Source organism: uncultured Fibrobacter sp. (assembly GCF_947305105.1).
In the GTDB taxonomy this organism is placed as follows: Bacteria; Fibrobacterota; Fibrobacteria; order Fibrobacterales; family Fibrobacteraceae; genus Fibrobacter.
On sequence record NZ_CAMZCS010000002.1, the window covers coordinates 1 to 187,876 of the forward strand.

A 187,876-nucleotide genomic window follows, 5' to 3' on the forward strand; every position below is an offset into this window, starting at 1 on the left:
CCAACCACTAATCACCTGAAGCGCCCACACCTCATTCCTAGAGGTTTTCAATGATTACAATTTCAAAAGACAACTACGAAAAAATCCTCGCGCATGCTGTGAATAACCTCCCCGAAGAGGCCTGCGGGCTGATTGCGGGGCGCATCGAAGGTAGCGACAAGCATATCGAGAAGGTCTACCTGCTCACGAATATCGACCATTCGAACGAGCATTTTTCGCTGGACCCCAAGGAACAGCTTGCCGCCATCAAGGACATGCGTGCAAACGGCCTCTCGCCGCTGGGCAACTGGCATTCCCATCCGGAATCCCCTTCTCGCCCGTCGGAAGAAGACAAGCGCCTTGCCTACGATAGCAGGGCGAGCTATTTGATCCTTTCTTTACAGGACCGCGAACATCCGGTACTGAATTCTTTCCACATTGAAGGTGATATTGCCACGAACGAAGGTCTCGTAATCGGCTAAAGATCTCCGTACAATGGTGCCTCTGGGGTTATCGTGAAATTCCTACCCTGGGGGCACTTTTTTATGCTGATTCGAGACTGCTTTGTTTTGCATCGGGGCGGGTGCCGTGTTTGTCTCGAAAATTTTTATTTTTGTGTGGCTAATTTTAAGATTGTCTGAAGGCGAAAAGAAAGATGTTCAAAGTAGGTTTTGATAACGCGGCGTACCTCAAGACGCAGTCCGAAAAAATTGCCGAGCGCATTGCGAAGTTCGGCGGAAAGCTTTACCTGGAATTTGGCGGAAAACTGTTCGATGACCATCACGCATCCCGCGTGTTGCCTGGCTTCGCTCCTGACAGTAAGATCCGCATGCTTGAGAAAATCAAGGACAAGGCTGAAGTCATTATTGCAATCAATGCGGGCGACATCGAGAAGAACAAGGTCCGCGGCGACCTCGGCATTACCTATGACCAGGACGTGCTCCGCCTGATCGATGCGTTCCGCGGTTACGGCCTGTACGTGAGCAGCGTGGTGCTGACCCGCTGGCAGGAACAGCCGAGTGCGATTGCCTACCAGAAGAAGCTGGAAGGACTTGGCCTCAAGGTTTACCGCCACTACCCGATTGCGGGTTACCCGAGCAACATTCCTTTGGTTGTAAGCGACGACGGTTACGGCAAGAACGAATTTGTCGAAACGACGCGCGAACTCGTCGTGGTGACGGCTCCGGGCCCGGGCAGTGGAAAGATGGCCGTGTGCCTTTCGCAGATTTATCACGAGAACAAGCGCGGCGTGAAGGCCGGTTACGCCAAGTTCGAGACGTTCCCCATCTGGAATATTCCGCTCAAGCATCCGGTGAACCTCGCTTACGAGGCCGCTACCGCCGACTTGAACGATGTGAACATGATCGACCCGTTCCACTTGGAAGCTTACGGACAAACTACCATCAACTATAACCGCGATGTGGAAATTTTCCCGGTGCTGAATGCGCTGTTTACGCGTATTCTTGGTGAATCTCCGTACAAGAGCCCCACGGACATGGGCGTGAACATGGCCGGCAACTGCATTGTCGATGACGACGCCGTTTGCGAGGCCGCGCGCCAGGAAATCATCCGCCGCTATTACAACACGCTTTGCGACGTGCGCAAGGGCAACGCGGAAAAAGACCAGATTTACAAGCAGGAACTCATCATGGAGCAGGCGCAGATCAGTACTGCGAATCGCCCGGTGATTGCTGCCGCAGTCCAAAAAGCCGAAGAGACCGAAGGTCCTGCTGTCGCTATTCAGTTGAATGACGGCACTATCATCACGGGCAAGACTTCGTCGCTGCTTGGAGCGTCTTCTGCAATGTTGCTGGATTCGCTCAAGCACCTTGCGGGTATTCCGGATGAGGTGCGTTTGCTTTCTCCGATGGTTATTGAGCCTATCCAGAACTTAAAAACCAAACAGCTTGGGCATAACAACCCTCGTTTGCATATGGATGAGGTCTTGGTGGCACTTTCTGTTTGCGCACTGACAGACTACAATGCAAAACTTGCAATGGAAAAGCTTTCGGAACTGCGCCATTGCGAGGTACATTCAAGTGTTATTTTGTCTCAAGTTGATGTGGGCGTATTCCGTCGTCTTGGTGTGAACCTTACCACCGAGCCGACATACCAGACAAGTAAATTATATCACGGATAAACGCCGCTCTCCTTGCCATGAACTAGGGCTCGCGACCGAGTACGGCGCGGGCTAGCTGGTCGGCGCAAGAAGTTGGCTTTCCGCCGCAGGTGTTGCCTAGGAGCTTTGCTGCAATATCTTCGGCGGTCATGCCTTCACAAAGCTTTGCGATAGCCTTCAGGTTTCCGTTGCATCCGCCCGTAAAGCGGATGTTTTTGATTTTGTCTCCGTCACGCGTGAACTGGATTGTGGTTGCGCAAACGCCTTTGGTTTTGAACGTTTCTTCCATGTGTGCCTCGGGGTGTTTTGGAAATAATAAAAAAACTCAGGGCTAAAATTTCTGCCGCTTGATGTTGTAGAAATAGATTCCCATGATGACCGCAATCGTGATGATCCAACTGATGGGGTAGACGACCATCAGCGAGGCGAACGATTTGTACCTGGGGAACACGAAAATCACCCATAGAATGCGGATGCCGCAGACGCCCGCCATGCAGGTGAGCGCCGGAGGCAGGGATTTGCCCATTCCGGAAAGCGCTCCCGAAAACACGTCCAAGAAGACGTTGATTGCGAGGAGCCCTACTACCACGTACATGCGGATAGATGCGATTTCGATGATTTCGGTATTGGACGTGAATACACTCAACATGGGCCTTGCAAAAATGCAGCAGAGCGCGCTCAATACGATGGTGGAGGAGCTGCCGAGCAGGAGCGTCCAGCGGACCGTGCGGCGACAACGTTCCATGTTCTTTGCTCCGAAGTTTTGCCCCACGAAGGTCACGCAAGCCTGCGAAAAAGAACTCAGCCAGTAATACACAATGAATTCGTAATTCAAGGCGATGGACGAGGCCGCCACCGTCGCGGAACCGAGGCTGTTGATGGCCGACTGTAAACACACATTGCTGAACGAGAATACGACGCCGCGGAGCCCCGTCGGGAGCCCAACGTGCAGTATTCGGCTCAAGAAGAAGGGTGTCACGCGTAACTTCCAGAATTCCAGCTTGAAGGGACCCACCTCGTGCAATAGCATGTAGAACAAGGTAATCCCGCTGATGGTATTGGCTATGACCGTTGCAATCGCCACGCCAGCAACACCCATGTCAAAGCCCGCCACCAGAACCAGGTTCAGCGCCACATTGACGGCACCCGCTACCATGAGCACGTAAAGCGGCCGCTTTGTATCGCCTTTGCTGCGCAGGATGGCGGAGACAAAGTTGTAAATCATTACAAAGGGCATCCCCGCAAAGTAGATTTGCAGGTAAAGTACCGCCATGTCCAATACGTCCGAAGGCGTTGAAATCAGTTCGAGAATCGGCCTTGCAAAAAAAATTCCCACGAACGAGAGGAAAATTCCGCTAAAGAAAGCCATTATCACCGACGTGTGGACGCTGCGGGTCACGGAGCGGTAGCTGCGCGCGCCGATGGAGTTTGCCACCACCACGTTCGCGCCCACGGAAATCCCGACGAACAGGTTGATGAGCATGTTGATGACGAACGTGTTCGCACCCACGGCTGCCAGAGCCTTGTCGCCTGCGAACTGCCCCACCACAGCGACATCCGCCAAGTTGAACATCTGCTGGAAAATGCTGCTCAAGGCAATAGGAATGGCAAACCTCAGGATCTTTCTCCCGAGGGGCCCGTTCAGCATATCGATGTTCGTCTTTGACACGCCCATGCATTACCTAGAAAACGGGCGTAAATTTAGTTTTTTACGCGTTGCAGGCTGTGTCTGTTTTCTACTCTACATTCACTTTGGCAATTTCTCCATCGATTCGGAGAAGGTAGGTTCCAGGTGCTGGAATCACTATGGAGAAATTCTCTAATGTATAGCCGAGAGTAATTACGCGACCTTGAAGGTCCATCACGATGTACTTTTTGCCGGCCTTGGAACCTTCGACTTGGACTGTTCGACCTACAGTTTGAATCACGAATCGAGGAGCCGCAGTCATAGCAATTGTAGTTGACGTCTTAGAAGACGAAGATTTTGCGCCACTAGAGCTAGATTTTTTAACAGAACTGGAGCTGGAGCCTTTAGACGAAGAGGAGACTTTTTTGCTTGAGGAGGATGCTGCTTTACTAGAAGAAGCCTCTACTTCGCCTGAAGATGATGCGACTTCACTAGAAGAAGACTCTACTTTGCCTGAAGAGGATGCGACTTCACTAGAAGAAGACTCTACTTCGCCTGAAGAGGATGCAATCTCACTAGAAGAAGACTCTACTTCGCTTGAAGAGGATGCCATGGAACTGCTGGATGGAGCCGGAATGTTCTTCGCAATTTCTGCGGCGTGTTTATTCAAGTATGCTGTATCGAATACAGGATGGAAATCCCCCGCTTTTTGGGTCCAACCATCGCCCGTGACCCATCCCTTGCTGTAGTCATGAAGCTTTTTAGCCAAGGTGAAGTCCGTAAATTCCTTTTCGGATACGGGCGTAGAACCATCCAATGCATTGATGGAATCCAAGTGGAATGCGTTATCGACCTGAATTACAACTCCTTCACGTTTGTAACTATAGAAAGGACTCGTTGAAGCCGTTCCCTTGCCCATGTTGAAGGAGTTGACCAAATTCACTTCTCCATAAACATCACCAATAATGCCGCCGGGCTTTCTTGAGGTTTTCAGTTCGCCAACATTATACGCGTTGTATATGTTAAGTGGACTCCTATTGGTCCCTACTAGGCCCCCGATATAGAGTCCTTCCACAGAGCCCTCGTTGTACACATACGCCAAATCAATTTGACAATCATTGTTTGCCTCGCCAATCAGTCCACCAGCATGTTCCCGTGCGTAAATGGCTCCCTCATGACTTGCATGTACAATGATTATTCTTGCAGAAAAAAGACTACCGACAAGTCCGCCAGCACTTTCTGAAGTACTAGACAAACGCCCCTTGTGGATTACATTCACTAGTTCCAAGGTTCTCCATTCGTCCGATTCTCCGAAGAAATAACCGACAAGTCCACCAACCTTCGTTCCATCGGATTTGTTAGCCTGGTAAATCGTCGCTTCAACAATGCTTTCGCTGGTAACATTTTCCACGAAAAGGTCCGTTTTCCACTTGGAAATACCGACCAAGCTTCCAACCCAGCTGGCGGCCTTGAAATAAGAATCCTTGATGTTCAAGTTCTTGATAGAGACAGTAGAAAATTCGTAGTTATCGCCTATGGATGCAAAAAGCCCTGCGCTGATCTCGTATTTGTCGTCATAGTAAAGTCCCGATATGGTATGCCCCTGACCATCAAAAGTCCCGCGGAAACTCTTGATTGGAGTCCATTCTTGGAAGAATGCGGTATCAGCCACATTCAGTTGGTCATCAATCGTCACGTTTTTGTTCTCTACGATGTCGGCAATCAACTTTACGCAAACAGCGCCGGGGGCAGTCCTGTTGTAGTCTTCTGCGAACTGGTGAAGTTCATCGGCAGCACCGATTGCGTAGCAGCCGCCAGAGACCTGCGGAATATGCCACCATTTTGCATAAAAGACTTTTTCCCCGGAGGCTGTGTCGGGAATAGCTTCATACCGCTGGCCGGAATATTCGGCGTTGTCGTACCAACCCTTAAACGAATAATCCGCGCGAACAGGAACCGGAAGGGACAACGCTATCCCATTGACATAGGAATCTGGATAGTCGACAGTATCGCCGTCAAAGGTGTATAGGACCAGCGGAGACGTTTTCACAGTGGCAGCACCACTGATGATCCCCGTAAGCTTAGGATATTCGTCCACACCGACTTCTTGGCCCCATACGGCTCCATCTATATTTTCATTCTTGTACATGTGCAAGGCGCTTGCGAGAGAGCCGTCCTTGATTTGATCTGCCGTTACCTCAAAATAAAGGGCCTTGTTTGAATCCGGATCTATAAACCCTTGAGTATTTTCGTAGCGGTAGGCGTTTCTATAAACAACCGGAACATTATAGGGGGCATTGACTACGCCAACCCAGTCCCATTCTCCCGTAGATTTATTCTTGGAAAGCGCATAGGAATTTTCGATGCTGATGTGTGCAACGATGGAATCAGACCCTATGAAATGAAGTGAGGGGGTAGACCCGACCAGGCCTCTACCGCCCACATCGATGCTGTACGAATTGAGAATGTTCAACCTTCCCGTTGTATAGGCGACAAGGCTACCCACCCCCATGTCTGTCGTACGCGTGGCATAAGACTCGCTTACATCAAGAACACCGTCAAGGTGCGCTCCAATCAACCCGGAAAAATGATAGTAGCCATCGGCAACGGCATCGCTGTGGCAATTCTTTACAATCACCCTCTTGCTGAGCGTATCAACTTTTCCAATCAGGCCACCTGCATTTTCATTACTGCGTATATAAGAATCAGTAATACCGACGTTTATGATCTTTGTGGGGAAAAGCGAATCCCTGCTAAACACCGAGCCAAAAAGGCCCGCGTTTGCAACTGCCGAGTCGTTGAAATAAAGTCCCGAAATCGTGTGGCCCTGCCCATCGAATTCGCCATCGAATTCTTTTATGGGAGTCCACTGGATAAAATCGTTTTCACCATCCCTGAGATGTTCTGCAGAGGCCATGACATTCTTGTTCATGGTAATGTCGTTGGTAAGTTTTGCACAGAAGGGAACGATGTTATAAAGGGATGTATTTACGATGCTCGCAAAGCCGTAGAGTTCCTCTGTGGAACCGATCTGGTAACAACCGTCGACCATTTTAGGCGTCTTGGGTGTAAAGGACGATGCCACTATGATACTGTCCTTGAAAGTCGGATATTTGTCGACCCATACGTTCTGCCCCCAAATGGAGCCGTCGGTACGCTCGCTCTTGTAGTCGTGCAGCAACTTGGCAACAGTTCCATCGCGGAATTCCTGTTCACTCACCCAAGTTCCGTCAGGACCTTTTTTCGCTCCGTAGTAAAAAACGTTAAAAGCGGAATCCACGTCGCCTTCATCAGTCAAAGTTGCAGACGGGGGCTCCCTATTATACCAGTAATCGATAATAGGCATGTTGTATGAGTTTTCAATAGTAATCGTTCCATTGGCTCGACCGAATAAAGCAAAGTTGTAATCTTGGCAACAATTCATATAATTCTCGAAACGTCCCAAGTTATAGGAATTCGTAACGAGTAAATCGCCGGATACGTTACCGACAAAACCGCCTACAGAAACCCTAGCAGAGCCATGGGCTTCGTTGTACGAATGCGATATGGACGCATCACGCAGGCACCCCGCAAATCCTCCCGCACTAGATCCCCACACGACACTGCCGCTGGTATGGCAATTATCGATATCCACCCCCGATCCATTACCCACAAGGGCTCCTATACAGCCACCGCCTTCGAAATATACGTTCTTGATTTCCAAGTTCTTGATGGTTGCCCTGTAGCGTTCTTTATAGGTGATGTACTTTTCTTTTACGGATCCGAAAAATCCCATATTACTCAATGTATCGTAACGATACAATCCCGAAATGCTCTTGCCGTTGCCATCGAATGTCCCGCAAAAATCCGAGATAGGAAACCAGGGCTTATACCCCTTTTCGGGGTCTTCATTCAAGGCGATGTCTGCCGTAAGCTTACCACAGGCGCAAGATTCTTGAATAGCTCCAGGGGCTCCATTCACTATGGCGGCAAAACCATAAAGATCATCTTCTGTACGTATTTCATAACAGTCCCCTTTCTTTTTGGGGAGCGGAGTCCACATGGCATACAAATCTAGGTTACCCGTCGTCTTGTACTCAATGCCTTCAATCGGATTCCCGGTAAGATTAGCATTGTTGAACCAGCCTAGGAAAGCGTAACCATCACGGACGGGAATCGGAAAAGTAATCCTGGACCCCTTTATATAGCCGACGGCATAAATTTCATTATCCATGGTCACGTTATGCCAAGAAAGACTGTAGACCGAGTCTGTACCTGTATACCCAGTTACCGTTCCGCTGAATATGGGATGCGGATCGGTCCCTACGTTTTGTCCCCAGGCGCTACCGCCAAGGGAATTGTGAAGGCGTTGTGCGATTGAACCGTCGGCGAATTTAGAAGAATAGACCATTGTGGTGTTGGTACTGGAATAGACGTTATGCTCATAAGGCTCGTAGCTGTTGACTACCTTATTGATTGTTCCCGCATAAGCTCCGCCAATAAGCCCTACCTCCTTGATGATGGATTTCGGAGGGTGCGTATATGAATTCCGGACATAGAGTGGACCTTTATTCGCATTGCCGACCAGGCCTGTCGACCCATAGTAACCGCGTACAAATGCGACACTATAGACATTGGATATCACGACCGTTCCTGTATCGATGTTACCGATGACTCCCGAAGCGCTTCTGCGGCTGAAAAAGTATGAATCCTCGATGCCTAGATTTTTGACAGTCACTGTATCTTCGTCCTTGGGCGGCTTGACGGACAGAATCAGGGCAGCATCTTCGTCGCCGTTCATGTAAAGGCCAGAAATGGTGTGGTACTGGCCGTCCAAGGTACCGCTGAATTTTTTCATCGGAGTCCAGGTTATAAAAGCCGAACCGTCGCCGTTGAGCGTATCGTTCGCAATCACGTTTTTGTTGACCACGATATTTGCAGTGAGTTTGCCACACGCCGCCATATTCTGCGCCATTCCGTTGCTTCCATTCACGATGGAGGCAAAACCGTAAAGTTCTGCGGCTGTTCCAATTTGGTAACATCCGTTCGAAAGTTTGGGTGCTACAGGGGTAATGGATGTTGCGGCATAAACAGATGCAGCAAGAAAAAAAGCGTGTATACAACCTAATCTCATATTAAGTAATATATATTTTTCTCACTGCTTTTGTAGCCCCTCCAAGGTTGCAAATTCACCTTCAAAATGCTGTCCTTAGTCTAAAATCGTCAATTTGACCGCCGCAGCCTTGTAAAAAAAGAGCGGAAAGGACTTGACAAATTTTTAAAATGGCTCTGTCAAGCCTTTCCGTATTGCTGCGTTAAAAATCTTTATTGGCTGTAAATTGGCTGCGGTTTCTTGGCGGGCTCTGTCAAGCTTGGCTGTATGTTTGCGAACCTGCTGTGGTTATGCTGCGGCGGTCAAAATGACCGGAATAGCCTAAAAACATCATTTTCGGGGTGAATTTGCAGGTTTCATTCTTCTAATCTATTTTTTTTTCTGAAAAAGTATGACGGCTTTTTTTAGTGGACATTACTGGATGTTGGAATAGCCTTTGGTTCTTCCCAAAAGGTCGTACAGCTTGCTGCTTTTTTGTGGCATCTGTTGTGCTTTGACTTTATGGATGCGATTCGATGCTTGTTCGGGCACTGCCAGCTTTTGCATCGGATCTCCGATAATCGATTCTCCATAGAACCAATCGAAAAGGTCTTCCTTGTGACTGTACTGGTTCTTTTTTACCCTTTTGTTTACCCATTCTCGGAACGATTCGCCAATGAATTTGTGCTCAAAGGCGTCGTACATGAAACCATCCATTTGGTCGCTTCCACTGGTTTTGGATGAACCGATACTTACAAAACCGCCGTTAATCGTGTTAAAGATATGCTCGCTTCCAACAGAGGCGCTATTGGCGTTGCCGTAGAAATCATAGCAGGTAAGTGGACCACAGCAGGCAAAGTGGAAGAATCTCGGTGACACGCACATGTTTCTTTCCACTCGTGTTATATCCAGCCCGTTTCCAAGGCCAGTCTGGCCTCCATGCCCACCGTAAACGGCCCAATCATACTTGTCTGATTTAATGTTGTCTAAATATTCCTGCCCGTCAGCGATAGACTTATCAAGGGAGTCTGGAGAATAAAGAAGGCTCAAACCATCAACGAATTTCTGGTCGAGAGGATTGTCTAGGCCTCCTTCCTCAGTTAGGAACATGGCACTACGCGTACGTTTCTTGAACAAACCGAGATAGTAGTTGTGGATTTTCTCGAAATAGTTCAATAAAAGTGTTTTTGGGTTACCGTAGAAACCTGCCGTGTTGGGGTCAATTCGAGAAACCCATATTTCAAAGGAATCAGAAACTGCGCCACTTTTGGAATAGTGCCCGTCAAAAACTCCATTGGATTTTCCAGAAATCCAAAGGTGCTTAATGTCTTCTTCGGGGAGCGAATCTTTCATGAAAATATTTCCGTAATAGGTTTGGTTGAGACCGCGTGTGCTCTTGTCATTTTGACGCCAAACGGAATCAGGGATTGGTTCGTAGGAGGCATCATCCCCGCATTTCCATTTTAGTGTAAGATAAGCGGCGCCATATTCCTCTGCATAGTTTAGTTTGAATTTGTAGAGACTGTCTTTCTTGAATTTAAAAGCGCTGTAATATGGAATGTCCCAGTTGTTGAACCATGCGTCAATGAGCAGGGAATCGTTAATCCAAAGTCGCCTGTCGTTGTCCGTGGTAAGTTGCAGGGAACAAAGTGCGGTGACTGGAGATTTGAGGTATCCGGAATATGCAATTGAAAAACTATCCGCTGGTACTTTCCCTGGTATCGGAGAACCATCGCGTACATCGAAGTTTAATGTTGTCGTGGTGGTATCAAACAACTTTCCGCCATAGGCTTCGGGGCCTCCGGCGGCCGTGTCTTTCCAAATACCGTCAAGATCCATGAAGTAAAAGTCTGTTACCCAACGTTGGTATCGGAATCCTTCTTCTGTTTTCTGGTAGAATTCAAATTGAGCTCGCGGAATGTCTCCAACAAAAATGGCTCCCGTGATGGAATTCTTCTTGCTTACGAGCATTTCTTTTAGGTCGGTGACTTTCCCGCCGTTCTTCTGGGATTTGAAAGATTCGACAGAGGCATTTATTTGATAAGTATTCCAAATGTCATCTGTATAGGTGATTATGGCGTTCCTGATTTCTTTGTCTAATATCATTTCGTCGTCAACGACGATGAGGATATCAGATGCTTTACTCCATGCGCAAACAGAAAATAGGAGAAATACCCCAAAAAAGTATTTAAGTGTATTTTTCATGAAAGCCTTCCTGGACTTCATTAAAGACAAAATCCTTTTTTTGGGAAATATATATTTTTTCTGCTCGAAAGGGCTTCGACAATCTTGGCTTGACAGATTATTCTAAATAGTGTACATTTGTGCATATATAACTCAAAAAAGGAGAACTTATGGAAATGAAATTTTGTCAGAGCTGTGGCATGCCGCTAACGCCGGAAATCTTGGGCACAAACGCCGACGGCAGCAAGAACGAAGAATACTGCATCTACTGCTATAAAGACGGTGCCTTCACCGGCGACTTCAACATGGAACAGATGGTCGAATTCTGCTCGCAGTTCGTCGATGAATTCAACAAGAATACAGGCAAGAGCCTTACCCGCGAAGAGTACAAAGTGGAGCTGCGCAAGTATTTCCCGACACTCAAGCGCTGGCGCCTCCCCGCGGACCAACTTCCGCACGCCAATTCTCCTATCAAGCAAAAACTGATTGAAGAAGTCAATGCTCTGAACATCAAGGATATGCCGACCATCGAAAACCTATTTGTACTGCAGGGCTCGTTCATCAATCAGGAATACAAGATCAACGGCAACAGCGTCAAGCTTTTAGACGACAACGCAAGCTACTGGGGCAACCAGGTCGAAAAGCAGGGTGCCGAAGGGCGCTGTTTTGGTATCGCCTGCGACGAACGCTACATTCTCGTGAGCGAATACGGCAAGAACGGCGCCGATGCCGAAATCGTCGTATTCAAGAAACGGTAAAGGATAAATAAATGAGAATTGGAAATGCAACCATTCAGGATATCCCTGAATGGTCGCTAAAATAATCGCTTACTTTTTGTAATACACAATCTCTAACTGAGCTACGTTAGTTCCCTCTATAAATTCGCTTTCTTTGAGAGCAACGGCATAAAAATCATTTGCGGTTTCTTGGTTGAATCTCGGCCCAATGACCACCCAGAATGCCTCCTTTTCGAAATCTGTGGCGTCTGCAAGCTTGGTCGGTGAGTACTTGAAGTCGGTTGTGTGTGCCGGGGCAGGAGGTAAGTTAGTGGCGGTCCAGTCGTCATCATATTCATGGTTTTGACCATTGCTATACTTGGCAACCTTGTAGCCGTTGACTCCATGAAGTGTTAACTGTCCTGTTAATTCGTCCTTGCTGACTTGAATTTGGGCTTGTTCTACAGGAACCTCGGCATCATTCTTGAATGAGTATCCACGGGTTGTTGAGGTCTGCATTTGACCGGTAAATTTCCTAAGTTCAACTTGCGCAATTGTGCTTCCCGGTTCTGCCTGGCAGTATGCGGGGTCACGAACGAATTCTACGGAATCAATGGTGATGAACTTATCTTCTATTGCGATGTCGTTGCTCGCTTTGAGTATAATGAACAATTTGAATGTTCCGCATTGGGTTTTCGCTGAATCAATTATTTTTGTACCCTGTTCCTCAAAACTAATTGCTACCGTAGGCCCTGTTAGGGGAGCGTATTGAAGTTGTAGTGAGGCGTTTTCGTTTTGGCCGTGTTCGTTCACATGGGCGAGGAGAAAATCAACTTTTGTAAAGAACGGATCTGAATCACTACCGGAGATTGCGGTTGTGTCATGTGCGTCTAAAGTAGCGCTTCCTGAGATAATGAATGTCGTTTTGTCGGCATTTGGGGTGATGCTGATTGACTGGATACGAATGGGGGAAACCTCTGTTGCTTTCAATTCCAGAGAAGAAGATGATTGTGTGGAACTGCTAGATTTGGAACTCGAAGAACTTGATTCAGTATTGTCAGAACTAGAGGATCCTGATTCTGAGTTGTTGGAACTAGAAGAACCCGATTCGGAATTGGATGAGCTTGATTTTGAATCTTTAGAACTAGAAGACGTCGGCTCAGAACTGGAAGAATTTTTTTTGTTGACGGACGAAGAACTTGCTGATTTAATCGTGCTGGAACTGCAGGATTTATCCTCGTTGGGCTTAGAACTGGATGAACTCTGGATATCACTGGATGATTGCTCAATTGATTCGGAATCATCTGGATTGGATATGTCTATTACACCCCTAGAACCATTGCCGTCAGAGCAAGCCCACAGTAGAAGCAATCCAAACCAAAGAATACTAATTTTTTTCATAATAAAATCCTCATTCTTGATAAGATAATATAAAACTTATTTTCTCTTATGGTGCATTTTTTTACGTTAAATGCAAAAAAAACGTTTTTGTTTTGCCCTTGCGCATAAAAATAAAGTATAAAATCTATTTATTTTGAGTTTTTCTCAATAAATAGAATTGAACGATACAGGCGTATATTTGGCTCGGTTGCTATTGGATAAGATTTCCTCCTTAAATATGTATTCTTGACGGCCTTGGCGGAAAATGTTATCTTGGCTCTTCAAATGAAAATCGAATTTGCGACCATACAGGATGTTCCTGAAATTCTTGAATTGCAGTACAAGGCGTTTCGCCCTGTTGCCGAAAGTTTGAACTGGCCCGATGCTCCGAATTTGACAGAAACCGTGGAACATGCGCTCGGGGAATTTCCGAAGTACACGACGCTCAAGATGCTTTCCGGTGACGGAAAGATTATCGGCTCCGTTCGCGGTCGCGTTGAAGACGGCTCGCTTTACATTGGCCGCCTGATGGTCCTGCCGGAATTCCAGAAAAACGGCTACGGACGCATCCTTTTGCGTGAAATTCAATCCCTCTTACCGCATAGCCGCGCATGGCTCGACACCAGCGGCGATGTGCCTGAAACAGTCTCCTTCTATGAACGCGAAGGCTTCCGTACATTCGAAAGCAAACGCTTCGAAAACGGCGTCTCATGGATATTTATGGAAAAGAAGTAAGAACGAAATTATGGGATTCTTCTTGTGAAGCTTGCTTTTTTGAGGGGAAAGAGGTGCTTTGAATTGATTCTGTATTCATGATTGTGTAAAAATGGTTTGACTTTAATTGAAAATTATATATATTTTACCCTGACTTTGTGCAAATATTGCGAAATTTTCTTAAAAGAGGCAAAAATGGGGTTTTATCGTTCGATCGTCCAAGATTTAGAAGAATGGAAGGCGGCTTCGGTCCGTAAACCGGTCATTTTGCGTGGGGCAAGGCAAGTCGGCAAGACGACGGTTGTCAGGGAATTTGGCAAGCGCTTCGACACCTTTATCGAACTTAATCTCGAAAAGAAGGCTGACCGTGATCTTTTCGAGAACGATTTGTCCGTGAAGGATTTGTTTCGTTATATCTGCCTTGAAAAGAAGATTGTGCCACACGGGAATGTCCTGCTGTTTATCGATGAAATCCAGAATTCGCCGAAGGCGGTTGCGCAGCTCCGTTATTTTTACGAGGAAATGCCGGAACTGTATGTGGTCGGTGCAGGCTCGCTATTGGAAGTGATGATGGAACGCCACAAGATCAGTTTCCCAGTGGGGCGCGTTGAATACCGCTACATGTTCCCGATGACGTTCGTGGAGTTTATGGCGGCGTTGGGCGAAGATGCCGTCTTGGAAATGTACCGCGAAAAGGAAATCCCCGAAATTGCGGAAAACAAACTTGCATCCCTGTTTCGCCTGTATTCGTTTGTGGGTGGTATGCCCGAAGTCGTTGCACGTTATGTCGAGACGGAAGACATGTCACAATTGAATTCCGTGTATGAATCCTTGATAACGTCTTACAAGGATGATGTTTCGAAATATGCGAAGAACGCCACGGAGGCGAATGTTATTCGGCATGTGATTGAAACTGCGCCTTTTGAAACAGGGAAGCGAATCAAGTTTGAGCGTTTTGGCAACAGCAATTACAAGTCCAAGGAAATTGGCGAGGCTCTCAAAATTCTGGAGCGCGCGATGTTCCTTTATTTGCGCTATCCGGTGAACGGGCATGAGTTGCCGCTCGTACCAAATTTCAAGCAACATCCGCGTTTGCAGTTTCTGGATACGGGACTTTTGAATTATGCGCTCGGGCTTTCAAGCGTGTATTATAAAGATGTCCAGTTGAGCGATGCGTACAACGGAATGATTGCTGAACATGTCGTGGGCCAGGAACTGCTTGCTTCGCAGAGTGACGTGTTGCACAAGCCGACTCTTTGGATACGCGAAAAGAAGCAGGCGAATGCCGAAGTCGATTTCTTGATTGTGAAAGATGGAAATGTTGTCCCTATTGAAGTCAAGAGCGGTGCGACAGGTTCGCTGCGGTCGCTACATTCGTATATTGACGAGGGTGGCTTTGAGGTTGCTCTTCGCTTGTACAGTGGAAAAAAATCTGTTGAAAACGCCGTGACTCCTCAGGGTAGAAAACCTTACAAACTAGTGAATTTGCCGCTCTATTATGCGGGAAGATTGGCTGAAATTCAGTACTAGTTTTTTATGGCTATGCAAGGGGTTGAACTTCGAAAACGGAGTCTCGTGGGCGTTTATGGAGAAGAATTGCTTGAGTCGGTTCTAGTGATGAATGAAAAATTATAATGGAGGAAAAATGATTTTTCGTATGTGCTTACTTTTATTGTTCGTTTTCGCATTGATGGGGTGCGAAAATGAATTTGTTGAAGAAAAAGACAACGTGAGTGAATACCTCTTTCCGAAACAAAATTTGGATACTGCGGCCTATTTGTTTTATAAGGAAAATTCTGATCGATATTGGGCATTGAGTTGTTTTTTGAGTGATTACTTTCGTTATAAAAAACATGGAGACTTCTTTTCGTTGGATGATGATTTGACTGTGACCCGTGGAGGTTACATCTATTCTAAAAAAAAGAAAAATCCAAAGGTTTGGTCTTCTGTTTGCGGAGTTTATAGGGACCTTTTAGAGGAACAAATTAAAACGTTGGATACCCTAGAAAATGTCGTGAGAAAAGACTATAAAGAAAATCCGGTAGGAAGGGGGGAAAGGGACTATAGCCTTTTTAATTGGGTCGGGATGGATTATCATGGTGGAGAACGACTTGGATATGTAAAGACTACTATTTATGAATGGCGTGAATCCGAAGAACAATTGAGCCGATATTTGGGAAAATTTTTTGAGCGAGGATGTAAGAAACGCGTAAACGAAATTCGTTTGAGAGAAGAAATGGAAAAACCTTCTAGAGTATTTCAATAAAAAAAACGAATGCTTAAAATTTTCGTTTTCCTGTTTTTCTACATTTTTCTCCGTACAAAGATAAGGACTCGTTTATGAATATTCTCGTTGTTGGTAGCGGTGGTCGTGAACATGCGATTGCCCTCGCTGTGAAGAAGTCGCCGATGTGCGACACTCTCGTGTGCGCTCCGGGCAACCCGGGCATGGCAAACCTCGGCAAGTGCGTGCCGGTGGATGTGGCTGACCCGAAGGCCATTGCCGACCTCGCCGTAGCAGAGCATATCGACCTCGCGGTCATCGGTCCCGAAATTCCGCTGGTCGCTGGCGTAGTGGATGAATTCCGCCGTCGCGGGCTGCGCGCTTTCGGCCCGACTGCGGCTGCCGCCGCGCTCGAAGGCTCCAAGGCCTTCAGCAAGGATATCATGAAGAAGTACAATGTGCCGACGGCAGCCTTCGAGACCTTCACCGATCTCGCCTCCGCCAAGAAGTTCCTCGCCGAACACCCGGCTCCGATCGTGGTGAAAGCGTCGGGCCTCGCTGCGGGCAAGGGCGCCATCGTCTGCATGACCGACAAGGAAGCGAACGACGCTGTCGAAGAAATGCTCGGCGACAAGGCGGTCTTCGGCGAATCCGGCAAGACGGTCGTAATCGAAGAATTCATGGACGGCGAAGAAGCCTCCATCTTCGTGGTTTGCGACGGCAAGGACTACGTGATTCTCTCCTCTGCCCAGGACCACAAGCGCGTCTTTGACGGCGACAAGGGCCCGAACACGGGTGGCATGGGCGCCTACAGCCCGGCTCCGGTGGTGACGGATGCTCTCCTCGACGAGGTGAAAAAGACGATTATCGAACCGACCCTCAAGGGCATGGCTGCCGAAGGCAAGCCTTACACGGGCGTGCTCTACGTGGGCATCATGGTGACTGCGAAGGGCCCGAAGGTCGTGGAATACAACTGCCGCCTCGGTGACCCCGAATGCCAGATTGTGCTCCCGCTCTATGACGGCGACGTGCTCGCGTTGTTCGATGCTGCCGAAAAGGGCGAACTCGCGAAACTCGGTGCCCCGAAGGCTCCGAAGGGCAGCTCCGCTATCGTCGTGCTTGCAAGCGCGGGCTATCCGGGTTCCTACGAAAAGGGCAAGGTTGTCACAGGCATCGAAGAAGCCGAAAAGAACGGCGCCCAGGTGCTCCATGCCGGTACCAAGATGGTCGACGGCAAGCTGGTCACGAACGGTGGCCGCGTGTTCGGCGTGGTGGGCCATGGTGCAACGCTCCAGGAAGCCTTGAACATCGCTTACGCCGCCTGCGAAAAAGTTCAGTTCGAAGGCAAGTTCTACCGCAAGGACATCGGCAAGAAGGGCCTTGCAAGACTCGCAAAATAAAAGAGAAATTGGTATAGAGATTGCTTCGCTTCGCTCGCAATGACATGTTTTTTGAACGTCATTGCGAGGAGTGTAACAGAGCCTGCCACGAGTAAAGCGTGGTGGAAGCAATCCAGGCCTGAAGGAATTAGTTTAAAAGGATACGCAAATGGATTTGAAAGAAAATGCAAAGGTCGGTATCGTTGCGGGTAGCAAGTCCGACCAGGAAACTGTAGACAAGATCACCGCGGTGCTCGACCAGTTCGGCATCGCTTGGGAATTCAACATCCTCTCTGCACACCGCACCCCGAACGCCACCGCGAAGTATGCTCGCGAAGCCGCCGGGCGAGGCCTCCAGGTCCTCATCGGTGTTGCTGGCCTCGCTGCAGCCCTCCCGGGCGTGCTCGCAGGGCACACGATTCTTCCGGTGATTGGTCTGCCCTGCGCCGGCGGCCCGCTCAACGGCGTCGATGCTCTGCACTCCATCGTGCAGATGCCCCCGGGAATCCCGGTGGCCACGGTCGGCATCGGTAACGGCAAGAATGCCGGTTACCTCGCCGTCCACATCGTCGCCCTCTCTGATGCCGCTGTTCGCGAAAAGCTCGTCGCTTACCGCAAGGGCCTCGGAGATATAGAGGTCTGAGGCCGCGCTTCGCGCTCTCAGGTCGCTTTGCTTTGAGGTCGGTCGCGTTCCGCTCCCTCTGAGCATGCGCCTGCGGCGCGATTGTATAACCTCTCACCAACATTCCCTAACCACTAATCACTGTTTACTAACCACTATCGTGCATTCTCTCTCTCGTATATTTGTCTATTTAGCTGCGTTCCTCGTGACTGCGTCTTTCGCCGGTGAGCCCAACTTGCCTGTGGTTCAAGCGCCTTGGATGAAGGGCGAAAAGTTGATTTACGATTTGTGCTGGGGGCCGATTACTGCGGGTTCTGCGTCGCTAGAGGTGAAACCTATCAAGGACGGCAAGACGGAGTTCCTCACGTTCGCGACGGGCAACAAGACCATCAATAAGATTTATCCGGTCAACGATACCATCTATACACGTGTGCGCAACAAGGGCCTGATGACGGAGGTTTTCCGCAAGACGCTCCATGAGGGCAGCTACCACAACAAGTCCGTTATTCGCTTTGACCGCAAGGGCGAGAAGGCCTGGCTCTCGGACACGGTATTCCTGGACCCTCCCGAAAAAAGACAGGTCAAGCGCTCTGCCGATACCGCGGTCGCTATCCAGGGCATGGAACACAGCATTATTTCTGCCTTCTACTGGGTGCGGACGATGCCGTTGACGGTGGGGGATACCTCCCGTTTTGCCGCCGTGAGCGGGAAAAAACGTTATGAACTGAAGGTGCTTGTCCATGGGAAAGAAGAATTAGAAACGGCTATCGGCAAGGTCAAGACGGTCAAAGTGGAGCCCGTGCTCGACGGCGACGGAATTTTCAACTCCAAGGGCCGGATTTTCATCTGGTTGACGGACGATGACAAGCGTATTCCCGTGCTGATGCAGTGCGAAATAGCTCTTGGGAGCATCAAGGCCAAGTTGGTCTCAAAATAGAGCTTACATAAAGCAACTTTTACACGTTGATTTGGAAAAAATCGGCTATAATAAATTATATTCCAAAAGTAATTCTTTGTTTTGAGGCTTTTAATGTCTAAAAAACTCATTTTGTTCCTGTGTTTATTTATGTTCGTCGTCATGGCTTCTGCCGCCCCTAAAAAAGCGGCGAAGAAGGCTCCTCCCAAAAAGGCCGTAAAAAAGACAGAGGCTGTTGTTGAAGAGCCTCAAAAAGAAGAAAAAGACGATGAAGAGTTCATCTCGGCTCCCGAGGAATCTCCTAAGGCGGCCGCCAAGGATGACGACGATGATGAAGACGAAGAAGAGGATACTAGTCAATATACTGCAGCTCAGTTGGAAGAACGTCTGTCTCGTCAGAAATTCGAAGAAGAACAGCGCCTGGACGAATACGCAAATTCGCTGCGCCGTCGTGACTGGTTGAAGGACCGTCTCATTCTCCAAGTGGGTATGGGGTCCCGCTATCCTTACATGGGCGAGACGGGTATGGGCATGGGCTTTGGTGCCGGTGTCGAGTATATTACCCGTTGGCATGCTGCTCTGTATGGTTCGTTCGGATTCCTCCCGAAGGGTGAAGACAACGTGTTCGACGGTATTGACCTCGAAGGTGGCTTTGGTTACAAGGTCGGCTTGAACTATTATCTCTTCCCGAAAAACCCGCTGCATCTCGGTATTTCCGCTTCTTACGGTACGGTTTATTTCGACCACGATATCCGCCCGGACAAGAACAAGATGCGCCCGCTTATCACGGTTAACGGTTTCCAGTTCGATGCGCTTATCACGTACTTGACCAACGAATGGTATTATCTCCAATTCTCCTTCGGTATGTATTATGCCCCGAAGCTGAAATCCAAGGACCTCAGCAACCCCAGCTTCGACGTGACCTCCAAGACGGACGAAACGCCGGTGTCGATTGTTGTGAATCCTGATGGCATGAACAAGACCGGTATTGTGTTCGGCATCGCCATCGGTTATGCATTCCCGGAATTCTTCCCGGATGATACGGAAAAGCGCCGTCGTGAACGCGAGAAGGAACGCGAAAAAGCTGGCCGCAACGACGACTAGTCTGGTTTAAATATTTTCTAAAGAAAAAGCCTGCCACGTATGTGACAGGCTCTTTTAATACCCATGTCCGGAATCGAACCGGAATACCTTCCTTCGGAGGGAAGGACACTATCCATTGTGATACACGGGCTCGGCCAATGCGGTTCCGCTTTAGGCGGAACCCATCCGATTTCGGTTTGCGAAATATAGTAAAAAATAGGAGGCGCGGGGCACGAGGTATGAGCGGTGAGCAGTGAGCGATGAGCCTTTGAGAGACTAGAGAATAGAGACTGGAGGCTAGTGAAAAGAATCACGCACTTCGTGCGTTAATAACAGACGGCGAAGCCGTGATATTTCTCCCTAGCCCCTAGATCCTAGATTCTAGATCCTAGATTCTAACCCCTATTCTACTATCTTCACAATTAGCTCATGCGGTTCCGCATCCACGACCAGTGCGTCGTAGAATTCGCCCACGTCGGCGTCGCCTTCGAGCACTTTCACGATGTCGTCGTTCTCCATCGAGTTGCCTTCGGTGCGACCGTAGAAGTGGTATTCGCTTTCTTCTGCCACTTGGTCGATGATGATGCGGACGGTCTTCCCGATCATTGACTCGGCATGTTCGGCATCGAGTTCTTCTTGCAAGTCTGTCACCGCGTCGAGCCTTGCGCGTGCTTCGCTTTCGTCGACGGCGGGGAGGTCCATCTCCATCACGGGTGTGCCTTCTTCGGGGCTGAACACGAAACCGCCCAGGTGGTCAAACTGCACGTCTTGCAGCAGTTCCATCAACTCTTCAAAATCTTCGTGTGTCTCGCCGGGGAACCCGACTAGCACCGTTGTACGCAAGGTAACTCCCGGAATGCGTTCGCGGATCTTGTGCAGAATGTCCACGAGTTCCTTCTTGCGGTAATTGCGCTTCATGTTCTTGAGCATGTTGTCGCTTGCATGCTGGATTGGCATGTCCACATACTTCACGAGGCGCGGTTCGGTTGCCATCAGGTCCAGCAGTTCGTCGTCTACGAACATCGGATACCAGTAAAGCGTGCGTATCCAGGGAATGTTCGTGTTGTCTAGAATCGCCTTCAAAAGCTGAGCGAGTGTGCCGCCCTTCTTGCCCTTTTCACGGCCAAAGTAGGTCGTGTCTTGTGCGATGAGGGTGATTTCTTTGACGCCTTGCTTTTCAAGTTCTTTTGCCTCTTCGACAATGTCTTCGATGCTTCGGGAAACTTGCTTGCCGCGAATCAAGGGGATTGCGCAGTAGGCGCAGCGGCGGTTACATCCTTCGGCAATCTTCAGATAGGCGTGGTGGTTAAAACCGCCGAGGTTCATGCGCGGGAGATTTTCGGCGTCACAGGTCTGCGGTGCGACAATGCCCATCTTCTTCAGGAGTTCGCCCGGCTTGTACGTGCCCACCCAGTAGTCCACCTCGGGTAGTTCCTTGATGAGCTCGTCACCATAGCGCCCTGAGAGGCAGCCCGAGACAATCAGCTTTTGTTTTGCCTTTTTACCCTTGATTTGGGCAAGAATCGCATTGATGGATTCTTCTTTTGCCGCCTCGATGAAACCGCAGGTGTTCACCAGGATGTAGTCTGCCTTGGCGGCAGTGTCGCAGGTCGCAAACCCCGCGTGCAGCATTTCGCCGACGAGGTTCTCCGCATCGACCTGGTTTTTGGCGCATCCTAAGTGGACAACGAAAACTTTGGGCTTCTTTGTGGGCATGCCGCAAATTTAGAAAAACATTAATTCCTAAAAAAGGTTATTTTTTTGTGTAGTTCCTAATTCAAGAAACGGAGAAATATATGCATTTGAAAAAATGGGGTTTTGCAATATTAATGACGGCGGCCTTTGGCTTGACGGCCTGTAGTGGAGATAGCAGTTCTCCTACATCGCCCGGAGCTTCCAGTGCGGAAGTCAATAAAGAAGATAATTCTTCGAATCAAGGCAACGCGGCCGTTTCTGATGGCGACAATCACCCGTCGCAGGGAATAGCGATTTCTGATGATGATGATGACTCCAATGGAAATCAACATGCAGGTCCTTCGCAACAAGGCGCTTCTGTCGAAAATGAAAACCGCACATCTTCGTCAGATGATCAATCCGGAAATGCAAGTAGTACCATGGATTTCTCTTCGGGCGATTATGTGTGCAAAGTAACGAGGACTAGCAACTCTGTAAAAGTGGAACAGCGTATCGAAGGCGTTGCTTCTTACGTTTCGACTGTCTCGGGCAGTACCGGGCGCCTCGGCATAGAATCGGAATTGTGGTACGCAAGTTCTGAAAATGCGCAGTACGAATGCGAAGAAAGTAAGGAAGAGGCGAAAGGCTGGAATGGATCCATGACTGTCACATGTACCTCGAATAACATAAAAATAAGTGAATATGACGAAGGTTCTTTGAATGACCATGAAGAGGATTTTAAAGAATTGTGCGAAGAAGGGAAAGAAAGATACGATAGCGGTTTTTTTAATCAGTACATGTAAAAAAAGAAATTTTATGGAATAAAAAAAAGAGTCCCGTGATGGGGCTCTTTTTTAATAGTGGATAGTAAAACTTATTCCCAATCGTCTCCGTCGGCAGGGGCCTCTTCGACAATTTCTTCCACGACCTCTTCGACTTCAACTTCTTCAGCTTGCTGCTGCGGCTGGGCTTGCGGTTGCGGCTTTGGCTGAGCTTGCGGCTGGGGCTGCGGTTGTGGCTGAGCCTGCGGCTGCGGCTTTGGTTGAGCCTGCGGCTGGGGCTGCGGTTGGGCCTGCGGCTGCGGTTGCGGCTGAGCCTGCGGCTGCGGCTGCGGTTGGGCCTGCGGCTGGGGCTGCGGTTGAGCCTGCGGCTGAGGCTGCGGTTGAGCCTGCGGCTGGGGCTGCGGTTGAGCTTGCGGCTGGGGCTGGGGCTGCGGTTGCGGCTGAGCCTGCGGCTGCGGTTCCGGTTCCGGCTCCGGTTCAGGAGCGGGCTCCTCGTAAGATTGCGTATCTTCGTAGGACTGCGAATTGTTGTAGTAGCTTTCGCCAGCGGGGTTGCCGACATGGTCGTTGCTGCGGTTGTCTACCCACCAATCGAAGTTCAAGGCGCCAATGACTTCCTTGCCGTAGGTCTGGGCGTCAGCGATGGAGGAGAAGAAGCCGACGCGGACGCGGTAATATGTACCTTCCAGTTCGCCCGGGTTTTCAACTTCGGCCAGATAAGCGCTGATGTTACTTTCGGCAAGCTTGTTGGCGATAGCCTGGGCAGACTTCTTGGTTGGCTTGATGCCGACCTGGATAACGTACTGTCCGTCTTGCTGGGGCTGGACGCTTCCGCTCACGAACGGAGCTGCTTTTGCCGGGGCGGGAGCTGCGACTTCCGCAGGGGCTTCGGCTGTCTTGTCGCCGGAAAGCGATTTCAAGGGGACCAGTTCCGGTTCTTCTTCTGCAGGAGCGTCGGCCTTTTTAGGAGCCTGCGCAGAAGGAGTTGCCTTGGATTTGTTCATCTGGGGGACGACATCTTCTTCGCCGGTATTACAAGCGACGAGGAACGCACAGGCAAGTGCGCCCATGCTGAGTTTATAAGCCGAAAGAGATTTCATTCAAAACTCCGGTAATGTTTGTTAGGTAACTAACGATTAAGATTTAGTTACATATCATGCGTTAATATACATAAGTCTTTGATTCTACGCAAGTTATATGGACGAAAAATCGCATTTTTTTGTGATTTTTTGTGAAAAAGGGGGCTTTTGTTCGAAAAGGACCTGCAAAACGACCCCCTCTAGCCCCTTGACGAAGTGGACATTTATAAATATATTTGGGCTCTCAAACTGAATTTTAACCAAAGGAAAATCGTGATCGGCGTAATTGTTAAGTCCAACGAACCTTTTGAACGCGCTCTCAAGCGTTTCACCAAGTCCTGCGAAAAGAACGGCATCATCTCCGATGTCAAGAAGCGCCAGCGCTTCGAAAAGCCTTCCGAAGAAAAGAAGCGCATCGAAACGGCTGCCCGCCGCAAGCGCTTGAAAGAAATCGCTGACCAGAACCGCAAGCGTCTCTACTAATAGTGGTCCGGCTAGTCCGGATGGCTTGGTTGTAGTCCAAGGTTCTCGAAGGGTTTTTGATAAGAGTAATGAGTCGTCGGTCCATGACCGGTGGCTCGTTGCGTGTTTTTAGAGGTCAAACCTAGACGCCAGGACGGGGCGTAAACCGTCCGGAGTAAAACATGAGCAGTGCATTGCTGACAAGAATTCTCGACGATATCAAGGCCGCCATGAAGGCGCACGATTCCGAAACGCTCGGAACGCTCCGTACACTCCATTCCGACATCAAGAACGAAGCCATGAAGTCTGGTGCCACTCCCGCACAGATTACCGAGAGCATCACCGACGAGATGTGTGTCGACGTGCTTGCCCGCAGCGTGAAGCAGAAGCAGGAAGCCATCGAGATCCTCAAGAAGGGCGGCTTCATGGACAAGATTCCTGCCGAAGAAGCTTGCATCGCGCTCTACCGCAAGTACATGCCGGCAGAAATGACCGAAGACGAAGTCAAGGCCCTCATCGCCGAAATCAAGGCGGCGACCGGAGCCTCTAGCCCCAAAGACATGGGCAAGATCATGAAGGAACTCTCCCCGAAGGTCAAGGGCCGTTTCGACGCCAAGCGCGCATCTGTCTTGGTGCAAGAAGCGCTTAAGTAAAAGACAATAAGGTAGGCCACCATGCCCACCTCGCAATCCAAAATCCAGGAACTGGAACTGCTCTACAAGATCAGTTCCATCTTGAACCAGACGCTTGATTTCGAGAGCGTTGCGCACCCGATTTTGGAAGTGGTTGAATCTACGATGGGCGTGGAGCACGCAACCCTTACTCTTTACAACCGCCACACGGGCGAAATCTCGATTGAAATTGCGGAAGGCTTGAGCAGCCGCCAGGCGCGCAAAGGCCGCTACAAGGTGGGCGAGGGCATCACGGGCCGTGTCGTGGAGACCGGCAAGCCCATTATCATTCCCTCGGTCGCAAAAGACCCGGACTTTTTGGACCGTACGGGGCGTGGCAAGACGGAAGACAAGGCGTTCCTCTGCGTGCCTGTGATTATGGAGCATCAGGTGATTGGCGCCTTCAGTGCCGATGTGCAGAATCCCGTGGAAGATGAACTTCCCGAGAAACTTCGTTTGTTGGAAATCATTGCGCAGATGCTCGCGGCTGCCGTGAAACTCCGCCGTGAGGCACGTGAAGAAAACGAAATCCTCAAGGCCGAAAACGAACGTTTGACGCTCGAACTCAAGGATCGCTTCCAGCCCGACAATATCATCGGGCGTTCGAGCGAGATGCAGCGCGTGTATGCGCAGATTGACCAGGTTTCCCGCAGCCCCCTGCCCGCACTCATCGTGGGCGAGGTCGGTACGGGCAAGGGGCTCGTGGCTGAGGCAATTCATTACCGTTCCGACCGCAACATGGGCCCGTTCGTCCGCGTCCATTGCGCCTCGATGCCGGAATCGGTCTTGGACCGCGAACTTTTCGGCAGCGTACGTGGAGCCCTCGTGGGTGTATTTGCCGAGACGCCTGGCCGCGTAGAACAGGCTGAAGGCGGAACGCTGTTCCTTGACGAAGTGGGTGAACTTTCGCCTAACCTTCAGGTGAAACTTTTACGCCTGTTGCAGAACGGCGATGTGGAACGCATTGGTGCTCGCATCGCGAAGAAGGTGAATGTGCGCGTGATTGCGGCCACCACAAAGAATTTACAGCAGATGGTCGAAGAAGGAACCTTCCGCGAAGACCTCTATTATCAACTGCATATCTTCCCGATTTATGTACCGCCGCTGCGCAACCGCAAGACGGACATCGTGCTGTTGGCGGATCATTTTGTGGAACACTACTGCCGCATCGTGGGCAAGAACGTGCGCCGCCTCGCGCGTACCACCATCAACATGCTCATGAGCTATCCGTGGCCCGGAAACGTGCGTGAACTTGAAAACGGAATTGAACGTGCCGTGCTTGTGGCTGACGAAGACGTGATTTATCCGCACCATTTCCCGACCACGCTCCAGACCGCAGAAACAAGCGGTACTCCCGTCTCTGGAAATTTAAAGCGCATGGTGGAGGCCTACGAAAAGGACATCATTTGCGATGCCCTCAAGAGCAGCAAGGGAAAGATTGCCGCCGCCGCCCGCAGCCTCTCTACAACACCGCGTATCCTTACGTATAAAATAAACCAGCTTGGAATAGACCTCGCTGGTTTCGGGAAGTGAGCGCTTCTTATTTCTTTAAGCACTCCTCGATTTGCTTGTTGATGTACGCTTCGTTTGAATCAAGTTTTGCTTGGTAGCGTGGGTTTACAATCGTGTCCCCGTCGCAGATTTGCTTTCTTGCGATTAAAAACCCATCGTTGCAGGATTCGAAGTTAATTTCATCGCATGACCAGAATTTGACGGGTTGTATGGAGCTTAGGCATTCGTTATCCTCTGAAAGGGCCTTACTGATACTGTCAATCTTGTTGAATGCCACTTCGGAAAAAAGGTTTTGTATTTCGAAGCCTGTCGTAAAATCTGTCTTTTGGCAAAGAGGGGATGGTGTAACAGAGGTGGTGCTAGAATCGTTGATTGTCTCTGGAGTAGAATCCTGGCTTTCCGCAGGAAACTTTTGGGAGAATTCTTCATTGGAGTAAATTAAAAAGTCTTTCTCTCTGTATTCGTCTTCGCTATAGGTTTCGTTGTTGTTGCATCTATATTGATATTGGAGGGTTATTTTTGAGGAATCGCACTTCATACTTCCTAGACGATAATCGATGTATGTACTTATGTCTTCAAGTTTGTCTTCTAATTGAGAGAGTTCCTCAATTGAAAGCGTCTGGTTGTTTTCGAGTTGGTTTCTCAATCCATTAGGAGTAATTTTTTTTAGGCTTTTCCAAATAGAGTCCATTATAACAGTATCTTTAAAACAGAATATTTCAGGATTTATGTCTATAAAATGATTGTTGGTTCTGCATATGCTCACGCCAACTTTTTTGGTGATACATTTTTCCTCTTCTATGGATTTCCGCTTGCAGGAGACGCTTGTGTCCGCAGCGAGTCGGTAAAGGGCTTGAGGCTTTAGACAGTTCTCGATTTGCTTGTCGAACACTTCGATTTGCGCACTGTAAATGCTGTCTAGCTTTTCGTAGTAGCGTGCTCTTTTCTTTTCCATCTGGAGGTATTCGTCAGACAGACGTGTTTCGCCATCGCTGCAAACGACGTCCTTGGGAATGGAGATTTCCTGTGTCGTGTCTTGCTGCTGGACTAATGCGGGGATGGTATCGAACATCTTCTTGAGGCATTCTGACGTGCCGGAACTCTTCATGATACTGTCAATTTTGTCGTGGGTTGCGTTTCGTGCTTTCTGGAATGCAACTTCTTCGACATCGTCCGTTGAATAGTCACTTGTGTAGGTCGCAAGGGATGTTCCGTATTGGCACACGCCGCCTGTGGGCTGGCTGCTTTTATCGCTCCCGCATCCGGCCCAGAAAATACAAACAAGTGATAAAACAAAGTATTTCCAAACTCGATTAGACATAGTAAACCTCCTCAAAACCTTTTTTGAATATATATAAGCGAATTTGGGGGCGCAACCAGATGTCCGTTTCTCGTGATATAAAGCAAAGATTTTGTTACATAGGACACGTTCTGTCGGATTTTCAAATTTCCCAATTTTATGGTTTATTCCCCCCTGTCTACTTCCTACTGCCTACTTCCTACCGCCTACTAATTCTATATTTTCGTATGTTATGATAATCTATTCCTTCTACATGGGCTTTGTGTGATTAGCGGTTTAAACTTGTATTTTCCCTAACCACTAACCACCAACCACTAACCACTTAATTAAAAACATGCAATTCCGTCCTGTAAAAGAACAGCTTGAAATTTTGATGCGCGGCGTTATCGATGTTGTGCCGCAGGAAGAACTCGAAAAGAAACTCCAGAAGTCCTACGATACCGGAGTCCCGCTCCGTATCAAGATGGGTGTGGACCCGACGGCTCCGGACGTGCACTTCGGCCACACGGTCGTGATGCGCAAGCTCCGCCAGTTCCAGGATTTGGGCCATACTGTGGTGCTTATCGTGGGTGACTACACTGCCCAGATTGGTGACCCGAGCGGCCGTAACAAGGCACGCCCGCGCCTCACGCACGAACAGGTGCTCGAGAACGCGAAGGAATACCAGGAACAGTTCTTCAAGGTGGTCCGCCGCGACCAGGTGGAAATCCACTACAACGGTGAATGGTTCTCCAAGCTCCCGTTCAGCAAGGTGACCGAACTCATGGGCCAGTTCACTGTGGCCCAGATGCTCGAACGCGAGGACTTCCACAACCGCTACACGGCCAACACGCCGATTAGCCTGCACGAGTTCATGTACCCGATGATGCAGGGCTACGATTCTGTGGCCATCAACAGTGATGTGGAACTCGGTGGCACCGACCAGAAGTTCAATGTGCTCCGTGGCCGTGACCTCCAGATTTTCGAAGGCATGGAGCCGCAGATCGGCCTCTTCATGCCTATCCTTCTCGGTACCGACGGCAAGGTCAAGATGAGTAAGTCCATCGGCAACTACGTGGGCTTGAACGAACCTGCCGACGTGATGTACCACAAGATTTATAGCCTCGCCGACAGCATTGTCGAGAACTGGTTTGAACTTCTCACCAACATCCCGCTTGAAGAAATCAAGCAGATGATGGCCGACATCGCCGCGGGCAAGATGAACCCCAACGATGCCAAACACCGCCTCGCGATTGACATTGTGACGCAGTACTACGGTGCGGAAGCCGCCGAGGCCGCCGCGCAGAAGGAACGCGAGATTCATAGCGGTAACGCCATCCCGAGCGATGCTGCCGAGTGCAGCGTGGCGGCCGGCACCTACGGTGCCCTGGACCTGCTCGTGGAAGTCAAGGCGTTTGCCTCCAAGGGCGAAGCCCGCCGCATGGTCCAGAACGGCGGCGTGAAGATTGCGGGTGAAAAACTCGCTGACCCGCAGGCGACATTTGAAATCAAGGGCTCTGACCAGCTGGTAATCCAGGTGGGCAAGCGCAAGTTCTTCAAGGTGAACTTCTAGGAGGTCCTATGCCTCAGGAAACGTTGATACTCGGCCTTAACCCCGCTTGGCAGCGACTGTTCTTTCTGGACAAGTTTACGCTGGGCGAAGTCCACCGCATTGCGAAGGTGGAAGAGTATGCCTCGGGCAAGGGCATCAACTGCGGCCGTGTGCTGCGGCATTTGGGCGGGACTCCCGTGCTGATGCATTTCCTTGGGGCGGATAACGGCTCCCGTATCTTCGATGAACTGTCTGCGGACGGAATTAAGCAGGCTCCCGTGTGGATTCACGAACCGACGAGAATCTGTACGACCATCGTGAGCGATGGGGAATCGACAGAGTTAATCGAGCCTTCGCCGAAGCTTGCCGCTGCGGAGAATGAGGACTTTATCCAGACGCTCAATAATTTTTGGCCCACCACCCAGTGCGTGGCCCTTTGCGGGTCGTTCCCGCGCTCTTTCGATGTCAGCCTCATCAATTCCTTGGACTTTACTGGGAAGCGTGTGTTTATCGATGCGATAAACAATATTGATGCCTGGCTCGAAAAGGGTGTTGAACTCCTCAAGATAAACAAGCTGGAGTACAGTGAATTGCTGGATCGCATGGGGATTCCCCAGGTCAAGTCGAGCCCGCAGTTTTGGAAGATGACTGCGATGGCGGTTCTCGAAAGGTTGCCCATCAGGAACCTTGTGATTACCGACGAAGAAGCGCCTGTTCGTGCCTTCCGTTTTGTAGAAAAGAAATTCCAGAGCTTGCAAATTCAACCGCCCGAGATTCAGGTGAAGAATAATGTCGGTGCCGGGGATTCCTTCTTTGCGGGTTGGCTCTATGCTGATGCCCAGGGAATGAGTTTTGAACAGTGCCTTGTCAAGGCGACGGCAGTGTCTGTTGCCCGTTGCGAGGTGGACCGTCCTTGGAAACTGGACCTTGCCCGCGTTGCCGAATTGGAGAGCAGTCTTGCTCCTACGTTAGAAAAGACGGGGGACTGATGCCTTCGGTGCTGGTGGTGATTCCTTCGGAAAAGGAATATTCGTTCCTTTATCCTGAATGTGAAGCCCCAAAGGTGGGAGCCCCGCAAGTTATTGATGAAAAACGCTACGATGTCGCCGTCTGCGGCGTTGGATTGCTGAATTTTTCTGTTAATTTATCTGCACTATTGGCCCGTAGTCGTTACGAGAGCGTTTATTTGCTTGGCGTCTGTGGGGCCTATCCCCAACGCGGACTCGGGGTAGGGGATGTTGTTCGCGTGCAAAGCGAAATCGTTGGCGATATGGGGGTGCAGGAGCAGGATGGCTCGTTTACTCCGTGGTCTAGCCTTAGCAAAAGTGCTCCTGTTAGGTACGGTGAAAATGGCGGGATACTCCCGGAATCCTTGCGTGACTTGCCATCTGTCTCGGGCCTGACGGTGAATTGCTGTACCGGCACATCTAAACTTGCCTTCGACCGGAGTGCCCGGTTCAATGTCGATATCGAAAGCATGGAAGGAGCGGCCCTTTTTGCCGTATGTGGCCGCTTTGGCGTTCCGGCCTTTGAATTCCGTGCAGTGAGCAATATCGCGACCGACCGCGACCCGTCCGCCTGGCGCATCCCCGAGGCCTTGGCAGCCCTCAAAAGGGAGGTACTGGATAAGCTATGAGGCTCGAGGCTCGAGCAATGAGCGATGAGTATTCGAGAGACTAGAGAATAGAGACTAGCGGCAAGTGAAAAGAATCACGCACTTCGTGCGTTAGTAACAGACGGCGAAGCCGTGATATTTCTCCCTAGCCCCTAGATTCTAACCTCTAGATTCTCTAACGGAGATTGCTTCAGGGCTTCGCCCTTCGCAATGACAACTTTTACCTCTCTCGTCTCTCGTCTATATCCCCAACCACTAACCACTTCCTACTGTCTACTTCCTACTGTCTACTTCCTACTTCCTACCACCTCAAACCTCAAAGGACCGCAGGCCCGACCTCATTCCTCTATGCACCTTTCCCTCGGCATCTCCACCTGTCCCAACGACACTTATATATATGAAGCCCTTATCGCCGGGCTAGAAAACTCCCCGTTCGAGTGGGAGGTCCACTATGCGGATGTCCAGACTTTGAACGAAATGGTCAGACAAGGGGTGCTGGACGTGGCTAAGGTGAGCGCGCAAGTTTTTCCCAAAATTGAGTGTGATTACCGTCACATGCAGTGCGGGGGAGCTATCGGGTACGGCTGTGGCCCGCTTCTGCTTTCGTCTGCTGCGGAATCGTTCGATACGGGGGCCCCGACGACGCTTCCCGGTGCAGACACGACGGCGGCTCTCCTGTTCAAGTTCTGGTACGAACGCGAAATAGGGGGGGATCCTTCGGTGCGCTACGCGTTGTTCAATGAGGTGTACCAGTCCTTGCGGGAGGGAAAGTCTGCCCAGGGGGTTGTCATTCACGAACACCGGTTTACCTGGAAACGAGACGGATTGCACCTCTTGGCCGATCTTGGCGCTTACTGGGAAGACAAGACGAATTCGCCTATTCCGCTGGGAATTTCGGTTATTCGGCGCAGTTTTTCGGCGGAAGTTGTTCGCGAGGTGGAGTCGGAAATCCGCAGAAGCATCGCTGTCGCGAGGGCGAGAAAGGATTTAGTGACCCCTTTTATCGAGCGGCTGGCACAAATTGAAGACCGAAAAGTTATCGAAGACCACATCAAAATGTTCGTGAATGACTTTTCTGAGGATGTCGGAGAAAAGGGGGCTATTGCATTAGATCGTCTTTGGCAAGTGGCCATCGGTAAAAAAGGGTGATTTTTACCCCCTTTTTTTGCGCTTTTTGTGTAATAATATATAAACGTAAAATTCATTTTACAAAATAGCGAATTTTTGCAAAAAACTTTAATTATTTTCACATACAGCATCTTTTTTCCGGGAGTTTGCTTATGAGTTTAGTCAATGATCTCGATCAGAAAATCGAAAACTTCAAACGCGAGTTCGAGAAGTTCGAACGCGGCAACAAGTCTGCTGGCACGCGTGCCCGCAAGGTCCTACAGGACATCAAGAAGACCTGTCAGGACATCCGTGTTCTGATTCAGGGAACAAAAAAGGAGGAAGCGAAGGCTGAATCTTCTGAAAATTGACTTATACCCCCTAGAAATGGCAAATGACACTTTTTTTTTACGCTAAAAAAAGGTGTTTTCATTAAAAAGTGTTTGACTATTGCCGTTTGTAAAGGTATATTCCATTCGGGTTTTGTTTACCCTGATGGGCAAAACAAGAGAATATGAAATTTTTTATGTGTACTATGATTGGAGAAACGTAGCAGTATGACCCTAAAGAAACTGGTCCTAATTACGGCCGGGGCTTTGCTTCTTTCCGGAACCGCCATGGCAAGGAATATCAACGTGCCTGGTGATTACTCAAAGATTGCAGATGCCCTTGGAAATGCGGATGCCGGGGATACCATCCTTGTCAAACGTGGAACTTACAACGAAAACATCACCTTGATCATGGGTGTTGTGCTCAAGGGCGAGGATCCGCTCACTACCATCATCGATGGTGGCCGCCGCGGTCCGACCGTCATGGGTACTTCGGGTGCTGAAATGTCTCACTTCACGGTGAAGAACGGTATCGAAGGTATCCTTTGCGAGAACGCAGCTCCCTACATCCACCACTGCTATGTGCTGGATAACAAGGCAACGGGTATTGGCGCGTTCATTTCGCTCCCTTGGCTCCGTAACAACGTGGTGTACGGCAACCGCTGGTCCGGCATCCTCGCATGGGGTGCTAAGTCGCTGGATGCGTTCATTGAACACAACGTTGTCCTGCGCAACGGCTACTCTGGCCTTGCACTGAAGGGACCGACGAACGTGGTCGCCCGCAACAACATCTTCATGGAGAACCACTACTACGGTGTGTTCGCCGACCCGGCCGCCGGCCAGACGAAGGTGGAGTACAACAACATTTACAAGAACTACTATCCGTTCAACCAGTTCATCAAGGTGAACCGCACGAACGTTTCGCTCGACCCGAAGTTCATCAACCACTCGCTGTCGAAGCCGAACTTCTACTGCCAGTCCACCTCGCCGATGCTCAAGCGCGGCAAGGGCAAGGCCGACATCGGCCTTACCGCTGCTGAAGTGGCCAAGGACGAAGAACAAGTCGAAGAGACTCGTAATCCGGATACGGATGCCGACGGCCTCTGCGATCCGTGGGTTTCCGAAGAAGGCGTCTCTGACAAGTACGCTTCCGTTTGCACCGGCCTGGATAACTGCCCGGAAGAAGCCGAAGACTTCGATGGTTACCAGGACGACGATGGCTGCCCGGATCCTGACAACGACCGCGACGGTCTTTGCGATCCGTGGGTCGAAGCCAAGGGTATGCTCTCCAACTTCGCTCACGTCTGTAAGGGTGTTGACCTCTGCCCGGAACAGGCTGAAACCCAGAACGGCTACAAGGACGAAGATGGTTGCCCGGACGAAGTTCCGCAGCCGCCTAAGAAAGTGTTCGTCCTCGAAGGTGTGAACTTTGAATCTGGCAAGGCTACCATCACTCAGGACTCTTACGTGTCCCTGATGAAGGTTGTCGATATCATGGAAACCTTTGCTGAAACGACATTCGAAATTGTCGGCCACACGGATAACGTGGGTATCAAGGAAAAGAACATGCAGCTCTCCGCTGACCGCGCCGCTGCCGTGAAGAACTTCCTTGTTGAAAAAGGTATCGATGAGAGCCGTATGACTACGAGTGGCAAGGGTGATTCCCAGCCGGTCGCTTCCAACAAAACCCCTGAAGGGCGTGCGCAGAATCGTCGTATCGAATTCATCCGCACGGACATTAAGTAAAGGAGTAGGTGATGATGCATACTAGTTTCATCAAAAAAGCAACAGTCTTTGGACTCGCTTTGGCCAGCACTTCTTTGTTCGCCGAGGCAACCTACTCTCCGCACAAGTACCAGCAGAATGACTGGTTCGCTGAATTCGGTGGTAACACTGCCATGTACGTGAACCCGGCTGGTATTTCTGAGACGGATCAGTTTGAATTGAGCTTTGGCTTCTTCAGTTCCATTAGTGGCGAAGCTAGCCAGGAATACGTCAGCTTTACCTATCCCGTTGATTACAAGCACACGTGGGGATTCTCCTTCTTCGAAAACGGTGCTTCTATCGATGGTGGTCAGTCCTATACCGAAAACGCATTCATGTTGGGTTATGCATACAACTTAATCCACTGCATCGCTTTGGGTATCGACATCTCGGTTTTGCAGATTAACCAGTTCGATGAGAACAAGCACATCTCTCTTGGCTCTGACATCGGTATCAACTGGAATCCGATGGCCAACTCCAGGTTTGGTTACCTGTTGATTGGTGTTGCCTTGCAGAACATTGTTCAGCCGGGTATCAGCACCGAGGAAGGCTCTAGTTCCTATTCGTTCGTTGCTCCGGGATTCTTCGGCAGCGATCGTGACGATGCGTACAACATTCCTTCCAACTTGAACTTCTCCTTGTTCTATCGCGGTCTCAACCGCGCTCTGGAAGCCAAGGTTGAACTTTCCTTGATCGACGTGTTCCACTCCGACAGCGAAGGTGGCGACGGTATGAACCTCGAAGAAAGCTTCACGGTGACATACTTCCTCTCTCCGCACCTCGGTGTTCGTCTCCGCTTCACCAAGGAAGGTTACCCGGTTGCGGGCGCTACGGTTAACGTCAAGGATGTCAGCATCTTCCGTTACCTCGCTCTTGACCTTGAAATGTCTCACGATGACCTCTATGCCAAGAAGAACCGTGGCTTCATCTGGGCTGTCAAGCTCACTAGCCGCTTCGGTGACACTCGCGAAGAGAAGATTGGTGAAGAACGTTATCGTCGCCTGAAGATCGAACCTGAAAACGACTACCGTGCTGCTATGCGCCTGTACTTGAACCGTCAGTTCCTCGAAGCCGCTTATGCCTTCGGTAAGGTCCAGACCAAGTACCCCGCATTCCACTTGGTTGACCAGGCTGCGTTCTACAAGGCAAAGTCCTTCGAAAACCTCCGTATGCACAAGGCTGCTAAGGCCGTGTACGAAGACGCTATCAAGCGCTATCCGCAGAGTGACCAGCGCGCCAAGTACCACTTCCAGTTGATGAACATCGACTATAAGGAAGGCAAGTACACGGAAGCTATGACCAAGTATCAGAATATCGCCCAGAAGTTCGGCGAAAGCGACGTGAAGGCTGACGCTGACTACGTTGCCGGCCAGATCAAGTTCGAACAGGGCCTCTATCAGGAAGCTGTCGACCTGCTCGCCGCCATCCTTCCGGGTAACGCCAACTACTTCTACGCCCGTTACACCATGGGTATCGCCTACAGCCGTATGGGCAAGTGGGACGAAGCCGAAAACTGCTTCCGCGATATTACGGAACAGCCGGTTTCCAACCAGTCCGAACGCGACCTGCAGGATGCCGCTAAGGTGAAGCTCGGTCACATCTACTTCTCTGGTGAGAAGCCGGACATTGCTCAGGCCGCTCAGATGTACGGTCAGGTGCAGCCTGGTTCCCCGGTGTATGACGAAGCTATGCTCGGTATTGCATGGTCCTTCCTCAAGGTTAACAAGCCGAACGAAGCCATGAAGCCGGCCCAGTGGATTATCAGCAACCTTCCGGAATCCTTCCTGGTTTCCGAAGCCTACCTGGTGATTGGTTACTGCCATTTCATGAAGAAGGATTACAACAATGCTGCTAAGGCCCTTGAACAGGCTGAAAAGCGTACCGAACAGCCGGTTGTGACTGTCGCTGCCCGCGATAGCGCCCGCCAGGCTTACGATGCGATGCAGGATGAATTTGACTCCGTGCAGGTCAAGGCTTTGGATCTTGCCCGTCAGCTCCCCACTCCGCGTGTGGAGAAGAAGCGCGAAGCTCTGCGTCCGTCCTTCGACAAGGCAAACAAGACAATTGAAGATTACGCTGCATTTACCCAGAAGTCCATTCAGAGTGACCGCTTCGAATCCAACCGTAAGCGTATCTTGGACGACGCGGGCTTCACCTTGGCTACTGTGAAGACCAAGATGAGCCAGGGCAGCGCTTCCTCTGAAGCTGCTCAGGAACTCGAATCGTTGGAAGACGATCTTGACGTGGGCGGTGATGATATGGGTGGTTCGTCGGATGCTGGTAGCAGCAGCGAAGCTCCTGCACCTGCTGGTGGCGACGAAAGCGCTGGCGGTTCTTCTGATGAACTCGGCGATGACCTCGGAGACGACTTCTAGTCTTCGGGGTTTTCCCCTTTTTAAAGAAATAATAGGTGGATAGATAACAATGAAAAAACTCTTGCTTGTGAGCGCATTGATTTGTGCTCTAGTCGGAAATGCGTTTGCTGCATCCGACCCCTGTAAAGACAAAGTCGCCGAAGCCAAGAAGTTGGCGGCAAAGTGCAAATCCTACAAGAAGGGCAGCTCTGAATTCAAGAAGTGCGCAAGCTCTTACAAGGTCCTCAAGAACCAGGCCGACCAGGCTTGCCGTTCCGGTGGCCTCGACGAAAAGGGCATGCGTCAGGCTATTGCCCAGTGGGAAAAGCAGGTGAACAACTGTAAGGGTAAGCAGAACAAGCGTTGCGCTTCTGCACTCCAGCAGTTAGGTCACTACCAGTTCCAGTTGGAAGAGAAACTCTTCCTCGATGCTCAGGGCCAGTACGAAGAAGATGTGGCCTGGTGCGCTGACCGTGATAACAAGCCGGCCAAGTGCGCGAACATCGACCAGCTCCCGAAGGCAGAGCACTCCAAGTCTCTCGGCTACTTCCTCGAATACATCGACAAGTACCCGAAGGAAGACAAGACGCCGGTCGTGATGTACCAGGCGGCTGCCGTGCTCGAAGCTAGCGGCGAAGACGACAAGGCTTACCGCCTCCGTGAACGTCTCGTCAAGGGCTTCCCGGAAAACGGTCTCGTGCCGAAGGCCTGGCTCCGTATGGCTGAATACCACTTCATGAACCGCAAGTTCCGCGACGCTATCAACGCCTATAAGAAGGTGACTGGCTTCGAGAACCTCACGGGTAAGGAAGCTGCCTTGGCCATGTACCACTTGGCTGAATCTTACTATAACATTGCCGAATACGAAACGGCTGCTATCAAGTACTACGATTACATCATCGGTGCCGACAAGGGCAAATATCCGAACGACTTGCGCGCAGAAGCTATGGACTTCATGGCTGCCTCCTTCTCTGACTTGGAAGGTGGTGGTGTCCAGGAAGCTGAAGCTTTCTTGAAGGACAAGAAGGTTGCTTTCAAGGACTCTGTGTACTACCGTATCGGTATGAAGAACAAGGACCATGACCGTAACGAAGAAGCTGTCCAGTCCTTCAAGCGCTTGATGCAGATCAACCCGGACTACATCGACGCTCCGCTCGCCGATATCGCCATGGTTGAAATCTTCATCGTGCAGCAGAAGTTCGACGAAGCCCAGCAGCATCGTTATGTTGTTGTGAAGCGTTATGACCGCAACTCTTCTTGGTACAAGAAGAACCAGAAGTATCCTGAATCTGTGAAGAATGCTGAACGTGCAATCCGTTCCGCTATGCTTGACATCCCGCAGTTCCACCATGCGCGTGCTGCCAAGCTCACTAAGGAAGGTGACCTGGAAGCCGGTAAGAAGCAGTATGCCGAAGCCATCAAGGCTTACGAAGCATTCCTGAAGCGTTACGCCAAGGAACCGACCTGGGACGAATACAAGGTGCACATCAACTTGGCCCTCGTCTACCAGGAAATGGGTCAGTTTGCTAACGCCGCCAAGATGTTCAACTGGATTGTCGATACCGATACTACCCGCTACGGCCGTCGCCCGATGGGCTCCGAAGCTCTCCTGAAGAAGGAAGAAGCTGGTTACAACGCCGTGCTCATGATGGATCAGTCTCGTGAAAACGCCAAGAAGAACAAGTATGGCGACGATGCTGTCAAGGCTTACAAGTCCGAAGAAACCAAGGCTTACTTTGCTCAGGTTGACAAGTACATGAAGAAGTTTGGCAACAACAAGGAAGCTGCCGAACTTGCTTACAACGCTGCTATCGTCCACTATGACGCCAAGCAGTACAAGACTGCTGTGACGGTGCTCCGTGAACTTCGCCAGAAGTATCCGAACCACCAGTACATCTTGCTCATTAGCCGTATGCTTGCTCAGTCCTTGCTGGAATCCAACCAGCTCGACGAATCCTTGAAGGAATTCGAATGGCTCTACAAGCAGTATCACGATGTCAAGGCCACCAGGAACGACTCCATGGCCAAGGAAATCGAAAAGGCTATCGCAGCTGTGCTCTTCCAGATGGCTGAACAGTCCGTGAAGAACGGCCAGTACGAAAAGGGTGCTCAGGCTTACTTGGCCCTCGTGAAGCGCTACCCGCTGGTCTCCTTCTCCGACAAGGCCGTGTTCGAAGCCGGTGCTGCTTACGAAAATGCCAAGCAGTACACCAAGGCTGCCGAGACCTTCATGATCTTGCCCAAGCAGTACTCTAGCTCTCCGTTGACCATCAAGGGCGTGCTCCGTGCCGCATCCGCTTACAAGAAGGACAACAAGCCGCGTGAAGCTGCTACGACGTTCCTCTTCATCACGAACCAGTTCCCGCAGGATTCCATGGCCTTCCAGGCAATCGGTTTTGCCGCCCAGACCTACGACTCCATCCCGGATAAGAAGCAGGCCGCTATCACCTTCGAACTCGCTTACAAGCGTTATCCGAAGAACGAAAAGACTCCGGCATTCCTCTATAGCGCATGCTTGAGCTATGACGAAGCCAAGATGACCGACGAAGCTATCCGCTGCTCCAAGGACCTCGTTCGCGACTACCCGAAGAGCACCTATGCTCTTGACGCTGCGTTCAGCATTCCGCTGGCCTACGCCAACGCCAAGAAGTGGGACGAAGCTGCTAAGGAATACCACAACTTCATCAGGATGTACACCGAAGACAAGGAAAAGCTGATTGCTGCCTACATCGGTGCCGCCCGTGCCTACATGGAACTCAAGGAAGAAGACAAGGCTGTCGAAGACTACCGCAAGACGCTGGAAGCCTACGACAAGTACGGTTTGCAGATCAAGAACGCCGACCCGGGCATTCCGGCCGAAGCGGCATTCTACCTCGGCGAACATGAATTCCGCAAGATGGAACCGTATGTGCTGAAGGGTAAGGAAAAGGACAAGGCCAAGACCATCAAGACCTTGGTTGAAATCCTCCAGAAGGCCATGGGCCACTACTCCAAGTCTGCAGCCTACGCTTCTGAAAAGTGGACCTTCCGTGCCACCAACAAGATGGGTATGCTCTTCGTGACGATGGCCGCCAAGATCCGCGAACAGGAACTGAACGGCAAGAAGGAAGAAGAACGTTTTGCTGAACGTATCACTGTTGTGCAGCAGCTCCCGAGCTACTACGAACAGGCTCGTCCGATCTTCCAGAAGAACATCGACCTTGCTCGTGACCAGGGCTTCTACAACCAAGACGTGATCGAGGCTGAAGAAGGTTATATCGAAATGTACTACCAGGGCTGCGCCGTGTTCGTCGAAGTCGCTGATGCATTCGCTAACTCTCCGCTGCCTGACTCTGCCGCTATCGTGAAGGAATACGTGGAATACGAAGGTGCTGTCAAGGAAGACGCTATCGAAATGGCTCACGAAGACCTTGAAGCCTACCGCGAAGCCCTGAACGAAAAGTCTGAAGGTGCCAAGCAGCTTGCTATCCCGCAGTGCGCTACGGGTATCAAGGCCTCTGCTCACTATGGTATCGATAACCAGTGGACCGCTAAGTTGTTCGAAACCTTGAAGTCTCTCGACGAGACCAACGAGGCTAACAACACCAAGATCGAGAAGTTCGACCCGTCTACGCTGTTCAGCGACCCGTCTTACTTCAAGACCAAGGCTCGTCTGGAACAGATTGCCAAGTCCGAAGTCATGACTCCGGAAGAGCAGCTCAACACCTACCGCGACATCATCAAGGATGCCAAGGCTGAGAACGAAAAGCTGAAGGCCGAACTCGCTAGCTTGAAGAAGCAGCTTGCTCCGGCTCCGGCTCCCGCAACCTCTCCGGCTGGATACTAGCGGTAAAAACAATTTTACGGGGAACCTTGTTCATAGGGTTCCCCCTTTATTTGAGGCGAAAATGGCGTTTTTTTATGGGTAAACAAAGTTTTACCCCTAGAACGCCCCTTTATTCCTCAAAAAAAATTAATTATGAACGCAGGATTTCAAAATTAACAAACAACACACTCAATAAAGGAGTACTAAACAATGTCTAAAATGCTTGAATCTTTCAGCCCTGATGCAGATGGTTTCCAGTTCATGTGGATCATCTTGATCGTTTTCATGATCGGTCTTGGTTTCTCTATTGAACGTATCGTTTACATTATGCTCAAGAGCTCTAGCGGCCGTGCCCGCTTCCTCGCTGATTTCGGCAAGCTCATCTCTTCTCAGCAGTTTGACCAGGCTCTGAGCCTCGCCAACGCTACCAACCTCCCGATTGCCCGCGTTATGGCCGCCATCGTTGGTGCCAAGAACCAGGGCCGCGACGGCATGCAGGCCGCTTGCGACGCCGTGTTCCTGACCGAAGCTCCGCGTCTCACTCGTTACGTCTCCATCATCTCCGTTATGGCTTCTATCTCCACGTTGCTCGGACTTATGGGTACGATTTACGGTCTGATCTTCACATTCGACGCTGTTGCTAACAAGCCGGCTGCTGAACGTCCGAAGGCTCTTGCTGACGGTATCGCTATCGCTATGGGTACTACGCTCCTCGGACTTCTCTCCGCCGTGCCTCTCCTGGTGATCGTCGGTATCCTCAACATGAACTCTGAACGTTTGATTCAGGAAATGGAAGAAAAGGGCCTCAAGATTATCAACTCCCTGTCGTAATAGTCGATTAGAGTAGAACTATTTAACTGGAGTTTATAAACTATGGCAAAAGAAATCAAGAAGCCGAAAAAGCCAGAAGAACCGGACCTGTTGCCGGCGATGGGCTTGTTCACGATTCTGATTCCTATGCTGCTGTCCATGACGGCGTTCCAGAAGCTCGCCATCGTCGAAGTCAACCTGCCTGAGCGCAGCAACATGATTATGGACGATACGCCTCCCGAACCCGACCAGCAGGCATTGAATCTGTCGTTGGCTGTTACCACCGATTACTTGGTAATCGGCGCACGTGGCGGTTTCCAGCCGAACGTGTACTTCAAGGAAATGTGGACTTTCCGTTGTAAGTCCGATGCTAAGCTCATTACCTACGCTCCGGAAGACGTGAAGTCCGTCGTTGAAGGCGGTCACGGCCCGAAGTGCCAGGACGGTTCTGAAATGGATGTCGAAAAGTATATCTACGACATCGAAACTATCGAACTGTGGGCTATCCAAAAAGAATCCGAAGAAGATCCGGGTCGCGTGATTTGGGGCATGTATTCGTCTCAGGGCGAAGGCAGGCCGGATAGCGTTTACCTCGACGGTGCAAACAACTTCCTCGCCCTTCCTGGCGAAGGCCCGCTCGGCTTGCAGAAGCCGGCTGCTCTGAAGTTGCCGAGTGCCGGTACTCGCGTAAGCACGCTTTCCGAGAACTCTGAACGCGCTCTGAAGCCCGATGCCGCCGCAAGCAACATCATTTATGCGCTCTCCGCATACGATGTGATTGCGAAGGATCTGATTGCTATCCATACGCAGTTCATCGACCTGGAAGACGTCGACAACATCATCATCGTGGCAAACGACGATACGCAGTTCGACAAGATCATCCAGCTCATGGACCGTGCTAAGGAAGCCGGTTTCACCAAGATCAACCTTGCGAAACTGGGAGGCTAATACATGAGAAAAACTCGTAAATATAGCGAAGATGTCCCGTTCTCATTGACATCCATGATGGACATGATGACCATCATCCTGGTGTTCATGATTAAGAACATCGATGCTGAAGGTCAGTTGGTGACCCAGGCCGAAAACCTGGTTCTGCCGAACTCTACCTCCAAGGTGCAGCCCAAGGAAGTGTCCCTGACGGTCGTGGTCGATAACGGCTTCGTGGTGGTTGACAACGAGAAGATCGTTCCCACTGCAGACGTGCTCGCCCAGGATTCCCTCCTCGTTGAGAAGGTGAATGCCGTGCTTGAAGAACGTCGCCAGATTGAAAAGGATCATGCCTTGGCCAACAACTTGCCGGCTGATGAAGCTGGACGCATCATTGTGCAGATTGACAAGAACATCCCGTACGATGCTATGTATAAGGTGATGGCCACTTGTGGCTTCTCCGGTTACACGAACATCGCATTTGCTGTGATGATGAAGAACGGCGGGGAGGAATAATTATGGCTAAGAATGTTCCTATGGATCCGTTAGTCGCGTCTCTTATGCCGGAATCCGACAAGAAGATGGGCGCTATCGCCGGTATCTCCTTGGTCGTCGCTTTGGCAATTTGTATGTGGGCTTCCATGTACGAAGCAGTCGTTGACGAAGTCGTGTTCGAAGAATCCGCGAACGAAGATCTTTCCGCTTCTATGTCCATCGAACAGAAGGAAGAGAAGAAGGAAGAAAAGAAGAAAGAAGAACCCAAGAAGCCTCGTAAGAAGGCCGGTGGTGGCGGTAAGCCGCGTGGTAAGGGTCAGCCGAACGCTCCGCAGACTCGCGGCGTGCTCAAGCTCCTCACTGCTCAGACCAAGAACGCCTCTGCTGCTGCTTACGACCTCATGAAGAACCAGAAGTTCACTAAGGACATCGATAAGGTTCTTAAGGACGTGGCTGGCCTCCAGACAACGGGTAAGACCGTGCTCGGTGGTCGTCGCGGTAAGGCTGATGGCGGCTTCAACGAAGGTTATGCTGAAGGTGGTTCCGGTGGTATCGGTGACGGCCTTGCTGGCCTCCTTGGCGGTGGTGGCGGTGGTATCGCTACTAAGGCTAAGGGTTCCATCAAGACTCCGTCTGAACGCGATATCGACATGGGCGCCGGCGGTGGTTCCCGTTCCGCAGCGGACATCATGAAGGTCGTCCGTCAGCGTACTCCGGGTCTCCGTCACATCTATAACAAGTTCCTGAAGAAGAAACCGGGATTCCAGGGTAAGGTTACCTTGAAGTTCACGATTGCTCCGGGTGGCGAAGTTATCAGCATCTCCATTGCTTCTTCCACCACTGGTTACGGCGAATTTGATGGCGAAATCAAGAATGCCGTCAGCCGCTGGAAGTTCAGCAAGGTGAAGTCCGGTAACACGACGGTAACCATTCCGTTCACGTTCTCCGAATAATCTTTGGAAAGCTTGAAAAAAGGGCCGAGTTTGACTCGGTCCTTTTTTTTGTAGAAAATATCCAAAAAAAAGAGCAAATTTGTTACAATCTATTGTTTTTATGGTTAAATAAAATTAACTTTATAGCAGGTTTTTCAACAGGAGTTCTCTATGAATTTCAAATCAGCTGCTGCAGTAGGCATGGCATTCGGCATTCTAGGAGTCGGTTCTGCCTTTGCGACTTTTGCCCGTATTGAATCAATGGGCAAGAATACAACGTACATCATGGATGACGTGAGTATTTTCGACAATCCTGCAAACATCAATCTCTACCCGAACTACTTGATTGGTGAATTCGGTCCTTATACGCAGGACGTGGAGCGTGGGACGAACCTCGATCCTCAGCATCCGAACTTTGGCGGTATCTTCTCGGTTTCTCTTGGTGACGAAGGTAATCCGGATCCGCGCCTTTCTATTGGTGGCTTGTTCGGGCGTACATCGCCTCTTGCCAAGTATCTGCCGACTCGCGTCATTGGTGACGCTGCCAACGACACATCCCTTGTCCCCGAAACAGTGACCAATTTCGATGGTTTCTTGGGCGGCTCGCTTTCTAACGGTGACGCTTGGGGCTTGCATGTGTACATCGCTCACCAGGACGGTGGCGACAAGGCCGAAGATGGTTCTTACCAGGTGGTCCCGAATGCGTTTGCTTCCATTGTGCAAGCGGATGCAGGTCTTAACCTCCAGTTCGGCAGCAGTATCGACTTCGAGTTCAGCTTCGGCCTCGCCCGTATCCAGTACGGCCCCGAACACAAGAATTTCTTTGACGATGGTGACTTCTCTTTCCTCGCCAACTCCCGCGCGTTCTTTAGCCTCGACGCTATTGACGGCGAACTCGTGCCGGCGTTCTCCATGAACCTCATCCAGGCTCCGGGTATTGATGACAAGCATGCTCAGGTCGGTCTCGGCATCAACGTTGCCTTGGACCGTGGCTTCTTCTGGTTGGGCGGCGACTTCATCTGGAACCAGCTGAAGGCCCACGACTGGACGTTCAATTATGCGACGGGCGAGAGCCTCTACGATTCCCAGAACGAGGAAGACCCGAACTGGGACAAGCGTAGCGACATCGGCGGCATGATCAGCTTCGGTATCGAACGCAATATCTGGTGGGATTGGTTCGTCATCCGCGTTGGCGGCCAGAAGTCCATTCTCTACACGCAGTGCGACGTAGATTCGAAGAATACCGGCAACAACGGTATCTGCCGCGACAACGGCAACTTCTTTGCCACGAACCCGCTTGCTGATGGCACGGCGGACGACCATGTCGGCTTCGGCTTCGGTATCAACATCGAAGAGAAACTGAAGATCGACGTGACCGTTGCCGAAGACCTGCTCTTCCGCAACCCGTTCCAGGGCGAAGGCCGTCTCTTCTCCAGAATTTCTGCAACTTACTCCTTCTAGTTGAAATCCTAAATACGGGAAACGCGCCTCAAAGGCGCGTTTCTTTTTTTATGGCGGTTTTTCCTGGACCAAGATTTATATTTTTTCGCCATGAAATTTTTCTTTTTTGCAATCGCATGCGCCCTGCTCCTTGGCTGTTCCGAACCCACGGAACGCATAGAGACCAAGCTTGAAGCCTTCCTCCAGGACGATCTCGAGTTCAATGTCGCGGAATATCTGCATGGGTCTGGAGATCGTGCTGCGCTGCTCGATACGCCTTACTATCGCATCAAGGATTTTCGTTTGTTCGAAGGGGCGAAGGCGGAAATCTATTCGGCATACGCCGAGGTGGATTTCTTCATGTACAAGAATATCAAGTTGCACGAGAAGCGCAAGTACCGCTACGACGCCCATTACCGCCACTGGGACCGCTATTTCAAGAAACTCTATTTTGGCGGGGATTCCTTGCAGTAGCGCTCTCAGAGCACCTCAAATAATTGTATTTTTCTTACATAGGATTATTTGGTTTTAACCCCTTAAAAAGGACCATAATTTTGTTCGGCTTATTTTCTTGTGATATAGGTATTGACCTGGGGACCGCAAATACACTCGTTCATGTGGCGGGCCAAGGTATTGTCATCAACGAACCGACCGTGATTGCCGTAGATAGCAAGAACAATCGCGTCTCGGCTATCGGTTTCGAGGCCAAGAAGATGCTTGGCCGTACTCCCGGCGAAAGCCGCGCCGTGCGCCCGATGCGCGATGGCGTGATTGCCGATTTCGAATTGGTAGAAAACCTCCTCCAGACGTTCATCAAGCGCGTGCAGAAATACCCGCTGTGGATGGTGAAACCTCGTGTGGTGGTCGGTGTTCCTTCGGGCATTACCGAGGTGGAAAAGCGTGCCGTGATTGACGCTGCACGCCAGGCCGGTGCCAAGGAAGTTCACCTGGTACACGAGCCGATGGCTGCTGCCGTGGGTATGGGAATCCCTGTGGAAGACCCTGTGGGCAACATGATTGTCGATATCGGCGGCGGTACGTCCGATATCGCGGTTATCGCGCTGAACGGCACTGTCTGCAACGCTTCTGTGCGTGTGGGCGGCGACGAGATGGACGAGGCCATTGTGCGCCACCTGCGCACCATGTACAACCTTTGCGTGGGCGAGAGCACTGCCGAACAGATCAAGATCCAGATTGGTTCTGCAAGCCCGCTCGAAGAAGAACTTTCCATGGAAGTCAAGGGACACGACTTTATCGCCGGTGTTCCGCGTACCATGACCATTACCAGCACCGAAATCCGTTCCGCACTGGAAGAGCCGGTCACGGCCATTATCGAAGCCGTCAAGCAGGCTCTCAGCATGACTCCTCCCGAACTGTCTTCCGACATTTTGGACAAGGGAATCATCATGACGGGTGGTGCGTCCCAGTTGCGTGGCTTCGACGAACGTATCCGCAAGGAAACGGGCCTGTCTGTCAACGTGATTGATGACGCCCTCGTTTGTGTGTGCAAGGGTGCCGCCCGAATTCTCGAAGATCTCGACAAGTATCGTCCCGTCCTTATTGCTTCGTCCAACTAATTTCCGTTTGGTTGGAGTCTGATGCGTAAGGCGTTCCGCTTTATTTTAGACTTGTTTACCCAAAGACATGGCATTGTTGCTTTTGTCTTTTTTATGCTGCTCGGTCTGCTTATGCGCGAGGCTCCCAACACGGTGCGCGAGAGCATCGTGGCGTCCGTGCTCGGTTCTGTGTTCTATCCGGCACAGGTAGCTCTGTCTTCGCTGAACGAATACCGTTCGGTTGTAGACGAAAACGAGCGGCTTAAAGAAGAAAATGCACGGCTCCGTCAGGAACTGTATCATGCCAGCGAGGGGCTTGAAGAACTGGCTAGACTCCATACGCTGGTCCGGTTTGATGACAAGTGGGATTTCCCTATCGTGACGGCTCGCGTTGTCGGCCATAATCCGGGAAGGTTCCTCACGACACTTGTCGTGAACAGGGGAACTTACCATGGCATTAAGGAAAACATGCCTGTGTTTTCGACGAAAGGCCTGGTGGGCAAGATTACCAAGGCGTCGTTCACGCATTCCAGAGTCCAGCTGATTTCGGACCCTAACCTTAAGTTGTCTGTAATGGAGCGCCGCACCCGTGTGGTGGGCTTCCTCGAAAGCGCCGATGGTCACAAACTTTCGGCCATGGTGCCTACGCATGCCGGAGTCAAGGAGGGCGATACGCTGATTACCTCCGGCCTGGGCGGCATATTCCCGAAGGGCATCCCGGTGGGGCTCGTGAAAGATGTGAACAGGGCGGACCTTGACGTGATGCGCAAGCTTGACGTTACGCCGTTCCAGGATATTTCCATGCTCGAGGAAGTGTTCATTATGCAGAAGGATCCGGAATGGGTCATTCAGGAGTTGCTGGATGAGTAAGTGGCTGAAGGCATTTGTGCTCTTTTTGCTGAGCTTTGTCCTGCAGACGACCGTTGCGGACTGGATCAGCATGTTCGGCGTTTCTCCGGATTTTGTCATCATTTTTGTCGTTGCCGCAGCCATCAAGCGCGGTCCGGCTTCGGGATGTTTCTGGGGCTTCTTGGCGGGCTTTACGCAGGATGTCTACGCTCCGGTGGAATGGCTCGGGGCGCATGCTATATCGATGACCTTGATTGGATTCCTTGTCGGGCAACTCGAGGAACGCTTCCTTACGCTCAATTTCCCGACCAAGGTCGGTGTGCTCGGGCTTGCCTTTTTCGTGTGCGACATGGCGTACTTCTTCTTTACTGGTCTAGAAGGGGAAGCTGTCACGAACCTGTTCTTCAAGGAAACGTTGCCGGAATGCGCATACACGCTTTTTGTCGGTGCCTTGGTGTTCTACTTGAGTATGGGGAAACCGGCAAAGCATGCTAAATGACAATCAAGATAACGAGGCGGTACAGAGCAGGAACTGGCATATCGTCGTGTTCCTGGCGGGCGTAGGCCTGCTGTTTTTGGTGCTGGCCATCAGGCTGTATTCTTTGCAGTTTACGCATTACGAGGAGAATCTCCAGCGTTCCGAGAACAACCGCTTGCGCAAGGTGGTGCTTACTGCTGAACGTGGCTACATCTACGACCGCAACGGCAATGTGCTCGTGCGCAACAGGCCTTCGTACCAGATTGCGCTCCATGCGATGAGCCTTCCCAAAAAGAAGGAAGACCGCAAGGTTATTCTCAACAAGCTCCTGCAAATCAAGGACAAGGATGGGGAACTCCTTTTTGATTCCCTTTCCCTGGATACGGCGTTTCAGCGCATCAATTGGATCAAGACGCGTCCCATCCGCATTTTGGAAGATGCGACTGCGGAACAGGTGGCCATTATCGAAGAACATTCCTCCGAACTGCCGGGAGTCATCACGCAAATTGAGTCCCGCCGCGAGTACCCCTACGGTACGCTTGCCTCGCATGTGCTCGGTTACACAAGCGAAATATCGGAAGAACAGCTCAAGTTGCCCGAATACGAAAACTATTCTCTGGGGGACCGCATTGGCCAAAAAGGCTTGGAACAGGGTTACGACCAGGAGTTCCGCGGCAAGAACGGCTTGAAACTGGTCGAGGTGAACGCGGCCGGGCGTGAGGTAGGGCAGGTGCGCGGCGTGGAAACGCAGGCCCCGATTACAGGTTTGCAGCTGATTTCGACGATTGACCTGAAATTGCAGAAGGTGGCCGAAGAGGCGATTCCCGACTCGGTGAAGGGGGCGCTTGTGGCCATCGACCCGCGAAACGGCGAAATCCTTGCCATGGTGAGTTCCCCGAGGCTCGACCCGAACATTTTCTCGTTGAAAAAGCGCGAACGCAACAAGGGCTGGGCCCAGGTGGCGCTCGATTCCATGCGTCCGCTCACGAACCGCGCCATATCCGGTACATATACGCCTGCATCGGTGTTCAAACTGGTCACGGCAGGGGCGGGCCTGGAATATGGAGTCCTTTCCGAGAGCAAGTATTACCCGAAATCATGTACGGGCGGCTACCAGTATGGTGCCCGCTACCAAAAGTGCTGGGGTGTCCACGGCAACTTGAACGTGGTCCATGCCCTGCGTCTCTCATGCGACGTGTTCTTCTACCAGGCGGGTCTCGATATCGACATGGCGCGCATCAACGAGTTCGGCCGGCGTTTCGGCTTGGGCGAGAAGCCTCTCGGTGTGGATATCCCCGGCGAGAAGGGTGGCTGGCTCCCGGATTCGGCCTCGTTCAATGCGAAGAACAAGCGCCTCGGTTGGCGCTGGGCGCGTGGCCTTATTTTGAACCTCGCTATTGGCCAGGGTGAACTCGTGACGCCGCTGCAGCAGGCTGTGCTTATTGGCTCCCTCGCAACGAACAAGGGCGTGTACCAGCCTCACTTTATGAAGGAACTGCGCGACGAAAACGGCACGCTGGTGCGCCGCTACGAGCCCAAGGTTATCCGTTCGGGCCACATGAAGCCCGAAACGCACCGCATCTTGATGAACGCGCTCGATTCTGTGGTGAACCATCCGGGCGGTACGGGCAAGCGCGGCGCTGTCCCCGGAATCCGTGTCGGTGGCAAGACCGGTTCGGGTGAATGGAAGAAGGGCGAGAAAACGCATGCCTGGTTTGCTGCCGTGGCCCCGCTCAACGACCCGCAAATTGCTGTCGCAGTGATTCTCGAGGCGGCGGGCGGTGGTGGCGCGAAGTCCGCTCCGGTGGCCCGCAAGGTGCTTATGGCATATTTCGGTATCGAGGAGGAGGAAACCAAGAAATGAGCTCGGGACGCTTCCTAGACAAGTCGCTCAAGTACGACTGGCTGTTCTTGGGCATCACGTTTGCGCTGATGACCGTCGGCGTCTGTTTGGTGTATTCCGCGACGACCGGCGAAGATATCCCCATGTACGACACCTTCTGGTTCAAGCAGATAGTCTACTTTTTCGGTGGTAGCCTCCTTGCGGCCGGCATCGTGTTCGTGAAGATTGACTGGCTCAAGAATATTGCGTTCCCTGTCTATGTCGTGTCGCTCGTATTGCTTTGCATTGTGCTTTTCTTGGCGGGCGACGTGGTGAAGGGTGCCGGGCGTTGGATCGATCTCGGCTTTTTCAAGTTGCAGCCCTCGGAATTTGCAAAAATTGCGTACCTGCTGACCATATCGTTCTGGCTTTCCAAACATCCTGTTAGTTTGTTTAAGCTCAAGACGTTTGTCGTGCCCGCCCTTTTGTTTGTCGTGCCGTTCGCTCTTGTGCTCAAACAGCCGGACTTGAGTACGGCGCTCGTGTTTATTGCGGTGACGTTGGTGGCGTTTTTCTTTGCTGGGCTTTCGCTCACGGATTTGTTCCTTGTGGTAAGCCCGGTGTTCTCGGTGCTGCTCTCGCATTCCCAGTCTATCCTTTTCCAGGTGCTGTGGGGTGCCTTCATCTGCCTCGTTGTATTTGCCGTGTTCCGTAGGCGCTTGCCTAAGGCGCTGATGGCGGCGATCCTTGTGGTGAACATCCTTTCGGGGTATGCGAGTTCCATGGCTTGGAACATGCTCGAACCGCACCAGCAAAAGCGCGTGAACACGTTCCTTGACCCCATGAGCGACCCGCTGGGTGACGGCTACCAGGTGTTGCAGTCCATCACGGCTATTGGCTCCGGTGGCGCGGTGGGCAAGGGATTCGGTAACGGTTCGCAGACGAACCTCGCCTTTTTGCCCGAAGAACATACGGACTTCATCTTCAGCGTGCTCGGCGAGCAGTTCGGCTTTTTCGGCTGTACGTTCGTGTTGTTGCTCTTTGCGCTGTTCCTCTGGCGGGCGACGAGTATTTGCAAGATGTCTTCCGACCCGTTCGTCACCCTCGTGACGATGGGGGCCTCGACAATTATCTTGTTCCATGTGGTGGTGAACATTGCCATGACGGTGGGGCTCATGCCGGTCACGGGTCTCCCGCTCCCGTTTATCTCGTACGGTGGCTCGTTCGCGCTTACCTGCATGGTTTTGGTCGGCTTCCTCGTGAACATGAGGCTCCACGGCCACCAGTAGACCAGTAGGCCGTAATCCCCTTTATTCGAGAAAAGACGCCTGTCTGCCGTTTTTTTTCGTTTGGGGTGGACAAAATCCCGCGTAAAAACGTCTATAGCCTTAGGAGGCCTTATATGGGTGTTCTTAGGACCATAGAAAATTTTGTTTTTGGTATGGATTGCCTCGGTTGCGGCAAAAGTTCGGATGCACTGGACCCGTGGCTGTGCCCGGACTGCGAGCGCCGGCTGAAGCGTGAGTCGCTCGGGATGAGTTTCCCTGCGCCCGACGTGTTCTGCCTTTACCCGATGGATTCGCTCACGCGGCGCCTTATCCATTCGCTCAAGTACAAATCGATACCTGGGATGGCTCGCTTTCTGGTGCGCCACTCGTCGGCGATGCCGGGAGGCGTAATTCACCAGACTGTGGATACGCTCCCGAGACCGTTTTTCTTTGTGCCTGTACCGCTTCATAGGGCGCGTTACAGGGAGCGGGGCTACAACCAGGCCGAGATGATTGCGAGGGCACTTGCCGAGCTGTACGGCGGCCGTGTGTGCCGCTGGCTCCGACGTAGGACGTTTCGGGTATCGCAGACCAAACTGTCGCGCTCGCAACGCGAATGGAATGTGGCAGGCGCCTTCGAAAGGGCGTTGCCTGCGCGTTTGCCGCCCCGTGGGACGGTTTTCGTGGTAGACGACGTGTTCACCACGGGGGCGACCACGTTCTCCTGTCTGAGCGCTCTTGGGCGAAATTTCCCGTTGCCTGTTAAAGTCTTTACCTTGCTTTACGATCAGCCGGTCACGGCGGCGGCCGACTATGCTGCAGACATGCAGGAATTTTACGGTGCTTAGCAATAAAAAAAGAGCCGGCGTAAACCGACTCTTTTTTAGCGGAGGAAGAGGGACTCGAACCCCCAAGCCTTACGGCGGCGGTTTTCAAGACCGCTGACTTACCAATTAGCCTATTCCTCCAGGCGAGTGTAAGGTAAAAAAGTTTATCTTCCGTGTCAACAGGTAAACCATTTTGCTGAAAAGTTTTATACTTTTAAGGTGATGGCTACGGAAGAGCACAAAAACGAAATGGACGACTCTCAGCGGATTCTTCATCTGCTTTTTGAGTATATGCCCAAGATTGCTTCGGAACGCAAGGTGGACAGTCTCCTTGTGCTCATGAACGATTTGGGGCGTTCCATCGTACGCTCTGACCGCTGTTCCCTGTGGCTTTTGGATAAGGAAAAACGCGAACTGTGGACCAAGGTCGCCCATGGTGTCGACGAACTCCGCATCCCGATGGAAGCGGGCTTTGCCGGGCATTGTATGACGACGGGTGAGTCCTTGCTTGTGGAAGATGCGTACAACGATGAGCGGTTCGACCGCCGCAGCGACGAGAAGACGCACTACCACACGAAGTCCGTGCTGGCCGTCCCCCTCAAGAATTCTGTCGGGAAGGTCATGGGGGTTTATCAGGCCATCAACAAACAGGGAGAACCGGGGTATTTCACTCCGAAGGATTTAGAAAACCTTTCGCTTATCGCCGTGTATTCCGCAAAGACTGTGGAATCCACGATGCTCAATGCCGAACTGGAAGCCACCCAGAGGGATATCATCCATATTTTGGGTGATGCGTCCGAGTACCGCAGTCAGGAGACGGGCGACCACATCCAACGTGTTGCCGAGGTTTCTTACAACCTGGCGAAGTTCATGGGCCTGCCGGAATCCTATTGCCAGAAGATTCGCCTTGCGGCGCCTCTGCACGACTTGGGCAAGATCGGCATCCCCGATGCGGTGCTCAACAAGCCGGGCCGCCTCAACACGACGGAGTTCGCTGTCATGAAGACGCATTCCGTCATTGGGCGCGAGATGCTGCGTGCTTCTAAGCGCAAATTGCTACGCTTTGCCGCCGAGATTGCCGGGACCCACCACGAACGCTGGGACGGCACGGGCTACCCCGACGGGCTGAAGGGCGAGGATATCCCGCTTTCTGGCCGTATCTGCGCTGTAGCCGACGTGCTGGACGCCTTGTCTTGCCCGCGTTGCTACAAAGAAGCTTGGCCCGAAGAGGACGTGCGCGCCGAGTTCATCAAACAGCGTGGAACGCAGTTCCAACCGGAACTGGTGGATGTCCTTCTGGATCATTGGGAACTTTTCTACTCTGGATACCGTAACAGGCGAATCTAGGCCCTAAGGGCCTTTTTTTGTGCCTGTAGATTGCTTACAAAAGCGGGGCTTTTCTAGACCAGCCGTACCATGTAAATTTTGGGTAAAAAAAAGCCTCCGTTACCGGAGGCTTTTCGTGGTCCCGGGCGGAATTGAACCGCCGACACGTGGATTTTCAGTCCACTGCTCTACCAACTGAGCTACAGAACCATTTGGGTAGACCAAATTTAGCAAAAATGTGTTCCTTGTCAAGGTGTAAAGAAGATATTACCAATGTTTTTTCATTTTTTCTTCATTTTCTACTAGATTTAGTAGTGGATGAATTGAATTGGGCTGTTTCTGCACGGCAACGTGTGGAATGGTTTCTTTATTTTATAGGTGGATATTGTGCGTTACTTTAAAATGATTCGAAATCTAATGACTGTTGGGGCTGTCGCTGGTTTCTTGCTGGCTTGCGGGAATTCTGAAAGCGAGGACGTAACACAACCTACCTCTTCCGATTCCAATTTACCGAGTAATCCGAGTAATCCGGATAATCTTCCGCCAAGGATCGATACTACCGAAGTTGTAGATCCCAAGACTGGCGAAGTGAATAAGGTCGTTGAAATCAAGGACCCAGAAGTCCATTTGACCATTGAAGATATCACTGAACAGGGTGATACTATTTGGAAAACAAAAATCGTGTACGTTCCTAGGGATACGGTCGTTCACTGGGTGGGTAAGTCCGCATTGCGTATAACCGAAGTTGTTTCGGTTAACCTGGACTGGCTTGACGAAGACGGCGATGATCCCGCATGGGTTGAAATCTATAATGCCGGCGATGAAGTCGCGGACCTGAACGGTTATTACCTTGTTGAAAGTTACGACAAAACCCGCAAGTGGGCTTTCAGTAACGAGGTTATCCGTCCTAAGTCATTCCGCAATGTGTTCATCTCCAAAAAGAACATTCCGAAGGCATCCGAAGCCAAGGATGTCGGTGACCGTCATTATCGTACGCACACCAACTGGAAGCTTGACAAGAATGGTGGCTCCATCTACTTGATCGACAAGTATTACCAGGTTCGCGATACAGTCCAGTTCCCGGTGCTTGAACCGGGCATGAGCTGGGGCCGTATCGATGGCGGTCTCTGGAGATACATGAGCAAGCCCACTCCCGAAGCCCCGAACACGGAAGCCGAAGCTTATCAGGGTGTCGTTCCCAAGTTTGATTTTGGCTCTGCGAAGGCCGGCTTCTACAACTCCACGGTTACTTTGAAGAAACCGAAAGTTTCCGATGGTACCAAGATTCGTTGCACCAAGAACGGTTCCCTTCCCACCAAGGATTCCGAAGAATTTAACAGCGACATGGTCATCGACCATAGCATGGTGCTGCGCTGCGCCGCTTACAAGGAAGGTTACTTGACGAAGGAAATCGTCACCAACACGTACTTCATCAACGAACAGGTCAAGATGCCGGTGGTCGCTGTGACTGTGGACTCCGCCTTCTTCAGGGAGAATTACGTCAAGTGCGAAGCTTCTGATCCTGATGAATGTCCGAGAGGCATGTATGCCGACGTGGAACGTCCGGTCCATGTGGAATATTTCGAGAAGGGCAGCGATTCTAAGGAAAAAACTTGGGAAATCGATGCTGGCATTTCGCTCATGGGTAACTGGAGCCGTGTCAAGGACAAGAAGTCTGTTGCCATTGTGATGCGTGAAAAGTACCAGAATGGGCGCATCAACTACCCGCTGTTCCCGACGAACCCGAATGTCACCAAGTACAAGGCTTTCAACCTCCGCAACAATGGTAACCGCTTCGTGAGCGACTACATTGAAGATGCTATGGGTGGGGAAATCTTGAACGGCAGCGGTGTGGATTATCAGCATAGCCGTCAGGTGGTCGTGTTCTATAACGGCCGTTACTACGGCATCCACGACATGCGTGAACGCTTCAACGAGAGCTATGTCGAATCTAACTACGGCATTGACAGCAAGACGGTTGACATGGTCAAGCACCTGAACGACAGCTTGCATGCCAATGGCGGCACTACGGATGCTTACGCACAGATGCTCCAGTTCATCGGTACGAACGATTTCTCTGGTGAAAATAACGCCAAATACGAAGAAGCGAAGAAATTGATTGATGTGGGTAACTTCGCCGACTACATGGCTGCCGAAATCTACATCCACAACGGTGACTGGCCGAACAACAACGTTCGCGCTTGGCGCAGTCCGGAACAGCCCTGGAAGTTCATGGTCTATGACTTGGACCATGGCTTTGGCTGGCAGTGGGGTGTTGAAGACCCGAATAGCGAAAAGTTCAATGACGGGACTAACATGTTTACCTGGATCAAGCAGGGTGGCGGTAAGCACCTCTGTAAGGAAACCGGCTGCTTTGCCAACCTGTACATCCAGCTTATCAAGAACCCCGATTTCAAGCGCCTGTTCATCAACCGCAGCTGCGCTATGTGGAAAGGCTACTTGAATGGTAATAATGTGAGCAAGGTCGTCGACCAGATGGTCGCTACCATTCCGTCGTCCGAAAAGGATAGGGACCTTGAAAAATTCAAGCAGAATGAAATGTACTATCCAGGCGGATTCGACTGGAAGGGTGATCGTCTCAAGGAATGGGCAAGATCTCGCGATGGTGAAGTTGTCAGCCTCTACAAGGGCGAATTCTTCAAGGATGATGGAGATGCCAAACTTGTGTCGGTCAAGATTAAAGCCGATGGTGATGGCTCTGTGCTCATGGAAGGCATGAATCTGCCGGGAACGAGCTCGCCTACGAACTATTCTGGCGAATTCTTCAATGGAATGCAGATGGAACTGACCGCCGTGCCAACGAATGGTGCCGTGTTCAAGAGCTGGTCGGGCTGCGAAGCCGTAGAAGGCAAGCCGGAAACCTGCCGTGCAACGATTACGGATGGTTTGACGATTACAGCTAGCTTCAAGTAAGATTGTTTTTTAGCAAAATTTTTCGCGCGGGCTTTTAAGTCCGCGCTTTTGTTTTTTGTGCGTGGCTTGCGCTAGGTATATTTCTAAATTTGTGGCATGAAGAGCCCTGTGCGCAAAATGTTCGACGAAATTGCAAACCGCTATGATTTCTTGAATCATGCGTTGAGCGGCTGCCAGGATATTCTTTGGCGCAGGAACTGCTGCCGCGAGCTGAAACGCATAAAACCGGGCAAGCGTTTGCTCGACCTTTGTGGTGGGACGGGTGACTTCGCGGCGACTTACGAGAAATTCAACGGTGTACAGGATGTCGCCATTCTGGGTGATTTTTCGTACGGCATGCTGAAGGGGGCCGCGGGCAAGAAAACGTCGGCTGTACCTGTGCAACTCGATGCAATGAAGATGCCTTTTGCCGACGGTTCGTTTGATGTAATTTTGAACGGATTTGGAATGCGTAATCTCCCTAATGCAGAAGGCGGCTTGCGGGAATCCGCTCGCGTCCTTTCGGATGGCGGTTATTTGCAGGTGCTTGAATTTTTTTCGCCACGGAATGTGTTCAACAAGTTTTTCTACAAGAGGCTTGCGCCCTTGTTCATCCCGGTGCTCGGTGCGTTCTTTAGCAAGCGGGATGCGTATGAATATTTGGTGAATTCGATTATCCGTTTTTTGCCTGTGGCGGACTTTGTTGCCTTGGCAGAGAAGAACGGCTTTGAGCTCGTGCATGTGAAACCCTGCTTTTTCGGGGTGGCGTACCGCGTGCTTTTACGCCGGAAGTCTGTGCCGGCGGGAGGTGAAGCGTGAACCGCTATATTCTTGGGGTGACTGGCGCTAGCGGGGCCATTTACGCCACGCGCACGGCGATGCACTTGAAACGCCTCGGGCATGATGTGTCGCTGATTGTGACGGCGCCGGGCCGCGAAGTCGTGGAATACGAAGGGCAAAAGGCGCTTTTTGATTATGTCGATAGCGTGTTCAATGTGGACGATTTTTTTGCGGAATGTGCGAGCGGTTCTGCCGACTATGCGGGCATGGCCGTGGTGCCGTGTTCCATGGGAACGCTCGGGCGCATTGCTGCGGGAACTTCGGACAATTTGCTGGTGCGCAGCGCGGACGTGTGCCTCAAGGAGCGCCGCCCGTTGGTAATTGTACCCCGCGAGATGCCGTACAACTTGATTCACCTCGAAAATATGGAACGGGTGACTCGCGCCGGTGCCGTGGTGATTCCTGCTTCGCCGCAGTTCTACAGCAAGCCAGCCTCCATCGAAGACCTTGTGGATACCGTTGTCGCAAAAGTCCTCAAGCACTTGGGTGCGGGTTCTGCTGCGGACTGTGCCGAAATCGTCAAACCGTGGGGAACCCCCTAACCCCAAATCCCTAACCACTAACCACCAACCACTAACCACTTTTCTTCATGCTCCACAAAATCCTCGAATTCGGCCATCTCGTTCGCTTCAGCCACTCGCTGTTCGCGATGCCTTTTGCCCTCGGTTCCATGTGGGTGGCGGCAAACGGTTTCCGTGGTATGACTGCTGCCGAGACTGCGCGGATTGTCTTGCTCATCGTGGGCTGCATGGTGACTGCCCGCAACAGCGCGATGAGTTTCAACCGCATTGCCGATGCCGATATCGATGCGAAGAACCCGCGCACTGCAAAACGCCATTTGCCGGATGGGCGCCTGAGCAAGGCTTCGGTCATCGCGTTCCTCGCCGTCAACGGATTGCTGTTCGTGTTGTTCGCCTTTTTGCTGCAGCCCATCGCGGGCGCGCTCGCGCTTCCGGTGTGGCTTTTGCTGCTCTCGTATTCGTACTGGAAGCGCTTCTCGTGGCTTTGCCACTGGTTCCTCGGCTTCGCCATCGGAATGAGCCCGCTCGGCGCCTGGATTGCCATTCGCGGCGAGTTTGCCGTGTTCCCGATATTCCTGCTTGTGATTCTCATGCTCTGGATGGGCGGTTTCGACATTATCTATGCGACGCAGGACGAAGAAATCGACCGTGCGATGGGGCTACATTCGGTGCCCGCCCGCTTTGGCCGCAAGCGTGCCTTGCAGATTGCTTTCTGGAGCCACATCGCCATGCTCGCTCTATGTGGAGCGTTCGGCTTTGTCTGGAACATGGGATTGCCTTGGTGGATTGTGTCGGGCCTCATGGCCGCAGCAGTTCTTTATATTCATTTATTCAGAAAATCCGATGACCTGGATGCCATGAATCGCGACTTTTTCTTGGCGAACGTCGCCATCAGCGTGCTCGTGATGGCAGGGCTCATCGTGTGGATTTGCATGGGAGGCGACGTCAATGCCCTTTATTAAAAAGCCCTTTACTACCGAAGACAAAATCAAGATGTTTGAACGCATGGGCTCCACTGCCGCCGTCATCGCGCTCGTACTTGTTGTCCTCATCGAGACTGGCCTTGCCGGCGAGAACAGGGAAGCCGCCGATACGGCCCTCACGGCGATGATTGTAGTACTTGCCGTCTCGCTTGTCGGCAGTATGTTCTTCAAACGTAAAAAATAGTCCCTAAATTTCCAAATCCGCGCTGTAGACGGTTTCGATTGTCCCGTCGTCACATTCAAATTTGAGGCTGCCGTCTTCTTGCATGTCGAGGATTTTGCCGTGTTTGCGGATGGGTTGCCCGCTCATGTCCAACTCGATAATCGTGCCCGGCGCCCCGATGAACTTGTCCATCTTGCGCCAAGCGTTAACCCACGGGGTAATGCCGAATGCCGTGAACTGCTTCACTGCGCGTTCCAGGCTCCCGATAAGGGCCTTGAGCAGTTTTTCGCGGTCGACTTCGAATCCGAGAATCGCCTTGAGCGTCGTGATTTCGCGGTTGAGTTCTGCGTAGTCTTCCGGGTCGCTGTTCACGTTGATGCCGACGCCCATGGAAAGAGCGGGGACGGTCCTGCCGTGCGAGTTGTTGACCGTGCTGGCCGGGATATAGACTATTTCGGAGAGGATCCCGCAGAACTTGCTTTTGCCGTAAAGGATGTCGTTAGGCCACTTGACGGTAATCTTTGTGCCGTCGCTTGCGGGCTGTTCCTGCATTCCGGTGAATACCTCGGCGAACGTGAGTGCTGCGACTTGGGTAATCTGCGCAAAGCGCTTCGGGGGAATGCCTTCGAGCGGAATGAGGATGTTGAAGTAGAGGTTCTTGCCGACAGGCGAACTCCAGGTTCTCTCGTGCCGTCCGCGCCCTGCGCTCTGCGAATTTGCGACAAAGAGGGTGCCCGGCGGAATTAGCCCTTCGCGGGCCTGTTCCTTCATGTGTGTGTGCGTGCTGCCGATTTCGTCAAAGAGTCTTGCCGGTGCGCTGTCAAAGCCGAATACCTGCCAGTCATGGAATTTGTGTGCTTCCATCTGCGGTTCCGGCTAGTCGTCGTCTTTGCGCTCGTCTTCGAGCATCTTGAGCGCCTCTTCGGGGAAGATGTTGAAGTATTCGCGCTTCTTGTCTTCAAAGAGTTGCAGTAGGCGTTCCTGTTCGAACTGCTCGCGGTCGATGTTCTGCATGAAGAACTCGTCGCGGGCGAAGTCGCGGGTGGTCATCAATTTCTTGATGTCTTCAGAAAGGTCTACTTCGTCCCACAAGATGTAGTAGGATTGCACATCCAGGCTACCGAAGATGTCAACATTCAATTTGATGGAATTGCTCTTGCTGGAATCGACGAGCTCAACTCTAGTCTCGCGTTTCTCGGGGCGGAAAACATCTACATCGTTGACTTTCTTGTTCAGGTCTTGGGCGGCAGCAGGGAATGCAAGGAATGCGCAAAATGCAAAAACGCCAAAAATGCACCGGCTTGTTCTCCGGTGCTCAAAATGCTTATGGTAACCCCAGCGTCTCATACATGTATAATATAATTTTTACAAGAGCATGGTAGTAGAATATTTTTTTGTATTTCGCATAAATTTCGAAATCTGTGAGTAAAAATACGGGATTTTGAAGAAATTAGGGCGAAAAAGGGGGAGGGAGGCCCTTTACGGGGCGAGCGGCATCCAAGGTTTCACGGTGTCGATAGACTTGAGCAGTCCCCGCCGGTTGCGGCGGATGGCCGCGGCGGCAATCATTGCCCCGTTGTCGGTGCTGAGGCTCCTGTCGGGGATGCAGAATCGGATGCCGTGACGGTTGCAGTAGTCTTGCAGGCGTGTGCGCAGCCATGCGTTCGCGCTCACGCCGCCTCCGACGACGAGCGTCTTCATTTTGGTCAACTTGAGGGCCGTGATAGTCTTTTCCACGAGGCTGTCGACGATGGCGTCTTCAAGCGAAGCGCAGATGTCGCCGAGGTGGACCTTGATAAAGTCGGGCTCGTGAGTTTCCGTGTAGCGGAGCACAGCCGTCTTGAGACCGCTGAACGAAAATTCGCAGTTGTTGCGGACATGCAGTGCGCGCGGAAAGTCTACGAACTTGCGGTTGTGCCCCTGGGCCAGTTTGCTGATGGTCGCTCCCGCGGGGTACTTGAGGCCGATGAGCTTGCCGCACTTGTCGAAAGCTTCGCCGGCGGCGTCGTCGCGGGTGCGGCCGATGCTTGTGTACTTGAATCCGGGTTCTTCCAGGATGAGTTCCGTGTGCCCGCCCGAGACCGTGAGCGTGAGGAAAGGCGGCTCGATATCGGGGTTGCTGAGCCAGGCGGCCGCGAGATGGCCTTCGAGGTGGTTCATGCCGTATGCCGGGATTCCTAGGTCGCGGGAAAGCCCCTTGGCGAAGCTTGCGCCGACGAGTAGCGGTCCCATGAGCCCGGGGCCCGTGGTGTAGGCGATTGCGTCGATATCCTTGAGCGAAATTCCCGCCTCTTTGACGGCGGCTTCGGCAATGGGCGCAATCTTTTGCAGATGGGCCCTTGCCGCAATTTCGGGGACAACGCCTCCGTAAAGCGCATGCTCGTCGATTTGGCTATAGAGCGGGTTCGAAAGCACCTGGAGAGGTTCATCTTGCAGTACGGCGCAGGCGGTCTCGTCGCAGCTGGATTCAATTCCGAGCCAGAGCACTATTTGCCCTCCTCTTCGAGGTCGTCCATCGTGAATACGGTGGGCTTCGATGGCTGCGTGGAATCGGATTCCGTTCCGGTGGTGGGTTGCAGGATCTTCCTCTGCAGGCGCACTTTGTCGGGCTTGATCTGGATGCCCTTGATGCTCATGTCGGTGTTGATGCTCTTGTCGAGTATGAGCCTTACGGTGGGTGGTAGGCTATCCACGTCTTCGATGGTGAACCGGTTAATTTCGACGAACAGGTCAAGCGCTTCGGCCTTGAGCGTGTCCAGAATTTTTTCGCCGCCGGTGATTTCCACCTCGACGGTGCTTGGCACGAGGCTCACCTCGTTCTTGTCGTAACGGCCAATCAGGTGGACAGGAATGCTTTTGAATACTTTGTTTGTAACCTTTTGGACGTCGATAGAAATCTCGATTGCAGAATCGTTCGGTGCAACGTAAGCGGGTAACTGGTCAAAGCGGAGTGGCACCGTGTACCGGCCGGGTGCCTTGACGGAATCGTAGCGGATGGAATCGGTGGGCACTTCGAAGATGCGCATGAGTGCGTTGCGTGCACCGGACACGTTGAGGCCTTCGGGGTTGAGCACCGGGTCGCTGGTGATGATATAACCGCTGGCGGGCCGGAAAGTCACGTTCGACTTGATGGGAACGTTACGGACGATGCGCGTGTCGATGTCGAGGTCAATAAAGCTGAGCCTTTCGTCGGAGTCCACGTAATGGATGTTCGGAAAGTTCGGGGAGGAGTAGTTCTTGGAACCAATGTGTACGCGGTGGCTGCCGAGTTCGATATCGTGCAGGTCGACGACAATGCTTGCGGCCTTTGTTTCCTGGGCGCGCATACGGATGAGGTCGAACGGCCTGCCTTCTACGGTGATAGGCATGCTCTGCGGCGGCCTCGAGGCGATGGCGAGCGTTTCTGGGAGCTTGGAGAGGATGATGGGGGCTTCTATCTCGAGCTGGAAATTTTTCAGCGAGATGACATAGAACCAGAGGGCAATCCCGAAGAGGAAGGCTGTAATCTTTAATGCGATGTGTTTCATGTTCGCCCCTAAATGACTCCTTTAAATTTAGTTATTATTCGCTTTGTGTTAGGTCAATTAGGTTATTTAGTATCGGAATCCTTCAGGGGATGGAAGCAGCACCGCACGGTTATCTTGCCCTCCCTTGTGACGATATTCCTCTGCTCGCTGTTGCTGGCGGCGTCTTCGCTGTTCCTTGGGGGCGCGATGCGCGTCATCGACACCGAAAAGTCGCTTTACGCTATCGAGGCGTTTTTGCCGGGGCCCATTCCGGACGATTCCGTGGCGGCAGTGCGTTCGCGGCTTATGCACATGAAGCACGTGGACAGCGTCGAGTACGTGAGCGCCGACAGTGCCTTGGCCGACTTCCGGAGGCATTTCTCGGGAGACATGCTCGACCTGGTGGACGACAATCCCATCCCGCCGTTTTTCCGCATCAAGCTAGACGACAGGAGCAAGACTCCGATTGACCTCATCGAGGTGCGCAAGTCCATTGCGAGAGACGGAGTGTTCGAGGAGGTGCAGGCCCCCGTGGACTGGGTAAACCGTATCGCCGAATGGAAGTTCAAGATGGTGTTCTGGCCCGTGACGATATGCGTCCTTTTGCTTGTGACGCTTTCGCTCATCATTTGTAATTCGGTGCGACTTTCCCTGCTTTCGCGCAAGTTGCTTGTCGAGAACATGAAGTATGCGGGTGGCAGTACGTTCTTTATCCAGTTCCCCTTTGTGCTGGAAGGCCTTGCACAGGGCTTGTTCGGGAGTGTTTCGGCGGTGATTGTCCTTTGGATGGTCGTGGATGCCTTCACGGAATCGTTCCCGATTGTCGGTAGCTATGTCGACGGGTTTGGCGGGATTTTGTTCCTCGTCGTACTTGCGGTATCTTCCCTCTCGACCTATTTCAGCTTCCACACGGTTCGCGGGTTCCTCAAGATTAAACGCAACGAGCAGGAATAGAAACCCATGCGCCTGTTCACGATTCTTCTGTGCTTGTTGGTCTGTTTTCCGCTTGCTGCACCCAAGAAGACCGATGCGCAAATCAAGGAGCAGAAGCAGGCTCTCAAGAAACTCGAAGGAGACCTCGCCAAAAAACGCCAGGAACTGGCGATGCTTGAAAGCGAGGAGAAGGGCGTCCTCAACACGATTTCGCTTTTGGACCAGAACCTCAACCAGACCCGTACCTACATTGCCGAACTGGCGAAGAGCGAGGCCATGGTGCAGGGTGCCGTGGTGCGGCTTGCCGCCGATATCGATTCGCTTGACCGCAAAATTGTCGAACGCAAGGAGGCCATGAGGCGCAGAATCCGCAGCCTCTACGTGAATGGCCGGCAGAGCGAAGCCCTTGTTTTGTATAACCTCCTTTCGCAGAAAGGTAACCCTGACCGCCAGGTGTACTGGGTGCACCACATCCTCAACGAGGACCGTGAACAGGTGCTGATGCTTTCGCGCATGATGGAAGAACGCGACGAGATGAAGAAGACGGAACAAGGGCACTTGGAAGATTTGAACAGGATGCGTAGCCGCAAGGCCCAAGAGGAGAAGGGCCTCGTGACCCAGATGAGTGGCCAAGAAAAAATGCTCCTCTCGCTCAAGCAAGACAAGAACATGCAGAAGAAGGCGCTGCAAGAATTTGAACGCAACCAGAAGACGATGCAGGCCCTCATCAAGAAACTCGAAGAAAAGCGCAAGAAGGAAATTGAGGCGGCGAAGAAGGCCGAAGAAGAACGTAAGAGGAAAGAGAAGGCAGCCAAGGCCAAGAAGGGCAAGGGCGGCAAGCCCGAGAAGGAAGAGAAGGTTGTGAAGAAACCGCAGGTCGCCGTGACGACTCCGGTGACAGGCCCCAAGTGCATGCCGCTCAAGGGCGAAGTCATAAGCCAGTACGGCTTGCAGGAACATCCGGTATTGCATATCACCACGCGTAACCTCGGTGTGGAAATCCGTGGCAAGAAGGGCTCTGCTGTGCGTGCTGCAGCGGCAGGTACTGTGGCCATGGTTGCAGAAATTGACGGGCGCGGTCCGTCTGTAATTATCGAGCACGAGGGCGGAACATATTCCGTGTACGGGCACCTCCAGAGCATCCGTGTGCAGGAGGGAAAAACGGTACAGAATTGCGAAGAAATCGGCATCGTCGGTGACATCGCTTCTTTAAATGGAATTAAATTGTATTTCCAAGTTAGCGAGGGTACACAGACCGTGGACCCTCTTGAATGGTTGAAACAGAAATGATTGAATATCGCTTGAACGGCCCATCATCGCAGAACCGGCAACGCATCCGTCTTATGGCTGCGCTCCGTGAAAACCGGTTCCCGCAGGCGATTCTTATCGATGGGCCGGTAGGCATAGGCAAGAAGGCGCTCGCGATGGAAATTGCGAAGGCACTACAGTGTAGCGCTGGGGAATCCAGGCCTTGTGGGCATTGCTTCGGCTGCAAGATGGCGGCCGACCCGGGCAATACCGATGGTTGGGTCGTTCCCATGGAATCCAAGGAATCCTCTGCCAGGAGCGCATCCGACGTGTCGGCGGGGAGCACCGCGAAGACAATCCAGGATTACAAGCAAGCCTACATCGAAGAAATTGTGAAGAACCCTTACCGCATCGACGTGTTCAGCGCCGCTGCGGGTATAACGGTGGACCTTATACGCAACATGACGGCGGGATTCGCCCTCAAGGGCGACCGCGTTCGCACGATTATTGTCGCGGAAGCGGATCGCATGAATGATTCCGCTGCGAACGCCTTCCTCAAGACACTTGAGGAAGTCCCGCCGGACACCTACTTTATTTTGACGACCAGCAGCCGCGAACGTTTGTTGCAGACCATCCGCAGCCGCTGCCTCGCCTTGCACCTTTTGCCACTGACCGACGACGAAGTTCGCAACATTGCGGTGGAGTATGCGCACGACGACTACGACGAGTCCGCCGTCACCGACGACGTGGTTGGGCTTTCTGTGGGTTCCCCCGGCAAGGCCATGTATTACGCGCAGCATGCTTCTGCTTGGCTCGACCTGTCAGCTAGGTTCGTGAACCTTTCCCTTTCGGGCGATTACACCGACTTGTTCTTTGATTTGGAAGATGCGGGCATCGAGGATGCCGCCGTCGCGAACCGCTTTTTGGAGGTGGTGTCGTTCTTGCTGGCCGATATGGCCCGTAGCATGGCCGGAGCTCCGCTCCGCATCGCCGACACGACGGCCAAGGTCGATACGTCACGTTATCCGCAGATCGATGCGAATGCCGTGGACCTCGCCCTGGTGGACGTGCAGGAGACTATGTCGCGCATCGCGAGCCGCCGTACATCGCCGCGTGTGTGCATCCAGGCCCTTGCGGTAAAACTATTCGAGGGGGCCAAGTGATGGAAGAACTTGTCGCCTCGACGCTCGCTCGCGAACTCAAGGTGCCGCACCTGGTGGCCCGGTTCCTCGTGTCGCGTGGCGTGAAGAACGTGGCCGATGCATACAAGTTCCTGTATGGCAGCGACAGCGACATCGCAGACCCGATGCTCATGAAGGGCATGGGGGTGGCCGTTGAATGGCTTTTGGATGTCCAGAAGAGCGGGGAAGAAATTTTCATCTTTGGCGACTACGACTTGGACGGCATGACCTCGGTGACGCTGCTCAGCAAGGCGCTTGCCGAAATCGGCATCGCGACGCAGTGGCGCCTGCCCAACCGCTTTGGCGATGGGTATGGGTTGTCTGTCAGCGCTGTCGACGAAATGTATGAGGCCGGTGCGCGTAACCTGATTACAGTGGATACAGGCATCACGGCGAATGCAGAAATTGCCCACGCCAAGGAACTGGGGATGCGGGTCATGGTCATGGATCACCATCAGCCCAGCGGTGATGGACTGCCGCAGTGCGATGTACTGCTCGACCCGCACCAGGAGGGCGACGCTTATCCGAACCCAGAACTCTGCGGTGTCGGTGTTTCGTACAAGTTTGTATGTGCCCTGTTTGCAAAGCTTGGCCGGCCCGTGCCGACGCGGTATCTCGACTTGGTCGCCTTGGGTACTTTGGCCGACCTTGTGCAGATGACTCCAGAAAACAGACGCTTCACCAAGATTGGTCTTGAACACTTGCGCAATAGCGAGTGGCCGGGATTGCAGGCCATGTACAGTTCGCTCATGAAGTCCGCGAGCAGTGTGGGCGGCATCGACGTGATGTACAAGTATGCGCCACTCCTCAATGCGCCTGGCCGTATGGAACGGCCCGACCCGGCACTGAAGTTGTTGTTGAGCACAAGTAAGACCGAAGCAATGGCGTTGCTTTCGGAACTCAAGAATTGGAACGCCCGCCGCAAGCAGAAGGAATCCGAGATTACCGAGATGGCACTCAAGAATGTGCGCGAACAGTACGGCGAAAAGGTTCCCGAGGTCATCGTGGTGGCGGGCGAAAACTGGCACGTGGGCGTTATCGGTATTGTTTCTGCGAAACTCGCCCAGGAATTCCACAGACCCGCAGCGGTGCTGTCGATTATCGACGGCATGGCGCATGCGAGTGCCCGCGCCGTTCCCGGTTTTAATTGGCACAAGGCCCTTTTCGACGTGCGCGACTTGTTCGAACGCTGGGGCGGCCATGCGAATGCCGCAGGCTTTTCGCTTGCCGCGACAAAGATTGACGAACTCCGGGAGCGGCTGGAAGCCGCCGCCCGTGAGCAGGGCTACACCGGCGGCGCCCCCGAGGTGGACGAAGCCCACCGTTTCGACATCGAGGTCGCGCTGCGTGAACTTTCCGTGGCCCCGTCGTTGTCGCGCCCGAAGGCGCACACCGTGCTCGACTATTTCGAATTGATGGAGCCGTTCGGCGGCAACTTCCCTTATCCGGTGTTCCGCGCCGAGGGAGTCAAGGTGCACCGTGTGCGCGAACTGCGCGGCGGCCACCTGCAAATGGAAATTTCCCAGGCCGGGAGCCCGGCATACTCCGCCATCGGTTTTGGCCTACGCAAGAACAAGGTGCTTGTCGGCAAGAACAAACCCCTGTCCATAGTCTTTGAACCTACGTGGAACTACTACAACGACAAGAAGACTATCCAGCTCTGTGTGAAGGCGATAGAGTAGGGAGGCAAAATGATCAAGAGAGACTTGCCTGTCGTCCTGTTCGCTTTGGTGTTCCTGGTCATCGCCTATGGCCTTATCACGACACCACCGCGCTATGCCCCTGCCAAGACCAAGATGGTCATGGAGGAGGTGGAGGAGTTCGTGCCGCACTCCTATTACCGTGGGCGAGTCCTCATGCCCGATGTCGACGAACTGTACGTGCTGGAAAATAGTGCCGGCCGTGACGTACTCAAATTGGGCAAGTCCCTGCAGGGGAGGGCCGCCGGGTTGCACTGGCTCGCCACCCAGCATTTCCGCACCAACGACGAGGATGTGCTTGTCGGCTTAAAGCTGACGATTGATTCTACGGGGCACATCGATTACCCTGAAATACTGTATTGCAGTACCAACGACGATGATTTCAAGTGGAAACTCATCCACCACATCAGGACGTACTGGGTTTACCCGCGCAGCGTGGGTGGAATAACGGAATTCTGGTTCCCGGTCCGCTGGTTAGCGGAATACAATAACCGGCCCTGACGGCGGGGGCTAGTCCCTCAGAATCTTGAGCAGTTCGGCGGCGCGCTTCTCGATGAGGATGAAGGCTTCGAACATGCGGGCTTCGCGCCACTTCACCAGGTACTTGGCACGCCATTCTTCGGCTACTTCTTCGGCAGCTTCGTGTTCCTTCTCGTTCCTGTACCAGACTTCCTTCTTGATTTCCTTGATCATGTCGCCCATCTCGGCGGCAGGTTGCAGGGAACCCTTGCACAGGAGCAGGGCGCGCAGGTTATCGAGCAGGATTTCGTCGGTAGGGTTCTCTGCATCGTCACGGGCGCAGTCCCAGATTTCGCCGCGGTGGCGCTCGGTCCAGCCCATCAGGTGTTTCTCTGTCTTGTCGAGTTCGCCCTTGGCGAGCTTTTCTTCTACCGCCTCGCGGGGGTAGTAAATGCTGTTGGGGTAGAATTCTATCATGTTTTACTCGAAATTTTACGAAAAACCTTTGTTTTTAATGCCCGGGGCGGGACTTGAACCCGCACGAGGTTGCCCCCAAGGGATTTTAAGTCCCCAGTGTCTACCATTCCACCACCTGGGCAGCAGTGAGTTGCCTTGAAAATATAGCAAATTTTGTTAACTTTTAATTTATGAAAAAAACAACCTCCCTCTTTTTTGCATTGGCCGTGTGCCTTGCGTCTTTTGTTCCGGCTTTTGCCGTTGACGACGGGTCGGAACCCCCCGATAACTTCACCATTCTCAAGGAAGAACTCGCCCTCATCCGTGATAGCTACCTTGTCAGCTTGAACGAGGCCATCGAAGCCTCTCTCGGCGAGAACACCGAGGATCTTACCCCGTGGTTCCACCTCCGCGACGAAGGCAAGGCCGCCACATGGGCCGATCTCAGCTATGAGGTTCCCAAGAGTCTCCAGCACCTGAAGGTCACCGAAATTCCGTATGGCCTGCATATCCAGGGCAAGGTCGGGCAGTACAGTGGCGACGTGAAGATTACGGTCGTTACCCGCGACATGGACATCTTCTACGATCGCGTGTTCATGAAGGGCACCAGCGCAGACTTCAAGAACCTCGTGATGGAACTCTTCCGTAACGACCGCGTGGTGTACTACGATAACTCCACGCCTTGCAAGATGGCTGCCGTGACCTGCATCCACGAATACAAGCAGGGCACCCTGGGCCTCAAGAAGAAGAAAAAGTAAAAACAGCTGGCCAACGCGCCAACAACCCATTTAACACGATATGGCGGGCTTCGGTCCGCCATCATTTTACGCGTTATTTGTGTTAAAAAATATTTACGAAATGTCAAGAGTAAGAAAATGTTAACATAATCACTTGATGTCATCGATATAATTACTTATATTAGAGCTATGTAGGTAGGGTGAGCTTACTTCCGAAAAGTGAGCTCCCTTTTCTTACATGTCCAGGAGATGTCTGCGATATTTCTTACTTTGTGACACATAATCACTTAGGAGAAATAGGGTATACATATGAAACATTCTATAGAGATGAAAAAAGGCTTCACAATGGTTGAGCTGCTCGTGGTGGTGTCCATCATGGGTATTTTGTCTACGATGGGTGTCGCGAGCCTGCATGCGGCCATCGTGAACAACCGTGTCCGTGACGCTGCGTTGAATGTCACCGCTTACCTGGAGCGTGTGGCCAGCGAGGCAAACCGGCTATCTAGCAAGGTTTGTGTCAAAGCCAACGGAAATACAATTTCCGCATATAAAGGCGCCTCTTGTTCTGGAACAGCCATTAGCCATCACACCCTGGAGAAAGCGCTCTCTTTTGAGAATGCGACTCATAAAGATTGCTCCTCCAGCTGGTACAATGGAGTCACCTTCGAACCCAAGTTCGGCTTGAGTGCGGCTCCGGTACAGGGGTGTATCGTTGTTAAATACAGTGGCGGCGAAAAGAAGGCCCGTGCGCTCAAGAAAAAAGAAAAGAACAACATTATCCCGCAAGTCTCTTACGATCGCGGCAATTCTTGGACGGACCTGTAGCCTTATGAAAGATTTACGCAGAAAAATATTTGGCAACTTGTCCGGCTTCGGTATCGTCGAAGTGCTCATCTCTGCCGCCGTACTCGGCTTTTTATATCTCGCCCTCCTGCACATGCAGGTCGGCAACCGCGAAGCGCTCCTCAGAATCCGCGGCCGCGACGGCGCCGTCGAGGTGGCGCAGAACATCATCGATTCCCTCAAGACCGTCGGTGTGGCATCCATCGCGTCGTTTAGCAAAGACAACATCGTCAAGTCCTGGGAACGCGGTCCGGGTGGTACATCCACTGTGACTTACAAGGCCGACGTGACCGTAGGCAATGCCAACGAATACAAGGCTACGACAAAGTCCAACTACGAGAACGTTGAACATGTGTACGCCAAGCAGGTGGACGTCAAGGTTTCGTGGAACTTCAAGGGGTCAGAACAATCCGTCAATGTATCTAGCGTGGTAAGATGAAAAAATCCGGCTTTACCCTAGTTGAACTCATGGTCTACATCGGGATTGTCGGTGTGGTGGTCATCGTAGCGGGGCAGGCGTTCAGCAACAGCACCAAGATGCGAGTCCGCACCGAGAGCATGATCAAGGCCAATGCAACTGTCGAAGAAGCCGGGATGCTCATACAAGAAGATGTTGCCCAGATGGGCGCGAAGAGTGCGAAGGAGTCCGGAGAGGGTTCTGCGTCGGATGTGTTTTTCAAGTCGAACATGGTTTACATGGATGCCGAGAACGGCGATTCCTCGTCTTTCCGCATAAATGGTGATTCCCTGATTCTCCGACGTATGAACTACGATTCGCAGGGGCGTTTTCTCTCTATCGAGGAAGTCGCCTGGTTCAAACGCAACAAGCAACTTTTCCGTACATGCAAGACGATTGACCGCGATAAAAGCAGGCTCCCGTCTGCACCGGAAACGTGCCCTGAGTCAAATCCGGCATCTGTGGAAATGTTGGATGACGTGGCTTTGTTTAATGTTATCCCGGCAAGACCGGCTGTCTTGAATAGCGAATATGGAGGCTCTACAGGTAGCTATCCTCGCTTGCTGCCGTCTCCAGTTAATGTAGCAGATCATTCTTTTAGACTGTTTCCGAGACTTGAAGGTGAAACTTTCTTCTCGGTGAATAGAATGCCGGAGAGGGGTGGCTCTATTGTGACTCTTTCTGATTTTGTTACGAACTACGATAAAGATCGCGAGCAAGCTTTGGAAACAAAGAAGGCGGTCCAGGTTTTTGTTGTCGGTGGAACCGGAGAACTTGCTTTGTCCTCTTCTTGGAATACAGTATGCACTCCGGTTAACTTGGACGCACAAGTAGATTACGAGTTGTCTTTCAAGGTTCCGTTCTTGGATGAAAATAAGATCCGTTCTTTTTCTCCAGAAATGGATCATATGACTGTTGGCTTTCGCAATATGGATGGTCAAATGGATCCGGAGTTGCCGGATTTCACATTCTATCCCCCTGTTGATGGTTTTGCTAATAGTAAACGAGTTATGCGTTTTTCAGTCAAGAATGATAAGAAAAATATGTGCCTTGCTTTTACCTTTGCCTTTTATTCTCCTTTAGCATCGAAGGGGAAACTTGCTATTAGCAATTTGGAGTTGAACAAGGTGGAAAATTCGAATTTCGTATTTAACGAAGGATATAGCCCTGAAATTCCAGACAAGGCGAATGTTAAAGCATTTAAATTAAAACTTCAGGTGCAAAAAAACGGAGAAAAAGGTGACGTAAATCTTGTCGTTCCTACTCCAAGCAACGGGCCGAAGGACTAATTATTATGAGAAAGATGAAAAAAGGTGTATCTCTTGTAACCGTGCTGCTGTTCATGATGGTGGCTACCATTGCAGCTACTGCTACGTATAAGTGGCTTAGTTCCATTGGAACTTCTTCGGCTGCGCGTCTGCAGATGAGTGAAGCTCGCCAAGCAGCAATATCGGGTATCGAAGCTGCTCGTTCGTGGATGACCTTTAAAGGCAATGACCTAGGTGCTGTTATTAGACAGTATTTTCAAGAAGGGAAAAAACCAATTTTGCTGAATTCTGTGTTGCCGAAAATGAAGGCGGGCAGGATGAATGACAGCGTTTGGCTTATGGGTGTGAATATTGAAAATTCTTCAAAATATAAATTGAAAATTGTATCGCTGGGAACGACAAGGGATAATGTGAAATATAGCGAAGTGGCTATATTCAATGTGAGTGGTTTATATCAAGCAGAAATTCCGACAGACGATCACATAGTGAATTTCAAGGATGCGTTCCATGGAGGCTTAACGACAGCTAACGTCATTGATGTATCATCGGCAATAATCAAGCAGACTACCGCAGTAAAAAATGCAGGTGGTCAAGCTTTGACTTCCATTAAAGCAGATGAATACTTGGTCTTAGATGGCGATTTTTATGTAAATGATGGTGGAAATGTCAATGATTTGTATGTGAGTGGCGATTTGTCTTTTTTGAAAAATTTGACCGTAGGAGGGAACTTGTATGTTGGGGGGAAATTATACGGAACTTCGACTAGTAGCAGAATGAATGTTCTTGGCTCAACATACTTGAATGGAGGAATGAAAATCAACAATATGTCTCAGTATGTGAAAAATTCTGGGGCGTCTTATGCAGGTGGTGTAGGAGGACAGTTTAATTTTAATGGTAATGTCACGTCAAATGGTGATATCGACCATCTTAGCGGAGAAACAAGTGTCAGCTACATCAAAATGTCTAATAACCTTGTGCTGAATGGAAAACTTGTGTTCCCGTCAAATGCGTCAAAAAAAGATTCTTTGATTGTGTTACAAAACGCTTTTATTAGTGGTAATTCTACTAATTCGGGGAGCGTTGATTTTGATAACATGTATAAAACCCGTTTTGGCTCTGGCAGTGGCGATAAATTGTATTTCAATGGTTTTCAAACTTATACAGACAATAATGTGTGCGAAAACGGCTTTTATAAATGTGCTCAGTCTCAATCCGGTAATATTTATATTGCGCGCAGGAGTGAGCTGATTCCTATGCCTTCGCCGGAGGAAATCCGCGATTGGAATGCGGATAGTCTTGTTGCTTACCGCGATATGATATCGGGTGAAAAAAATCAATGCGGTTTTTCACAGGACAGAATTCAGTTTAATACTGCGATATTGGGATCTTCATTTGTTCATTCTGAAGATTCAAAACTTGGGTGTAGTGATGATATTTGGAAAAATGATATTGAAATTCCTGTTGAAGCACTTAATGCGTGTTATAACATAGCAAGTGGTGATGATCAACTTTTTGATAAAACCTGGTTAATCGTCAACTGGAATCATGCTCCTCAATGGAGTCCCCAAAAGAATATTGCTGCTGTAAAAAAACTATCAGGAAACTTTATTTTTGTCATCAATGAATCTTCGGCTCCTTTGGCTGAACTGGAACTGCCTGAAACGGAAGCTGATGCTATGGTTATGCTTTATTTGCCCGATGGCTGGAAAAATACAAATCCTGGTTTTGCCTTGCGAACGAACTTAAATAAGAGTATCGCAGATTACCATTATTTTATATATAGTGCAGGTGATATTGGACGCTTTATTACGAGGCCGTTGTCGCGTATAAAAGGCGGAATCTATATGGAAGGCTGTTCTATGTTGAATACGCTGGGCGGAAAGGATACTTTGGCGGTTGATTTTTATGAGCCGCTATTTAAAAGGTTGGTGAAATCTTCAGTGCTGTGTGAATATGATGGTACTAAAACTTGTTCAAATTTCTCGGGGGCGGTGTCTGGATTTGGACCTGATATGTTCCAAACGATGGATCCATATCATGTTGCTACATCGCCGCAATTGATTGTAGAAATTGAATCACAGTATAAAAATAATGAACCTTTGCCGAAAACGGCGCAGGAAGTGAAACCTTCTGAAGTGGTTCTTCCTCGTGTAATCTATTTGCCAAGAGATGCTTATGGATATCTTTCGGATTATTATAACGTGTTAGCTTTGAATGGTTCAACTCAAACGAAGATTGCTTCGAATATGCATTGCCCAGAAGGTAAAATTCCAACAGCGGATTCTAAACTCTCAAGCGGAGGTGGACTACCTGAGGGAAAGTTCCTTTGTAGTTATGGTGATGGTGCTGATACGATACCGGTTTATTTAGTTGTGGAAGGATCCTTAAGTGAAAACTCTGGGGTGCATTTTGCTTCTGCAGATGAGAAAAAGGACATTGTATCGGGACATAGTGTTGATATTCACTTAAGTGCGACAAAGAGTGATGCTACAATAGAGTTGGACATTTCAGTTCCTGAGAATCCACCAAGTGGGTGGACCATTGAAGGTGTTCATTCTGGTTTAAGCGTTAAAAGTACAGAAAATGGTAAGAAAATTTGGACTTTAAGAACTACGCCGACAGGAGATGATTTGACATTGTTCAAAGTCCGTACTACGGAACATGCGGAATTGGGCTCGGTTATAATGAATCTTAAATCTTGTGTAAATGCAAGTTGTGTTATACTTCAACCGTCGCAATCATATGTGTATATGTCGAACCGTGTTGTGGTGGAAAGAGAAGATGTCAGATGTGACAACATAAATACAGGTGCTTTTAAGCATGCGTATGGTTTTGAATGCAGTGAATTGGCTAGTATGCCCGCATGTGACCATTATAAAGATGATAACGGAAAAGACAGTAAAGTTTGGGTTACGGCAAGAGGTCAGGGGTGTTTTGCTCTTGAACCACCGAATGAACGCTGGGATTGTTATACTGGGAGTAATCAAGTTTATTTAGATAGTGTTTTAGTAGATGATGATTATTGTACTGCATATATACCGCCAAAGACGGTAGAATTATCTTCGTATGAATCTGTTTACAAATTGCCTGCGGTGCTCAAACGCAAGAGAAGTCCATTAAAGATAAAAATTGTTAATCCAAATAGTCAAAGGGCAGTGAATATAAAAGTTCATCGAGCTGGTAACGATGAGGTTTCGCATAAGTGTGATGATGAGTGCTCTTATGGATTGTATGCTGATGACACTGTATATATATCAAAAGAGGGTCCGAGGTTCTCTTATTGGACATGTTATGGTACGTCTTGTAATGATAGTGACCCGAATAAGACTTATAGTGAATCTGAAATGAAATTGCTGCTAAAGGGTGGAATGGATTCTGTCACTGCGTGGTTTGATCAGAAGGATGGTCATTGTTTCTATACGAATTTTCAAGATTTCAAGAGTGACGATTGGTGTAGCCTATCCGATATTGAAGCAAGAAAACAATGCCTTGATAGCTGCAAAAATGGAGCAAAGCACTGCTCTGCAGGACAAACTCCGTATGAAGGATCTGTTGAAGGTTCGGATTGGTTGATTGTTTATTCGAACGACAACCGAAACAATGGCAATGGCTTCGCCCTTCCTCAGATTGACAATAGAGAAGGAAATTTGATGCATCCAAAGGATTTTGGTAGGAAAGTTATTCTTAAGCAAACTATAGGAAAACCGACTGTTATTTTGAACAACGCTTTAGCTGGTTCAAATGGCATGATGACGGCTATGTTGAAAATTCCATCTGCTACTTCACAAATTATTAGTAGTGTAGAAAAATTTTTGACCGACAATCCCCTAAAAAAATTTATAAAGATGATTCCTTTGGTTGGAAATGCTTTTGAAATAATTGACGATTTCGTAACAGCAATGCTAAAGAATAGTCTACTAATTCATGAAGGTCTTATTATTCGATCTAATGCCGATGCTTCGGAGTATTTTACTTTGAATATTGTGGCAAAGGAGCCGATTGTTTTTGCTAGGCTATGTTATGTCCAGGGACAAGATAATGATATAGATCATTGCCATGACATTCGATTTGAGACTGGATTTAATGACGATTGGCCTACAACGGCGTCCCGTTTGAGCCGGTTGACCTTGAATGTTGATGTTGACGGAAGTGTTATAAAGGCTATTTTGAGTAGGAACTGGTTGCAAGGTTCTTTTGAAGCCGGTATGGCCTCGGTGGAATTTGATTTGAATGATCCTGTGTTGAAACAGAAATTTAATGGTAATACCTTGAATGATGATCTTCATCAATATGTTGGGTTGAAGATTGGATATCCATATATTATTAGAATAGATATAGAACCTTTCTTCCTCCTCCCTAAGGGCTATCAAGAAACAATTGCGACTTTCCCTGCCCTTGAGTTCTTTGATGTTGGTTGGCGCAGTTATGATTATGATGCGAATTGCTGGGATACCCCGAAGGTTAGTTGTTCGTTTAAGCCGAACTATGCAGGGGGAATGGTGCCGGATTCAATCGATGTGACCCCATGGGTTGGGATGTCTTCGTGGTTCGATAACCAAAATTGTGATGTTACTTACTATTACAATGGTTGCGATTTGCGTCAAGATAAGTTCGCGCAACATTTCCAGATTTTAACGGATCATGTATATACGGGTAATGAGGTCGCTTGTAAACTTCGTCGCCCGCGTGGTTCTGGCCTGTACAATTTCTCAGGCCGAAAATTAAGTACGTTTGGATTGGGTCGTTTGGCATCAGATAAATATTGGTTTGAAGATGAAGGTTATCATGGATATCCAATAGAAACTGCTAGAGCAAGTGGATTTGTTAATGAAGCTTCTGTTGTTGTGACCTGTAGAAGGGATGAGGAGACCGATAATACGCATATTTATGATGCAAGTTGTGGTGACTTTATTGTGGGTGAATATGAACAATGCTCGGAATCGTTCACTAAGATGTTATCTTATCCGGTGAACTGTAATATGGGCGATTTGGAGTGCCCTGTTACTCTGGACACTGTTTACAATGTTCGCGAAGCTAATCTCATAATTACGTTGGATGAAGAGACAACGTCAAATGTTGAGCCTTATCTTGTAGATCTTGATAGTAATGTGAGTGCGCTGAATGTTAAAAAGTTAAATGCAACGGAATATCTTATTGATGTTGAGTCTGCTTCAGGTGCTCCGGGCTTTAATCCGCAAAATGTCGCTCAGATTAAATTCAAAAATGTTTCATCCTATTTTAGAGTGACAAATGTGAGGAGCGATTGTCGTTATGCATTTAATGTGGAATGTAATGCTCCATCGTACAATTCCATAACCGGGATGTGGACTGTTTCGGCCGTTGTAACTCATCCGGAAAAGGCTGAGTCTTGTGAAGTTATTCCTTTAGATGATGCTTCTGGAGCCGATATTCCTGATCCGCAATCTTGTGGCATTGATTTTATGCAGATGTTCAAGCAAGAAGGTGTATATGGTCAGAACATTGTTCGAAATTACGCATTTAAGGTGGTTGCTAGGGATGATGATGGTGAAGTGATGGATTCTTGTGTGACTCCTGTGAAAACGGTGGATCCTTTGGAGATTCATTGCTCTACCACGCCCGATACAGTGGAATCCGGAATGGGAGTTTCTCCGTTAACATTTAGGGTGGAAAATTGTCCGCCGGAAGGTTGTGACTATACTATTGAATATCCTCCTGAGTTTAATCTTGAGACAAAATCGGGAAAATATATGGGCGGAGAAATCGTTCACTGTCCAGATGAAAATTGTATGAAATTTAATACATCTAACAACAAGCTTCCGTCAACGCCGAATCCGTATGTATATGATCTTAAAGTGATGGGTCGTTTCACATGCCCGTATGATTCAAATGAATTCTATGTGGCCCCGGAACCTGAAAAGGGAACATGTAATGACCATAAGATTGAGGATGGTTACTTCGTTGCCCACATAGGCTTTGCTCAGGATGGCTATTGGGGGGGAACCATCGCCGGAAGCGCAAGAATTGTGTATACCGATATGATAGGAAACGTTATTGGTATTGAAAGTCAGCATATAGGCACAAATGCGTTGCACAAAGATTCTACAGAATTATTTAACGAATATATCAAGGGCAAAGATGTTGAATTGAGGTACAAGTTGCCTGAAAATATGCTTAAGTGCAATAAGGGTGTCTGTACGTACTTGGTGACGCTATTGCTACATGGTGGGGATTTCTGCTCCGAAAAGTGGAATGTTCGTAACTTGAAAGGCCTCAACTCCAATTGTCCATCTATAGAGAACCAGAATCCCAATAGCGGAATTACTTTCAGACCTGTTATGAGTGGTTGTGAAGATACATTGTGTGTTTGGTCTGTTTGGAGGAATGATGAAGAACTTAAACATGGCTCTAAGTACAATGGCATGGATGCTTTGACTTTTGACAATCTTGGATTGGGATCGGCAGGAACGAAAACATACCGCTTCAAGGTCTCTGCGGAAGACGAATATACCTCTGCTTTGGATAGCTGTGATTTTAGCGTAACTTACACGAATGATGCGCTTAGTGTCACAAATTGTGGTTTTGTTGGTTCTGCAGACTGGGGTGGATACGCTCAATATTCGTTTGCAACGAATTGTGCCAATTGTGAGTATGAACTTCGATCAAGTTCGCGTGTAATCTCTGGAAAAACCAGTGTGAATGAATATGATAATACTTCAGTTTCTGTTTCTCCTATTACAAAGATGGAACAGTTTGAATTGACTGTTAATCATCAAAAGATTAATGGATGCACCGCGACGCCCTCTTTGAATGCGGTAATTCCGAGTTGTAAAATCGAAGATAAAACGGAACTTTATAGTGATGAATCCGCTCGTTTTACAGCAACCTTTAATACTTGTGAAGATGGTAGCTGTGAGTGGCCTTGGGTGCTCAAGAAAAATGGTGGTGAAATCTACTCTGGTACGGTTAAATCCAATGAGATGATTGAAAAGGTGGTTACTGGTGGCGGTACGTATGCCTTGTATCTCAATGGCAGTAATGAAGCCGCCTGTACGATATATGTGACGAATGTTGATCGTCCTTCCAGTGCTGTAGGCAGTTGTTCGTTTGATAAACCAGATGGATATGCATATGGGGCCACTGGTATAAAATTTATTGTGAATGGTCTTACTGCCAATATTGAACCTTGGCACATTAAAAAAGTTCCGACTGAAGCTATTGTCAGAAATGGAACTTTTGAACAATATATTATGGATGAGCGAAAAGAATTTGATATGCCTACAGATTTTGCGGCCGACAATAAGAGAATTGGTGCATATAAATTTGAATTGCCTAATAGCGATGTGCCTCCTTGTACCTCTGAACTTAAAGTGAAAACGCCAAGGGTGAGCCGCTGTGAGAGGTCTTGTAGTGGCAAATTCTTTGGAATTTGTACGGGATACAAACTCGACATAACGGTGGAGAATTGTGCGAATTGCTCATATTATGTGGTAGAGGGAAATAAACGTGGGTCTATATCGACTTCTGCGACAGTTACTGATCTAAGAAAGAATGACTATACTGTACGTCTTAATGATGATAATTCTACTGATAAAAAATGTTCCAATAAATAGTTTTTTTGAGCTAGATTTCTAAACATTTCAGGACCCCGCCCCGCGGGGTCCTTTTGCTATATAAAACGGCTCCCCGTCGGGAGTCGTTCTTTGTCTTGTAAACATCTTTTTCTGGAAAAAAGAGCCGCTAAATTCGTCTATAGGTACAGGCGGGAACAAGTCCTGCTTGCGTAGCGGGCGCGTCCCCGCGAAAGAGGTCAGAAAATGAATAAGACTCGCAAGGTTTCTCGCAACAGGCCTATTCCCGAGGCGTTTAGAGGGAAGGTTTATCTAGATCCGACATACGACCCGGCATTCAAAGAACTTTTCGACAGCGAGGATGCGTTGAGGGATTTTCTCGATGGTGTGCTTGGCCTTGAGGGAGACGACAAAATCAAGACGCTACGGTTCAGTTTCGATAAGGCCGTTCTTTTCCGTGTCCCGCAGCGGTCGAAGGTCGTCTTCGATATCTTTGCGACCACGGGTAGTGGGCGTTTTCTCAATGTAGAGATGCAGCGATTGGAAAACGACTTCTTCGTAGACCGCACCATACTTTACAAGGCGTTCCTCGTTATCAAGGGTCGCAAGGAGATGGAAATCTCGCCAGAGTTCAAGGCACTGACTCCGGAGCAACAGAGGTATCGCCGCTACTTGCTACCGGAAACAATTTCCATCTGGATCTGCGATTTTGACTTGCCCGACGCCAAGGGCGAGTACCGCGACGAATGGGCGCTCTACAGCAGGCATGCCGTTAGGGAGGGCAAGACTGTACCTCTTTCGGGAAAAAATAGGTATATTTTCTTGAGCGTCCCCAACTTCACCAAGTCCGCCGACGAGGTGGATTGTGCCGCTGATGTGTGGCTCTATCTGCTGAATCACGCGAGGGATGGCGGCGAACTTCCCGATTTCGGCAGCGGGATTGTCGAGGATGCGTTGGAACGCATCCGTGTGGAGAACGCCGATGATGAACTTTTACAGGCTCAGGAGCTGAACATGACAACGAAGGAAGATTATGAGAGCTGGATGGCCGGGAAAGTGATCAAGGCAAGAGCCGAAGGCGAGATTGTTGGCGAATCCCGTGGCAAAGCGGAGGCTGAGAAGAAGGCCTCCGACCGCACAGCTAAACGGATAGATTACCTCCGTTCTATGGGCGTTTCCGAAGAGATCATTGCCGGGGCGGCAGCAATTAAATAGTGGTATCTAATGACAATGGGCCGGTTCGCATCGGCCCGTTATTGTATAAACCAAAAACAGCTCCCCATCGGGAGCCGTTCGTATGAATGCGTTTGATTTATGCCTGTTCGCGGCGCTTCTTCTGAAGTGTGTCGATTTCTGCCTGGACTTCTGCAATTAATTCTTCTGAAAGTCCTTTGCTGCGCAGCGCAGCTACCGTATCGGCTTTCGCTTTCGCTTGCTCATCGGAGCGTGCGTTGGCAATTAGCTTCTGCGCTTTCGCTTGCGCTTCCGCGAGTTCCTTGCGGAATTCATCTCCGGCACTCACGAAACCGTATTTTTGTCCGATGCTTACGAATGCCATGTCGAGCTCCTTCAGCACGTCCTTGGTGACGTACTCCTTCAAATATATACTAATCTTCGCCAGCAGGCAAGTCGCCTTGTCGTGCGCATTTCTTCTGCTTTTTTGCAATGAAAAAACGGCTCCCCATCGGGAGCCGTTCGTATGAATGCGTTTGATTTATGCCTGTTCGCGGCGCTTCTTCTGAAGTGTGTCGATTTCTGCCTGGACTTCTGCAATTAATTCTTCTGAAAGTCCTTTGCTGCGCAGCGCAGCTACCGTATCGGCTTTCGCTTTCGCTTGCTCATCGGAGCGTGCGTTGGCAATTAGCTTCTGCGCTTTCGCTTGCGCTTCCGCGAGTTCCTTGCGGAATTCATCTCCGGCACTCACGAAACCGTATTTTTGTCCGATGCTTACGAATGCCATGTCGAGCTCCTTCAGCACGTCCTTGGTGACGTACTCCTTCAAATATATACTAATCTTCGCCAGCAGGCAAGTCGCCTTGTCGTACGGCATCCGCTGCAGCGGCTTCCTGAACAGTGGCAGAACTTGGAGCAGTTTCTCCTTGTCGTAGGCGTACTTCATCGCTATAATGCCCATTCCTGTGGCAGTGTCCTCGCAGGCGAGGCAGTCGCTGTCGGGAATGTCGATCATGTTCACGAACGAGCAGGCGAACGGGAGAATCCTCCCGCGGAAACATGAGGGGTACCTGTCCTCGATGCTCCCGAGCGGGTCCCAGTTCTCGCGCCCGTTGTAGAAGATGATGGCCATCGTGGGGAGCCCGCTGAAAGCCCTGTGCTCGCTGTATATCTTCATCACGGAATTCACGTATCGCGCAATCTGGTCAAGCGTGCCGGAATCGCGCCCGGACTTGTGCTCTGCGAGAATGCCCACGAGCAGGGGCGCTCCCGAGGCGACTTCTACGCGGAAGGCGAGGTCGGCTTCCCCCGTCTCCGCGACTTCGGAATACGAGTCGGGGATGCGTACGAGCGTGTCAAGATTCACTTCTGAGATGAACTCGCCTATGTCCCTGTTCACCTTGCCGGAAAGTTCCAGCAGGTGCCGGAGCCGCCCGACGTCGGCGAAAAGCCAGCGGAAAAAGGCGTCGTGTGGTTTTGGCTCGGATGTTTCGTCTACTTTTGTCATAGGGTCGATATTTTCCATTAGGGGTCTCCATATAGAATGTTCTTCCCCTATAGACGTTTTTAGCGGAGTTTTTGTCCTAAAAAAATGAAAAAAAATGGAGGAGGCGGACTGTGTGTTTTTCGGAGTCGAATTCTCCCTACAATACATGTTGTATTATAATGAAAAAGAATTTTTTAGAATTTCTAAAAATCTTTAAATTTTACTTAAAAATTGAATTATTGTATAATAAAATCTATTGACTTGAACTATAGATTGTTATAAATTATAGGCATGAAACCAATAATTGAATATCAAGACTATCGCAAATACATGAGCGATTTTTACGAGGAACGCAAACGCTGTTCCGCATTTACTTGGCGCGAGTTTTCCCGGTTGGCCGGATTCTCTTCGCCAAACTACATAAAACTCGTCTGCGAACGGAAAAGCGGCTTGAGCAGGAATGGTGTCGAAGGTGTCGCCGATGCTATGGGGCTTGTCGGGACGGACCGCGATTATTTCCGTGCGATGGAACGTTTTGGCGATGCGAAGAGCGACGAGAAGAAAACGCAAGCATTCCATGAAATGCAAAAAATTGCGAAAGAAAGTCGCTTGCGCGTCGTTGATTCCGAAGCGTTTCGATATTTTGAATCGTGGGTCAATCCTGTCTTGCGCGAACTCGCCCCGATCATGCCGGGTGCAAAACCGCTGGAACTTGCCCGCAACTGCTATGCCGTGGTGAGCGCAGCCGAAATCCGACAGTCTCTAGATTTTATGGTCCATGCCGATTTCTTGAAAAAGATTGGCGAAGATACTTACGAACAGACGGAAAAAATTGTGACGGGTTCTTCCGAGGCGATTCCCCTGGCGTTGCGTTCGATGAACCGCCAGATGTCAAAACTCGCGACCTCGGCGATTGACAATGTACCGCCGGAAAACCGCCATATTGCGGGCGTGACGCTTGGCATGTCGGAATCTACGTACCAATGGCTGGTGCAAAAATTGGAAGAGCTTCGGCAGCAGGTGGTTGCTATGGCCGCCAAGGAAAAAGATTACGAAAAGGTTTATCGCTTGAATTTACAATTGTTCCCGCTGACCAAGGGGAAGGAGGCTTAACATGAATATCGCATATAAAATGATCGTAGCGGGAATGGCCGCTTTCTGGGTGTCCTGTTCGAATGATTCAAGTGTCGATCAAGGCGTTGGCGGTGCGACGACTGAACCGAACACCTCGCCCGTTGCGGAATTGAACGAAGAGCAGAAAGTCCTTTTGGCAAAGTCGTTCTACACGTTATTGGATTCGTCAGGATATGATTCGTTGAAGGCCTTCCCGGATTCTGGACTAGATGAAATTGATTACAAATATTTTAGATCGAGGCCGTTTGGTATAACGAACGATCAAGTATTCAGCTATCCGAGCAGGGATGGACGAAAAATATGTGATGTCGTGTCGTTTACGAGGGAATCGCAAGTAGAACGGAAGGGCGTTTTACGGGCTATGTCGTACGATGTGTATGACCATACATGTCATGGCGTTTATGGACGCGCTTCATCTGAATTGTACCGGGATTCTATTTACTGTGCCACGGATTATACATCAAATCATGTAGATGAAACCATGGTCACGAGCAAAATTGTTGATGTTGATGGCGTTCCCGTTGTGATGAATACGGTATCTGGGGATTATTGGGGGTATGGCGTCACTTGTACGGAGTTCCTCAATCAGTTCAAGCAGTCCTGTAACGAATCGAGAGGCCTCTTTAAGCTTTTCGGGGATGCTTGTAGCTGGAACATCTTGCAGATGGCGTGTGCTTCTTTTGTCCCCGAAGGGAAAAGTCCGGACGATGTATTGAATTCATATACCGAAGAATATAAGGCACAATGCCATGAAGATTCCTTAAATTACGCCCCTTACGATGATGAAAATTATGTTGCTCCCCATTTGGACAGCTTGGCTATTGATAGTTTGAAGTCTTTATACTTTTTGCAGGTGGACTGGAGACAGAACTTAAAGCGGACACTACTTGCGTATAGATGGCAGTTCTCTATGTCCAAAGCAACGTATGTTGAAAATGTAGCTGCTGATACCATCGGTATCTCTGGAGATGACGTGGTGGAAATGGATGGCTCCGCTTACCATTTTGTGGAGTTCGGTGTTCCTGAATATATTGATTTTGATATAATGGCGTACAATACCTTGCCTAGTGGACAAATAGCGGATGCGTATCGTAAAGAAGGCGTATATGTTTTGCCGGATTCGCTTGTCGCCGAATTCTTCCCGCAGACTGTTGGTGTACCGGCCGGTATGGATTGGCTTAAATGGAAATCGAATGTCTTTTACATCATTGTCATAAAGGACGTTGGCGTGAAGGGGCATATATTGACAAATATTACCGTGGATGAAATTCAAGTGACAGATCTCGTGAGGAGTGGACAATCGTGCCCTGAAGATACTTCGGTGAACTATTCGATGTTCCTGTTGTCGGATTCCCCCGAATGGGGCATTGTCGGTCGGCCAATCGTGAAAACGACTTATGTGAGCGAAAATTGGAATTGTGACAAGCCAGAAAACCTTGAAAGAATTGACCCTTATGGTGAATGGACTTATGTTGGCAAGGAAGAATTCGATTACGAATTGTATTTGTGGGATTGGCTTGATTCAAGATATGGCCGTCTTTAAAGTCTTGAATTAAACTTTCATCGGCTATTTTCTATTTTTGGGGTGTATGAATACCAAAATCTATTACACCCTTACTGACGAGTCGCCGTTCCTGGCGACTCAATCGCTGCTTCCGATCGTGCGCGGTTTTGCAAAGGCCGCTGACATCGATGTCGAAACCAAGAACATCTCGCTGCCGGGCCGCATCCTTGCCGCTTTCGGCAAGGCGAGCGACGACCTCGACTTCTTGGGAAAGCTCACGCTCGACCCGAGTGCCAACATCATCAAGCTTCCGAACATTTCGGCATCCGTGCCGCAGCTCAAGGCCGCCATCGCCGAACTCCAGAAGAATGGCTTCGATGTGCCTGACTATCCGGACACTCCGGCGAACGACGAAGAAAAGGCTATCCGCGCCAAGTACGACAAGGTGAAGGGCTCCGCGGTGAACCCGGTGCTCCGCCAGGGCAATTCCGACCGTCGTGCTCCCAAGGCCGTGAAAAACTATGCCCGCAAGAATCCTCACAGCAACGGTGTGTGGGATGAATCGGTCAAGACGCATGTCTCTAGCATGGCCGCAGACGACTTCTACGGCAACGAAAAGTCCATCACGCTCGCGAAGGCCGACACGTTCAAGATTGAGTTTGTCGCCGAAGACGGGACCGTTACGGAACTCCGCGCTGCAAAGCCGCTCCTCGAAGGCGAAATCCTCGATGCGACTGTGCTCCGCATGGCTGCTCTCGAAAAGTTCATTGCTGAACAAATGGCCGATGCCAAGGCGAAGGGCGTGCTGTTCTCGGTGCACCTGAAGGCCACCATGATGAAGGTTTCGGACCCGGTGCTCTTCGGTGCGTTCGTGCGCGTGTTCTTCAAGGACGTTTTCACGAAATATGCCGACCTGTTCAAGGAACTCGGAATTGATGCGAACAACGGTCTTGGCGACTTGTACAAGCGCCTGGAAGGTAATGCCAAGGAAGCCGAAGTCAAGGCCGCTATTGATGCAGCGCTCGCCGCTGGCCCGGACCTCGCGATGGTCGATTCCGCAAAGGGTATCACCAACTTGCACGTGCCCAGCGATATCATCATCGACGCTTCGATGCCCGCGATGATCCGCAACTCAGGCTGCATGTGGAACAAGAAGGGCGAACTCCAGCAGGTGAAGGCTTGCATTCCCGACCGTTGCTACGCGGGAATCTACGATGCCGCTATCGAGTTTTGCAAGAAGAACGGCGCCTTTGACCCGAAGACTATGGGTACGGTGCCGAACGTTGGCCTCATGGCCCAGGGCGCCGAAGAATACGGCAGCCACGACAAGACGTTTATTGCCAAGGGCAAGGGCGTCATCCGCGCCGTGAATGCGGAGGGCGAAGTGCTCTTGCAGCAGGATGTGGAAGCAGGTGACATCTACCGTATGTGCCAGGCGAAAGACGCCCCGATTCGCGACTGGGTCAAACTCGCCGTCACGCGCGCTCGCGTGAGCAACACGCCCGCCATTTTCTGGCTGGACCCGAACCGCGCCCATGACCGCGAAATCCAGAAGAAGGTGGAAGTCTACCTGAAGGATTACGATCTCTCCGGCCTTTCTGTCAAGATTTTAAGCCCGAAGGATGCAATTGTCGAGACCATGAAGCGCGCCAAGGCCGGCCTCGACACCATCAGTGTCACCGGCAACGTGATGCGCGACTACCTCACCGACCTTTTCCCGATTCTCGAAGTCGGAACTTCTGCCAAGATGCTCAGCATCGTGCCGCTCATGGCTGGCGGCGGACTCTTCGAAACGGGTGCAGGCGGATCTGCCCCCAAGCAGGTGCAGCAGTTCCTCGCCGAAAACTACCTCCGCTGGGATTCGCTCGGCGAATACTTCGCTCTGGTCCCCGCTTTCGAGCAGGTCGCCTCGACAACCGGTAACGCCAAGGCCAAAGTCCTTGCCGACACGCTCGACGAGGCGAACGGGAAAATTCTCGAATTCAACCGCACACCTGCCCGCAAGATTGGCGAACTCGACAACCGCGGCTCACACTTCTATTTGGCCCTCTACTGGTCGCAGGCTCTTGCCGCCCAAAAGGACGACGCCGCACTTGCCGCCAAGTTCGCCCCGGTCGCCAAGGCTCTCGCCGAAAACGAACAGAAGATTGTTGCCGCATTTGCCGCCGAGCAGGGCAAACCCGCCGATATCGGCGGTTATTACCTGCCGAAGCCGGAACTCCTGAAGAAGTGGCTCCGCCCGGTTGATGCTTTCAACAAGGTTGTTGATTCTTTATAACGTTTGTCCCCTTTTGACGGGTTGTACCTTTAGGCGGCCTCTAAAACGTTTTTTAGAGGTCGTCTTTTGTTTTTTTATGGCAGCTTTTGAGAATTTGTATATATTTTGAACGAAAAAGGGTGACTAAAATGAAAAAAGTAATTTCTTTAAGTTTTCTGTTGTTGAATGTGATAACTTTGTTGTGCGCTTGTGATGGGAAGAACAATTCTTCACGTGCGGTCGCTATTGACGAAGATGAAGAAGCCAAAGCCCAAAGACAGATGGAAGTTTGCGCCAATCGGTATGGCAATAGATTGGATGATGCCCAGTGGAAGGAATCATTTAGTGAATTGAGTCTCATGAAAGATGAATTGTTTACTAAAGCCAGTTCTGTGGCGTATGATTACTCGAACTACATGGAAGGTCGTGAAATTTCGTACGATGAAGAATCTGGACGCTTTCGTGTTTTGGTGATGGATGTCGATAAAGAAAAGAAAGACTCCCTTGAGGCTTATATTGATGGATGCTCGTTCTGGTTTAAAGGTTTTGATTCGTTTAAAAGTGATACCTTTGAAATCAGTCCTTGCCTTTGCAAAGAAGAAGATGGAAAAACTCTTTATTTGAACAAGAAGAGCGATTCTGATTCAGAAGAATCAAGTTCGTCGGAGTCCCTCAATTCTGACTCGTCTTCTGCCCGCGGCTCCAGTTCGTCTTCTGTCCGCGGCTCCAGTTCGTCTTCTGTCCGCGGCTCCAGCTCGTCGTCTGTCCGCGGCTCCAGTTCATCTTCTGCTCGCAGTTCGAGTTCTTCTTTTGACCGCAGTTCCAGTTCTTCTGTATCTCGCAGATCAAGTTCGTCTATGGAAGAAATTGTTTCTGAATATTCTTCGGAACGCGAGTCCAGTTCATCAAAAGTTGTTGTAGTATGCCCGGAGAGACCGGCTGATGTATTGCCTGACTCAAGGGAATATACTGTCGCTTACGAATTCAACGATCCTAACAATATAGGGAAGGATTTCTTTGGCCTGAATGAAGCCCATGCTGGTGAAGGGAATCCTAGAGGTGATTGCGACAACATTGTTTTGGATGGTCACTCTGGCTTGATAATTCCTTTGAGCGAGACGTTCACGACGAACGCATTTTTCATTGAAACCCGGATTTATCCAGAAGCATTTGATGATATGCAGAATATAATTGTGTCGGAACCTCCTGGAAGCGGCTATAGTGGGTGGCAATTGCGCTTGGATAATGGAAAATTAAGATTCCATCTTCGTGATTTTGGAAAGGATAATAGCCATTGGACCATATTTGATGCCGGAACGGTTCCCCTAAATGAATGGACGACTATTTTGGTCGTAAGATCCTTGTCAGGAACGGTGGAAATCTGGGTTAACGATGAGATTGCTTTCACAGGAGAATATTCTGGAAATGCTGTTAATGTCACTTATGATCTTGGAATCGGTTACGATGCTGTGGTTCAAGGCGGACATGACGATCGATTCTTTATAGGAAAAATAGATTATCTCCGTTTTGGAAAAGTTTCAGAATAAAAAAGGGTAACCGAAATGAAAGGATTGGGTCTTTGGAGTTCCCTGTTATTGGGGTCGATGACTTTATTGTGTGCTTGCGGCGCAAGAGATCATTCTGCACAAGTGATTGTGATTGGAAATGACCCGGACACGGAAATTAAGACTCCGGAAGAATTTAGGGATATAGACTCTAGCTCTCGCACCTATGCGGTCGCTTATGAATTCAACGATCCTCAAAACTTGGGGAAAGACTACGTTGGGTTGAACAATGCCAAAATTGGTGAAGGAACCCCTGAGGGCGATGGAGAAAATCTTCTCTTGGATGGGCGTTCTGGCTTGAAAATCCCGTTGAGTGGAACATTCAAGACAAATGCGTTCTTCATTGAGACTCGAATTTATCCAGAAGCATTTGATGATATGCAGAATATAATTGTGTCGGAGCCCCCAGGAAGTTTCTATAGTGGGTGGCAATTGCGTTTGGATGATGGTGAATTAAGATTCCATCTTCGTGATTATGGAAAGGATAATAGCCATTGGACCATATTTGATGCCGGAACGGTTCCCCTTAGAACATGGAGCTACATCTTTGTTGAAAGATCCTCTTCGGGCAGGGTCATAATTTGGGTTGACGAAAAGATTGCATTCTCGGGGTACTATCCTGGCAATGTTATTAATGAAGATTATGACCTCGGAATCGGTTATGATGCAATGCAACAAAGCGAACATACCAATCGATTCTTTGTAGGAAAAATAGATTATCTCCGTTTTGGCCGAGCTGACTAATAACGGAGCCTTTTCCTAGAACTTCTATTTACCCTCTGCTGCCGTCAATAATCCAGCGACAGAGTTCCTCGATGCTTTCGTAGTCGGGGAGGGTGCGCGTGAAGTTTTGCGACTTGCTGCGTTCAATGAAGTTGTTCCAGACGTTTTCGTTCTTGCCGTCGAGACCCAGGTGCTCTTCGATGGCGCCCTTGGTCCACACCCAGATTCCCTGGCTGCGCAACTTGGCGTGAATGCTCCGGATGGGGCGTTCGGCTTCGGGCATGGCGGCCATCATCGCGTAGGCTTTGGCGGCGGTGATGTTGCTGTGCTTGTTGACGGGGAGCCCGTTCACTAGGCGCAAATGGTTGTGGAATGCGAGTTCGCGGAACAGGTTGCGGCACATTTTGATGTCGGGGTCGTTCGCTTCGAGGAACCCGTCACGTGTGGCCGTTGTAAAGGCGTAGTCCAGGTCGACAATAGAGCGCGCCGGCATGTCCATGGCTTCGAGGACTTGCATGCTTTTGCGTGTGTTGCTCACGCCGCCTTGGCGTACGAGGGCGCACTTGATGAGTGCGAAAGATTGCCCGGTAATGCGTTCAAACAGGGCGGGCAGCACGCGCCATTCGGTCTTGCCCTCGGTCAGCAGCACATAGTCGGCGAAAAGGAGCTCGTTGCTGTTCGACAAGCTGAACAGCATTTGCAACTGGCTGGGTGCATCTTGAATGACTTGCCGCACGGCGTCTTCCATTCGTTTGCGCATGAAGGTGCCACGGTCTTTGTTCTTACGGATGAGGAGCGAAGTGCTTACGTCTTCGCTGGTGACCATCTGTGCGGAATGGGTGGCGAATACCACCTGGTATCCTTCGTTGGAAAGGTTCTTGAGGGCAACGCGCACGAGTTCCACGGCCTGCGGGTGCAGGTACAGTTCGGGCGAATCGATGAGCAGCATGGTGCGGCTCAGGTAGTGGTTGTTGTGGTGCTTCTTGATTTCGGCGAGGTAGCGGATGAGCGCCATCTGGATAGCTCGTTGCGATCCTGCCCCCATCCTGGAAATGTCGCGCTGGAATCCGTCGTCTTCGTCGATGACCTTGATGGTGGCTGTCTTGAGGAATGTCTCGAGTGTCGGTATCGGGATGTCGAGTTCGACATGGACGCTCGGGAAGAGCGGCCTCAGTGCCGTATTGACATCCCTGTCGAATGCCTTGATTTCTTCAGCACGTTCGTCGCTGCCTGGCGAAAGGATTTCGCTGAACTGTGCGAGGACGTCGTTGAGTTCTCCACCGAACCGGCGTTCCAGCGGTTTGAAAATTTCGTGCAGGAGCTTGGTGAATGCGCGGTTGCCTTCGAAATCCCAGATGGCGATGGATTCGGGGAACATGCGGTTGAATGCGCAAATGAATTTGTCGTTGACGCGGACCCATTCCTTGTTGTTCTTGCCGCTGCCGCGCTTGTTCGAGGGCACGTATGCCCAGAGTTCTATGTTCTCGGGGATTTCGCCGGGAATGCGTTGCACCTTCTTGATGCGCATGGCGTACCCGCTGATGAAGGGCCTCACTTCTTGCGCCTTTTCTTCGCCTAGGCGGTTCAAGATTTGATCGGTAATACCGTCGAAGTATCCTTCCACTTCTACGGCGCGGTTCGGGTCGTCAAAGTAAGAAATGTCCAAAGAAAAGTTGGCCAGCAGCCATCGGATACCCATGAGGATGTTCGTCTTGCCGGCGTTGTTGTAGCCGATAAGTGCCGTAAAACTGCTAAGAGGGAATGTCTCGTTTTGTATGGAACGAAGGTTCGAGATGGTGATATGCGATAGTCTGAGTGCTGGCGGTTGCATAACCTGAATGTATAAAAAAACAAAAGCGGATGCTTCGAAATTCGTGTTTTTTTGGGAAAAGTTGAGAAAAATCAAGCGTAAAGCCGTTTTTGGGACGGTTTTGTGTTTTTTTTATCACGAAAAATGCCAAAATAGAGAAAAAAACGCTTTTTTGGCTGAAAAAAAGACTATTCTTTATGCAGAAATCTTAAACTAATTCCATAAGGGTTGGAAAGATGAAATATTCTAAAATCATGCTTGGTACAGCATTGGTCTGTGCCACTGCTACTTCAATTTTTGCCCAGGAAACGCTCCGCAGTCTGGCCGAAGAAAGGGGCCGTTACATTGGGGCCATCCTGAACAGCGAATGGTTCAATAACGCTATCGAATCTCAGTTCGAGGAAATCCACAAGGCACAGTTCAATGCGGTTGTTGCTGAAAACGAAATGAAGTTTGACGCGACGGAGCCCAACAAAGGCCAGTTCAGCTACGCCAAGGGCGATAAGATGGTTGAATATGCGAAGGCGAACAAGATGCGTGTCCGCGGCCATGCCCTCGCTTGGCACAGCCAGGTTCCCGGCTGGGTGAACAATATTCGCGACAAGAAACAGCTCCTTGACGTTCTTAAGAACCATATCGACAATGTGGTTGGGCACTGGAAGGGTGAAATCGCCGAATGGGACGTGGTGAACGAGGCTGTCAACGATGATGACCATACTTGGCGTTCCAATGGCTCTGTCTGGTTCCAGACGATTGGTGCCGAATTCCTCGACTCCGCTTTCGTGTGGGCTCATGCTGCCGACCCGGATGCCGAACTTTGTTATAACGACTACGCCATCGAATGGGGTGTGGGTGCGGGCAGCAAGGGCGGTTTTGTCGTGGACCAAGTGAAACGCTGGAAGGCTAGCGGCATTCCTATTACTTGTGTGGGCACACAGACCCACATCGAAATTTCCCACGAAACGACACCCCAGAACGTTCGCGCTCTTGCCAAGGCTCTTGCCGAGCATGATGTCGTCTTGAATATCACCGAACTGGATATCGGTTTCCCGAAGAACTCTGCAAACAATCTGGGGGCTTCCGATTATGCCAAGCAGGGCCATCTCTATCGCCAATTCATGGACGTGTTCCTCGAAGAACCGAACATGGGTGAATTCATGATTTGGGGTGTGACCGATGCCCACAGTTGGCTTGACGCTTCCCAGGGCAAGACGCAGGGCCTCATTTACGACAAGCAATACAAGGCGAAGCCGGCCTACGACAGCCTCATCGCAAGCCTCAAGGCTCACCCTGCTTCGGAAGTGAAAACTCCGTATAAGTCTGCTGCAACGCAGGATACCACGGCCCAGGATACGACGACTCGGGATACTACGGTGCGGGATACGACTGTTAAAGACACGACAACTCAGGATACGGTTGCCACTCCGGGCCCTGTTGTGAGCGATACGGGCAATGTCAGCATCCGTCGTGGCACTGCGACATTGACGGATGTTCGCATGAACCTCGTTGGTCGTACGCTGTCCATTGTGGGTGCTTCGAATGCGAAGGTCCAGGTCTTCGATATGCGTGGCCGCCCGGTCTATAGTGCCGTTACGAGCAAGGGCTCTGTCGATCTTTCCGCGATTTCTGACGGCCTGTATGTCGTCCGCGTCAAGGTCGGTTCGAAGACCCTGGAACGCCGCGTGGCACTTCGATAACAGTTTACTCTCTCTCTCTCTTCATCGACAGAAATGGCGGGCTTTTGTCCGCCATTTTTGTGATAAATGCATTTTTTTTGCGAAAATCGCTGTTTCCCTTATCAAGTTGTAAAGAAGTGCAACGTTAAATAAAATTTAGCGTTGATATTGTCTCAACAGGAATTATTTTTAGTAAAAATGGTTTGGGTTGTAGAGTTATCCACAATGAGGTTAAGGAAAATGAAGGTAACTCAATTTACGCATAGGGTGGTGCTCGTTGCCGCTTTAATTGGCATTGGCGCCTCAGTCGCCGGTGCTCAGGAAACTTTACGTAGCTTGGCCGAAGAACGTGGCCGCTACATTGGCGCAATCCTCAATTCTCAATGGTTTAGCGGTGGATTGCCAGCCGATTACGAAAAAATTCACAAAACAGAGTTCAATGCAGTCGTCGCTGAAAACGAGATGAAGTTTGATGCTACCGAAGGTAGCCAAGGACGATTCAGTTATGGTAATGGCGACAAGATGGTCAACTACGCCAAGCAGAACAACATGTATGCTCGTGGTCATGCTCTTGCATGGCACAGTCAGGTTCCGGGCTGGGTGAACAGCCACCGCAATAAACAGGAACTTCTTGGTATCCTCAAAAACCATATTAACAAGGTTGTGGGGCACTGGAAGGGTGATATCAAGGAATGGGATGTTGTGAACGAGGCCGTGAACGACAACAATACTCACGGCTGGCGTAGCCAGGGTTCCGTCTGGTTCGAAACCATCGGTGCCGAGTTCCTGGATTCCGCCTTCGTCTGGGCTCACGCTGCCGACCCGGATGCAGAACTCTGCTATAACGACTATGCCATTGAACAGGGAATTGGCCCCGGTTCCAAGGCCGGGTTCGTTCTCGATCAGGTGAAGCGCTGGGTCAAGGATGGCATTCCTATCACTTGCGTGGGTTCCCAGACTCACGTCGAAGATGTCACGACGGCCAAGGAATTTATCGGCGCTCCTGATAGCCTCCGCCATTTTGCTCAGGAACTCGCAAAGCTCGGCATCAAGCTGAACATCACCGAACTGGATGTCGGTTTCAAGAGCGGTCGTAGCGTCAGTGCCGAAGATCTTGCCCGTCAGGGTCAGGTCTACCGCCAGTTCATGGACGTGTTCCTCGAAGAACCGAACATGGGCGTGTACCTGATTTGGGGTATCTCCGACAAGTGGAGCTGGCTAAGCCAGTTGAACAGGCAGAAAGGCCTTATCTATGATGAAAACCTGAAGAAGAAGCCCGCTTACGATAGTATCGTCGCTAGCTTCAAGGCCCACCCGCCTGAGACGGTGAAGAGCCCGTACAAGGACAGCTTTGTCCCGGATACGACCAAGAAGGATTCCTCTGCAACAACCGATAGTACGCAGAAGGCGGATTCCACGAAGACGGCCGATTCCACCAAGACCACGACTCCGGGCGATTCCTCGCAGGTCGTCGCTACTCCGGGTGATTCCTCTAAGGTCACGGCTCCGGCGGATTCGACGAAGGTGGGCGATGATACTCCCATTCAGGTGCGCAGGGCGAATGTCCCGCTGGGTATGAGCCTTTCTGGCCGTATGCTCAGCGTTACTGCAAGGGGTGCAACTGTCGAGGTGTTCAACTTGCAAGGCCGTCCAGTGTTTAACGGCAAGGCGGTTGATGGTTCTGTTAACCTCACCAGCATGAACAGCGGACTCTATGTGGTGCGCGTGAAGTCGGGTTCCAGCAGCCTCGTCCGCCGCGTCGTCCTCAAGTAAAATTGTTGATAAATTTGGACAAAAGAGGATTCCCCTAGATTTGGGGAGTCCTTTTTTTGTGTTTTGGGTATATATTAATAAGGGGAGAAATTGTTGTTGAATTTGGAGAAACTTATGCCTGCCCGAATGTGCTATCGTAACATTGTCTTATGTATCGCGTTCGTCTTTTGGGCGGCTTGCAACAACGATTCAAGCAGTAATACCGCTGTTGAAATCAGTGCGCCCGACGAAGTTTCGTCTAGTACCGAGGTTGTGACTGAAATATCGAGCAGCTCCGTATCAAGTAGCTCCACAGCTCAAGAAATCTCGAGTAGTTCTAAAATTCAGGAAGATTCCGTCTCCATCGGCATTTCGAGTAGTTCAAAAAATCAGGAATCATCCTCTTCCAGTGTGGCTTCGAGCAGTTCCAAAATTTCTAGTTCCTCTGGAGTAAATGCTGATTATCCCTATACATTATGGCGCCAACCTTCGGTTCATTGCTGGGATACGACGTACATGAATCAAATATCTTGCTCATCATTCCGTCCAGAACCGCAAATGGATAAATCGGACATTTCGGCCTCCCTGGGTCCTGGTGGTATGACAATGCCCTCGTATTGTATGCAGAGATTCATATCTGTATATGTGTGTGAAAATGGAATGAAATATCCCACGAACATGTTTTCCCTGATTGGCGACACCATTGTACAGTGTTCGTTTGACAATTTGGATGGTAGATGTATACCTGCGGAAGTCGCTTGTGCAAAAAAGATTGAAGATGCAGAGGCGAGTACGGAATACCCTTACATGTTGAAAAAGGATTTGACAGTCAACTGTAAGGAAATGTACAAGATGAAACTGGAAAAGGACCGTATTCCATACGGAACTGATTTTGGTGGTTATGAATGGGTAAGGTGTACTTCGTACTATCTGTGTGAAGACGGGAATAGCTATGAATATGAAGATATGCTTCAGGAGGAATAAGGCATCTGCACGCATAGAGCGACCGAGGAATAGTTGAAAGCGCGAATTTTCAGGAAAGGGGCCCGCGAGGGTTCCTTTTTTATATAGATTAGTGGCATGAAACTCTTGGAACAATTCGATTACCGTGAACTCCCGCCTGTACTTTCCACCGATGCGATGCGTGCGCTTGATGCTGCAACGAAAGAAGAAATGGCGCGTGATGCTGGGGACGGCTCTACGGCTGTCGATGCGGGCTATTGCCTCATGAAGCAGGCGGGTGCTGCGCTTTACCGGCATGTCGTGGATGTTCTGGAAAATATGGATGGCGCGCCCGGGCAGGGGGCGCCGCGCAAGGCGGTTGCGGTTTTTGTAGGCGGGGGCAATAATGGGGGCGATGGGCTAGTGTTCGCGAAGCTGCTGATTGAAGCGGGAATCCCATGCACCGTGTATTCGCTTGCCGCCGCCGAAAAGTTCAAGAACGAAGCGAAGTTGGCTCTGGATGATTTTGTACTGGCGGGCGGAAGGCTTGCCGCCTATGCACCGGCTGGAACGGGTGCGCATTTCTCGCTGGTCGTGGATTGCATGCTCGGAAATGGCGCCTCCGGTGAATTGCGGGAATTGTATGCGGCCGCAGTCCGCGACATCGGGGACTGGAACGTTCCGGTTGTCGCGGCAGACGCCCCCACCGGTTATGACTCTCGCGAGCATTTGCGCCGAGAACCCTGTATCAACGCCGTGGAAACGGTGTTGTTCGGGTTCCCCCGGCTTGACGCGTATATTCGCGAAGGGGGGAAGTTTTTTGGCCGGCCCATTGTCGCTCCGCTTGCTTACCCAGATTCCCTTGTCTGCAAATTCGACGAAAAAATTTATTTGGCGACAGAATCCCTGATACCCCAATTGTTGCCGAAACGGGACGAATGGGGTGACAAACGCGAGCAGGGCTGCGCCATGATTGTCGCGGGTTCGGGGAACATGCCGGGTGCCGCAGTGCTTTGTACACGGGCTGCGCTCCGTAGTGGCGTTGGCCTTGTAACGCTTGCCAGCCCAGAAGCGGTCATGCCCGTGTTGCAGGCGAAACTTTCGGAACCCGTTTTCTGTAACTTACAAGACATGGCTGGCCAGGATGCCGACTCTGTCGATGACCGAGCAATGGCGCTTGCTCCGGCACATATTCCGCAGATTCTTGAGAAGGCAAAACATTGTCAGGCTCTAGCCATCGGGCCGGGGTTATCTGGTGCTGAATGTACTCGTGATGCTGTCCTTGAACTTCTCCCGCAAATCAAATGCCCGATGGTCATCGATGCCGATGCATTGAACGCGATAGCCTCTCTCAACAAGACCGTTGCAAGTACCACGTCGGGAGCGGCATCGTTTTTGCGTGGGATTACAATTCTGGGTGTCCTTACGCCGCACCGTCGGGAATGCGAAAGGCTTTTCGGCCCCCTTCCTGCAAGCAGCATTGATTTTCCGGCCCACTTACGCAATATTGCCCAGATTACGAATAAAGTCTTGCTCCTGAAGGGGGCGCCGACATTCGTCGCCATTCCCGACGGGCGTGTCTACGTGGTGCCGGCCTGTAATTCGGGCCTTGCCAAGGGCGGTTCCGGCGACGTGCTTACGGGTATTATCGTGGCTCTGCTTTCGCAGGGGCTGGCTCCTCTAGAAGCGGCTGTGTTGGGGGCATTGCTCCATCAAAAGGCAGGAAAAATAACCCGAGATGAACTCGGCCCGTATTCAATGCTCCCTGGAGATATTGTCAAAAAGATTTCTAGGGCGTTTGTCGTCCCTTGATCATTTTCTGGGAAGCCAAGCCCAGTCATCCAAGTCGCTGTCGTATTGGCAAGTGACTGTTTCCCCTGAGGCTTCAATGTAGACGGTTGTTTCGCTTTCGGAAACGTCGCAGCTGAACATGTACAGGTCTATGTCTTTAGCGACATGGTATTCGTTGTTGGACTGTGCGCCTGCTACCTTGGATGTTTCATTGCCGCAAGTAACGAAAGAAGTCGCTACAAGAAAAAGAGCAAGGGGTAGTATAATTCGTTTTTTCATCCTATCCTCATTTCACCACGGCATAATTTAAAATTTCGCGTGACGAAAGTCACATTTGTAACATGAAAAAAAGAATTAAAAGCATAAAAACACAACAATGTAAATGTTTATAAACAAAAGAATGACCTTTTGAGGGGTTTAAAGGTAAAGTTCTCTAAATAAAGGCTTCTGACACGCATGTTTTTCTACATTCAGGACATGCCCGAAAAGACACTACTTTTGCTCGACTCCTACGCGCTCGCGTTCCGCATGTTCTACGCTTACTCGCAAAACCCGCTCAAGAACAGCCAGGGTGAAGAGGTTTCGATGATGCACGGTTACTGGGGTGCCGTCCTCCGTATCCTTGCGAAGCACAAGCCGACGCATTTTGCGATTGCGCGCGACGTAGCGCACACGAAGACTTTCAGGCACGAACTTTATCCCGACTACAAGGCAAATCGTGGACCCATGCCCGAAGAGATGGCGGCACAGATGCCGCTGTTGGGCGAAAGCCTTGAAGCAAGCGGAATCCCGTTGCTCTCGGAGCCGGGTTACGAGGCGGACGACGTGATGGCGAGTACCGCAACTGCCGCTGTCGAGGCGGGCTTTGACCATGTGGTGATTCTCAGTAAGGACAAGGACATGTCGCAAATCGTAAGCGACAAAATCCACCTTTTCCACTTGACGAAGGGTGCCGACGGTATTGATTTTGGCCCGGAACAAGTGCTTGAAAAATACGGGCTCCCGCCGGAGAAAATCCGCGACTACTTGGCTCTTATGGGGGACGCAAGCGACAACGTTCCCGGTGTGCCGAAGGTGGGCCCCAAGACGGCTATCCAGTTGCTGAACGATTACGGCGACATGGACAATTTGTACGCAAACTTGGACAAGATTACAAAGAAAGGTTTGCATGACAACTTGGCGAACAACCGCGAGAAGGCTTTTTTGAGCCGAGAACTGGTGACGCTCCAGACCAAACGCGCTTTTAGCGGGAATTTAGATGCTCTTGAATACAACGGCCTGCATGTGGATACGCTTGCTGCGATGTTCAAGGACCATGAAATCAACAGCTTGCTGCGATTGCTTGAAAATATCCCGAGCAAGACGGGATTCGTGCGTGAAGGTGCCGACGGCCCTTCGGCAAGCTCAGGGACCTTCGGCAATCAGTTCACTTCGGCCAGTTACCCTGTCGATGAACTGCCGACCTACGTATGCGTCGACAACGATAAGGCTTTTGAACAGATGAAGGCGGAATTTGCCGCATCTTCTATTGTGGGCGTTGATACCGAGACGGACGGTCTTGATCCGATGCAATGTAATTTGGTGGGGCTGTGCCTTGCCGCTGCCGATGACAATGGCAAGGTGGCGAAGGGTTACTACATCCCGCTTGGACATTCCGACGAAATCGGCTTCCCGCTTCCGGTCGGGAAGAACGGTAATTTCGACTTCAACAAGGCGAAGGATTGGTTCAGAGATTTAATTCAATCACCGCGCGAACTTGTGTTCCACAACGCCAAATTTGACTTGCATGTGCTCGCTCGCGCTTTCAAGATTCCGCAGTCCGACATCGACAAGGCGAACATCATCGACACGCTCATTGCCGCATGGATGCTTTCGCCGGGACAGTCTGGGCTAGGGCTCGACAACCAGGTGATGCAACGCTTGCAGCACGAGATGATTCCGATCGAAAATCTCATCGGGCGTGGCAAGAACCAGATTACGTTCAACCGCACGCCTATCAAGGATGCGACGGAATATGGCGCCGAAGATGCCGTCTATACACTACGCCTGTGGGATCCGCTCAAGAAGGACCTCGAAAAGTTTGACTATGTGAAGTATTTCTTTGAACAAGAAATGCCTCTGTTGAAAGTCCTCTACCAGATGGAAACGGTCGGTGTCGCTATCGATGTGCCTGCCCTCAAGACGCTGGAACAGGAATTGCAACACCGCATTGAAAAACTGGAAAAAGAAATCTGCGACATGGCGGGTTTCGAGTTCAACATCGGTTCTCCCAAGCAACTCGGCGAAGTACTTTTCGATACGCTTGGCCTCCCCGAAATCAAGAAGAGGAGTACCGATGCGGTCGTACTCGAGGAACTCAGCTACAAGGCCCCGCATCCGATAGTATTCTCTGTCATTGAGTACCGCGAACTCAAGAAGATGCAAAGCACCTACATTACGGTGCTCCCGATGCTGGTGAATCCGGAAACCAAGCGCATTCACACGAGCTTTATCCAGTGGGGTACCGCGACGGGCCGCCTCTCCAGCCGCGATCCGAACTTGCAGAACATTCCCGTGCGCAGCGACTTGGGCAAGAAAATCCGCGCTTCGTTTGTTCCGCAGGGCAAAGACAATGTGATCCTTGCGGTGGACTACTCGCAGATCGAGCTCCGCATGCTTGCGCACCTGAGCGGAGATGCGGCACTTATCGAAAGTTACAAGGAAGGCATCGACATTCATGCCCGCACTGCTGCCGCCATTTATGGCGTGGACATCAAGGATGTCACGAGCGACATGCGTCGCGACGCGAAGGTGGTGAACTTTGGTGTGCTCTACGGCATGACGGCATTCCGTCTCTCTCGCGACCTGAAAATCCCGATGGGGCAGGCGAGGGATTTCATCGAGGGGTATTTCGGAATGTATCAAGGTGTGCAACAATACATCGAAGATATCAAGACTTCTGCCCACCGTGATGGCTATGTGGAAACCTTATCTGGTCGCCGCCGCTATATTGCGGGTATCGACAGTTCCGACCGTATGGAATCGCAGATGGCCGAACGCATGGCGGTGAACACGCCTGTGCAGGGCTCCGCCGCCGACCTCATCAAGATTGCGATGATCCGCATCCAGAAGCGTATCAACGACGAAAATCTCCCGCTCCGCATGATGTTGCAAGTCCACGACGAACTTGTTTTTGAATGCCCCCGCGACCAGGTGGATGCAATGGCCCAGATGGTGAAATCCGAGATGGAAGGGGCCATGCAGCTCAAGGTGCCGCTTGTGGCGAGCGTTGGTTTTGGCGAAAATTGGCTCGAAGCGCATTAAGCGTTCGATTCGCGCTTTGTAGGGATGCTCCTAGTGTGATTTATTTCACACTTTGGCCAGTAAAGCATTCTGTATGTAATAAATATGGATTTGCTGGGCCATTATCAGTTTAGATTTATGAATGGTGGTGAGATCCTTTGGGTGTGTCCCTATGGATGTTTTGGTATATAAATAAAAAAGGATCAACTATGAAATACAATCACGTCTCACGTTGTACGGTGATTTTGGCGTCCCTTGCCCTTGCGGTGTTTACACATGCGCAAAGTCTCCCGAAAGCCGTTGATATTTATCCCAAGATGGGCCTCGGCTACAACATCGGCAACACGATGGAAGTTCCGGGCAACCAAGGGGGTCCCACAGGATGGGGCAACCCGTTCCCGGATGCAGCCTATGTAAAGGCTATCAAGGACGCTGGTTTCAATACCGTCCGCATTCCGTGTGCATGGGATACCCATGCCTCCAATGGCACCATCAGCGCAGGCTGGCTTGACACAGTCAAGACGGTTGTCGATCTCGTGATTGGTAACGGCATGTACGCCATTTTGAACAGCCACTGGGATGGTGGCTGGCTCGAAGACCACGTGTTTGATGGCCGGGGCTTTGACAAGGGCGGCGAAACGACCGTTGTCGCGACAGAGATTGCGGCTAAGCAGGAAAACTACTGGAAGCAGATTGCGACCAAGTTTGCCGAATATGACGAACATTTGATTTTTGCATCCGCTAACGAGCCCGGTGTGAATGACCCGTGGAACGGCGGTGCCGACAACGGCCAGTGGGCATTCGACGACGCTCGCATGCGCGTGCTCAAGAGCTATCACGAAGCATGTCTCAAGGCTGTGCGCTCTACCGGCGGTAACAACGCCACCCGTATCGTGGTTGTGCAGGCTCCGCGTACCGAAATTGAAAAGGCCCCGCTCCTTTCTTCGATGTACCCCGAAGACCCGGCGGGCGCTGGCTACACCATGGCCGAAATCCACTTTTACCCTTACCAGTTCTCGCTCATGACCGGCGGTGACGAAGATTGGGGCAAAATGTTCTACTACTGGGAAGACAAGACTCCGGGCAACGACGCTGCGCACACTTGCTCCGGCACGGCGCTCGGTTCTAAAAGTTCCATCGATGAGCTGTTCGGCGGCCTCAAGACCCGTTTCTACGACAAGGGCATTCCGGTCGTGATTGGCGAGATGGGTGCGGTCAAGCGTCTCAATGCCCTTTCCGGCGATAACCTCAAAGCGCATCTCGAAGCGCGTTCTGCCTGGTACGGCTATACGGTCGCTTCGGCAAAGAAGAACGGTCTCGTTCCTTGCGTATGGGATACCGGTGACGAAGGCGATGGCAACTTCACGATTATTCGCCGCCAGGTCAACAAGTTCGGTGGCAACGTGGGCGACATCGTCGATGTGGAAACCTTGAACGCCATGCGCGAGGCCTATGGCCAGGCGAGTGTTCCGGGCAACACCATTGATTCCACCGTCAAGGAAAGCGTCTCGACCGAAGACAAGGCGCTCCACATCATTTACAAGACTGTGCAGTCCGATACGAGCGAGGCGGGTACCATGCGCATCAATTTGAGTGATGCAGATTGGAGCCAGTATGTCGCCATTTCGTTTGATATGCGTGTCGACGGAGTGTCAGCCGGTCCGTGTACCGATGCGACCCGCGAAGGCTGCGGTACAGATGGTTGGGCCAGCGTGTCTGTGTTCAATATGTCCGGCGAATGGGCTTGGAAAGAAGTGAGCCTCGGAAATGTCTCGACCCTTACCACACTTGCGAACCATAAGATTGAATTTGGCGATGGCGAAGGTAAACTTGCGATTGTCGACATTACCAAGATGAATGCTATCGGTATCAATTTGTACGGAACGCAGTTCACTGGTGACATGTACCTCGACAACATGCTTCTCTGGAAGGCCGACGGCACTGCCGATACGTTACTGAACTTCAACAAGAGCAAACCCTCGCTGGATGGTATTGCCTCGGGTGAACTTATCCCAGCGAATGCCACAGGTGACTGGGGTGCAAGTTCCACGAGTGATAAGACCGGAATCTGCATGCCGCGTGTCGCAAAGGCTATGGGCCTTCGCCTGGATGTCGGTCAGGGCCTTGTTGCTGCGACCTTTTCAGCAAACCGTTCGGGTGCTGGCTCGGTGATACTTATGAACTCTATTGGCCAGGTGACTGCTCGCCAGGAATTCTCTGCGGTCAAGGGAATGAACCGCATTGAACTGCGCAGCAACTACCGCGGCCCCGCAATGCTTGTCGTAAAACAAGGCGGCCAGCAGTTTGTGCAGAAGGTGATACTGAAATAACTTTCCTCGAATTTGGGTGTGGAAAGTCCTCCGCGGTGATTGCCGTGGAGGACTTTTTCATAGACTAAAAATGGTATGTGGAAATCGTGCCGATATTTAGAACTACTTCCGTGTCTTCATGTGACTGCACTACAAACCTTATCGCCGATAAATGCTTTGCTGCGATTTCGCCGACGCTGCCCTCCAAATTTTCCGAAGGAATCTGCTCGGTCGGGAGAGCAAAATCGCTCCAGCGAACACACTTTTGCCATTCCGATTCAGGCAAAATAATATACGGATTGGCACCGAATACGGCATTTAGCGAATCGCTAACATCAAGTTCCACTGTTAGAGGAATTGTACTAAAATATTCAAAACACATGCCACCCCAATTCGAAACATCGACAGGAACATTGGCCAAGTTGAAACCTAAAATAACATAAGGGTCGTCCGTCATTACTTCGCGCAGCAATTCATCGCCCGTTGTCGTGTCGTTCTCCAATTCATCGCTTTTTTTCGCTTCCCGCTGCAAGGTTATACCGCGACATATACCGCAAGTTAGATCAGGGTGTTGTGCCAGTACTGATTCATATGGCAACGAGGATGAATCCAAGCGAGCACCTTCGATGGGTACTAGCCATGTCTGATATGGCGACATGGATGAATGGCCTCCTTTTGCAGAATCCGTTTCCACAAACCATTCGCCATCTTCGACAGCGTGCGAAGGCCAAATTCCCTTTGCATATCTAGCGGTACGGACTCGAGGAAATCCAATATTTCCCGTCATGAGGTCGCCTACACACGGTTTCGAGCCTTTGCCGTTGCTTATACAGATTGGCAAATCCGTATTGCTCTTAAACTCTCTGAATTGGCTTCCGATTGCACCAATCCCAAAACTGTAATCGCCCTCGTCTGCTTGAATTTTAAACCTTAAGCCGACCAATTGCAATGAAGCTTGACTTCCGACATACAACTTCCATTGATTTTCGTCTGCCGTGGAGTCGATCTCAAGTTGTTTGCTTTCTTTCAAAAATTGGGGTACATTTTCCACTCCGTCCGGCAAACGGAATTCATCCCAAGGAAGGCAAGTTTTCTCTATAGACGAAGACCTGGAAAGTTTTGCAGCAGGTAAGTTGTAATCCAATATTCTATGAAGCGAATCAGGCAAAACAAGTTCTACCGAAATATCCGTCTCTGAATAATATTCCACACAAATTCCCCGCCAGTTCCAAGCTTCAACATATGTCGGGTTCCCTGCAGAATCCTTGGCAAGATTAAAGCTGACGGCCACCGCAGGGGCTTTTTGTGATGTTCCTTGTTTCAAAGATGCCCTACCACAAAGCCCTTTGCAAGATTCTACAACGCCAACCAAAGAACTGTCTTCACCAAGCGAAACCGGCCAAGCGATAGACGATTCTCCACCACGGGCTGCATCTGTTTCTATGAACCATCGGCCGTCCTGTTCCATGGGCCTGTACGAGCTTTCCGACACTTCATCCTCTTTATAGAACGTATAAAGCAATGACTGGACATGGTCCTTATCTTTTAGCGGGGTCCATAGGCTTCCGTCGTCACCACTCAGCAAAAGCCAATTGGTGTAAATACTGGATGAGGAACTTGTTTCCGCCTGAGAACTGGATGAGAGATTCCTGTGAGCCGTTTTTAGCGGATCCTTCACCTTGGTCCCGACATGCCGGACATTGAATTTATATTCGCCGGAATCGGCCTGGATTCTAAATTTCAACCCGAGAAGTTGACTTGCTGCTTTTTCGCCAACAACCTCTTGCCAAGATTTAGGAAGCTCATTTGACTTGGTCGAAAGCGCGAACTCATCCCAACTAACACATTTCGTTATTTCGGATCCATCCTTTGATTTTGTCAAAGATGCAGATGGCAACTCGTCGCCAAGTTCATGTTCAAGCGAGTCCCCCAAATCAAGCACAATCAATGGATTCGCTTCTGACGTATATGTCATGCAAACGCCGCCCCAGCTCGATACATCGACAGGAACGGGTTCCCCACTTTCGTCTCTCGCGATTACAAAGCCCACCCCTGCATACGGGCTGCTGGTCATCGAGCCTTTTTTCAAGACGGCGGTTCCGCACAACCCCTGACACGAATCAATAACGGACGACAAGGAATCTGCTCCATCGGTCAATTGAGCGGGCCACGATATGTACGACGTGCCTCCTTTTTTTGCATCACTTTTGGCATCCCAGTACCAATGACCGTCGGCGACGGCGCCTTTAGGCAATCCTGCCACACTGGCTGTAAAATCGACTCGATAATCACCTCTCGACGGATCCCACAGGACGCTGCCGTCAGCTTGGACCGTATTCGGTTCAGTCGATGTCCCCGTAACGTTTTGGTCGTCCAGACAACCTGTAGCCGCGAGTGCAATGGCCCCGCATGTTATATAAAATTTTGTTCTCATCCTAATCCTCCTTATTGCCCGTAATTTCTTTCGAAAGCGGGAACAGTTGTAAATTCAACCTGTAAACTTGTGTGATATCGCCGCAAGCCTCTGCGATCGCAGTAATTCTTTTCCGGCACGCGTCAAGTTCCGCGACGATCTTTTCATACGCTTCGCGGTTGACGCCCATCGTGATGCCGGTAATGTTTCGTTCGCTTGCGCTGAAACGGTCCAACGAATCAATGGCCAGATTGCCCATTTCTCGGTGCATGGAGCGTATCGCGAGCGGGAGCCCTTCCTTGGAACCTTCGACAGACTTTTCGGTCTGCTCGTAAACGTTTTCCGCCGTCTGCCGGAGCAATCCGCTCCGTTCAAGGAACTGGAGCGATTTGCGGATTTCGATTGCCGAGACTTCCTGCGTGCACATCTTGGCGATTTTTCCCGGCATAGCGCCTGGCATCAAGGGGGCAAGTTCGCGGACGACCGGATTTTTCCAGCTGTCGTAATATTCAAAGGCGTCCTTGTCGATGATGTGGACCTTGTGCGCAACGGCGATGGACTGCATCACGTCCAGGAACTTTTTCTTTTGTGAATCCTTTTTGGCGTTGCCGAACTGGACCATCGCCTCGAAGTATGTTACTTCGTGACCGACAAGGCCAATCGACTTGGCCACGCGTTCCATAGTCGTCTTGCTTAAATTAGTCTTGCCTTCGCAAACCGTCTTGAGGTAGGAGGGCGAAACGAATCCCGCAATTTTCGCAAACTCTCGCCACGAAAAAGCAGAAGTCCTCTTGCGTTCTTCGTAGTAGTCGCTCAAAAAGGCGTGATAATCTTGATATTCAATTATCGGTTTCATGTTAATTAATATACGCTTTGAAAAATCAAAAGTCAATAGTTTATAGTACATTTTTCCTATTTTTGTCCATTTTTTGCAATTTTTTGTTAGTTGTAAAACGGATAATTTCTATTTATAGTACACTGTGTACTGTATGTAAAAACGGATGTGCTTGTGGCACATCCCTTTTCAAATAAGTTTCTAATCTTGTTGGCTACTAGTTTTTCCTGCGGCTCTTTTCCTCGTCCTTCTTCTCCTGCACAATCGCGTCGATGACGGCAGCGACGGTCAGGTTGAAGATGTCGTGCACGGAGGCATCGGAGTCGGTGAAGTGCACCGGCTTGTTCAGGCCCATCTGCACGGGACCGATGGATTCGCCCACGCCCATCTCGAGGAGCATCTTGCAAGTCGTATTTGCAGAGGAAAGGCACGGGAAGATGAGCGTGTTGACGGTCTGGCCCTTGAGCTTGTTGAAGGGGTACTTCGTGTCGCGCAGTTCCTTGTCGAGCGCCACGTTCACCTGCATTTCGCCATCGAGTACGTAGTCCGGGAACTGTTCGTGAATCATGCGCACCGCGTCGCGGGCCTTGTTGGCCGTACCGCGGGCCGCTTCCTTGTCGCTACCGAAGTTTGCATAGCTCAGCATCGCCATCACGGGCTCGTGTGCGAAGAAGCGGACGGCGTCGTGCGTGAGCTTCACGATGTCCACGAGCGTTTCGGCATCGGGATCGCGGTTCACGAGCGTATCGGCCAGGAAGAACGTTCCCTTGCGGGTGCTCAGAATGTGCATGGCGCCGAAGTGCTTGTATTCTTCGCGGATGCCGATGATATCCTTCGCGAGTTCGATGGTCTCGGAGTACTTGGAGTAACCGCCGGTAATGAGTGCGTCGGCGTCGCCTTCCTTCACCATCATCATGCCGAAGTGGTTCGGTTCGAACATGTCGTCGCGGGCTTCTTCGAACGTCACGCCGTTGCGGCCGTTCTCTTCGGCGTAAACAGCGGCGTACTTGCGGCGGCGTTCGAATTCTTCGGGCGAACGCGGGTTCACGATCTTGATGCCCGTGAGGTCGAGCTGTTCCTTGTTCGCCATCATCTGGATGCGTTCGGGGTTACCGAGCAGAATCGGATGCGCGATGCCTTCGATCTTGGCCTGCACGGCGGCCTTGAGCATGTTGAGGTTTCCGCCTTCGGCAAACACCACGCGCTTGGGGTTGCTGCGGGCGGTATCGCTGAACTGGCGGATAAGCTTGTTGTCGTAGCCCATCATGTCGCGGAGTTTGTCGTAGTAAGCGTCCCAGTCGGTAATCGGCTTGCGGGCCACTTCGCTTTCGATGGCGGCCTTTGCGACGGCAATGGAAACTTCCGTAAGGAGGCGCGGGTCCAAGGGCTTCGGAATCAAGTATTCCTTGCCGAAGGTAAAGCGCTGGGCGTTGTAGGCGATGTTCACCACATCGGGCACGGGCTGGTGGGCGAGGGCGGCAATCGCACGCACGGCGGCATGCTTCATGTGTTCGTTGATGCAGGTGGCGCGCACGTCCAAGGCACCGCGGAAGATGTAGGGGAAACCGATGACGTTGTTCACCTGGTTCGGGTAATCGCTGCGGCCCGTTGCAAAGATCAAGTCGCCGCGGCTCGCCATGGCTTCTTCGTAGCTGATTTCGGGAGTCGGGTTCGCGAGTGCGAAGACAATCGGCTGGTCGGCCATGCTGCGCACCATTTCACGCGTGAGGATGTTTCCCTTGGAAAGGCCCACGAATACGTCGGCACCCTTCATGGCGTCGGCGAGCGTTTCGATGTCGGTGCGGTCGGTCGCAAAGAAGGCCTTCGCTTCGGTAAGGCCCTTGCGGTCTTTGCGGATGACGCCCTTGCTGTCGCACATGACCAAGTTTTCCTTCTTGAGACCGAGCGACAGGTAGAGTCGCGTGCAGGCGCAAGCGGCTGCACCCGCACCGTTCACCACCATCTTCACGTTGCGGATGCTCTTGCCCGCGACTTCAATGGCGTTCAGTAGGCCGGCAGAAGAAATGATGGCCGTGCCGTGCTGGTCGTCGTGCATCACGGGAATGTCAAGTTCGGCCTTCAGCGTGTCTTCAATTTCGAAGCATTCCGGAGCCTTGATGTCTTCGAGGTTGATGCCGCCGAACGTCGGGGCGATACCCTTCACGATTTCGATGAACTTCTTCGGGTCTTTCTCGTTGATTTCGATGTCGAAGACATCGATGCCGGCGTAAATCTTGAACAGAAGTGCCTTGCCTTCCATCACCGGCTTGCCCGCAAGCGCGCCGATGTCGCCGAGGCCGAGCACCGCGGTACCGTTACTGATTACGGCGACCAGGTTTCCCTTGCCGGTGTATTCGTAAGCGAGGTTGTTGTCGCGTTCAATTTCGAGACAGGGTGCAGCCACGCCTGGAGTATAGGCGAGCCCTAGGTCGGTCTGGGTGCTGTGCGGCTTGGTCGGCACGATTTCGATTTTGCCGGGTTTCCCCATGGCGTGGTATTCGAGTGCCTTTTCTTTCAAATCCTTGCTCATCTTCCTCTCCTTATATTTCGCGCCCAAATTTAGAAATTTGGCCATGCGTTGTAAAGATGGCAGGATTCTTTAAAAAATGCGTCTATTTTGCGTTAATCCGCCTATTTGCGAGGATTTTGCCGTGAATGCTTACTTGGGCGAATAATGGCCCGTGCCGCAGGGACACTTTTAGCGGGGCGCGCATTTCTTCGGTGTCAAAACTGTAGGAGGCGAGTACGCAGCCGAGCGCATCGACAATGCGCACGTCCTTTCTCCCGAGGGCGAGTGTCTTGACGACGAGTTCCTGGCCCAGCACGAGAATGTCTGTCTGGAGTTGAATTGTGCCGTTCGGAGCGAAAAGGGTGGTGTCTTTCGATGCGTTCTTTGATGCCGAAGAACGGTGCCTTGTGGCCGAAGACGATGCGGAATTAGATGTCGTATGTGACGATGCCTTTTTGGAGGAGCTTGAACTGGTGCTGGGGTTCAAAGCAATCGCGGAACTTGAAACAGCTGCGGAGCTCAATGCTGCTGTGGAACTCAAAGCGACAGCAGAACTTGATTCGGGCTCAGGTTCTGGGCATTTTACTTCAATGCCGTCCTTTGTCGCAAAGCAGACCTTGTTTTCTCCTTCCTTGATGGCGTTATAGACGCCCACTTCTCCGAATTTGAAATCCTTGAATGTCTTGTTTTTGGACAAATTAAGTGCCGCTGTTATTCCATAGTGCTCTTTTTTCGAGTCTTGGTTTGGATAATATTCCCATGCTTTTTTGTCGTAGTCGATATGCCAAATGAGAATGCCCATGTCGGCTGTGTCGGCAACGGCCTTGTCCCACCCGATTCTTGGGCGGTATTCGATGACATAGTATTCGTCGTTGTTTTTGGGATTGGTCACGCTGTATGCCTTATTTGCGTCAATCATTTCCAACGCGTACAGGTCGACTGAAGGTTTTAAGTCGGGAATGGTCATCCAGCCCATGGATTCACGTTCGAATGCGCTGTATTTGGGTGGGCATCTTCCCATCTGATAGCTTCGGGATATTCCGTTGTACATTCCCTCTGCCATAATTTCGTATGGGCCGTAGGGTTCCGGGTCGTATTCGTCGGGAGTATAGAAGTCGGGCAATCCGAGAATATGGCTGAACTCGTGGATGAAAATACCAATGCCGTTGTGTCCAGATTTTATATAGGCCATGGGGTCCGACATTTCGGCAATGAGCAGATAACGGTCGAACTTGTATCCTCCGTAGTCGTTTCCCCAACTGTTTGTTGACGAATTGTGATTGCGGCTGCCCCACCAGCCTCCGGTGTAGCCGTTGTACATTTCGGGGTTTGTATATGTCGTATAGTAATACATGTGTCCCCAAAGATCCGATCCGGCTTCGGTTCCGGCGAGGACTACTCCAAGACCGTCGATATACTTGTCCCCGTCCTTGTCGTATTTGGATAAATCTCCCATTTCTTTTACAGCGGCGTCAATTGCGGCCTTGATGAACTTGCCTTCGCCATCGCCGTCGGCATCGCCGGCCTCGGTTGCCGGGAGGTTAATCTTTACTGGGTAAACATCGAATGTCGGGTTGAACAGGCTGTCCGACGAGACAAGGAAATAATCGTGGACACTTCCGTAATGCCCGTCTTCGGAAAATCCGACCTCGTTCAGGGAGCGCCTGTACCAGGACGTGTCACCGAAATTGCGGTCTGCTGTCGAAACTAGGAGAACCGGGAAACGGTTTTCTCCCTTCGTGAAAGTCAATGGTTTGGGGCGATAAAGGGCCTTGCGGTTTTCTTGAGCCTTGTGCTGGAAATTAGAAAGTAAATCCTTTTGCTCGGGGTAGCGGAATGTTTGGTTCTTGATGTGCTTGCCGATAATTTCGCGCTGGTTTAAACCTTTCAAGAACGATTTGTCACTGCTGGATCTTTTGTCGGCGTTGTGCGCCTTGCGCCCGGAAGCATTCGCGTTTGCGTCGGCATAGACGTAATCATTTGAGGAATCGCGCACCACGAGATAGCCGTCGATAGTCGTGGTATAATGGTTGTGCTCATCGCCGTATTGCAGAATGGTCAGGCAGTTCCCGTTTGATTGGGGAATGCATGTCGCCACCGGACTTGCGGGACGTGCCGCAGTCATGGCTGTTGCGCCCATAACGCACAGGAATGTCAGTTTAAGGAACCTCATGTCCTTAAAATACTTTAATATCTAAAAAATGAGCTTGGTGAAGTATGTAAAAGCGTTGTCTATTTCACAATAAAAGGCCACGATATGCTCGTGACCTTGGATTGTTTAATTTTTTTTATGAGTTTAATTAGTCATTCATCATGTGGTTGTAGAACTTGCGGTAGTGATCGCGGTCTTCCGTCTTGCGCACGGCGATGGCGTCTTGCGGATGGCGGTTGAGCATGCCCGTAATCATCTGCGGGATGATGTAGCCCCATTCGTACTTCTGCTGCAGCGGGAGGAAGAGTTCCTCGATTGCATCGAGAACCGGGCGCAAATCGTATTTCGGGTTCTTGAGGAAGCTGAGCAAAAGTTCGGTGGTGCAGTTGCCTGCGCCACGGCCCATGCCAGAAACAGAACCGTCGAGGTAATCCACGTGGTTGATGATTGCCTGGATGGTGTTGGAGAAGGCGAGCTGCTGGTTGTTGTGACCGTGGAAACCGAATTTCTTGTTTTTCACGATGCTCTTGTAACGGGCCAGTTCCTTGTCGATGTCTTCTTGATAGAATGCACCGAAACTGTCGACGAGGTAGAGCACGTCGGCCTTGCATTCTTCTTGCACCTGGTGGAGCGCTTCATCAAGTTCCGGGCCACGGTCGCGGCTCACGGCCATGATGTTGAGCGTTGTTTCGTAGCCCATGTCGTGGAAGGCGTTCACCATGCTGATACCCTTGTCGATGTTCTTCACGTAGCTTGCCACGCGGAACATCTGGTAGGGGCTTTCAGATGCGGGCTTCACAGCGTCCATGTTCACGCGGCCTACGTCGGCCATCACGGCCATCTTGATTTTGGAATCGATGCCGTCCTTCACTTTCCAGAGCAGGTCGTCTTCGCAGAATTTCCACGGGCCGTATTCCTTGGGGTCGAACAGTTCGGGGGAGTTCTTGTAACCCATTTCCATGTAGTCGATGCCGGCTGCTGAAAGGAGCGTGTATAATCTACGCACGAATTCAAGAGAAAAATCGTGTTTGTTGACGAGGCCGCCGTCGCGGATGGTGCAGTCGAGGACTTTGATGGTTTCGTAGTACATAGTGGCTATGAGGTCGCTTCGCTTTGAGGTATGGGCTCGCCGCAAGCGGCTTAGAGGTTAAGGTTTATTGTTGTGAAGACAAACATAGATTATTAAGGTGTGGACTGCAATGGGGAAAATGGAAACAATTGCTAAAAGTTGTATTTTCTACGCAAAATATGCGTATTTATTGGTGAAATTGTCCTAAATTTCAAAATATCTAGACTCTGTGATTGCCAGTTTGACCATGAACTCGAAGTTTTCGTGTAAATCACTCATAGTTTTACTACTCTTGAAGGTAAAACGGATTCTCTCAACTACTGTAATTGACGCTAAATATGCGTAGATTATTGCTATGCCTGTCCGGCCCCTTTTTTCGTGTCCCGGAATTTTATGGGTTCGTCCGTACAGTTTCGGTTGGCTCTTCTACAAAACATCATTCGTTGTCTTGGGTCACAAGAAAAAAGGTTTACATTTCTTTTGCCCACCAATAGTATAGATTATGGACATGCACAATAAAATTTCGTATTCCATAGTCCCTCTTTCGATTGCGTTGGCTGCTGCCAGTGCATGGTCCGAAGTTACTTTTTACTACAACCAGGTCGGTTACGATGCGGCTAAGCCTATCAGCATCATCCTTAAGAGCGATAATTCGCTTGACGGTGCCGAGTACAAGTTGATGTCTGGCGGGAATGCCGTCAAGACAGGCAAACTTTCTTCTGGAACCAACCCGGACAATTGGCTGAATAATGGCAAATTTTATGTGGCTGAATTGGAAAAAGGCGTCTCTGCTGGCTCCTACACATTGCAAGTAAGCGAGAACGGCCAGGCCAAGAATTCCGGTGAATTCAAGATAAGCGACAATGCTCTTTCCGATGCGACGCTCGCCTTGGTGCTCAATTATTTTTACAAGGATCGCGCTACCAACCCGGATATCGTGAAACTGGACGAGAAACTGCCTGTTTACAACAGTGGCGAGACTCGCGACGTCCATGGCGGATGGTATGATGCAAGTGGAGACGTGAGCAAGTACCTTTCTCACCTGTCTTACGCGAATTACTTGAATCCACAACAGATTCCTCTCACCGTTTGGGCGCTTGCCTTTACGGCAGAACGCATCCCAGAAAGACTCGGAAAGATTTCGACACAGGCAAAGACGGCTGACGAAGCTGTTTTCGGTGCCGATTTCTTGGTGCGTATGCTCGATGACAAAGGTTTCTTCTACATGACGGCCTTCGACAACTGGGGTTCCCCTTTGGGCAAACGTGAACTTTGCGCTTTCACTGGTTCCGACGGCGTCAAGAGTGCCGATTACCAGAGCGCTTTTCGCGAAGGGGGCGGCATGGCGATTGCAGCTCTCGCCCGTGCCTCGAAACTCGGCGTGAAGGGTGACTTTTCTAGCGAGAAGTATTTGGAAGCGGCCGAGAAGGCTTTTGAACACCTTTCCCAAAAGCAGAGTATTGGTGGTAGCTGCGAATACTGTGACGACCACAAGGAAAATATCATTGACGACTACACGGCTCTCCTTGCTGCGACGGAACTCTATGCCGCTTCGCAGAAAAAGGATTACCTGACTGCGGCCCGCAAGCGTGCAGAACACCTTGAAGGCCGTTTGAGCGACGATGGTTACTTCTGGAGCGACGACGATAAAAAGCGCCCCTTCTGGCATGCAAGTGATGCCGGCCTTCCGCTCATTGCACTGGTCCGCTATGCAGAAATCGAAAATACCATTACGAGGGAATCGGAATTGTCGACTTGGGACTGCTCAGATAGCGCCGGCCGCGGTTGTTTCAATCCTTCTCTTGTCGGCGCCCTAGATGCGATAAAGAAACATTACAACTGGCTTATCGAGGTTACGAACAAGGTTGATAATCCGTTTGGCTACGCTCGTCAGGCATACAAGGTGAACGAATCCATCAAGGACGGATTCTTTATCCCGCATCAGAACGAGAGCAATTATTGGTGGCAGGGCGAGAGCGCGCGTATTGCAAGCCTCGCTGCTGCGGCTATTTATGCGTTCGGCGCCTTGGACCTCGATGGTTCTGAAGCCGTAGACAAGTATGCAACCGACCAGCTTGACTGGATTTTGGGCAAGAACCCCTACAGCGTGTGCATGATGTATGGCAAGGGGCTCAAGAATCCGGACAAGTACGATGGCCAGTCCAAGTACGACGCTACGCTCGAAGGTGGCATCGCGAACGGCATTAGTGGCAAGAACCAGGACGGTTCAGGAATCGCATGGGTAGACGACGGTGTTGCTGCCGTGGGCTTTGATGCCGTGAAAGAAGCGTGGCAAGTGTGGCGTTGGACCGAACAATGGTTGCCGCACAGCACGTGGTTCTTGATGGCGCTTGCGACGCGCTACGATGAAAAGCCGGTTTCCATGCAGGCTCAATTGCCGCCAGTCGATACGACACGGGATACTTCCGTTAACGACTCTTCGAAAACCAAGCCCGGCGACGATGCCATCCCGGCTGTGGGGTTCATTGCACCGCAACTGAAGATTGCTCAGTACGGGCATACCCTGAATGTCGCTGTCACGGGGCGTTTCGATGGCATGATGGTGCGAGTATTCGATCTCAATGGCCGGCCGATTGTTGCTAAGGAACTCAGTGGTCATGAAACCTTGGTGCAATTGCCTGCCTCGCTCCACGGAGTTTACCTCGTGAAGGTAGGCAAGTTCGGAATCCGAAAGATTGTAATAAAGTAGCAGATGGGCCGCGGAAAGCGGCCCTTATTTTTTATTTCTTCTTGAGAAGCGTTCCCGTTACGGCCTTGTCGTGGTCGAACGTGGCGGCTGCGACCGACTGCACTTGCGATGCGGTCACCTTGTTCAGGTTGTCTGCCCAGTCGAGGAAAATGCGGTAGTCGCCGTACATCTCGTACCAGGCGAGCATCGTCGCGACGTTTTCCATGTCGGTGAGGCTGCGGACCAGGCCTGCGTAGGCATGGTTCTTTACGCGATGGAATTCGCGCTCGCTCACGGGGGTCACCTTCAGCTTTTCGAGTTCTTCCCAAACAATTTTTTCGACCTTGGCGACATCGGCATCGGGGCGCAGGTTTACGCGGACCGAGAATTCGGATATGTACTTGTTGGGGCTGTTGCTTGCGCTGGCGCTAACGGCGAGTTTTTCTTCTTCGACGAGCCTTTTGTACAGGCGGCCGGAGCGTCCGTTCAGGACGCCCTCGACGATGTCGAGCGCGTAAAGCGACGGGTCACCCACCTCGGGTGTCTTGAATACCAAATTGAACAGGTTCGGCGCATCGGGGCGCTTTACGGCAAGTCGCTTTTCGCCGGCCTGTTCCGGGTCGCGGATGGTGAGCGGCGGAAATTCCTCGCCGGCAGGAATCGAAGCGAAGTACTTCTTGACCAAATCCATCGTGGCTGTCGTGTCTAAGTCGCCAGCCAGCACGAGGATGGCGTTGCGCGGCTTGTAGTACTTGCGGTAATGCTCTTCGGCCATTTCGCGTGTCAGGTTGTCGATGTCGCTGGGCCAGCCGATGGTCGGCACGCGGTACGGGAATGCTTCGTAAATCAGGGAATTCAGGCTTTCGTAGTAACGGCCCGTCGGCTTGTCATCGTAGCGCATGCGGCGTTCCTCGCGCACGACGGAGCGTTCGGAATAGAACTCGCGGAGTACGGCGTTTTGCATGCGGTCGGCTTCGAGCCACATGAACAGTTCAATCTTGTTCTTGGGGAGCGTCACGATATAGGCTGTCATCAAGTCTGTGGTGAAGGCGTTGAGCCCGGTGCCGCCGGCGGCCTGGTAGGCTCCCCACAGTTCATCCTTCACGAAAATCTTGCGGTGCTCGTTCAGCACGGAATCGTGCTTTGCGGTGAGTTCGCGGACTTTGGCGGTATCTCCGGCCAGCTTGGCAGGGCGAATCAGCGCTTGTAGGCTGTCTTGTATGGCCATGAAGCGTTCGTCGGCAATGCTGTCCGAGACGCCGACCTTCTTGGTGCCCTTGAAGAGCTCGTGCTCCAGGATGTGCGCAAGGCCTGACTTGCCTGGGACTTCGTGTACCGAACCCGTCACGTAGAACAAGCGGCAGCTCACTGTGGGCGCCTGCTTGTTGGGGTGCAACAAAACCGTGAGCCCGTTGGGGAGAACTTCCTTGTGTACAGGGAGGTTTACCGCGGCCAACGCAAAGGCCGGAACAAGGGCTAAACCGAAAATCGTGCGGAAGAAATGACGTGTCATGGCAAACAAGATAGCACTTTTTCGCTCCACAAACAAAACCGGCCCCTGTCTAGGGCCGGTTTGCTAAGGATTTGGCTTGTCGCCGAGTTGTATTGAACCCTAGAGGTCCTTGATGGCGAGCAGTTTTCCCATGTCTTCAAGGTTGATTTCGAAATCCAGGTTCGCGTTTTGGCGAATGTGTTCTGGGCTTGCCGATTTGGGTATCGGCAAGAGGCCCAGTTGCAATACGAATCGGCTTGCTAGCTGGGGGACAGATACGCCGTATTTTTCCGCCATTGCGCAGATTTCGGGTATGCCTGCGAGGCGACCCGTGGCGTTTGGAGAATAGGCCTGCACCAAAATGCCGTTGGTGTGGCAGTATTCAATGAGTTCCGTCGGAACATGCCCGATATGCACGCGAATCTGGTTTACGGCGGGCATTATGCGGCAGCCTTCCATTATGTTGTCCAAGTCTTCAATTTCGAAATTGGACACTCCGATGGCGCGGAAACGCCCGGCAACGTAGGCTTCTTCCATGGCACGCCAGACTTCCAGATTCTCGCCATAGTATTCCCGCCCCTTGAAGGGGCTGTTCATCTCGCTCCAGGGCTTGGGCGCATGGATGAGCATGAGGTCTATATGCCGGCAGTCCAGTCGCACGAGCGATTCCAGAATGTTCTTCTCGGCTTCTTTGTATGACTTGACTTCGGCGGGAATTTTGGAAGAGACAAAAATGCTTTCGCGGTGAATGCCGGTGGCGGCAAGGCCCGCTCGGATGCCTTCTCCCACACCTTCCTCGTTTTCGTAGGCGATGGCGGTATCGATATTCCTGAAACCGGCGTCGATAGCCGCTGCAACGGCGGTTTTTGCCGTCCCGTTGGGGACTTGCCATGTCCCAAGCGCAACTTTCGGAATCCGCTGGTTGTTATTTAGTTTGTAGAACTCATCGAGAACCATGATCACCTCCCGTGAAAATGAATACGCCAGAGCGCATCTATTTTATTATAAACAAAAAAAGGCAAAAAGAACCACCCAGGGAACACCCATGTTGGAATATTCACTATAGTGGATGTTTTTTGCTTGTTTAGCGGGTTATTGTCTTGGTTTCGCCACGGGCGGCCCGTTCTGGAGTGTACGGGTCAATATGGACAAGCGCGTCGACCACGTTTTCGCCACAGTCAATGAGCTTTTGTTCCACATCTTCGGCAATGTCGTGGGCGGCCAGCAAGGTCATGTCGGCAGGGACGACAATATGCAGGTCTACATGCAAGTCGTTGCCCACGTACCGTGTGCGGAAACCGTGGATGCTGATGACTTCGGGGAAGGAAAGAGCGATATTTTTCAGCTTCTCCGAAACTTCCTTGGATGCGCCCCGGTCTGCCACTTGGTGGATTCCGGGCCATGCAATGTCTTTGGCGGAATGCAAGATGAAGAAGGCCACGATGATGGCTCCGACGGCATCGGCGAACCAGAGCTCCGGTATAGCAATGACGGTCACGACAGCGACAATTACGGGAATGGAACTGAATGCATCGCTCCTGTGGTGCCAGGCATTGGCTTCTAGGGCTTGGCTCCTAATTCGTTTTCCTGCTTTCCGTGTATAGTGGAACAGGGCTTCCTTGACGAGGATGGAAACTAGGGCCATGATGGCTACGGGAAATTCGGGCCTCTTGCATTCGCCTGCAATCAAGTTGCAGACGGCATTGTAGCCGATTCCTATACCGACGACGGCCACGGCAATGCCGATGCAAATGGTAATCAACGTCTCGAAGCGGCGGTGCCCGTAGGGGTGTTCTGCGTCTGGTGGTGAATTCCAGAAATGGCTCCCCACGATGACGGCAATATCCGTGATAAAATCGGAAGCGCTGTGGATAGCGTCGGCGACGAGGGCCTGTGAGTTGCCGAGCGTGCCCACGACAAATTTCGCGATAGAAAGTGCAGCGTTCCAGGCGAGCCCTACCCAGGTCACCTTGCGAACTTCGGCACTGTCATCTTTCTTGCGAACGCGAGTCATGTGTAGTAAACTAGTAAAAAAAGGCTGCTCATATATTTGCAGACACTGCCGATTGTGCTTAAACATGGTATATTTTTTATTATGAAAATTTACCAGTTGCTCCCTGTTTGTTCGTTACTTTTCTTCGTTGCTTGTGGTGAAGATTCTTCCAGCGTCATTCGTATTGACCCCGAAACCACTTCCAGCTCGGATGAGATTGCCGAAACCAGTTCCAGTTTCGAGAAAGGTAAAAGTTCGTCTAGCGTCAAGAAGATGTCTTCTTCGAGTTCTGCCGAAGAAATCAAGAGTTCCTCTAGCAAAGCCAAGGTTTCGTCTTCGAGTAAAAAAGACACCCCGTCATCCAGTTCCGCCGATGTCGTAGAATCTTCCTGTTCGGCGAAATCCAATACTTCCTCCAGTTCGTCAAAACCCAATAATTCCTCCAGCTCGAAAAAAACGGATAGTTCGTCCAGTTCAGTAAAGTCAAATAGTTCTTCCAGTTCTTCGAAGAAGGTTTCCAGTTCCTCGGTTGTGAAGAGCTCTTCCAGTTCCGCAGATGTCGTCCTGACCGACCCCATTGAAATTTTCAAGCCGCGGGTTCCGAAAGCGGCGGCCTATCATTGCAGTGTCGAAGATGGTTTCATGGGTGGACGCATGGAAATAGATTTCAACCAACAGGATTGGATCTGTACTTTCAAGTATGGCAATCTGGATGGTTTTGTCTATGTGCAGGGCTCGCCGACCAGCTGTAGGTCGGTGGGCATGGGAGTCAATCCCGAAATCAGTGTGGATACGTCCGTGTTGTACGTGAACGGAAAATATGAGACTTTGAGCACAGTGTCTTACGAATGGGGCGGTAATCACCACAACGACAAGTTCCGCTTCACTTATGATGGCAAGGTCTACGAATACTTCCATTCTTCGTATGGCTTTGGCGGTCGCAGCTGCCAGGAAATGGATTGCATCAGGGTCTTTGAATCAGATGGTACGACTCTTATAGAAGATGGCTGCAAGACCTTTGATGATGACTTGAGTGGAGTGAGGTCTCTGCCGGTCGTGTGCCGCTTTGCCAGCTTGGACGATGGCTCGTTCGGGGATTTCACCGACACGTTTGAATTCTGTAACGGTGATTTCCGGTTGGACACAGATTAAGTATAAACTACTTTTATGCCTATGATGCGTTTGTCCGTACTTGCCTATTTCTTGTTGTCGGCTCTTGTGGCGACGTTTTGGGCGTGCTCTAATGACGATTCTTCCCGTGACACGGTTCGCCCTGTTGACCCTGATATCATAGAGCCCGATACGACGAATGCGGATACAACCAAAAAAGACACAACCCATACAGACACGACGCGGTCGGATTCTATCAAAACTGATACACTTCCTGTTTTTATCCAAAACGAGAACGAGTACACGGGTTTCTACAAAGAAGACGGCTATGCAGCTTTCCGCAAGTTGGCCTACACGTCGAAGACGGAAATGGGCTCGAGCTACCTGGTGAAATTTGTCATTACCGGCTTCGATACAGATTCTCCCGAAGTTCATTTCATGAACACGAAGGCGTACCCGATACATTACGACTTTGCGGAGATGGTTCTGCACGATACCCGCACGGTGTTTGAATTCGAAAGCGAGACGTATTTCACGACAGAGAAGAACACGGTTGCCGGTACGCTTGCGTACTACGCTTCCATCGATTCCATGATTGCGCTGACATTCTTCCCGACGGATTACATTACGCCCGAACAGGTGGCTACGGTCTATAAATTAATTGAAGAACGTATGCTGTTCCTTTCTCCGGGGGCATCCAAGAATTGCCTGTTCTACATGCCTGCGGGGGCGAATGCCGAGGATGCTGCCGCCGAATATGCCGCTGAGTTCAAGGTGGCGAACATCCCTGTCTATACACATGCCCAGTTGTTTGGCGATATACCGTTCTTGATAATGAACACTGGGACTGCATACGGAATGCTTCGAAAGCTCACTGCCGCGGAACTCGATACGGCGATTGTCTCTTCGCACGACATTTTGATTCTCGAAACGCTCCCTGCCGAAATTCCGCTTGCCGCAGCGACCATCAGCAAAGATGCGCAAACTCCGCTTTCGCACGTGAACCTGGCCGCGAAGGCCCGCAAGACGCCGAACATCGCGTTTAACGGCAACGAACTTCCCGATAGCCTGCTCGCCCTTTGCGGAAAACTGGTGAAGTTGGAAGTCAAGTCAAATTCCTATACGGTGGTCGAGGCCACTCTAGACGAGGCAAAAGTTTTCTGGAACAATAGCGTGCGCGACCCGGTGACGCTCACCTACGATTTGACGGATTCGGGCTTCATCGATTTCGCGGACCTCGATTTCAATTCGGCGAAATCGGTGGGTGTGAAGGCCGCGAACCTTGCGGAACTCCACAAACTGCTCCCCGACAACTCGCCCGACGGCTTCGCCGTGCCGTTCTACCACTACAGCCATTTTATGGATTACGCCCAGGTGACCGGGGAACTTTGCGAACGCTCCTTTGCCGACTGCGGGGCCGAAGGTCGCTCTTCGGAAATATGTACCCAGGTAAAAACCGCCTGTGCTGGCGCCCTGCAGGTTTTGGACGCTGAATCAAAGACCGCTGAGCCTGTCGAAGCGTCCTCAACAAGTTCCCTGAGCTTTTCGAAGGGAACATCTCTCCGCAACTACATTACGTCTTTGGTTTCCCGCGAAGACTTTGCCGCCGATACGCGCCTCCGCGAAGCGATGCTCGACAACATCCGCTACATGTTCAAGCACATCCCCGTCGAGAAATCCTTCGGCGAAGCTCTCGATGCCAAGGTGCGCGGGCTTTATGGCGAAGCCGGTGTGCGTTTGCGTTCCAGCACCAATTCCGAAGACTTGAGCGACTTCAACGGAGCGGGTCTCTACAAGTCCGTCAAGGCCACCACGCGCGAAAAGGACCTTCCATCCGACGAAATCCGCAAGGTGTGGGCTTCCGTATGGAGCTTCAAGGTCTTCGAGGAACGTTCCCTCTGGAACATCGACCACTTCTCGGTGCAGATGGCCGTGGCCGTGCATGAATCCTACCCGGACGAAGTCGCGAACGGCGTCATCATTACGCAGAATATCGCGGACTACTCGGTTGCCGGTATCTATGCGAACATCCAGGTCGGCGAAACGTCCGTCACCAATCCCGAAGGCGGTGAACTCCCGGAAATCATTTCCATCATCCCCTCGCCACCGCCGCAGCGCGGCGTGCAGAGCGTGCTCTTGCAGCATTCTACCCTCTGCCCCGATTCGCTAATCCTCAATAGCGGCGAAATCTACGTGCTCTACCGGACCGTCAAGTTGATCCAGGACCACTTTGCCTCGCTTTACAAGAAAAACGCCGACGCCCTTGCCCTTGATATCGAGTTCAAGGTCATGGGGGAGGACCGCAGGATGGTGTTCAAGCAGGTCCGACCCTACATTAATTAGCTTTTTTTTACAAAAAAGCCCTCTTTAAGCGGGAAAATGCGTTTTACGCCTCCAAAAACGTGATTTTTCTCATGGATGTAAAAAAAATTTTAATACGAGGGGCGAAAACATATATATTTTGGTAAAAAAGGCCTGTTTGGAGGGATTGGCCTTTTTGTTTGTATATGTGGATAGCAAGCGCCAGTAGGCGCAAGAAGAGGTTGAGATGTTGCTAGGTAAGGCTCTTAAAAGAAGGAAGGGCTTCGGCATCGTAGAGGTGCTGGTTTCCGCTGCTGTCCTTGGATTTTTATATCTCGCCCTGATGAACCTGCAGTTAGGGAATCGGCAGACGTTGCTCCGCATTCGTGGGCGTGATGCTGCAGTTGAGGTGGCACAGCAGGTGCTCGATTCGTTGCAGGCAAATGGCGTGAATGCTTTACCGGCTGCAGATGATGGAAATCCTGTCATAGTAGATGGCTTGGATTATGAACGCACCTGGGAGCGGGGTACCGGAATTCTAGGAGATAAGTCCCGTATAGTCTACAAAACAAAAATCAAGGTAATGCCTGATTCTGCCTATGTTGTAAAAAACAAAACGGGTTTGGACTCTATATCGCATGTATATGCAAAGAATGTTGTCGTGACTGTCAGTTGGCCTTTTAAGGGGTCCACTCAGTCTATAGATATTTCGGGGGTGATTCGATGAATAACAAGAAGGGTTTTACTCTCGTCGAACTGTTGGTATATATGGCCATTATTGGCGTCATTGTTATTGTTGCTGGGCAGGCTTTCAGTAATAGCACAAAAACTCGGGTCCGCACACAGAATATGATCAAGGCGAGCAGCCTTGCTGAACAAGTTGGTATGCTTCTTCGCGACGATTTGGCTCAGATGGGGGCGAAGTCGTCTTTGGGTGCGTCTGGATTTGAACAGATTCCTGTGTCTGTTGCGGAAGACGACAAATCTTCATTTGTTTATTTTCATGATGAAACAAATGAGTTTGACAGCCTTTCGATGTTGCGTGTCGTTAATAATGACAGCGGGAAGTGTGTTCGTGTGGAAGAGGTCAAATGGAGTGTTCGCGATGGCATACTTTATCGATCTTGCATGACTAAGAGTGTCGATCCCGATTTATGCAAAAATGAATCAGATTCCGAGAATTGTCCTTCGACGGCTCCACTTGCTGTTCAGATTGCGGATGGTGTGACAAAATTCAGGTTGATTCCTGCGACGCCTAATCTGTTGGGTGGAGATCAACAAATTTTCCCGACTTCTTCGGCAAGTGGTATGTTCCGTATGCTTTCTAGAGTGGATCCGTCAAGAAATATTGTTGCAATGAGTGTGAGACCGCAACCAGATGAGTCGGCTTCAAATGTTGTGCGATTGTCCGGTTTCAATACGAACTACAAGGAGACGCCTGCGGAGGGCGACCCGATAGTGTATCACCAAGCTTATGTACTTGATGCTAGTTCTGTATCTTGGCAATGGAAAGATTGCGCTCGGATTCGCCTAATGAAGGGGGCTACTTATGAGATATCATTCTCTATGCCGGTTAACGAAGATGCTTCGCGAATGTTCCGCCCGGGCAAGGACCATTTTGCCGTAGGCATTCGTGATACTAAGGAAAATTTATTTAGAAAGATTGCCGATGTGCCTGATGTTTTAGTATATCCGCCAGAGACGTATGAGGGCCGTGGAGTACGACGGATGCGTTTTTCGAGCAAGATTGCCGACGACGAAACCGATGTGTGTATTGCTTTTACTTTTGCAACGTTCTCGCCTTTGGTTGGCGCCGGAATTATTTCAATATCCAATTTAAAGGTAATGAAAATTGCGGATGACAATTATAGCTTTGTGCCTAACTATGTGCCGGATGTAGTGGATAAACCTTTCGTGCGGGCGTTCAAATTGGAGTTGCAACTAAATCGTAAAGGTGAATCCGGTGAAGTTGATCTTGTTATTCCTGTACCTAGTAATGGTCAAAAAGAAGAATAGGAGGCTTTATGAGAAGTATGCAAAAAGGTGTATCTTTAATAGCTGTTTTGCTGTTCATGCTCGTAGCGACTATTGCAGGGACGGCGACCTATAAGTGGCTTTCGTCTGAAGGCTATACTTCGGCTTCTCGATTGTTGATTAACCAAGCCCGAGCATCGGCCTTGGCTGGTGTGGATGCTGCTCGCTCCTGGATGAGCTCTCATGGCAATGAAACGGGTGCCATTGTAAAGCAGTTCTTTGAAAGAAATAAAAAACCAATTATTTTGAATAGCGTCCTTGCTTCTATGGGTAAGGAAACTCAGGGATTTGATGTTTATCTTGTCGGTGTTGATTTTAATCCGGCCAATCCGGTGTATAAAATGAAAATTTTGTCAAAAGGCTATGTTGATGGTCGAGATGTCTCTTATACAGAAAGTGCTGTACTCAATGTGACAGGCTTGTATCAGGTTCGGATTCCACAGGAACAACAAGCTGTAAATTATAGTTATGCTTATTTTGGTGGATCGACGTCTTATTCTGGGACCCATCATGTATCGGCAATGTTGATTAATGGTGATTGGGGCGGTACTAATGGGGCAAACCCAGGATATTTTGATTCTGACTTTATTGTTACTGGGAATGTCCGCTTAAGTGGTAACAATATGAATATTGGAGGAACAACTTGCGTTGGTGGAAATCTTGTTGCAGATAACGGCTTTTGGGGCAATGATTTGTATGTTGATGGATTTGCTCACAAGGAAGGAAATAATGGCAATGATTTTGTGGGCCAAATTGCAAGGAATGCTTATTTTAATGGTGATGTCACCATTGGAAACCAGGCTAATCCGGGTTTTGATATTCAGGGTAGCATGACCTTGAATGCAACATTGAGAACGCAAGTGGAAAAATTTGGACATTCTATACATGGCAATCTTTGCCTTGGGCAAAATGCAAGGATTGAGTTTGATAATACTCAGAATAGTTGGGGATACAATTGGCTTGTTGGAGGAAATGTGTGGATTCCGACGTCAAAGGAGGGCCCTCGTGAGACAGGAATTGTTACTCATGATGATGTAAATGACACGAAACGTGTATTTGGTGGAAATTCGTCTTCTAAACTTTATATTGCTGATGCGGAGGTGTGTGCATCGTCTTGTCCAAGTACAGACAAACCGACCAAACAGAAGCATACTCCGGGAAATACTGTATCATCATTTGTTTCGAACGGCGATATATTTACCGAATTGCCTAATAAAGCTCCATTTGAGTGTGCAGAAAGTGTTAAGGCATATTGTGATACAATTTGGCATAGAGTTGCTCCTCATGAGAAAAAGTGTGGGCATGCCAAATACAAGGTGGATGATTTGCTGAAAATAGGGTATTCCCAATTTGAGGAATATGCCAATGTTGCTGCAAATTCAAGTGTAAATGCATGCAAAAACTTGACGAGTTTTAGAAAAGATGATAATAATGGTAATACGCAGGATATGAATAATTGTTGGGATTCGCTTATGGCTAATTCCTCATGGCGCTCCACATATTTGTTTAATGATTATCTTGTTCTTAAATTGTCATATGGTCAAAATGATGGCTCTCTTATTGATGGCTCTGATAAGACCCGATTGAATGGCAAATTTATATTTATTTTTGAAAATCCTTTACCTGGTGAAGTCCATTTTCCGAGAACAACTGCAACTACGCGGGCCTTTGTTTATTTGATGGAGGGTGTGTCTCAGAAATTGTATTGTTCTACAAATGATACCTATAACTATTTTATTTTTACCGAAAAAAATATAGCTGAGATGGATGGCTCCTGTACTTGGAGTGGCTCCGTTTATGCAAAGGTAGACACTAATTGTGCGGCTGTACCTACAATAAATGGTAATATTACATTGGAATACAACAAGAGCCTGATTGAAGATATGGTTAATAGTGGAATTGTCTGTACAAATGACCATCATCCAGAAAAACCATGCCCAGTCGGAGCAGATGAACAAGGATCCTCCTCTTCTACCGTTAATAACAATTTTAGTTTGGACCTATTTGATGTGTCTCATATTTCTACAGGAACACGATTGAATGTTACGGTAGAGTCTGAATACAAGAGTGACGAACGGATTAAAGAAGCTGCAGAAACCGTGAAGCCATCGATATTGGTATTGCCTCGTGTTGTTTATATTAATAAAGATGCTCCGGGCTATATGAAAGACTATTTGTCGGTAATCCCGCTAAATGGTTTCCCTGTAATTCAAAATCAGCCGAAGCTTTCGTGCCCTGAGCAGCCGGGTGCCCCAGAAATGTCTGCAACAAAAAAGATTTCAACTAAAGTTCCTACACAGGGTGTTTACAATTGTATTGCTGAAGTAGAACAATCAGGCAAGAAAGACACATCCCTTTTCTACGTTTATGTTGCGGGTGAAGCGGCTTCGACACCGATGGTGCATTTTTCAGGTGATCCCGCACATGACTTCCATTCGGGAGAGACGAATAGTGCGGTTTTGTCCGTAGTTGTTGGCCCTTCAGAATCTGGGGCTCAAGTGCATGTCTCTATTTCCATGACGGATTTGCCTAATGGATGGACTGTGACTAATCTGGATAATTCGCAAATTGCGTGGTATATCGGTAACGATGGTTCCCGATCTATCCAGAAAACGTTCACCCCTTCTGCCACTGAAGAGACTGTTGTGCAACTATTCAAGGTCGGGACGGGAAGTAACCCGATATCTGGAACTGTTCGATTTACGCTTCATTCTCCTCAGGGGTGTATCATTGGTGGTGGTGCCGTCGTGAAAGCTTACAATATTCAGGGGCATGTTACAATCCATCGTGCATCATTGGCTCAATATTGTGCCAAGTATCCAGATAAATGTGATGCGCATCCTGAGTATAAAGAGGCAAAGGATTTACAAGACTGCGATGCTGAAGGAATCTGGGTGCGTGCGAATGGTGTCGGATGTAATCCGATAACGGGATATGAAAATGATCGTTGGTTGTGTGATGCTGGTGTCGGAGCTGCGAATCATATTGTCCTTACGAAAGGTGAGTATAGACGTGAATACTGTGAATTGTATATCCCGACGGAAGCGGAGAAGAACTACATTGAAGACCCCAAAGACGATAATGTAAATCCGGGGGGAGACACCCTCTATGCATCGCTTAAGCGTAAACATTACACGCTTACGATTAAAACGCGTTACGCTTCGGCGGGGTCTGCGGTGAGAGTGGATACGTCAAGTACATTTGGTTCAGGGTATCATCAACTGGGTACACTGTGTTCTTCAAGTAAGGGATGCTCTTATACTATCTATGCAGGGCAAACTGTAAGGTTAGAAGCTGTGCCTCTGGGTGATGATGAATTTAAATATTGGGAAGATGGAAATTCGAATTCCTCCAACGTTCAAATCAATGTTTCTCCGTATGAGTTCATGATCAGTAGAAATGAAACCTATACGGCGGTGTTCAATGAAAAAGATCCACATTGTTTCTATACCGAATTCAAGGAGTATACAGGTCCGGGTATTTGGTGCCGCGACGACAGGATCAAATGTATTGACCATTGTAATTCTTCGACAACTTGCAATGTCGGAGACGGACCGCACCAGAAAGCTAGTTGGATTGAAATCAACAGTAATGGAGTTAATGCGAAACCGGCCATTATCCAAGGCGGCTATATAAAGAATAATAATGCCGAACCTGCAATAATCATGAATACCGTTGATGCAGGGCCTAATGGCGTGTTTACGGCTCGTATTCGTACTGGAATGTTGCCGGCTAACGATTCTCACAATGATTTGAAGTATCTTAACAGCGGTATTGTCGTGCGAGCAAAGCAGGACATGTCGGAATACATTTCTGTCCACTTCTTTGGCACGAATCCTTCGGGTCGTGAAAATGCGAGCGCTACGGGTACACATGTACGTGTTTGTTACTCTAATACTCGTATCAAAACGGGATCTGATCATTGCGCTGAAGTGTCTCTGGTTGGAGTCTCTCCGAATCCTATTCAGGCGTATAACTGGTCTACTGGAGAACAGCTAAACTTCTCTATCACAGTGCGTGGAGATAGCCTTTATGTGGGCGGGTCTTATGCGCAGGGAAATAAAGTACGGGAAATTGAGGGCTCTCTAGATTTGAACGATGTCGTTCAGAATGGAGGCAATACGCTCAACGATGAACAACATCATTACGTCGGTATAAAATTAGAGGACAATCCTTTCGGTGTGTATGACGCGTCGTGGCATTCAGATTTGTTTAGTGACCAATGCTTTGATGAGCCGGCCGTGTTCTGCTCGTTTGCTACAAAATATTTGGGCGGCGAGGTCCCTCTCAATGAATCGGTGACGCCTGCGATTGGTTATTCTGATTGGTTCAAAGACGAAGGAAAAGAATGTACTGATAAGATAACTTACTTCTATAATGGTTGCGATCAGCCCTCCTCCAGTTATAAAAATAGTTTGGGCGCAGGAATCTTCAACAACTGGAATATGTGCAAAAACAACGCCTGTGGCGAAGGCGCTATTTCGAATTTCCTTGCCCAAGATGGCCTAGAACTCAAGAATAATACTGAATACCGTTTCAGTTGCGAGGGAAAACATGGCTTTGAGCATTTGAATCCTCCGGGATATGTACGCAGTGCTTCCGTGAAGGTTGACTGTAGGCTTGTGAATGGCCGAGTGTACACAAGTAAGTGCGGGGAGTTCTATGTTGGAAGGCGTCATAGTTGCCGTCAGGATGAACATTTTGTCACAACGGCTGTAGACCATGGTATTGAAGACGTTGTTATTGAGATCCCTGGCGAAAACGGGGCAAATCTACGAGAATCAAATATTATGTTCGGAATGTCTTTGGGCAATAATGTAAGTATGAAGGCCTGGCTCGAGGATGTGAACGGAGTTGTATCCGATGCTGTGGGGTGGCGTGAAAATGGGCCCTATTTGGTGTCGTTCGAGAAATTCTCCGATCGTTATGGTTTCAATCCTGAGAAGGTGAAAAAAATTAGGCTCAAAGGGTCGGGAAACTATACAATTGATTCTATCGCGAGCTATTGTATGCATTCGCTCAAGGTTTATTGTGGGGCAAATGATGCCGTATATTCTGGAAATAGCTGGAGAATTACGGCCAATATTGACCCGTTTGAGAGTGCGAAAAAATGTAAGGTGGTTTCATACGATGGCAAGGTGGCCGGAACTTATTTTGGCGATTGCAACAGTCAAGGATTGTTCACTTTGCAAGATCCGAATTTCATGAATCGTATTAACGAAAATAGAGAAACCAGTTCCTACGAATTTGAGGTATCTGTGTATGATGATCCGAATGCGACTGTAAATTCCGAGCCAGTGAGTACGTGTATCGCTGGATCTCAGGCTTATGCTCCTACGTCTGCGAATTGTGAATTGGCAGGGGATAATCGTGTCTTCCCACAGGGAGTTGGTGTGCCTGCGGCTGTTGTTGAAGCGGTTAATTGCCCTGAGGATGGTTGTCGGTATAAACTCACGTTGGTTGGTGCGGGGGAATTTGCGCACAGTGACAAGATTTCGGGTGCGAAAACATGGGATCCTCCCTCCATAAATCGTTTGAGTCCGCTTACTACGGGGTCTTACCACTATGAATTCAGATTGTTTAGCCCAGATTCAAGTAAACAGTATGATGCTTGCTCATCGCCTTCATTTGATGTTGTTGCCGCATCGCCTGCCAGGGCTGAAAATTGTGGTGTGACGAACGACCATTTCATTGCGAATGTGATTGGCTCAAACTATGAACAGGTGAATGCCACGTTGGTGCGTACCTCTTGGATGGGGAACCCAACCCAGAATCCGTTGATAACGGTGGGTGTGAATTCGACCGGCTACGTTGATTATGACTTGAGTTCTCTGTCGCAAGGTTATTACGTACTTACCCTAAAACTGAATGGAGATTCCGCTTGCTCTGTTCTGTATACGGCGGGAAATCCCTCTGCACCTGAACTTGATGTGGATTGCCCGACTCAAACGATTACAGACCAGAGTCCGTCTTCTGGAATTTCAGTATCGCCGACCGTGACGGGTTGCGAAGGGAAGTGTAACTGGGAGGTTGTTGAAGGGACTTCTGGAAATACAGGTTCAAATTATAATACAGGTTCCGTCACTTTCTATGATGCGAATGGTTCGGATACTAAGACGTACACGTTTAAGGTTACTCGTTCGGTATTTGGCCAAACTGCGACGGGTCAGTGTACGTTTAATGTGTCATTTGCTTCAACGTCGTCCTCCTATTGTTCTGTGCCCCCAACTCTTGCTTTTGCGAATTGTCATGGATCGGAGAAAAACTTCAATTACAGTTTGAACACGACTAATGCCGTATGCCTAAAAATTCATGGAAATATAGGCGGATGGGGTTGCTCGAATTGCAATGGACGCACATGGCGAATTAATGGAGGTAATCCGACAACATCGACATCAGGGTCCATAACGGCAACATCGGATGGTTATAGCTACATTGATTTAACAGCGGGAACTTATACCTATGCACAACCATATGGCTATAACATATCATGTCCATAATTTGACCATCTTGCAATAACACAAGAGCTCCCGTTTAAGCCCCCCATTGGGGGCTTTTTTGTTACATCTTTCTTACCATGAAAATCCCGTTTTAACCAGCCGCCTGTTATGTGCTGCTTTTAGCTCATAAATCTTATTTTACCACTATTTTATCTGTTGGGTGTGGCGTACGTCACACCCTTTTTATTATTTTATGAACTCCGGGGTCCGGTGGATTCGGGATGTTGTTTGAAATTGTCCTCCTCTGGAGGACGTTACCGTCGGGGCGTATGAACGGGAATTGTGAAAAACGCGGCTTCACGTTAATGGAGCTTATGGTCTATATCGCCATTCTAGGGGTGGTGGTCCTTGTTGCAGGCCGTGCTTTCAGTGATAGTACCAAGTTCCGTGTACGCACCCAGAACATGCTCAAGGCAAGCGAGGTCGCGGAAAAAGTTGCTGATATGTTTTCCGTTGACGTGTCGCAGATGGGTGCCAAGATTTACAAAGAAGCTGGCAGCACCTCCGTACCCGATATGTTCGTAGTTTCCCCTAAAGTTTATATGGATGCATCCGCTATAGTTCCGGATTCGTCGTCGTTCCACCTGGCCCAGTCCGCAAATGGCGGAACGGATACTTTGAAGATGAGGCGCCTGCGCTATTCTTCGACGGGGCAGGCCGAAGTCGTTGAAGAGGTTGTCTGGTTCAAACGCGGCAAGTCTCTTTTCCGTAAATGCTCGGTCGTTGAAAAAATTAAATCGAAAACGTCGTCTGATTGTCCGGATCCGTCCGTGGCGGTGGAAATTGCTTCCGATATCGAACAATTCCACGTAGTCCCTGCGCAACCGGGTGTTGTCGGGGATGCTTTCTCGACTTCTGCGGAAAAGGCTCTTGTGCTCCCTGTTGTCGGCGCTGGGGTGAACGGAACTCCTTTCAGGCTCCTTTCGAGATATGCTTCGGGCCATAGTGGTGACGAGCATTTCCATTTCCTTTCTGTTTTGCCTGCCGATGGGGGCGAAAGAATTAATCTTACAGGTTTTGTGTCCAACTACGACAGAGAGCACGATAAACCCATTTTAGCGGGAAAAGAGGTGAACCAGGTGTTCGTGGGCAAGGCCTTTACGGGGGTTGCGCCGGTGGACGGCAGCCATTGGAACATCCTCTGTTCTAAGGTGACCTTGGAACCGAGCGTGACGTACGAGATTTCGTTCGAATTGCCGTACAATGCGGACAATAGTCGAATGTTCTGCCCTGGACGCGATCATGCTGCTGTGGGCTTTCGCCATTTGGATGGGACCTTGGTCGAGGGTCTTGACGACTTTTTGTTCTATGTACCGGCGACAGACTATGAACCGAATCTGCGTTCCTTCCGCTTTAGCTTGAAAAAGCAGGAGAAGAATGTTTGTCTTGCGTTCACTTTCGCGACCTATTCTCCCGCATCGGCGTTGGGCTCAGTATCTATACGGAATTTGCGGGTGCGAAAGGTTGAATCGGCGAATTACAACTTTGACGACAAGAATTATGTCCCTCTGATTCCGGATAAGAAGAACGTGAAAGCTTTCTTGCTGGAACTTGCAGTAAACAGGGGCGGCGAAAAATCGAATATTTCATTAGTGGTTCCTGTTCCGAGTAACGGGCCAAGGGACTAGGGGGACGAGATGTACATGCATAGCCTAAAAAAGAAAGGTGTATCCCTTATAACAGTCCTCATCTTCATGATGGTTGCGACGATTGCTGCTACGGCTACTTACAAGTGGCTCAGTACCACAGGACTCACGAGTGCAGAACGTATGGCTTTGTCTGAGGCGAGAGAAGCCGCCCATGCTGGCCTCGAAAGTGCCCGGTCGTGGATGACCTACCATGCGAATGATGTGGGTGGCATTGTCCGTCAGTATTACGATGGTAAAAAGAAACCTGTTGCTCTTACGAGTGTTGTGCGTGGGATGAATGGCGGGAAGCAGCTTTTTTCTGTGTGGCTGACAGGTGTCGATGCCGATGGCCCGGCGTTCAAGTTCACTGTCGTGTCGACGGGAACTTCTCGCGGGAATGCGAAATATAGCGAGACGGCCGTATTCAATGTTCGTGGCCTTTACAAGGTCCAGGTTCCGCAGATTGTTGTTCATAGGCAAATCAGTAACCGATATGCGTATGTCGGTTCTACCGTGGCCTCGACGGAGGGCTTTACGACGTCTTCTGCATTGATTAACGGAAACTGGAGCGGAAACCCGTTGTTGGCGGAAGAAGATTTCGTGATTACGGGGAATATGTCGCTTTCCGGAAACAACCTTAGTCTGGGTCGACACGCTTGCATTGCGGGAAATTTGAATTATGAGAACGAAGCTCTAAATGGCGAAGACCTCTATGTGATGGGTGATGCGAATAATTTAATGCTGAACCTAGGGGGCAATGCCGTTTTTGAAAAGAAGCTTAAAATGTCGGGCACGGGTAATAAATTTGTAGTGGGTGGGGACCTTACGGTAAATGGAACTTTTACGCCAAACGACACAAAAGATGCGGAAATCAAAGGAAACTTCTGCATGGGGTCTTCAGCGAAGTTCGATGTCCCGAATATACAGCATGATTTTGTTGCGAAAGGGCATGTCACATTCAATAATCCGTCTCCGTTTTCTGGTAGTGGGTTGGAAGGCGAATTCAGTGCCCGGCACATGACTCTTGGCGGAAACAACAAGTCTGTGTATGTGAAAAATGCGCAAAAATGCAATGGCTATAGTGGTTGCGCTAACATGCCGAAACAATCTCCGACCACGTATGTATTGAATTACAAGATGTTCAAGACCTTTGGAACCGTGGTGGGGGCGCCGACATCCTCGATGCAATGCAATACGAGTATTGTTGACTATTGTAGAAGTATTTTGGGTACCAAGCAAAAAGGATGTAATGGCACTAATTACCAGATTGAAGATGGCATCACGACGGCATACGACGTTTTTAGGCACAAAGACACAAAGGCTGCAAACTGCCTCAGTGGCAAGAACGTTGATAACTACAATGTTTCTGAGCTCAACACTTGCTGGAGACAAGCTAGTACCGACGATCTTTATCATGGTTATCTCGTGGTTAATCTCAGTTCTAAAAATGTATTCAATAATCCTAACGGAACTTTGGACGGAAACTTCATCTTTTATGCGTCAGGTAGACTTGGAACTATACATGTCCCTGCGACGACAGCTCGGTCGAATGTTTTTGTCTATTTGGCTAGCGGTGCAGGTCAGTTTATTGGTGAAGGAAGTGGCGCTCACCGCTATTATGTCTATTCTAGGGGTGACATTGGAGAGTTGATGCTCAACTCAAACACGACGAGAATTGGTAATCGTGACGTTAGGGTATGGGATGGCACCTTCTTCATGTCGGGCGAGACTTGTGCCAAGATTGCAAGAACTAACACGAGCAACATGATGATTCGATTCAACGAATCCTTGCAGCAGGATCTCGTTGACAATTACATAATTTGCGGTAAAAATGAAATAGGTTGTGGTAATGTCCCGGAAGACGAAAAGGACCCCTCGATTGTCACGGATGGTGAGGAACTGGTGGATGGCTATGACAACTACTACATTTCTAATGCCCCGCAGCTTTCTGTAACGCTTGAATCTCAGTACAGGAACAAAGAAGTGCAGTATGATAATTTGACTTCGGGGAACTATACAACTATCAAGCCGAGCTATGTACTGCTTCCGAGAATTATTTATTTGACAGAGGATTCTCATGGGACACTTTCTGATTACCTTGGCATAGTCAATTTGAATGGGGGTAAAATGAATTTGGCTGCGGGTAAAATGAACTGTACCCCGGCTTTCCCGACGTCCGGACCTCTTTTGGATAGGGGAAGGTTGTCTCCGGGTAACCATGCGTGTTCTTTTACGCCCAATGATAAATCCTACAAGAAAATGCCATTCTGGATAAGTGTCGATGGAGAAAATGGTGAGGCGACTAGGGTCAAGTTTGAGGCTGCTAGTCAACGTCTTTTTGCTGGCGATGCCTCTACGGGTGGTGTCACAGTAAGTCTTGTTACCGAGGGTAAAAAGACTGTCGAGGTTGAGGTTACGGTGGATGATCCCCCTGATGAGAACTGGACGATTTCGCCTTTGAGTTCGGTCGTAAAAACGAGATACGCAAATGGACTGACCACCTATCGTGTGGTGCTCCTGGGTAATGCGACGACTTCTATATTCAGGGTGACGGCGAACAATTCGGCGGCCAATGGCACCGTGTTCTTCCGTCTTAGATCCTGTAACGAAAATGGGACGATTGCCCTGCCGAATTATGAGACTGTCAATTTGATGGGAGAGGCGAATGTTTTTCGCTTTGACATTCCTTCGACGGGATTTTGTGATAACAAGAGCCATAAAACCATTGATGGTGAACGTTGCGAAGATATTATCAAACGCCCTGATTGTGCTGGGAGCTTGTTGCACAGTGCCGTGGGCGAGTGGGTTAGGCCTAATTGTTCCGAGATAATTTCGGATGTGCCGAATCAACGTTGGCGCTGTGGATTGGTGAACGGGGACCCGGTGCGCCTTGAAAAGGGAATGTCCTCGCCTTTCTGCGATGTGTTTATTCACGATTCATCTATCACCGCCTTGCATGATCAAGGAACCTATAACTTCTTTGCGTCGTACAAGGCGAAGGTTTTCAAGTTGAATCTTCTTTTGGAAGGTGTGAATGACAATTCCAAGGTTAAGGTTCGCTACACCGCGGATGCTTCTGGAACTGTCGCGACCTCGGTTTGTGATTCAAAGAATTCTTGTGAAATACCCATGTTCGCGGGCGATAGTGTTTTCTTGGAATATGTGGAAAATGGAAACGATGAATTTAGCCAATGGCAATTCATAAAGCGGACCTCGACGGGGGAGGTCTATAGCTCCTCGAATGATCAAATTCTCAAAATCCTGGCTATGAGCGACACCTCGGTGCATGCCGTGTTCAACAAGGACAAAAACCATTGTTTCTATACCGATTTTAAGGATACGGAATCGGGTTGGTGCTCGACGACGAGTAATCGTGAATGTATTGACAAGTGTACTTCTACCGGCAAAAAGAACAATTGCAGTGTCAAGGGTGACGGCTTACGTCCTGAGTCTCACTGGCTCGTCCCTCGCACGAATAGCGGGCATAATTACGCGGAGATTTCTAGGGATGCCGATGCTATTTACTATTCCGGCTCCGGTAACAGCAACAGCAACAATGCTACTGTGACTTACCTGCTCAACAGGGCCGAGGCGGGTGGCCATGGGCTCATGATGTCCCGTTTCAAATCTTGCGCCATGCAAGGCAATAAGAAGAATTCCTTGATGAACAGCGGATTTATCTTGCGTTCTAATGACAATGCCGGTGAATATTCGATTCTGAGTATTTACGGAGTACAAGAATCTGGGAATTTCAGCGTGGTTGCTAGGATGTGCGAAGGCGATGGAACTGGAATTAATAACGTGAACAAATCGCATTGCAGTGCCGAGAAACCCTTTGGAATCCGCTTGACCAGTTCTGAGTTCGCCAATACGGCCTTCAATGTCAATGTCGATGTCCGTGGTGATAATGCGGTTATCGAGTTGAGCTATAAGAACGGCTCTTCTTGGGTGCGTTCTACCGTATCGCTCCCGCTGACGATCCCGGCGAGTTACGGGCAGTTTGTGGGGCTTAGCCTTGCGGAAGACTGCTTTAAGGTGTATAACTTGGGCTGGGAATCGAATGACTGGTATGGTCAGGATTGCTTCGATATTCCTAAGGTCACGTGTTCCTTCGCCACGAATTACTTGGGCGGCATCCTGCCTCTGAACGAAGAAACAACCCCGTGGGTCGGTTTGTCCAAGTGGTTCAACAATCCGACGGATCCGACGAAAATGCACGATGGCTGCACTCTGTCGTACCACTATAATGGTTGCGATCTCGACGACGATTTGCTCACGAATCGCTGCGATCCGTGGCTTGATGGAACGACGCATTGTTCTTCTTGTAGCTTTAATACCGACGATGGCCCTTACTATGTGACAGGAAAATTCGCGAATACACTCAAGAATTCGACTTACACATTTGGTGTTGCTGGGCTCCATGGTATGTCGAAGACCTACAACTACAATGGCTCTACCGTCTATGGCGCTGTCCGTGAGGCGAGTGTGACTGTAGATTGCAGTGGCAGCGGAGGCAATGGCCATTTGTATACGGCCAGTTGCGGCCGTTTCATGGTGGGTGATATCTCGGAATGTGCACAGGATGTCTCATTCTCGACAGATGCTTGCGTCAACCAGACGAGTTGCGTAGTTTCTGTTTCTGGCGGTGTCGCCAACCTCCGTTCCTCTGCGATGAGTGGAGATGTGTCTGGCCTTCCCGAAGACCCGAACAGCGGTATTGCGCCGACGATTTCGATGGTTATGAAGGATGCAAATGGCCGACTGTCGCAGGAATTCCAGATTAACGGCAACGGGAGATTCACCCGCGATGTGAACCTGATGGCCGACATGCAGGAATTTGACCCTGAAAAAGTTGTTGCCATTGAATTCAGCAGCGCCCATGCCTTCACTCTCTCTGGCCTCTCCAGTTCTTGCCCGAATGCGGTGGGCGTCTTGGGTTGCTCTGCGCAAATTGAAGGTGACCGGTTTGTTGTTCACTCGACGATAACCAATGCGAGCGCTGCGGTTTGTAAGGTGGATGGCACTGAAAAATACGGAACCAGCGAAAAGGATTGCCCGTCGGATGGTGTATTCTACATTCCTGCTGTTGATGTCTATAAAAACTTGAATAACAGCGGTGACTTGCAGCGTAGTTATACCTTTACAGTGACTACGACCGCCAAGGACGATAAGAACCAGAAAACGACTTGCACAACGGATCCTGTGGTGCTGTCCAGGAACGAATTTACTTGTAGCGTTTCGACGCATGGTGAACTTGTCGCGGGCGATGAAATGCCTGCAATCAATTACAGCATTACCAACTGTCCGCAGAGTGGATGCTCTGTGATTGCGACTGTGGGTGGCGAGCCTCCTGTTACCTTGAATTACCGAGATGACGGACTCGTGGCAAGCTGGATGCCCAACATCAACACTAAGGCCGGGACCTACCAGTATATACTGGAATACGGTGGCCTTACATGCGAAGCCTCGGTCACCTTCAAGGATGGGCAAGACGGCGAAGCGACTAATTGCGCGATTGACTTCTCCGACAGTACCTTCACGGCCGACCTCTCTCTACCTTCTGGTGGGAACAGCACTGTGAAACTTTGGTATACGGACTACTTGGGCAATATCATTGGTCAGGCGAAGAACGCGTCTCCTTCGACGACGTCCTTCCGTGAACATTTGCCGGCTATTACGGTCAGTGGGCAGTATATACTCGTGCTGAGCATCAATGGCAAGGAAGCTTGCTCCGTGAACTACGAATATACAGCACCGGTTCAAATTAAAGCCGATTGTTACATTGAGAATGGCCGCTTCAAGACCAAGAACAAGAATACCTTTGGCAAGACGCTGTATGGCGTGAAATTGAATTATAACCAAGATGGCGGTATATATGGTAATGGCGTGATTATTGATGCCGGTACCGATACATGGGCCATGGATAGTTATTTGGACATGAATGCTTACCTTCCTACAACTCCAGGCACGTACACCTATAATCTTTGGGATACGGAACACCTCTGCTCGGTCACCTACGAAGTTACTGGAGAAAATACTGAAGGAAACTAGAATCTAGCAGTGCTGGAAATAAAATTCTGAAAAAAAGGAACCCTTGCGGGGTTCCTTTTTAGTATCGTCATTGCGAGCCACGAAGTGGCGTGGCAATCTAGGCGAGAATCTGTTACTTGATGACGAGCATCGAGTCGTCCCAGGCTTCATGCTTTTCGAGGCCGAGGAGGTTTGCAGTCGTTGCTGCGATGTTGGAGAGACCCCAGTCGCCTTCCTTGAGGCCGAGCTTGCCGCCGGTCACGTTATCGTACAAGATGCAAGGAACCTTGTTGAGCGTGTGGCTGGTCTTGGCCTTGAAGGAACCGTCCTTGTTGACCTTCGGCATGCCGGTCTTCTTGTCGATTTCGTACATTTCGTCGGCGTTACCGTGGTCAGCCGTGATGATAGCAACACCACCGAGGGCGTCGATCACCGGGAGCAAGCGGGCGAGGCCGATGTCCACAGCTTCGATAGCCATCGTAGCAGCGCGGAAGGAACCAGTGTGGCCCACCATGTCGCCGTTCGGGAAGTTGCAGCGGAGAGTCTGGTACTTGCCGCTCTTCAAAGCTTCGATCATGGCGTCGGTGATTTCGGCTGCCTTCATCCACGGGCGCTGTTCGAACGGAACAACGTCAGATTCAATTTCGAGGTAGGTTTCGCCGTCGAACTTGCTGGAACGGTTACCATTCCAGAAGTAAGTCACGTGACCGTACTTCTGAGTTTCGGAGCAAGCGAACTGCTTCACGCCCGTTTCGGCGAGCCATTCGCCGCTGGTTTCCTTGATTGCCGGAGGCGGCACCAAGAAGCGGTTCGGGAGCTTGAGGTCGCCGTCGTACTGGAGCATGCCAGCGTAGCAGACGTGCGGGAAGCGCTTGCGGTCAAATTCGTTGAAGGATTCTTCTTCGAAGGCGCGCGTGATTTCGATGGCGCGGTCGCCACGGAAGTTGAAGAACACCACGGAGTCGCCGTCGTTGATGGTGCCGACCGGCTGGCCGTCCTTCGCGATCACGAACGGGGGCAAGTCCTGGTCAATGGCCTTGGTTTCGCCACGGAGGGTTTCGATAGCCTGGGTGGCGTTGTCGAAGTAGCGGCCTTCGCCAAGCACGTGGGTCTTCCAGCCGAGTTCCACCATCTTCCAGTTAGCGTTGTAACGGTCCATGGTAATCTGCATACGGCCACCGCCGCTAGCAATGCAGACGTCGAATTCCGGGCTGCGGAGTTCGTCCATGAACTTTTCGAACGGGCCGACGTAATCGAGGGCGGAAGTTTCCGGCACGTCACGACCGTCGAGGAGGATGTGCACGCGGACCTTCTTGAGGCCTTCCTTCTTGGCCTGGGCGACCATGGCCTTGAGGTGGCTGATGTTGGAGTGGACGTTACCGTCGCTGAAGAGGCCGATGAAGTGAAGCACGGAACCGTGGTCACGCACGTTGGAGGCGATTTCCTTCCAGGCGTCGCGGCCGAAGATGTCGCCGGAGACGATTGCGTCTTGCACGAGGGCTGCACCCTGGTTATAGACCTGGCCTGCACCGATGGCGTTGTGACCCACTTCGGAGTTACCCATGTCTTCGTTGGTCGGCATACCCACGGCGCGGCCGTGAGCCTTCAGGAGCACGTTCGGGTACATCTTGAAGAGGTTGTCGAGGGTCGGGGTGCGGGCAGCCTTGATGGCGTTGCCTTCGACCTTATCGGTGATGCCAAAACCGTCCATCACGATGGTGACGACGGGTCCCTTGATACCGGGGAAGTTGGAAAGTTTCTTGAGCATGATTTACTCCGTATTAATGTTTACGGGGGCAAATTTAGAAAAATAAAAAGGTTCCCCAAAGGAGGGGAACCGTTGAAAATAGGTGTTTTGTGACTTATTTCTTCTTGTATATGAGAACGGTCATTGGAATGTTCCCGTTTGCGTCCGGGGTTGCTGCTTTGCTTTGCAGTGTGAACGCATAGAAGCCATCGCCCGTTTCGGAGTTGTAGCTAGGAGTCGTAGCGACGTAGAACATGAAGGAGTCAAAGCCTTCGACGGCTGTCGTGAGAGACTTTTCGCTGAAGCGGAAATCACTCATGTGAGCCGGTGCGGGCGGCAAGTCTTCTGCAGTCCAGTCGTCTGTATACGGTTTCCTTTTCTGGTTTGTGTATTCGGCAATTTGCACACCGTTAGCACTACGGATGGTTATGACACCCGTCAGTTCGTCTGCAGAGAATGAGAGATCGGCTGTTGCTACGGGAACCGCAGACATGGAAGCAAGGGAAATGCCTGTTCCATCCTTTGTTCCGACATCAATCGTGCTCATGACGAGTTCAATGTTTGCGCCCGGTGCTTCTGGTACTTTTGTCGTCGTATCTTCTACGATTGCCTGGCAATAGGTATCTTCGCGGACGAAGGTGGCGGAATCCCTTGATACGTACATGGAGGGATTATTTGCATCATAGGAGGCCATGTAGGTTGCGTAGAGTATGAACGTTCCGCAGTCGCTCTTGTTTTCGTCGTTGATTGATGCACCGAGTTCATACCAGTTGATGGTGCCGACGGCTCCAGCGGGCTTATCGAATGTGACTTGGAGCGGAGTTCCTGTGGTGCCTCCAGCGGGATTGAGTTTTACCAAGTCAAGAGTCATGTTGGTGAATGCGACTTCGGTTCCTGCAGGTATAGTTGTTGTGTCGTTCAGGTTGAGAGTCGCTCCCCCAGAAATGCGGAACTTTGTTTTGTCTGGGTTTGGCGAGACAGTTATAGGGCTGGGTATTACGGGGGATATGTCCGTAGTTGCCGGAAGCACTGGTGCATCGGGAATGGTCTGTTGATCCGGCTGAGTGGCTTTGCTCGAGCTATCGTCGGAACATGCTGTATAACCGATTAAGGCGATTGCGCCCATCGTGATTGTTAATAGAAAGCGAGAAATTGGATATTTCATAAAACACCTCTTTTTCTAATCATCCGTGCTTAAAAATAAACAAAAAAATAAAAAAACAATCAATATAAGGAAATTGAATCAAAAAAATGTGACCAAATCGGCTTTTCCGATGTTAAAAAAGACTTACAAACGGAAAAAAATCCCGAAAGTAATTGGATACTTTCGGGGAAATTAGAGAAATTTCGCTAAATGAGGACTATTTCTTATAGTAGATAATGGTCAGCGGAGCGATGCCGTTTCCATCAATGATGTCCTTCTTCAGGAGCGTTACCGCATAGAAATCGTCACCGGTTTCTTTATTGTAATTGGGGCCAATCACAACCCAGAAAGCGTCCACGTCGAAACTTGTGGATTCGGTAAGATTCTTTTCATGGAATCTGAAATCGCTCATGTGGGCAGGTGCCGGCGGCAATTCTTGAGAATACCAGTCGTCATTGTAAGGCTTCTGGTCGGCGTTGGAGTATTTGGCAACTTTGTAACCATTGAGGCCGATAAGGGTGAGCTGACCTTCCTGGCTGAGAGAAACCTGGAATTCGGCTTGAGCGGCATCCACTTCCTGGTCAGTCTTGAGCGAGAAACCCTTGAAATTCGAAGTCGTCATTTGGCCTTGGAACTGGTTCAATTCTACGACGGCGATGGGCTCGGAAGAAGACGAAACAGGTTCTGGTTCATCGATGCAGAATTCGGGTTCGCGTACGAATTCCACGGAATCAGTAGAAATGAACTTGTTGGGGGCTGCGGCGTCATTTGTAGCGTAAAGGACGACAATGAGCTTGAATGTACCGCATTGAACCTTGTCCGGGTCATACAAGACGGTTCCCATTTCGGCGAGGTTGATTTGGGCCACCGGGAAAGTAGGAGGCGTGTACTGAAGTTGCACCATTGCCACTTCGTTTTGGCCGGCTTCGTTCACATGGACAAGATCAAGGCTGATATTTGTGAAGAACGGATCGTTATCGTTATCAACGCTTGCGGTTGTGTCGAATCCGTCCAAAGCGGCGCTTCCCTGGAAGTTGATTCTGGATTTGTCACCGTTAAAGGTTACGGTTGGCGGCAAGAAGCGAATCGGAGATACTTCTGTGACTGCGACAGAAGAATAAAGCGGCATGGCAGATGACGATGATTGCGTCTGGGTTCTTTCCGGTGCCGAAGGATCGTTTGTGTTGTCGCAAGCAAACATCACGGTAGTAAATGCCGCGAAAAGAGCTAGTAGCGACACGCTTTTTAAAATATCGTATTTCATTTTGTTTCCTCTCTATATATAATCCTAGAAAATAAACAAAAAATGTGAAAATGTAACTATTTTGGCTTGTAAAATTCAGTATAAAAAAGCCTTTTTTTTGCAAAAAAGGGCTTTTTTTACGAATTGTTTGTAAAATTTTAATTGCGAGCGTTTGCTTTTTGGGAAAAAGGGCAATTTAGGGGCTATTTAAGGGTTCTTATCAGGTCTCTAATTCTTGCCGCTTCTTCGAAGTCGAGGCGGGCGGCCGCTTCCTTCATCTGGCGCTCCAGGTTTTCCAGTTGTGAGTTGTCTGTTGTGAGTTGTGAGCCTCGAACCTCGGACCTAGAGCCTTTCTTTCGTCTTTCGTCTTTCGTCTTTCGTCTAGAACTCGGCTGTAGCGGTTCCATCGGCCGGATACCGCCGGAGGTCCCTGAGCTTGCCGAAGGGTCTTCCCAGTCGTCGTCGACGGAATCGTCGCCATCAATTCCCAGCGGGTCGTTGATTCTCAAATCATCTTCGAGCTTGCGTGTCACGGATTTTGGCGTGATGCCGTGTTCCTTGTTGAATTCTTCCTGCACGCTGCGTCGGCGGGCGGTTTCGGTGATGGCTTTCTCCAGGCTGTCGGTCATGTTGTCCGCGAAAAGGAGCACTGTGCCGTTCACGTTGCGGCTCGCGCGGCCCATCGTCTGGATAAGGCTTCTGTAGTTGCGCAAGAAGCCTTCCTTGTCGGCATCAAGTATGGCGACCATGCTTACTTCGGGCAGGTCGAGGCCTTCGCGCAGCAGGTTGATGCCGACGAGTACATCGAATTCTCCGGTACGTAAGCCCCGGATGAGTTCGTGGCGTTCCAAAGTCTTGATGTCGCTGTGCAGGTAACGTGCCCGGATGCCCGCTTCCACGAAGAAGTCGGTGAGGTCCTGTGCCATCTTCTTGGTAAGCGTCGTGACGAGCACGCGGTCGCCGTTCTTGACGACTTCCTCGATGCGGTATAGCAACACGTCCATCTGGCCTTTGATGGGGAACATCTCGATTTTCGGGTCCAAGAGTCCGGTCGGTCTGTTAATTTGTTCGGTAACGACGCCGTTCGTCTTGGTGAGTTCGTAATCGCCGGGGGTGGCGCTCACGAACAAGACTTGCTTCGGGTACATGTACTCGAATTCGGCAAAGTTCATCGGACGGTTGTCGAGTGCACAGGGGAGGCGGAACCCGTATTGCACAAGCGTCGTCTTGCGGCTCTTATCGCCTTCGGCCATGCCGCCCACTTGCGGGATGCTCACGTGCGATTCGTCCACCATCAAAAGCCAGTCGTCGCCGAAGTAGTCGATAAGCGTGAAGGGGCGCGTACCCGGTGCGCGGTTCTCGATAATGCGGGAGTAGTTCTCGATTCCGCTGCATTGTCCGGTCTCGCGGATCATTTCCATGTCGTAACGGGTGCGGCTGCTGAGGCGGGCCGATTCCAGCACCTTGCCTTCCTTGTCGAGTTCGGCGAGGCGCTCGGTCAGTTCCACCTGCATGCGCTGCAAAATGCCAGCACGGCCTTCTTCTTTAGTCACGAAGTGCTTTGCCGGAGCGATGGTCATCTCGTCCATTTCCTGAGTGACTTCGCCGGTGACGATGTTGAAGCGCACGAGCCGGTCCACCTCGTCGCCGAAAAGTTCGATGCGGAGCCCTTCTTCGTCGTAACTCGGGTGGATCTCGATCACGTCGCCGTGCACGCGGAAAGAGCCGCGCTCTAGACTGAAGTCGTTTCGCGTATATTGGATGCGCACCAAGTCGTGCAGAATCTTGTCGCGGTCGTAGACGTCACCCTTCTTGATTCGCACCATCAAGTCGAAGTATTCACTCGGGCTGCCCAAACCGTAAATGCAGCTCACGGAGGCGACGATAATCACGTCGCGGCGGGTGAGCAAGTTCGCGGTGGCGCGCAGGCGCAGCTTGTCGATTTCGTCGTTGATGCTCGCGTCTTTCTCGATGAAGGTATCCGTGTGCGGGATGTACGCTTCGGGCTGGAAATAGTCGTAGTAGCTCACGAAGTATTCCACCGCGTTGTGCGGGAAAAACGCCTTGAATTCCTGGTAGAGTTGCGCCGCAAGCGTCTTGTTGTGTGTCAAGATGAGCGTCGGCTTGCCCACGTTCTTGATGACGTTCGCCATCGTGAAAGTCTTGCCCGAACCAGTCACGCCAAGCAGCGTCTGAAACTGTTCACCGTGCTTGAAACCTTCTGTCAGTTCTTCAATGGCTTTCGGCTGGTCGCCTGCCGCCCCGTAGGGGCTAACGAGTTCGAAGTTCGCGCGCGTGTTGGACTGGAACTGCTTCAGTTTCCCGGGCAGGCTCTGCTCGGGTGGTAGCGGTTTCGCTATCGGTTTCGCATACGGGTCGGGGGTGATTGTCTTGCGTGCGCGGGCCATGGGGGAGTGGTTGGTAAACAGTGGTTAGTAAACAGTAGGCAGTAAACAGTAGGGTGTAAGCGGTGGGTTGTGGAAAATATAGGTTTTCTATGCTTGCCCGAGGCTTGTCTTTTCTATTATTTGATTATTCAAAGGAGGCCGAATATGGAAGGTAAATCTTATCCTTGTGAAAATTGCAGGTTGCGCGCCAGGTACGATGCAAATCTGAAATCGATTCTCGGACGCTTGTGGCGTTTCCATATCAGGTTTTGCCCGGGCTGGCGGGCCTATTTCAGGAGCCTCCCGCCCGAAAAACAGCAGGAGTACATAGAAAGATACAACTTGAAGTAGCTTTGTTGTATTTGACGCAATTTTGCAATTTGGCTATATTTGCGCTACTCCTAACAAGGTCGGGCTCGAGTAGCTCAGTTGGATAGAGCAATTGCCTTCTAAGCAATGGGTCGTGGGTTCGAATCCCGCCTCGAGTATGCAAAAAAAGACTCCCCGTGAAGGGAGCCTTTTTTGTTGTGAAAGTCTTACTTCTTGAACATCTTGTTCAGCGTCGCGCGCAGGTGATTCATGTTCGCGTCGTTCAGTGTTTCGTAGCGGTAGAAAGTGCCGTCTTTTTGAACAAGGTAGACAACGGGGATGTATCCTGTACCATAAGCCGGGCCGAACTTGCCTTCGGAGTCCTGGAATACCGGGATGACCGCATGGAACTGGTCGATGAACAGGCGAATGTCGTTTTTCTTGATGCCGCCGCCGAGCCCGATGGCGATGCCGGTGAGACCTTCGCTTTCATATTCCTTCATCAAGTTCTGGATGATGGGGAAGTGGTGCTGGCAGTGCGGGCACTTGGGGCTGAAGTAATAGATGAGCAGCGGGCGGTTGCTGAAGTGGCTGAAAAGGATGCCCGGATCGCTGATGCCCGTGAGCGGCTTGGAAAAGTCCATCTTCATGGGCTGGTTCGTGGATGAATCCTGCATTAACTTGACGTCCGCCATCTGAGGTTCGGGCGCAAGCTGTGCAAAGGATACACCTATCGCGGCTAGTAAACAAAACAAAAACGACGCAATGCGCATTTAGTACTCCTGAAAAACATAAGAAACCAGAATCACTGATTCTTTGCAAAAACGTAAGATACGAAATTATAGGGTGAAAAAGTTTAGAAAATGAAAAAAAAAGAGGAAAAAAATGGGGTTAAGAGCTACATTTGTCGGTAAAGTGAAGAAAATAACGCTCATTATATTCTTTTTGGCGCTCTCCGTGCTGGCTGCTGACCGTGCTGATGCGGACGATGTGAATATCCCCCTTCCGAGGCAGGGGGCCTATGCTGGCCGTGGAATGTCGGCCGGGCTTGCAGTGGGCGTTTTCGACCCGACGGAAAATTGCGATTGCCTTGGAGTGTGGCAGGCCCAGGGGGATTTCTTGTATTTCCCGTGGCTGAGTGGTGGCCTCGATGTGCGCTTTTTTGGGGGAGACTTGGACCGCGACGTGATGGTGATGTACCAGCGTTATCGTGTTTCGGCCAAGGCCTTTTTCGTGAAGGATTTCTTTGCACTCTACTTGTCCCCGGTGCTCGGGCTTGAAAATACCAGCATTTCGGAAATTCGCAAAGAACTCCATGGGAAGGGTTACGATCGGGATACCCCTAATTGGAATTCCAAGACCCCGAAGGATAGCGTGATTGATTCTGTCGAGGTGAAACGCCGGTCGTGCGAGAAAATGTTCTCCTTGGACGGCTTCTCTGTTGGTGTGGAATTGGGCGGTGGCGTTACCTTGGGGCGCTATTTCGGCTTGACCGGGAGTGCCCTTTACGAGTACAATTTTGTCGAGGCGGTACAGTTGACCTTGACCCCCGGTTTGGCCTTTGACCTCCGGCAAGTGTGGGACTGGCCGCATGAAAAAATGCGTTCCATGTGGCTGTCTTTTGAGGTCGGTTTCCAGCGATATTTCAACAGAGGCGTGGATTCTTGGTCAAAATCGGCTGTTGTCGGCATTCAGTTGGGCATGTAAATTGCCTGAATATTGACAAAAAACGCCTAATTTCTATATTTGCCGCACCGGATTTATTCCGGAACCCTCCCGGGGCCAATGTCGGTTCCCGGGCGATAGACCAAAGGGACTCATTATGAGACAATACGAAACGATGGTTATCATCGACGCTATGATCTCTGACGACGCCATCAATGCGGAAGTCGAGAACATCGGTGCCATGATCACCAACGGTGGCGGTGAAATTCTCCGTCGCGACGACTGGGGCAAGCGCAAGCTCGCCTATTCCATCAAAAAGCGCCAGCACGGCTACTATGTGATTTTCTACTACAAGGCCGAAGCCTCTGTAGTGGCAAGCATGGAAGCCGCCCTCAAGCTGAACGACAACGCTCTCCGCTGGATGACCCTCGCTGATTATCCGATGAGCGAAATTGTTTACGATCAGAACCTGGCTCAGACCACCGAAGATATCGTGCCGGTCGACGCCGAAGACGGGGAGGCTGAATAATGGCTTTTGAAGATAAGAAACAGGGTCCGCGTATCCGCCGCAAGAAGACTTGCTGGTTCACGGAAAATAACGTCAAGTTCATTGACTACAAGGACGAGAAGACTCTCCGTCGCTTCATCTCTGAACGTGGCAAGATCATCCCGCGCCGCATTTCTGGCACGTCTGCCAAGTACCAGCGTATGCTGAACGAGGCTATCAAGCGCGCTCGCCAGATGGCTATTCTCCCGTTCGTTTCGGACAGCTTGCGCTAATAGGAGGAACTAGACTATGGAAATTATTCTTAAGGCCAATGTTCCCCATTTGGGCAAGATGCTTGACGTTGTGAAGGTTAAGGACGGCTATGCCCGTAACTTCCTCTTCCCGCGCAAGCTCGCTGTTCGTGCTACTAAGGAAGCCAAGCTCGAAATCGAAAACAACCGCGCTGCTGTTGAAGCCCAGTTCCAGAAGGAACTCGCTGCTGCCGGTGATGTGGCTGCCAAGCTTTCTCAGATTTCTGTGAATCTTGAACGCCGCGTCGTGGAAGGCGAACGTCTGTACGGTTCTGTGACCGCTGCTGACATTGCCGACGCTATCACCAAGCAGGGTGTCAAGGTGACCCGCGCTCAGGTTGCTCTCGAAGAGCCGATCAAGCAGCTCGGTGTCTACACCGTGACCATCAAGGTGTTCAGCGACGTCGAAGCTCAGGTCAAGGTTTGGGTGGTTGCTGAGAAGTAATTAATTCTCAAAACACCTAAAAGTTGAAAAAAGCGTCTCCGTTTCCACGGAGACGTTTTTAATTACAACCAACAAACTTTATTATCTGTCTACAGTCTACTTCCTACTGTCTACTGCCTACTGTCTACTTCCTACTGTCTACTTCCTACTTTTCCTACTGCCTTGCCGCCAATTCTTCGGGCGTGCGTGCGAGGATGTCCCAGTCGCCGCGCTTGATAATCTTGTAGGCATATCCCTGCTCGGTGAGGAACAGCTGGCGGTTCATCGCGAATTCCTGCTCCTTGGAATCTTGCGTGACGATGCTGTAGAAGTGCGCGGCACCGCCGTCGCTCTTGGGGCGCAGCACGCGGCCGAGGCGCTGGGCTTCTTCTTGGCGGCTGCCGAACGTACCGGAAATCTGGATGAGCACGTTCGCGTCGGGCAGGTCGATGGCGAAGTTGCCGACCTTCGATACCATGAGGTTCTTGAGGCTCCCGTTGCGGAAGGCTGCGTATAACTTTTCGCGGTCCTTGTTCGGAGTCTTGCCCGTGATGAGCGGGATGTCGAGTTCCTTGGAGAGCGATTCGAGCTGGTCGATGTACTGGCCGATGATGAGCACGCGGTCGTCGGGCTTGTCGAAGTGCTTGAGCAGGCGTTCCACGATGTCCGTCTTCTCGGGGTTCGTGGAGGCGAGCGTAATCTTTTCGCGCACCGGTGCAAGCGCATACTTCATTTTGAGTTCGGCTTCCATCGGGATGCGGATTTCGTTACAGTCGGCGGTGGCAATCCAGCCCTGTGCTTCCAATATGCGCCACGGGATGTCGTACTTCTTGGGGCCGATAAGGCTGAACACTTCGGTTTCCTTGTGGTCTTCGCGGACGAGCGTCGCGGTGAGGCCGAGGCGGCGCGTGGCCTGCATTTCGGTACTCAGGCGGAACACGGGCGCGGGCAACAGATGTACCTCGTCGTAAATCATGAGGCCCCACTTCTGCTGGCTGAACAGCGGGAAGTTCGCGAGTTCCTTTTTGACTTCTTCGTCAGAAAAGTCGTCGAGCTCGGTTTCGGGCTTTTCGTTTTCCGCTTTCTTCGCGCGCTTGCGCTGGGTCAAAATCTGGTAGGTGGCCACGGTCACGGGGCCGATTTCCTTGACTTCGCCGGAGTATTCCTTCACCTGGTCGATGGTGAGGTCCGTCTTGTCGCAAATTTCGCGAATCCACTGGCGGGATGCAGAAATATTCGGCGTGAGGATCAAAGTCTTCGTTTGTACTAAGGCCATCGTTGCAAGGCCGATGACGGTCTTACCTGAACCGCAGGGGAGCACGATGACGCCCGAACCGCCCTTTTCGGAACCGCTTGCGTAGAACACTTGGGCGGCTTCTTTCTGGTAGTCGCGGAGTTCGAACTTCTTGCCGCTGAGCGTCGTCTCGCGCAGGTGGATGGGCAGCGGGTCGCCCACGGTGTAGCCGGCAAGGTCTTCGACTGGGAACCCGGCGTTGGTGAGGGCCATCTTGAGGTGGCCACGGCGTTCCGGGTCCACGATGGCGCTTGTTTCACCGAGAAATTCGATGACGAACGGCTCGACTTCTTTGAGCTTGCATATTTCGGTGAACATGTACTGGTCGTCGGATTCGATAATCAGCCTGTCGCCGTCTTTCTTGAGGCGCAGGAGGCCGTAGCGGGCCATGTAGTCTTCGACTTCCGTGATGACCGTCTGCGGGATGGGGTAGCGGCTCTGGCTTTCGAGGCGTTCGATGACGTCCGGTGCGCGCAGTCCGGTTGCGGCTGCGTTCCAGAGGCTCAGGTGCGATATTTTGTAAGTATGCAGGTGTTCCGGGCTCTTGACGAGTTCGGTAAAGGGGGCTATCGCGTCGCGTGCTGCTTCGTAGGAGGGGGCATCAACCTCGACCATGATTTCGAGGTTGCTCTGTACAATAATGGCGCCATTCGGATTCATAGGCGCCAAATTTAGAAAAAAAAGAGGCTAGATGCTAGGATTTAGGGGTTAGGGAAGTAAAATAAAAGTCGCACTCCCGGAGGAATGCGACTTTAGAGCCACCCAGCAGATTTGAACTGCCGACCTGCTGATTACGAATCAGCTGCTCTACCAGCTGAGCTAGAGTGGCATAGCGGGGCAAAAGTTAGTAATAAGGCTCCCTTTTGTCAAGATTGGCTGACAAAGGAACTTTTTTTTTCTATGATTGGGTCACAAATTTTAAAATGGACGTCTATTATGGCTAACGAATCTACTACCAATAACTCCGAACTCAAGGAATTTTTTGTTACCCACGGTACAAAGCTCGCTATCGTCTTGGTCGTCATCATGGCCATCGTCGTGGGTGTTGTGCAATATAAGGAATACCGTCAGGGCGCTCTTGATGCCCAGGCCGAAAATCTCGGTCTCGGTATGACTTACCTCTACGCCGGCGAAAAGGACAGCGCTTTGGCTGAGTTCGAATCCAAGATGAACTCTGGCAAGCTCGAAGGCCTCGCCTTGGCCAAGGCCGCTCTCTACAGCGCAAACATCAAGTTCGAAAACAACGACCTCGATGCTGCCGAGCCCCTGTTCCAGAAGGCTATCGACAATGCTGGTTCTTCTGCCCTGGTCCGTTCTGCCGCCATGCACGGTATCGCTTCTGTGAAGATGGAAAAGGGTGACTACACCGCCGCTGCCAGTCTCCTCGAAAAGTTCGTGAGCGAATTCGGCAAGCGCACGGGTGATCTCCAGGATCGTTACGAAAAGGACGAACCGGTGGACGAAACCCCGATGGTCGCTGACGCCATGTGGAAGCTCACGCTCGTTTACGACAAGCTGGGCCAGGCCGACAAGGCCAAGGCTACTGCCGAGCGCATCCTCAAGGTCTACGGCGATAACCAGCAGTTCGCTGACAAGGCGTCCAAGTTCCTCGGAAAGTAATTCCCGAAAACGTTTACGATTTTTCCCCGGTTATGCCGGGGATTTTTTTTGTTTTTGGATTACTGGTGGGCGAACGCCCAGCCGATGATAAAGATGGCGTAGTAGGCGACGACCCAGAAAATATCCGATGCCGCAACGGGCGCACCCCAACGCAGACTCTTTTTGCTCGGGATGAACCCGCACAGGAGCCCCGCGATGAACCCGTACAGGTGGGCGAGGATGTCGGCGTGTTCGCCGAGCCCGACAAACGTGGCAAGCGAGGCCGCTCCGCAAAGGGGCGCGAACCGGCGCAGCAGCCCGTGACTCTCCTTGGGCATCAGGCGGAATTCCATCACGGAGAGTGCGCCGATGGCGGCGAATACGAACGTGGAAAAACCGAGACTGCGGAAGTCCGTCTGGACAGTTGCTGCGACGCAGAAGTTTGCTAGTGCGCTTGATACGGCGAGGAACGGGACCACCTTCGCGAGAGAAATTCTGTAGCTCATCATGCTGAGCACGAGGTAGCCCGTGAGCAGGTTGCCTCCGAGGTGCCTTGAATCCCCGTGCAGCGTGAGTGCCGTGATGCAGCGCCACCATTGCCCGTTCATGACTTTGGTTGCGTCGGAAAGGCCTTCGCCTTCGATGCCGGGAATGATGCCGGAGAACTGGACCAGCGTGACTGCTGCCGGAACAAGTAATACCCAGATGGGTTGGAAACTTGCCTTGAGCGGGAGCGGTGCATTGACTTCCCTTGGCGGATTTTCGCGGTGGTACAGTCTTATCTGGAAACGTGCGCGCTTTTGGTCGTCGAGTTCGACGAATATCTGGAAGGGCCCGTCGGGGGAGTGTTCCAGCCGGTGCGAAATTCCTTGCGACAAAAGAACAAGGCTCTCGTCGCGAATTTGTTTGTAACCGCCTTCGCTGATGCGGATTTCGGTCGGCTCAAGTTCTTCTTCTGTTGGCTGTGCCGCAGTTGTTTGCTCTGCGGTTGATTGTGTAATAGGTTGTGCTGTAATAGGCTCCGCCTCGGGTGTCGGCTGTGGTTCTGTGGGCCTGCGCCTGACCATGGGACTCATGAATCTGGACATGCTAACCTACCTTTGCCGCAGAGGTCAAGGCGAAGTGCCCGTCTGCCGTCTTGCATTCGGCACGGAGATAGGCGTAGTCTTCGAAGTCCATCGTGATGTCGGAGGAGGCGCGTGCAAGCACCATGCTGTGCATGTCCACGACTTCCTTGTCTGCAATCTTGCCGTCGAGTTTGCGCTTCCTGCCGAAAATGCGGATGTAGCGGAAGCAGCCACCCATGTCGTTTGTGCAACGAGCATGGAAATGAATGCGTTTGCCGTCGCGTTCCCACCAAAGCGCAGGACCGTCGGTGATGTAGCAGTTGTCGCTTGCGAACGCCTCGTTCAAGGCCTCGAGCGAAAGCCCGTCCATTGTATCTCGAACCACGACTCCCTCGCTTTGCGCTCCATCCCCCGCGCCTCGCGCCTCGCGCCCCGAGCCTCGAGCCTTGTCTAATTTCACCACTGTCCGAACTTTCCCGAACACGTGGTCTCTCGAATACTTGAGCGTAAACAGCGGGAACCCAACGGCCGTGGTGTCGTTCAAGTCGCCGTGTGCGTCGTTTCCGCCGATGGGGAGCAAATAATTTTCTTTGCCGAGTTCGTCAATCCACCATTGCCGTCCGAGCATGAACCCCTCGTCTTGCATCCCGTTCCAGAACTGGATGCCGCGAATCTTGTGCGTCGCGTCCAAGTTCAAATCCTTGTGGCTCCAGTAGCCGCGCCGGAATACGAACTTCTCGATGATTCCCATCGGTTGCATGGGGTGGGCCGCGAAGCAGTGCGCCTTTGTTGCCGAAAGGTGTCCTGGGATTTTCCGGGTGGGCATGTTGTCGAGCCAGTAACGCCCGCAGTCGCCGAGGCCCGGCAAGTATTCGTCGGGAGCGAGGACTGTCATGTGGACGTTTTCGCCTTTGGAGTTGCCCGCAGAAACTTCTTCACCGGCGAGCAACAGCGGATAGCTTTCCGGGAGTGCTGCAATCTCGTCCTTAAGTGCTTGGAATCTAGGCGCAGGCGATGGCGCCTCGCGCGTATAGTCTTCGGCGGTGAATGCAAAATCGTAGGCGTGGTCCGTGCAGCACACGAAATCGAGGCCGACCGCTTTTGCTGCCTGCTGGAAAACTTCGGGGGTTGCTCCGAATTCCACGTGGTCGGCGGAGTAGTGCGTGTGACAGTGCATTTCTCCAGCGACATATCCGGGTGCTTTAGGGTGTGCTTCGGAAAGGACTTGCAGGGTGAGCGGTTCGGCTCGTAGCCCCGGTAAACTCCAGCGCTTGAATGTGCGTCCCTTTCCGTCGGAGGCTCGCTTTACTTTGATTTCTGCATAAATGCAGTAGCGGCCTGGTTGAATCCCTTCGAGGGGGAGCGGGTGAAATTCAAATTGTTGCGTCGCTTCGATGTTGAGTGGAATCTCCCGTACATCCCATGCGGACTTGGGGGCATCTTGTGCGGCGATAGTTATTTTGGCCTGTTCCAGAGTGACGGGGAAGCGGTTCGCGTCGCGCAAAACGATCCAGAGTACGGGGGTTTCCCCAGGAACCGCCTGGAATGCCATGTCGAAAATGATTTCGGGCCATGCTCTGTACAGGAGCGACCACGGCAACTTGAACTTGAAGTGCGTCTCTGCGTAATGCAGCTTTTCCCAAGGTGCGAAAATCATCATGGCCCCGCATTTTTCGTCGGGGTTTCAGTCGCCTTTTCTTCTTGTTTCTTGGGCTCTTTCTTGAGCTCTTTTTGGGGCTCGTTCTTTGGCTCGCTAGGGGCGCTCGGGGTTGTTGCGGGAGGCTCCGTGTCTATCGACGCTTTCTTTGTGGTGTCGGTGACTGCGGTCGTGTCGGTGATTTTCCCGGTTGTATCGACCTTAACTGTGTCGGCGGCAGTCTTGGTTGTGTCAGCGGCTTTCGTAGAGTCTGTCGTTGCTTTTTTCGTTGTATCTGCAGGCGCTGCTGTCGAATCGGCTGTTTTTGCGGTCGGTTTGTTTGCCTTTACGTCTGTGCCCTTGAGAGTCTTGGTGCTGTCGCTTCTCTTGACCTTGCTACTGTCGTTTGCCGTGGAGTCCTGTTCTATCTTGGGATAGTCCCACAAGCTGAACGCTACGCGAATCTGCAATTGCAACCCGCCGACATTCCACTTGGCATTTTCTGTTGGCCCGTCTGGTACGATGTCTGCAAAACTCTTTTTCGATTTGACGGGGATAGAACTGTAACCGATATCGCCGAATACGTTGAATCCCTTCCAGCTGGTAATCAGGTAGCCAATGCTGAAACCGAATCCTCCGCCGTAAAGGGGTGTCTCTGCTGCAATTTTTCCCCAGGTCGAATATATTTCGGTGCCGGGGAGTACCCAGTACCAGCGGACTGCAACGCTGAATAAACTTTCCCCGGTGAGGGACATCAGGTTAGTGGGGATGGCAAGACGGTATTCCAAGAACAGCGGCATGCCTTGAATGGTATATTCGTAATGGTGGCTCTTGTTTTTCCTATCTGTGAGCACGACGGATTCGTGGTCGTAAATAAACGAGAGCCCAAGGCTTAAAAAGTTATCCCGGAAGGGCTGGAATTGCAGACCCCCGCTGATGGGGAAGCAGAAGTTGACCTTTTGGAAATCTTGTTTGGCAACCGTCAGCGATTCGCTTTCGGTGAGGGCCTGGCTGTAGAATTCCCTGTAGATGGTGTCAACGGTGTTCTGGAAGTATTGGCGTTCTCCAAAGTCCAAAAAAGAGATTGCCGGTTGAAGGAAAATGGATATGCGCCCGTTGTCGTGTTCGACTTTATCTGCATCGGCGAAGACCATTGCCGCAAAGAGCAATACGTAGAGTACAGTCTTCAGAAACTCCGGCCTTCTCATTTTGCGAACCTAGTTCGTCATTTCCTTTTCTTCTTTCTGGACACGGTTCTTTTCGGCGTCCTTCTTCAGCTTTTTCTCGAATTTGGCTTCGGCCTTTGCAATTTTCTTTTCTGTTTTTTCAATCTGTTTCAACACATCCGCATCTTGGCCAAGGTCGTTGCGGGCAATTTCCAAGTACGAGCGCGCTGCATCAAACTGGTCCAGTTCGGTGTAGGCTTCTGTAATCATGAAGAGGGATTCCTGCCTGCGTTTGGACTTGGGGTAAGTTGTCAGGAATTCTTTCAGGTAGATGACTGTGGCCTGGGGCTTGTCCATGCGCATGTAGAGGCGTGCCGTCTGGAATTCCTTTTCGGCAAGGCGTTCGACAAGTTGTTCGTAATAGTAGTTTACCGAGTCGCGGAGCGGAGTCTCTGGATAGCTGTCCAGGTAGCGCTCAAAGTCCTTCATTGCCGTTGTCGTGTTGCTCTCGTCGCGGGAAACCTTGAATTCCATGTTGTACGACGAGACGGCTTTACGGTAGGCTGCTATCTCTGCAAATGGGGAACCGGGGAAATTCAATACAAAGCTGCCGTATTCTCCACGGGCCTCGATCCATTCTTCGAGATTGAAGTAGCTTTCGGCAAGGAGAAATTGACTCTTTTCTAGGTAGCCCGTACCGGCGCACAAGGAAAGAATGTCTTCAAGTTTGTCTTGTGCGCGTCCATACTTACCCTTCTTGAACAAGCCTTCGGCGACCTCGTATTTTTCGCGGCAAAATTCAGTGTGGCTCTTTTTGTCTTTGCCCGAACCGGCACAACCGACTAGGAGCGCTGCGCAGAAGAAAAACGTGAAGAAGAGGGTACACTTTTTAAATATGGTCATTTTTTTTCTTTGGTTAATTCTACTTTTTGGATGTAAAGTAGCAAAAAGAAGACCGACAGAAAAATGATTTTAGTCCGCTATGTGTTGAAAGAGCTGATTGCGCCCTTCCTGGCGTCACTTTTCGGCATTACGTTTTTGTTCGTAGTCGATTTTCTTGTCAAAATATTGGACAATGTCCTATCGAAAGGGCTTCCGGCTTCGACGGTTCTTGAAATTTTTGTCTTGAACCTCGCTTGGATGTTGTCGCTCTCTATCCCGATGGCTGTTCTGGTGTCGTGTCTCATGGCGTTTGGACGCATGTCGGGGGACCAGGAAATTACTGCGGTAAAAGCGGCCGGTGTTTCTCCGGTATCCTTGATTCGCCCTGTCTTTATCGTGGGCATGTTGCTCTCGGTCCTCCTGATGTTGTTCAACAACTGGGTGCTTCCCGAGGCGAACCACCGTTCCGTCGAATTGATGAACGCCGTATCCCGGAAAAAGCCGCATGTGTTTATCGATGCCGGCAAGTTGATTACGCAGTTCCCGGACGTTCAGCTTTGGGTAAGCCGCATTGACCCGTCGTCGGGTACGCTTTACGGAATTCAAGTTTTTGAACTGGAACACAAGGGTCCACCGCGAATTGTGTATGCCGACAGTGCCTCGATGGAATATGTCGATAACGGCGCTACTTTGATGTTCAAGCTCCGTAGTGGAGAAACCCATGTTGTCGATGCCGACGACCCTAGCAACTATTTCCGTATAAGGTTCTTTGCACAGGACTTGGCCCTCAAGAACGTGGACGACCGTCTTGAACGCCGTAGCCGCAGTTACAGGAGTGACCGTGAAATGCCTGTCGAGATGATGCTCGATGTGGTTCACGATGCCGAGGCCCGGTACGATACCGCCTTTATCGAAGCGAAGGAGCGCAGGCTCTCCTCCCTGCACGAGCTACGGACTCGCTTGGAGCTCGACTCGATTGCTCCGTCTGGGGTGGTGTCTTCGTATAATACCGACGATACCAGCAGGGTCCGGCGCTCCCTCACCAAACTCCGTATGACCGAGATGTCCGTACTCAGGACAACGGAACGTTTGTACAGTCGCATGGAAACCGAAAAAAAACGTTCTGCACAATATCTTGTTGAAATTCACAAGAAATTCAGCACGTCGGCTGCTTGTTTGGTCTTTATTCTCATTGGTGCCCCGCTAGGGATTATGGCCCGCAAGGGGGGGATTGGTACGGGGATTATCTACAGTCTCGCATTCTTTGTCATATTCTGGGTTTGCCTCATCGGTGGCGAAAACTTGGCTGACCGCCTCATTATTTCGCCGGAATTGGCCATGTGGGCCCCGAACATCATCATTGGCGCCTTCGGCATATTTATCACGATAGCGATGGTCCGTGACCGTTTCTCGGGAGATTCGAAGTTCTTCCGTGCGGTTCGCAAAGTGGGACGCATATTTACCTTCTTTACGAGGAGGTTCGGATGAGATTCCCGAGGTACCTTGTTTGGAATTTCATGAAGATGTTCCTCATCGTGGTGATCGGGGCGATTCTTGTCTTTGCGATGATCGACTTCGTGGGCAACATCAAGACCTGGCTTGCTCGCGACATGAAGGATGTCGGTGATTACTACCTGAGCTATTTGCCCTACATGGTGTACTTGATTTCGCCGGTGGCCCTGTTTATCGCGGTCCTTGCATCGGTGGGTAACATGGCGCGCCATCTCGAAATGAGCGCGATGCAAAGTTCTGGGCAGAATCCTCTCAAGACGTTGCTGCCTATCTTTTTCATTGGCATTCTCGTTTCTGTGGGCTCGTACGAGATGAGCGAACTCTGGCTCCCCGATGCGAATCACAGGCGGTTCGAAATCATGGAGACGAACGCCCAGAAACGGAAAAATCCGCGAATCAAGGAAAAGCAGAATTTCACGTTTATCGATAACGAGAAGGCGAGCTGGTTTTTCAAGTTTTATTCGGGAAGCAAGAAAATGGGGCGCGATGTCGTGCTATTGCTCCGCGATGAGGGGCGCCTTGTGGAACGCTACGATGCGCGCATTGTCCGTTGGATCGAGGAGGATAGCTCGACTACGGGGTATTGGCGCATGGAAAATGGTCACCGGCGGATATTCCGCAAAGATGGCTCGGTGAATGTCTCTTCGTACCTGCGGGAATCCCTTGCGAATAGGTTGAGTACGCACCCGGATGACTTGATTAATGAACGACAACTGCCGGACGAGATGGACTCCAAGATGGTCAAGCAGCGTATTGACGTGCTCCGGCGTTCCGGTGAAGACACCCGCATCATGGAAACGGCTCTCCATTTCAAGCGCTCCGCGCATTGGATGAACTTGGTCGTCTTGCTTATCGGAGCGGCCCTGTGCCACCGATATAGCCGATCGGGAGGGCTTTCTCAAAAGTTCGGGGTTGGCCTTTTGATTGTGTTTAGCTATTATATCCTGGAAAGAATCGGTTTGAAAATGGGCGAGAACGGAGCGTTGACTCCGCTTGTCGCAGCATGGGTGAGTCATTGTGTTTATGCACTTTTGGCGTCGGTCATGCTTTACCGTTCATTCCGTTTGTAAGGGGAAGTTGTATGTCGGATATATTGTTTGTTTTGTCGGGGCTCCTGCTAGGGCTTGCCTTTAAGGGCGGCATGTGGTTGTTCCTGATTCCGTTTGCCGGGGTGGCCTGTGCGCTGGCCTTCATGAACCGTCCTCGGCTCCCTGGGGGGAAGACCGCCAACATTCCGGTGGTGACCAAGGCTATCCGTGCTACGGGGCTTGTCCCTGCGACGACTCCTGACTTGCGTTCCGAATACAAGGATGTCAAGCAGGAATACAACGAACCGAATTCGACATTGAAGGTGAACCAGGTCTGGAACCGCGCCGATGCCGATATCGACAAGGCTTTCCACGACATGCTTGTTGCTCTCAAGGGGCTTATTCCTGCAGCAAATTCCCTGATAATCCTTTCTCGAATTTCTCCTCGCGAATGGGGTGTCCGTTCTTTCTATAACGACGGAACCACGCAGATTGCGACCGACATGAAAATTGGTGAAAATTCCGGAATTTTGGGCCAGCTCTTCCGCCCTGGAGTAGACCGCTTGCTCGAAGGCGACCTCACGGGGGGCAAGGCTCTGCTTTACTATTTGGACAACCCGAGCATCAAATCCATTGTGGCCGTCCCTGTGTTCGACCGCAACAAGAACCGCTCCGGTGCGTTGATTATCGACTCCATTTACCCGAACGCCTTCAATTCCAATACGGCTCTTGCTCTCTCTTACATAGCAAATAACATCGACATGCTTGGCTACAAGAGCTACGCTTCGGCCAAGAACTACATTGAACAGCAGCAGTTCAGCGTCTTGTACTATTACCAGCGCAAGTTCTTCCAGACGATGACGGTCAAGGATATCTACAAGCAGATTTTCGAATACGTCAAGGAGAACATTCCCTTCGATCGTCTTTTGGTTCTCGCTTTGGATAAACCGAACGAAAATATCGGCCATGTGGTGTTCTGTGACGGCGTGGATTCCGAGCAGTTTGTCAACAAGCAGTTCTCCCTGAACGACAAGGGTATCTGCGTGCTGGCCCTTTTGCGCAACCGCCTTGTGGAACGCGATTTCAGCAACGGATTCAGCGAATATGTGCCGCGCCTCGACAACCAGGAAAAGCGCAATATGGATTTGTTGCAGTTGCTGGTGATGCCGGTCCCGACCGAGGCGAGCGCCGAGATGGCGGAACTGGCGATATGCCTCGAAAGCCGTTTCCCGGGCCGTTATTCTGAACACGAAAAGGAACTGCTCAAGGCGTTTGCCGGCGTGGCCGGGTTTGCCTACGACCGTGCCCGTAAATTCGAACACGGCAAGGATCTCGCCATGCGCGATGGCCTGACCGGGCTTATCAACCACCGTACTTTGCACGAAAGTTTCCGTACAGAAAAGATTAGAGCCGATCGGCAAGGGTACAATATCGGCGTGCTCATGATGGACATTGACCATTTCAAGCGCGTCAACGATACTTATGGCCATCCTGTCGGCGATATTGTCATCAAGGGCATTGCCGATGCCATCAGCGGAGAAATTCGCAAGGAAATCGACGTGGTGGCCCGCTACGGTGGCGAGGAATTCGTCGTCGGCCTTGTCGATACGACTCCCGAGGGCATGATTGAAACGGCGGAACGCATTCGCAAGGCTGTGGGTAAACTGGAGTTCGATGTACACCAGTCAGAACCGCTCCGCGTTACGGTAAGTATTGGCGCCTATCTCGTGACTCCGACATTCCACGACATGAAGGCGGCCTTGAATAATGCCGACCAGGCCCTGTACAAGGCCAAGGAAGGTGGCCGCAACCAAGTTATTGAATACAAGTTAGAGCAGTAATATGTTTACCGTTGTCGATTGGGCAGTCCTTGCCGCTTACCTGTTGCTTTCTTTGGCTATAGGCCTTTGGGTTTCTCGTGGCAACAAGAATCTCAAGGAATACATGTTCGGTGGTGGGGCAATCCCATGGGTTGCCGTGGGGATTAGCCTTATTGCGACTTCCGTGAGCGCGACGACGTTTCTCGGGGCGCCTGCCGATGTTTATGGCGACAACATGACTTTCCTCATGTTCCAAATCGGCGCGCTTTTGAGCATTGTCGTGGTGGGTTTCGTATTCATCCCGCGTTTCCGTACGGCAGGCATAAACAGCGCTTATGAATTGTTCGAGGTTCGCTTTGGTTCCAAGGCGGTGCGCCGCTTGGCTGCTGTTTTCTATTGCATGCACTTGCTGCTTCGCACGGGAATCCTGCTTTACGCTCCGTCCCTTGTGCTTGCACAAATTCTGCACGTGGACTTGAAACTGGCGATAATCGTTTCGGCGGCGGTGGCCATTTTCTATACCTGGTTCGGGGGCATCAAGGCCGTCATCTGGACCGATGTGATGCAGTTCTGTGTGTTTTTTGGCGGTGGTGTATTGGTGCTCGTGCTGATTTCGAATGCCGTGGGCGGCTTTGGTGAAATGGCCGCCCTTGCAAGCGAGGCGGGCAAGACCAAGTGGTGGGATGCCTCGATGGATATTTCCAATGCGCGTACGCTGATTTCTGCCGGCTTTGCCTATGCGATTTTGGAGATAGCCATCCGTGGGTGTGACCAACAGTTTGTACAACGTTATTTGAGCTGCAAGGACGTGAAGGCCGCAAACCGTTCCAGCGTCCTTTCTATGGTGCTGGGCTGCGCTGTCTCGATTCTCTTTTACTGGGTGGGCGCTGCGCTTTACGTTTATTACAAGATGGCTCATGTCGCCACTCTCCCCGAAGGGATTGGCCAGAATGACGTGTTCCCATACTATATCGTGAACTGCCTTCCCGTGGGAGTCACTGGCCTCATCGTTGCGGCCATCTGCGCTGCCGCCATGAGCAGCCTTTCGGGGGCAATCAACTCGCTCAGCAATACATCGGAACACGATTTTTTGGGCTGGGAAGAATCGAAGGGCATGGGTGGCCTCAAACGCGCAAAAATTTGGACGGTCATTTGGGGCGTACTCGGTGTGTTTTTTGCGCTCTTTGCCGCCACACAGCAGGGGAGCCTTCTCAAAAATGCGCTCTTCTTTACAGGGCTGTTTACGGGGCCGCTCCTTGGCATGTTCTTGCTCGCGTTCTTTGTGAAGGGCCTCAAGAGTTGGCAGGTGGTTGTTTCCGTATTTTGCGGCATGGCAAGCCTCGTGCTTATCCAGGGCATTCCCGTGTTTGGCGTACCCGCGGTCCTCGGCGGCATCTTCAGCTGGCCGTGGATGCCCTTCATCAGCATGACCACTACCGTGATTGTCGCTGTTGTGCTTAAGTATGTGGCGCTCCTATTTGCGAAGAAATAAAGGCCTTATTCTAAGTTAGACTATAAAATCCAGTAAAATTCTTTTTGCCGAATGCCTTATGCTTTCGGCTTTCTTTTTTGTTTAAATTGAAAAATGAACTACAACAGGGAGGTTCCTATGCAGAACAAAGTATCATACGTTGTCATCATCGTACTCGCGTTCGTGTGTCTCGTTCTTTCACTCAGTGTCGGGCGCGCATCCGACGTTGCTGCACAACCGAAGGTATCGTCCCTGGAGCCGGTTCCGGAAGAAGGTGGCCTGCCTTCTGGTGGCGTGGCTGTTTCGAGCGAAGAGAAAAAAAACTTTTTAGCCGACGAGTACGTCACCAGTTTCAATATAGTTCTAAAGGACAAAAACAAGGACGTCGCCTATAAACGCCTGAATGAGAGCCGCGAAAAGATTCTCGCCTTGCTACAGAAATATTCTGTGGGTCCGCAGGAGTATGAACTTCTCGGCACGTCGCTCAAGAAGGACTGGGATTATGCGGATGGCAAGAGGTATTTCTTGGGGTATACGGCATCGCAGAATGTGAAGGTGATTTTGCATAGCAAGCAGGAGTCGGATTCCCTGGAATTCGACTTGACCAGTTTTGCGTTTGTCGATGACGCATCCACGCAGTCGCGGCTCAAGAATGCCGAAGCCCTGGAAGTCGATGTAATCAAGAGCGCCTGCAAGAAGGCATCCCGCTTGGCGGAAGAAAATGCGCAGAGTGTAGGAGCGAAGGTCGGGAAGGTGATTTCTGTGGAAGGATCTTCGGAGGTAGAGAAGTTGAGTACCTCGGATTCCGTAGAAGTTTCGGCGTCGGTTTCGGCGACGCTTTCCCTGAACGGTGTGGAAAATAGCGGGAAGTCGTATGTCCAGGTTTCCCAGATCGAAAATAAGAAGTTCCTTGCAGACAAGTTTATTGTGACCGCGAATATCATGTTTGACGGCGCCGACAAGGAAGCGCTTTTTAAGGATATGGCCGCACGCCGGGGTGATGTAGTGCAGATTGCGAAAGACCTGGGCGTTGCAGAATCGGAGATAGAAGCGCAGTCTATGATGCTACGCAAAAAGCAGAAGTATGAGTTCTACGGCAATGAATCCCAAAAGAAAGCCTTCAGGGCCACCCAGAGGATTACGGTCAACTTTACGTCCAAGGATGCCGCCGGGGCGTTCTTGGATGGAATCGTCGGCCTTGAAAACGTTAACGTGCTTAATGCCATGCCTGTCCTGAAGAACGAGGATTCGCTCAGGGTTCAGGTTACAAACATTGCCGGCAAAAAGGCGATGGCCCGCGCCAAGGCGATTGCCGAGGGCTTTGACGGCTCCCTGGGCAAGGTCGTTGCGGTAAGCAACAAGCCTTTAGACGAAATTGGGATGACCCTCCTTGGTGCCCGCGATGGAGCCATGTACAGGGGAAAAACTGCGCGGGCTCATAATCTTCTGTTGTCGAATTCTCCACCGGATTCCAAGATGAACATCGCCGATTCCGTGTCTGTTTCGGCATACCTGTCCGTCATGGCCGAGATTGAGTAGCCCCTCAAAACTACTGCTCAAATTTTTTCCATTTGTCAACCCTTTTCCCCGAAAAAAGTTCCTTTTTGGGGAGGTAAAAAGGGGATGAAATGCTAACTATTTGTTCTTCACGGAGTTAACGATTTTCGGAAAAATCGTGTATTTTTGGATTGTTTGTAAAATTTTACATATATCCGTTTTTGTCGCACAATTATTACAAAAAAATTATCTTATTTTCCGAAAATCTATGCAAATTCTCATTTCTTTTATTATCTTAATACCTACATCTTGTGGATGTTGATTGGACATATACACAAGATATTGTAATTTTGGAACGTTTTCCAGGGTGGACCACCACAAGAGGACGGACCTGAAAGGAAAGACGATGATTTTAACTGTGAAGAAGCGCGACGGCCGCGAAATGCCGTTCAACATCGAGAAGATTGCCGACGCTATCGTCAAGGCTTTCCGAGCTTCCGGCGAATTGAACGAACAAATTAAGGCTTCCCAGGATCAGCTGAATCTTTTGGGCAGTGACGACGTTTTGAGCAGTACTGCTCTCAAGGTTGCTGCCGACGCTGTGGGGCATCTCGAGGCCGCCAACAAGACGCAGCCGGACATCGAAGAAATTCAGGATGCCGTTGAAAAGGCTCTCACCGAGGGCGGCTATGCCGATACCGCCAAGAGCTACATCTTGTACCGCGCTGAGCGTACCCGCATCCGCGAAGTCAATACGCGCCTCATGCACACGCTCCGCGACATCACCTTCAGTTCTGCGAAGGAATCCGACCTTAAGCGCGAAAATGCGAATATCGACGGTGATACCGCCATGGGCACCATGCTCAAGTATGGTAGCGAATCGGCCAAGCATTTCTACACGATGATGATGCTCAAGCCCGAGCACAGCCGCGCTCACATGGATGGCGACATCCATATCCACGATTTGGATTTCTACTCGCTTACCATGACGTGCTGCCAGATCGACTTGAAGAAGTTGTTCAAGAACGGCTTCAACACGGGTCACGGCCATCTGCGTGAACCCAAGGATATCCGCAGCTACGCGGCCCTTGCTGCTATTGCCATTCAGAGTAATCAGAACGACCAGCATGGTGGCCAGTCCATCCCAAACTTCGACTATGCCATGGCCGACGGTGTGCGCATCACGTACCGCAAGGCTTATCTTTCCAACATGGTCAAGGCGCTCATCCTCCTGACCGGCAAGACAGAAGAAGAAATCCAGCCGGTCGTGAAGAAGCTCCATACCGAAATGGCCGAAATGGGCATGGTCGCGACTCTCGTGCCGAACGAAAAGTTCCAGGAAGCTGAAGCCCGCGAACTTTCCAAGACCTTCGACGCCGATACGGTTAAGAAGGCGCAGACGTTTGCCGAGAAGATGGCCTACGAAGAAACGGACAAGACGACGTTCCAGGCAATGGAAGCGTTTGTCCACAATTTGAACTCCATGCACAGCCGTGCCGGTGCGCAGACTCCGTTCAGCAGCATCAACTACGGCATGTGTACCGAGCCCGAAGCCCGTATGGCCATGAAGAACCTGTTGCTCACGACCGAAGAAGGCCTGGGTGGCGGTGAAACGGCTATCTTCCCGATCCAGATTTTCCGCGTGAAGGAAGGCGTCAGCATGAATCCGGGTGACCCGAATTACGACCTGTTCAAGCTTGCCTGCCGCGTGAGTGCAAAGCGCCTGTTCCCGAATTTCAGCTTCCAGGACGCTCCGTACAACCTGCAGTACTACAAGCCGGGCCATCCCGAAACCGAAATTGCCTACATGGGCTGCCGTACCCGTGTTATCGGTAACACTTACGACCCGACTCGTGAAATCAGTTTCGGCCGTGGTAACTTGAGCTTTACTTCTATCAACTTGCCGCGTATCGCTATCAAGATGAAGTCCGTGGACCTGTTCTTCAAGGAACTCGACCGCATGCTTCAGCTCGTGAGCGACCAGCTCATGGAACGTTTCGCCGTCCAGAGCCGTCGCAAGGTCAAGAACTTCCCGTTCCTCATGGGGCAGGGCGTGTGGATTGATTCCGACAAGCTCGGCTGGGAAGACACCGTGGGCGAAGTCATCAAGCACGGTACGCTTTCTATTGGCTTTATCGGCCTTGCCGAAACCCTGGTGATGCTCACGGGCAAGCACCACGGCGAATCCGAAGCCTCCCAGGAACTGGGCCTCAAGATTGTGGGCCACATGCGTGAATTCTGCGACAAGGAATCCAAGCGCCTCGGCCTCAATTTCAGTTTGCTTGCAACCCCTGCCGAAGGCCTTTCCGGCCGCTTCGTGCGCATCGACAAGAAGATGTTCGGTATCATTCCGGGCGTCACCGACCGCGATTACTACACCAACTCGTTCCACGTGCCGGTGTATTACAAGATTTCGGCGTTCAAGAAGATTTCGCTCGAAGCCCCGTACCATGCGCTCACCAACGCTGGCCACATCAGCTATATCGAACTTGACGGCGATCCGACCCAGAATTTGGATGCCTTCGAAAAGATTGTGCACCACATGGCAAAATCCGGTATCGGCTATGGTTCCATCAACCATCCGGTGGACCGCGACCCGGTTTGCGGATTCGTTGGCGTGATTGGCGACTGCTGCCCGCGTTGCGGCCGTAGCGAAGGTCATGCGATTTCGCCGGAAAAGATTGAGGAACTGCGCAAACTTTATCCGGGCATGCCCGCATTTAAGGGCATTAGGTAAATTTTATAAACAAGGAGAAATGAAATGTCAGAGAAAGAAATGAGCAAGTATGGTGAAGGCGTCGGTTTCGAACGCATTCGCCGCATCACCGGCTACCTGGTCGGTACTGTGGACCGTTTCAACAACGCCAAGCGCGCCGAAGTGAACGATCGCGTGAAGCACGGTGTGTAAATGGAAACTGTGTATCCTCGTCTCCGCATAGCGGGGATTGTTCCTGAATCCTTTGTCGATGGCCCGGGCATTCGCCTGACGGTCTTTGTCCAGGGCTGTCCTCATCATTGCCCTGGCTGCCATAATCCCCAGACTCACGATTTCGAGGGTGGGCATTTTATCGACCGCGAGGATATTCTGGACATGATTGAGGAAAATCCGCTGCTCGACGGCATTACGTTCAGTGGCGGTGAACCTTTTGCCCAGGCGGCAGGGCTTGTTCCATTGGCCCGTGAGGTCAAGGAACGGGGCTTCCACCTGATGATTTACACAGGCTATACGTACGAGAGGCTCATGGAATTGTCTCCGGAGCATCCCGAATTGCTGGAACTGCTGTCCTTTGCCGATGTACTCGTCGACGGGCCGTTCATTCTGGCGAAGCGTTCCCTGGAACTCAAGTTCCGTGGCTCGACCAATCAGCGCCTCATCGATGTGCAGGAAAGCCTCTCTGCAGGCCATGTCGTGCTGCACCAGATGCAGGTCGACGAGATGGCCGAACATCCGGAGTGGGTGTTGCAGAGCTAATCAAACCCCGCTTATGTTTTTCGAAAAAGATCTCGGTTACGCGCCGGGGTCTTTTTTTGTATAAAGTGAATCAATGAAGTGTTCTAGTTTTTCGACTATGCAGGAGTTTAATAAGAGTGAGATATAAGCTATTAACTCGTTACTACGCAACCTTCATGGTAAAATAATGGCCGAAACCAACTTCGAGTCAATGCGACAGATTATCAAGTTGCTCCTGAATGTCGATAAGAAAATCCCTGCAAATCTTTATGCGACCGCACGTCTGAAACACGAGGCGATAAACGTGAATTGCAAGAAATACTCTGTTAGGAAGATGCGTAGGGTCGCACTGTAGCTACCATACAATGTTTTTAAAGAACTGCGTAATGCCTTTGATGCCCCTTACGACAATGTCTGCATGGAGAGTTTCTTCGCCAGTTTCACGAGGAAACTGGTCTATAGGCGGGACTTTAATGACCTAGAGAACGTGCGGAAGGTCATTTTCACGTATATTGAGCAGTTTTACAACTGGAAATGGCTCCATTACTCGCCTGGGTACATGCCCCCGCTGGAATATATGCTCTCAAAACGGACTGTTTTGCGTTCAAGTTATACTACTTTATAAGGAAAAAGGATATATTTTAACATTACCAAGTGATGTCTTCGGTATCTCAACCTTGCAGACAGCAAGGTGATGCATGAGGTTCTGAATGCAAAGACCCAGGGTGAATTGAACAATATATTTGACACGAATGCTGAATGAGGTTTCTATGGAGACTAGTCCATTTATTGATGCTGAATTTAATCTTTTCATTGACAATATTCTTAGGTATAAGCAATGTGTTCTTCAACAATGTGATGAACAACAAGCAGAGACTTTTAGAAAATCCATTGACACGATAATGGGCAAAAATTTATCGAAAGTTGAAAAGGGGAATGCTGCTACTGCGGATCAGGCTTGCTATGCGATGCAATGTGCTTTGGCTTATACTTTAAGGAACAGATTCTGTGTTTCGCGCACAAGTGAAGTGATTGAGAATGTATATGGGTATATGAAACGAGACCATGACCGTATTGCAATTGCATTGAACAAACCCTTGTTGGAAACAAAGGTTAAACTGGCTATGAAGTTGATTCAAATGCCGGATGGATTGTATGTTCGAGTTTTGAACGCAGCTAAAAGCTGTTATAATGATGGAAAAGAATATATAGATTGGAATTCTTTAAATGGATATGAAATGATTCCTGATGATATTAAAGAAGAGATGGCAAAAATAAGCGTAGAAGATTACGTGACTTGTTTTACTGTTTAAACATGGTGGTCCCGGCTGGATTGCGAAGCAAGACAGCTAAGGACCGTGACCACTTATTTCAAGGAATAGATGTTCGATTGGACATCTATTTTTCAGTTATGCTCACGATGTTCGCATGTGAAAAATTTTAGTCGGCCCCTCTTCTCGGGTCCTCGTTCCTTTTTATCCCGACACAAAAAAAAGAAAACCACCTTGAAAGGTGGTTTTCTTTTTTAGAGCGGGAAAAGGGACTCGGACCCTCGACCCCGACCTTGGCAAGGTCGTGCTCTACCAACTGAGCTATTCCCGCGGGGTGCCCCAATTATAGATAATTAATTTAGGGTTGTCAAGGGGTATGGAGAGAAAAAATTAAAATTTCTTTCTTTTTTCCCCTTAATTCGAAAAATCCTTCCTTATGGCAGAAATATTCGTGGGGGAGAGGGAGCGGAAGCTTGATGTAGAGGTCTTCCGAAATCAAAAAATCCTTCCCCAGCTTGGAGCAAAGGCTCTGAATACGGCTGGTAGTATTCAGTACATCGCCGTGGTAGGCCATTTCGCTGCCGAAATTCCCGACTTCCGTGGAAATCACCTTGCCGCAGTGCGCTCCGGCCTTGAACGAAGGTGCTACACCGTATTTTTTCATGAAGCGGGGTTTTGTCCTTTCGAGGCAGACGGCGAAGTCGTAAAAGCAGTTGATGGGGCGGGCGTGCCTCTTGCAGGCGGACGTTTTCCAGGTGAGGAAGGCTCCGTCGCCGGCAATCTGGTATATGTCTCCGCGGTTTTCCGCGCAACAGTTCGAGAGCAACCTGTAGTAGTCCTTCATGAAACTGCTGTACTTGACATGGCCGAGCTCTTCGGCAAATTCCGTTGAGTGTCGCAAGTCGATGAACATGAATATCAGGTCTTCTTCTACGGGGTCTTGGTATTTACCGAGGAGCGTATTGATAAACACGCGGGTGCCGAATTTCTTGTGTACGGAATTCGAAAAAGTAAAAAAGTGGGCGAGAAAGAACAACAGCGCGATTGTTGTAATGCATTCCGGGGATGAAAACTCTTCTGCGACCTTTGCGAGCCCATGATCCGTGATGAACTGGCCTGAATTAGTGTTCATATCCCAGAGGAGGATGCATAGTGCGTAGTTTATACTGATGTTTGCAATAAAGTAGAGTGATCGTATGAACAGTGCCGTAGGGACGCTGCGGTGGTCCATTTCGTCTTGGAGGACAACGACATCGTATATCCCGTGCGAAAGCCCCACGAATATGGAAAGTTGCAGCATGAAGAACAGCTTGGAGAGGCTGAATTCTCCAAATGCGGTCATGCCGAGGGCCGATATGCAGACTGTCGCCAGAATCCATCCTGCAATGTAGTTGCAGATGGCTCTGAATTTGCGTGCTGTCATTCTGTTTACGAACATAGGCTAATGGATAAACAGTGGCAGGCACCAGATGATGAAGATGAGGAGGATGTCGGCTGATGACTCTTTGAATAAAAGCGTAGAAAACAGCATCAGGAACACGCCGGCTAAGGACAGGAAAAGATAGAACCTGAGCCATTTCCGAAACTTTCTCGGAGTTTTTGCAAAAAAATTGCCGACCATATGCCCTTATATAACTAAATTTTCGTGTAAACGAGAAGAATTTTTCGGGATTGTCCCCAAAAGGGGCGGAAAAGCCAAAGACGGTGGCTTGTTATGCTTGGAATATATATACATGTACCTTTTTGCAAGAAAGTTTGCGACTATTGCGATTTTCGTGTGATGCCGGTGCCCCGTTCCAGGCTTTTTTTTGAATATACAGATTTGCTTATTCGCGAGATGCAAGGCTTTGCACAGAGGAATGCTGGCGTGCTGGAGTCTGCGTCAACACTTTACTTGGGAGGCGGGACTCCGTCGCTGTTGCCTAGCGAGTGCCTTGTGCGGTTGTTCGATGCGCTTGGTTCTCTCGGTGTTGATGTACATAGCCTCCGTGAAGTTTCGATGGAGTTCAATCCTGAATCGTGCAACGAATCTACTATAGCGCTTGCCCGCGAGTGTGGCGTAAGGCGCATCAGCCTTGGGCTCCAATCGTTCCATGGCGATATCTTGGAACGCATCGGTCGGCATCATTCCGTAGAAGAAGGAATCCGGGCGCTTGAACTGCTTTGTATGCAACCGGAGGTAGAGGTCAACGGCGATCTCATGTTCAACTTGCCTGGGCAATCTGTTGCAGAATTCCTCGAAGACCTGGATTATCTGGCCAGTTTCCCGCTGGATCACGTGAGTTTTTATGGACTCACCGTTGCAGACCGTACGCGTCTCGGTCACCGGATTGCGCGGGACGAACTGTATGTGGACGAGAACTTGTACGGAGAAATGTATCTCAAGGGAGTTGACCTGCTTAAAGAGCGGGGATTCGAACGGTACGAGGTTTCCAATTTTTGCCGTGCGGGCAAATGGAGTGCCCACAATAAAAATTATTGGGATCGCGGGGAATACATTGGTTTTGGACCGGGCGCACACTCCTATTTTAAAGGGTTGCGCTTCCATGCACCGGAAATTTATCTGGGATGGAAGAAGTTTGTTCTAAATGGAATGCCGAAAGACTTACTTTGCATAGATTCCTTGACACCAGACGACATCTGGACGGAGCGTGTTTGGCTTTCTTTGAGGCAAAATTCCGGTTTGGACTTGGAAATTTTGCGCAGGGACGGCATCGAATTGAAGGAATCCTCTTATTCAAAATGGCTCAAAAACGGCTGCTTGGTAAAGGAGGGGGACGCTCTCCGGTTGGTGGGCTACGGCTGGGTGGTCATGGATTCCATTGTGACCGATGTTCTAAACGGATATATTCCAATTTGAACTGATTGAAATTGAAATTTTCGTTTTTTTTTAATTTTCAGCCCTTTTTTCCACATTTTGGCCTATCTTCAAAAATCAGTGTGATATTCGCCTCACCTTCGTTGGTAAACAAAACTTATCCTTACCAAAAGATATATATTGGTATTTGTAGTTTTTTCATTGTTGGAGCCCTGAATGAGATTGCATTTCGTGCGTATCGTTAAGTATTCTGCATTGTTCCTGCTTATGGCGGGTACGTGCTCTTTTGCAGTCCCTCAAATAGACTGCATCGACTACGAAGGTAACCCGAGTTCCTATTGCAAGTATTCCCGTATCGAATCCTCGCGTAGGTTCAACCTGTACACGATGGACGAGGGCGTGCAGGTCAAGAAGGATGCCCAGGGGCTCCCGACCAATTCCAGGCGTAATGTCGATTTTTACGTCTATGCTCCGAAGGCCGACAACGATTCTCTTGAAATTGTCCTGAAACCCGACACGGCCGTCGTGAACATGATGAAGGTGAATTCCCTGGATTCCGGTTTCCGCTGGTTCGGTATCACGGCTTCGTACCCGGTATTCAACATTCCCGTGGGAACTTCGGTTTCACTGACTGGAGATCCTGAAATTGTCGCCTACTACAACTTCTATGCTCCGGCCATCCAGTATTGCTGGACCCGTGAATGCGATAGCGTTGTCACTCAAGCCTCCGACTTGAACATGGACGTGGGCGAATCCGCTACGATTTTCGCTCGTGCTTACATTCCGGTCGGCCCGGATTCTGGCGCTACAGATTCAACTCTCGAAAAGTCTTTCTACTTCTCTACGCAGGGCGCCGGGGACAATCTACAGTTCCAATCGCTGGCTGGTGAAAAACTTCCCGAACGCAAGGGCTTGGGAATCCAGCTTGATTTCACTCCCGAAGATCATGGTATCGTGGGTTTTGTCGTGATGGCTGTAGATACGGGCCGTACCGACCCCGGCGAAGCATTCAAACTCAGTGGTTATCCGGAATCTTTTGATGACAAGGGGAATGCGACGTTTATTGTGAACGGAATTTTCCCGGGTAAATTGACAATCAACGACCGCAATCTCCCGCATCTCGACAGTGCCGCCGTGTTTGATACGGATGGCGATGGTATCGGGGATAAGATTTCGGCTTGGTTCAGTGGCGACCGTGATTCCGTGGTGCTCACAGACTTTGCTTACAGCTGGCCCGATCAGGACAACTTCGGAAAATGGCATTCTTATAAAGACGAGCAGGGCAAGGCCGGAAAGCTGAAAACAGAAATGGATTTTGAATCGCTCAACATGTCGGCTTCGGGCAACGATGCTTTGGGTGCTCTGAAGGTGGCGGTCCAGTCCCAGTTTACGGGAATCGACGATACGCTGCGTACCGACTTGATTGACCATATCGGTGCAGTCATTCAGACGGCATCCATTCTGTATGGCGAGGATGACTCCGATATCCTCATCATCAAGTTCAACAAGGACATTGACACCTCGTGGAACAAGGGCAAGGGCTTTGTCTTGAACGGCAAGGAAATCGCCGAAGAAGCCATTGAGAAAAATGGTGACGAGTGGCGTTTCAAGGTGGATAAGGGCGTCGTGAAAGTGGGCGATATGATTCGCATTTCGATTGATGGCGGTATCCAGGCAGCCGACGGCAACAAGACCGGAAAGAACCGGGAAGTGCCGGTGCGCAGTGCCGGTGGCATTTACGCGACCAACGAGAACAACGGATTCTACGACCGCAACGGCGATGGCACTATGGACAGTGCCTCCATCGGTTTCTTGAGCCCACTTACGGACGACGATCTCAAGACAACGTCCATTTCGCTGTACTGGCTGGATTCCAAGAGCGAAGTCCATGAACTCAAGTTCAAGAACTTGGATTCTCTGCTCAAGAAGGGCGTGATTTCGCTTTCGGAAGATCGTACCATTATCGGTTTCGATTTGGACGATTCCAAGTACGATATAAAGAAGATGCTTACCGACATCGACTCGACGAATGCCGTGCTGAACAAGGCTTACGGCTATGCCAAGATGACGAATACGATTTCTATCGCTGGTCACAAGGATTCCACCGTGACGACGATGCTTGGCATGCACGATCGTATGTCGCCGGTTATCTCGGGAACGTTCCTGAGTCCCGAGTCCTTCCAGAAGGCTACGCCGGACGTGTTCACCGTGACCTTTACCGAGCCGGTAGATACGAACGCCTTTGAGCTTTCTAAAGAAGATCTTGCATTCTACGTTGATGGCAAGTGGGTCCATTATGGGCTGGGCACGCACAGTTGGTCCAATAACGGCAAGACATTGAAGCTGTTCTTGGAAGCTGGCGTAGACCTTTCCGACCGAATGAATCCGGCGGATTCCGTCAAGTTCAGCAATTATGATAAGAGCTTTACCGACCTCGAGGGCAACTGCGTCCGCGAAGAAGCTCCGACCGTGATGGTCGAAGGTGACCCGCGTGTCATTGTGAAGACGACTGCCCTTGCAACTTTGGAACGCGCAGTGCTCTTGGCCGATAAGGCCGCTTTCACGGAGCGTTTTGTCGAAGAAGATGTTCGCATGGATTCCGAAATGAAGAAATCGTTGGGAGTCCTTCTGGATATTGGATTCTCGACAATCATGAAATCCGATACCGCAGGCGGTGCGGAACTGGACCTGGAAAAGATTGGCCTCCGCTGGGAACTGGATGTGTTCACAAACCTGGGCGGCTATGTGGCGAACGCTTCGGGTGACATTCGCTGCAGTGACAAGTCCTTTGGTGAAAACTGTTTCGAGAATGCTCGCAAGTTGTACTTGCGTTGGAATATGCGCTCGAATAACGGGCGCAAGGTTGGCGTCGGTGTGTACGTCGCCAAGTTGAGGGTGAAGGTTTATGGAGCCAAGGAATCGTTTAAAGTGGAAAGAATTTACAACTGGGGCATCCGTGCCGGTTCGGACGGCATGACGCTCGGTGAGTGATTTTTTGGAGGATAGAGCTATGATGAAGATGGCAAAATGGTTAATTTCCGTTGGCGTGCTAGGATGCGCATCTTTCGCTCTTGGTGCTTCCGGATACGGCGAACCTTCCAATCCCGCTACGGGTATTTGGATTCAACAGGTTGGCGATATCGTCCCGCATGCGGCGACGACAGAAACGCTGTATTATACGAAATACGCGCAGAGTGACCGCGTCAAGAGTCTCGACTATTACTATGACGGTAATGGTTATTTGCAATTGAAAAACAAGAGGATCCTTTGTACAGAAGGTGATGGCATGAGCGGTGCCGATGGTATCGTGCATCACCCGGATGGAAGCCTGATTGTCGCAGCCCAGGGGTCCACCGTCTACAAAGTAAGCAAGACGGCGGGTGCGGGTAAGAAAAAGTGCGTTGTCGCCTCTTCGAGGACTTCGTCTGGTGTTTGGCACTTGATGGTTGACCCGAACCAGAAGTATGTGTGGGCGGCCGGCATTCCGGGAATGTTGCACAGAATCCAGATTACCAGTGACAAGACGAATAGCTTTGATAACCAGAGCTATCGTGTGAAGTTGACGAAAACTTCGGGCGACCGCGTGTTCCATGACTCTCTCGCAACCTTGATTTGGGACAAGGAAGGAAACGCCTTCTTTACGTATTCCAATTACTTTGGCGGTGGTTGTGAAAGGTACGATGATGACCCCAATTCCCCTGTAGGCTATAACTTCCACAGATGTACTTCTGATGAGAAGAAGCATGAAGCTGCGAAGGCGTACTTTGGCTACATCACGGATACGACCAAGGTGTATGTGAAGAACAAGGCGATGGCCGATACGCTCCATGCCCCCATCGGGGATAGCGCCATTACCAAGATGAAAGTCAAAATCTTGATCGATTCGCTTGAAGGCGCTCATGGCGGTACTTACGACCCGTATTCCAATACGATATTCGTGTTCGGCGGTGCAAAGATTGTACAAATCAAGCCCCAGAGGAAGAACGGGACGATGACGGCTACCATCGTGGGAACCATCGACCTGCACGAATATTTCTTTGATGATTCGTATGAGAACTTGACCGAACCCAGAACGGATGACCATGTGGGTTGGCGTCTGGACCAGGGTACGGTTGACGGTCACGGACATCTTTTTGTGGCCTCCAATACCGGCCACATGGTATTTGTCGATTACACTTCCAACTCGCAGAAATATATTACGGATAACATTTTGGTCCATGTCCAGTGGATTGACAACTGGCTCGATGACCTTGCTCCGCTTGATGTCGTTGAAGAAATCCGTTCTAGCGCAAACCAGGGGCATGACAATCTTTCCAGCAGTTCCATGGGCATCAGCTCTAGCAGGCAGGAATACAGTTCCAGCTCCAAGCCGAAATCCAGCAGCTCGAGCAAGAAGGTTTCGAGCAGCTCCAAGACGGGCAGTTCTTCTAGTGGCGGTAACGGCGGTGGCAACACCAGCAGTTCTGGCAACAACGGCTCTTCTAGCGGCGGCAATGGCGGTAACGGAGGCTCCAGCAGCTCTGGCAACAATGGCTCTTCTAGTGGTGGCAATGGAAATGGCGGTTCCAGCTCCGGCGGTAACGGTGGTGGAAACTCCAGTTCCGGCAACAATGGCTCTTCTAGCGGCGGCAATGGAAATGGCGGCTCCAGTGGTCGGGACGGCAATGGTGACGACTTCCCGGACAATCCCGGCTCCAGCGGTAACGATGGTAACGGTGACGACTTCCCGGATGGTTCCAGCTCCAGCCGCGTGTACGTTGGCTTTGATGACTACGAGGACGAAAAGGGTTCGCTCGACTTCTATCCGTCGAACGACAACTACGAAGATGGCGACTCGCTCGTTTCCGAAGTGGGTGTCATGATTCCTGTAGATTCTCCGGAAGGAACGCCGGGTACAATCAAGGTGGGCGAGAACGTCTACAAGAAAAACAACAACCCGATTTCCAAGATGGACCTCCGCTACGGCAGCGGGCTTGACTCGGCTCAGGTGGGCCAGGTCGTGGCCATTGTTCTTGATTCCTCTAAGGTCAAGAAGATTTTCGGCGATTCCATACAGTCTCTCACGGTGATTCCTAGAGGCGACGTGGAGTTGGTGAATCCGGAAGACGCTAGCCGGCCTGATTCCATTGTATTCAATGCCGATGGCTCCGTGGTTATTTGGGTGACTGCCGATACTATCGTTGAAAAGGGTAGCATCTACGTTGTGGGCGATGGCAAAGTGGCAATCATCGATAACATCAACTTCTACGACCCGATTCCGGATGCCATTATCGGTTTCGTCAAGGATACGGATGGTGACAAGGTCCTGGATTTCCAGGAAATCCTCCTCAAGGATACCGTTCCTTCGACTATAACTGTGAAGTCTATCGAGGTTGTCCTCAAGGGTAAAACCCAGAAGGTACACAGCGTTATCGAGTTGAATGCATCCCGCGACAGGCTGTCTATGGATGTGTCCGACTTGACCTTCCCGGAAAAGTTCCCCAAGGACGATGCCTATGCCATTATTACTTACGAAACAGAAAACGGAACATGCTATGCCCGTAAGGTCAAATTGATCGAGGTGGGCGACAACGTTATCAATTCCGCGTTTGCTATTCGTGACAAGTCGGGCAGGGATTCCTTGTTCATCAAGTTCAATATCGACTTGGTCCCTGCAGATATCAACAATCCCGACATGCTTATCATGATAAAGCAGGAACTGGACCGTCACGGATTTAACCTGGACGATATTTCCAACGTGTATATGCCCAGCCGCAATATGGTGGTGCTGGTGGGCAAGAAACTGGGTCTTGTCGGCGACGACAAGGACAGCATCTCGCTTTACCCGAACGTCACTTTCCAGAATCTCCAGTATATCACTTCCGATGAGTACGATCGCGAGGTCCCTGTAAAGGTGATTGACCGTGTGCCTTCTGTGAAGAATGTGGAGTACTGGGATACCGATGGCGATGGCGTTCTGGACCAGATTGTCACCAACTTCTCGAAGAACGTCACCAGCCAGGATCTGGAGATGTTGCACATGTCCTTCCCGTGGTACAGTTTCCGTGGCCTCTTGATCCAGTTGATGGCTAGCCCGGACGAACTCAGCCTCGATCCGGACGACTCTACCCGCATTGTTTGGAACGTTCGCAGCAGCACGCAGCTGACGACTGGCGTGACCAGCATCAGTGACGATCTGCCTCCTGCGACAATCTACACCTATTACGATGTTTTGGGCGAGACGTTTGTCAACGAAGAAAATGCGACGATTGTAGACAAGATGCCGCCGGTCATTGTGGGTGCCGTGCTCAATTACGGCAAGAAGGTGGATTCCTTGGCGGTCACCTTCTCCGAAGTGGTGCAGTATCAGGATCTGGAAGGGCGCGACTACTTCCGCTATATCCATGGCAAGGATGTTATCGACCTGTTGCCGACAAGCATCCTGTGGTCTAGCGATGGCCGTATTGCGACCTTGGTCCTCGACGGAAGCGTTGCGACGATTCTGCCGGGCGACTCGCTCATGGTGGTCCGCGGCTCGAAGGACGATATCAAGGATAACTACGGCAACGTTGCTGGTGAGAAACCGTCGCCTGTTGTCATCGCGGGCTTGCTGAACCACTTGGTGGAATCTACCAAGATGGGCCACTTCGATGATGCCGACGATATGTACCGCACGCTGAGCTCCGTGAACCTGCGCTATGTGCCGAGCACCACGACTAAGGAAGACCTCGAGAAGGAAGGCGCTCTGGGCCAGTTGGTGCAGTTGGGTGAGCGGTTTGTGCCGCAACTTGTCGACCGTGCGCAGATATCGGCCGACGGTACGGTTGACCCGTCTGTACTCGATTCCCTGAAGCCCGAGAACATCTTCATCACCTTCGTGGTGAACTACTACGATCACCTTGGCCAGTACGTGAACGATACTTCTATCACCGTGCAGTGCAATAGCTGGAAGTTCGGCGGCAACTGCTTGGATACGGACAAGAAGGTGTTCGTGAACTGGAACTTCAAGGACCACAACGGCCGCTTCGTCGGTACGGGTGTTTACATGGTCCAGTTCAAGATGGTCGTCCGCTACGAGAAGAAGAAGATCGAAGAAGAAGTCAAGGACAAGTGGGGCGTACGCCGCAGCAAGAAGCGCAAAAAATAATCAGCCTGCTGCCTGATCGTTGAATAAAAGGTTGTCCTGTGCTCCGGCCAGGACACCTTTTTTATATCCCTAGCCTCGTCCCTCGAGCCTCGAACCTCGCGCCTACTTCTTAAATCGCATGTAAAGGCCTTGGATTTCACTCCGGAAGGCGCGGAATAGTGTAAGCCCTTTGAGATCGTCGGCGAAAAAGTCTACGTCCAGTTCGTCGGGCGCCTCGACGTCTGCTTCTTCCATGTCCGTTGTCATCTGGATGTAGTTTGTGGGGTCGTTGACGGCGACGGTAGCCATGGTGTAATCCTGTTTTACGGGTATCGAGAAGGATACTGTGAAATCTAGGGCGAGCTTGCCGTTTTTCATCTCGGCCTTGAAATTCTTTACGCCTTTGGCCGGGAGAAATTCTGTCCCCACCAGGACATAGTTGTAGTAGTTGCTCGAGGCGATGGGGCCCAGTATGCCGTTCTTGAGCTGTTCCGTTTCTTTTGCCGAAAGCTGGCCGTTACCGTCGGAGTCGGCGGAGGCGAACGTCGCTGCGCTGTACATCTCGTCGTACACCCAGTGGTTCTTTATACCGACGAGACCATTGCCGTCGAATACGGCGACGATGGTGGCGTCGACGAACACATGCGGGTGCGCCACGGCCATGGCCGTAAGGCCGGCTGTGAGCAGCATGGCGGATTTTAATGTTCTGCGCACGTGTTTCCTCGTCAAATAAAAAAGGAGGGGCCCAAGGGGCTCCACCAGAAATATATAAAACAGCGGCTCGCTATTTGTTGATCGCAGCGAGGAAGGCGTCCTTCTTTTCTTGGAGGAAGTCCTTGCTGTTGTACTTGCGGATGCGGCGGAGGGCCTGGTCGCGCAACTGACGTACACGTTCGTGGGAAATGTTCATGGATTCACCCACTTCGCGCAACGTCTGCGGAGCTTCTTGGTTGATGCCGAAAATACCCGTGATGACCTTCGCTTCGCGTTCGGGGAGCTGCTCCATGAGATCCTTGGCCAAGGCTTCGACACTCTGGATTTCGGAGTCGGCTTCTGGGTTGGAGGCGGCGTTGTCCGGGAGAACTTCGGCGTAGGTGGCCTTGGAGTCGGCCTTGAGCGGGCTGTCGAAGGAAACGCCGCGCTGCCCAATCTGGATGAGCTCGCGGATTTCTTCGTTGATTTCTTTACCGCGGGACTGCTCGTGCAAAGCCTTACGCACGCGGAGGTGCTGGTTTGCCGGCAAGCGGATGAGGTTGCCCTGTTCGTTGATGGCGCGCGTGATGTACGCCTTGATCCACCAGACGCCGTAGCTGATGAACTTGAGACCGCGGGTGTGTTCGAACGATTCGATGGCGCGGACAAGCCCCATGGCCCCTTCGCTCACCAAGTCCGGCAGCGGAATGGGGCATCCACGGTACTGGATGGCCACTTTGAGCACAAAGCGCATGTTAGCGGAAATCAGCCTCTTGCGGGCAATCTTGTCGCCTTCCTTGGCTCTCTGGAACAGAATCTGTTCTTCTTCTCTAGAAAGAGGCGCGGTGCGACGAATATCTTCAAGGTAACGTTTAAGTGTGGTATCAGTAGAATCAATATGCATTGCGAAAAAATCCTTAGCTATAATATCCATTATTTTCTAAGCAAGTAACGTGCCAATCGTGTAAATTTTTCCAAAGAAAGTTTACGAAAAGGTTATTTTCCCCCTAATTCACCCGATTAGGCGATTGTTGACCCGTTCCGAGCCGAAAAAAAGTCTATAGTTGTCATTAAAACGTTACAATGTAGTAGAAATTATACAAAAATAAAGGGCTGTTAGGCTGGTCTACGTATCTGCCGTGGCGGAGAAAGGCGTTTTTACAGGAATGGTGTGCGTAATCTTCCATTTATTCGTATATTTTGCGCGTTATGTCAATTAAAGAGCCCGATCAATCCGTATGGAATCGCTTTTGGCAGCGGAAGAACGACATGGACAAGGTCTATCCGTCGTCTCCGTCTATCATGAATGCGATAAAGAAGAATTTTAAGCTGGAAGGCCTGAAGGTGCTGGAAGTCGGTGCGGGTACGGGCCGCGACAGTGCCGAACTGGCGCGTCTCGGCGCTGATGTCTATGTCCTTGATTTTGCAGAGAATAGCCTCAAGATTGTAGATGCGCTCCGTGCCAAGGAAAATCTCTACGACAACCTGAAACTGGTGCGTGGCGATGCTTTCAAGGCGCCTTTCCCTGATTGCACTTTTGACCTCGTGTTCCACCAGGGTCTGGCCGAACATTTCAAGGACTCGCTCCCGTTGCTCCAGGAAAACTACAGAATCCTGAAGCATGGCGGATGTTGCCTTTGCGACGTGCCGCAGACGGTTCACCCGTACACGGTCATCAAGCATATCCTGATTGCGATGGACAAGTGGTTTGCCGGCTGGGAAAAGCAGTTCACCATGCCGCAGCTCAAGAAGCTCATGAAGGACGCCGGTTTCGTTTGCGAATACGCTTATGGGGACTGGATGCGCCCGAATCTGTATTACCGCATGCTCCGTGAGTTGGGCTTCAAGGTGGGCGTGGAATTGCCGAAGTACCCGTTGCAGGGGACCATTTATCAGAAGGCGAAGGACGCCTTGCTGGACGCTTTGCAGTCCAATTCTTTGATGCACTACACGCAGCTCTGCATTGGTGTGCTGGGCCGCAAGCCGTAATGGTCGTAAAATCCCGTGAATATCCTCGTCGTCAATTACCGTGACAGAATGCATCCGGCCGCCGGCGGCGCGGAAAAGCACCTGCATCGTATCTTTGCGCGAATCGCCGCTATGGGGCATAAGGTTGTGCTGCTCACGACGATGTTCAAGGGCGCGAAGGACCGCGAAATTGTTGATGGCATCCAGGTGGTGCGTAGCGGGGGAGACTTGCTGTTCCAACTGACAGTGGCGCGCATGGCGAGAAAACTCGACCGCGAATTCCAATTCGACGTAGTGTACGAAGACCTCAATAAACTGCCGCTGTTTACGCCGATTCTTTTTAAGAAACCGGTACTCGTGCAGATGCACCATCTTTGGCGCTCTTCCATTTTCGCCGAAGCCTCGTTCCCGGTGGCGTTAGGCGTTTGGGCGTTCGAACGCGTGATTCCGTTTTTCTACCGCAAGCAGCGCTTTGTCGTGGTGAGCCCGAGTACCAAGGCGGAACTTGCCGGGATGGGTGTTGCCGAAAACCGCATCGATGTGGTTTATAATGGGTCCGATCCGGTAGAACGTCCGGAAACTCCGGCTCCGTTGACTCCGTATTTTTTGTGGCTGTCCAGGGTGCATCGTTACAAGGGCATCTGGGTGGCGCTCCAGGCGTTCGAGATTTTTGCTAAGAAACAACCCGAGGTGAAACTCGTTGTTGCGGGGAACGGCCCGCTGCTCAAGCAGCTGCCCGCCTGGATTGATGCACGTGGGCTTTCGAACCGTGTTGAAATTACCGGATACGTGACCGCAGAACGCAAGCGCGAATTGATGGCTGGCGCTGTCGCCTTGTTGCAGACAAGTTATAAGGAAGGTTGGGGCTTGACTGTGGTCGAAGCGGCCCAACTGGATACTCCCACAATTGCCTCCGATGTCCCCGGACTCCGGGACAGCGTTCAAGATGGCACGACGGGAATCCTGTTCCCTGCAGGGGATGCTGCCGCCTGTGCCGCTGCAATGGAATCCGTTTATTCTAATGCTGGGCTACGCAATTCGCTTGCGACGGCTGCGAAGGAATATGCAAGTACGTTTAGCTGGGACGATGCGGCGAATAAAACTCTTGCCTTGCTGGAACGAACAGCCGGCGGGGAGGATGCAAAATGAGAATGTCTCCCAAGTTAAAGTCTACGTTGGTGTTCTGCCTCAAGTTGTTGGTGACACTTATTCCTGCTTATTTTGTTTATAACAACATTGTCAAGGCCCCGGACTGGAGTATCGATGACTTGTACACGCTGTTCTCTTGGAATAGTGTGCTGCCGTTTGCGCTTGCCATCCTTTGCATGTTCCTCTCGAATTTTTCGGCTTGCCTCCAGTGGAAACTGCTGCTCGAAAAGCAGGGTGTGAAACTTTCGTATTGGCGCCTGCTCAAGCTGTACTATGTTGGGCTGTTCTTCAACAACTTCATGCCGGGCAATGTCGGCGGCGACGTGAAGAAGGTGTACGACATCCGCATGCAGGGCGGGCAAGATACCGTGGGGGCCGGGCTTACGGCGACGTTCTTCGACCGGTTGTTCGGGCTCTTCTTTATTACTTTGTTTGCTATTGCGGTGGGCTTGCTGTTCTTTATGCACGATGCGGCGCAGCGCGCCTTCATGTGGCCATCCCTTTGGATTTTCTTTGGGTTCTGCGTGCTGTTCGCTTCGCTGTTCAGCCGCCGTCTGGGGCTTTTGCTCAATAAGATTCTTTGCCGAATCCTTCCCGAAAAGATTGGACTCCGGTTGACGCACATGTTCAGGCGTTTCCAGAGCTTTAGGACGGTCAACCTGTGGCTTGCCATTACGGGGCTTTCTGCGGTGACGCAGTCGCTGCGCATTTTCGTCCACTACTTCTGCGGCATGGCCGTGGGCGTAGACTTGACGATGTCTTGGTATTTCTACTATATCCCGCTGGTCGCCATCGTGAGTGCGCTCCCGATTTCGATTGGCGGTTTTGGCCCCCGTGAACTTTTGGCCCAGTCCTTGTTCGCCCGTGCCGGTGTCCCTGGGCTTGAGTCCGTGGTTATCCAGCTGCTTGCGTACTTCGTGAGCTTGCTGCTCAGCCTGTTCGGGGCGCTTGGATTCTTGCTCGGCGGTCGTCCTGCCGGCAAAACGTCGGAATCGTAACATTCCTTGGTACGCGCTAACGGCGCGGTCGCCTGTTGATTTATCCACCATTGGGGCAAAGCCCCGTTCGACAGGAGACGTCATGGATGTCGATGGCATTTTGTCTGGCCTGAATTCTGACCAGCGCGCTGCAGTTTTACATGATTTCGAGAAAGGTTCCCAGTTGCTTGTGCTCGCCGGTGCGGGTTCCGGAAAGACTTCGGTTCTCACGAAGAGAATCCAGTACAGGATTGCATCGGGGATGGCTCCCGAAAAAATCCTTGCGCTCACGTTTACGGCGAAAGCGGCCGCCGAGATGCGCGAGCGCGTGCAGGCGCTTTTCCCGGATGCGGGCGTGCGTTTGTGTACGTTCCATTCGCTTGCTCTTTTTATGCTCCGGCAAGTTATCGGGGGGAGGCGCGCTTACGAAATGTTGGGGTTTAAGGCAGCGCCTACGCCACGGGATTCCTCGGACCGGGAATTTTTGGCGAAACTTTCCAAGCTCCACATCAAGGCGTTCAGCCGCGAGGACTTGTTCTCCGACAGTGTGCCGGCTTCGGTGGCTGCGAAACTTGAGGGCGTACGTGCCGAGGTTCTTGAATCCGGGCAGGTCGTGTTTGACGACCTGATTCACTTGGCGATAAGGCTCCTTGCGACGAACGAGGAAGCTTGTGCCTTTTTCCACGAAATATGGGAAGATATCATGGTGGACGAATACCAGGACATCAATCCGCCGCAGTACAGGATGGTGCGCTTGCTCCTTGGCGACCGGAAGAACCTGTTCGTGGTGGGGGACGATGACCAGGCTATTTACGGGTTTCGTGGGGCAGACATTGGCAATATCAATCGTTTTTGCGACGACTTCAAGGATTGTACGATTATCCGACTGGAATGGAACTACCGCTCGGTGCCGGGAGTACTCCACTTTGCAAACGGAATATTTACGAATAAGCCGCTCCGGCTGCGGAAGGTGCTGCGGGCGGGCAACTCCCGTGGCTCGGGCGGGAATCCGCTGTTCCGGGAGAACCGGGATGTGGAAATCTGGGAAAGCGACAATCCGGTCGAGGAAATGATGCGGATTATAGCGCGTATGAAGGAACTTCGCGAGGGGTACGACTTGGAATGGAAGAATTTTGCCATTCTCGTGCGGTACAACAGGTTGCGCCTGTATTACGAGGAAGCGCTTCGCGATGCGCTCATCCCGGTGGCGGGTGTTGCCGAGGACGAAGGGGAAACGGTGGAAAATGGTGTGCATATCGAGACGGTTCATGCCTCCAAAGGGTTGCAATATGCGGTTGTGTTCTATGCGGGGCTTGCGGAGGGGCTGACGCCGGGAGCGTGCGAGGGAAACAGACGGCAGCGCCATGCACAACTTGATGAAGAACGCCGATTATTTTATGTGGGGGTAACCCGTGCCGAGGCGTACCTGATTTTGTTATATTGTCGGAGGAGGTTCTGGAAAGGGCGCCTACGTAATATGCGCCGATCCCGATTCCTCCCGAAACAAATAAAGGATGAAGGGTTTATGCGAATGCCACTTTTTTTGTTTAGGATACGCGTTGTTGTCGGTGCGCTTGGTTATATGTTCTTGCATATACCACTTTTCCTTTATATGTCCCTTTTCAAGCGCAAGGATGCGGACCGGTGGCTGGAGTACAAGATCCAGTGCTTCTCCAAGTTCTGCATGAAGATTCTCTCTGCCAGGCTGACCGTCTTGGATCAGGCGAACTTGGCCAAGGTGGATTGGACGCGCCCGGTATTTGTCATGGGTAACCACGGCTCCTATGTGGATATCCCTGTGGTATTCCTCGCTCTCGAACGCAAGACAGGGTTCATCGCGAAATCCGACCTTTTGAGAATCCCGTTCCTTGGCTTCTGGATGAAGCGTGTTGGTTGTATATGCGTAGACCGCCAGAAAAGCGGTGCTGCAAAGACTGTCCACGAGGCTGTCCGGAATAATCTGAAATCGGCCCCGCTTATTTTTGTGTTCCCCGAGGGGACGCGCAGCAAGACCGGTAAGCTTTCGCCGTTCAAGAGCGGCGGCTTCCGCTTCTCTGTTGAATCTGACGCCATCGTGCTCCCCATCGTGATCAAGGGGACCAGGCAGGTCTGGGAAGGCCGTACCGCGTGGGGCCTCGGCGATGTATCTGTGCGCATTCTCGAACCGATTGACGTGGCCGCCCTCAAGAAGGAACGCGGCGGCGTGCTCGACCCCAAGAAGGACCTCATGCCGATGGTGCGCAAGGCCATGGAGGACAACCTGTGATCGGTGTGTTCGATTCGGGGTTCGGCGGGCTGACCATACTGCGCGACTTGCGCAAGGTGCTTCCGCAGTACGATTACCTGTACCTAGGCGACAACGCCCGTGCGCCTTATGGCTCCCGCAGCTTCGAGACGATTTACCGCTATACGTTGCAGGCCGTGCGTGAATTGTTCGCCCGCGGGTGCCCGCTGGTCATCCTCGCTTGCAACACGGCGAGCGCGAAGGCTTTGCGCAGCATACAGCAGCAGGTCTTGCCGGTGGAATTCCCAGACAGGCGCGTGCTCGGCATCGTGCGGCCCACGGCCGAGGAAATCGGGAAATTTTCCAAGACGGGCCATATCGGCATCTTCGGGACGTCCGGGACCGTGTCGTCGGGGAGCTACCTCCTCGAAATAGAGCATTTTTACCCGGAACTGAAGGTGACCCAGCATGCCTGCCCCATGTGGGTGCCGCTCGTGGAGTACGGCGAGCGCGGTACGGAAGGGGCGAAGTTCTTCGTGAAGAAGGACGTGGATGCCCTCCTGGCCGCCGATCCGGATATCGACACCGTGCTGCTGGCCTGTACCCATTATCCGCTTTTGAAGGACGAAATCCTGGCCGCACTGCCCCCGCATGTCCGCCTCGTTTTCCAGGGGGATATCGTCGCGGGCAAGACCGTGGACTACCTGGAACGCCATCCGGAGATGGAAGTCCGGCTGTCGAAGAACGGGAAATGTTCCTTTTTGACGACCGATACCGCTAAATTTTTCGAAAAAGGCGCTTTTTTGTTCGGAATGTCGGATATTTCGGCGGAGTCATTGACTTTTTAGCGCACAATATGTATTTTGCAGACGTAATCAACGAACCGTTCTCGGTCCGCTTGTATTTTTGTTATTAAGAAAGGATAGAAAATGCCGAAGACTCAGATTAACCTCGAAGGATGGCAGGACTACCGTGGCAACATGGCAGGAAGCTTGCTTTACGTTGAAACCAGTCACCAGTCCGAAGTCCCTGTTCGCGACCAGATGAATGAAAACGGCAAGGGCTTTTTCTACGAGCCGAACTACGAGACCAGCACCTATGGCCTCATGAGCTGCTGCAACGTGAAGAATATTAATGCCATTGTCAAGGCGAAGAGCCGCTACATCCTCTTCGGGACCCGCTACGAGGGCCTGAGCGATTCCGAACTGCGCAACAAGTACCTCATCATGGGTTACATGCGCATCGACAAGATCAAGGACGTGCGTACCCGCCATATCCAGCGTTACATGGCCAACCCGGACCTCCCGGAACCGGAATGCATGTTGCTGGAGCACAACTGGGCCGTTTACGGACCGATGCGTTTTGTTTCCATGAACGATTCCTTCCTCGTGACCGACGAAATCCTCAAGGAATGGGGATACAGGGGCCATGCCTCCCGCCAGCTCAAGGCCGTGTTCAGCAAGGATCACCTGGAACAGATTCTCAACCACCTGAACTCCAAGGAAGACATGATCGACGAATACATCGCGACCGTCGACGAGTACAAGGAAGCCCTGGCGGAAGAGTAATACAAAATAGTTTGTATAGCAAAACCCCCGTTCCGGAAAGGAACGGGGGTTCTTGTTTTAAATAGGTTGTAAACTACTTGTCTGCGTTGCGGATGACGTCAATCATGTCCCTGACGGCGCGGTCCATGCCCACCATGACGGCGCGGCCCACGACGCTGTGGCCGACGATGATTTCGTCGATGCCTTCGATGGCGGCGATGTTCACGGCGTTCCTGTAGTTGAGTCCGCGGCCGGCGAACACCTGGAGCCCGTATTTGCGGGCGAGAACGGTCATGTCCTGGATGGCGGAGATTTCGCGGTCGACTTCCTGGCGGCTACCCATGTCGTAGGCGACTGCGTACTTGCCTGTATGGAATTCGACGATGTCGGCCCCGACTTTCTTGGCGGCCTTGACCTGTTCTGTTTCGGGCTCGATGAACACGCTCACGGCGATGTCGTTGTTCTTGAGTGTCATGACTGCCTTGGCGAGGACTTCCGCTGCGGCGGCCACATTGAGGCCGTCTTCGGTCGAGAGTTCCTGGCGGTTCTCGGGGACGAGGGTCACCATGTCCGGTTGGATGTTGATGGCGAACTGGATCATTTCCTGTGTGGGGGCCATTTCCAGGTTGAGCTTTGTCGTGACGGTGCCACGGAGCAGGCGGATGTCGCGGTCTTGGATGTGGCGCTTGTCTTCGCGGAGGTGGGCGGTGATGCCGTTTGCTCCGGCAAGTTCGGCGATGTACGCGGCGGCAATCGGATCCGGTTCCCTGATTTTACGGGCTTCGCGTATGGTGGCGATGTGGTCGATGTTTATTCCGAGCTTTACAGTCATACAATCTCCTGTCTAATACGAAATAAAAGTAGATAAATTCACGATGGATGTGCCCTGGGCCTCGGCTTTTTTCTGCAAGGTGGCGGCCATGTCGAGCCCTTCGTCGTTCAGGGGGATGACCATGGAGGCTATCCCGTTCTTGCGGGCGTCCTTGAGTTTATGCTTCACGTAGTCGCCGAGGGTGCTGTTGTCGGGGTTGTAGGGGGCGGTGCTGCTGCACTTGATCTTGAAATCCTTGCACGTTTCCGGGACTTTGGTCATCTTGTTGAGGGAAAGGTCGACAAAGGCGAGCTTGTTTGCCTCGAGAGGTTTGAATGTCGCCTGCAGCAGTTGCCTGTGCTCCACGGCCTGTTCGCCGAACCGCGTGGCCACTCCCATGGCATCGGGGAAGGCGGTCTTTGCCTCGTTGATGATTTCGCCGATTTGCTCCTCGGTATGGTGAATTCTTATCGGGCGGTACTTGTTGTGCCTCTTGTTCAGTTTGTTCGATTCCATGTAGAGCCACAGGAATACGTCTTTGTGCTTCACGTGCTTGACATCGGTGACGAATCCTTCGGGCATGTTGAACGGGGTCACGAGCAGCGTGAACGGGTATTCCAGCTTGTTCAGGGCGACAATTTGCTCCGGGGTCAGTTCCGTGACCTGGAACGAGACGGCCAACACGGAGGCGTTGGAGCGGAACACGTTTTCGGAAACTTGCAGCTCCAGGTCGAGCGTGTCGCCTTCGGGCTTGAGAACTTTGAGCCTTGCCGCCTGGAAGACGTTCGGGTTGTCGTGCAGTTCCTCCATATATAATACATTCCCGCCACGGGCCTGGATGAACCGCTGCGCCTGCAACAGGTAGACGATGATGGTGCTGCCCTTGCCGAGAGTCCAGATGTCGAGGTTCTTTTTCTTGTTGAAGCGCGTGCTCAGCACCTGGAGTTCGCTCTTGAGCCCGTCGACAAAGGGGAGGGTATCCTGTGCGCTGGCTTCGGGGGAGGTCTCTTCGGAGACGATGCTTTTCGGGAGCCACTGCTTGCCGAAATCTGTCTTGGGCAGGAAATACACTATGGCCGCAATTATTCCGCAGACAATAAATAGGGCGACGATATGTTTTATCTTGCTCATGGTACTTTTAAATATAATTATATTGGCGACATGCCTATTCTCTTTGCCTTGGCCGGAGCGACCGGAATCGGAAAATCGGAATTGTCCTTGCGGCTTGCCGAACATTATGGTGCCGAAATCATCGGCGTGGATTCCCGGCAGGTGTACCGCGGGTTTACCATAGGCACGGCGCAGCCGTCGGCTAGCGACATGGCCAGGGTGCGCCACCATCTTGTCGATTTTTTGGAACCGGAGCGCAAGTATTCGGTGGGCGAGTTCTGCCGCGACGTGAAGAGCATCTTGCAAGGGAACCCGGAACGCAACTATATATTGGTGGGCGGGACCGGGCTGTACATGCAGACATTGATGCTCGGGCTCCCGCAAATCCCTGCTGTGCCGGAAAGCGCCCGCGAGGAACTGGAAAAAATTGCGCAAGCCGAAGGTGCAGATAGTTTGTACAAGATGGCACTGGATGCAGACCCGGAACTGGCCCAGAGCGTAGAGCCGAACAACGTGCAGCGCCTCATTCGCATATTGGAAGTGTACAGGGCCACAGGCCGCAAGCTCTCGGACTGGCAAAAGGAACGCGAAGGCGGGATCGGGAAACTTCCCGTGATCTGGCTTCAGCGTGAACGTGATGTTTTGTACAAACGAATTGATTTCCGTGTAGACAAGATGATAAAGGACGGCTGGGTCGAAGAAGTGCGTGAACTTTCGAAGACGGTGCCGCTCGATGCTCCCGCATGGCAGAGTTTAGGTTATCGGGAATTGCTGGCAGCGCAGACGGATGCTGAGATGGCGCAGGTCATAGAAGAAGTCAAGAAGAAGACGCGCAATTACGCCAAGCGCCAGCTCACGTGGTTCCGCGGCCAGATGGATTGCGTGCCGGTGGATATGGAAAGTGATCCGTTCAAGATTGTTTTAGACAACGTTGTCTAAATCATTGTGCCGGTGCGCCAGTAGGCACATTTATTGGCGTTGCTTCATATATTGAAGAGAAAAGCGAACAATCCGATGAGGGAAATCGTGGGAAGGTGTTAAAATAGAGGCTAGAGACTCGAGCCTGAGCCTCGAACCTCGCTCCTCTAGCCTCTAGATTCTAGTCTCTAACCCCCTAAATTCCCCTTTTTCTGCGCAAAAACAAAACTTCGATACGGCTGCTCAAAAATAAATGTGAATAGTTTGTGAACTCTTGGTGGTTTTCCCTGCGAAAGAGTAGTGGCTTACCCGTTTTTTACGAAAATAAGAAAAAAATGCGATTTTTCTGCAAAAAACCCCTTGACATTCTCCCTGAAAATTCTATCATTGGCGTCACCCGCGAACGGGACGGCCTGAACGGCCGAACGGGACTGGGACGGAGGCCCCGAGAGGCCGCCGGGCAGATTGAAGGAATCGGAGATGTGCTTAGTGACGGCCC

137 protein-coding genes, 7 tRNA genes and 1 pseudogene are annotated in these 187,876 nt (G+C 50.9%); 98 read left to right on the forward strand and 47 right to left on the reverse strand.

The window, feature by feature from the left end:
* Positions 1 to 50 precede the first annotated feature (50 nt).
* On the forward strand, positions 51 to 461 hold the full coding sequence (locus Q0Y46_RS01410; protein ID WP_295685279.1) for a M67 family metallopeptidase: 411 nt from the start codon (positions 51 to 53) through the stop codon (positions 459 to 461).
* 173 nt (positions 462 to 634) lie between these two features.
* On the forward strand, positions 635 to 2,119 hold the full coding sequence (locus tag Q0Y46_RS01415; RefSeq protein WP_297944025.1) for a DUF1846 domain-containing protein: 1,485 nt from the start codon (positions 635 to 637) through the stop codon (positions 2,117 to 2,119).
* Positions 2,120 to 2,141: 22 nt separating this feature from the next.
* On the opposite strand, the gene Q0Y46_RS01420 is transcribed toward Q0Y46_RS01415, so the two are convergent.
* The 4 genes from Q0Y46_RS01420 to Q0Y46_RS01435 form a co-directional block, all read right to left on the reverse strand.
* Positions 2,142 to 2,387: a TIGR03905 family TSCPD domain-containing protein gene (locus Q0Y46_RS01420; protein ID WP_295685275.1), complete on the reverse strand. Its 246-nt coding sequence runs from the start codon at positions 2,385 to 2,387 to the stop codon at positions 2,142 to 2,144.
* Positions 2,388 to 2,429: 42 nt separating this feature from the next.
* Positions 2,430 to 3,767, reverse strand: a complete 1,338-nt coding sequence (locus Q0Y46_RS01425) for an MATE family efflux transporter (RefSeq protein ID WP_297944028.1) — start codon at positions 3,765 to 3,767, stop codon at positions 2,430 to 2,432.
* A 67-nt stretch (positions 3,768 to 3,834) separates the two neighbouring features.
* Entirely contained in the window at positions 3,835 to 8,838 is a 5,004-nt protein-coding gene (locus tag Q0Y46_RS01430; RefSeq protein WP_297944031.1) for an InlB B-repeat-containing protein, read from the reverse strand.
* 393 nt (positions 8,839 to 9,231) lie between these two features.
* Positions 9,232 to 11,001 carry a PA14 domain-containing protein gene (locus tag Q0Y46_RS01435; RefSeq protein ID WP_297944034.1) on the reverse strand — a complete coding sequence of 590 codons (1,770 nt, stop codon included), beginning with the start codon at positions 10,999 to 11,001 and terminating at the stop codon, positions 9,232 to 9,234.
* 149 nt (positions 11,002 to 11,150) lie between these two features.
* Here Q0Y46_RS01435 and Q0Y46_RS01440 point away from each other — a divergent pair, with 149 nt between their 5' ends.
* On the forward strand, positions 11,151 to 11,738 hold the full coding sequence (locus Q0Y46_RS01440; protein ID WP_297944037.1) for a zinc ribbon domain-containing protein: 588 nt from the start codon (positions 11,151 to 11,153) through the stop codon (positions 11,736 to 11,738).
* A 69-nt stretch (positions 11,739 to 11,807) separates the two neighbouring features.
* On the opposite strand, the gene Q0Y46_RS01445 is transcribed toward Q0Y46_RS01440, so the two are convergent.
* Positions 11,808 to 12,686 (reverse strand): hypothetical protein, encoded by an 879-nt coding sequence (locus Q0Y46_RS01445; RefSeq protein ID WP_297944040.1) that lies wholly within the window; start codon positions 12,684 to 12,686, stop codon positions 11,808 to 11,810.
* A gap of 22 nt (positions 12,687 to 12,708) precedes the next feature.
* On the opposite strand from Q0Y46_RS01445, the gene Q0Y46_RS01450 reads away from it, so the two are divergent.
* From Q0Y46_RS01450 to Q0Y46_RS01485, 8 genes are all read left to right on the forward strand, one after another.
* A complete protein-coding gene (locus tag Q0Y46_RS01450; protein WP_297944043.1) occupies positions 12,709 to 13,125 on the forward strand; it encodes a hypothetical protein in 417 nt (138 codons plus the stop codon).
* A 236-nt stretch (positions 13,126 to 13,361) separates the two neighbouring features.
* A complete protein-coding gene (locus Q0Y46_RS01455) occupies positions 13,362 to 13,811 on the forward strand; it encodes a GNAT family N-acetyltransferase (protein WP_295684886.1) in 450 nt (149 codons plus the stop codon).
* A 174-nt stretch (positions 13,812 to 13,985) separates the two neighbouring features.
* Positions 13,986 to 15,320 (forward strand): AAA family ATPase, encoded by a 1,335-nt coding sequence (locus Q0Y46_RS01460; protein WP_297944046.1) that lies wholly within the window; start codon positions 13,986 to 13,988, stop codon positions 15,318 to 15,320.
* Positions 15,321 to 15,435: 115 nt separating this feature from the next.
* On the forward strand, positions 15,436 to 16,056 hold the full coding sequence (locus Q0Y46_RS01465) for a hypothetical protein (RefSeq protein WP_297944048.1): 621 nt from the start codon (positions 15,436 to 15,438) through the stop codon (positions 16,054 to 16,056).
* A 74-nt stretch (positions 16,057 to 16,130) separates the two neighbouring features.
* Positions 16,131 to 17,414, forward strand: coding sequence for a phosphoribosylamine--glycine ligase (gene purD, locus Q0Y46_RS01470; RefSeq protein ID WP_297944051.1), 1,284 nt, complete (start codon positions 16,131 to 16,133; stop codon positions 17,412 to 17,414).
* Positions 17,415 to 17,562: 148 nt separating this feature from the next.
* Positions 17,563 to 18,036, forward strand: coding sequence for a 5-(carboxyamino)imidazole ribonucleotide mutase (gene purE, locus Q0Y46_RS01475; protein ID WP_173843278.1), 474 nt, complete (start codon positions 17,563 to 17,565; stop codon positions 18,034 to 18,036).
* Between the two features lie 184 nt (positions 18,037 to 18,220).
* A complete protein-coding gene (locus Q0Y46_RS01480; protein ID WP_295684899.1) occupies positions 18,221 to 18,952 on the forward strand; it encodes a DUF3108 domain-containing protein in 732 nt (243 codons plus the stop codon).
* Positions 18,953 to 19,045: 93 nt separating this feature from the next.
* The gene (locus Q0Y46_RS01485) at positions 19,046 to 20,035 is read left to right on the forward strand and encodes a hypothetical protein (protein WP_173843276.1); all 990 of its coding nucleotides are present in this window, start codon (positions 19,046 to 19,048) and stop codon (positions 20,033 to 20,035) included.
* Positions 20,036 to 20,093: 58 nt separating this feature from the next.
* Here Q0Y46_RS01485 and Q0Y46_RS01490 read toward each other — a convergent pair.
* Positions 20,094 to 20,165 (reverse strand) — tRNA-Arg (locus Q0Y46_RS01490).
* Between the two features lie 251 nt (positions 20,166 to 20,416).
* Positions 20,417 to 21,730, reverse strand: coding sequence for a 30S ribosomal protein S12 methylthiotransferase RimO (rimO, locus tag Q0Y46_RS01495; protein WP_295684903.1), 1,314 nt, complete (start codon positions 21,728 to 21,730; stop codon positions 20,417 to 20,419).
* Between the two features lie 113 nt (positions 21,731 to 21,843).
* Here rimO and Q0Y46_RS01500 point away from each other — a divergent pair, with 113 nt between their 5' ends.
* Positions 21,844 to 22,491 (forward strand): hypothetical protein, encoded by a 648-nt coding sequence (locus tag Q0Y46_RS01500; protein WP_297944057.1) that lies wholly within the window; start codon positions 21,844 to 21,846, stop codon positions 22,489 to 22,491.
* 71 nt (positions 22,492 to 22,562) lie between these two features.
* Here Q0Y46_RS01500 and Q0Y46_RS01505 read toward each other — a convergent pair whose 3' ends face one another.
* Entirely contained in the window at positions 22,563 to 23,570 is a 1,008-nt protein-coding gene (locus Q0Y46_RS01505; protein WP_295684907.1) for an SPOR domain-containing protein, read from the reverse strand.
* A gap of 252 nt (positions 23,571 to 23,822) precedes the next feature.
* On the opposite strand from Q0Y46_RS01505, the gene rpsU reads away from it, so the two are divergent.
* From rpsU to Q0Y46_RS01520, 3 genes are all read left to right on the forward strand, one after another.
* Entirely contained in the window at positions 23,823 to 24,032 is a 210-nt protein-coding gene (gene rpsU, locus Q0Y46_RS01510) for a 30S ribosomal protein S21 (RefSeq protein WP_014546541.1), read from the forward strand.
* A gap of 161 nt (positions 24,033 to 24,193) precedes the next feature.
* The gene (locus Q0Y46_RS01515) at positions 24,194 to 24,664 is read left to right on the forward strand and encodes a GatB/YqeY domain-containing protein (protein ID WP_297944061.1); all 471 of its coding nucleotides are present in this window, start codon (positions 24,194 to 24,196) and stop codon (positions 24,662 to 24,664) included.
* A gap of 21 nt (positions 24,665 to 24,685) precedes the next feature.
* Positions 24,686 to 26,215, forward strand: a complete 1,530-nt coding sequence (locus tag Q0Y46_RS01520; RefSeq protein ID WP_297944063.1) for a sigma 54-interacting transcriptional regulator — start codon at positions 24,686 to 24,688, stop codon at positions 26,213 to 26,215.
* A gap of 7 nt (positions 26,216 to 26,222) precedes the next feature.
* Here the strand turns inward: Q0Y46_RS01520 and Q0Y46_RS01525 are convergent, their stop codons facing one another.
* Entirely contained in the window at positions 26,223 to 27,515 is a 1,293-nt protein-coding gene (locus Q0Y46_RS01525) for a hypothetical protein (protein WP_297944066.1), read from the reverse strand.
* A 313-nt stretch (positions 27,516 to 27,828) separates the two neighbouring features.
* Here Q0Y46_RS01525 and tyrS point away from each other — a divergent pair, with 313 nt between their 5' ends.
* The 20 genes from tyrS to Q0Y46_RS01625 all read left to right on the forward strand — a co-directional run bounded on the left by tyrS (position 27,829) and on the right by Q0Y46_RS01625 (position 51,424).
* The gene (gene tyrS, locus Q0Y46_RS01530; RefSeq protein WP_297944069.1) at positions 27,829 to 29,046 is read left to right on the forward strand and encodes a tyrosine--tRNA ligase; all 1,218 of its coding nucleotides are present in this window, start codon (positions 27,829 to 27,831) and stop codon (positions 29,044 to 29,046) included.
* A gap of 8 nt (positions 29,047 to 29,054) precedes the next feature.
* Positions 29,055 to 30,014: a PfkB family carbohydrate kinase gene (locus Q0Y46_RS01535; RefSeq protein ID WP_173843270.1), complete on the forward strand. Its 960-nt coding sequence runs from the start codon at positions 29,055 to 29,057 to the stop codon at positions 30,012 to 30,014.
* Positions 30,014 to 30,661, forward strand: a complete 648-nt coding sequence (gene mqnB / locus Q0Y46_RS01540; RefSeq protein ID WP_297944072.1) for a futalosine hydrolase — start codon at positions 30,014 to 30,016, stop codon at positions 30,659 to 30,661. Before Q0Y46_RS01535 ends, mqnB begins: the two co-directional genes overlap by 1 nt.
* Positions 30,662 to 30,988: 327 nt before the next feature.
* Positions 30,989 to 31,789 (forward strand): 1,4-dihydroxy-6-naphthoate synthase, encoded by an 801-nt coding sequence (locus tag Q0Y46_RS01545; RefSeq protein WP_295685579.1) that lies wholly within the window; start codon positions 30,989 to 30,991, stop codon positions 31,787 to 31,789.
* Positions 31,790 to 31,920: 131 nt separating this feature from the next.
* Positions 31,921 to 32,118, forward strand: coding sequence for a hypothetical protein (locus Q0Y46_RS01550; protein WP_295685582.1), 198 nt, complete (start codon positions 31,921 to 31,923; stop codon positions 32,116 to 32,118).
* 186 nt (positions 32,119 to 32,304) lie between these two features.
* A complete protein-coding gene (locus tag Q0Y46_RS01555) occupies positions 32,305 to 33,822 on the forward strand; it encodes an OmpA family protein (protein WP_297944076.1) in 1,518 nt (505 codons plus the stop codon).
* Positions 33,823 to 33,833: 11 nt separating this feature from the next.
* Positions 33,834 to 36,215, forward strand: coding sequence for a tetratricopeptide repeat protein (locus tag Q0Y46_RS01560; protein WP_297944079.1), 2,382 nt, complete (start codon positions 33,834 to 33,836; stop codon positions 36,213 to 36,215).
* Positions 36,216 to 36,264: 49 nt separating this feature from the next.
* A complete protein-coding gene (locus tag Q0Y46_RS01565; RefSeq protein ID WP_297944081.1) occupies positions 36,265 to 40,020 on the forward strand; it encodes a tetratricopeptide repeat protein in 3,756 nt (1,251 codons plus the stop codon).
* Between the two features lie 189 nt (positions 40,021 to 40,209).
* Positions 40,210 to 40,830 (forward strand): MotA/TolQ/ExbB proton channel family protein, encoded by a 621-nt coding sequence (locus tag Q0Y46_RS01570; protein WP_297944084.1) that lies wholly within the window; start codon positions 40,210 to 40,212, stop codon positions 40,828 to 40,830.
* Between the two features lie 42 nt (positions 40,831 to 40,872).
* Positions 40,873 to 41,757, forward strand: coding sequence for a biopolymer transporter ExbD (locus tag Q0Y46_RS01575; RefSeq protein WP_297944087.1), 885 nt, complete (start codon positions 40,873 to 40,875; stop codon positions 41,755 to 41,757).
* Positions 41,758 to 41,760: 3 nt separating this feature from the next.
* Positions 41,761 to 42,252 (forward strand): biopolymer transporter ExbD, encoded by a 492-nt coding sequence (locus Q0Y46_RS01580; RefSeq protein ID WP_295681853.1) that lies wholly within the window; start codon positions 41,761 to 41,763, stop codon positions 42,250 to 42,252.
* A 2-nt stretch (positions 42,253 to 42,254) separates the two neighbouring features.
* The gene (locus Q0Y46_RS01585) at positions 42,255 to 43,184 is read left to right on the forward strand and encodes an AgmX/PglI C-terminal domain-containing protein (protein ID WP_295681856.1); all 930 of its coding nucleotides are present in this window, start codon (positions 42,255 to 42,257) and stop codon (positions 43,182 to 43,184) included.
* Between the two features lie 150 nt (positions 43,185 to 43,334).
* Positions 43,335 to 44,624, forward strand: a complete 1,290-nt coding sequence (locus Q0Y46_RS01590) for a hypothetical protein (RefSeq protein WP_295681859.1) — start codon at positions 43,335 to 43,337, stop codon at positions 44,622 to 44,624.
* Between the two features lie 90 nt (positions 44,625 to 44,714).
* The gene (locus Q0Y46_RS01595) at positions 44,715 to 45,077 is read left to right on the forward strand and encodes a hypothetical protein (protein WP_295681864.1); all 363 of its coding nucleotides are present in this window, start codon (positions 44,715 to 44,717) and stop codon (positions 45,075 to 45,077) included.
* Positions 45,078 to 45,157: 80 nt separating this feature from the next.
* Positions 45,158 to 46,180, forward strand: coding sequence for a rod shape-determining protein (locus tag Q0Y46_RS01600; RefSeq protein ID WP_290960343.1), 1,023 nt, complete (start codon positions 45,158 to 45,160; stop codon positions 46,178 to 46,180).
* 93 nt (positions 46,181 to 46,273) lie between these two features.
* Positions 46,274 to 47,029, forward strand: coding sequence for a rod shape-determining protein MreC (gene mreC, locus Q0Y46_RS01605; RefSeq protein WP_295681865.1), 756 nt, complete (start codon positions 46,274 to 46,276; stop codon positions 47,027 to 47,029).
* On the forward strand, positions 47,022 to 47,507 hold the full coding sequence (gene mreD / locus Q0Y46_RS01610) for a rod shape-determining protein MreD (RefSeq protein WP_295681867.1): 486 nt from the start codon (positions 47,022 to 47,024) through the stop codon (positions 47,505 to 47,507). The genes mreC and mreD overlap by 8 nt, the downstream gene beginning before the upstream one ends.
* Positions 47,497 to 49,350 carry a penicillin-binding protein 2 gene (gene mrdA, locus Q0Y46_RS01615; protein ID WP_295681869.1) on the forward strand — a complete coding sequence of 618 codons (1,854 nt, stop codon included), beginning with the start codon at positions 47,497 to 47,499 and terminating at the stop codon, positions 49,348 to 49,350. Before mreD ends, mrdA begins: the two co-directional genes overlap by 11 nt.
* Complete coding sequence (rodA, locus tag Q0Y46_RS01620) at positions 49,347 to 50,597, forward strand: rod shape-determining protein RodA (RefSeq protein WP_295681872.1); 1,251 nt, start codon at positions 49,347 to 49,349, stop codon at positions 50,595 to 50,597. Before mrdA ends, rodA begins: the two co-directional genes overlap by 4 nt.
* 113 nt (positions 50,598 to 50,710) lie before the next feature.
* Positions 50,711 to 51,424, forward strand: coding sequence for a ComF family protein (locus tag Q0Y46_RS01625; protein ID WP_295681875.1), 714 nt, complete (start codon positions 50,711 to 50,713; stop codon positions 51,422 to 51,424).
* Positions 51,425 to 51,463: 39 nt separating this feature from the next.
* On the opposite strand, the gene Q0Y46_RS01630 is transcribed toward Q0Y46_RS01625, so the two are convergent.
* Positions 51,464 to 51,544 (reverse strand) — tRNA-Ser (locus tag Q0Y46_RS01630).
* 81 nt (positions 51,545 to 51,625) lie between these two features.
* On the opposite strand from Q0Y46_RS01630, the gene Q0Y46_RS01635 reads away from it, so the two are divergent.
* A complete protein-coding gene (locus Q0Y46_RS01635; RefSeq protein WP_295681878.1) occupies positions 51,626 to 52,750 on the forward strand; it encodes an HD domain-containing phosphohydrolase in 1,125 nt (374 codons plus the stop codon).
* A 116-nt stretch (positions 52,751 to 52,866) separates the two neighbouring features.
* Here the strand turns inward: Q0Y46_RS01635 and Q0Y46_RS01640 are convergent.
* Positions 52,867 to 52,939: transfer RNA gene (locus Q0Y46_RS01640), tRNA-Phe, on the reverse strand.
* 192 nt (positions 52,940 to 53,131) lie between these two features.
* On the opposite strand from Q0Y46_RS01640, the gene Q0Y46_RS01645 reads away from it, so the two are divergent.
* The 5 genes from Q0Y46_RS01645 (at position 53,132) to Q0Y46_RS01665 (ending at position 58,170) form a co-directional block, all read left to right on the forward strand.
* Positions 53,132 to 55,663, forward strand: coding sequence for a CotH kinase family protein (locus Q0Y46_RS01645; protein WP_297944096.1), 2,532 nt, complete (start codon positions 53,132 to 53,134; stop codon positions 55,661 to 55,663).
* Between the two features lie 96 nt (positions 55,664 to 55,759).
* The gene (locus tag Q0Y46_RS01650; protein WP_295681883.1) at positions 55,760 to 56,461 is read left to right on the forward strand and encodes a ubiquinone/menaquinone biosynthesis methyltransferase; all 702 of its coding nucleotides are present in this window, start codon (positions 55,760 to 55,762) and stop codon (positions 56,459 to 56,461) included.
* Positions 56,458 to 57,024, forward strand: coding sequence for a UbiX family flavin prenyltransferase (locus tag Q0Y46_RS01655; RefSeq protein WP_297944128.1), 567 nt, complete (start codon positions 56,458 to 56,460; stop codon positions 57,022 to 57,024). The genes Q0Y46_RS01650 and Q0Y46_RS01655 overlap by 4 nt, the downstream gene beginning before the upstream one ends.
* 47 nt (positions 57,025 to 57,071) lie before the next feature.
* Entirely contained in the window at positions 57,072 to 57,965 is an 894-nt protein-coding gene (locus Q0Y46_RS01660) for a UbiA-like polyprenyltransferase (RefSeq protein WP_297944131.1), read from the forward strand.
* Positions 57,952 to 58,170, forward strand: a complete 219-nt coding sequence (locus Q0Y46_RS01665; RefSeq protein ID WP_290960354.1) for a hypothetical protein — start codon at positions 57,952 to 57,954, stop codon at positions 58,168 to 58,170. The genes Q0Y46_RS01660 and Q0Y46_RS01665 overlap by 14 nt, the downstream gene beginning before the upstream one ends.
* A gap of 3 nt (positions 58,171 to 58,173) precedes the next feature.
* Here the strand turns inward: Q0Y46_RS01665 and Q0Y46_RS01670 are convergent, their stop codons facing one another.
* From Q0Y46_RS01670 to Q0Y46_RS01685, 4 genes are all read right to left on the reverse strand, one after another.
* Entirely contained in the window at positions 58,174 to 59,013 is an 840-nt protein-coding gene (locus Q0Y46_RS01670; protein ID WP_295681896.1) for a biotin--[acetyl-CoA-carboxylase] ligase, read from the reverse strand.
* Positions 59,014 to 59,025: 12 nt separating this feature from the next.
* Positions 59,026 to 59,496 (reverse strand): hypothetical protein, encoded by a 471-nt coding sequence (locus tag Q0Y46_RS01675; RefSeq protein ID WP_297944134.1) that lies wholly within the window; start codon positions 59,494 to 59,496, stop codon positions 59,026 to 59,028.
* 132 nt (positions 59,497 to 59,628) lie between these two features.
* Entirely contained in the window at positions 59,629 to 60,636 is a 1,008-nt protein-coding gene (gene tsaD / locus Q0Y46_RS01680; RefSeq protein WP_297944137.1) for a tRNA (adenosine(37)-N6)-threonylcarbamoyltransferase complex transferase subunit TsaD, read from the reverse strand.
* On the reverse strand, positions 60,636 to 61,676 hold the full coding sequence (locus tag Q0Y46_RS01685; RefSeq protein ID WP_297944139.1) for a hypothetical protein: 1,041 nt from the start codon (positions 61,674 to 61,676) through the stop codon (positions 60,636 to 60,638). Before Q0Y46_RS01685 ends, tsaD begins: the two co-directional genes overlap by 1 nt.
* A 126-nt stretch (positions 61,677 to 61,802) precedes the next feature.
* Here Q0Y46_RS01685 and Q0Y46_RS01690 point away from each other — a divergent pair, with 126 nt between their 5' ends.
* From Q0Y46_RS01690 to Q0Y46_RS01710, 5 genes are read left to right on the forward strand one after another with little or no spacing between them, the layout of a single operon-like run.
* Positions 61,803 to 62,609, forward strand: a complete 807-nt coding sequence (locus Q0Y46_RS01690; protein ID WP_297944142.1) for a permease-like cell division protein FtsX — start codon at positions 61,803 to 61,805, stop codon at positions 62,607 to 62,609.
* Between the two features lie 6 nt (positions 62,610 to 62,615).
* On the forward strand, positions 62,616 to 63,878 hold the full coding sequence (locus Q0Y46_RS01695; protein WP_295681906.1) for a peptidoglycan DD-metalloendopeptidase family protein: 1,263 nt from the start codon (positions 62,616 to 62,618) through the stop codon (positions 63,876 to 63,878).
* Entirely contained in the window at positions 63,860 to 64,999 is a 1,140-nt protein-coding gene (locus Q0Y46_RS01700; RefSeq protein ID WP_297944146.1) for an AAA family ATPase, read from the forward strand. Before Q0Y46_RS01695 ends, Q0Y46_RS01700 begins: the two co-directional genes overlap by 19 nt.
* Positions 64,999 to 66,699, forward strand: coding sequence for a single-stranded-DNA-specific exonuclease RecJ (gene recJ, locus Q0Y46_RS01705; RefSeq protein WP_297944149.1), 1,701 nt, complete (start codon positions 64,999 to 65,001; stop codon positions 66,697 to 66,699). The genes Q0Y46_RS01700 and recJ overlap by 1 nt, the downstream gene beginning before the upstream one ends.
* 9 nt (positions 66,700 to 66,708) lie before the next feature.
* The gene (locus Q0Y46_RS01710; RefSeq protein WP_297944153.1) at positions 66,709 to 67,218 is read left to right on the forward strand and encodes a hypothetical protein; all 510 of its coding nucleotides are present in this window, start codon (positions 66,709 to 66,711) and stop codon (positions 67,216 to 67,218) included.
* Positions 67,219 to 67,227: 9 nt separating this feature from the next.
* Here the strand turns inward: Q0Y46_RS01710 and Q0Y46_RS01715 are convergent, their stop codons facing one another.
* Complete coding sequence (locus tag Q0Y46_RS01715) at positions 67,228 to 67,653, reverse strand: hypothetical protein (RefSeq protein ID WP_295681916.1); 426 nt, start codon at positions 67,651 to 67,653, stop codon at positions 67,228 to 67,230.
* Between the two features lie 38 nt (positions 67,654 to 67,691).
* Positions 67,692 to 67,774 (reverse strand) — tRNA-Leu (locus tag Q0Y46_RS01720).
* Positions 67,775 to 67,823: 49 nt separating this feature from the next.
* Here Q0Y46_RS01720 and Q0Y46_RS01725 point away from each other — a divergent pair.
* From Q0Y46_RS01725 to Q0Y46_RS01750, 6 genes are all read left to right on the forward strand, one after another.
* Complete coding sequence (locus tag Q0Y46_RS01725; RefSeq protein WP_295681919.1) at positions 67,824 to 68,390, forward strand: hypothetical protein; 567 nt, start codon at positions 67,824 to 67,826, stop codon at positions 68,388 to 68,390.
* Between the two features lie 288 nt (positions 68,391 to 68,678).
* Positions 68,679 to 69,194, forward strand: a complete 516-nt coding sequence (locus tag Q0Y46_RS01730) for a type II secretion system protein (RefSeq protein WP_295681922.1) — start codon at positions 68,679 to 68,681, stop codon at positions 69,192 to 69,194.
* A 37-nt stretch (positions 69,195 to 69,231) separates the two neighbouring features.
* The gene (locus Q0Y46_RS01735; protein WP_297944157.1) at positions 69,232 to 69,651 is read left to right on the forward strand and encodes a type II secretion system protein; all 420 of its coding nucleotides are present in this window, start codon (positions 69,232 to 69,234) and stop codon (positions 69,649 to 69,651) included.
* Positions 69,648 to 70,958: a prepilin-type N-terminal cleavage/methylation domain-containing protein gene (locus tag Q0Y46_RS01740; RefSeq protein WP_297944159.1), complete on the forward strand. Its 1,311-nt coding sequence runs from the start codon at positions 69,648 to 69,650 to the stop codon at positions 70,956 to 70,958. The genes Q0Y46_RS01735 and Q0Y46_RS01740 overlap by 4 nt, the downstream gene beginning before the upstream one ends.
* Positions 70,959 to 70,963: 5 nt before the next feature.
* The gene (locus Q0Y46_RS01745) at positions 70,964 to 78,529 is read left to right on the forward strand and encodes a hypothetical protein (RefSeq protein WP_297944161.1); all 7,566 of its coding nucleotides are present in this window, start codon (positions 70,964 to 70,966) and stop codon (positions 78,527 to 78,529) included.
* Positions 78,530 to 78,733: 204 nt separating this feature from the next.
* Complete coding sequence (locus tag Q0Y46_RS01750; RefSeq protein ID WP_297944163.1) at positions 78,734 to 79,702, forward strand: PD-(D/E)XK nuclease family transposase; 969 nt, start codon at positions 78,734 to 78,736, stop codon at positions 79,700 to 79,702.
* A 97-nt stretch (positions 79,703 to 79,799) separates the two neighbouring features.
* On the opposite strand, the gene Q0Y46_RS01755 is transcribed toward Q0Y46_RS01750, so the two are convergent.
* Both Q0Y46_RS01755 and Q0Y46_RS01760 read right to left on the reverse strand, forming a co-directional pair.
* Positions 79,800 to 80,087, reverse strand: coding sequence for a hypothetical protein (locus tag Q0Y46_RS01755; RefSeq protein ID WP_297944166.1), 288 nt, complete (start codon positions 80,085 to 80,087; stop codon positions 79,800 to 79,802).
* Positions 80,088 to 80,201: 114 nt separating this feature from the next.
* Positions 80,202 to 81,167 carry an Rpn family recombination-promoting nuclease/putative transposase gene (locus Q0Y46_RS01760; protein WP_297944170.1) on the reverse strand — a complete coding sequence of 322 codons (966 nt, stop codon included), beginning with the start codon at positions 81,165 to 81,167 and terminating at the stop codon, positions 80,202 to 80,204.
* Positions 81,168 to 81,437: 270 nt separating this feature from the next.
* Between Q0Y46_RS01760 and Q0Y46_RS01765 the strand changes: the two genes are divergently transcribed.
* From Q0Y46_RS01765 to Q0Y46_RS01785, 5 genes are all read left to right on the forward strand, one after another.
* Entirely contained in the window at positions 81,438 to 82,259 is an 822-nt protein-coding gene (locus Q0Y46_RS01765; protein WP_297944173.1) for a TIGR02147 family protein, read from the forward strand.
* A gap of 1 nt (position 82,260) precedes the next feature.
* A complete protein-coding gene (locus Q0Y46_RS01770; RefSeq protein ID WP_295681942.1) occupies positions 82,261 to 83,823 on the forward strand; it encodes a hypothetical protein in 1,563 nt (520 codons plus the stop codon).
* 46 nt (positions 83,824 to 83,869) lie between these two features.
* A complete protein-coding gene (locus Q0Y46_RS01775) occupies positions 83,870 to 86,062 on the forward strand; it encodes an NADP-dependent isocitrate dehydrogenase (RefSeq protein WP_297944177.1) in 2,193 nt (730 codons plus the stop codon).
* A 167-nt stretch (positions 86,063 to 86,229) separates the two neighbouring features.
* Positions 86,230 to 87,588 (forward strand): LamG domain-containing protein, encoded by a 1,359-nt coding sequence (locus Q0Y46_RS01780; RefSeq protein ID WP_297944180.1) that lies wholly within the window; start codon positions 86,230 to 86,232, stop codon positions 87,586 to 87,588.
* 15 nt (positions 87,589 to 87,603) lie between these two features.
* Entirely contained in the window at positions 87,604 to 88,350 is a 747-nt protein-coding gene (locus Q0Y46_RS01785; protein WP_297944183.1) for a LamG-like jellyroll fold domain-containing protein, read from the forward strand.
* 28 nt (positions 88,351 to 88,378) lie between these two features.
* Here the strand turns inward: Q0Y46_RS01785 and Q0Y46_RS01790 are convergent, their stop codons facing one another.
* Positions 88,379 to 90,160 (reverse strand): AAA family ATPase, encoded by a 1,782-nt coding sequence (locus Q0Y46_RS01790; RefSeq protein ID WP_297944186.1) that lies wholly within the window; start codon positions 90,158 to 90,160, stop codon positions 88,379 to 88,381.
* Between the two features lie 215 nt (positions 90,161 to 90,375).
* Here Q0Y46_RS01790 and Q0Y46_RS01795 point away from each other — a divergent pair, with 215 nt between their 5' ends.
* The 4 genes from Q0Y46_RS01795 (at position 90,376) to Q0Y46_RS01810 (ending at position 96,321) form a co-directional block, all read left to right on the forward strand.
* Entirely contained in the window at positions 90,376 to 91,836 is a 1,461-nt protein-coding gene (locus tag Q0Y46_RS01795) for an endo-1,4-beta-xylanase (RefSeq protein ID WP_297944189.1), read from the forward strand.
* Between the two features lie 219 nt (positions 91,837 to 92,055).
* Positions 92,056 to 93,588: an endo-1,4-beta-xylanase gene (locus tag Q0Y46_RS01800; protein ID WP_295681954.1), complete on the forward strand. Its 1,533-nt coding sequence runs from the start codon at positions 92,056 to 92,058 to the stop codon at positions 93,586 to 93,588.
* Between the two features lie 114 nt (positions 93,589 to 93,702).
* Complete coding sequence (locus tag Q0Y46_RS01805; RefSeq protein ID WP_297944192.1) at positions 93,703 to 94,551, forward strand: hypothetical protein; 849 nt, start codon at positions 93,703 to 93,705, stop codon at positions 94,549 to 94,551.
* Positions 94,552 to 94,647: 96 nt separating this feature from the next.
* A complete protein-coding gene (locus Q0Y46_RS01810) occupies positions 94,648 to 96,321 on the forward strand; it encodes an NAD(P)H-hydrate dehydratase (protein WP_297944195.1) in 1,674 nt (557 codons plus the stop codon).
* Here the strand turns inward: Q0Y46_RS01810 and Q0Y46_RS01815 are convergent, their stop codons facing one another.
* The gene (locus tag Q0Y46_RS01815) at positions 96,322 to 96,579 is read right to left on the reverse strand and encodes a hypothetical protein (protein WP_295681960.1); all 258 of its coding nucleotides are present in this window, start codon (positions 96,577 to 96,579) and stop codon (positions 96,322 to 96,324) included.
* Positions 96,580 to 96,756: 177 nt separating this feature from the next.
* Here Q0Y46_RS01815 and polA point away from each other — a divergent pair, with 177 nt between their 5' ends.
* On the forward strand, positions 96,757 to 99,603 hold the full coding sequence (gene polA, locus Q0Y46_RS01820; RefSeq protein WP_297944198.1) for a DNA polymerase I: 2,847 nt from the start codon (positions 96,757 to 96,759) through the stop codon (positions 99,601 to 99,603).
* Between the two features lie 188 nt (positions 99,604 to 99,791).
* Positions 99,792 to 101,912, forward strand: coding sequence for a glycoside hydrolase family 5 protein (locus Q0Y46_RS01825; RefSeq protein WP_297944201.1), 2,121 nt, complete (start codon positions 99,792 to 99,794; stop codon positions 101,910 to 101,912).
* A gap of 64 nt (positions 101,913 to 101,976) precedes the next feature.
* Here Q0Y46_RS01825 and Q0Y46_RS01830 read toward each other — a convergent pair whose 3' ends face one another.
* From Q0Y46_RS01830 to Q0Y46_RS01850, 5 genes are all read right to left on the reverse strand, one after another.
* Positions 101,977 to 104,325 (reverse strand): hypothetical protein, encoded by a 2,349-nt coding sequence (locus tag Q0Y46_RS01830; protein ID WP_297944204.1) that lies wholly within the window; start codon positions 104,323 to 104,325, stop codon positions 101,977 to 101,979.
* Between the two features lies 1 nt (position 104,326).
* The gene (locus tag Q0Y46_RS01835) at positions 104,327 to 105,160 is read right to left on the reverse strand and encodes a TIGR02147 family protein (RefSeq protein WP_297944206.1); all 834 of its coding nucleotides are present in this window, start codon (positions 105,158 to 105,160) and stop codon (positions 104,327 to 104,329) included.
* Positions 105,161 to 105,356: 196 nt separating this feature from the next.
* A complete protein-coding gene (locus tag Q0Y46_RS01840; protein WP_297944209.1) occupies positions 105,357 to 107,669 on the reverse strand; it encodes an NADP-dependent malic enzyme in 2,313 nt (770 codons plus the stop codon).
* An 82-nt stretch (positions 107,670 to 107,751) separates the two neighbouring features.
* Positions 107,752 to 109,821 (reverse strand): M6 family metalloprotease domain-containing protein, encoded by a 2,070-nt coding sequence (locus Q0Y46_RS01845; RefSeq protein ID WP_297944212.1) that lies wholly within the window; start codon positions 109,819 to 109,821, stop codon positions 107,752 to 107,754.
* 127 nt (positions 109,822 to 109,948) lie between these two features.
* On the reverse strand, positions 109,949 to 110,890 hold the full coding sequence (locus Q0Y46_RS01850; RefSeq protein ID WP_295683509.1) for an aldolase catalytic domain-containing protein: 942 nt from the start codon (positions 110,888 to 110,890) through the stop codon (positions 109,949 to 109,951).
* Between the two features lie 487 nt (positions 110,891 to 111,377).
* Here Q0Y46_RS01850 and Q0Y46_RS01855 point away from each other — a divergent pair, with 487 nt between their 5' ends.
* Positions 111,378 to 113,579, forward strand: a complete 2,202-nt coding sequence (locus Q0Y46_RS01855; protein WP_295683513.1) for a glycoside hydrolase family 9 protein — start codon at positions 111,378 to 111,380, stop codon at positions 113,577 to 113,579.
* Positions 113,580 to 113,610: 31 nt separating this feature from the next.
* Here the strand turns inward: Q0Y46_RS01855 and Q0Y46_RS01860 are convergent, their stop codons facing one another.
* The 3 genes from Q0Y46_RS01860 to Q0Y46_RS01870 form a co-directional block, all read right to left on the reverse strand.
* Complete coding sequence (locus Q0Y46_RS01860) at positions 113,611 to 115,071, reverse strand: pitrilysin family protein (protein WP_295683515.1); 1,461 nt, start codon at positions 115,069 to 115,071, stop codon at positions 113,611 to 113,613.
* A 99-nt stretch (positions 115,072 to 115,170) separates the two neighbouring features.
* A complete protein-coding gene (locus Q0Y46_RS01865; protein ID WP_295683518.1) occupies positions 115,171 to 116,007 on the reverse strand; it encodes an aldo/keto reductase in 837 nt (278 codons plus the stop codon).
* A 127-nt stretch (positions 116,008 to 116,134) separates the two neighbouring features.
* A complete protein-coding gene (locus tag Q0Y46_RS01870) occupies positions 116,135 to 117,064 on the reverse strand; it encodes a cation diffusion facilitator family transporter (RefSeq protein WP_297944218.1) in 930 nt (309 codons plus the stop codon).
* Between the two features lie 81 nt (positions 117,065 to 117,145).
* On the opposite strand from Q0Y46_RS01870, the gene Q0Y46_RS01875 reads away from it, so the two are divergent.
* The 7 genes from Q0Y46_RS01875 to Q0Y46_RS01905 all read left to right on the forward strand — a co-directional run bounded on the left by Q0Y46_RS01875 (position 117,146) and on the right by Q0Y46_RS01905 (position 136,667).
* A complete protein-coding gene (locus Q0Y46_RS01875; RefSeq protein ID WP_297944221.1) occupies positions 117,146 to 118,195 on the forward strand; it encodes a hypothetical protein in 1,050 nt (349 codons plus the stop codon).
* Between the two features lie 21 nt (positions 118,196 to 118,216).
* On the forward strand, positions 118,217 to 120,496 hold the full coding sequence (locus Q0Y46_RS01880) for a PEP/pyruvate-binding domain-containing protein (RefSeq protein WP_297944224.1): 2,280 nt from the start codon (positions 118,217 to 118,219) through the stop codon (positions 120,494 to 120,496).
* A gap of 205 nt (positions 120,497 to 120,701) precedes the next feature.
* A complete protein-coding gene (locus Q0Y46_RS01885; protein WP_295683527.1) occupies positions 120,702 to 121,181 on the forward strand; it encodes a type II secretion system protein in 480 nt (159 codons plus the stop codon).
* Positions 121,178 to 122,470, forward strand: coding sequence for a type II secretion system protein (locus Q0Y46_RS01890; protein ID WP_295683530.1), 1,293 nt, complete (start codon positions 121,178 to 121,180; stop codon positions 122,468 to 122,470). The genes Q0Y46_RS01885 and Q0Y46_RS01890 overlap by 4 nt, the downstream gene beginning before the upstream one ends.
* A gap of 8 nt (positions 122,471 to 122,478) precedes the next feature.
* Positions 122,479 to 128,988 (forward strand): hypothetical protein, encoded by a 6,510-nt coding sequence (locus Q0Y46_RS01895; RefSeq protein WP_297944228.1) that lies wholly within the window; start codon positions 122,479 to 122,481, stop codon positions 128,986 to 128,988.
* Positions 128,989 to 129,257: 269 nt separating this feature from the next.
* Entirely contained in the window at positions 129,258 to 130,616 is a 1,359-nt protein-coding gene (locus Q0Y46_RS01900) for a prepilin-type N-terminal cleavage/methylation domain-containing protein (RefSeq protein ID WP_297944231.1), read from the forward strand.
* A 15-nt stretch (positions 130,617 to 130,631) separates the two neighbouring features.
* Positions 130,632 to 136,667 (forward strand): hypothetical protein, encoded by a 6,036-nt coding sequence (locus Q0Y46_RS01905; protein ID WP_297944235.1) that lies wholly within the window; start codon positions 130,632 to 130,634, stop codon positions 136,665 to 136,667.
* A gap of 112 nt (positions 136,668 to 136,779) precedes the next feature.
* On the opposite strand, the gene gpmI is transcribed toward Q0Y46_RS01905, so the two are convergent.
* From gpmI to uvrB, 4 genes are all read right to left on the reverse strand, one after another.
* A complete protein-coding gene (gpmI, locus tag Q0Y46_RS01910; RefSeq protein ID WP_297944238.1) occupies positions 136,780 to 138,414 on the reverse strand; it encodes a 2,3-bisphosphoglycerate-independent phosphoglycerate mutase in 1,635 nt (544 codons plus the stop codon).
* Positions 138,415 to 138,508: 94 nt separating this feature from the next.
* A complete protein-coding gene (locus tag Q0Y46_RS01915; RefSeq protein WP_297944241.1) occupies positions 138,509 to 139,558 on the reverse strand; it encodes a hypothetical protein in 1,050 nt (349 codons plus the stop codon).
* Positions 139,559 to 139,754: 196 nt separating this feature from the next.
* Complete coding sequence (locus Q0Y46_RS01920) at positions 139,755 to 140,801, reverse strand: hypothetical protein (RefSeq protein WP_297944243.1); 1,047 nt, start codon at positions 140,799 to 140,801, stop codon at positions 139,755 to 139,757.
* A 182-nt stretch (positions 140,802 to 140,983) separates the two neighbouring features.
* Complete coding sequence (gene uvrB, locus Q0Y46_RS01925) at positions 140,984 to 143,188, reverse strand: excinuclease ABC subunit UvrB (protein ID WP_297944246.1); 2,205 nt, start codon at positions 143,186 to 143,188, stop codon at positions 140,984 to 140,986.
* A gap of 144 nt (positions 143,189 to 143,332) precedes the next feature.
* On the opposite strand from uvrB, the gene Q0Y46_RS01930 reads away from it, so the two are divergent.
* Complete coding sequence (locus tag Q0Y46_RS01930; protein ID WP_297944256.1) at positions 143,333 to 143,518, forward strand: hypothetical protein; 186 nt, start codon at positions 143,333 to 143,335, stop codon at positions 143,516 to 143,518.
* A 63-nt stretch (positions 143,519 to 143,581) separates the two neighbouring features.
* Positions 143,582 to 143,655 (forward strand) — tRNA-Arg (locus Q0Y46_RS01935).
* A gap of 48 nt (positions 143,656 to 143,703) precedes the next feature.
* Here Q0Y46_RS01935 and Q0Y46_RS01940 read toward each other — a convergent pair.
* A complete protein-coding gene (locus Q0Y46_RS01940) occupies positions 143,704 to 144,249 on the reverse strand; it encodes a TlpA disulfide reductase family protein (RefSeq protein ID WP_297944259.1) in 546 nt (181 codons plus the stop codon).
* Between the two features lie 112 nt (positions 144,250 to 144,361).
* On the opposite strand from Q0Y46_RS01940, the gene Q0Y46_RS01945 reads away from it, so the two are divergent.
* From Q0Y46_RS01945 to rplI, 4 genes are all read left to right on the forward strand, one after another.
* On the forward strand, positions 144,362 to 145,183 hold the full coding sequence (locus tag Q0Y46_RS01945; protein WP_297944262.1) for a hypothetical protein: 822 nt from the start codon (positions 144,362 to 144,364) through the stop codon (positions 145,181 to 145,183).
* A 115-nt stretch (positions 145,184 to 145,298) separates the two neighbouring features.
* Positions 145,299 to 145,670, forward strand: coding sequence for a 30S ribosomal protein S6 (gene rpsF, locus Q0Y46_RS01950; RefSeq protein WP_297944265.1), 372 nt, complete (start codon positions 145,299 to 145,301; stop codon positions 145,668 to 145,670).
* The gene (gene rpsR / locus Q0Y46_RS01955; RefSeq protein ID WP_295681505.1) at positions 145,670 to 145,921 is read left to right on the forward strand and encodes a 30S ribosomal protein S18; all 252 of its coding nucleotides are present in this window, start codon (positions 145,670 to 145,672) and stop codon (positions 145,919 to 145,921) included. The genes rpsF and rpsR overlap by 1 nt, the downstream gene beginning before the upstream one ends.
* A 16-nt stretch (positions 145,922 to 145,937) precedes the next feature.
* A complete protein-coding gene (rplI, locus tag Q0Y46_RS01960) occupies positions 145,938 to 146,384 on the forward strand; it encodes a 50S ribosomal protein L9 (RefSeq protein WP_295681508.1) in 447 nt (148 codons plus the stop codon).
* 154 nt (positions 146,385 to 146,538) lie between these two features.
* On the opposite strand, the gene Q0Y46_RS01965 is transcribed toward rplI, so the two are convergent.
* The gene (locus tag Q0Y46_RS01965) at positions 146,539 to 148,317 is read right to left on the reverse strand and encodes a DNA repair helicase XPB (RefSeq protein ID WP_295681511.1); all 1,779 of its coding nucleotides are present in this window, start codon (positions 148,315 to 148,317) and stop codon (positions 146,539 to 146,541) included.
* Positions 148,318 to 148,413: 96 nt separating this feature from the next.
* A tRNA-Thr gene (locus Q0Y46_RS01970) sits at positions 148,414 to 148,486 on the reverse strand.
* A gap of 107 nt (positions 148,487 to 148,593) precedes the next feature.
* On the opposite strand from Q0Y46_RS01970, the gene Q0Y46_RS01975 reads away from it, so the two are divergent.
* Entirely contained in the window at positions 148,594 to 149,277 is a 684-nt protein-coding gene (locus tag Q0Y46_RS01975) for a tetratricopeptide repeat protein (RefSeq protein WP_295681514.1), read from the forward strand.
* 59 nt (positions 149,278 to 149,336) lie between these two features.
* Here the strand turns inward: Q0Y46_RS01975 and Q0Y46_RS01980 are convergent, their stop codons facing one another.
* The 4 genes from Q0Y46_RS01980 to bamD are packed head-to-tail and all read right to left on the reverse strand — an operon-like array spanning position 149,337 to position 154,028.
* The gene (locus Q0Y46_RS01980) at positions 149,337 to 150,344 is read right to left on the reverse strand and encodes a rhomboid family intramembrane serine protease (RefSeq protein WP_297944270.1); all 1,008 of its coding nucleotides are present in this window, start codon (positions 150,342 to 150,344) and stop codon (positions 149,337 to 149,339) included.
* 1 nt (position 150,345) lies between these two features.
* Positions 150,346 to 151,983, reverse strand: coding sequence for a hypothetical protein (locus tag Q0Y46_RS01985; protein WP_297944274.1), 1,638 nt, complete (start codon positions 151,981 to 151,983; stop codon positions 150,346 to 150,348).
* Positions 151,980 to 153,167: a hypothetical protein gene (locus Q0Y46_RS01990; RefSeq protein WP_297944277.1), complete on the reverse strand. Its 1,188-nt coding sequence runs from the start codon at positions 153,165 to 153,167 to the stop codon at positions 151,980 to 151,982. Before Q0Y46_RS01990 ends, Q0Y46_RS01985 begins: the two co-directional genes overlap by 4 nt.
* 9 nt (positions 153,168 to 153,176) lie before the next feature.
* Positions 153,177 to 154,028 (reverse strand): outer membrane protein assembly factor BamD, encoded by an 852-nt coding sequence (gene bamD, locus Q0Y46_RS01995; RefSeq protein WP_297944280.1) that lies wholly within the window; start codon positions 154,026 to 154,028, stop codon positions 153,177 to 153,179.
* A 63-nt stretch (positions 154,029 to 154,091) separates the two neighbouring features.
* On the opposite strand from bamD, the gene Q0Y46_RS02000 reads away from it, so the two are divergent.
* The 10 genes and pseudogenes from Q0Y46_RS02000 (at position 154,092) to Q0Y46_RS02040 (ending at position 166,099) form a co-directional block, all read left to right on the forward strand.
* Positions 154,092 to 155,495: an LptF/LptG family permease gene (locus Q0Y46_RS02000; RefSeq protein WP_295681529.1), complete on the forward strand. Its 1,404-nt coding sequence runs from the start codon at positions 154,092 to 154,094 to the stop codon at positions 155,493 to 155,495.
* Positions 155,492 to 156,589: an LptF/LptG family permease gene (locus tag Q0Y46_RS02005; protein ID WP_295681532.1), complete on the forward strand. Its 1,098-nt coding sequence runs from the start codon at positions 155,492 to 155,494 to the stop codon at positions 156,587 to 156,589. Before Q0Y46_RS02000 ends, Q0Y46_RS02005 begins: the two co-directional genes overlap by 4 nt.
* A gap of 11 nt (positions 156,590 to 156,600) precedes the next feature.
* Positions 156,601 to 158,388, forward strand: a complete 1,788-nt coding sequence (locus Q0Y46_RS02010) for a sensor domain-containing diguanylate cyclase (protein ID WP_295681535.1) — start codon at positions 156,601 to 156,603, stop codon at positions 158,386 to 158,388.
* A 1-nt stretch (position 158,389) separates the two neighbouring features.
* A complete protein-coding gene (locus Q0Y46_RS02015; protein ID WP_297944285.1) occupies positions 158,390 to 159,859 on the forward strand; it encodes a sodium:solute symporter in 1,470 nt (489 codons plus the stop codon).
* A 117-nt stretch (positions 159,860 to 159,976) separates the two neighbouring features.
* Positions 159,977 to 161,377 (forward strand): SIMPL domain-containing protein, encoded by a 1,401-nt coding sequence (locus Q0Y46_RS02020; protein ID WP_297944288.1) that lies wholly within the window; start codon positions 159,977 to 159,979, stop codon positions 161,375 to 161,377.
* A gap of 400 nt (positions 161,378 to 161,777) precedes the next feature.
* Positions 161,778 to 164,234, forward strand: a pseudogene (locus tag Q0Y46_RS02025) (anaerobic ribonucleoside triphosphate reductase); the annotation flags it as partial.
* 9 nt (positions 164,235 to 164,243) lie between these two features.
* The gene (gene nrdG / locus Q0Y46_RS02030; protein ID WP_295681550.1) at positions 164,244 to 164,807 is read left to right on the forward strand and encodes an anaerobic ribonucleoside-triphosphate reductase activating protein; all 564 of its coding nucleotides are present in this window, start codon (positions 164,244 to 164,246) and stop codon (positions 164,805 to 164,807) included.
* A 190-nt stretch (positions 164,808 to 164,997) separates the two neighbouring features.
* On the forward strand, positions 164,998 to 165,141 hold the full coding sequence (locus tag Q0Y46_RS02035) for a hypothetical protein (RefSeq protein ID WP_297944293.1): 144 nt from the start codon (positions 164,998 to 165,000) through the stop codon (positions 165,139 to 165,141).
* 24 nt (positions 165,142 to 165,165) lie between these two features.
* Positions 165,166 to 165,411, forward strand: a complete 246-nt coding sequence (locus Q0Y46_RS14875; RefSeq protein ID WP_366522466.1) for an integrase core domain-containing protein — start codon at positions 165,166 to 165,168, stop codon at positions 165,409 to 165,411.
* 127 nt (positions 165,412 to 165,538) lie between these two features.
* Positions 165,539 to 166,099, forward strand: a complete 561-nt coding sequence (locus tag Q0Y46_RS02040; RefSeq protein WP_297944297.1) for a hypothetical protein — start codon at positions 165,539 to 165,541, stop codon at positions 166,097 to 166,099.
* Between the two features lie 216 nt (positions 166,100 to 166,315).
* Here Q0Y46_RS02040 and Q0Y46_RS02045 read toward each other — a convergent pair.
* Both Q0Y46_RS02045 and Q0Y46_RS02050 read right to left on the reverse strand, forming a co-directional pair.
* Positions 166,316 to 166,388 (reverse strand) — tRNA-Gly (locus tag Q0Y46_RS02045).
* Positions 166,389 to 166,424: 36 nt separating this feature from the next.
* On the reverse strand, positions 166,425 to 167,480 hold the full coding sequence (locus Q0Y46_RS02050; protein WP_297944300.1) for an adenylate/guanylate cyclase domain-containing protein: 1,056 nt from the start codon (positions 167,478 to 167,480) through the stop codon (positions 166,425 to 166,427).
* A gap of 291 nt (positions 167,481 to 167,771) precedes the next feature.
* Between Q0Y46_RS02050 and hemW the strand changes: the two genes are divergently transcribed.
* The 3 genes from hemW (at position 167,772) to Q0Y46_RS02065 (ending at position 176,001) form a co-directional block, all read left to right on the forward strand.
* Positions 167,772 to 168,917: a radical SAM family heme chaperone HemW gene (hemW, locus tag Q0Y46_RS02055; RefSeq protein ID WP_297944303.1), complete on the forward strand. Its 1,146-nt coding sequence runs from the start codon at positions 167,772 to 167,774 to the stop codon at positions 168,915 to 168,917.
* A 174-nt stretch (positions 168,918 to 169,091) separates the two neighbouring features.
* Positions 169,092 to 171,866, forward strand: a complete 2,775-nt coding sequence (locus tag Q0Y46_RS02060; protein WP_295681561.1) for a hypothetical protein — start codon at positions 169,092 to 169,094, stop codon at positions 171,864 to 171,866.
* Between the two features lie 19 nt (positions 171,867 to 171,885).
* Positions 171,886 to 176,001 carry a hypothetical protein gene (locus tag Q0Y46_RS02065; RefSeq protein WP_295681564.1) on the forward strand — a complete coding sequence of 1,372 codons (4,116 nt, stop codon included), beginning with the start codon at positions 171,886 to 171,888 and terminating at the stop codon, positions 175,999 to 176,001.
* A gap of 102 nt (positions 176,002 to 176,103) precedes the next feature.
* Here the strand turns inward: Q0Y46_RS02065 and Q0Y46_RS02070 are convergent, their stop codons facing one another.
* Positions 176,104 to 176,694 (reverse strand): DUF1007 family protein, encoded by a 591-nt coding sequence (locus tag Q0Y46_RS02070; RefSeq protein WP_297944307.1) that lies wholly within the window; start codon positions 176,692 to 176,694, stop codon positions 176,104 to 176,106.
* A gap of 70 nt (positions 176,695 to 176,764) precedes the next feature.
* A complete protein-coding gene (locus Q0Y46_RS02075; RefSeq protein ID WP_295681568.1) occupies positions 176,765 to 177,577 on the reverse strand; it encodes an RNA polymerase sigma factor RpoD/SigA in 813 nt (270 codons plus the stop codon).
* 305 nt (positions 177,578 to 177,882) lie between these two features.
* On the opposite strand from Q0Y46_RS02075, the gene Q0Y46_RS02080 reads away from it, so the two are divergent.
* From Q0Y46_RS02080 to Q0Y46_RS02105, 6 genes are all read left to right on the forward strand, one after another.
* Positions 177,883 to 178,662: a class I SAM-dependent methyltransferase gene (locus Q0Y46_RS02080; protein ID WP_295681570.1), complete on the forward strand. Its 780-nt coding sequence runs from the start codon at positions 177,883 to 177,885 to the stop codon at positions 178,660 to 178,662.
* Positions 178,663 to 178,677: 15 nt separating this feature from the next.
* Complete coding sequence (locus Q0Y46_RS02085) at positions 178,678 to 179,790, forward strand: glycosyltransferase family 4 protein (protein WP_297944311.1); 1,113 nt, start codon at positions 178,678 to 178,680, stop codon at positions 179,788 to 179,790.
* Positions 179,787 to 180,788: a lysylphosphatidylglycerol synthase transmembrane domain-containing protein gene (locus Q0Y46_RS02090; protein ID WP_295681574.1), complete on the forward strand. Its 1,002-nt coding sequence runs from the start codon at positions 179,787 to 179,789 to the stop codon at positions 180,786 to 180,788. Before Q0Y46_RS02085 ends, Q0Y46_RS02090 begins: the two co-directional genes overlap by 4 nt.
* Positions 180,789 to 180,870: 82 nt before the next feature.
* Positions 180,871 to 183,033, forward strand: a complete 2,163-nt coding sequence (locus Q0Y46_RS02095) for a UvrD-helicase domain-containing protein (protein WP_297944315.1) — start codon at positions 180,871 to 180,873, stop codon at positions 183,031 to 183,033.
* Positions 183,030 to 183,839, forward strand: a complete 810-nt coding sequence (gene murI / locus Q0Y46_RS02100) for a glutamate racemase (protein ID WP_295681579.1) — start codon at positions 183,030 to 183,032, stop codon at positions 183,837 to 183,839. The genes Q0Y46_RS02095 and murI overlap by 4 nt, the downstream gene beginning before the upstream one ends.
* A gap of 81 nt (positions 183,840 to 183,920) precedes the next feature.
* Complete coding sequence (locus Q0Y46_RS02105; RefSeq protein ID WP_290958103.1) at positions 183,921 to 184,559, forward strand: hypothetical protein; 639 nt, start codon at positions 183,921 to 183,923, stop codon at positions 184,557 to 184,559.
* Positions 184,560 to 184,632: 73 nt separating this feature from the next.
* Here Q0Y46_RS02105 and Q0Y46_RS02110 read toward each other — a convergent pair whose 3' ends face one another.
* Positions 184,633 to 185,370, reverse strand: coding sequence for a pyridoxine 5'-phosphate synthase (locus Q0Y46_RS02110; RefSeq protein ID WP_295685594.1), 738 nt, complete (start codon positions 185,368 to 185,370; stop codon positions 184,633 to 184,635).
* A 12-nt stretch (positions 185,371 to 185,382) separates the two neighbouring features.
* Positions 185,383 to 186,480, reverse strand: a complete 1,098-nt coding sequence (locus Q0Y46_RS02115) for a divergent polysaccharide deacetylase family protein (RefSeq protein WP_295685590.1) — start codon at positions 186,478 to 186,480, stop codon at positions 185,383 to 185,385.
* Positions 186,481 to 186,510: 30 nt separating this feature from the next.
* Here Q0Y46_RS02115 and miaA point away from each other — a divergent pair, with 30 nt between their 5' ends.
* Positions 186,511 to 187,398: a tRNA (adenosine(37)-N6)-dimethylallyltransferase MiaA gene (gene miaA, locus Q0Y46_RS02120; protein WP_297944320.1), complete on the forward strand. Its 888-nt coding sequence runs from the start codon at positions 186,511 to 186,513 to the stop codon at positions 187,396 to 187,398.
* A gap of 284 nt (positions 187,399 to 187,682) precedes the next feature.
* Here miaA and Q0Y46_RS02125 read toward each other — a convergent pair.
* Positions 187,683 to 187,876, reverse strand: a 194-nt coding sequence (locus tag Q0Y46_RS02125) for a hypothetical protein (RefSeq protein ID WP_297944323.1), incomplete at its 5' end; no start/stop codon positions are given.

Excerpts from the sequence above, each read along its gene's own strand:
- Q0Y46_RS01410 (WP_295685279.1), top strand. The coding sequence starts at position 51 with ATGATTACAATTTCAAAAGACAACTACGAAAAAATCCTCGCGCATGCT.
- Q0Y46_RS01415 (WP_297944025.1), top strand. The coding sequence starts at position 635 with ATGTTCAAAGTAGGTTTTGATAACGCGGCGTACCTCAAGACGCAGTCC.
- Q0Y46_RS01420 (WP_295685275.1), bottom strand. The coding sequence starts at position 2,387 with ATGGAAGAAACGTTCAAAACCAAAGGCGTTTGCGCAACCACAATCCAG.
- Q0Y46_RS01430 (WP_297944031.1), bottom strand. The coding sequence starts at position 8,838 with ATGAGATTAGGTTGTATACACGCTTTTTTTCTTGCTGCATCTGTTTAT.
- Q0Y46_RS01435 (WP_297944034.1), bottom strand. The coding sequence starts at position 11,001 with ATGAAAAATACACTTAAATACTTTTTTGGGGTATTTCTCCTATTTTCT.
- Q0Y46_RS01440 (WP_297944037.1), top strand. The coding sequence starts at position 11,151 with ATGGAAATGAAATTTTGTCAGAGCTGTGGCATGCCGCTAACGCCGGAA.
- Q0Y46_RS01455 (WP_295684886.1), top strand. The coding sequence starts at position 13,362 with ATGAAAATCGAATTTGCGACCATACAGGATGTTCCTGAAATTCTTGAA.
- Q0Y46_RS01460 (WP_297944046.1), top strand. The coding sequence starts at position 13,986 with ATGGGGTTTTATCGTTCGATCGTCCAAGATTTAGAAGAATGGAAGGCG.
- Q0Y46_RS01465 (WP_297944048.1), top strand. The coding sequence starts at position 15,436 with ATGATTTTTCGTATGTGCTTACTTTTATTGTTCGTTTTCGCATTGATG.
- purD (WP_297944051.1), top strand. The coding sequence starts at position 16,131 with ATGAATATTCTCGTTGTTGGTAGCGGTGGTCGTGAACATGCGATTGCC.
- purE (WP_173843278.1), top strand. The coding sequence starts at position 17,563 with ATGGATTTGAAAGAAAATGCAAAGGTCGGTATCGTTGCGGGTAGCAAG.
- Q0Y46_RS01485 (WP_173843276.1), top strand. The coding sequence starts at position 19,046 with ATGTCTAAAAAACTCATTTTGTTCCTGTGTTTATTTATGTTCGTCGTC.
- rimO (WP_295684903.1), bottom strand. The coding sequence starts at position 21,730 with ATGCCCACAAAGAAGCCCAAAGTTTTCGTTGTCCACTTAGGATGCGCC.
- Q0Y46_RS01500 (WP_297944057.1), top strand. The coding sequence starts at position 21,844 with ATGACGGCGGCCTTTGGCTTGACGGCCTGTAGTGGAGATAGCAGTTCT.
- Q0Y46_RS01505 (WP_295684907.1), bottom strand. The coding sequence starts at position 23,570 with ATGAAATCTCTTTCGGCTTATAAACTCAGCATGGGCGCACTTGCCTGT.
- Q0Y46_RS01515 (WP_297944061.1), top strand. The coding sequence starts at position 24,194 with ATGAGCAGTGCATTGCTGACAAGAATTCTCGACGATATCAAGGCCGCC.
- Q0Y46_RS01520 (WP_297944063.1), top strand. The coding sequence starts at position 24,686 with ATGCCCACCTCGCAATCCAAAATCCAGGAACTGGAACTGCTCTACAAG.
- Q0Y46_RS01525 (WP_297944066.1), bottom strand. The coding sequence starts at position 27,515 with ATGTCTAATCGAGTTTGGAAATACTTTGTTTTATCACTTGTTTGTATT.
- tyrS (WP_297944069.1), top strand. The coding sequence starts at position 27,829 with ATGCAATTCCGTCCTGTAAAAGAACAGCTTGAAATTTTGATGCGCGGC.
- Q0Y46_RS01535 (WP_173843270.1), top strand. The coding sequence starts at position 29,055 with ATGCCTCAGGAAACGTTGATACTCGGCCTTAACCCCGCTTGGCAGCGA.
- mqnB (WP_297944072.1), top strand. The coding sequence starts at position 30,014 with ATGCCTTCGGTGCTGGTGGTGATTCCTTCGGAAAAGGAATATTCGTTC.
- Q0Y46_RS01545 (WP_295685579.1), top strand. The coding sequence starts at position 30,989 with ATGCACCTTTCCCTCGGCATCTCCACCTGTCCCAACGACACTTATATA.
- Q0Y46_RS01550 (WP_295685582.1), top strand. The coding sequence starts at position 31,921 with ATGAGTTTAGTCAATGATCTCGATCAGAAAATCGAAAACTTCAAACGC.
- Q0Y46_RS01555 (WP_297944076.1), top strand. The coding sequence starts at position 32,305 with ATGACCCTAAAGAAACTGGTCCTAATTACGGCCGGGGCTTTGCTTCTT.
- Q0Y46_RS01560 (WP_297944079.1), top strand. The coding sequence starts at position 33,834 with ATGATGCATACTAGTTTCATCAAAAAAGCAACAGTCTTTGGACTCGCT.
- Q0Y46_RS01565 (WP_297944081.1), top strand. The coding sequence starts at position 36,265 with ATGAAAAAACTCTTGCTTGTGAGCGCATTGATTTGTGCTCTAGTCGGA.
- Q0Y46_RS01570 (WP_297944084.1), top strand. The coding sequence starts at position 40,210 with ATGTCTAAAATGCTTGAATCTTTCAGCCCTGATGCAGATGGTTTCCAG.
- Q0Y46_RS01575 (WP_297944087.1), top strand. The coding sequence starts at position 40,873 with ATGGCAAAAGAAATCAAGAAGCCGAAAAAGCCAGAAGAACCGGACCTG.
- Q0Y46_RS01580 (WP_295681853.1), top strand. The coding sequence starts at position 41,761 with ATGAGAAAAACTCGTAAATATAGCGAAGATGTCCCGTTCTCATTGACA.
- Q0Y46_RS01585 (WP_295681856.1), top strand. The coding sequence starts at position 42,255 with ATGGCTAAGAATGTTCCTATGGATCCGTTAGTCGCGTCTCTTATGCCG.
- Q0Y46_RS01590 (WP_295681859.1), top strand. The coding sequence starts at position 43,335 with ATGAATTTCAAATCAGCTGCTGCAGTAGGCATGGCATTCGGCATTCTA.
- Q0Y46_RS01595 (WP_295681864.1), top strand. The coding sequence starts at position 44,715 with ATGAAATTTTTCTTTTTTGCAATCGCATGCGCCCTGCTCCTTGGCTGT.
- mreC (WP_295681865.1), top strand. The coding sequence starts at position 46,274 with ATGCTGCTCGGTCTGCTTATGCGCGAGGCTCCCAACACGGTGCGCGAG.
- mreD (WP_295681867.1), top strand. The coding sequence starts at position 47,022 with ATGAGTAAGTGGCTGAAGGCATTTGTGCTCTTTTTGCTGAGCTTTGTC.
- mrdA (WP_295681869.1), top strand. The coding sequence starts at position 47,497 with ATGCTAAATGACAATCAAGATAACGAGGCGGTACAGAGCAGGAACTGG.
- rodA (WP_295681872.1), top strand. The coding sequence starts at position 49,347 with ATGAGCTCGGGACGCTTCCTAGACAAGTCGCTCAAGTACGACTGGCTG.
- Q0Y46_RS01625 (WP_295681875.1), top strand. The coding sequence starts at position 50,711 with ATGGGTGTTCTTAGGACCATAGAAAATTTTGTTTTTGGTATGGATTGC.
- Q0Y46_RS01635 (WP_295681878.1), top strand. The coding sequence starts at position 51,626 with ATGGCTACGGAAGAGCACAAAAACGAAATGGACGACTCTCAGCGGATT.
- Q0Y46_RS01645 (WP_297944096.1), top strand. The coding sequence starts at position 53,132 with ATGATTCGAAATCTAATGACTGTTGGGGCTGTCGCTGGTTTCTTGCTG.
- Q0Y46_RS01650 (WP_295681883.1), top strand. The coding sequence starts at position 55,760 with ATGAAGAGCCCTGTGCGCAAAATGTTCGACGAAATTGCAAACCGCTAT.
- Q0Y46_RS01660 (WP_297944131.1), top strand. The coding sequence starts at position 57,072 with ATGCTCCACAAAATCCTCGAATTCGGCCATCTCGTTCGCTTCAGCCAC.
- Q0Y46_RS01665 (WP_290960354.1), top strand. The coding sequence starts at position 57,952 with ATGCCCTTTATTAAAAAGCCCTTTACTACCGAAGACAAAATCAAGATG.
- Q0Y46_RS01670 (WP_295681896.1), bottom strand. The coding sequence starts at position 59,013 with ATGGAAGCACACAAATTCCATGACTGGCAGGTATTCGGCTTTGACAGC.
- Q0Y46_RS01675 (WP_297944134.1), bottom strand. The coding sequence starts at position 59,496 with ATGAGACGCTGGGGTTACCATAAGCATTTTGAGCACCGGAGAACAAGC.
- Q0Y46_RS01685 (WP_297944139.1), bottom strand. The coding sequence starts at position 61,676 with ATGAAACACATCGCATTAAAGATTACAGCCTTCCTCTTCGGGATTGCC.
- Q0Y46_RS01695 (WP_295681906.1), top strand. The coding sequence starts at position 62,616 with ATGCGCCTGTTCACGATTCTTCTGTGCTTGTTGGTCTGTTTTCCGCTT.
- Q0Y46_RS01700 (WP_297944146.1), top strand. The coding sequence starts at position 63,860 with ATGGTTGAAACAGAAATGATTGAATATCGCTTGAACGGCCCATCATCG.
- recJ (WP_297944149.1), top strand. The coding sequence starts at position 64,999 with ATGGAAGAACTTGTCGCCTCGACGCTCGCTCGCGAACTCAAGGTGCCG.
- Q0Y46_RS01710 (WP_297944153.1), top strand. The coding sequence starts at position 66,709 with ATGATCAAGAGAGACTTGCCTGTCGTCCTGTTCGCTTTGGTGTTCCTG.
- Q0Y46_RS01715 (WP_295681916.1), bottom strand. The coding sequence starts at position 67,653 with ATGATAGAATTCTACCCCAACAGCATTTACTACCCCCGCGAGGCGGTA.
- Q0Y46_RS01725 (WP_295681919.1), top strand. The coding sequence starts at position 67,824 with ATGAAAAAAACAACCTCCCTCTTTTTTGCATTGGCCGTGTGCCTTGCG.
- Q0Y46_RS01730 (WP_295681922.1), top strand. The coding sequence starts at position 68,679 with ATGAAACATTCTATAGAGATGAAAAAAGGCTTCACAATGGTTGAGCTG.
- Q0Y46_RS01740 (WP_297944159.1), top strand. The coding sequence starts at position 69,648 with ATGAAAAAATCCGGCTTTACCCTAGTTGAACTCATGGTCTACATCGGG.
- Q0Y46_RS01745 (WP_297944161.1), top strand. The coding sequence starts at position 70,964 with ATGAGAAAGATGAAAAAAGGTGTATCTCTTGTAACCGTGCTGCTGTTC.
- Q0Y46_RS01750 (WP_297944163.1), top strand. The coding sequence starts at position 78,734 with ATGAATAAGACTCGCAAGGTTTCTCGCAACAGGCCTATTCCCGAGGCG.
- Q0Y46_RS01760 (WP_297944170.1), bottom strand. The coding sequence starts at position 81,167 with ATGACAAAAGTAGACGAAACATCCGAGCCAAAACCACACGACGCCTTT.
- Q0Y46_RS01765 (WP_297944173.1), top strand. The coding sequence starts at position 81,438 with ATGAAACCAATAATTGAATATCAAGACTATCGCAAATACATGAGCGAT.
- Q0Y46_RS01770 (WP_295681942.1), top strand. The coding sequence starts at position 82,261 with ATGAATATCGCATATAAAATGATCGTAGCGGGAATGGCCGCTTTCTGG.
- Q0Y46_RS01775 (WP_297944177.1), top strand. The coding sequence starts at position 83,870 with ATGAATACCAAAATCTATTACACCCTTACTGACGAGTCGCCGTTCCTG.
- Q0Y46_RS01785 (WP_297944183.1), top strand. The coding sequence starts at position 87,604 with ATGAAAGGATTGGGTCTTTGGAGTTCCCTGTTATTGGGGTCGATGACT.
- Q0Y46_RS01790 (WP_297944186.1), bottom strand. The coding sequence starts at position 90,160 with ATGCAACCGCCAGCACTCAGACTATCGCATATCACCATCTCGAACCTT.
- Q0Y46_RS01795 (WP_297944189.1), top strand. The coding sequence starts at position 90,376 with ATGAAATATTCTAAAATCATGCTTGGTACAGCATTGGTCTGTGCCACT.
- Q0Y46_RS01800 (WP_295681954.1), top strand. The coding sequence starts at position 92,056 with ATGAAGGTAACTCAATTTACGCATAGGGTGGTGCTCGTTGCCGCTTTA.
- Q0Y46_RS01805 (WP_297944192.1), top strand. The coding sequence starts at position 93,703 with ATGCCTGCCCGAATGTGCTATCGTAACATTGTCTTATGTATCGCGTTC.
- Q0Y46_RS01810 (WP_297944195.1), top strand. The coding sequence starts at position 94,648 with ATGAAACTCTTGGAACAATTCGATTACCGTGAACTCCCGCCTGTACTT.
- Q0Y46_RS01815 (WP_295681960.1), bottom strand. The coding sequence starts at position 96,579 with ATGAAAAAACGAATTATACTACCCCTTGCTCTTTTTCTTGTAGCGACT.
- polA (WP_297944198.1), top strand. The coding sequence starts at position 96,757 with ATGTTTTTCTACATTCAGGACATGCCCGAAAAGACACTACTTTTGCTC.
- Q0Y46_RS01825 (WP_297944201.1), top strand. The coding sequence starts at position 99,792 with ATGAAATACAATCACGTCTCACGTTGTACGGTGATTTTGGCGTCCCTT.
- Q0Y46_RS01830 (WP_297944204.1), bottom strand. The coding sequence starts at position 104,325 with ATGAGAACAAAATTTTATATAACATGCGGGGCCATTGCACTCGCGGCT.
- Q0Y46_RS01835 (WP_297944206.1), bottom strand. The coding sequence starts at position 105,160 with ATGAAACCGATAATTGAATATCAAGATTATCACGCCTTTTTGAGCGAC.
- Q0Y46_RS01840 (WP_297944209.1), bottom strand. The coding sequence starts at position 107,669 with ATGAGCAAGGATTTGAAAGAAAAGGCACTCGAATACCACGCCATGGGG.
- Q0Y46_RS01845 (WP_297944212.1), bottom strand. The coding sequence starts at position 109,821 with ATGAGGTTCCTTAAACTGACATTCCTGTGCGTTATGGGCGCAACAGCC.
- Q0Y46_RS01850 (WP_295683509.1), bottom strand. The coding sequence starts at position 110,890 with ATGTACTACGAAACCATCAAAGTCCTCGACTGCACCATCCGCGACGGC.
- Q0Y46_RS01855 (WP_295683513.1), top strand. The coding sequence starts at position 111,378 with ATGCACAATAAAATTTCGTATTCCATAGTCCCTCTTTCGATTGCGTTG.
- Q0Y46_RS01860 (WP_295683515.1), bottom strand. The coding sequence starts at position 115,071 with ATGACACGTCATTTCTTCCGCACGATTTTCGGTTTAGCCCTTGTTCCG.
- Q0Y46_RS01865 (WP_295683518.1), bottom strand. The coding sequence starts at position 116,007 with ATGGTTCTCGATGAGTTCTACAAACTAAATAACAACCAGCGGATTCCG.
- Q0Y46_RS01870 (WP_297944218.1), bottom strand. The coding sequence starts at position 117,064 with ATGACTCGCGTTCGCAAGAAAGATGACAGTGCCGAAGTTCGCAAGGTG.
- Q0Y46_RS01875 (WP_297944221.1), top strand. The coding sequence starts at position 117,146 with ATGAAAATTTACCAGTTGCTCCCTGTTTGTTCGTTACTTTTCTTCGTT.
- Q0Y46_RS01880 (WP_297944224.1), top strand. The coding sequence starts at position 118,217 with ATGATGCGTTTGTCCGTACTTGCCTATTTCTTGTTGTCGGCTCTTGTG.
- Q0Y46_RS01885 (WP_295683527.1), top strand. The coding sequence starts at position 120,702 with ATGTTGCTAGGTAAGGCTCTTAAAAGAAGGAAGGGCTTCGGCATCGTA.
- Q0Y46_RS01890 (WP_295683530.1), top strand. The coding sequence starts at position 121,178 with ATGAATAACAAGAAGGGTTTTACTCTCGTCGAACTGTTGGTATATATG.
- Q0Y46_RS01895 (WP_297944228.1), top strand. The coding sequence starts at position 122,479 with ATGAGAAGTATGCAAAAAGGTGTATCTTTAATAGCTGTTTTGCTGTTC.
- Q0Y46_RS01900 (WP_297944231.1), top strand. The coding sequence starts at position 129,258 with ATGAACGGGAATTGTGAAAAACGCGGCTTCACGTTAATGGAGCTTATG.
- Q0Y46_RS01905 (WP_297944235.1), top strand. The coding sequence starts at position 130,632 with ATGCATAGCCTAAAAAAGAAAGGTGTATCCCTTATAACAGTCCTCATC.
- gpmI (WP_297944238.1), bottom strand. The coding sequence starts at position 138,414 with ATGCTCAAGAAACTTTCCAACTTCCCCGGTATCAAGGGACCCGTCGTC.
- Q0Y46_RS01915 (WP_297944241.1), bottom strand. The coding sequence starts at position 139,558 with ATGAAATATCCAATTTCTCGCTTTCTATTAACAATCACGATGGGCGCA.
- Q0Y46_RS01920 (WP_297944243.1), bottom strand. The coding sequence starts at position 140,801 with ATGAAATACGATATTTTAAAAAGCGTGTCGCTACTAGCTCTTTTCGCG.
- uvrB (WP_297944246.1), bottom strand. The coding sequence starts at position 143,188 with ATGGCCCGCGCACGCAAGACAATCACCCCCGACCCGTATGCGAAACCG.
- Q0Y46_RS01930 (WP_297944256.1), top strand. The coding sequence starts at position 143,333 with ATGGAAGGTAAATCTTATCCTTGTGAAAATTGCAGGTTGCGCGCCAGG.
- Q0Y46_RS01940 (WP_297944259.1), bottom strand. The coding sequence starts at position 144,249 with ATGCGCATTGCGTCGTTTTTGTTTTGTTTACTAGCCGCGATAGGTGTA.
- Q0Y46_RS01945 (WP_297944262.1), top strand. The coding sequence starts at position 144,362 with ATGGGGTTAAGAGCTACATTTGTCGGTAAAGTGAAGAAAATAACGCTC.
- rpsF (WP_297944265.1), top strand. The coding sequence starts at position 145,299 with ATGAGACAATACGAAACGATGGTTATCATCGACGCTATGATCTCTGAC.
- rpsR (WP_295681505.1), top strand. The coding sequence starts at position 145,670 with ATGGCTTTTGAAGATAAGAAACAGGGTCCGCGTATCCGCCGCAAGAAG.
- rplI (WP_295681508.1), top strand. The coding sequence starts at position 145,938 with ATGGAAATTATTCTTAAGGCCAATGTTCCCCATTTGGGCAAGATGCTT.
- Q0Y46_RS01965 (WP_295681511.1), bottom strand. The coding sequence starts at position 148,317 with ATGAATCCGAATGGCGCCATTATTGTACAGAGCAACCTCGAAATCATG.
- Q0Y46_RS01975 (WP_295681514.1), top strand. The coding sequence starts at position 148,594 with ATGGCTAACGAATCTACTACCAATAACTCCGAACTCAAGGAATTTTTT.
- Q0Y46_RS01980 (WP_297944270.1), bottom strand. The coding sequence starts at position 150,344 with ATGTCCAGATTCATGAGTCCCATGGTCAGGCGCAGGCCCACAGAACCA.
- Q0Y46_RS01985 (WP_297944274.1), bottom strand. The coding sequence starts at position 151,983 with ATGATGATTTTCGCACCTTGGGAAAAGCTGCATTACGCAGAGACGCAC.
- Q0Y46_RS01990 (WP_297944277.1), bottom strand. The coding sequence starts at position 153,167 with ATGAGAAGGCCGGAGTTTCTGAAGACTGTACTCTACGTATTGCTCTTT.
- bamD (WP_297944280.1), bottom strand. The coding sequence starts at position 154,028 with ATGACCATATTTAAAAAGTGTACCCTCTTCTTCACGTTTTTCTTCTGC.
- Q0Y46_RS02000 (WP_295681529.1), top strand. The coding sequence starts at position 154,092 with ATGATTTTAGTCCGCTATGTGTTGAAAGAGCTGATTGCGCCCTTCCTG.
- Q0Y46_RS02005 (WP_295681532.1), top strand. The coding sequence starts at position 155,492 with ATGAGATTCCCGAGGTACCTTGTTTGGAATTTCATGAAGATGTTCCTC.
- Q0Y46_RS02010 (WP_295681535.1), top strand. The coding sequence starts at position 156,601 with ATGTCGGATATATTGTTTGTTTTGTCGGGGCTCCTGCTAGGGCTTGCC.
- Q0Y46_RS02015 (WP_297944285.1), top strand. The coding sequence starts at position 158,390 with ATGTTTACCGTTGTCGATTGGGCAGTCCTTGCCGCTTACCTGTTGCTT.
- Q0Y46_RS02020 (WP_297944288.1), top strand. The coding sequence starts at position 159,977 with ATGCAGAACAAAGTATCATACGTTGTCATCATCGTACTCGCGTTCGTG.
- nrdG (WP_295681550.1), top strand. The coding sequence starts at position 164,244 with ATGGAAACTGTGTATCCTCGTCTCCGCATAGCGGGGATTGTTCCTGAA.
- Q0Y46_RS02035 (WP_297944293.1), top strand. The coding sequence starts at position 164,998 with ATGCGACAGATTATCAAGTTGCTCCTGAATGTCGATAAGAAAATCCCT.
- Q0Y46_RS02040 (WP_297944297.1), top strand. The coding sequence starts at position 165,539 with ATGCTGAATGAGGTTTCTATGGAGACTAGTCCATTTATTGATGCTGAA.
- Q0Y46_RS02050 (WP_297944300.1), bottom strand. The coding sequence starts at position 167,480 with ATGACAGCACGCAAATTCAGAGCCATCTGCAACTACATTGCAGGATGG.
- hemW (WP_297944303.1), top strand. The coding sequence starts at position 167,772 with ATGCTTGGAATATATATACATGTACCTTTTTGCAAGAAAGTTTGCGAC.
- Q0Y46_RS02060 (WP_295681561.1), top strand. The coding sequence starts at position 169,092 with ATGAGATTGCATTTCGTGCGTATCGTTAAGTATTCTGCATTGTTCCTG.
- Q0Y46_RS02065 (WP_295681564.1), top strand. The coding sequence starts at position 171,886 with ATGATGAAGATGGCAAAATGGTTAATTTCCGTTGGCGTGCTAGGATGC.
- Q0Y46_RS02075 (WP_295681568.1), bottom strand. The coding sequence starts at position 177,577 with ATGCATATTGATTCTACTGATACCACACTTAAACGTTACCTTGAAGAT.
- Q0Y46_RS02080 (WP_295681570.1), top strand. The coding sequence starts at position 177,883 with ATGTCAATTAAAGAGCCCGATCAATCCGTATGGAATCGCTTTTGGCAG.
- Q0Y46_RS02090 (WP_295681574.1), top strand. The coding sequence starts at position 179,787 with ATGAGAATGTCTCCCAAGTTAAAGTCTACGTTGGTGTTCTGCCTCAAG.
- Q0Y46_RS02095 (WP_297944315.1), top strand. The coding sequence starts at position 180,871 with ATGGATGTCGATGGCATTTTGTCTGGCCTGAATTCTGACCAGCGCGCT.
- Q0Y46_RS02105 (WP_290958103.1), top strand. The coding sequence starts at position 183,921 with ATGCCGAAGACTCAGATTAACCTCGAAGGATGGCAGGACTACCGTGGC.
- Q0Y46_RS02110 (WP_295685594.1), bottom strand. The coding sequence starts at position 185,370 with ATGACTGTAAAGCTCGGAATAAACATCGACCACATCGCCACCATACGC.
- Q0Y46_RS02115 (WP_295685590.1), bottom strand. The coding sequence starts at position 186,480 with ATGAGCAAGATAAAACATATCGTCGCCCTATTTATTGTCTGCGGAATA.
- miaA (WP_297944320.1), top strand. The coding sequence starts at position 186,511 with ATGCCTATTCTCTTTGCCTTGGCCGGAGCGACCGGAATCGGAAAATCG.